Annotated in this window: 196 protein-coding genes, 14 pseudogenes and 3 riboswitches (2 of these 213 only partly in view); of the genes and pseudogenes, 107 read left to right on the forward strand and 103 right to left on the reverse strand. The window is 71.7% G+C overall.

Features of this window, described 5'->3' with window-relative positions:
* A protein-coding gene (locus OHB56_RS03725; protein WP_406351593.1) for a hypothetical protein crosses the window boundary here: on the reverse strand, window positions 1-465 show its 5' portion. The gene continues 315 nt to the left of window position 1, outside the view; only the first 465 of its 780 coding nucleotides appear in the window; its start codon is at window positions 463-465; its stop codon lies off the left edge, out of view.
* Window positions 462-866 carry a hypothetical protein gene (locus OHB56_RS03730; protein WP_055625515.1) on the reverse strand — a complete coding sequence of 135 codons (405 nt, stop codon included), beginning with the start codon at window positions 864-866 and terminating at the stop codon, window positions 462-464. Before OHB56_RS03730 ends, OHB56_RS03725 begins: the two co-directional genes overlap by 4 nt.
* A 510-nt stretch (window positions 867-1,376) precedes the next feature.
* Between OHB56_RS03730 and OHB56_RS03735 the strand changes: the two genes are divergently transcribed.
* Entirely contained in the window at window positions 1,377-2,585 is a 1,209-nt protein-coding gene (locus tag OHB56_RS03735; RefSeq protein WP_406351595.1) for a hypothetical protein, read from the forward strand.
* Between the two features lie 97 nt (window positions 2,586-2,682).
* Here the strand turns inward: OHB56_RS03735 and OHB56_RS03740 are convergent, their stop codons facing one another.
* A complete protein-coding gene (locus OHB56_RS03740; protein WP_406351597.1) occupies window positions 2,683-3,945 on the reverse strand; it encodes a hypothetical protein in 1,263 nt (420 codons plus the stop codon).
* Between the two features lie 227 nt (window positions 3,946-4,172).
* Between OHB56_RS03740 and OHB56_RS03745 the strand changes: the two genes are divergently transcribed.
* The 3 genes from OHB56_RS03745 to tgmB all read left to right on the forward strand — a co-directional run bounded on the left by OHB56_RS03745 (window position 4,173) and on the right by tgmB (window position 5,811).
* Entirely contained in the window at window positions 4,173-4,499 is a 327-nt protein-coding gene (locus tag OHB56_RS03745; RefSeq protein ID WP_326756545.1) for a YkvA family protein, read from the forward strand.
* Window positions 4,500-4,619: 120 nt separating this feature from the next.
* Window positions 4,620-4,811 (forward strand): putative ATP-grasp-modified RiPP, encoded by a 192-nt coding sequence (gene tgmA / locus OHB56_RS03750; protein WP_055593662.1) that lies wholly within the window; start codon window positions 4,620-4,622, stop codon window positions 4,809-4,811.
* Window positions 4,812-4,827: 16 nt separating this feature from the next.
* Window positions 4,828-5,811: an ATP-grasp ribosomal peptide maturase gene (gene tgmB, locus OHB56_RS03755; protein ID WP_406351599.1), complete on the forward strand. Its 984-nt coding sequence runs from the start codon at window positions 4,828-4,830 to the stop codon at window positions 5,809-5,811.
* 60 nt (window positions 5,812-5,871) lie between these two features.
* Here the strand turns inward: tgmB and OHB56_RS03760 are convergent, their stop codons facing one another.
* Complete coding sequence (locus tag OHB56_RS03760; RefSeq protein WP_326756543.1) at window positions 5,872-6,090, reverse strand: hypothetical protein; 219 nt, start codon at window positions 6,088-6,090, stop codon at window positions 5,872-5,874.
* A gap of 173 nt (window positions 6,091-6,263) precedes the next feature.
* Window positions 6,264-6,737, reverse strand: coding sequence for a DUF2269 family protein (locus OHB56_RS03765; RefSeq protein WP_388435035.1), 474 nt, complete (start codon window positions 6,735-6,737; stop codon window positions 6,264-6,266).
* Between the two features lie 200 nt (window positions 6,738-6,937).
* Between OHB56_RS03765 and OHB56_RS03770 the strand changes: the two genes are divergently transcribed.
* Window positions 6,938-7,921 carry a helix-turn-helix domain-containing protein gene (locus OHB56_RS03770; protein WP_326756541.1) on the forward strand — a complete coding sequence of 328 codons (984 nt, stop codon included), beginning with the start codon at window positions 6,938-6,940 and terminating at the stop codon, window positions 7,919-7,921.
* A 7-nt stretch (window positions 7,922-7,928) separates the two neighbouring features.
* On the opposite strand, the gene OHB56_RS03775 is transcribed toward OHB56_RS03770, so the two are convergent.
* The 3 genes and pseudogenes from OHB56_RS03775 to OHB56_RS03785 all read right to left on the reverse strand — a co-directional run.
* Complete coding sequence (locus OHB56_RS03775; RefSeq protein WP_326756540.1) at window positions 7,929-8,189, reverse strand: DUF5133 domain-containing protein; 261 nt, start codon at window positions 8,187-8,189, stop codon at window positions 7,929-7,931.
* A 146-nt stretch (window positions 8,190-8,335) separates the two neighbouring features.
* Window positions 8,336-10,105 carry an ABC transporter ATP-binding protein gene (locus tag OHB56_RS03780; protein ID WP_350855180.1) on the reverse strand — a complete coding sequence of 590 codons (1,770 nt, stop codon included), beginning with the start codon at window positions 10,103-10,105 and terminating at the stop codon, window positions 8,336-8,338.
* 213 nt (window positions 10,106-10,318) lie between these two features.
* Window positions 10,319-10,486, reverse strand: a pseudogene (locus OHB56_RS03785) (aldo/keto reductase); the annotation flags it as partial.
* 602 nt (window positions 10,487-11,088) lie between these two features.
* Between OHB56_RS03785 and OHB56_RS03790 the strand changes: the two are divergent.
* A complete protein-coding gene (locus tag OHB56_RS03790; protein WP_326756538.1) occupies window positions 11,089-12,294 on the forward strand; it encodes a glycoside hydrolase family 64 protein in 1,206 nt (401 codons plus the stop codon).
* A 269-nt stretch (window positions 12,295-12,563) separates the two neighbouring features.
* Complete coding sequence (locus OHB56_RS03795; RefSeq protein ID WP_326756537.1) at window positions 12,564-12,770, forward strand: hypothetical protein; 207 nt, start codon at window positions 12,564-12,566, stop codon at window positions 12,768-12,770.
* Between the two features lie 63 nt (window positions 12,771-12,833).
* Here OHB56_RS03795 and OHB56_RS03800 read toward each other — a convergent pair whose 3' ends face one another.
* Window positions 12,834-14,360 (reverse strand): hypothetical protein, encoded by a 1,527-nt coding sequence (locus OHB56_RS03800; protein WP_326756536.1) that lies wholly within the window; start codon window positions 14,358-14,360, stop codon window positions 12,834-12,836.
* A gap of 107 nt (window positions 14,361-14,467) precedes the next feature.
* Window positions 14,468-15,223, reverse strand: a complete 756-nt coding sequence (locus OHB56_RS03805) for a beta-phosphoglucomutase family hydrolase (protein WP_326756535.1) — start codon at window positions 15,221-15,223, stop codon at window positions 14,468-14,470.
* A 105-nt stretch (window positions 15,224-15,328) separates the two neighbouring features.
* Here OHB56_RS03805 and OHB56_RS03810 point away from each other — a divergent pair, with 105 nt between their 5' ends.
* From OHB56_RS03810 to OHB56_RS03820, 3 genes are all read left to right on the forward strand, one after another.
* Entirely contained in the window at window positions 15,329-15,985 is a 657-nt protein-coding gene (locus OHB56_RS03810; RefSeq protein WP_326756534.1) for a nucleoside/nucleotide kinase family protein, read from the forward strand.
* A gap of 152 nt (window positions 15,986-16,137) precedes the next feature.
* Window positions 16,138-17,055, forward strand: coding sequence for a MurR/RpiR family transcriptional regulator (locus tag OHB56_RS03815; protein WP_406351603.1), 918 nt, complete (start codon window positions 16,138-16,140; stop codon window positions 17,053-17,055).
* 357 nt (window positions 17,056-17,412) lie between these two features.
* Entirely contained in the window at window positions 17,413-17,787 is a 375-nt protein-coding gene (locus tag OHB56_RS03820; protein WP_326756532.1) for a hypothetical protein, read from the forward strand.
* Here OHB56_RS03820 and OHB56_RS03825 read toward each other — a convergent pair.
* The gene (locus OHB56_RS03825; protein ID WP_406351605.1) at window positions 17,756-18,601 is read right to left on the reverse strand and encodes a peptidoglycan-binding protein; all 846 of its coding nucleotides are present in this window, start codon (window positions 18,599-18,601) and stop codon (window positions 17,756-17,758) included. The two genes, OHB56_RS03820 and OHB56_RS03825, sit on opposite strands and share 32 nt — an antisense overlap.
* A 73-nt stretch (window positions 18,602-18,674) precedes the next feature.
* Window positions 18,675-19,514 carry a hypothetical protein gene (locus tag OHB56_RS03830; protein ID WP_406351607.1) on the reverse strand — a complete coding sequence of 280 codons (840 nt, stop codon included), beginning with the start codon at window positions 19,512-19,514 and terminating at the stop codon, window positions 18,675-18,677.
* A gap of 224 nt (window positions 19,515-19,738) precedes the next feature.
* Between OHB56_RS03830 and OHB56_RS03835 the strand changes: the two genes are divergently transcribed.
* Complete coding sequence (locus OHB56_RS03835) at window positions 19,739-20,155, forward strand: hypothetical protein (protein WP_326756529.1); 417 nt, start codon at window positions 19,739-19,741, stop codon at window positions 20,153-20,155.
* Window positions 20,156-20,202: 47 nt separating this feature from the next.
* Here OHB56_RS03835 and OHB56_RS03840 read toward each other — a convergent pair whose 3' ends face one another.
* Window positions 20,203-20,589, reverse strand: a complete 387-nt coding sequence (locus OHB56_RS03840) for a PPOX class F420-dependent oxidoreductase (protein WP_326756528.1) — start codon at window positions 20,587-20,589, stop codon at window positions 20,203-20,205.
* Between the two features lie 218 nt (window positions 20,590-20,807).
* On the opposite strand from OHB56_RS03840, the gene OHB56_RS03845 reads away from it, so the two are divergent.
* A complete protein-coding gene (locus tag OHB56_RS03845; RefSeq protein WP_326756527.1) occupies window positions 20,808-22,172 on the forward strand; it encodes a S1 family peptidase in 1,365 nt (454 codons plus the stop codon).
* A 225-nt stretch (window positions 22,173-22,397) separates the two neighbouring features.
* Here OHB56_RS03845 and OHB56_RS03850 read toward each other — a convergent pair whose 3' ends face one another.
* Window positions 22,398-22,583, reverse strand: coding sequence for a hypothetical protein (locus OHB56_RS03850; protein WP_326756526.1), 186 nt, complete (start codon window positions 22,581-22,583; stop codon window positions 22,398-22,400).
* Between the two features lie 437 nt (window positions 22,584-23,020).
* Between OHB56_RS03850 and OHB56_RS03855 the strand changes: the two genes are divergently transcribed.
* Complete coding sequence (locus OHB56_RS03855) at window positions 23,021-24,223, forward strand: Gfo/Idh/MocA family oxidoreductase (RefSeq protein WP_326756525.1); 1,203 nt, start codon at window positions 23,021-23,023, stop codon at window positions 24,221-24,223.
* A gap of 70 nt (window positions 24,224-24,293) precedes the next feature.
* Here the strand turns inward: OHB56_RS03855 and OHB56_RS03860 are convergent, their stop codons facing one another.
* The 4 genes from OHB56_RS03860 to OHB56_RS03875 form a co-directional block, all read right to left on the reverse strand.
* Window positions 24,294-25,091: an SDR family NAD(P)-dependent oxidoreductase gene (locus OHB56_RS03860; RefSeq protein ID WP_406351610.1), complete on the reverse strand. Its 798-nt coding sequence runs from the start codon at window positions 25,089-25,091 to the stop codon at window positions 24,294-24,296.
* 47 nt (window positions 25,092-25,138) lie between these two features.
* The gene (locus OHB56_RS03865; RefSeq protein WP_406351611.1) at window positions 25,139-26,065 is read right to left on the reverse strand and encodes an SDR family oxidoreductase; all 927 of its coding nucleotides are present in this window, start codon (window positions 26,063-26,065) and stop codon (window positions 25,139-25,141) included.
* A gap of 130 nt (window positions 26,066-26,195) precedes the next feature.
* On the reverse strand, window positions 26,196-26,825 hold the full coding sequence (locus OHB56_RS03870) for an MBL fold metallo-hydrolase (RefSeq protein WP_326756522.1): 630 nt from the start codon (window positions 26,823-26,825) through the stop codon (window positions 26,196-26,198).
* Entirely contained in the window at window positions 26,825-27,913 is a 1,089-nt protein-coding gene (locus tag OHB56_RS03875) for an S-(hydroxymethyl)mycothiol dehydrogenase (protein WP_326756521.1), read from the reverse strand. Before OHB56_RS03875 ends, OHB56_RS03870 begins: the two co-directional genes overlap by 1 nt.
* A 209-nt stretch (window positions 27,914-28,122) precedes the next feature.
* Between OHB56_RS03875 and OHB56_RS03880 the strand changes: the two genes are divergently transcribed.
* The 11 genes from OHB56_RS03880 (at window position 28,123) to rfbC (ending at window position 41,463) form a co-directional block, all read left to right on the forward strand.
* Complete coding sequence (locus tag OHB56_RS03880; protein ID WP_326756520.1) at window positions 28,123-29,877, forward strand: ABC transporter ATP-binding protein; 1,755 nt, start codon at window positions 28,123-28,125, stop codon at window positions 29,875-29,877.
* A 195-nt stretch (window positions 29,878-30,072) separates the two neighbouring features.
* On the forward strand, window positions 30,073-30,438 hold the full coding sequence (locus OHB56_RS03885; RefSeq protein WP_055595320.1) for a nuclear transport factor 2 family protein: 366 nt from the start codon (window positions 30,073-30,075) through the stop codon (window positions 30,436-30,438).
* Window positions 30,439-30,691: 253 nt separating this feature from the next.
* Window positions 30,692-31,168: a (2Fe-2S)-binding protein gene (locus tag OHB56_RS03890; protein ID WP_326756519.1), complete on the forward strand. Its 477-nt coding sequence runs from the start codon at window positions 30,692-30,694 to the stop codon at window positions 31,166-31,168.
* Window positions 31,165-33,549: a xanthine dehydrogenase family protein molybdopterin-binding subunit gene (locus tag OHB56_RS03895; protein WP_326756518.1), complete on the forward strand. Its 2,385-nt coding sequence runs from the start codon at window positions 31,165-31,167 to the stop codon at window positions 33,547-33,549. Before OHB56_RS03890 ends, OHB56_RS03895 begins: the two co-directional genes overlap by 4 nt.
* A complete protein-coding gene (locus tag OHB56_RS03900; RefSeq protein WP_326756517.1) occupies window positions 33,546-34,400 on the forward strand; it encodes a xanthine dehydrogenase family protein subunit M in 855 nt (284 codons plus the stop codon). Before OHB56_RS03895 ends, OHB56_RS03900 begins: the two co-directional genes overlap by 4 nt.
* A gap of 140 nt (window positions 34,401-34,540) precedes the next feature.
* Window positions 34,541-35,398 (forward strand): MoxR family ATPase, encoded by an 858-nt coding sequence (locus OHB56_RS03905; protein WP_055595324.1) that lies wholly within the window; start codon window positions 34,541-34,543, stop codon window positions 35,396-35,398.
* Window positions 35,399-35,403: 5 nt separating this feature from the next.
* The gene (locus OHB56_RS03910) at window positions 35,404-36,699 is read left to right on the forward strand and encodes a vWA domain-containing protein (RefSeq protein WP_406351614.1); all 1,296 of its coding nucleotides are present in this window, start codon (window positions 35,404-35,406) and stop codon (window positions 36,697-36,699) included.
* Entirely contained in the window at window positions 36,692-37,801 is a 1,110-nt protein-coding gene (locus tag OHB56_RS03915) for an XdhC family protein (protein WP_326756515.1), read from the forward strand. The genes OHB56_RS03910 and OHB56_RS03915 overlap by 8 nt, the downstream gene beginning before the upstream one ends.
* Before the next feature lie 88 nt (window positions 37,802-37,889).
* On the forward strand, window positions 37,890-38,555 hold the full coding sequence (locus tag OHB56_RS03920) for an SRPBCC family protein (RefSeq protein ID WP_326756514.1): 666 nt from the start codon (window positions 37,890-37,892) through the stop codon (window positions 38,553-38,555).
* Between the two features lie 358 nt (window positions 38,556-38,913).
* Complete coding sequence (locus OHB56_RS03925; protein WP_406351617.1) at window positions 38,914-40,851, forward strand: glycosyltransferase family 2 protein; 1,938 nt, start codon at window positions 38,914-38,916, stop codon at window positions 40,849-40,851.
* Between the two features lie 3 nt (window positions 40,852-40,854).
* Window positions 40,855-41,463 (forward strand): dTDP-4-dehydrorhamnose 3,5-epimerase, encoded by a 609-nt coding sequence (rfbC, locus tag OHB56_RS03930; RefSeq protein ID WP_406351619.1) that lies wholly within the window; start codon window positions 40,855-40,857, stop codon window positions 41,461-41,463.
* Here the strand turns inward: rfbC and OHB56_RS03935 are convergent.
* The 6 genes from OHB56_RS03935 to OHB56_RS03960 all read right to left on the reverse strand — a co-directional run bounded on the left by OHB56_RS03935 (window position 41,453) and on the right by OHB56_RS03960 (window position 49,918).
* Window positions 41,453-42,256, reverse strand: a complete 804-nt coding sequence (locus OHB56_RS03935) for a class I SAM-dependent methyltransferase (protein WP_406351621.1) — start codon at window positions 42,254-42,256, stop codon at window positions 41,453-41,455. The genes rfbC and OHB56_RS03935 overlap by 11 nt on opposite strands.
* The gene (rfbD, locus tag OHB56_RS03940; protein ID WP_326756511.1) at window positions 42,253-43,131 is read right to left on the reverse strand and encodes a dTDP-4-dehydrorhamnose reductase; all 879 of its coding nucleotides are present in this window, start codon (window positions 43,129-43,131) and stop codon (window positions 42,253-42,255) included. Before rfbD ends, OHB56_RS03935 begins: the two co-directional genes overlap by 4 nt.
* A complete protein-coding gene (rfbB, locus tag OHB56_RS03945; protein ID WP_326756510.1) occupies window positions 43,128-44,117 on the reverse strand; it encodes a dTDP-glucose 4,6-dehydratase in 990 nt (329 codons plus the stop codon). Before rfbB ends, rfbD begins: the two co-directional genes overlap by 4 nt.
* A complete protein-coding gene (locus OHB56_RS03950; protein ID WP_326756509.1) occupies window positions 44,114-45,181 on the reverse strand; it encodes a glucose-1-phosphate thymidylyltransferase in 1,068 nt (355 codons plus the stop codon). Before OHB56_RS03950 ends, rfbB begins: the two co-directional genes overlap by 4 nt.
* Before the next feature lie 351 nt (window positions 45,182-45,532).
* A complete protein-coding gene (locus tag OHB56_RS03955) occupies window positions 45,533-47,974 on the reverse strand; it encodes a SpoIIE family protein phosphatase (protein ID WP_406351623.1) in 2,442 nt (813 codons plus the stop codon).
* A gap of 609 nt (window positions 47,975-48,583) precedes the next feature.
* Window positions 48,584-49,918, reverse strand: a complete 1,335-nt coding sequence (locus OHB56_RS03960; protein ID WP_326756507.1) for a S1 family peptidase — start codon at window positions 49,916-49,918, stop codon at window positions 48,584-48,586.
* Between the two features lie 638 nt (window positions 49,919-50,556).
* On the opposite strand from OHB56_RS03960, the gene OHB56_RS03965 reads away from it, so the two are divergent.
* The 4 genes from OHB56_RS03965 (at window position 50,557) to OHB56_RS03980 (ending at window position 56,792) form a co-directional block, all read left to right on the forward strand.
* Window positions 50,557-50,772: a type A2 lantipeptide gene (locus OHB56_RS03965; RefSeq protein ID WP_326756506.1), complete on the forward strand. Its 216-nt coding sequence runs from the start codon at window positions 50,557-50,559 to the stop codon at window positions 50,770-50,772.
* A 161-nt stretch (window positions 50,773-50,933) separates the two neighbouring features.
* Window positions 50,934-51,740 (forward strand): HlyD family efflux transporter periplasmic adaptor subunit, encoded by an 807-nt coding sequence (locus OHB56_RS03970; RefSeq protein WP_406351625.1) that lies wholly within the window; start codon window positions 50,934-50,936, stop codon window positions 51,738-51,740.
* The gene (locus OHB56_RS03975; RefSeq protein ID WP_326756504.1) at window positions 51,737-53,962 is read left to right on the forward strand and encodes an NHLP family bacteriocin export ABC transporter peptidase/permease/ATPase subunit; all 2,226 of its coding nucleotides are present in this window, start codon (window positions 51,737-51,739) and stop codon (window positions 53,960-53,962) included. The genes OHB56_RS03970 and OHB56_RS03975 overlap by 4 nt, the downstream gene beginning before the upstream one ends.
* A gap of 1 nt (window position 53,963) precedes the next feature.
* Window positions 53,964-56,792, forward strand: a complete 2,829-nt coding sequence (locus tag OHB56_RS03980) for an NHLP bacteriocin export ABC transporter permease/ATPase subunit (protein ID WP_326756503.1) — start codon at window positions 53,964-53,966, stop codon at window positions 56,790-56,792.
* A 177-nt stretch (window positions 56,793-56,969) separates the two neighbouring features.
* Here the strand turns inward: OHB56_RS03980 and OHB56_RS03985 are convergent, their stop codons facing one another.
* Window positions 56,970-57,404, reverse strand: coding sequence for a subtilase-type protease inhibitor (locus OHB56_RS03985; RefSeq protein ID WP_326756502.1), 435 nt, complete (start codon window positions 57,402-57,404; stop codon window positions 56,970-56,972).
* 336 nt (window positions 57,405-57,740) lie between these two features.
* On the opposite strand from OHB56_RS03985, the gene OHB56_RS03990 reads away from it, so the two are divergent.
* On the forward strand, window positions 57,741-58,910 hold the full coding sequence (locus OHB56_RS03990; RefSeq protein WP_406351627.1) for an alpha-hydroxy-acid oxidizing protein: 1,170 nt from the start codon (window positions 57,741-57,743) through the stop codon (window positions 58,908-58,910).
* 95 nt (window positions 58,911-59,005) lie between these two features.
* Here the strand turns inward: OHB56_RS03990 and OHB56_RS03995 are convergent, their stop codons facing one another.
* The 4 genes from OHB56_RS03995 to OHB56_RS04010 all read right to left on the reverse strand — a co-directional run bounded on the left by OHB56_RS03995 (window position 59,006) and on the right by OHB56_RS04010 (window position 63,984).
* A complete protein-coding gene (locus OHB56_RS03995; RefSeq protein ID WP_406351629.1) occupies window positions 59,006-60,634 on the reverse strand; it encodes an RICIN domain-containing protein in 1,629 nt (542 codons plus the stop codon).
* A gap of 335 nt (window positions 60,635-60,969) precedes the next feature.
* Window positions 60,970-61,347, reverse strand: coding sequence for a hypothetical protein (locus OHB56_RS04000; RefSeq protein ID WP_055595341.1), 378 nt, complete (start codon window positions 61,345-61,347; stop codon window positions 60,970-60,972).
* Between the two features lie 3 nt (window positions 61,348-61,350).
* Window positions 61,351-61,596, reverse strand: a complete 246-nt coding sequence (locus OHB56_RS04005; RefSeq protein WP_326756499.1) for a hypothetical protein — start codon at window positions 61,594-61,596, stop codon at window positions 61,351-61,353.
* 144 nt (window positions 61,597-61,740) lie between these two features.
* Window positions 61,741-63,984 (reverse strand): glycoside hydrolase family 9 protein, encoded by a 2,244-nt coding sequence (locus OHB56_RS04010; RefSeq protein WP_406351631.1) that lies wholly within the window; start codon window positions 63,982-63,984, stop codon window positions 61,741-61,743.
* Window positions 63,985-64,394: 410 nt separating this feature from the next.
* On the opposite strand from OHB56_RS04010, the gene OHB56_RS04015 reads away from it, so the two are divergent.
* Window positions 64,395-66,776: a SpoIIE family protein phosphatase gene (locus OHB56_RS04015; RefSeq protein ID WP_326756497.1), complete on the forward strand. Its 2,382-nt coding sequence runs from the start codon at window positions 64,395-64,397 to the stop codon at window positions 66,774-66,776.
* A gap of 22 nt (window positions 66,777-66,798) precedes the next feature.
* On the opposite strand, the gene OHB56_RS04020 is transcribed toward OHB56_RS04015, so the two are convergent.
* The 3 genes from OHB56_RS04020 to OHB56_RS04030 form a co-directional block, all read right to left on the reverse strand.
* The gene (locus tag OHB56_RS04020; protein WP_406351633.1) at window positions 66,799-68,742 is read right to left on the reverse strand and encodes a ricin-type beta-trefoil lectin domain protein; all 1,944 of its coding nucleotides are present in this window, start codon (window positions 68,740-68,742) and stop codon (window positions 66,799-66,801) included.
* Window positions 68,743-69,204: 462 nt separating this feature from the next.
* Window positions 69,205-69,738: a flavoprotein gene (locus OHB56_RS04025; RefSeq protein ID WP_406351635.1), complete on the reverse strand. Its 534-nt coding sequence runs from the start codon at window positions 69,736-69,738 to the stop codon at window positions 69,205-69,207.
* A gap of 9 nt (window positions 69,739-69,747) precedes the next feature.
* Window positions 69,748-70,248 (reverse strand): nuclear transport factor 2 family protein, encoded by a 501-nt coding sequence (locus tag OHB56_RS04030; RefSeq protein WP_406351637.1) that lies wholly within the window; start codon window positions 70,246-70,248, stop codon window positions 69,748-69,750.
* Window positions 70,249-70,464: 216 nt separating this feature from the next.
* Between OHB56_RS04030 and OHB56_RS04035 the strand changes: the two genes are divergently transcribed.
* Both OHB56_RS04035 and OHB56_RS04040 read left to right on the forward strand, forming a co-directional pair.
* On the forward strand, window positions 70,465-70,902 hold the full coding sequence (locus tag OHB56_RS04035; protein ID WP_055627539.1) for a nitroreductase family deazaflavin-dependent oxidoreductase: 438 nt from the start codon (window positions 70,465-70,467) through the stop codon (window positions 70,900-70,902).
* 250 nt (window positions 70,903-71,152) lie between these two features.
* Complete coding sequence (locus OHB56_RS04040; protein WP_326756493.1) at window positions 71,153-71,452, forward strand: DUF4235 domain-containing protein; 300 nt, start codon at window positions 71,153-71,155, stop codon at window positions 71,450-71,452.
* A gap of 108 nt (window positions 71,453-71,560) precedes the next feature.
* Here OHB56_RS04040 and OHB56_RS04045 read toward each other — a convergent pair whose 3' ends face one another.
* Entirely contained in the window at window positions 71,561-71,953 is a 393-nt protein-coding gene (locus OHB56_RS04045) for a VOC family protein (protein WP_055594353.1), read from the reverse strand.
* Between the two features lie 328 nt (window positions 71,954-72,281).
* On the opposite strand from OHB56_RS04045, the gene OHB56_RS04050 reads away from it, so the two are divergent.
* Window positions 72,282-73,313, forward strand: coding sequence for a 7-epi-alpha-eudesmol synthase (locus OHB56_RS04050; protein ID WP_326756492.1), 1,032 nt, complete (start codon window positions 72,282-72,284; stop codon window positions 73,311-73,313).
* Between the two features lie 104 nt (window positions 73,314-73,417).
* Here OHB56_RS04050 and OHB56_RS04055 read toward each other — a convergent pair whose 3' ends face one another.
* The 5 genes from OHB56_RS04055 to OHB56_RS04075 are packed head-to-tail and all read right to left on the reverse strand — an operon-like array spanning window position 73,418 to window position 77,867.
* Window positions 73,418-74,668: a cytochrome P450 gene (locus OHB56_RS04055; protein WP_326756491.1), complete on the reverse strand. Its 1,251-nt coding sequence runs from the start codon at window positions 74,666-74,668 to the stop codon at window positions 73,418-73,420.
* Window positions 74,665-75,270 (reverse strand): ATP/GTP-binding protein, encoded by a 606-nt coding sequence (locus tag OHB56_RS04060; protein ID WP_055594350.1) that lies wholly within the window; start codon window positions 75,268-75,270, stop codon window positions 74,665-74,667. The genes OHB56_RS04055 and OHB56_RS04060 overlap by 4 nt, the downstream gene beginning before the upstream one ends.
* Window positions 75,251-75,622 (reverse strand): DUF742 domain-containing protein, encoded by a 372-nt coding sequence (locus OHB56_RS04065; protein ID WP_406351641.1) that lies wholly within the window; start codon window positions 75,620-75,622, stop codon window positions 75,251-75,253. The genes OHB56_RS04060 and OHB56_RS04065 overlap by 20 nt, the downstream gene beginning before the upstream one ends.
* Entirely contained in the window at window positions 75,619-76,029 is a 411-nt protein-coding gene (locus OHB56_RS04070) for a roadblock/LC7 domain-containing protein (protein WP_055594348.1), read from the reverse strand. The genes OHB56_RS04065 and OHB56_RS04070 overlap by 4 nt, the downstream gene beginning before the upstream one ends.
* Window positions 76,026-77,867, reverse strand: coding sequence for an ATP-binding protein (locus OHB56_RS04075; RefSeq protein ID WP_406351643.1), 1,842 nt, complete (start codon window positions 77,865-77,867; stop codon window positions 76,026-76,028). Before OHB56_RS04075 ends, OHB56_RS04070 begins: the two co-directional genes overlap by 4 nt.
* A gap of 494 nt (window positions 77,868-78,361) precedes the next feature.
* On the opposite strand from OHB56_RS04075, the gene OHB56_RS04080 reads away from it, so the two are divergent.
* Window positions 78,362-78,679, forward strand: coding sequence for an anti-sigma factor antagonist (locus tag OHB56_RS04080; RefSeq protein WP_381179062.1), 318 nt, complete (start codon window positions 78,362-78,364; stop codon window positions 78,677-78,679).
* A 10-nt stretch (window positions 78,680-78,689) separates the two neighbouring features.
* Here the strand turns inward: OHB56_RS04080 and OHB56_RS04085 are convergent, their stop codons facing one another.
* The gene (locus OHB56_RS04085) at window positions 78,690-79,643 is read right to left on the reverse strand and encodes a ribose-phosphate pyrophosphokinase (RefSeq protein ID WP_055594346.1); all 954 of its coding nucleotides are present in this window, start codon (window positions 79,641-79,643) and stop codon (window positions 78,690-78,692) included.
* A gap of 251 nt (window positions 79,644-79,894) precedes the next feature.
* Here OHB56_RS04085 and OHB56_RS04090 point away from each other — a divergent pair, with 251 nt between their 5' ends.
* Both OHB56_RS04090 and OHB56_RS04095 read left to right on the forward strand, forming a co-directional pair.
* Entirely contained in the window at window positions 79,895-80,557 is a 663-nt protein-coding gene (locus OHB56_RS04090; protein WP_055594345.1) for a DUF4230 domain-containing protein, read from the forward strand.
* A 96-nt stretch (window positions 80,558-80,653) separates the two neighbouring features.
* Window positions 80,654-81,196, forward strand: a pseudogene (locus OHB56_RS04095) (VanZ family protein); the annotation flags it as partial.
* Window positions 81,197-81,401: 205 nt separating this feature from the next.
* Here OHB56_RS04095 and OHB56_RS04100 read toward each other — a convergent pair.
* Window positions 81,402-81,641 (reverse strand): hypothetical protein, encoded by a 240-nt coding sequence (locus tag OHB56_RS04100; RefSeq protein WP_055627530.1) that lies wholly within the window; start codon window positions 81,639-81,641, stop codon window positions 81,402-81,404.
* A gap of 166 nt (window positions 81,642-81,807) precedes the next feature.
* On the opposite strand from OHB56_RS04100, the gene OHB56_RS04105 reads away from it, so the two are divergent.
* Window positions 81,808-81,954: a hypothetical protein gene (locus OHB56_RS04105; RefSeq protein ID WP_406351646.1), complete on the forward strand. Its 147-nt coding sequence runs from the start codon at window positions 81,808-81,810 to the stop codon at window positions 81,952-81,954.
* A 558-nt stretch (window positions 81,955-82,512) separates the two neighbouring features.
* Here OHB56_RS04105 and OHB56_RS04110 read toward each other — a convergent pair.
* Together OHB56_RS04110 and OHB56_RS04115 are read right to left on the reverse strand one after the other, a co-directional pair.
* On the reverse strand, window positions 82,513-82,770 hold the full coding sequence (locus OHB56_RS04110) for a hypothetical protein (RefSeq protein ID WP_326756486.1): 258 nt from the start codon (window positions 82,768-82,770) through the stop codon (window positions 82,513-82,515).
* 82 nt (window positions 82,771-82,852) lie between these two features.
* Entirely contained in the window at window positions 82,853-84,142 is a 1,290-nt protein-coding gene (locus OHB56_RS04115) for an ROK family protein (protein WP_406351648.1), read from the reverse strand.
* A gap of 234 nt (window positions 84,143-84,376) precedes the next feature.
* On the opposite strand from OHB56_RS04115, the gene OHB56_RS04120 reads away from it, so the two are divergent.
* From OHB56_RS04120 to OHB56_RS04130, 3 genes are all read left to right on the forward strand, one after another.
* The gene (locus tag OHB56_RS04120; RefSeq protein WP_406351650.1) at window positions 84,377-84,871 is read left to right on the forward strand and encodes an FBP domain-containing protein; all 495 of its coding nucleotides are present in this window, start codon (window positions 84,377-84,379) and stop codon (window positions 84,869-84,871) included.
* Between the two features lie 133 nt (window positions 84,872-85,004).
* Entirely contained in the window at window positions 85,005-86,258 is a 1,254-nt protein-coding gene (locus OHB56_RS04125; protein WP_406351652.1) for an FUSC family protein, read from the forward strand.
* A gap of 55 nt (window positions 86,259-86,313) precedes the next feature.
* Window positions 86,314-87,378: a hypothetical protein gene (locus OHB56_RS04130; RefSeq protein ID WP_406351654.1), complete on the forward strand. Its 1,065-nt coding sequence runs from the start codon at window positions 86,314-86,316 to the stop codon at window positions 87,376-87,378.
* Between the two features lie 51 nt (window positions 87,379-87,429).
* On the opposite strand, the gene OHB56_RS04135 is transcribed toward OHB56_RS04130, so the two are convergent.
* Both OHB56_RS04135 and OHB56_RS04140 read right to left on the reverse strand, forming a co-directional pair.
* Entirely contained in the window at window positions 87,430-88,158 is a 729-nt protein-coding gene (locus tag OHB56_RS04135; protein ID WP_326756481.1) for a DUF2470 domain-containing protein, read from the reverse strand.
* Window positions 88,159-88,246: 88 nt separating this feature from the next.
* Window positions 88,247-88,855: a TetR/AcrR family transcriptional regulator gene (locus tag OHB56_RS04140; protein ID WP_055594337.1), complete on the reverse strand. Its 609-nt coding sequence runs from the start codon at window positions 88,853-88,855 to the stop codon at window positions 88,247-88,249.
* A 128-nt stretch (window positions 88,856-88,983) separates the two neighbouring features.
* On the opposite strand from OHB56_RS04140, the gene OHB56_RS04145 reads away from it, so the two are divergent.
* A complete protein-coding gene (locus OHB56_RS04145) occupies window positions 88,984-90,450 on the forward strand; it encodes a cytochrome P450 (protein WP_406351656.1) in 1,467 nt (488 codons plus the stop codon).
* Window positions 90,451-90,784: 334 nt separating this feature from the next.
* Here the strand turns inward: OHB56_RS04145 and OHB56_RS04150 are convergent, their stop codons facing one another.
* From OHB56_RS04150 to OHB56_RS04200, 11 genes are all read right to left on the reverse strand, one after another.
* Window positions 90,785-91,627 carry a pentapeptide repeat-containing protein gene (locus OHB56_RS04150; protein WP_406351658.1) on the reverse strand — a complete coding sequence of 281 codons (843 nt, stop codon included), beginning with the start codon at window positions 91,625-91,627 and terminating at the stop codon, window positions 90,785-90,787.
* 45 nt (window positions 91,628-91,672) lie between these two features.
* Window positions 91,673-92,593 (reverse strand): RNA polymerase sigma factor SigJ, encoded by a 921-nt coding sequence (gene sigJ, locus OHB56_RS04155; protein ID WP_326756477.1) that lies wholly within the window; start codon window positions 92,591-92,593, stop codon window positions 91,673-91,675.
* 38 nt (window positions 92,594-92,631) lie between these two features.
* The gene (locus OHB56_RS04160; RefSeq protein WP_326756476.1) at window positions 92,632-93,375 is read right to left on the reverse strand and encodes a PIG-L deacetylase family protein; all 744 of its coding nucleotides are present in this window, start codon (window positions 93,373-93,375) and stop codon (window positions 92,632-92,634) included.
* A gap of 78 nt (window positions 93,376-93,453) precedes the next feature.
* Entirely contained in the window at window positions 93,454-94,755 is a 1,302-nt protein-coding gene (locus OHB56_RS04165) for an alpha/beta fold hydrolase (protein ID WP_326756475.1), read from the reverse strand.
* Between the two features lie 103 nt (window positions 94,756-94,858).
* Complete coding sequence (locus OHB56_RS04170; protein ID WP_055594331.1) at window positions 94,859-95,878, reverse strand: LacI family DNA-binding transcriptional regulator; 1,020 nt, start codon at window positions 95,876-95,878, stop codon at window positions 94,859-94,861.
* Between the two features lie 153 nt (window positions 95,879-96,031).
* A complete protein-coding gene (locus tag OHB56_RS04175; RefSeq protein WP_406351661.1) occupies window positions 96,032-97,456 on the reverse strand; it encodes a BNR repeat-containing protein in 1,425 nt (474 codons plus the stop codon).
* A 28-nt stretch (window positions 97,457-97,484) separates the two neighbouring features.
* Window positions 97,485-97,805, reverse strand: coding sequence for an L-rhamnose mutarotase (locus tag OHB56_RS04180; RefSeq protein ID WP_326756473.1), 321 nt, complete (start codon window positions 97,803-97,805; stop codon window positions 97,485-97,487).
* A 104-nt stretch (window positions 97,806-97,909) separates the two neighbouring features.
* Entirely contained in the window at window positions 97,910-98,995 is a 1,086-nt protein-coding gene (gene rhaS / locus OHB56_RS04185; RefSeq protein ID WP_406351663.1) for a rhamnose ABC transporter substrate-binding protein, read from the reverse strand.
* 36 nt (window positions 98,996-99,031) lie between these two features.
* The gene (locus OHB56_RS04190) at window positions 99,032-100,084 is read right to left on the reverse strand and encodes an ABC transporter permease (RefSeq protein WP_406351664.1); all 1,053 of its coding nucleotides are present in this window, start codon (window positions 100,082-100,084) and stop codon (window positions 99,032-99,034) included.
* On the reverse strand, window positions 100,077-101,117 hold the full coding sequence (locus OHB56_RS04195; RefSeq protein WP_326756470.1) for an ABC transporter permease: 1,041 nt from the start codon (window positions 101,115-101,117) through the stop codon (window positions 100,077-100,079). Before OHB56_RS04195 ends, OHB56_RS04190 begins: the two co-directional genes overlap by 8 nt.
* On the reverse strand, window positions 101,114-102,631 hold the full coding sequence (locus tag OHB56_RS04200) for a sugar ABC transporter ATP-binding protein (RefSeq protein WP_055594325.1): 1,518 nt from the start codon (window positions 102,629-102,631) through the stop codon (window positions 101,114-101,116). The genes OHB56_RS04195 and OHB56_RS04200 overlap by 4 nt, the downstream gene beginning before the upstream one ends.
* A gap of 264 nt (window positions 102,632-102,895) precedes the next feature.
* Between OHB56_RS04200 and rhaI the strand changes: the two genes are divergently transcribed.
* From rhaI to OHB56_RS04250, 10 genes are all read left to right on the forward strand, one after another.
* Entirely contained in the window at window positions 102,896-104,056 is a 1,161-nt protein-coding gene (rhaI, locus tag OHB56_RS04205; protein ID WP_326756469.1) for an L-rhamnose isomerase, read from the forward strand.
* Between the two features lie 150 nt (window positions 104,057-104,206).
* Complete coding sequence (locus OHB56_RS04210; protein WP_406351667.1) at window positions 104,207-106,246, forward strand: bifunctional aldolase/short-chain dehydrogenase; 2,040 nt, start codon at window positions 104,207-104,209, stop codon at window positions 106,244-106,246.
* A 56-nt stretch (window positions 106,247-106,302) separates the two neighbouring features.
* A complete protein-coding gene (locus OHB56_RS04215; protein WP_326757269.1) occupies window positions 106,303-107,691 on the forward strand; it encodes a rhamnulokinase family protein in 1,389 nt (462 codons plus the stop codon).
* 124 nt (window positions 107,692-107,815) lie between these two features.
* Window positions 107,816-108,574, forward strand: coding sequence for a (Fe-S)-binding protein (locus OHB56_RS04220; protein WP_326756467.1), 759 nt, complete (start codon window positions 107,816-107,818; stop codon window positions 108,572-108,574).
* Entirely contained in the window at window positions 108,571-110,127 is a 1,557-nt protein-coding gene (locus OHB56_RS04225) for a LutB/LldF family L-lactate oxidation iron-sulfur protein (protein ID WP_406351670.1), read from the forward strand. The genes OHB56_RS04220 and OHB56_RS04225 overlap by 4 nt, the downstream gene beginning before the upstream one ends.
* Window positions 110,124-110,798 (forward strand): lactate utilization protein C, encoded by a 675-nt coding sequence (locus OHB56_RS04230; protein ID WP_406351672.1) that lies wholly within the window; start codon window positions 110,124-110,126, stop codon window positions 110,796-110,798. Before OHB56_RS04225 ends, OHB56_RS04230 begins: the two co-directional genes overlap by 4 nt.
* 158 nt (window positions 110,799-110,956) lie before the next feature.
* Entirely contained in the window at window positions 110,957-111,742 is a 786-nt protein-coding gene (locus OHB56_RS04235; RefSeq protein WP_326756464.1) for an ABC transporter ATP-binding protein, read from the forward strand.
* A 3-nt stretch (window positions 111,743-111,745) separates the two neighbouring features.
* Window positions 111,746-113,065 carry an ABC transporter permease gene (locus OHB56_RS04240; protein WP_326756463.1) on the forward strand — a complete coding sequence of 440 codons (1,320 nt, stop codon included), beginning with the start codon at window positions 111,746-111,748 and terminating at the stop codon, window positions 113,063-113,065.
* Between the two features lie 169 nt (window positions 113,066-113,234).
* Entirely contained in the window at window positions 113,235-114,092 is an 858-nt protein-coding gene (locus OHB56_RS04245) for a MoxR family ATPase (protein ID WP_326756462.1), read from the forward strand.
* A complete protein-coding gene (locus OHB56_RS04250) occupies window positions 114,089-115,453 on the forward strand; it encodes a vWA domain-containing protein (protein ID WP_406351674.1) in 1,365 nt (454 codons plus the stop codon). Before OHB56_RS04245 ends, OHB56_RS04250 begins: the two co-directional genes overlap by 4 nt.
* A 374-nt stretch (window positions 115,454-115,827) precedes the next feature.
* Here the strand turns inward: OHB56_RS04250 and OHB56_RS04255 are convergent, their stop codons facing one another.
* Window positions 115,828-116,205: a cupin domain-containing protein gene (locus tag OHB56_RS04255; RefSeq protein ID WP_326756460.1), complete on the reverse strand. Its 378-nt coding sequence runs from the start codon at window positions 116,203-116,205 to the stop codon at window positions 115,828-115,830.
* 227 nt (window positions 116,206-116,432) lie between these two features.
* Here OHB56_RS04255 and OHB56_RS04260 point away from each other — a divergent pair, with 227 nt between their 5' ends.
* The gene (locus tag OHB56_RS04260) at window positions 116,433-116,843 is read left to right on the forward strand and encodes an SRPBCC family protein (RefSeq protein ID WP_406351676.1); all 411 of its coding nucleotides are present in this window, start codon (window positions 116,433-116,435) and stop codon (window positions 116,841-116,843) included.
* On the opposite strand, the gene OHB56_RS04265 is transcribed toward OHB56_RS04260, so the two are convergent.
* The 6 genes and pseudogenes from OHB56_RS04265 to narI (OHB56_RS04290) all read right to left on the reverse strand — a co-directional run.
* On the reverse strand, window positions 116,840-117,817 hold the full coding sequence (locus tag OHB56_RS04265; protein ID WP_406351678.1) for a threonine/serine dehydratase: 978 nt from the start codon (window positions 117,815-117,817) through the stop codon (window positions 116,840-116,842). The two genes, OHB56_RS04260 and OHB56_RS04265, sit on opposite strands and share 4 nt — an antisense overlap.
* Window positions 117,814-118,557: a transcriptional regulator gene (locus OHB56_RS04270; protein WP_406351680.1), complete on the reverse strand. Its 744-nt coding sequence runs from the start codon at window positions 118,555-118,557 to the stop codon at window positions 117,814-117,816. Before OHB56_RS04270 ends, OHB56_RS04265 begins: the two co-directional genes overlap by 4 nt.
* A gap of 123 nt (window positions 118,558-118,680) precedes the next feature.
* Window positions 118,681-119,265: a sigma-70 family RNA polymerase sigma factor gene (locus OHB56_RS04275; RefSeq protein ID WP_406351682.1), complete on the reverse strand. Its 585-nt coding sequence runs from the start codon at window positions 119,263-119,265 to the stop codon at window positions 118,681-118,683.
* A 299-nt stretch (window positions 119,266-119,564) separates the two neighbouring features.
* Window positions 119,565-120,293, reverse strand: coding sequence for a hypothetical protein (locus tag OHB56_RS04280; RefSeq protein WP_406351684.1), 729 nt, complete (start codon window positions 120,291-120,293; stop codon window positions 119,565-119,567).
* 119 nt (window positions 120,294-120,412) lie between these two features.
* Window positions 120,413-121,072, reverse strand: coding sequence for a DUF6629 family protein (locus OHB56_RS04285; protein WP_406351686.1), 660 nt, complete (start codon window positions 121,070-121,072; stop codon window positions 120,413-120,415).
* A gap of 117 nt (window positions 121,073-121,189) precedes the next feature.
* A pseudogene (narI, locus tag OHB56_RS04290) lies at window positions 121,190-121,819 on the reverse strand (respiratory nitrate reductase subunit gamma); the annotation flags it as partial.
* On the opposite strand from narI (OHB56_RS04290), the pseudogene narI (OHB56_RS04295) reads away from it, so the two are divergent.
* The 4 genes and pseudogenes from narI (OHB56_RS04295) to OHB56_RS04310 form a co-directional block, all read left to right on the forward strand.
* A pseudogene (gene narI, locus OHB56_RS04295) lies at window positions 121,798-122,451 on the forward strand (respiratory nitrate reductase subunit gamma); the annotation flags it as partial. The pseudogenes narI (OHB56_RS04290) and narI (OHB56_RS04295) overlap by 22 nt on opposite strands.
* Entirely contained in the window at window positions 122,448-123,092 is a 645-nt protein-coding gene (locus OHB56_RS04300; protein WP_406351688.1) for a vitamin K epoxide reductase family protein, read from the forward strand. The pseudogene narI (OHB56_RS04295) and the gene OHB56_RS04300, both read left to right, overlap by 4 nt.
* 138 nt (window positions 123,093-123,230) lie before the next feature.
* Window positions 123,231-124,034, forward strand: coding sequence for a polyphosphate kinase 2 (gene ppk2, locus OHB56_RS04305; protein ID WP_326756452.1), 804 nt, complete (start codon window positions 123,231-123,233; stop codon window positions 124,032-124,034).
* Between the two features lie 134 nt (window positions 124,035-124,168).
* Window positions 124,169-124,942: a sulfite exporter TauE/SafE family protein gene (locus OHB56_RS04310; RefSeq protein ID WP_406351690.1), complete on the forward strand. Its 774-nt coding sequence runs from the start codon at window positions 124,169-124,171 to the stop codon at window positions 124,940-124,942.
* Between the two features lie 109 nt (window positions 124,943-125,051).
* Here OHB56_RS04310 and cobN read toward each other — a convergent pair whose 3' ends face one another.
* Complete coding sequence (gene cobN / locus OHB56_RS04315; RefSeq protein ID WP_406351691.1) at window positions 125,052-128,678, reverse strand: cobaltochelatase subunit CobN; 3,627 nt, start codon at window positions 128,676-128,678, stop codon at window positions 125,052-125,054.
* A 90-nt stretch (window positions 128,679-128,768) separates the two neighbouring features.
* Window positions 128,769-128,918, reverse strand: a riboswitch (cobalamin riboswitch).
* Window positions 128,919-128,971: 53 nt separating this feature from the next.
* Here cobN and cobG point away from each other — a divergent pair.
* From cobG to OHB56_RS04330, 3 genes are read left to right on the forward strand one after another with little or no spacing between them, the layout of a single operon-like run.
* Window positions 128,972-130,276, forward strand: coding sequence for a precorrin-3B synthase (cobG, locus tag OHB56_RS04320; RefSeq protein ID WP_406358920.1), 1,305 nt, complete (start codon window positions 128,972-128,974; stop codon window positions 130,274-130,276).
* Window positions 130,273-130,944 carry a precorrin-8X methylmutase gene (locus OHB56_RS04325; protein WP_406351693.1) on the forward strand — a complete coding sequence of 224 codons (672 nt, stop codon included), beginning with the start codon at window positions 130,273-130,275 and terminating at the stop codon, window positions 130,942-130,944. Before cobG ends, OHB56_RS04325 begins: the two co-directional genes overlap by 4 nt.
* Complete coding sequence (locus OHB56_RS04330) at window positions 130,941-132,437, forward strand: precorrin-2 C(20)-methyltransferase (RefSeq protein WP_326756447.1); 1,497 nt, start codon at window positions 130,941-130,943, stop codon at window positions 132,435-132,437. The genes OHB56_RS04325 and OHB56_RS04330 overlap by 4 nt, the downstream gene beginning before the upstream one ends.
* A 13-nt stretch (window positions 132,438-132,450) precedes the next feature.
* Here OHB56_RS04330 and OHB56_RS04335 read toward each other — a convergent pair whose 3' ends face one another.
* On the reverse strand, window positions 132,451-133,221 hold the full coding sequence (locus tag OHB56_RS04335; RefSeq protein WP_406351695.1) for a cobalt-precorrin-6A reductase: 771 nt from the start codon (window positions 133,219-133,221) through the stop codon (window positions 132,451-132,453).
* Between the two features lie 59 nt (window positions 133,222-133,280).
* Between OHB56_RS04335 and OHB56_RS04340 the strand changes: the two genes are divergently transcribed.
* On the forward strand, window positions 133,281-134,399 hold the full coding sequence (locus OHB56_RS04340; RefSeq protein WP_406351697.1) for a cobalt-precorrin-5B (C(1))-methyltransferase: 1,119 nt from the start codon (window positions 133,281-133,283) through the stop codon (window positions 134,397-134,399).
* A gap of 86 nt (window positions 134,400-134,485) precedes the next feature.
* Here OHB56_RS04340 and cobM read toward each other — a convergent pair whose 3' ends face one another.
* Both cobM and cbiE read right to left on the reverse strand, forming a co-directional pair.
* Complete coding sequence (gene cobM / locus OHB56_RS04345) at window positions 134,486-135,235, reverse strand: precorrin-4 C(11)-methyltransferase (protein ID WP_326756444.1); 750 nt, start codon at window positions 135,233-135,235, stop codon at window positions 134,486-134,488.
* Window positions 135,232-136,554, reverse strand: coding sequence for a precorrin-6y C5,15-methyltransferase (decarboxylating) subunit CbiE (cbiE, locus tag OHB56_RS04350; protein ID WP_406351699.1), 1,323 nt, complete (start codon window positions 136,552-136,554; stop codon window positions 135,232-135,234). Before cbiE ends, cobM begins: the two co-directional genes overlap by 4 nt.
* Window positions 136,555-136,826: 272 nt before the next feature.
* Between cbiE and OHB56_RS04355 the strand changes: the two genes are divergently transcribed.
* From OHB56_RS04355 to OHB56_RS04370, 4 genes are all read left to right on the forward strand, one after another.
* Complete coding sequence (locus OHB56_RS04355) at window positions 136,827-138,638, forward strand: methylmalonyl-CoA mutase family protein (protein ID WP_406351701.1); 1,812 nt, start codon at window positions 136,827-136,829, stop codon at window positions 138,636-138,638.
* Window positions 138,638-140,815 carry a methylmalonyl-CoA mutase gene (gene scpA / locus OHB56_RS04360; RefSeq protein WP_326756441.1) on the forward strand — a complete coding sequence of 726 codons (2,178 nt, stop codon included), beginning with the start codon at window positions 138,638-138,640 and terminating at the stop codon, window positions 140,813-140,815. Before OHB56_RS04355 ends, scpA begins: the two co-directional genes overlap by 1 nt.
* 12 nt (window positions 140,816-140,827) lie before the next feature.
* The gene (meaB, locus tag OHB56_RS04365) at window positions 140,828-141,844 is read left to right on the forward strand and encodes a methylmalonyl Co-A mutase-associated GTPase MeaB (protein WP_326756440.1); all 1,017 of its coding nucleotides are present in this window, start codon (window positions 140,828-140,830) and stop codon (window positions 141,842-141,844) included.
* 347 nt (window positions 141,845-142,191) lie between these two features.
* Window positions 142,192-143,478 carry a phosphatase PAP2 family protein gene (locus OHB56_RS04370; RefSeq protein ID WP_326756439.1) on the forward strand — a complete coding sequence of 429 codons (1,287 nt, stop codon included), beginning with the start codon at window positions 142,192-142,194 and terminating at the stop codon, window positions 143,476-143,478.
* 32 nt (window positions 143,479-143,510) lie between these two features.
* Here OHB56_RS04370 and OHB56_RS04375 read toward each other — a convergent pair whose 3' ends face one another.
* Window positions 143,511-144,344 carry a phosphodiesterase gene (locus tag OHB56_RS04375; RefSeq protein WP_406351704.1) on the reverse strand — a complete coding sequence of 278 codons (834 nt, stop codon included), beginning with the start codon at window positions 144,342-144,344 and terminating at the stop codon, window positions 143,511-143,513.
* 749 nt (window positions 144,345-145,093) lie between these two features.
* Between OHB56_RS04375 and OHB56_RS04380 the strand changes: the two genes are divergently transcribed.
* The 4 genes from OHB56_RS04380 (at window position 145,094) to OHB56_RS04395 (ending at window position 150,382) form a co-directional block, all read left to right on the forward strand.
* Window positions 145,094-146,002, forward strand: coding sequence for an SDR family NAD(P)-dependent oxidoreductase (locus OHB56_RS04380; RefSeq protein ID WP_326756437.1), 909 nt, complete (start codon window positions 145,094-145,096; stop codon window positions 146,000-146,002).
* A complete protein-coding gene (locus tag OHB56_RS04385) occupies window positions 145,999-147,198 on the forward strand; it encodes an acetyl-CoA C-acyltransferase (RefSeq protein WP_406351706.1) in 1,200 nt (399 codons plus the stop codon). Before OHB56_RS04380 ends, OHB56_RS04385 begins: the two co-directional genes overlap by 4 nt.
* Window positions 147,199-147,391: 193 nt before the next feature.
* Window positions 147,392-148,726, forward strand: a complete 1,335-nt coding sequence (locus OHB56_RS04390; protein ID WP_326756435.1) for an MFS transporter — start codon at window positions 147,392-147,394, stop codon at window positions 148,724-148,726.
* Between the two features lie 39 nt (window positions 148,727-148,765).
* On the forward strand, window positions 148,766-150,382 hold the full coding sequence (locus OHB56_RS04395) for a long-chain fatty acid--CoA ligase (protein ID WP_326756434.1): 1,617 nt from the start codon (window positions 148,766-148,768) through the stop codon (window positions 150,380-150,382).
* Between the two features lie 54 nt (window positions 150,383-150,436).
* On the opposite strand, the gene OHB56_RS04400 is transcribed toward OHB56_RS04395, so the two are convergent.
* Entirely contained in the window at window positions 150,437-151,069 is a 633-nt protein-coding gene (locus OHB56_RS04400) for a TetR/AcrR family transcriptional regulator (protein WP_326756433.1), read from the reverse strand.
* A 603-nt stretch (window positions 151,070-151,672) separates the two neighbouring features.
* On the opposite strand from OHB56_RS04400, the gene OHB56_RS04405 reads away from it, so the two are divergent.
* Complete coding sequence (locus tag OHB56_RS04405; RefSeq protein ID WP_406351709.1) at window positions 151,673-152,035, forward strand: hypothetical protein; 363 nt, start codon at window positions 151,673-151,675, stop codon at window positions 152,033-152,035.
* A 437-nt stretch (window positions 152,036-152,472) separates the two neighbouring features.
* On the opposite strand, the gene OHB56_RS04410 is transcribed toward OHB56_RS04405, so the two are convergent.
* Window positions 152,473-152,907 (reverse strand): hypothetical protein, encoded by a 435-nt coding sequence (locus OHB56_RS04410; protein ID WP_406351711.1) that lies wholly within the window; start codon window positions 152,905-152,907, stop codon window positions 152,473-152,475.
* 786 nt (window positions 152,908-153,693) lie between these two features.
* Here OHB56_RS04410 and OHB56_RS04415 point away from each other — a divergent pair.
* On the forward strand, window positions 153,694-154,683 hold the full coding sequence (locus OHB56_RS04415) for a BtrH N-terminal domain-containing protein (RefSeq protein WP_406351713.1): 990 nt from the start codon (window positions 153,694-153,696) through the stop codon (window positions 154,681-154,683).
* A 49-nt stretch (window positions 154,684-154,732) separates the two neighbouring features.
* Here OHB56_RS04415 and OHB56_RS04420 read toward each other — a convergent pair whose 3' ends face one another.
* Window positions 154,733-155,836 (reverse strand): histidine kinase, encoded by a 1,104-nt coding sequence (locus OHB56_RS04420; RefSeq protein ID WP_326756429.1) that lies wholly within the window; start codon window positions 155,834-155,836, stop codon window positions 154,733-154,735.
* Complete coding sequence (locus OHB56_RS04425; RefSeq protein ID WP_406351715.1) at window positions 155,833-156,498, reverse strand: response regulator; 666 nt, start codon at window positions 156,496-156,498, stop codon at window positions 155,833-155,835. The genes OHB56_RS04420 and OHB56_RS04425 overlap by 4 nt, the downstream gene beginning before the upstream one ends.
* A 322-nt stretch (window positions 156,499-156,820) precedes the next feature.
* Between OHB56_RS04425 and OHB56_RS04430 the strand changes: the two genes are divergently transcribed.
* The 6 genes and pseudogenes from OHB56_RS04430 (at window position 156,821) to OHB56_RS04455 (ending at window position 160,242) form a co-directional block, all read left to right on the forward strand.
* Window positions 156,821-157,372, forward strand: coding sequence for a histidine phosphatase family protein (locus OHB56_RS04430; protein ID WP_326756428.1), 552 nt, complete (start codon window positions 156,821-156,823; stop codon window positions 157,370-157,372).
* 110 nt (window positions 157,373-157,482) lie between these two features.
* Window positions 157,483-157,691, forward strand: a pseudogene (locus OHB56_RS04435) (pyridoxal-5'-phosphate-dependent protein subunit beta); the annotation flags it as partial.
* 178 nt (window positions 157,692-157,869) lie between these two features.
* Window positions 157,870-158,259: a hypothetical protein gene (locus OHB56_RS04440; protein ID WP_326756427.1), complete on the forward strand. Its 390-nt coding sequence runs from the start codon at window positions 157,870-157,872 to the stop codon at window positions 158,257-158,259.
* A 104-nt stretch (window positions 158,260-158,363) separates the two neighbouring features.
* Window positions 158,364-159,020 (forward strand): DUF3105 domain-containing protein, encoded by a 657-nt coding sequence (locus OHB56_RS04445; protein WP_406351718.1) that lies wholly within the window; start codon window positions 158,364-158,366, stop codon window positions 159,018-159,020.
* Complete coding sequence (locus OHB56_RS04450; protein WP_406351720.1) at window positions 159,017-159,709, forward strand: DUF305 domain-containing protein; 693 nt, start codon at window positions 159,017-159,019, stop codon at window positions 159,707-159,709. Before OHB56_RS04445 ends, OHB56_RS04450 begins: the two co-directional genes overlap by 4 nt.
* Before the next feature lie 287 nt (window positions 159,710-159,996).
* Window positions 159,997-160,242 carry a hypothetical protein gene (locus OHB56_RS04455; RefSeq protein WP_406351722.1) on the forward strand — a complete coding sequence of 82 codons (246 nt, stop codon included), beginning with the start codon at window positions 159,997-159,999 and terminating at the stop codon, window positions 160,240-160,242.
* Between the two features lie 180 nt (window positions 160,243-160,422).
* Here the strand turns inward: OHB56_RS04455 and OHB56_RS04460 are convergent, their stop codons facing one another.
* The 4 genes from OHB56_RS04460 to OHB56_RS04475 all read right to left on the reverse strand — a co-directional run bounded on the left by OHB56_RS04460 (window position 160,423) and on the right by OHB56_RS04475 (window position 165,534).
* Window positions 160,423-161,382 carry a DUF5996 family protein gene (locus OHB56_RS04460; RefSeq protein ID WP_406358922.1) on the reverse strand — a complete coding sequence of 320 codons (960 nt, stop codon included), beginning with the start codon at window positions 161,380-161,382 and terminating at the stop codon, window positions 160,423-160,425.
* A gap of 465 nt (window positions 161,383-161,847) precedes the next feature.
* Complete coding sequence (locus OHB56_RS04465) at window positions 161,848-162,117, reverse strand: WhiB family transcriptional regulator (RefSeq protein WP_326756423.1); 270 nt, start codon at window positions 162,115-162,117, stop codon at window positions 161,848-161,850.
* Between the two features lie 539 nt (window positions 162,118-162,656).
* Window positions 162,657-163,403, reverse strand: a complete 747-nt coding sequence (locus OHB56_RS04470; RefSeq protein WP_406351724.1) for a DUF1775 domain-containing protein — start codon at window positions 163,401-163,403, stop codon at window positions 162,657-162,659.
* A gap of 934 nt (window positions 163,404-164,337) precedes the next feature.
* A riboswitch (cobalamin riboswitch) is annotated at window positions 164,338-164,524 on the reverse strand.
* A 26-nt stretch (window positions 164,525-164,550) separates the two neighbouring features.
* The gene (locus OHB56_RS04475) at window positions 164,551-165,534 is read right to left on the reverse strand and encodes a ferric reductase-like transmembrane domain-containing protein (protein ID WP_406351726.1); all 984 of its coding nucleotides are present in this window, start codon (window positions 165,532-165,534) and stop codon (window positions 164,551-164,553) included.
* A 91-nt stretch (window positions 165,535-165,625) separates the two neighbouring features.
* Here OHB56_RS04475 and OHB56_RS04480 point away from each other — a divergent pair, with 91 nt between their 5' ends.
* The 4 genes and pseudogenes from OHB56_RS04480 to OHB56_RS04495 all read left to right on the forward strand — a co-directional run.
* A complete protein-coding gene (locus OHB56_RS04480; RefSeq protein ID WP_406351728.1) occupies window positions 165,626-165,907 on the forward strand; it encodes a hypothetical protein in 282 nt (93 codons plus the stop codon).
* Window positions 165,908-165,998: 91 nt separating this feature from the next.
* Window positions 165,999-166,124: riboswitch (cobalamin riboswitch) on the forward strand.
* A gap of 62 nt (window positions 166,125-166,186) precedes the next feature.
* Window positions 166,187-167,242 (forward strand): ABC transporter substrate-binding protein, encoded by a 1,056-nt coding sequence (locus OHB56_RS04485; RefSeq protein WP_326756421.1) that lies wholly within the window; start codon window positions 166,187-166,189, stop codon window positions 167,240-167,242.
* Complete coding sequence (locus OHB56_RS04490; RefSeq protein WP_406351730.1) at window positions 167,239-168,354, forward strand: FecCD family ABC transporter permease; 1,116 nt, start codon at window positions 167,239-167,241, stop codon at window positions 168,352-168,354. Before OHB56_RS04485 ends, OHB56_RS04490 begins: the two co-directional genes overlap by 4 nt.
* Window positions 168,355-168,422: 68 nt before the next feature.
* Window positions 168,423-169,136, forward strand: a pseudogene (locus OHB56_RS04495) (ABC transporter ATP-binding protein); the annotation flags it as partial.
* 84 nt (window positions 169,137-169,220) lie between these two features.
* On the opposite strand, the pseudogene OHB56_RS04500 reads toward OHB56_RS04495, so the two are convergent.
* A pseudogene (locus OHB56_RS04500) lies at window positions 169,221-169,385 on the reverse strand (pirin family protein); the annotation flags it as partial.
* Between the two features lie 528 nt (window positions 169,386-169,913).
* Between OHB56_RS04500 and OHB56_RS04505 the strand changes: the two are divergent.
* Complete coding sequence (locus OHB56_RS04505; protein WP_406351732.1) at window positions 169,914-171,119, forward strand: cytochrome P450; 1,206 nt, start codon at window positions 169,914-169,916, stop codon at window positions 171,117-171,119.
* A 125-nt stretch (window positions 171,120-171,244) separates the two neighbouring features.
* On the opposite strand, the gene OHB56_RS04510 is transcribed toward OHB56_RS04505, so the two are convergent.
* The gene (locus OHB56_RS04510) at window positions 171,245-172,309 is read right to left on the reverse strand and encodes a type III polyketide synthase (protein WP_326756418.1); all 1,065 of its coding nucleotides are present in this window, start codon (window positions 172,307-172,309) and stop codon (window positions 171,245-171,247) included.
* A gap of 701 nt (window positions 172,310-173,010) precedes the next feature.
* Window positions 173,011-174,263, reverse strand: a protein-coding gene (locus tag OHB56_RS04515) for an IS3 family transposase (RefSeq protein ID WP_326755182.1) whose coding sequence is annotated in 2 segments (ribosomal slippage) — window positions 173,011-173,981 and window positions 173,981-174,263 — 1,254 coding nt in all. Because the reading frame shifts where the segments join, the coding sequence is not laid out codon by codon here.
* A 556-nt stretch (window positions 174,264-174,819) separates the two neighbouring features.
* Between OHB56_RS04515 and OHB56_RS04520 the strand changes: the two genes are divergently transcribed.
* A complete protein-coding gene (locus OHB56_RS04520) occupies window positions 174,820-175,197 on the forward strand; it encodes a transposase (RefSeq protein WP_326756417.1) in 378 nt (125 codons plus the stop codon).
* A 39-nt stretch (window positions 175,198-175,236) separates the two neighbouring features.
* Here OHB56_RS04520 and OHB56_RS04525 read toward each other — a convergent pair whose 3' ends face one another.
* Entirely contained in the window at window positions 175,237-175,974 is a 738-nt protein-coding gene (locus tag OHB56_RS04525) for a hypothetical protein (RefSeq protein WP_326756416.1), read from the reverse strand.
* 360 nt (window positions 175,975-176,334) lie between these two features.
* Window positions 176,335-176,697, reverse strand: a complete 363-nt coding sequence (locus OHB56_RS04530) for a hypothetical protein (protein ID WP_406351735.1) — start codon at window positions 176,695-176,697, stop codon at window positions 176,335-176,337.
* Between the two features lie 163 nt (window positions 176,698-176,860).
* Here OHB56_RS04530 and OHB56_RS04535 point away from each other — a divergent pair, with 163 nt between their 5' ends.
* The 6 genes and pseudogenes from OHB56_RS04535 (at window position 176,861) to OHB56_RS04560 (ending at window position 182,321) form a co-directional block, all read left to right on the forward strand.
* A complete protein-coding gene (locus tag OHB56_RS04535; protein ID WP_406358924.1) occupies window positions 176,861-177,469 on the forward strand; it encodes a YceI family protein in 609 nt (202 codons plus the stop codon).
* A gap of 313 nt (window positions 177,470-177,782) precedes the next feature.
* Complete coding sequence (locus OHB56_RS04540; protein ID WP_406351737.1) at window positions 177,783-178,928, forward strand: hypothetical protein; 1,146 nt, start codon at window positions 177,783-177,785, stop codon at window positions 178,926-178,928.
* Between the two features lie 116 nt (window positions 178,929-179,044).
* A complete protein-coding gene (locus OHB56_RS04545) occupies window positions 179,045-179,314 on the forward strand; it encodes a hypothetical protein (protein WP_406351739.1) in 270 nt (89 codons plus the stop codon).
* Window positions 179,315-179,663: 349 nt separating this feature from the next.
* A complete protein-coding gene (locus OHB56_RS04550; RefSeq protein ID WP_406351741.1) occupies window positions 179,664-181,406 on the forward strand; it encodes a VanW family protein in 1,743 nt (580 codons plus the stop codon).
* 494 nt (window positions 181,407-181,900) lie between these two features.
* Window positions 181,901-181,981: pseudogene (locus OHB56_RS04555) on the forward strand (DUF305 domain-containing protein); the annotation flags it as partial.
* 64 nt (window positions 181,982-182,045) lie between these two features.
* The gene (locus tag OHB56_RS04560) at window positions 182,046-182,321 is read left to right on the forward strand and encodes a hypothetical protein (protein ID WP_406359320.1); all 276 of its coding nucleotides are present in this window, start codon (window positions 182,046-182,048) and stop codon (window positions 182,319-182,321) included.
* Between the two features lie 38 nt (window positions 182,322-182,359).
* Here OHB56_RS04560 and OHB56_RS04565 read toward each other — a convergent pair whose 3' ends face one another.
* Window positions 182,360-182,668 (reverse strand): hypothetical protein, encoded by a 309-nt coding sequence (locus tag OHB56_RS04565; protein WP_326757308.1) that lies wholly within the window; start codon window positions 182,666-182,668, stop codon window positions 182,360-182,362.
* A 1,154-nt stretch (window positions 182,669-183,822) separates the two neighbouring features.
* Here OHB56_RS04565 and OHB56_RS04570 point away from each other — a divergent pair.
* Complete coding sequence (locus tag OHB56_RS04570) at window positions 183,823-184,251, forward strand: hypothetical protein (protein ID WP_326756412.1); 429 nt, start codon at window positions 183,823-183,825, stop codon at window positions 184,249-184,251.
* Window positions 184,252-184,341: 90 nt separating this feature from the next.
* Here OHB56_RS04570 and OHB56_RS04575 read toward each other — a convergent pair whose 3' ends face one another.
* Window positions 184,342-185,499, reverse strand: a complete 1,158-nt coding sequence (locus OHB56_RS04575) for an NAD-dependent formate dehydrogenase (protein WP_326756411.1) — start codon at window positions 185,497-185,499, stop codon at window positions 184,342-184,344.
* Window positions 185,500-185,886: 387 nt separating this feature from the next.
* Between OHB56_RS04575 and OHB56_RS04580 the strand changes: the two genes are divergently transcribed.
* The 4 genes from OHB56_RS04580 (at window position 185,887) to OHB56_RS04595 (ending at window position 190,180) form a co-directional block, all read left to right on the forward strand.
* Window positions 185,887-186,165, forward strand: coding sequence for an FmdB family zinc ribbon protein (locus tag OHB56_RS04580; RefSeq protein ID WP_406351744.1), 279 nt, complete (start codon window positions 185,887-185,889; stop codon window positions 186,163-186,165).
* Between the two features lie 174 nt (window positions 186,166-186,339).
* Window positions 186,340-186,993 (forward strand): AmiS/UreI family transporter, encoded by a 654-nt coding sequence (locus OHB56_RS04585; protein WP_326756410.1) that lies wholly within the window; start codon window positions 186,340-186,342, stop codon window positions 186,991-186,993.
* 157 nt (window positions 186,994-187,150) lie between these two features.
* Window positions 187,151-188,398: a formamidase gene (fmdA, locus tag OHB56_RS04590; protein ID WP_406351746.1), complete on the forward strand. Its 1,248-nt coding sequence runs from the start codon at window positions 187,151-187,153 to the stop codon at window positions 188,396-188,398.
* A 1,407-nt stretch (window positions 188,399-189,805) separates the two neighbouring features.
* Window positions 189,806-190,180 carry a DUF190 domain-containing protein gene (locus tag OHB56_RS04595; RefSeq protein WP_326756408.1) on the forward strand — a complete coding sequence of 125 codons (375 nt, stop codon included), beginning with the start codon at window positions 189,806-189,808 and terminating at the stop codon, window positions 190,178-190,180.
* Between the two features lie 38 nt (window positions 190,181-190,218).
* On the opposite strand, the gene crcB (OHB56_RS04600) is transcribed toward OHB56_RS04595, so the two are convergent.
* The 4 genes and pseudogenes from crcB (OHB56_RS04600) to OHB56_RS04615 form a co-directional block, all read right to left on the reverse strand.
* The gene (gene crcB, locus OHB56_RS04600; RefSeq protein WP_326756407.1) at window positions 190,219-190,593 is read right to left on the reverse strand and encodes a fluoride efflux transporter CrcB; all 375 of its coding nucleotides are present in this window, start codon (window positions 190,591-190,593) and stop codon (window positions 190,219-190,221) included.
* Window positions 190,590-190,937, reverse strand: a complete 348-nt coding sequence (locus OHB56_RS04605; protein ID WP_326756406.1) for a DUF190 domain-containing protein — start codon at window positions 190,935-190,937, stop codon at window positions 190,590-190,592. Before OHB56_RS04605 ends, crcB (OHB56_RS04600) begins: the two co-directional genes overlap by 4 nt.
* Window positions 190,937-191,353, reverse strand: coding sequence for a fluoride efflux transporter CrcB (crcB, locus tag OHB56_RS04610; protein WP_406358926.1), 417 nt, complete (start codon window positions 191,351-191,353; stop codon window positions 190,937-190,939). The genes OHB56_RS04605 and crcB (OHB56_RS04610) overlap by 1 nt, the downstream gene beginning before the upstream one ends.
* Window positions 191,354-192,131: 778 nt before the next feature.
* Window positions 192,132-192,296: pseudogene (locus OHB56_RS04615) on the reverse strand (pirin family protein); the annotation flags it as partial.
* Window positions 192,297-192,692: 396 nt separating this feature from the next.
* Between OHB56_RS04615 and OHB56_RS04620 the strand changes: the two are divergent.
* From OHB56_RS04620 to OHB56_RS04630, 3 genes and pseudogenes are all read left to right on the forward strand, one after another.
* Window positions 192,693-194,717 carry a LodA/GoxA family CTQ-dependent oxidase gene (locus tag OHB56_RS04620; RefSeq protein ID WP_406351749.1) on the forward strand — a complete coding sequence of 675 codons (2,025 nt, stop codon included), beginning with the start codon at window positions 192,693-192,695 and terminating at the stop codon, window positions 194,715-194,717.
* Window positions 194,714-195,868 carry an NAD(P)/FAD-dependent oxidoreductase gene (locus tag OHB56_RS04625; RefSeq protein ID WP_406351751.1) on the forward strand — a complete coding sequence of 385 codons (1,155 nt, stop codon included), beginning with the start codon at window positions 194,714-194,716 and terminating at the stop codon, window positions 195,866-195,868. Before OHB56_RS04620 ends, OHB56_RS04625 begins: the two co-directional genes overlap by 4 nt.
* Window positions 195,837-196,199, forward strand: a pseudogene (locus OHB56_RS04630) (transposase); the annotation flags it as partial. The gene OHB56_RS04625 and the pseudogene OHB56_RS04630, both read left to right, overlap by 32 nt.
* A 108-nt stretch (window positions 196,200-196,307) precedes the next feature.
* Here the strand turns inward: OHB56_RS04630 and OHB56_RS04635 are convergent.
* From OHB56_RS04635 to OHB56_RS04645, 3 genes and pseudogenes are all read right to left on the reverse strand, one after another.
* Window positions 196,308-196,652 (reverse strand): annotated as a pseudogene (locus tag OHB56_RS04635) (transposase); the annotation flags it as partial.
* Window positions 196,653-196,741: 89 nt separating this feature from the next.
* A complete protein-coding gene (locus OHB56_RS04640; protein ID WP_326756401.1) occupies window positions 196,742-196,990 on the reverse strand; it encodes a hypothetical protein in 249 nt (82 codons plus the stop codon).
* Window positions 196,987-198,321: a S8 family serine peptidase gene (locus OHB56_RS04645; RefSeq protein WP_326756400.1), complete on the reverse strand. Its 1,335-nt coding sequence runs from the start codon at window positions 198,319-198,321 to the stop codon at window positions 196,987-196,989. The genes OHB56_RS04640 and OHB56_RS04645 overlap by 4 nt, the downstream gene beginning before the upstream one ends.
* A 233-nt stretch (window positions 198,322-198,554) precedes the next feature.
* Between OHB56_RS04645 and OHB56_RS04650 the strand changes: the two are divergent.
* The 3 genes and pseudogenes from OHB56_RS04650 to OHB56_RS04660 all read left to right on the forward strand — a co-directional run.
* A pseudogene (locus OHB56_RS04650) lies at window positions 198,555-198,806 on the forward strand (hypothetical protein); the annotation flags it as partial.
* A 175-nt stretch (window positions 198,807-198,981) separates the two neighbouring features.
* Complete coding sequence (locus OHB56_RS04655; RefSeq protein WP_406351754.1) at window positions 198,982-200,655, forward strand: hypothetical protein; 1,674 nt, start codon at window positions 198,982-198,984, stop codon at window positions 200,653-200,655.
* Between the two features lie 57 nt (window positions 200,656-200,712).
* Window positions 200,713-201,861 carry a hypothetical protein gene (locus OHB56_RS04660; protein ID WP_406351756.1) on the forward strand — a complete coding sequence of 383 codons (1,149 nt, stop codon included), beginning with the start codon at window positions 200,713-200,715 and terminating at the stop codon, window positions 201,859-201,861.
* Window positions 201,862-201,955: 94 nt separating this feature from the next.
* Here OHB56_RS04660 and OHB56_RS04665 read toward each other — a convergent pair.
* A pseudogene (locus OHB56_RS04665) lies at window positions 201,956-202,123 on the reverse strand (transposase); the annotation flags it as partial.
* Window positions 202,124-202,241: 118 nt separating this feature from the next.
* Here OHB56_RS04665 and OHB56_RS04670 point away from each other — a divergent pair.
* Window positions 202,242-202,565 (forward strand): annotated as a pseudogene (locus OHB56_RS04670) (DDE-type integrase/transposase/recombinase); the annotation flags it as partial.
* A 175-nt stretch (window positions 202,566-202,740) separates the two neighbouring features.
* On the opposite strand, the gene OHB56_RS04675 reads toward OHB56_RS04670, so the two are convergent.
* Window positions 202,741-203,025 (reverse strand): hypothetical protein, encoded by a 285-nt coding sequence (locus tag OHB56_RS04675; protein WP_326756397.1) that lies wholly within the window; start codon window positions 203,023-203,025, stop codon window positions 202,741-202,743.
* 547 nt (window positions 203,026-203,572) lie between these two features.
* Here OHB56_RS04675 and OHB56_RS04680 point away from each other — a divergent pair.
* The 3 genes from OHB56_RS04680 (at window position 203,573) to OHB56_RS04690 (ending at window position 209,452) form a co-directional block, all read left to right on the forward strand.
* The gene (locus OHB56_RS04680) at window positions 203,573-204,178 is read left to right on the forward strand and encodes a GPP34 family phosphoprotein (RefSeq protein ID WP_406351758.1); all 606 of its coding nucleotides are present in this window, start codon (window positions 203,573-203,575) and stop codon (window positions 204,176-204,178) included.
* Window positions 204,179-204,869: 691 nt separating this feature from the next.
* Window positions 204,870-206,609: an RNA ligase family protein gene (locus tag OHB56_RS04685; protein WP_406351760.1), complete on the forward strand. Its 1,740-nt coding sequence runs from the start codon at window positions 204,870-204,872 to the stop codon at window positions 206,607-206,609.
* Window positions 206,609-209,452: a poly(A) polymerase gene (locus tag OHB56_RS04690; protein ID WP_406351762.1), complete on the forward strand. Its 2,844-nt coding sequence runs from the start codon at window positions 206,609-206,611 to the stop codon at window positions 209,450-209,452. Before OHB56_RS04685 ends, OHB56_RS04690 begins: the two co-directional genes overlap by 1 nt.
* A 289-nt stretch (window positions 209,453-209,741) precedes the next feature.
* On the opposite strand, the gene OHB56_RS04695 is transcribed toward OHB56_RS04690, so the two are convergent.
* The 6 genes from OHB56_RS04695 to OHB56_RS04720 form a co-directional block, all read right to left on the reverse strand.
* A complete protein-coding gene (locus OHB56_RS04695) occupies window positions 209,742-210,371 on the reverse strand; it encodes a hypothetical protein (RefSeq protein ID WP_326756392.1) in 630 nt (209 codons plus the stop codon).
* 183 nt (window positions 210,372-210,554) lie between these two features.
* Window positions 210,555-210,911, reverse strand: coding sequence for a hypothetical protein (locus OHB56_RS04700; RefSeq protein WP_406351764.1), 357 nt, complete (start codon window positions 210,909-210,911; stop codon window positions 210,555-210,557).
* A gap of 271 nt (window positions 210,912-211,182) precedes the next feature.
* The gene (locus OHB56_RS04705; protein WP_406351766.1) at window positions 211,183-212,706 is read right to left on the reverse strand and encodes an aldehyde dehydrogenase family protein; all 1,524 of its coding nucleotides are present in this window, start codon (window positions 212,704-212,706) and stop codon (window positions 211,183-211,185) included.
* Window positions 212,707-212,808: 102 nt separating this feature from the next.
* Window positions 212,809-214,086: a GAF domain-containing protein gene (locus OHB56_RS04710; RefSeq protein WP_326757262.1), complete on the reverse strand. Its 1,278-nt coding sequence runs from the start codon at window positions 214,084-214,086 to the stop codon at window positions 212,809-212,811.
* A 541-nt stretch (window positions 214,087-214,627) separates the two neighbouring features.
* Window positions 214,628-215,236, reverse strand: a complete 609-nt coding sequence (locus OHB56_RS04715) for a TMEM175 family protein (RefSeq protein ID WP_326756388.1) — start codon at window positions 215,234-215,236, stop codon at window positions 214,628-214,630.
* Window positions 215,237-216,106: 870 nt separating this feature from the next.
* A complete protein-coding gene (locus OHB56_RS04720; protein WP_326756387.1) occupies window positions 216,107-216,406 on the reverse strand; it encodes a hypothetical protein in 300 nt (99 codons plus the stop codon).
* A 553-nt stretch (window positions 216,407-216,959) separates the two neighbouring features.
* Here OHB56_RS04720 and OHB56_RS04725 point away from each other — a divergent pair.
* Together OHB56_RS04725 and OHB56_RS04730 are read left to right on the forward strand one after the other, a co-directional pair.
* On the forward strand, window positions 216,960-217,985 hold the full coding sequence (locus tag OHB56_RS04725) for a glutathione S-transferase family protein (RefSeq protein ID WP_406351769.1): 1,026 nt from the start codon (window positions 216,960-216,962) through the stop codon (window positions 217,983-217,985).
* A 43-nt stretch (window positions 217,986-218,028) separates the two neighbouring features.
* Window positions 218,029-218,166, forward strand: a complete 138-nt coding sequence (locus OHB56_RS04730; protein WP_406351771.1) for a hypothetical protein — start codon at window positions 218,029-218,031, stop codon at window positions 218,164-218,166.
* 70 nt (window positions 218,167-218,236) lie between these two features.
* Here the strand turns inward: OHB56_RS04730 and OHB56_RS04735 are convergent, their stop codons facing one another.
* The 3 genes from OHB56_RS04735 to OHB56_RS04745 form a co-directional block, all read right to left on the reverse strand.
* Window positions 218,237-218,647 carry a DUF6069 family protein gene (locus tag OHB56_RS04735; RefSeq protein ID WP_406351773.1) on the reverse strand — a complete coding sequence of 137 codons (411 nt, stop codon included), beginning with the start codon at window positions 218,645-218,647 and terminating at the stop codon, window positions 218,237-218,239.
* Window positions 218,644-219,255 (reverse strand): TetR/AcrR family transcriptional regulator, encoded by a 612-nt coding sequence (locus OHB56_RS04740; RefSeq protein WP_406351775.1) that lies wholly within the window; start codon window positions 219,253-219,255, stop codon window positions 218,644-218,646. The genes OHB56_RS04735 and OHB56_RS04740 overlap by 4 nt, the downstream gene beginning before the upstream one ends.
* A gap of 206 nt (window positions 219,256-219,461) precedes the next feature.
* Window positions 219,462-222,083: a HEAT repeat domain-containing protein gene (locus OHB56_RS04745; RefSeq protein WP_406351777.1), complete on the reverse strand. Its 2,622-nt coding sequence runs from the start codon at window positions 222,081-222,083 to the stop codon at window positions 219,462-219,464.
* A gap of 294 nt (window positions 222,084-222,377) precedes the next feature.
* On the opposite strand from OHB56_RS04745, the gene OHB56_RS04750 reads away from it, so the two are divergent.
* Both OHB56_RS04750 and OHB56_RS04755 read left to right on the forward strand, forming a co-directional pair.
* Window positions 222,378-223,190 (forward strand): class I SAM-dependent methyltransferase, encoded by an 813-nt coding sequence (locus OHB56_RS04750; protein WP_406351779.1) that lies wholly within the window; start codon window positions 222,378-222,380, stop codon window positions 223,188-223,190.
* Window positions 223,191-223,310: 120 nt separating this feature from the next.
* Complete coding sequence (locus OHB56_RS04755; RefSeq protein WP_406351780.1) at window positions 223,311-223,457, forward strand: hypothetical protein; 147 nt, start codon at window positions 223,311-223,313, stop codon at window positions 223,455-223,457.
* A 110-nt stretch (window positions 223,458-223,567) separates the two neighbouring features.
* Here OHB56_RS04755 and OHB56_RS04760 read toward each other — a convergent pair whose 3' ends face one another.
* The 3 genes from OHB56_RS04760 to OHB56_RS04770 form a co-directional block, all read right to left on the reverse strand.
* Window positions 223,568-225,709, reverse strand: a complete 2,142-nt coding sequence (locus tag OHB56_RS04760; RefSeq protein ID WP_406351782.1) for a hypothetical protein — start codon at window positions 225,707-225,709, stop codon at window positions 223,568-223,570.
* 215 nt (window positions 225,710-225,924) lie between these two features.
* Window positions 225,925-227,769 (reverse strand): hypothetical protein, encoded by a 1,845-nt coding sequence (locus OHB56_RS04765; protein ID WP_406351784.1) that lies wholly within the window; start codon window positions 227,767-227,769, stop codon window positions 225,925-225,927.
* Window positions 227,766-229,217, reverse strand: the end of a protein-coding gene (locus OHB56_RS04770) for a vWA domain-containing protein (protein ID WP_406351786.1). It continues 2,364 nt past the right edge of the window; 1,452 of the gene's 3,816 nt are visible here — the last part of the coding sequence; its start codon lies beyond the right edge, outside the window — the gene reads right to left on this strand; the stop codon is at window positions 227,766-227,768. Before OHB56_RS04770 ends, OHB56_RS04765 begins: the two co-directional genes overlap by 4 nt.

Consider the following 229,217-nt stretch of genomic DNA (forward strand, 5'->3'; position numbering starts at 1 on the left):
GGGCCAGATGCGGTCCAGCAGGTCGCGGCGGCGCTGCGACTCGCGCAGCACGCCGGCCACCGGGACGGGGCGGACCGCGCCGAACCAGTGGGCGGCCTCGGGTCTGAAGCGGAGCGCGGCGGTGTCCTGGGCGAGCGCGAAGTACGCGGCGTCGAAGAGCGCGCCCAGGTGGCACAGCTCCAGCGCGCCGGCGGTGAGCCGACCGCTGTCCACGAGCTGACGGCCGACGCGGTGGCGGGCACCGGCCCGCTCGACCGCCTCCCACCAGCCGTCGGCGGGGAGCGCACCGCTGCGGGTGAGCAGATCGCCGAGGTCGGGGCTGTACGCGGATTCGACGTGGACCACGTGTCCCGCCGCCAGGTAGAAGACCCCGGACTCGGTGGAGAGGGCCCCGGTGGCGCGGTCGGCCGCGAGACTGCCGAGCATGGCGGGCGCCGATCCGTCGGTGGCTGCCGCGGTGGTCATCCGAGCACCAGCCGGTCCGCCATCTCGGCCAGCCGGATGCGGGCCAGGGCCAGGTTGCCTTCGCTGCGGTCGAGCCACAGGTACAGGAAGACGGTGCTGTCGAAGGTCGTGATCACGAACCGGAGCAGGTGGTACGCGTCGACGGTGGTGAGGATCAGGTCCTGGACGGGCGGTTCCTTGCCGGACAGAACGGACGCCGCGCCGTCGGCCGGTGCGAGTGTGCCGCTCTCCATGGCGAGGCGGGCGAGTTCGGCGGTCTCCGCCGCCGTGGCCTCCGGGTCGTCGCCCGGTGCCTCGCCCACCGCGCCGAGCGCGAGTCCACTGATCCAGTCGACCACCAGCGCTCCTCGCGCACCGGGCAGTCGCATGGCTTCCAGCAGGCTCTCATCGATTCCGGGCACGCCGGATCCCCCTCCATCGCACGGCCGTACCGCGAACGTGACGTCGAAGCTACGCTGTGTGCTCGACCGAGGTGTGGGCTTTGGTGTTTTCCCTTGGAATATGCGGCATGACCCCTTCGACGCTGGTACCGTCGGCGCTTTTCGGGGTCGGGCACGACCGCCGGGAGGGGCCTCGGAGCGGCAGGGCGCGGGCAGGGCCCTCCCCTGGGCGGATGGTGGGCCGGCCCTGCTCGCGGGGCCCATCGTGGTGACCGGGCAACTGCCGCGACCACGGGTGACGGCGCTCCACCACGTGTGCGCGCCGCACACCCCGCACACCCCGCGCGCGGCGCCCGCATGCGCACATGACACAGGGGATGACCCGTACGGGGGTGACACGTGACACATGGGGCCCCACCGCACGGGTAGCGGGAACGGGAAACGCCGTCCGGCGATCACCCCGTGTCGGTCCCGCCGTCCGACAGCGACGACAATGGCAGGAAGCACGTGCCCCCGTTCACCCCTGGACCCATGCCTCCCTCACCCACAGCCCGCCCCCTGATCCCGCCCTCCGTCTGGCTGACCGCCGGCCGGTACTCCGGGACCGCCGCACACTCCGCACACGACGTACTCCGGCGCACCCTGCACCGGCTGGAGGGCAGCGGGGACATCGACTCCTTCCTGGAACTGCCCGAAGAGCCGCCCGAGGCAGGGCCGGATCCGCGGCACGACACGCCGGACCTGGTGTTCCAGGCCCGTACCCGGGTCGCCGGCTCGGTGACCGTACGTGCCCGGCTGAGTGTCGGACCCGGTACCGGCGGAGACCGGCCCTGGGTCCTGGTCGCCGAGGCCGAACAGCCGTGGGACCTCATGTGGCCGTCCCCCACCGGCATGTTCTGGCCCATGGACGAACCGGCCGTGGAGTGGAATCACGACGCGGCCGCAGGACTGCGGCTGGGAGAGATCAGTCCGCTCCCCGAGGACGACAAGGCCGTACGGCGGCTGATGCGCGACTGCGCGCGACACCCGAACGGGTGGAACATCCACGTCGTCGTCCACGAGGCGATGACCACGGACGACCGCGGCCGGGTGCCGCTCGCGCGCTGGCTGCCGCCGGGCCTGCGGCACCGTGTGGTGGAGCACCGGGCCGCACCGCACCAGCTGCGGGTCGTGAACTGGGCGCTGCGCGACTGTGGCGTCGAAGTACCGCGCGGCGGCGCTGTGGTCCTGCCCGGCAGCCCGGTCCCGGACGGCTACGACGCCGGAGGGTTCTCGGTGCGCGCGGTCTTCCTGGACGGCACCCGGCCGGCCGACCTCGTCGACGCGGTGACCCGGTTCGCGGCCCTGCCGCGTCCGCTGCCGGCCGGGGCCGAGGCGGCGCTGACCGCGCTGCGGGAGGACTGGCGTCTGCTGAACCTGGAGGAGGAACTCGCCCGCGAGCGCCGGCTGGTCTCCCTGTACGCCGAGGCGCTGGAGGCCATGACCACGTCCCGCGACCTGTACCGGGAGGCCGCCGAGAGCGCCCACGAGGCGCTGACCGCGTACCGGGGGGCCGCCGGAGCCTCGAGCGTCCGGGCTCTGCCGCCCGGCACGCCGGCTCCGTCCCCGATGCAGCGGCTGACCCGCACGTTCGAGCGCCTGGGGTTCGGCTCCAGGGCACGCCGTCCGTCGCCTGCCGGCGAAGATCGCCGGGCCGCCCTGCCCGCCGCCGACGCGCAGTCGACGTCCTCCGGCCCGTAGGGCGGCCTGTCCGGCGGATCGTGCCGGACAGGCGAGGGCCGGGCAGGCGAGGGCCGGCCGCCCGTCGGGGCGGCACGCCTCCCGGGCCGCACGGCGGTCAGTCCGGCATCCGGGGTGTGCCGGGCGCCGCCCACACCGCCCAGTGTCTGCCGGGGAACGGGGACACCACCCGGACGACCAGCGCCGTCAGCGCCAGGAGCGCGGCGACGACGGCCGCCGCGCCGGCGAGCCACTGCGGGGCGAGTGCGAGGCCGACGGCCCGGGACAGGACGGCGGACGGGAAGGTACCGCCGGAGGCGTGGGTCCCGGCCAGGGCGGCCGGCAGCACGACCGCCGCCGCCAGTACGAGCACGCCGGGGCGTACGACCAGGAACAGGGCCAGCGCCGTGCAGAGCACCGGCAGACCGACCGCGAGGGCGTGCGGGACCAGGGAGAAACCGTCGCCCCGCAGCGGGAAGTGGACCACCGCACACACGGCGAGGGCCACCGCGGCGGACCAGCTCGACCAGGTCATGGACCGGACGGGCTGCGCGTGCGCCTGGCGGGGGCGCCGGATCCGCCGCCTCGAGTGCAGGGCCGCCGCGCCCGGGGCGCCGCGGTACGGGGGCGGGAAACCCGCGTCCGGTCTCCTACAGTGCTCGTCGTCCCGCACGCCCCCGCGCTCCTCCCGGCGCCGGTCCCCGCGCTCGTCCTCGTACCAGGACGGTTCGGACGTGGGGCGGTCGGGGCGATCCGGCGGGGGCTGCGCGGCCAGACGGTCTATCAGCTCGATCAGTTCCTCGACGGAGCGGCCGGAGGCGGCGGCCCGCAGTGCCTCCTCACGGCAGTGGGGTGCCAGCTGCTCGCTGTGCAGCAGCGCCACCAGCCGGGTCACGTCCTCCACCGGGCGGTGCGCCGCGGCGGCCCGGATCGCCTCGTCCGCACTGTCGGCGTCGCGGGGCGGCCTGGTCAGCAGGGCGACCAGACGGGCCACGTCCTCCACGGGGCGGCTCACCCCGATGACGCGCAGGATGTCGACCACGGCCCGGGTGTGTTCGGGTGAACGGGCCAGTGACGTGATGAGGTCGGCGACCTCGTCCGGGGGGCGGTCCGACACCGCCGCGTACACCAGGTTGCCCACGGGGTCGCCGTACTGCTGCCGATCCCGCCCCTCCTCCAGGCGTAGGGACTCCGCCAGGTCCACGTCCAGACGCAGTCCACCGGTGCCGTAGACCGTTCCGGCGGCCGGGAGGGGCGTCGGTGGCGGCTCCGGCGGGAGGACCCCGTCCGTTCCGCCGGATATCCCGGAAGCAGTCGAGACGGTCGGGTCGCTCGAGGGACTCGAGGTGTCCGACGAGGGTGTCGATGAGCAGGTGGTCATGCTCGGCTCCATGAAGGAAGACTCAGGCCGCTCCTCGCCCCCGGACGTACGACGAACGACGTTACGTGGACCATTACTAAGCGCCCACGCCCGGCACGGCCACTCGGCTGGGCCACCGGTATGACCTGTGCCACTCCGTCGGCTCCCCCAGGGGGTCATACCGGAGCCGTTCCCGGGCATCCAAACAAGGAGACCGGTGTCGCGCCGCACTCCGAGGAGGACAGCCCGTGGACACGACCACCGTGGTACTCGTCGTGGCCGCCGTCGCCGCGGCCGCCGTGCTGGCCGGCGCCGTGGCCCTCATGGTGCGACTGGTCCGCACCCGGCGCGAGCTGCGGCGCGCCGGTCTGCCCACGGGCCCGCGCTGGGTGTTCTGGGGCGCGGTCCTCTACCTCGTCCTGCCGACCGACCTGCTGCCCGACCCGGTGTACCTGGACGACATCGGCGTGCTGCTGCTCGCACTGCGCTCCCTGCGCGGCTCCCTCGGCGCGGGTTCACCCGGAGCGACGCCCCGGCGCCCGGATCGCGAACCCGCCCGCGACTACGCTCCGTGAGGAAACCAACCACCCGTTCGATTCGTATAAGTCTCTGGAAGCCAAAACAAGTCGGCGGACCAAGCAGCGGTGCACAGCGGGCCGTCGCCTGGTCGGCGCAGCACCGACGAGGGAGAGACGATGCAACCGTTCGCGCTCAACTACGCACGTCCGGCACGGGAGTTGGTCGTAAGCACTCCGTATGTGTACGACTCCGGACTGCAGTTGAACGTTCTCGCCGACGGACGAGTGGCGGCCTGCGATCACGCACTGTTGCGAGAGGTGGGCACCACGACGTCCACGGCGGGTTCCAAGACCCACTTCGACGACTGACCGTGAGCCGCAGACGATGACCGTACTGATCCTCACCTGCGAGGAGGATGTGACCGCCGACATGGTGGTCGTGCACCTGCACGGCTCCGGAGTTCCGGTGGTACGCCTCGACCCTGCCGATCTGACCGCCGGCGTCTCGCTCTCGGGTGAATACGTGCACGGCCGCTTTCGCGGCCATCTCTCCACCGGGGGGCGGCTGGTGAGCATCGGCGGACTGCGGTCCGTGTGGGTGCGCCGGCCGGGCACCCCGGCCGGGCGGGCGGCCCAGCCGTCGTCCTGGCTGACCGAGGAGGCCGCTCAGGCTCTCTACGGGATGCTGCGCGGCTCGGACGCCCGCTGGATGAACCATCCGGACGCGGCCCGGCAGGCACGTCACAAGCCGTGGCAGCTCCGGCTGGCTCAGCGCTGCGGCCTGCCCGTGCCGGCCACCGTGATCACGACCTTCCCGCGCGCCGCCCGGGAGTTCGCCGAACGGTTCCCGGACCTGGTGGTCAAGCCCGTTTCCGGAGCGCATCCGCAGGATCCGCCGCGGGCCGTGCCGACCAGCAGGGTGGCGCCGGACACCGACTTCACCGCCGTGGCGTTCGGGCCGACACTGCTCCAGCGGCGGATCGCGAAGCGCGCCGACATCCGGCTCACCGCCGTGGGCGAGCGACTGCTGGCCGCCCGCAAGGCCGCGGACCCCGGCCCCGAACCGGTCGAGGTGGATGTGCGTTTCGCGCCGCCCGGGGCACCCTGGGAGCCGGTCGATGTACCGCCGCGCCTCGCCGACTCCGTCCGCACCTATCTACGTGAGGCCGAACTGGCCTACGGGGCCTTCGACTTCGCCGAGGATGCCGACGGGACGTGGTGGTTCCTGGAGTGCAATCAGTCGGGGCAGTTCGGGTTCGTCGAGGTGGAGACGGGCCAGCCGATCGCGCGTACCGTCGCCGAGTGGCTGGCGCGGCCCGTTCCCGAGGAGACGGTGGAGGTCGACAGGACGCCCACCACGGCATGCTGAGGGCCCGTCAGCACGGGGGAGCGTGATGGTACGGGCCCGCCCTCCGTGGCGGTACCCGGATCAATGCGGCCTGGGGCCGGGCAGAAGGGCGGTGCGCTGCCAGCCGTTCCCCGGGGACTGCTGACGGTCGTGGCCGCCCGGGGAGTGCCCGGGGGACTGCAGGGGCCCCATGACCAGCTCCAGTTCCCTGTTCACTCGTTCGGCCTCGCTGCGGACCTGTGCGGGCACATCACCGCGCTCCGTGATGAGTCGGTCGTAGATGGGGGATTCCTTGAACACCCTGCAACGCGCCTCTCTGCTTCGTCGGCCCCGGGACGGGGACGCGACTGACGAGTGTATGCGTCCGGACATCCTTCAGGGGGAATCCACCTGTACGACTTGACGCAGATGAGTACACGAGGGATAGTCCCCGCGCCCCGGGGGCGGGAGGCACGGGGCGGTGCCGGATCCGGTCAGGCACCCGTGGTCGAACCGGGGCGGACGATCATGAGAACCGTGACCGTCGCCCACAGCAGGTTGAACACACCGGTGAACATGGCCAGTCGCATGGTCTCCCGCCGGTCGACGGACCGGTGCTGGGCCAGCTGCTCGACGAGTTCGTCCTGCCGGGGCAGCACGAAGGCGATCAGGACGGCCGCAGCCGCCGCCGTGAGCGCGATGGAGGTGATGAGCCAGCCGTCGCCCAGAACTCCCATGGCGAGCGCGGTGGCCAGCCCGAGCACGGGTACCGCGACGCCGATGCGGGAGTAGACCCTGCAGATGCGGTGCAGCACCTCGACGGTGGTCACCGCCGCCGCGACGGGCCCGTCACCCCCGGCGGGCGCGGCGCGGCGCGCGGCAGGCGGGAACATGCTCGCCGCGACGGTCACGGGGCCGACGGCGAGGATGGCGGCGAGGACGTGCAGGGACAGCAGGAACTTGGTCACCGGGGCTCTTTCCTTGGCGTGATCAGCGGTGAAGGGCTCACGCTAAGGGCCCTCGGGGTCTTCACCCAGGGGCTGGATCGACAGCTTCCGACGGATTCCCGCCAACCGGGCCCGTCTGCCTTTCCTCCGGTCCGCCGCACCACCTCCCCGCTCCTGCCCCGGCCCTTACGCGTGGCGGGAATCCACCTATCGTGGCGTTCATGCACTCCGTGGCGATTCTTCTGCTCGACCGGGTCATTCCGTTCGACATGGCGGCACCCATGCAGACCTTCGACTGGACGCGGCTGCCCGACGGCCGGCCCGCCTACCGGGTGCGGCCGTGCGCCGAGACACCCGAGGTGGCGGCGGACGGCGGGCTGCTCCTGCGCGTCGACCGCGGACTGGAGGCGCTGGGCGACGCCGACACGATCATCGTCCCGGGCCGCGCCGAAGGCGCCCCGCCGCTCTCCCCCGCGGTCGTCACGGCGCTGCGCCGGGCGGCCGGGGCGGGCACCCGGATCGCCTCGGTGTGCGTGGGCGCGTTCGTGCTGGCGGAGGCAGGGCTGCTGGACGGGCTGCGCGCCACCACGCACTGGGTGGCCGCGGACCAACTGGCCCGCTCCTTTCCCCGCGTCGAAGTGCAGCCTGACGTGCTCTACGTCGACAACGGGCAGATCCTCACCTCGGCCGGTGCCGCCGCCGCGCTGGACATGTGCCTGCACATGGTCCGCCGGGACCTCGGCTCGGCGGTGGCCGCGAACACGGCCCGGATGTCCGTCATGCCGTTGGAACGGGAGGGCGGACAGGCCCAGTTCATCGTGCACAAGCACCCGCCCGTGCCCCGCGGGTCGGCCTTCGAGCCACTGTTCGAGTGGATCGAGGACAACCTGGCGCACGAGGTCACCCTCGGGGCGATGGCGGCGCGTGCCGGGATGAGCGAGCGCACCTTCGGCCGCCGTTTCCGCGAGCAGACGGGCACCACGCCGGTGCAGTGGCTGCTGCGGGCGCGGGTACGGCGCGCCCAGTACCTGCTGGAGAACAGCGACTACACGGTCGAGCGGATCGCCCAGCAGTCCGGGTTCGGCTCGCCCACGGCGTTCCGCGAGCGGTTCCGCAAGGTGGTGGGCACCACGCCGTACGCGTACCGGTCGGCGTTCCACGGCCGACGGCCCGTCGGACGGCCCGTCGCGGGCACCGGCTCGTAGCCTCCGGTCACACGGTCAGGCACCGGCCTTTCTCGCCGTCCGGGTCCGTGGTCCGGCCGGCGGGCGCGGTCTGCTCCTGGGCGAGCAGCGCGTCCGCGCGGGTGACGGCTTCACGGATGCCGGCCGTTCCCGTCATCACGCAGAGCGTGTAGGTGATGTCCTCCAGCTCGCGCGCCGCGACGGGCGAGTGCCGCTCCGCCTGCGCGATCCGCAGCGTCGCGTAACGCGTCAGCAGTCGTCTGACGGTCTTGGGATCCGGTACCAGCACGAAGGCGCCTCTCTCTGGGTGTGTGACTGCGCCTACCCGCATCGCCCGGAAGTAGTCCATTCCGTCCGGCTGTCCGTCCGGCCGGACGGAATGGACAGCCGGACGGAATGGACTGATGGACACCTGACGGGTGGCCCGGCCGCCCGTCAGGCCGCCTGCCCGCTGTGCAGTGCGGTGTACGCCCCTCCCCGTCGCAGCAGTTCCTCGTGGGTGCCGATCTCCTGGATCCGGCCGTCCGCCATGACCACGATCCGGTCGGCACCGCGCACGGTGGACAGCCGGTGCGCCACGACGAAGGTGGTCCGCCCGCGCAGCAGCCGGGCGAGCGCCTCCTGGACCAGCGCCTCGGAGCGGGTGTCCAGCGCCGAGGTCGCCTCGTCGAGGACGAGTACCTTGGGGTCCCTGATCAGGGCGCGGGCGATGGCGAGGCGCTGGCGCTGTCCGCCGGACAGGCGGGCTCCGCGCTCCCCGACGAGGGTGTCGAGGCCCTGGGGCAGCCGGTCGACGAACTCCAGCGCGTTGGCGTCGCGCAGTGCGGACCGCACCGACTCCTCGTCGGCGTCGTCCATGCCGTAGGCCACGTTCTCCCTGATCGTGCCGTCGAAGAGGATCGACTCCTGGGGCACGACCGACAGGAAGCGCCGGTAGGTGCGCAGGTCGAGGCCGTTCATGTCGGCGCCGTCGAGGAGCAGACGGCCCGAGGTCGGGCGGATGAAGCCTATGACGAGGTTGAGCACGGTGGACTTGCCGGCCCCCGAGGCGCCCACGAAGGCGACGGTCTCGCCCGGGGCGACGTCGAGGGTGAAGTCGCGTACGGCGGGACGCTCGTCCCGTTCGTAGGCGTGGCCCACGCCTTCGAACGTGACCGCGCCGCGCAGGGCGGTGACCTCCGACCTGCCCTCGTTGTCCTCCAGTTCGGGCGCCTGGAGAACCTCGCCGACCGAGCGCACGGACTCGAGGCCCTTGGTGATGACCGGGGCCAGGCCCGCCAGTGTCGTCGTGGAGTTGGTGAGTGTGGTCAGGAAGGCGCTCAGCATGACGATGTCGCCGGCGCTGACGCCCCAGACGTCGTAGTACGAGATCAGCGCCGCGCCGGCCAGGACGAGGACGCCCACCACGTTGAGCGCCACCCAGGCCAGCGAGCCGAACCGGCCGTTGACCAGGTCCAGGCGCATCCCGGAGGTGAGCAGCCGGTTCAGGGTGCCGTCCATCCGGCGCAGGGCCTTGCCCTCCAGTCCGTGGGCGCGGGTGACCGGGATGAGCCGGGTCATCTCCGTCACCCGGGACGACAGGGTCTCCACCTCGTGCCGGAAGTGCTCGTTGTGGGTCCGCAGACGGGACCGCAGCCGGGCCACGAGCAGGGCGGCGGTGGGCACGACGACCAGGAAGACGGGCAGGAACTCGGGCGTGCGGAGGGCGATGATGACCAGTCCGCCGATGAGTACGGTGATCGCGCCGAGCCCCATCTCCGCGGTCTGCTGCACCATCTGCTCGACGGTCTCCACGTCCCGCACGACCTTGGCCTGGAGCACACCGGCGCTCACGCGGGAGTGGTAACCGATGGAGAGCTGCTGCATCCGCGTGCACAGGGCGGAGCGCAGGGCGGTGCCCATGCGGCGGACGCTGCCGTACAGGAGGCGCACGTAGAGCAGGTGCAGCGGGTAGTTGACCAGCAGGATGAACATGATGACGCCGGTGCTGGTCCAGAGCTGCGAGATCGGCCGGTGCTGCACCACGGTGTCGATGATGGATGCGGTGATCAGCGGCAGCAGCCAGATGGGGCTGTGCTTGACCGTGAAGACGCCGACCGCGGCGGCGAGCCGGCCGCGGTCGGCCCGGAGGAGATAGGCGAGGGTCCGGACCGGGTGCTCGCCCCGGTAGCGGTGGTCGAGTGGTCTTGCCGGCGACGACGCCATCGGCGGTGGTCCTCCCCTGAAGCCGGATACGGCAGGTGCAGCCCGGTTACGGCGGCGCGACGAACGTTCTCTGCCCCCACACCGGAAAGCGCTTTCCCTCTTATCGAGCAGGAGTACACCAGATCCGCGTGCACGACCGCACGGGCGGTCGCGGCCCGAGACCCCTCAGGCGGCGTCCGGTTCCGCGTCCCCCTCGGCACTCGGCGCCGGGTCCTCCCGGCGGCAGGCGTCCGCGGCGCCGATCAGGGTGACGCCGGCGTCCGGTGCGGCGTGGACGGTGGCCGGGGAGCGCACCTCGCCCGGCCGGCCCTCGATCGACACGCGCATGGCGCCCCGTCCGATCCCACCGACCTCGACGTCACCGATACGGCGGGTGTGCATGCATGCGTGACCTCTTTCCGGATGCCGTCCAGCCGCATCTGACAAGCGGTTCCAGCCTGAGCTCCGTACCGCGGGAAATCCAATAGGAAAATGCGAACGCATTCAGCAGGTGCGGCTCTGAATCGCGGGGGAGAGCCGGCCACCGGAGGCCGGAGCCCTCCACGGGACGGGCGCCCGGCGGCTTGCCGCGATACGCCGGGGGCGACGGCACCTCCGACCCGCCCCGGAAGGCTCCCGCGGCTTCACGCCGGGGGCGCCGACACCACGGCAAGCAGAGAGCGCTCTCTGCACACCCGGCGCCCCTCCGCCCGATCCGGCTTAAGCGACCCTTAAGAAGCGCTTAAGCGCATGCGCACTTCTCGCAAGCGCGTCAAGTAAGCCCTGTTCAGAGCGGCTCGAGGGACAAGTCGGACCCATTGGCGGGGACGGTTCCGGTCCGTACCATCAGGGCCAGGCGCTGGCACGACCTGCGGCGTGAGAGCGCTCTCATCACCGTCGGGGAGCGCTCGGCCCCACCCCCACACCCGGGCAACACCTTGTCAGGTACCGCTCACCAGGAACGGCTCGTCAGAACCGTTCGATCACCTCAGGAGACCCCCCACATGACTCCTCGCCACCAGCGTTCCCTCGGCCGCCGGAAGGTTCTCTTCGCCCTCGGTGGGGCGGCCGTGGCCGTGCCCGCCGCCGCCGCGCTCGCCCCCCACGCCCTCGCGGAGACGTCCCCGGACACGCAGGCCGCGGCGGCCGCCGCGGCTCCTCTCCCGCTGACGATCGTCAACAACAGCGGCTCCTTCGGCAACGCGAACGTGCACCTCTACGTCGTGGGCAACCAGGACGGACGTCAGGTGCGGCTCACCCCGGACGGCACCCTGGCCCCGGTCTCCCTGTCGGACAACGGTGCCGACGGCTTCACCGACTACGCGATCAGCCTGGCCGGCAGCGGCGAGACCCGGCTGTCCCTGCCGTACATGTCCGGCCGCATCTACGTGGCCCTCGGCCGGAAGCTCAAGTTCAAGGCCGTCACGGACGGCAACGGCAACGCGGCGTTGCAGTACCCGGCCGGCTGGGTCACCTCGGACCCCGGCTACGGTGTGCTGCACGACTGTGCGGAGTTCACCCACAACTCCGCCGGCATGTTCTGCAACACCACGATGGTCGACATGTTCAGCGTGCCGATGAACATCCGGCTCACCGGTTCCAAGGACCAGTCCACGGGCGTGTTCCGGGGCGGGGGCCGCGGTGCCGTGTTCGCCGCGCTCAGGCAGGTGGAGGCGTTCTCGCGGCTCGTCGTGGACGACACCCGGATCATCGCGCCGGGCCACGGCCTGGACGCGGGTCTGTTCGCCAAGGACTACCTCGCGCCGTACATCGACGAGGTGTGGAGCACCTACACCGGACGTGACCTCAGGATCACCACCAACGCCGGGACCTTCACCGGCCGGGTGCGCGGCGACCGGTTCACCTTCGCCGGGCCCGCCCAGGTCTCCTTCGGCAGGCCGTCCACCCGGGACGTCCTCTTCTGCGACGGGGCGCTCGCCGCCCCGAACGACGGCACGACCGGCCCGGTCGCCGCCGTGCTCGGCGCCGGCTTCAACCGTTCGACGCTGCTCAGCCACCCCGACCAGCCGACCACCGACGCCTCGGTCTTCTACCGGACCGGGCTCACCAACCACTACTCCAAGGCCGTGCACACGGCCACGGAGGACGGCAAGGCGTACGGCTTCGCCTTCGACGACGTCGCCGACTTCGCCTCGTACATCCAAGACACGGCCCCCACGGGCGTGCGCCTGACGCTGTCGCCCTTCTGAAGCCGGCCCCGAAAGCCCTGAAGGGCCAAAAGACGGCGAGGACACCGGGACCGCGGGAGGTGGCGCCGGCGCACCCGCGAGGATCGCCCTGCCGCAACGGGCAGGTTTTCCGCGGGCCGGGGAAGGTACTCCTGCACCTGAGGAGCGGCCCCTTCCAAGCGGCGCCCCCCGTGTTCCGGATGCACTTCGGGCTCCCGCGTTGAATGGTGATACCGGACCCGATGACCGCACCGGGGCCACTACAGCCATCCGGACCCGAGGAGTCAGAGATGTCGACGTCCCAGCCCAAGGAGTCCCTGCCGCCCGAGGACCGCACCACCCCGGACGGCCTGCTCCACGCCCGTACCGGCACCGATGTGTCGCCGGAGGACCTCGTTCTTGCCTCCGGCAAGGATCTCACCCCGCAGAATCTCGAATGGGCCAGGCGCAAGCTGGCGGAGGAGGGGCCCACCGCACTGGACAAGATCCTCCCCTGACCCCGGCCCCCTGCCCCTCGGCCCCGGCTCCGGCCCTTGCCCTGCTCGTCCCGTCCCCGGCCCTCACTCCGGCCCGTCCGCGGCCGCGCCCTTCGGGGCGCCCTGCTCCGGCGTCGGCGCGATCCTGACCTGAAGGTCACCGATCGTGTGCGGGGGCCAGGCGCGGGCGTAGCCGGGCGGGGTTCCGCCGGGGCCGATGAGCGTGGCGACGGGGACGCGGTCCGCGGTGCTCAGTATCTCCGCCACTGTGGTGTTCTCGTTGTTCCCGCCCGTCCCGCCGGAGGAGCAGCCGGCGTAGTAGGCCACGGGGATGGCTTCGTGGCCGGTGATCAGGCAGGGCGGTCGGACGCCGAGTCGGTGCAGTTCGCCGGCGGTGCGGGCCCAGTCCCGGCGGCTGTCGGTGTTGCGGTCCACGGTGTGCGTCAGGACGGCCAGTTGTACGGCCAGATGGCCGGCCAGCGCGAGCGCGACCAGTGACGTCACGACCGGCCGCCACGTCCCGGCCGGTGTCCTGACCAGGTGCCACAGCGCGTCGGCGACGGGGATCGCGAGCAGGGCGTAGGCGGGCTGGAGGAAGCGGGGCGCCGCGTACCCGATCATGAAGAGGTACGGGAGGGCGGCCGTGGCGGCGCAGGCAAGCGGCAGCACGGTGCGCAGGGCGCGCCGGGCCCGTACGGCGACGACCAGCGCGAGGACGGCCAGGAGCGGCAGGGCGAACCACCAGAGGACGATCACCGGATGGGGCATCGTCCCCGTGCACGGGCGGCACAGCCCCCGCCCGCCCAGGCTGCGCAGTTGGTCGTCGACGGCGATCTGCAGACCGAGCCCGCCCTGGATGCGGGAAGCCTCGGCCAGCCGCTCCCCCAGGCCGCCGTACCAGGCGTAGGCCTCGGCCACCCACTCGGCCGCGCCCACCGCGAGGCCCGCCGCGAGTGCGGCCAGAAGGCGGACGTGCCGGCCTGCCAGGGCGAGGACCAGCAGGGGGATCGTCACCCATACGGCGTCGGTGGGCCTCATCAGCGCCATCAGCACGGCCCCCGCCGCGACGCCCCACAGCGCCCCGCGTGCCGAGCGGTCCGCGTGATACCTCAGGAAGCAGCCGACGGCGATCAGGGCGCCGAGCGCGACCCACTGGTTGGGCATGGCCTGGGGGCCGTAGAAGAGGGTCACCCACAAGGACGCGAAGAAGGCGCCGGCGGTGACCAGGACCGGGGTGGGGAACAGGCCGCGCCAGGCACGCAGCGCCAGGTACAGGCCCAGGCCGGACAGGAGGGCGAGGTAGACGCGCAGCAGCGCGGTGGACTCCGACCATGAGGCGACGGGCGCCACCAGGAGGGAGACGCCCCGGGCACGCGGGGCGCTGAAGAAGGCGGCCGGGTGGTGGGAGGTGACCTGGCTGACGTAGACGATCTCGTCCCAGCCGAGTCCCAGCGCCGGACGGACGAGGACGATTTGGGCGACGGTGAAGACCGCGGCCAGAACGGCGAGCGGTGCGGTGCCGTCCGTGGAACGTGGTGCGCCCGGCGAGGACGTGCGTATCCGTATGCGTCGCCGCCCTGCGGCGAGAAGGGCACCCCTGCCGTCGGCCATCGTCCGTCCCTCGTCCCGTGTGCCGCCGTTCCTGCCGGTCACTTGCGCGCAAACAGAAACAAATTAACCCGCGGGGCGCGCAGGGGCAGGCGGGACGACGATCGCGGTCACCGCTCGCCCGGTTCCCGGGGTTCTCCGGTGAGCTCGGCGAGGTCCGTCACGACCCGGTCGGCGCCATGGGCGTAGAGCGCGGCCGACCGGCCGGCGCGGTCCACGCCGACGACGTAGCCGAAGCGGCCGGCGCGGCCCGCGTCCATGCCGGCCAGCGCGTCCTCGAACACGGCGGCCCGGCCGGGCGGGACGCCGAGATCCCGGGCGGCGGCGAGGAAGGTGTCGGGGTGCGGCTTGCCGGGAAGGTGGCGTTCCGCGGCGACCACACCGTCCACGCGGGCGTCGAAGAGGTGCTCGGCGTCGAGGGCGCGCAGCACGTCCCGGCAGTTGGCGCTGGCGGAGACGACGGCGGTGCGCAGGCCGTCGGCGCGAACCGCCTCGATGTAGCGCAACGTGCCCTCGTAGGCCTCCACTCCGCCGCTGCGGATCCTTTCCAGGAACAGCTCGTTCTTGCGGCGGGCGAGCCCGTGCACGGTCGTGGTGCCGGGCGGATCGTCCGGCGCGCCCAGGGGCAGGCCGACGTCGCGGGAAGCGAGGAAGGTGCGTACGCCGTCGACCCGCGGGCGGCCGTCCACGTACTCGGCGTAGTCGGCGTCGGTGAACGGCCGGAAGTCCGCGCCGTCCCGCTCGCGCAGGAAGGCGTCGAACGCCTGCTTCCAGGCCGCCGCGTGGACCGCGGCAGTCCTGGAGATGACACCGTCGAGGTCGAAGAGGCAGGCCAGGATGTTCTCGGGCAGACCCAGATCCGTCATACCGGACATGATCCCGCGTCCCGGCGGGCAGTACGCGGCGAAAAGCGGACGGCGACGGGACCGCGGGCGCCGTCCGGGCGGCGGGCGGGTGACACACTCTCCCGTGTGGCGCCGACCTTCGACGATCTCCTCCACCGCGCCCGGGCCCTCGGCCGGGACGGCCGACGCGCGCTGCTCGGCATCGCGGGCAGCCCCGGGGCGGGGAAGTCCACGCTCGCCGGGGAGCTGGTGCGGGCTCTGAACGGCGCCGGGGAGCCGTGGGCCGCGCACGTCCCGATGGACGGCTTCCACCTCGCCGACGCCGAACTGGACCGGCTCGGCCGCCGGGACCGCAAGGGCGCCCCGGACACCTTCGACGCGGCCGGATACGCGGCCCTGTTGCGGCGGCTGCGCGAGGAGACGTACGGGGACGTCGTGTACGCGCCCGGTTTCGAACGGACGCTGGAGCAGCCCGTCGCGGGGGCCGTTCCGGTGCCGCCGACGGCCCGGCTGGTGGTGACGGAGGGGAACTATCTGCTGCTGGACACCGGTGCGTGGGCGCGGGTGCGGTCGCAGCTCGACGAGGTCTGGTTCTGCGAGCTGGACGAGGAGGAGCGGGTGCGGCGGCTGGTGGCCCGGCACGTGGAGTTCGGCAAGCGCCAGGACGAGTCGGTGGCCTGGGTCGCGCGCTCGGACGGGCCCAACGCCGAACTGGTCGCGCGGACCCGGCACCGCGCGGACCTCGTGGTCCCGGCGTCGGCGGTGCCGCGTGTGCACCGGTGACGGGCGGGCCTCTCGTGTGCCGTCGGCGGGCGGGTGGACCGGTGGGTCGCTCTTCGCCCGGGGCCGTGCGGTGCCCCCCTGCATCGCTCCCCCCTGTCCGCCACGCTGCGTAAGCTGAATCGACCCCTCGTGGGAGACGAAGGAGGCGCCCGGTGCCATCGCCGCAGCAGGCACGCGCACAGGCATCCGCGATCACTTCGGGGAAGGGGGGCGAGGAGGCGGAGGCGTCCCCGACGTCCCAGCTCCGCGCGCTGTTCGACCGGCCCCGGCTCTCCCCGGGCCAGCGGCGCATCGCCCGGTATCTGATCGAGCACCTCACCGAGGCGGCGTTCCTGTCGATCACGGACCTCGCCGAGCGGGTCGGGGTGAGCCAGCCCTCGGTGACCCGGTTCGCCTCGGTGGTCGGCTTCAGCGGCTACCCCGCGCTGCGGGAGAGGCTCCAGGCGATCGCGCTCGGCACGCTCCCCGGCGGACCCGCGGAGGAGAACCGGGGCAACGAGTTGCAGGCGGCGGTGGACGCCGAGATCGGGAACCTGGAGAACCTGCGGCGGGATTTCGCCGATCCCGACCGGGTCGTCGGGACCGGCCGCGAACTGGCGGCGTCCACGCCGCTGACCGTCCTCGGGCTGCGCATCTCCGTCTCCCTGGCCGAGTACTTCGCCTACGCCGCCCGCCGTATCCACCCGGACGTCCGGCTGGTGACCCGCGGCGGCAGTGTCGCCTACGACGCGCTGCTGCAGTCACGGGAGGCCGGCGGCACGTGGGTGCTGGCGTTCTCCATGCCGCGGCACGCCCAGGAGACCCTGACGGCGGTGCGGGTCGCCCGGGGCGCCGGACTGAAGGTCGCGCTGGTCACCGACCTGGCGCTGGGCCCCCTCGCGGACGAGGCCGACGTCGCCTTCGCCACCGGCGCCGGGTCACGCCTGGCGTTCGACTCGTACGCGGCTCCGGGTGTGCTGTGCGCGGCGCTGCTCCAGGCCATGACGGACGCGGACCCGGAGCGGACGCGGTCCCGGCTGGACGAGTACGAGCAGGTCGCCGAGCAGCACCAGTTCTTCCTCAGGGACTGATTCCCCCCGGGGGCCGCTCCCCCGCCGGCGCCCTCGAGTGGGCCTTCCCCTTCGAAGCACGCATGAATGTTTTCATACACCTTGCAAACCACATCACATATATAAATACTGCTGGCGGATCACGACATGTCCGCTCCGGACCGCGATCCGTACCCACCCCGTCATCACCCGCTCCGCCCGGAAAGCCGACGGTCCGCCCCTGCGCAGCCAGACACCTTCGCAGCGGATGGCGTCCGCCCCGACCGGACACCCGCACGAACGCCCGAACCCGCCGGCTCCTACCCGCTCCGACGGCCGCGCCGGACCAGGGCCGCCCCACCCGTCGCCCACCCCAGCGACGCCGCACACCCGGAAGCGATGATCATGACCGTGACCTCCACGCGCCTCAGCCCGGACTGGCCCTGCCAGGTCAAGTCACCCGGCAGCTACGACTGGGAACGCTCGGCGGCCAAGTGGCTGCGCGAGCTGGTACCGGCGCGCTACGCGAGCTACCCCGCGTTCATCCGGCACCCCGTCCTGCTGGCGCGGCACGCCCAGATCCAGGTCGAGCACGAGATCCGAGTGGCGCGCACCGCTCTCCAGACGGCACGGGCCGACCTGCCCCGGCTCGGCCTGCACGAAGGGGTCATCGAGCACACGATCAAGCTGTACGCGGCCGAGCTCATGCAGTTGCAGCACATCGCGCGCAGCGTGCGCGCGGTCACGCGGGCCCTGGTGGAATCGGGCCGCTGACCGGGCGGGACGCGCCGGGCGGGCGTCGCCCCGTACGGGACTCCAGCGCGCGGCGGGTGTCGTCGCCGTAGACGCCGGTCTCGTCGCCCTGGACGCCGTACCAGAGCTGGAACCGGGCGACGGCCGCGGACAGGACGGCGTCGTAGCGGCCGCTGGTGGCGCCGTCGCGGTAGACGTCCGGGATGCGCAGGAGGCGTTCCTGGAGTTCGGCCACTTCCGGGCCCGAGTCGCCCTCGCTGAGGAACCCGGGAGCGGCCGGGGCCCGCTGGGGCGGCGCGGCGGGCTCGGCCGCGGGCGGGCTCGTGGTGGGGCGGGGGTCCGGCACGGCCCGGTCCTCGGTGCGCTGCCCCAGGAGCAGGACCGCGCCACCGAAACCCAGTACCGCCGCCGCGGCCAGGGCGATCGCCACGGCGGCACGCCGCTTCCCGGGGCTGTGCGGGGACGGATGCGCGGGGATACGCGAGGGCCGGCCGGGCACCGCGCCGTCGTACGAGGGGCCTTGGGGCGCACGGCGGCCGGGTGACGTGCGCCCGGGTACCGGACCGTGCTGCGCGAAGTTCTCGCCCGCGGGGCCGGGCGCGGTCGCCCGCGGCCGGGTGGGCGGTTCGGGGGCGACCGGCGGAAACTCCTGGGTCTCGTCCTCCGGGCCGGCCGCCGGCCGGGGCAGGGTGACGGACTCGTAGCCCTCGCGCTCCTCCCGTTCGAACTCCCTGAACAGTTCGGCGAGCGCGTCCGTGCGGCGCGGGCGCAGGACGCGGACGGGCTCGAGGGGCGGGCCGTCGTGCGGCTGCCCGGGGTCGGACGGCGTCGGCACGCTGCTCTCCTTCCGCTGCGCACGAGGGCGGAGCCGCCCACGGGAAGAGATACGCGCCCGGGAGGGCGGAGGTTCAGCCGGCAGCGCGCAGAAAACGGTGCAGGGAAGCCGTCACGGCGGACACGAAGGACTCCCGGGACTCCGCGTCCAAGGCGTCGAGGGACAAGTACGGGTTCAGGTCCTCCAACTCGACCAGCAGCAGTTCGCCGTCCGGGGCGCGGCAGGCGTCGACCCGCTGGATGCCGTGGTCGAGGGTGTTCCAGTCGACGAAGCTCCGGGCGAACTCCAGGTCGTACGGAGTGACTTCGTACGGCTCCAGTTGCCAGCGCTGGCCGGGGTCAGGGGCGTACAGGGCGTACTGGAGGTCGTGGTCGACGAAGTAGAAGGAGACCTCGTACGCGAAGTCGATGTGCGGTTGCACCAGGACGCTGCCGTCGATGAACTCCCGCACGGCGTCCCCGGAGACGACACGCAGCCCCACCGAGTCGGCGCCGAGCCTGGGTTTGACCACGTACCGGTTCGCCGCGGGCAGCAGTCGCAGGTCCTCGGCGCGGTCGACGGTGGGGATCACCGGCCGCCCGGCGGCGCTCAGTTCGAGCAGGTACTGCTTGCCCGCCATGTCGCCCCGGCCGGTGAGCGGGTTGTAGACCGGCTTCCCCGCCTCCGTGGCCCGTCGGCGGAAGGCTTCGTAGGCCTCCGGGTAGGTCAGCACCGGGCCGCTGTTACGGACGACCACGGCGTCGAAGCCGTCCAGCAGCGCGGCGGCGTCCCGCGGATGACAGAGCGCCAGGTCGAAGTCGGCGCGCAGCCGGGAGGTGAGGTGGACGTCCTCGTCTCCGTAGCGGCGCCCACGGGCCGGATACGTCAGGTCGGTGACGTACAGGAGGCGGGGACGGGGACGGGCGGGCGCCATGCGGGGCTCCTCGGAGGGCGACAGAAGCCTGATCATATGAATGATCCGCAGGTATCGGAACAGCCCGGGGCACGGTGGACACAAAGAGGGGTACCGAGTGCCTTTACGGGTGGCACTGAGTGCCATACCCTGTCGCTGTGCACGGTGGCACATGACACACCGGGTACGTGCGTGCCGGGCATCGTGCACGCGGGATGGCGGCCGAGTGCAGGGAGTTGACCAGCGTGTACCACCACTCAGGAAGCGTGGCTCAGCAGGCAGCCGGCGTCACGACGGGTCTGCTCGAACCCCAGGGCGCGAACAGCGCGGAGGCCATGGCCTTCCAGCGGTGCACATGGTGCGGCACCGCGACGTACCACCGGCTGCTGTGCCCCGTCTGTCAGGGCAGCGACCTGCGCACGGAGCACAGTGCGGGCGTCGGCACGGTCCGTCACTCCACGACGCTGTACCGCAATACGCCGGCCGCCCGGAACGTGTCCCTGATCGAGATGGCCGAGGGCTTCGTCGTCCGCGGCCGGGTCATGGGCCCGCCCATCGGCATCCACAGCGGGGACCGGGTACGGCTGTCCACGGCCAAGGACCCGGTGCGCGGCGAACCGGTCTTCCAGCTCGTCGACGAGCCCTACCGCGCCTGGACCTGACCGGCGCCCGGAACCGGTCCGGGCGAACGGAGTCCGGTCGGCCGGGTTCAGCCGGCCAGTACGACGCGGATACCGACGGTGCCGTCACGGCCCCGGCGCAGTCGGCTGCCGAGCAGTGTCAGCCGGCCCGGCAGACCGTACTTACGGGCGATCAGTTCGCGGTAGCGGGCGGTGGTCGCCGCATCGCAGATCTCCGCGGTGGCCGGGACCTGGCCGCCGGTCGGACGGCCGCGCACGTCGCAGGGTCCGACCAGGACATCGGCGCGGGCCCGGATCCGCTTGACCTTCCAGGAGTCGGCGGCGGTCCAGACCCCGAGCGCGTTTCCGTCCCGCACCACCCACACCGGGGTGGCCACCGGCGTACCGTTCCGCCGGTAGCTGGTGACCAGCAGGTACTTTCCCGCTCCGAGCCGTTCGAGCAACGCGTCGTCCATACCCGGCAGTCTAGTGTTCGGTCACCGTCCCCCGCCCGCCGCGGACGCCGTCCCCCCGCGCACGCCGGGCCGCTCGACGCGCAGGCCGGCACCTCCCGCACATCGGATCGCTCCGGCGGTGAACACCGCGGGGCCCGCGTCCGTATGGACTGAGGGCACTCGACTCAGGGGAGGCCCCGCGGTGTTCGCACCGCGCTGTTCTGGTTCGGGAGTCATGCATGAGGCACGCACGACGACGGGTCGTCCGGCGAGTGGCACGGCTGGCGGCCGTCGGCGGAGTCCTCCTCGGAGCGACGATGGTGACCCGCGCCGTCGCCGGTGAGCCCCCGGCGCCGGACCCGGTTCCGTACGCCGCGGCCGAGGAGGACACCGGCCCCGGCTCCGCCCTCGTGGCGCGGCTCGGCGCCTCCCGCACCGCGGGCAGCTGGCTCGGTGAGGACGGTCGAACGGTCGTCGCGGTCACCGACGAGAAGGCGGCGGCCGAGGTACGGGAGGCCGGCGCCGACCCGAAGGTGGTGCGCCACAGCATGCGCGACCTGAAGTCGGCCACGAAGACGCTGGGTTCGGCGCCACGCGTGCCGGGGACGGCCTGGGCCATGGACTACCGGTCCAACGAGGTGGTGGTCCGCGGCGACAGCACGGTGTCCGCGGACGACTGGTCCGACCTGACCCGGGTGGCGAAGGGGGCCGGCGGCTTCGTCCGCATGGAGCGCACCGAGGGCACCTTCACCACGCGGATCAACGGGGCGGAGCCCATCCTGTCGACCGCCGGGCGCTGCTCCGCGGGCTACAACGTGACCGACGGCAAGCGCGAGTTCATCCTCACGGCCGGGCACTGCGGGCCGGACGGTTCGGTCTGGTTCGCCGACGACGGGGGCAGGAAGAAGGTCGGCACCACGGTCGGCGGCAGCTTCCCCGGCGACGACTACTCCCTGATCGAGTACGACGGCGGCCGGGCCGGTGAAGGCGCCGGTGTCGTGTCGGTCGGCAACGGCCAGGGCATACGGATCACCGGCGTGGGCGACCCCACCGTCGGCCAGCGGGTCTTCCGCAGCGGCAGCACGAGCGGGCTGCGCGACGGGGAGGTGACGGCGCTCAACGCGACGGTGAACTATCCGGAGGGCACGGTCAGCGGCCTCATCGAGACCAACGTGTGTGCCGAACCCGGCGACAGCGGCGGCCCGATGTTCTCCGAGGGCATCGCGCTCGGGGTGACGTCGGGCGGCAGCGGCGACTGCCGCCAGGCAGGCGGTACGACGTTCTTCCAGCCGGTCACGAAGGCGCTGGCGCAGCTGAAGGTGGACCTCCTGGTGGCCCCGAAGGCCGGGGGCGGCGCGGACACGGCCGCCCCCGCCCCGTCGGCTTCGGCCGGCGCGGCGGCCCCGGACTCCGCGTCACCGGGTTCGTCCGCGGCGGGAATCAACGCGTCGACGCTGCTGTCCCGCCTGGCCGACCCGCGGAACGTGGGGCCCGGCGTGCTGGTCATCGGCGGCAGCCTGATGGCCCTCGTGGCGACCCGCTGGATCCGCGCGGAGCAGGACCGCAAGGCGTACCAGCGGTACTACTCGGCGACATGGAGCTGAGTCGGGTGCGGTGGTGCCGGCGCCGGTACCACCACCCGGGCGCCGGTGAGGACGCTCCCTCGTGACACGGCGGCCCGGCCACGAGGACGGCACATGCGCCCCGGTCCGGAGAGTCGGACCGGGGATGCGGCCGGGACCAGGGCCCGGGCCGAGGCGGGCGACAGGGCGAGCGGAAGGAGACCGGCGAGGACTACGGGCGAGGGGCAGCGGGGCCCGTGCGGCGCCTCAGGCCGCCTCGGCCTCCTCCGGGAGGGCCTCGGCCCACTCCTGGACGAGACGCTGGTACTCCGCGCGCTGCTCACCGCTCAGTGTCCCGCCCGACCGGAGCCACAGGGCCCGGATCTCCTCGTTGACCTCGGCAGCCGATCGCTCGGATGAAGGTTCAAGAGTGGTGGACATGCTGTGAAGCATAGAGCCACCGGTGTGAAAGTCACGTGAGTAATCACGAGTCAACCGGGCATACCGGACAGTGTCACTGATCACGTCCATCTGCCATGGAACATGGGCGAGTTCACATTCCCCACCCTCCCGATGACACCCCTCCCCGCCCCCTCGGCCTCTCCCCGGCCGGTGCGGCCGACGGAGGGCGGCGGGCGCGAGAACCCGCGCGGTCCGCGACCCGGCGAAGTCCCCTGAGGGCATGAGGAACCATCCGGTGTCGGACAAGTGCCCCCGCACGGGGGGCCGTTACGGCATCGTGTTCCCCGACCCTCCGAAGGGCACCGAGGGCGCGGCCGCCGGCCGAAAGGACTTCCCGACCTCTCAGCTCCCCGATCACCCACTACGCGGCCGGTGTATGCGCGTCGCAGCCCGGCCTCGTTCCCTCCCCGTGAAAGGGCACGCATTCCATGACGTTCTCGCTCGGCATCGTCGGCGCCGGCCAGTTCTCCGGCCAGTTCGCCACCCTGTTCCAGGCGCACCCCGGCGTCGGCGACGTCCACGTCACCGACCTGCTGCCCGAGCGGGCCCGGCAGCTCGCCGCCGCGCAGGGACTCGCCGGCACCTTCCCGTCGTACGAGGCCATGCTGGAGTCGCCGGAGATCGACGCGGTCGCGATCTTCACCCAGCGCTGGACCCACGGCCCCCTGGTGCTCCAGGGCCTCGACGCGGGCAAGCACGTGTACTCGGCGGTCCCCATGGCGATCCGTACGGAGGAGATCGCGGCGATCATCGACGCGGTCGAGACGACCGGTCTGACGTACATGATGGGTGAGACCAGCCAGTACCACCCGGCGACGGTGCACGCCCGCGACCGGATCGCCGAAGGCGCCTTCGGGCGGCTGTTCTACGCCGAGGGCGACTACGTCCACGACATGGACCTCGGCTTCTACGAGGCGTACCGGTACAGCGGCGGCGACGACTGGAAGGCCACCGCCAGCTATCCCCCGATGCTGTACCCGACCCACGCGGTGGGCGGGGTGCTGGGTGCCTGGCAGACGCACGCGGTCGGTGTCTCCGCGATCGGCGTCAGGGACGAACGGGGCGACGGCGTCTTCGACAAGGAGGTCAGCCGGTTCGACAACGACTTCTCCAACGCCACGGCCCTGTTCGAGGTGGCGGGCGGCGGCGCGTTCCGCACGAACGAGTTCCGGCGGGTCGGCTATCCCTCGCACATCAGGGAATCGCGGTTCCGGTTCTTCGGTACGGAGGCGAGCATGGAGCAGCTCGCCACGGTCGCGCTGTGGCAGGACAAGAGCGGCGTCCAGGACATCAGCGAGCTGCTGCAGCCCAAGGAGACCCTCTCCCCCGACGACCCGTCCCTCCAGCACGTGGCGCCGGAGCTGCGCTCCGCCTTCACCTCGGGATCGGCGGCGGTGCACGACCGGTCCCGGCTCCCCCGCGCGTTCGACCTGCTGCCCAACGGCCACGAGGGCAGCCACCACTACCTCGTGGACGACTTCGTGACCGCCGTGAGCACCCGCACCCTGCCCTCGGTGAACGCGTGGGTCGCCGCCCGCTACACCCTGCCCGGCATCGTCGCCCACCAGTCGGCGCTGCAGGGCGGCACCAGGCTGGAGATCCCGGACTTCGGGGACGCCCCGGCCCCCTGATCTCCGGGCCCACCGGCTCTCCGAGACCTCCGGCCCGTGAGCCGGGTCCCCGCCGCGGCGGGGACCCGGCTCAGCTCTCCGGCCCCGCCAGCGCCTGACGGAATCCCGCGTTGACCGCCGTGACACCGCCGTCGACCACCAGGGTGGTGCCGGTGATCCACGACGCGTCGCAGGAGGCGAGGAAGGCCACGGCGGCCGCGATGTCCTCCGGTTCGCCCACCCGGCCCAGCGGGTAGAGCCCGCGCACCGCCGCGAGGTCCTCGTCCCTGCCTTCCCACGCCCTGGTGCGCACCGTGCCCGGAGCGACGAGGTTGACCCGGACGCCCCGGGGCCCGGCGTGACCGGCGAGGGTACGGGTGAGGGAGGCGAGACCCGCCTTGGCCGCGCTGTACCCGTGGTTGCCGAAGTCCTGGATGCCGTTGACGGAACCGATGGCGACGATGGCACCCCGGCCTGAGGCGGCGAGATGCGGGAGCGCGGCACGGCAGCAGCGGTGGGCGCCGGTGAGGGTGACGTCGAGGTCGCGGGCCCAGGCCTCGTCCGGCTGGTCCTCGAAGAGGGGGGCGTCCGGTGTGCAGTGGGCGGCGTTGCTGACCAGGACGTCGAGCGACCCGAAGGCGTCCACGGCATGGGCGACAGCCGCTTCGACCGACGTGCGGTCCGCCACGTCGCAGGTGATGCCCTCGGCCGACAGGCCTCTCTCGCGGAGCGCCGACGCGGTGCGCCCGGCCTCGGCGCCGTCCACGTCGGCGACCAGGACACGCGCTCCCTCCTCCGCGAACCGCAGGGCGGTCGCCGCCCCGATGCCGCGTGCCGCGCCCGTGATGAGAACGCCGTATCCCTCGAAACGCCGTGTGTCCGTCGTCATGCGGGGACGGTACTGCGCCGGACGATCACCGCGGGAGGGGCAGGGCGTCAGCGGTACCCCGTGACGTCCGCGGGCTTGCCCGGGTCCTGGACCTCGACGAGGTAGCGCCAGGCGTCCGGGCGGCTGCCGTCGAGGTCGGTGAAGCCGTACTCCCGGGCGAGACCGCCGCTGGAGAGGGAGGTGCCGTTGAAGCGGGACACCCGCGGGTCGGCGGCGAGCGCGGCGACGGCCCGCCCCACGTAGCGCGGGGTCTCCGAGATGGCGAAGTGGGGGACGCGGGTCAGGGCGTCCCGCCAGTTGTCCTCCCTCACCCCGAACTCGTCGAGCATGATCTCCGAGCGGAGCCAGCCCGGGGTGAGCGCGAGGGCCGTGGCGCCGCGCGGGCCGATTTCGTGGCCGAGGGCGAAGGCCATGCGCAGGACGGCCGTCTTGGCGAGGTCGTAGAAGAAGGAGACGCGGTAGGTGTCACGGTTGTAGTCCGCGGTGCCGTCGGTGACCTCCACGACCAGGCCGCCGGGGTGGCGCAGCAGCAGCGGCAGGGCGTGGTGGCTGGTGACGGCGTGCGTGTCCACCGCGAGCCGCAGCAGGCGCAGCCCCTTGTCGAGGTCGTGCTCCCAGACGGGAACGTCCCACTCGAAGAGCTTCTCGCCGCCCCAGATGTCGTTGACGAGGACGTCGAGGCGGCCCTGCTCGGCGGCGATGCGGTCGACGAGGGCCTTGACCTGGACGGGGTCCAGGTGGTCGGTGGGGACGGCGATGCCCCGTCCGCCTGCCTCGGTGACCAGGTCGGCGGTGTCCTCGATGGTCTCGGGGCGGTCGTACTCGGAGCGCCCGGCGCGGGTGCTGCGTCCGGTGACGTAGACGGTGGCGCCCGCCGCGCCCAGTTCGACGGCGATGCCCCGTCCGGCCCCCCGGGTCGCTCCAGCGACCAGTGCGACCTTGTTCTGCGACGACCCGATGGTCGACTCCGGCATGTCCGGCCTCCCGTCACGCGTGACAGCGCTCTGCTGTCGCTACGAGAGTGACGGGTAAGACGGACATCCTCTGTCGCCTTTTCCCGGGGATCGCCCGGTCGGATCCGACCGGGCGATCCCCGGAGCGGCCTCAGTGGCCGCGGGCGATCCACTCCTCGAGGTGCGGGGCCTCCGCGCCGATGGTGGTCGAGTCGCCGTGGCCGGTGCGTACCTTCGTCTCCGGCGGGAGCGTGAGCAGCCGCTCCCGGATCGAGTCGACGATCGTCGGGAAGTGGGAGAACGAGCGGCCGGTGGCTCCGGGACCGCCCTGGAACAGGGTGTCCCCGGTGAACACGGTGGCGAGCCCCGGGTCGTACAGGCAGACCGCGCCGGGCGCGTGCCCCGGTGTGTGCAGCACGGTGAGGTCGGCGCCGGCCGCCTCGATCACCTGGCCGTCGACCAGCCAGGCGTCGGGGTCGCGGTCCGGGTGGGTCTGCTTCCACAGCGGCAGGTCGTCGTGGTGCAGCCAGATGGTGGCCCCGGTGCGGTCGGCGAGGGCCGGCGCGGCGTCGATGTGGTCGTTGTGGGCGTGGGTGCACACGATCGCCTTCAGGCGGCGGTCGCCCACCGCCTCGGCGATGGCGTCGGCGTCGTGGGCGGCGTCGATGACGATCACCTCGTGGTCGTCGCCGACGATCCACACGTTGTTGTCGACGTCCCAGGTACCGCCGTCAAGGCTGAACTGCCCCGAAGTGACGAGGTGTTCGATGCGAGCAGCCATCAGAGCACCACCACCGAGCGCAGGACGTCGCCCTTGTGCATCCGCTCGAAGGCCTTCTCCACCTCGTCGAGCTGGATGGTCTCGGTGACGAACGCGCCGAGGTCCAGGCGGCCCTGCTGATGCAGGTCGACCAGCATCGGGAAGTCCCGTGAGGGCAGGCAGTCGCCGTACCAGGACGACTTCAGGGAGCCGCCGCGGCCGAACACGTCGAGGAGCGGCAGTTCGAGCTTCATCTCCGGGGTGGGCACGCCGACGAGGACGACCGTGCCGGCCAGGTCGCGGGCGTAGAAGGCCTGCTGGTACGTCTCGGGGCGGCCGACGGCCTCGATGACGACGTCGGCGCCGAAGCCGCCGGTGAGTCCGCGGATCGCCTCGACGGGGTCGGAGGTACGGGAGTTGACGGTGTGGGTGGCGCCCATGGAGCGGGCGGTCTCCAGCTTGCGGTCGTCGATGTCGACGGCGATGATCTTCGCCGCTCCGGCGAGCCGGGCCCCGGCGATGGCCGCGTCGCCGACGCCGCCGCAGCCGATGACGGCGACGCTGTCGCCGCGGCCGACGTTGCCGGTGTTGATCGCGGCGCCGATGCCGGCCATCACACCGCAGCCCAGCAGGCCGGCGACCTGCGGGGAGACTTCGGGGTCGACCTTGGTGCACTGGCCGGCGGCGACGAGGGTCTTCTCGGCGAAGGCTCCGATGCCCAGGGCCGGGGAGAGTTCCTGGCCCGTCGAGGCGAGGGTCATCTTCTGCTTGGCGTTGTGCGTGTCGAAGCAGTACCAGGGGCGTCCGCGCCTACAGGCGCGGCACTTGCCGCACACCGCACGCCAGTTGAGGACGACGAAGTCACCGGGGGCGACGTCGGTGACGTCGTCGCCCACCGACTCCACGACGCCCGCGGCCTCGTGGCCGAGGAGGAAGGGGAACTCGTCGTTGATGCCACCCTGCTTGTAGTGCAGGTCGGTGTGGCACACCCCGCATGCCTGGATGCGGACGACCGCCTCACCCGGCCCCGGGTCGGGTACGACGATCGTCTCGATGCGTACCGGCTCGTCCTTGCCCGGTGCGATCACGCCGCGTACTTCCTGCGCCATGGTGCTGGCTCCTTCATCTCCCGGTGGTACGTCCTCCCGACCCTACGCGACCCGTACGGGACCCGGCCGGTGGGCTCCACGGCAGGTCGGAACGTGGAGGCCGGGGTTTCGTGCCGGGTGCGCGGGGCGGACCCGGCGGGCCGCGGGCGGACCGCGGGCGGACCGCGGCGACGTAGCCTGAACGCTCCGCCCGACGCCGAGGGAGCGACGTGAGCATCGCAGCGCAGAAGTCCGGCCCGCCCGCCTGGCGGGCGCTCCTCGGTTACGTACGGCCGCACCGGTGGGCCCTGCTGGGCGGCGCCGCGCTGTCCCTGCTGACGGGGGCGACCGGCCTGATGCTGCCGCTGGTCGCCCGCGACCTCATCGACGACCTGTCCGACGAGCGGGCCATCACCGGCGCGCTGGTGCTGATGTCGGCCCTCGTCATAGCCAACGCCGCGCTGGGCGCGCTGGGTTCGTACGTGCTACGGCGTACCGCCGAGTCGGTGGTGCTGGGGGCGCGGCGCTCGTTGTCGTCGTATCTGCTGCGGCTGCGGATCACGGCCGTGGACCGCAGCGAGCCGGGTGACCTGATGGCCCGCATCACCTCCGACACCACACTGCTGCGGGAGGTCACCACGGACTCGCTGGTGGGCCTCGGCACGGGCGGTCTGACGCTGATCGCGACCATCGCCCTGATGGGTTTCGTCGATCCGGTGCTGCTGGGGGTCACCCTGGCCGTGATCGTGGGCGCCGGGACGGTCCTCACGCTGATCGTGCCGCACATCAGCCGGGCCAGCCGGCGGGCGCAGGACGCGGTCGGCGTGATGGGGGCCTCGCTGGAGCGGGTGCTGGGCGCGCTGCGCACGGTGAAGGCGTCCGGTGCCGAGCCGCGGGAGGAGCGCGCGCTGCACGAGGCGGCCGAGGAGTCGTGGCGGCAGAGCGTGCGGGCCGCCAAGTGGTCGGCGGCGGCGGGCAACACGGCGGGGCTCGCGATGCAGGTCGCGTTCATCACGGTGCTCGCGGTGGGCGGAGCCCGGGTGGCGACGGGCGCCATCGACATCGGCACGCTGGTGGCGTTCCTGCTGTTCGTCTTCTACCTCATGATGCCGATCCAGAGTGTCGTGGGCGCGATCACGCAGTACCAGACGGGCAGCGCCGCTCTGGCCCGGATCCAGGAGGCGCTGCGGCTGCCCGCCGAGCCTGCCGCCGGGCCCGCGCCCCTGCCCACGCCGGGTGCCGCGCCCGCCGCGCTCGCCTTCGAGGACGTGCGTTTCCGCTACGCGGCCGATCTGCCGTACGTGCACCACGGGGTGACGTTCACCGTGCCCGCCCGGGGCATGACCGCGTTCGTCGGCCCGTCCGGCGCGGGCAAGACCACCGTCTTCTCCCTCATCGAGCGCTTCTACGACCCGGATTCCGGGACGATCACCCTCGACGGGCGTGAGCTGGCCGACTGGGAGCTGTCGCGGCTGCGGTCCTCGATCGGCTACGTGGAGCAGGACGCGCCCGTCCTGTCGGGTTCCCTGCTCGACAACCTGCTGCTCGGGAACCGGGAGGCGGACGACGACGAAGTGGCGCGGGTGGTGAAGACGACCCGGCTCGACGGTCTGGTGGCCAGGCTCCCCGAGGGGCTCGGCACACTGGTCGGGCACCGCGGCACCAAGCTGTCCGGCGGGGAGCGCCAGCGGGTCGCGATCGCCCGCGCGCTGCTGCGCCGTCCCCGGCTGCTGCTGCTCGACGAGGCCACCTCGCAGCTCGACGCGGTGAACGAGGCCGCGCTGCGCGACACCGTCGCCGAGGTGGCCCGGACGACGACGGTGCTGGTGGTCGCCCACCGGCTGTCGACGGTGACGATGGCCGACCGGATCGTGGTGATGGACGCGGGCCGGGTCCGCGCGGTCGGTACGCACCGGGAACTGGTGACCGCCGATCCGCTGTACGCGGAGCTGGCGGCGACGCAGTTCCTGGCGACCGGCGGGTGACACCCGGCGGCCGGTGCGCGCCGTCCTGGGACGGCGCGCAGGGCGCGGCCGTCAGGTCCGGACGGTGGGGGCTGTTCCGGGGCGAGCGGAGCGGGCGGGCCGGGCTTGCCGTACCCATCGGGCGGGAGGAGGCTCGTAGGTGAGGCCCGGCGTGGCCCGCTCCGGACCGGGCCGAGGCCCTCGAAGGAGGTCATCATGGCAACCTCGGCAGCACCTCGCTTCGGCACCGACGCATTGCGCCGAGGGCTCGAGTCCCCGACGGCCGCCCCCCTGACGGCGCTCTACGCGGACGACGCCGAGCTGCGCATCGTGGACCGCAACACCCAGCCCAGCCACCCCATGGTCCTGCACGGCCGGGACGAGATCTCCGCCATGCTCGACGACGTCTACAGCCGTGACATGACCCACCGGCTGGAGCGGTGCGTCGTCCAGGACGACCAGGCCGCCTTCAGCGAGACCTGTGTGTACCCGGACGGGGTGCGGGTGTACGCGGAGTCGATGGTCTCGCTGCGGGACGGAAGGATCACCGAGCAGACGATGATCCAGGCCTGGGACGAGTGAGCGGTCCGGTTCGGCCGGACGCCAAGGAGCACAGGACACGGCCGGGCTCCCGCCCTCCGGTCATGGAGCGCGGGTGCGGGTGACGACACACACGGAATCATGTCATGCACGCGCTGAACAAGCGCAACCGATCAACGCTCGGCAGTTCCGCGCCGCACCGCTCGCCGTCCCACGGGACCGGCCCTAGAGTGACCTGCGTCACCCCAAGGTCCGCCGACACTCCGTATCCGCCCGCACGGTCTCTGGAGGGCACATGGCTCGCATCTCGGTGAAAGTGGACGGCACGGCGTACGAGGACGAGGTGGAACCCCGTCTGCTGCTGGTTCATTATCTGCGCGACCGGCTCGGTCTGACCGGCACCCCGGTCGGCTGCGACACCTCGAGCTGCGGCGCCTGCACGGTCGAACTGGACGGCGCGAGCGTGAAGAGCTGCTCGGTGCTGGCCGTCCAGGCCGACGGCGGCGAGGTGACCACCGTCCAAGGGCTGGCCCGGGACGGCGAGTGGACGCCGCTGCAACGGGCCTTCCACGAGCAGCACGCACTGCAGTGCGGCTACTGCACCCCCGGGATGATCATGGCAGCGCGTGATCTGCTGCGCGAGAACCCGGATCCCGACGCGGACGAGGTGCGCGAGGCGCTCGAGGGCAACATGTGCCGCTGCACCGGTTACCAGAACATCGTCCGCGCGGTGCTCGCCGCTGCCGCCGCATCGGAGGAGGTCACGGCATGACGGATCAGAGCACCGACCGGGACACCGAGCGTGAGGTGGGCCGGAGCCGGCTCCGCAAGGAGGACGCCCGGCTGGTCACCGGGCAGACCAACTGGACCGACAACATCTCCGTCACCGGTCTGCTGCACATCGCGTTCCTGCGCAGCCCCATGGCGCACGCCCGCATCGAGCGGGTCGACGTCTCCCCCGCCCTCGAACGCCCCGGCGTGGTCGCCGCGTTCAGCGGCCGTGACCTGGCCGAGGGGCTCGGTTCGCTGCCCTGCGCCTGGCCGGTCACCGAGGACATCGTGCTGCCGGACCATCCGCCGGTCGCGGTCGACGAGGTGCGGCACGCGGGCGACCCGGTGGCGGTCGTGGTGGCCCGCGACCGGTACGCGGCGGCCGACGCGCTGGAGGCGGTCGAGGTCGACTACGAGCCGCTGCCCCCGGTGCTCGACCTGGAGGCGGCGCTCGCCGAGGACGCTCCGCTGGTCCACGCGGACAAGGGCACCAACCGCAGCTACGTGTGGCCGCTGAAGACGGGCGAGGACTACGAGGCGGTCAAGCGGCGTGCCGACGTGGTCGTCAGCCGCCGCTTCCACCAGCAGCGGCTGATCGCGAACGCGATGGAGCCGCGCGCGGTCGTCGTCACCCCGCTCGCCGCCTCCGGCGAATACACGGTCTACTCGGCGACCCAGGTCCCGCACATCCTGCGGGTGATGCTGGCGACGGTCACGGGGATCCCCGAGCAGAAACTGCGGGTGATCGCCCCGGACGTGGGCGGCGGGTTCGGCTCCAAACTCCAGGTGTACGGCGAGGAGGCCGTCGCGCTGGAGGTGGCCCGGCGGCTGGGCCGCCCGGTGAAGTGGACCGAGTCGCGTTCCGAGGGCTATCTGGCCACCCACCACGGCCGCGGCATGATCCAGGACATCGAGGTCGCCGCCACCGGCGAGGGCAGGCTCCTGGGCCTGAAGGTCGAGCTGCTCGCCGACATGGGCGCCTATCTGATGCTGGTCACGCCCGGCATCCCGATCCTCGGCGCGTTCATGTACCCGGCGATCTACAAGATGGACGCCTACGACTTCACCTGTACGGGTGTGTTCACGACGAAGACGCCGACGGACGCGTACCGCGGCGCCGGGCGCCCGGAGGCCACGTTCGCCATCGAGCGGATCATGGACGAGCTGGCGGCCGAGCTCGGCCTCGACCCGGTCGAGGTGCGACGCCGGAACTGGATCCGGCACGAGGAGTTCCCGTACGACTCGATCGCGGGTCTGACGTACGACAGCGGCAACTACGAGGCGGCCACCGAGAAGGCGCTCGCGCTGTTCGGGTACGACGACCTGCGCGCCGAGCAGCAGAAACGCAACGAGCGCGGCGACACCGTACGGCTCGGCATCGGCGTCTCGACGTACACGGAGATGTGCGGGCTCGCCCCGAGCCGGGTGCTGCGGGACCTGCGGTACGCGGCCGGCGGCTGGGAGGCGGCGAGCATCCGCATGCTGCCCACCGGCAAGGTCGAGGTGGTCACCGGCACCAGCCCGCACGGGCAGGGACACGTGACGAGCTGGAGCCAGATCGCCGCCGACGTGCTGGGCGTGCCGTTCGAGGACATCGAGGTGGTGCACGGCGACACCAGGGCGGCCCCGCAGGGCATGGACACGTACGGCTCGCGGTCGCTGGTGGTCGGCGGGTCGGCGGTGCACCACGCGGCCGAGAAGGTGGTGGAGAAGGCCCGAAAGGTCGCCGCGCACCTGCTGGAGGCGAACGAGAACGACCTGGACTTCACCGACGGTGTGTTCACCGTCAAGGGCTCGCCCGAGGCGCGGAAGACGATCCAGGAGATCGCGTTCGAGACGTTCACCTCGCACGACGTGCCGGACGGCATGGAGCCCACCATCAACGCCGAGTACTTGGTCGACCCGGAGAACTTCTCGTACCCGCACGGCACCCACCTGTGCGCCGTCGAGGTCGACACGGAGACCGGGCGGACCCGGATCCGCTCCTATGTCTGCGTCGACGACGTGGGCCGGGTGATCAACCCGGTGATCGTGGAGGGCCAGGTGCACGGCGGCCTCGCCCAGGGCATCGCGCAGGCGCTGTACGAGGAGGCCGTGTACGACGACGAGGGCAACCTGGTCACGGGCACGATGGCCGACTACCTGGTCCCGGTGGCCGGTGATCTGCCGGAGTTCGTCACGGAGCGGACCGAGACGCCGGCGACCTCCAACCCGCTGGGCGTCAAGGGCGTCGGCGAGGCGGGGACGATCGCCTCGACGCCCGCCGTGGTCGGCGCGGTCGTGGACGCGCTGCGGCCGCTCGGGGTGAACGACGTGACGATGCCGTGCACGCCCGAGCGGGTGTGGCGGGCAGTGCACTCGGCGAAGGAGGCCTCCGCATGATCCCCCCGGCATTCGACTACGCCCGGCCCACCAGCCTCGACGAGGCGCTGCGCGTGCTCGCCGACGGCGGTGAGGACGCGAAGGTGCTGGCCGGCGGGCAGAGCCTGCTGCCGCTGCTCAGGCTGCGGATGGCCTTCCCGGAACTGGTGGTGGACGTCGGCCGCGTCCCCGGGCTGCGCGGGGTGCGCGAGGACGGCGACACGCTCGTCATCGGCGCGATGACCACGCACCACGAGGTCGTCCGCGACCCGCTGGTGCGCCGGCACGCGGGGCTGCTGGCCGCCGTCACCCGCACGGTCGCCGACCCGGCCGTACGGCACCGGGGCACCTTCGGCGGCTCGCTGGCGCACGCGGACCCGGCGGCGGACCTGCCCGCGGCGGTGCTCGCCATGGACGGTGAGCTGGTCGTCGCGGGTCCCGGCGGCCGGCGCACGGTCCCGGCCCGTGAGTTCTTCGTGAACTATCTGGAGACGGTGCTGGAGCCCGACGAGTTGCTGGTCGAGGTGCGGGTGCCGAAGGCGGACGGCTGGGGCTTCCACTACGAGAAGTTCCACCGGGTGGCGCAGTCCTACGCGATCGTCGGTGTGGCGGCGCTGGTGCGCCGCGACAACGGGCGGATCGCCGAGGCGCGGGTCGGGCTGGTCAACATGGGCGCGACCCCGCTGCGGGCCACGGCGGCCGAGCGGGCCCTGGCCGGCTGCGACGACACGCAGGCCGTGGCGCGGGCCGCGCGGTCGGCGGCGGAGGGCACCCAGCCGCCCCGGGACACCTCGGGTTCGCCCGAGTACCGGACTCACCTGGCGCAGGTGCTCACCCGGCGGGCGGTGCTGACCGCGGCCGGAATGGGGTGAGGCCGATCAGCGGCGCAGTGGGGAGCGACGGGCCGGGGCCCGGCGGACCGGGCGGGGCGGCTGCCGGGCCGGGCCCGGCAGCGGGCGGACCGGACCCGGCAGCGGGCGGGCCGGACCGGGCTGCTTCCGGGCCGGAGGAGGTGCGGGCCCGTCTGGAGGCGACGGGGTATCTGGTCGACGACGGCCTGGCCATGGCCTGCTTCCTCGCCCTGAAGCTGCACCGGCCGGTGTTCTGCGAGGGCGACCCGGGCGTCGGCAAGACCGCGCTGGCGACCGCCCTCGCCGAGGCACTGGACGCGCCGCTGATCCGGCTCCAGTGCCACGAGGGCATCGACGCCTCCCAGGCCCTCTACGACTGGGACTTCCCCCGTCAGCTGCTGCATCTGCGGGCCGCCGAGGCGACCGGGATCACGGACGCCGACCGGCTGGAGGGCGAGCTGTACGACCGCCGCTTCCTGATCGCCCGGCCCCTGCTGCGCGCCCTTCAGACGCAGCCGTGCGTGCTGCTCGTCGACGAGATCGACCGGGCCGACGACGAGTTCGAGGCGTTCCTGCTGGAGCTGCTGTCGGAGTTCTCGGTGACGATCCCGGAGCTGGGCACCGTACGGGCCGAGGTGCCCCCGGTGGTCGTGCTGACGTCGAACCGCACCCGGGAGGTGCACGACGCGCTCAAGCGGCGCTGTCTGTACCACTGGTTCGGCCATCCGGACTTCGCCCGCGAGCTGGCCATCGTCCGGCGCCGGCTGCCCGGGGTGTCGGCGCGGCTGGCCGAGCAGGTGACCGCGCTGGTGCAGGCGCTGCGCACGCAGGACCTGCTCAAACCGCCGGGGGTGGCCGAGACGATCGACTGGGCGCAGGCCCTGGACGCGCTCGGGGCGAGCGAGGTCGACGCGGACCTCGCCGTCGCGACGCTGGGGTCGGCGCTGAAGTACCGGGAGGACACCGAGCGGGCGCGTGGACTCGACCTGGCGGCGGTACTCGCCGCACGAGGGACGTGACGGACATGGCAGGCGTGGCGGATGTGACCGGTGGGGCTGCGCGGGGACGCCCGGCGCCGGGCGAAGAGCGGGACCCGCGGAACGGCGGCGTGCGGGCGGAGGACGTGCGGGCCGGTGACCCGCCCGAAGCGGTCGCGGTGCTTCTCGGGTTCGCCCGCGCCCTGCGCGCGGCGGGCGCCGACGCGAGCGCGGAGCGGGTGCACGCGTTCCTGCGCGCGGTGGACGCCCTGCGGCCCGGGGCGCGGACGGACGTGTACTGGGCGGGGCGGCTGACACTGTGCGCCGGACCGGACGACCTGGAGCGGTACGACCGGGTCTTCGCCGCGTACTTCGGCACCGGCGAGCCCGGCGGACCACCGGCACCGGCCGCTCCCCGCCCGAGGCAGCGGCTCGTGGTGCGCGACGCCGCGGGCCGCCGTGCGGGCGGCACGGAGAAGGAGCATCCGGGGCCGCCCCTGGCCACGCGGGCCAGTTCCACCGAGACGCTCCGCCACCGCGACCTCGCGGACCTGGCCGCCGCCGAGCGGGAGCAGGTGCGGCGGCTGCTGGCGGCGCTGGCACCGCGCGGCGAGGTCCGGCGCACGGCACGGCGACGGCCCGCCCGGCGCGGGGACGTGGATCCGCACCGGACCGTGCGGGAGCTGCTGCGGCAGGGCGGCGAACCGGCCCGGCTGCGGCGCCGGGTCCGGGCCGAACGGCCACGCCGTCTGGTGTTGCTCGTCGACGTCAGCGGGTCGATGGCGCCGTACGCGGACGCGCTGCTGCGCTTCGCGCACGCCGCCGTACGGGGCCGGACGGCGGAGGTGTTCACGATCGGCACCCGGCTGACCCGGGTGACCCGGGAGCTGTCCCACCGGGACCCCGGCCCGGCCCTGAGCGCGGCCTGGGCCGCGGTGCCCGACTGGCGTGGCGGGACCAGGCTCGGTGTGCTGCTGCGGGAGTTCCTCGACCGCTGGGGGCAGCGGGGCATGGCCCGCGGCGCCGTGGTGGTGCTGCTGTCGGACGGCTGGGAACGCGGCGACCCCGAGCTCCTCGCGGCCCAGATGCGCCGCCTGCACCGGCTGGCCCACCGGGTGATCTGGGCCAATCCGCTCAAGGCACGTCCCGGTTACGCCCCGCTGGCGGCGGGGATGGCGGCGGCGCTGCCGAGCGTGGACGCGTTCGTCGAGGGCCACAGCCTGGCCGCCCTGGAGAACCTGGCGGCGGTGGTACGGGGTGCCCCGCCCGACCGGGCCTCCCCCGGCCGGGTCGCCGCATCCGCCCCGGCCGCCCTCCCCGGGGAAGGAACCCGCCGTGCGTGACATCCTCCCGGCGCTCACCGGCTGGTACGCCGCGGGCCGGCCGTTCGGCCTCGCCACCGTGGTCGGCGCGAGCCGCAGCACACCGCGTGATCCGGGCGCGGCGATGGCCGTGGGGCCGGACGACGAGGTGGTGGGCAGTGTGTCCGGTGGGTGCGTCGAGGGCGCGGTGTTCGAACTGGCCCGGGAGGTCGTCGGTGACGGCGAAGCCCGGCTGGAGACCTTCGGCTACAGCGACGACGACGCCTTCGCGGTCGGCCTGACCTGCGGCGGCGAGATCACCCTGCTCGTGCGCCCGGTGACGCCGGAGCGGGACCCGGCGTTCGGCGCCGTCGCGGAGTCGGTCGCCGCGGGCGAGCCGGTGACCGTGGCGACGGTGACCGACGGTCCCGCGCCGCGCGGGGCCACGCTGGCCGTGTGGCGGGGCCGGCTGGCGGGCACCCTGGGGACGACCGGCCTGGACGCGGCGGTCACCGCCGACGCGCGCGGCGAACTCGCCCTCGGCGCCACGGGGCTGCGCCACTACGGGCCCCGGGGGCAGCGCCGGGAGGACGCGGTGAGTGTGTTCCTGCAGTCCTTCGCGCCGCCGCCGCGCATGCTGGTCTTCGGGGCGATCGACTACGCGGCGGCCGTGGCCCGGATCGGCGCCTTCCTCGGCTACCGGGTCACCGTCTGCGACGCCCGCCCCGTGTTCGCCACGCCCCGCCGCTTCCCGGAGGGCGTCGAGGTGGTCGTGGACTGGCCGCACCGGTATCTGCAGGGCACGGAGACCGACGAGCGCACGGTGATCTGCGTCCTCACCCACGACCCGAAGTTCGATGTGCCGCTGCTCCTGGAGGCACTGCGCCGGCCGGCCGCCTACATCGGCGCGATGGGCAGTCGCCGCACCCACACGGACCGGAGGGACCGGCTGGTCGAGGCCGGGCTCACCGGGGACGAGCTGTCCCGGCTGCGCTCACCGGTCGGGCTCGACCTCGGGGCCCGTACGCCCGAGGAGGTGGCGGTGTCGGTGGCCGCCGAGATCGTCGCGCTGCGCTGGGGCGGCACGGGCGCACCGCTGTCCGCGACCGAGGGAGCGGTCCATCCGCCCGTGCCCACGCCCTGAACGCCCTTGAGCCGCCCGGGCCCGGTCGAGCCCTCGGCCCCTGTCCCCTTCCCTGGTCACCCGAGAACCGAACCGCGAGGTGGAAGACATGGAACTGCATCACGAGTTCACCGTTCCCGTCCCGGTCGACGACGCCTGGCCGGCGCTCCTCGACATCGAACGGGTCGCGCCGTGCCTGCCGGGGGCCACCGTCGAGGAGTACGACGGCAAGACGGTGACCGGCTCGGTCAAGGTCAAGGTGGGTCCGGTCACCGTGACCTACCGGGGCACGGCCGTCTTCGAGGAACGGGACGAGACGGCCCACCGGATGGTGCTGGTCGCCAGCGGCCGGGAGACCAGGGGCCAGGGCACCGCGCGGGCGACCGTCACGGCGACGCTCGGCGAGCAGGACGGCGGCACGGCGGTGTCGGTGCGTACCGACCTGACGGTGACCGGGCGGCCGGCGCAGTTCGGTCGCGGGGTGCTGGCGGAGGTCGGCGAGCGGATCATCGGCCGGTTCGCCGCCTGCCTCTCCGAACAGCTGACGCGGCCGCCCGGCACGGCCGGAGAGACCGGGGCGGCCGATACGTCGGAGGCGGCTGTCGCGACGGGTGCGCCGCAGGCCGTCCGGCGTGCCGAGGCCCCGCCGGAGGAGCCCCTCGACCTGCTGCGCACCGCCGGTCTGCCGGTCGCCAAGCGGGCCGCCGCGGCGCTTGCGGGCGCCGTCGTCCTGGGCCTGCTGGTCGCACGGATCCGCAGGCGGCGCCGCACCTGACATCAGGGTCGACAAATAGATATAAAAGGTATGTGTGAACCGTGCCGGTGCGGGTAATCGGCCCCGTATACCTCCGAACGCGGAAGGAGGTCCGTGAAAAGCGCATCTACTCGCAGTGTCCGGGCCGCTTCCACCGACACGAAGCGGTCCGGTCCTCCGAGCGTCGGCCCTTCAAGAGCTGATCACTCCTCACATACCCTTTTCCGTACGCCGATCGACCCGGCGTGCGAAGGGCGATCACGGCACGGTCTCGACGGCGTTTGAAAGGCGGGACCGGGGTGGCCACGGGGTTACGATCGGGCAACGCGCACCAAGCCGCCCGTTCGACGGCAAGCGACCCGAAGGGCCACACATCCAGATGCCGGTCAAGGTCAGCGTCATCGTCCCCGTGTACAACCCGGGGACCTACATCGAGGACTGCGTCTCCTCGCTGCGACGGCAGTCCCTGCCTCCCGAGGAGTACGAGGCGATCTTCGTCGACGACGGCTCCACCGACGGGACTCCCGCACGGCTCGACCGGCTGGCCGCCGAGGACCCCCGGATGCGGGTGATCCACCAGGAGAACTCCGGCTGGTCCGGCAAGCCGCGCAACGTCGGGATCGCCGCCGCCCGAGGCGAGTTCGTGATGTTCGTCGACAACGACGACTACCTGGGCGACGAGGCCCTGGAGCGGATGTACGCGTACGGGGTGGCCAACGGCGCGGACGTCGTCGTGGGCAAGATGGCCGGCAAGAACCGCAGTGTGCCGGTGGAACTGTTCCGCCGCAACCATCCGCGGGCCACGGTGGAGAACGCTCCGCTGATCGACAGCCTCACCCCGCACAAGATGTTCCGCCGGGCGTTCCTCGACGAGATCGGGCTGCGGTTCCCCGAGGGACGGCGGCGCCTGGAGGACCACGTCTTCGTCACCGAGGCGTACCTGCGCGCGGCCAACGTCTCCGTCCTCAGCGACTACGTCTGCTATTACCACATCCGGCGCGACGACGCCTCCAACGCCGGTTTCCAGCGCTTCGACCCGGTGGGCTACTTCACCAACCTCCGCGAGGCGCTCGACGTGGTCGAGCGCTACACAGAGCCCGGCCCGGTGCGTGACCGGCTGTTCCGCCGCTGGCTGCGGGTGGAGATGGTGGAACGGCTGCGCGCCAAGCGGCTGCTGGGCCTGCCGGACGACTACCGCAGGGAGTTGTTCGGGGAGATCCACAAGGTGGTGGTCGAGCGGTTCGGGCCCGCCGTCGCGGCCGGGCTGCAGCCGACGCAGCAGGTCGTCGCCTCGCTGACGGCGGCGGACCGTTACGACGACGTGGTGGCGCTCGCCGAGTGGGAGGCGGGGGTCGTGCCGGCCGCGGCGCCCACGAGCGTGGAGTGGGAGGGCGGTTCGCTGCGCCTCGGCTTCACCGCCGAATACGCCTCCGGGGGCGCGCCGATGACGTTCCCCGCCGCTGCCGACCGTGCCCCGCTGACCGATACGCCGAAGAACGTGGAGGAGGCGGTGGCGTGGATCGGCACGGAGACCGTGGCCCGCTTCGACCAGGCCACCGCCGATCTGCTGCTGCGTGAACGCGCCAGCTCCGCCCAGTACTTCCAGCCCGTGGAGTTCACCCGGGAGACGGTTGCGGTCGACGGCGGGGAGCGGGTGCGGCTGGTGCTGCGGGCCACGGCCACGGTCGACCCGGCCGTGCTGCCGGGGGACGGGGCCTGGGACGCCGTCGTGCGGCTCAAGCTGGGCGGCTGGACCAAGGAGTGCCGCCTGGGTCCGGCCCCGCGCGCCACCCGCCCGGAACCGTACGCGGGAGTGACGGCGGGCCGGGCGGTCCTGCCGTACTGGACGGAGCCGCACGGCAACCTCTCCCTGGACGTCGGGGTGAAGGGCAGACGGCTCGGCCTCGGACAGGTGCGGCGGCCGGACGTCTCGGTGTCCGGGACGCGCCTGCACGCCCGGATCCCGCTGCACACGGCGGACGGCACTGCGGTGCGGCTCCGGTTCGCCTCCGCGGGCCGGACCCTGTACGCGCCGGGCGCGCTGACGGCCGAGCCGGAACGGCCGGGGTCGCGGCTGGGGGCGACGCTGCCCTCGGGTCTTCCCCGCGGTGTCTGGCGGGTGGCGCTCTGTCTGGACCCGGAGGCCGCCGAACCGCGGTTCGGCGGGCTGCCGTTCGCGCTCCGCGTCGGCCGGGGCGGGGTGCTGGTGGTGCAGGTTCCGCGCCCCGGTACCGGGGAGAAACTGCTGCGCAGGGCGCGGCGGGCGCTCGGCGCCGCCCGTGCGAGGGTGGCGCCGCTGATCAAGGGGAGGTGGTGACCGGTGCGCGCACTGGACCTGGAGGGTGCCTGGGTACTGGAGCCCAAGGTGTTCCCGGACGACCGGGGCAGTTTCCACGAGTGGTTCCGCGGTGAGGAGTTCCGCGAGGCGACGGGGTACGACCTGTCGCTGGCGCAGGCCAACTGCTCGGTGTCGCGCCGCGGCGTGCTGCGCGGGGTGCATTTCGCGGACGTGCCGCCCGGCCAGGCCAAGTACGTGACCTGTGTGCGCGGCGCGGTGCTCGACGTGGTGGTGGACCTGCGGGTGGGGTCACCGGCGTACGGGAGCTGGGAGGCCGTGCGGCTGGACGACGACAGCCGGCACGCGGTGTTCCTCGCCGAGGGACTGGGGCACGCCTTCATGGCGCTCACCGACGACGCGACGGTGGTGTACCTGTGCTCGACGGGTTACGCGCCGGGCCGCGAGCACGGGGTGCACCCGCTGGACCCGGCCCTGGGCATCGAGTGGCCGCAGGGCATCGACCCGGTGCTGTCGCCGAAGGACGGGCAGGCGCCGACGCTGGCCGAGGCGGAGCGCCTCGGCCAGCTGCCGTCGTACGAGGCCTGCCGCGCACGCTACGAGGAGCTGCGCGGCAGGGGGCTCAGCGGCTGACGCCGACCTGGTCGAGCGCGCGGCGCAGGGGCTCCCAGCCCAGGCGCCGCGGCAGACCGCGGTTGCGGGCCTGGGTGAGCGGACGCCAGAAACCGGCCTCGATCAGCGCCTCGGGGGACACCGCGCCGGCCCGCTCCAGGATCGTCTCGGGCACCTTCTGCGGGTCGGGCACCTTGTACTCGGCCATGATCTCGTCGTACTTGTCGTGCAGCACGGTGTTGTCCGGGTCCGCGCCGAAGACCACGAGCTGGCCGGTGGGCTGGGTGTCGACGAGAACCGTCACCAGATCGGGGCGGTAGCGCGCCAGCACCTCGGTGATCTTGTAGACGTCGCCGGTCCAGGCCGTGGTGTGGCGGTCCCGGGCGGCCTCGTCGACGCTGCGCGGCAGCATGTCGTCCAGGACGATCACACTGGACCAGTCGGAGTGCTTCTCGACGTTCATGAAGTCGCGCAGGGCGTATTCGAACAGGTGCATGCCGTCGATGAAGGACAGGTCGAGCGTGGTGCGCCGCCAGTGTCCGATGGGGCTGCGGCCGCGGCGGAGGTTGCGCAGCGGGTGCCGACCGCCCTTGAGGTGGGCCAGCGGGTTGTCGCGGGCGAAGAAGTCGTCACTGGTGGCCTTGACCAGGTGGACGTCGCACTTCAGTTCCGAGACGACCTTGAAGGCGGGGTCGACCGCGATGCTGGGGACGCGTGACAGGCGCAGGCTGCGGCCGTCGTTGACGCCGATCTCCAGGTAGTTGCGGTTGGCGCTGGCCTTGTGCAGTGCGCGCAGGAACTCATGGCGTTTCACGAAGGGGGACTCTCCTTGCGGATGCGGGGCAGTGCTTCGTGCAGGGCGACGCGCCAGTCACGCGGTGCCGGCAGGCCGATGTCCTGCCAGCGGTCGTGCGCGAGGACGCTGTACGCGGGGCGCGGTGCGGGCCGGGGAAAGGCCGCTCCGGTGGTGGGCCGCACCCGGTCGGGGTCGGCGCCGATCAGCCGGAACACCTCCCGGGCCAGGTCGTACCAGGTGGCCTCGCCGGAGCTGGTGGCGTGCAGGACGCCGTGCACGTCGTCGCCGACGCGGGGACCGAGGTCGGCCATGCGGGCGGCGACGTCCGCGCTCCAGGTGGGCTGCCCGCGCTGGTCGTCGACGACGTCGACGGTGGGGCGGCGGGCCTCGAGACCGATCATCGTCCGCACGAAGCTGGTGCCGTGGACTCCGTACAGCCAGGCGGTGCGCACGACGGCGCTCGCGCCGGGCAGCTCCTCCAGCACGGCGCGCTCGCCGGCCAGCTTGGAGCGGCCGTAGGCGGTGCGCGGGGCGGTCGGATGGTCCTCGGGATAGGGGGTGGCGCGGGCGTCGCCGGAGAAGACGTAGTCGGTGGAGACGTGGATCAGCCGGGCGCCGTGCGCGGCGCAGGCGCGGGCCAGCAGGCGCGGTCCGTCGCCGTTGACCAGGGTGGCGCGCTCCTCGTCGGTCTCGGCGTCGTCGACGGCGGTGTACGCGGCGCAGTTGACCACGATGCCGGGGCGGTGCTCGGACAGCGCGCGCTCGACGGCCTCGGCCCGGGTGATGTCGAGGGCGGCCCGGTCGAGGCCGGTCACCTGCTCGCCGCGCCGGGTCAGTTCGTCGACGGTGTCCCGGCCGAGCATCCCGCCCGCTCCGGTGACCAGCCATTTCATGGCTTTCCTCCGCTGACGCGCTGCTTGAGCGGCTCCCACCAGGCACGGTTGTCGCGGTACCAGGCGACGGTCTCGGCGAGGCCGGTGGTGAAGTCGTGGCGGGGGCGGTAGCCGAGTTCGTCGCGGGCCTTGGTCCAGTCGACGGAGTAGCGCAGGTCGTGGCCCTTGCGGTCCTCGACGTGCTCGACCCGGTCCCACCCGGCGCCGCAGGCTTCGAGGAGGAGGCCGGTGAGGTCCTTGTTGGTGAGTTCGGTGCCGCCGCCGAGGTTGTAGACCTCGCCGGCCCTGCCCCGGGTCCGCACGAGGTCGATGCCGACGCAGTGGTCGTCGACGTACAGCCAGTCGCGGACGTTGAGGCCGTCGCCGTAGAGCGGGACCTTCGCTCCGTCGAAAAGGTGGGTGACGAAGAGCGGGATCACCTTCTCGGGGAACTGGTGCGGGCCGTAGTTGTTGGAGCAGCGGGTGACGCGGACGTCCAGGCCGTGGGTGCGGTGGTAGGCGAGGGCGAGCAGGTCGGAGGAGGCCTTGGAGGCGGAGTACGGGGAGCTGGGTTCGAGCGGGTACGCCTCGGTCGCCGAGCCCGACGCGATCGACCCGTAGACCTCGTCGGTGGAGACGTGCACGAAGGTGTCCACGCCGTGGCGCAGGGCGGCGTCGAGGAGGACCTGGGTGCCGAGCACGTTGGTGAGGACGAAGTCGGAGGCGGTGAGGATGGAGCGGTCGACGTGCGACTCGGCGGCGAAGTGGACCACTTGGTCCGCCTCGGCGGTCAGTTTGCCGACGAGATCGGCGTCACGGATGTCGCCGTGGACGAACTCCAGCCGGGGGTGGTCGAGTTCGAGGTTGTCGAGGGTGCCGGCGTAGGTGAGCGCGTCCAGCACCGTGATCCTCGGCGCGTCGGCGGCGTCGGGCGCGTCGGCGGCGAGCAGCGTACGGACGTAGCGGGAGCCGATGAAGCCGGCGGCTCCGGTGACGAGGAGGTTCATGTGTGGATCTGCACCTTGCTGTGGTCTCCGAGGACGAATCGGTGGGCGCTGGGGACGCTGGGTGCCGGGGTCACCTCGACGTGGCGGCCGATCAGTGAGGACTCGATGCGGCGGACGCCGTCGATCGAGGAGTCCCGCAGCACGATGGAGAACTCGAGTTCGCTGTCGGTGATCCGGCAGTTCTCCGCGACGGAGGTGAAGGGTCCGACGTAGGAGTCGCCGACGACCGTGCCGGCGCCGATGACGGCGGGGCCGACGATGCGCGAGTTGCTGATGCGGGCCCCTTCCTCGATCACCACCCGGCCGATGGTCTCGGAGGCTTCGTCCACCTCGCCGTCGATCCGGCGCTCGATCCCTTCGAGGACCGACCGGTTGACCTCCAGCATGTCGACGACGTTGCCGGTGTCCTTCCAGTAGCCGTGGATGACCGTGCAGCGCACGTCGGCGCGGAAGTCGATCAGGTGCTGGATGGCGTGGGTGATCTCGAGTTCGCCGCGCCAGGAGGGCTTGACGGCGCGCACCGCGTCGTGGATGGCGGGGGTGAACAGGTAGACGCCGACCAGGGCGAGGTCGCTCTTGGGACGCTCGGGTTTCTCCTCGAGGCCGATCACCTGTCCGCTCGCGTCGAGCTCGGCGACGCCGAAGGAGCGGGGGTCGGCGACGTGGGTGAGCAGGATCTGGGCGTCGGGCCGGTGCCGGCGGAACTCGTCGACGAGTCCGGTGATGCCGCCGACGATGAAGTTGTCGCCGAGGTACATCACGAAGTCGTCGTCCCCGAGCCAGTCGCGGGCGATCAGCACGGCGTGGGCCAGCCCCAGGGGCCGTTCCTGGGGGATGTAGGTGATGCGCAGGCCGAACTTCGATCCGTCGCCCACCGCGTTCTCGATCTCCTCGGCCGTGTCGCCGACGATCATTCCGACGTCGGTGATGCCGGCGTCCGCGATCGATTCCAACCCGTAGAAGAGCACGGGCTTGTTGGCCACGGGGACCAACTGTTTCGCCGAGGTGTGGGTGATCGGCCTCAGCCGGGTGCCGGCGCCGCCGGACAGCACGAGAGCCTTCATCTGCCTCACCATAGTGGTGCGCGGCACGGGGAACATCACTTGTTTTAACGGTTCATTATGAAATCCCCGACGAGACTCGTCCAGGCACGGTGTTTTCGGCCGATGACCACTGATTCGTGCCGCGCGGGGGCGCCCGGCCCGTCCGTCGGGCGCGTCGGCCCGTCCGTCGGGCCCGTACGTCAACGCCCTTGCGCGGGCGCCGGGTTCCCTCGGTGCGGTCCGGGCGGGGCGGGTACGGAGACGGACCGGGCCGGTGGCGGGCCCGGGACCGGGACGCGCACACCGCGGCATGTCACCCGAAGGGATGACAGTCGTGTCGGGAGTGTCGTCGACGGCCGGAACCGCGCCTGCTCACCGGTGCGTGCCGAGTTCCGCCCACACCTGTTTGCCGCCGCTGACCGGCACCGTCCCCCAGGCCGCCGACAGGGCCTCGACGAGCAGGATGCCGCGGCCGCCGGTGGCCTCCCAGCCGATGCTGTTCGGCTTGGCGGGACTGCGGGGCGATGCGTCGGCGACCGCGAGGCGGAGCCGGTCGCCGACGAGGGTGAGGTCGAGGCGGACCTGCCCCTCGGTGTGCACGAGCGCGTTGGTGACCAGTTCGGAGACGACGAGCAGGGCGGTGTCGAGGTCCTCGCCCACGCCCCAGGAGCGCAGGGTGCGCCGGGTGAAGCGGCGGGCGTGGCCGACGGCCTGCGGCACCCGCCACACCGTCCAGGTCTCCCGCAGCGGGCGCAGGGTCATGCCCTCGTAGCGCATCAGCAGCAGGGCGACGTCGTCACTGCGCGGGGCCCTGCCGAGCAGGCCGTCGGCGACCAGCCCCAGGTCGGCCGGGTCGGCGGCGGCCAGCCGGCGGGCGAGGTGGTCCATGCCCTCGTCGATGTCGGCCTCGACGGACTCGACCAGGCCGTCCGTGGTGAGCGCGACCACCGTGCCGGGCCGCAGCCTCAGGGGGCTCATCGGGAAGTCGGCCCGGGCCACGACGCCGAGCGGTGGTCCGCCCTCCGACTCCGCGATCTCGGTACTGCCGTCCGGATGGCGCAGCACCGGCGGCAGATGTCCGGCGCGTACGCACCAGCCGGAGCCCTGTTCCAGGTCGATCTCGACGTAGCAGCAGGTGGCGAAGAGGTCGCTCTCCATGTCCACGAGCAGCCGGTTGGCGTGCGACACCACCACGTCGGGTGTGTGCCCCTCGACGGCGTAGGCGCGCAGCGCGGTGCGCATCTGCCCCATGAGGGTGGCGGCGCCGGCGCTGTGGCCCTGGACGTCGCCGATGACCAGGGCGACGTGGTTGTCGGGCAGCGGGATCACGTCGTACCAGTCGCCGCCGAGTTCGAGGCCCGCGGTGCTGGGCAGATAGCGGGCGACGGCGACCGCGCCGGGCAGCCGGGGCAGTCGGCGCGGCAGCAGCTGGCGCTGGAGCATGCCGACCAGTTCGTGCTCGGCGTCGAAGGCACGGGCCCGCATGAGGGCCTGTCCGGCGAGACCGGCGGCGGCGGTGAGCAGGGCACGCTCGTCGGCGCCGAAGTGGTGCGGGGCGTCCCAGCCGATGAGGCAGGCGCCGGCCGTGCGGTTGCCGGCGGACAGCGGCAGCATGGCGAGACCGCCCGGCCCGACCTCGGCGAGGGAGGTCTCCAGGGCGCTGTCCGCGGACCAGATCCGGGCCCGGCCCTCGCGCAGGACGGCGGCGAGGGTGGGCATGGTGCGCACGGGCGCGTCGGGCCACTCGGCACGCCACAGGTCCGGCCAGGCGTCCGGTTCCGGCGGGTCGAGGACGGTGACGACGAGCCGGTCGCCCTCCAGTTCGGCGACCGCGATCCGGTCGGCTCTGAGCGGCCCGCGCAGGGCCGCGACCACGGCCTTGCCGACCTCGCGGACGGTGACCGCCGTGGCGAGTGCGGTGGCCAGGCGCTGCACCCGGGCCACGTCGGTGACGTCGGCGCGCAGTGTGGAGGCGTCGGCGACGGAGCCCACCAGGCGGGCCGGCCGGCCCTCCCCTCCCGGCAGCAGTCGGCCGCGCAGCCTGAGCCACTTCGGCGGGCCGGCGGGCTGCTCGACCCGGAAATCCAGCTCGCGCTCGCCGATGGTCATGTGGTCGGACTCGACGACCGACATCACGGAGGGCAGGTCCTCCGGCACCGTCAGGCCCATGAGGGTCTCGACGCGGCCGTCGAAGTCGTCCGGGCCGAGGCCGAAGAGGCCCAGGATGCCGTCGCCCACCCGGACCCGTCCGGTGTCCATGGCGAGGACGAAGGCATCCGGCGCCGGTTCGCCGTCACCGTCGGCCGTGGGCTGCCGCCCGGGGAGGGTGACCGCGTCGGCGACGAGACCGAGGCAGACGCGGTCGTCGGGGTCGAAGCCGCCGGGGCGCTCGCTGACGGCGAGCAGGCAGCCGCCGGCCCCGTGCTGCACGGGCAGGGCGGCGAGGGAGAAGTCGCGGGCCGGGACGCGCCGTGCCTGGGCCTGGGCGGCGAGTTCCTCGGGGCCGAGCCACACCGGACGGCCGCCGCGTACGGCCTCGGCGGCCGGGGAGTGCCCGGCGGCGGAATAGCTGTCCCGCACCCCGCACAGGGTCCGCGGTACACCGGCCGACTCCACCAGGCGCAGTTGCTCGCCGTCCTCACTGGGCGTGTACACGGCGACGAGGGCGGCGCCGGCGAAGACCAGGGCCTGTTCCAGGACCCTGCGCACCCGGTCCGGCGCTTCCGGCTCGGTGGTGATCGTCGCGAGGGCGCCTTCCGCGCGCAGCGTTCTCGTGCTGCGTCCCGCAGCGCCCTGACCGACCACGTTGGCCATTACAGCGCTTGTACGACACTTGCGCAGCCCCCTGCGGCATCACGCCTCCCTCCGGCGGGGCGGACAGCCGGCGGCGGGGCGATGCACGGCAGGGCTGCCGCGCTCGCCGTGCGCGACGCGCCCGAACGGGCCGCCGAGGAGAATCCGCCGCCTTCGGAGCCGGATCCGCCGGCCGCGCGGCCGGTGAGCGGCATGACCGGCTCGCTCGGCACGGTGGAGGCGGCGCGGATGAGGGCCCGGCTCCCGTACGGGCTGTGTTCGCTCGATCCGAACGGGCGGGTCGCCGGCACCGCCACGGCGCCACTGCTGGGCACTTCGGTCATCGCGGGTACCCGGACCCGTCGGTCGTGGAGGCGGTTCGACGGGATACCGATGTCCGGGCCGACCGCCGGCAGCCAGGTGCCGCGCGCCTCGGCCGTCGGCGTGCGGGACGCCTGCGCGGATCGGCGTGCCGCCGCCCCCGGTCCACCACGGTGTGCCGTGGTGGACCGGGGGCGGCGGTGGGCCCGGTCCGGCCGGCCCGCCTTCGGCCCGTCCTCGGCTGTGCCGGGGGGAGCGTTCAGGGCTGAGGGCAGGAACGCCGGGGGGCCGTCGGCGGGATCCGGTCGGTCAGTGGGTCTCGGTCAGGCCGTCGTCGCCCGCGCCGTCCTCGGCGCCCTGGCCGGCACCGTAACCGGTTCCGTCGTCCTGGCCCGCTTCCTCGCCGCCGACTTCGCCGGCCTGGTCGTCCGCACCGGCGTCCTCTCCTCCGGCCTCGCCGGCTCCGGCGTCCTCACCACCGGCCTCTTCGCCACCCGCCTGGTCGCCGGCTCCGGCGCCCGCGCCGGCCTCGCCGAGGGTCGCGCCGACCGCCGCCAGGGCGGTGGTGACCGGCTGGAAGAAGGTCTCGCCGCCGACGGTGCAGTCGCCGCTGCCGCCCGAGGTCAGACCGATCGCGAGGCCGTCCTGGGTGAACATCGAGCCGCCGCTGTCACCGGGCTCGGCACAGACGTCGGTCTGGATGAGACCGGTGACCGTGCCCTCCGGGTAGTTCACCGTGGCGTCGAGTCCGAGGACCTGGCCGTCGGCGAGCCCGGTGGTGCTTCCCATCCGGAACACCTCCTGACCGACGGTGGCTTCCGCGGCCTCGGTGATCTGGACCGTCTGGCCGCCCACGTCGACGTCGCTCGGCGCCTCGGTGGCCGGGTCGTCGTACCGGACGAGTGCGAAGTCGCCCTCGCCGGGGAAGACCGCCTGGTCGACGGTGGCGATCGGCTGACCGTTCTGCGCGTCGGACCACTCGTCGGCCGCGACCGCGCAGTGACCGGCGGTCAGGAAGGCGGGCGCGCCGTCGTCCGCGGTGACGTTGAAGCCGAGCGAGCAGCGTGCGCCGCCGGAGAAGATCGCGTCCCCGCCCGAGGCGAAGGTCCTGAACGTGCCCTCGGACTTCTTGATGGTCGCCATGCCGGAGCCGAGGCCCTGCACGGTGGACTCCAGTCTGTCCCACTTCTCGCCGGTCACCGTGGAGTCGGCGGTGACCAGGATCTTGTTGGTGCGCGGGTCGACGGCCCACGAGGTGCCGGGGATGGTGGCCTCGGTCTTCAGCGTCCGCTTGCCCTCGGCAAGTTCGGTCATGCTGTTGTCGACCTCGCGGACGGTCGCGCCCGCCTTCTTCGCCTGCACGATCACGTTGTTGTTGTCGCCGGGTACGACGTTGACGACGAGCTGCTGCTTGTCGCCGTCGTAGTAGGAGCCGGCGAACGCGTCGCCGAGGAGCCCGGCGAGCTGTGAGGCGAGGTCCGAGGCATCCGTCGCCTTGAGGGTCTTCGGCGCGGTCGCCGCGTCGCTCGACGCGCCGTCCTGTGACGCGTTGGCGTGGGGGAGCAGGATCACGGCGGCGCCGAGCGCCACCGCACCGCCCACCGCTATCGCGGCCTTGCGCTTCGGAATTCGCTTGTGACTCAAACTTCTCGACCTCCTGGGGGGACCGGAGTCGTGCCGCCGTCCGGCGGCTGTCGGGGGCGCCTGGATGGCTGTTGGTACGCACGGGTCCCGCCGGGCGTTCAAATCCATTTGCGGTCAACCGGTTTGGGACACGGAATCGGCCGACCGGCGCGTCCGGCCCGGCGTAGGGCGACCCTCCCGAAGGCGACACGCACCGCGACCGGACACGCACGTTCCGTCCCTCCCGGGATGCGGAATCCCGGCTTCGGCGAATCTGCACACCGAATGCCCAGCCCGGTCACCGGAGCCGGGAGCCCTCCACAAGCCGGCCGTCCCACTCATGCCTTTGGGGCCGTTGTGCCGGATTCCCTCTCGAGGGGTGCAACCCATAGGAGGGGGCGATGCGGTGACCCCTGTGAAGAAGTCGCCACCGGGCCGTCGCCCTGTCTGCACTCTTCGGCGTGACACGGCCACAAAGTGCCTGGTGAGGGGTTTGGCCGAGTGGAGGGCCGGAGCCGGGGCGTGCTTTGATCCATCGCACCGCAGGGCCGTTCCGGACACCCGGTGACGGGGGTCCGGCGCCCGCGGCCGCGGCCTTCGCTCTGTCCCCGGAAGGCCGCTCCCCCTTGTGACATATCCATACGAAGGGAAGTTCCATCATGAACTCCACCCCCCAGGTCGAGACCGTCGAGATCTCCGACTCCGAGCTCGACAACGTCTCCGGCGGCCTGTCCGTGAACGCCGTGAACACCCTCACGGGCTCGGTGGACGGCATCGCCCCGGTCTCCGGCCTGGTCGACACGGCCGTCGGCACCGCGGAGGGTGTGACCGGCCTGAACACCGCTCCGGTCACGAACCTGGTCGCCGGTCTCTGATCGCGCCCTTGTGCCGCCGAGCCCCGGAGCCGCCCCCCGGCTCCGGGGCTCGGCGTTTCCTCCGTCATGCCCCGCCGTCCTCGGCGGCCCTTCGCAGTCCGTCCCGATGCTCGCAGTCCGTCTCCGTTCTTCGCAGAGTTCACACAGGTGAGGGAAGAACCGTGCAGTTCCGCCAACAGGCCCTCGCCAAGCTCCAGTCGCCCGAGGAGCTCGACCTCCCGGTGCGCTTCGCCCGGCCGCAGGGCTGGCTCGTGCTCGCCGTGACCGTGGTCGCCATGGCCACCGCCTCGGTGTGGGCGGTGACCGGATCGGTGACCTCCACGGTGACCGCACCCGCCGTCCTGACGCACGGGCAGGGCAGTTACGTACTGCAGAGCCCGGTCGCCGGCCAGGTCACCGCGGTCCTCGTGAAGCAGGGCGAGCGGCTGCCCGCCGAATCCCCCGTCCTCGAAATCCGTACCGAGCGGGGTGACACGGTCGTCCGGACCCTCGACGCGGGCCGGGTCACCACGCTCGCCGCCGACGTCGGGCAGATCATCCGGACCGGCGCGGACGTCGCCGCCGTGGAGAAGGTCTCCGGGTCCGACGACCCGTTGTACGCGACGGTGTACGTCCCCGCCGAGAGCGCGGCCGGCATCCCCGCGCGCGCGGCCGTCGATCTCACCGTGCAGTCGGTGCCGAGCCAGGAGTACGGGGTGCTGCGCGGCAGAGTGAAGTCGGTGGACCGCGCCGGGCAGTCGGCCCGGCAGATCGCCGCCTTCCTCGGGGACGGTCAGCTGGGCGAACAGTTCACGGAGAAGGGCAGGCCGGTGGCCGTCACGGTCGAACTGGAGAAGTCGTCCGCCACGAAGAGCGGTTACACGTGGTCCTCGGCGGACGGCCCGCCGTTCCCGCTGACTTCGATGACCCTGGCCTCGGGCTCCGTCCGGTTGTCCGACGAACGCCCCGTCGACTGGCTGCTGCCATGACGACGAACCCTCAGGAGACCCGCGGCCGCCGGCGGGCCGCCCCGGCCCGGCGCAAGGTACCCAAGGCGCGCGGAGGGACCGTCCGGACACCCACCGTGCTCCAGATGGAGGCCGTGGAGTGCGGCGCCGCCTCGCTGGCGATGGTGCTCGGCCACTACGGCCGTCATGTCCCGCTGGAGGAGCTGCGGATCGCCTGCGGTGTCTCCCGGGACGGCTCCCGGGCCAGCAACCTGCTGAAGGCGGCCCGTGGTTACGGACTGACCGCCAAGGGCATGCAGATGGACCTGGCCGCTCTCGCCGAGATCACGGCGCCGGCCATCCTCTTCTGGGAGTTCAACCACTACGTCGTCTACGACGGCATGGGCCGCCGGTTCGGACGGCGCGGAGTGTTCGTCAACGACCCGGGCAAGGGCCGCCGCTTCGTGCCGCTGGAGGAGTTCGACGGCAGTTTCACCGGTGTCGTCCTGGTCCTGGAACCCGGGCCGCAGTTCACCCGGGGCGGCCGCAGGCCGGGCGTCCTCGGCGCGATGCCGGCCCGGCTGCGCGGCACCGCGGGGACGATGCCCGCGGTGGTGCTGTCGAGCCTGCTGCTGGTGGCGGTCGGCGCGACGGTCCCCGGGCTCAGCCGCACCTTCATCGACGAGTTCCTGATCGGCCGGCGGACATCGATGCTGGGCGTGCTGTTCACGTCGATGGGTGCCTGCGTCCTGCTCACCCTGGTGCTGACCTGGCTCCAGCAGGCCAATCTGCTGCGCGGCCGGATCATCTCCTCCACCCTGTCCAGCGCCCGCTTCCTGCGGCACCTGCTGCGGCTGCCGGTGACGTTCTTCGGCCAGCGCAGTCCGGCGGACCTGGTGCAGCGGCTGCAGTCCAACGACGCCGTGGCCGAGACGCTGTCCCGCGACCTCTCGGCGGCCGGCGTGGACGTGGTGGTGGTCGTGCTGTACGCGGTGCTGCTGTACACATACGACCCGCAACTGACCTTCGTCGGGGTCGGGGTGGCGCTGCTGAACGTCCTGGCGATGCGGATCGTCATCCGGCTGCGCGCGACCCGTACGGCGAAACTGCGCGCGGACACCGCGCGGCTCACCAACACGGCGTACACCGGTCTGCAGCTGATCGAGACGATGAAGGCGACCGGCGGCGAGGACGGCTACTTCCGCAAGTGGGCGGGACAGCACGCCACCACGCTGGAGGAGCAGCAGCGGCTCGGGGTGCCGACCGCCTGGCTCGGCGTGGTCGCGCCGACGCTCGCCACCCTGAACAGCGCGCTGATCCTGTGGATCGGCGGCATGCGGGCGGTCGAGGGGCACATCACGGTCGGTCTGCTGGTCGCCTTCCAGGCACTGGTCGCCCGGTTCACGGCACCGCTGACCCGGCTGAACGGGGTCGCGGGCCGCATCCAGGACTTCGCGGCCGACGTGGCCCGGCTGAAGGACGTGGAGAACTTCCGGGCCGACCCGCTCCACGACCGTGCCGGCGCCGGCGACTCGACGCGCCGGCTGCACGGGCATGTGGAGCTGCAGAACATCGCCTTCGGCTACAACCCGCTGGACAAGCCGCTGCTGACCGGTTTCGACCTGACGGTCGGCCCCGGCCGGCAGGTGGCACTGGTCGGCGGCTCCGGCAGCGGCAAGTCGACGGTGTCACGCCTGATCTCGGGGCTGTACGCGCCCTGGGAAGGAGTGATCCGGATCGACGACCGGCGCATCGAGGACATTCCGCGCGGGGCGCTGGCCGCTTCCGTGTCCTTCGTCGACCAGGACGTGTTCCTCTTCGAGGGCACCGTCCGCGACAACGTGGCGCTGTGGGACCCGTCGGTCCCGGACGAGGCGGTGGTGGAGGCGCTTCGGGACGCGGCCCTGTACGACGTGATCGCCCGCCGGCCCGGCGGCATCCACAGCCGGGTCGAGCAGGACGGCCGGAACTTCTCCGGCGGGCAGCGCCAGCGGCTGGAGATCGCGCGGGCGCTGGTGCGGCGGCCGAGCATCCTGGTCCTGGACGAGGTGACCAGCGCGCTGGACGCCGAGACCGAGCTGGTCGTGATGGACAACCTGCGCCGCCGCGGTTGTGCCTGTGTGGTGATCGCGCACCGGCTGAGCACGGTCCGGGACAGCGACGAGATCGTCGTCCTCGACCACGGCACGGTCGTGGAGCGCGGGCGGCACGAGGAACTGGTGGCGCGCGGTGGCGCGTACGCCGCACTGGTCAGGGAGCGCTGAGATGACGACGACCGTGCGGGAGGGGCACGGGGGCGACCTCGTGCTGGGCGCCCTCGGGGCGCTGGGCACCCGGGTGGACTGTGCCGGATTCGGCCGGCTGGACCTGACGGGGCCGCAGACTCTGTGGCTGATCGTCTCGGGCTCGGTGGACCTGTTCGCGGTCGACGCCGAGGAGCAGGGCCACTGGCACCATCTGGGCCGGCTGGAGGCGGGCTCGCTGCTGCTCGGTCCGGGGGCGGGGCCGCGGCACACGCTGGTGGCCCGCCCGCTGCGGGACTGCGTGGTGCACCGGATCGGCCTGCGCGAGCTGTACCAGGGGGCGGGCACTCAGACCTGGTCGTACGACGAGTACGGAACCCCGCAGTACGTCCCGCCGACGAGCAGCCCGCTGGAGTACGCCCTCGCCCTCGGTGTCGGCCGCAGTCTGTCGGTGCTGTTCCAGGCGCCGATGGCCACCGAGGGGACTGCCGCGCCCGGCGACGACGACGTGTTCTGGATGCAGGTGCCGCCGGGCAGTGTGCAGTACGGCTCGCTGTACGGGGCCGAGGCGGCGGCCGACCTGCTGATGGACCCCGCGTTGTGGCAGAGCCTGGTCGAGCAGCAGTACCGGCTGATGACCACGCTGGACCGCTGGATCGAGCAGCTCGAGCACACCCACGAGACGCGGACCGCGGAGGGCATCAGGGCCGGTGAGGCGGTCCGCGCCCAGGCCGACCGGACGCTGCTCGCCTCGATCGGCAAGCGGTCGTCGAAGGGGACGACCGCGGCCGACGCGGACGCCACGTACGCGGCCTGCAGGCTGGTCGCCGAGGCGGCCGGGATCCCGCTCGCCGAGCCGGCCCGGTCGGGCACCGGCGGCGACCGTCTCGATCCGGTCGAGCGGATCGCCCTCGCGTCCCGGCTGCGCACGCGCGCCGTACGGCTGGACGGCCACTGGTGGCGGGACGACGTCGGGCCGCTGGTGGGGCACCGGGCGTTGTCCGGGGCGCCGGTGGCGCTGCTGTGGCGGCGCGGCGGCTATGTCGCGGTGCATCCCGCGACGGGGCGCGAGACACCGGTGGAGAAGGCCAACGCCGCGGAGTTCGAGCCGCACGCGGTGATGTTCTACCGGCCGTTGCCCGAGCGGCGGCTCGGTCCGCTGCGGCTGATGCGGTTCTGCATGGCGGGCACCCGGGGCGATCTGACCGGGCTGCTGCTCAGCGGGCTGGTCACGGTGGTGCTCGGGGCCCTTGTGCCCCTCGCGACCGGGAAGGTGCTCGGTGAGTTCGTGCCGAAGGCGCAGACCGGGCTGATCGTGCAGGTGTGTCTCGCGGTGATCCTCAGCAGTGTGGTCGCCGCCGCCTTCATGCTGCTGCAGAACCTCACCCTGCTGCGGCTGGAGGGCCGGGTGGAGGCCACGCTCCAGCCCGCCGTGTGGGACAGGCTGCTGCGACTGCCGACGTCGTTCTTCACCGAACGTTCGACGGGCGAGCTGGCGAGCGCGGCCATGGGCATCAGCGCCATCCGCCGGCTGCTGGCCGGTGTCGGGCCGACGGTCGCCCAGTCCGTCACCGTCGGCGCGGTGAACCTGGGGCTGCTGCTGTGGTTCAGCGTGCCGATGGCCCTGGCCGCGATCGGGATGCTGCTCGCCGTCGCCGCGGTGTTCACGGGGCTCGGGCTGTGGCAGGTGCGGTGGCAGCGGCGCCTGGTGGTGCTCACCAACAAGCTGAACAACCAGGCCTTCCAGACGCTGCGCGGCCTGCCCAAGCTGCGGGTGGCGGCGGCGGAGAACTACGCGTACGGGGCGTGGGCGTCCGAGTTCGCCCGCAGCCGGGAGCTCCAGCAGAAGGCCGGCCGGATCAAGAATCTGACGGCGGTGCTGGGCGCGGTCTATCTGCCGCTGTGCACGCTGGCGATGTTCATGCTGCTGGCGGGTCCGGCGCGCGGTTCGATGACGGCGGCCGAGTTCCTCACCTTCAACACGTCGGTGACGATGGTGCTGACCTCGGTCACCCAGCTGACCGGCGCGTTCGTCTCCGGGGTGGCCGCGTTGCCGCTGTTCGAGCAGATCCGGCCGGTGCTGGACGCGACGCCCGAGGTGCGGGCGGCCAGTACCCGGCCGGGCCCGCTGAGCGGGGCGATCGAGGCGCGGCGGGTGTCCTTCCGGTACTCGGACGACGGTCCGCTGGTCCTGGACGACGTCTCCTTCGAGGTCCGGCCGGGCGAGTTCGTGGCGGTCGTCGGCCCCAGCGGCTGCGGCAAGTCCACGCTGCTGCGGCTGCTCATCGGCTTCGACCGGCCGCTGTCGGGGAGTGTGCTGTACGACGGTCAGGACCTGGCCGCGCTCGACCGGTCGGCGGTGCGCCGCCAGTGCGGGGTGGTGCTCCAGCACGCCCAGCCGTTCACCGGCTCCGTCCTGGACGTCATCTGCGGCACCGAGCCGTACACGCCCGAGGAGGCGATGGCGGCGGCCGAGATGGCGGGGCTCGCCGAGGACATCGAACGGATGCCGATGGGACTGCACACCATCGTCTCGGGCAGCGGCGCGGTCTCCGGCGGCCAGCGGCAGCGGCTGATGATCGCCCAGGCCCTGATCCGTCGGCCGCGCATCCTCTTCTTCGACGAGGCGACCAGCGCCCTGGACAACGAGACGCAGCGCACGGTGATCGAGAGCACCAAGGCGCTCCGGGCGACCCGGGTCGTCATCGCCCACCGGCTGTCCACCGTGATGGACGCGGACCGGGTGGTGGTGATGGAGGAGGGCAAGGTGGTCCAGCAGGGGTCGCCGGCCCGGCTGCTCGCCGACCCGGGCGGCCGGCTGCACGAGCTGGTGCGGCGTCAGCTGGCGTGACGCGGGCGGACACCGCGGCCACTGGCCCGGACGCCGGCCCCCGGACACGCCGGAGGCCGGCGGGCGGCCCCACTCCGCCCGCCGGCCTCCCCTTGCGGGGCCGCACGTTCCGCGAGGAGGTCGGCACTCCCCAGTACCCGACCGCCACGCGGTCACGGGAACCGTGCGGTCCCGGTCTCAGAACGCGAGGACGCCCGAACCGTGGGCGTTCATCACGCACTCGTTGGCGAAGGTGTGCTCGTACGAGAGCCGCTGCCCCTGCCACACCCCGTCGACGGTGACGACGACCGGGTCGTACTGCTGGGTGCAGAACACGCCGTCTCTCACCGTGAGGGCCTGCAGATCACCGTCCGCCTCGGCCAGCTCCCCGCACGCCGCGGCCGCGGCCGGGTGGGTGCCGGAGGGGCCGGGGGCACAGGTCAGGGTGACCGCGCGCTCCGGTGTGACGGTCATGGCGCTCTCTCCGTGGCCCATGGTGAGCACCAGGGCCGACGGGGCGTAGAGCGCGGAGGGTGCGCCGCCCGGCGCGGCCGACGCGGCTCCGGACAGAGGTGCGCAGACGGCTGCGGCGGTCAGGCCGATGGTGGTGGCCCAGCGCGCGGTGTTCCGCATGGTGTGCATCCTTCCGCTCGTTTCGACGAATCGCCGGCCCGTGCTCGGTGGTGCCGAACCGGCGAGCGGGAGTCTGCCGAGTCCGCCGCGGAAACACACGTCGACCGGGCCGCTTTCGGTAACATTGCGTATTGAATCAGTGGCGTGAAGTCACGGAATGCGCGAGCGTGAACCCAGCAACCGCACGGGCGGTGCTGGTGCGAAGTGGCCAGATGGCCGAATTCCCGCTGTTACGCAATAGGCCTGAAACATTCCGTTTCCGTTCCCGACGGACCGTTCCGCGACGCCTTCTGTTCATGATTCAGTCGGCTGGACGAGGAGAGGCGGGGACGGCGTATGGCCGGGAACTGGGCGGACTTCCAGTACGAGATCTACCTGAACGGGATGACGGGTGCCGTGCCCCGGCTGCCCACGGACCTGACCCGGCTGGAGGAGCTGACCGAGCGGCGGCTCGGGCCGGGGCCGGTCGGTTATGTGGCGGGCAGCGCGGGCGACGGCAGTACCGCGCGCGCCAACCGGGCGGCTCTCGCCCGCCGCCGGATCGTGCCGCGCATGCTGCGGGACGTGCACGAGCGTGATCTGTCGGTGGAGGTGCTCGGCCGCGCGCTGCCGGCGCCGCTCGCGCTGGCGCCGGTCGGGGTGCTGTCGCTGATGCACCCGGACGCCGAGCCGGCCGCGGCGCGGGCCGCCGCGGCGCGGGGTGTGCCGTTCGTGCTGTCCTCCGCGTCCAGCACGCCGATGGAGCAGGTCGCGGAGGCGATGGGGGACGCGGAGCGCTGGTTCCAGCTGTACTGGCCGAAGGACCCCGAGGTCGCCCGGAGTTTCCTGGGCCGGGCCGGGGCCGCCGGGTTCACGGCTTTGGTGGTCACCCTGGACACCCCCCTGCTGTCCTGGCGGCCGCGCGACCTGGACCAGGCCTTTCTGCCGTTCCTGCACGGGGTGGGTACCGCCAACTACTTCTCGGACCCCGCGTTCCGGGCCGGTCTGGCCAAACCCGTGCACGAGGATCCGAACGCGGCGGTGATGCATTTCGTCGGCATGTTCTCCGACCCCGCCAAGACCTGGCCCGACCTCGCGTTCCTGCGGGAGAACTGGGACGGCCCGATCCTCCTCAAGGGTGTGCTGCACCCGGACGACGCCCGGCTCGCGGCCGATGCCGGGATGGACGGGGTGGTGGTGTCCAACCACGGCGGCCGTCAGGTGGCCGGGGCCGTCGCGGCGGCGGACGCGCTGCCCGGGGTGGTGGCCGCCGTCGGCGACCGGCTGACCGTGCTGTTCGACAGCGGTGTCCGCACCGGCGACGACGTCTTCAAGGCGCTCGCCCTCGGCGCGCGGGCCGTGCTCGTCGGACGGCCCTACGTCTACGGGCTCGGCCTCGACGGGCAGGCGGGGGTCGAGCACGTGATCCGCTGCCTGCTCGCCGAGCTGGACCTGACCCTCGCCCTGTCCGGGCATGCCACCCCGGCCACGATCGGGCCCGGCGACCTCGTGGAGGGCACCGGCTGACCCGGCCGGGCACCGCGCGCCGGGCCGGGGCGGCGGGCTCCCGCGCCCGCTCCCCGGCCCGGCGCGCGGTTCGTGTCATTGCCCCGGCGCGCCGTTCACGCAACCGGCCCGGCCTGCTCCGTGTGCCGTGCCGCCGGGGTGCGGGTGGGGCTGATCGACAGGGCCTTCTCCGCCGAGGCCACCGGCTCGGTCACCCAGCGCTGGTCCTCGGTCCGGTCCCGCACCCTGATGACGATGTCGGCGTTCGCATCGGGGGCGACCGGGGTGAGCGCCAGCCGTTCGTCCCAGCGGGGCAGCAACTCGCCCTGTCCGGTGAGGTCGTAGCGGACGTCGTCGGCGCGGTTCTCGCCGGCGTCGGCGCAGGTGGCGAGGACGACGACCCCGGCGTCCTTGTGCGCGTCCAGGCACAGGCCCGGGTCGGCCACGCTGCGCAGCAGTCCGTCCTCCTCGTAGGTCCACTGCTGACTCAGCCGCGAGGAGCAGCCCGTGAGCCGGGCGCCGGCGCCGTCCTGAGGCTCGCCCCGGGTGTCGAGGCACAGGTCGGAGGCGACGTTGCGCAGGAGGGCCGGCTGCGGACCCGTGGGCAGTCCGGCCACGCCCGGCGGGGACTCGGTCGGCACGACCCCCCGGCCGCCCGCCGCGCTGGTGGCGCCGGTCGGGTCGGTGCCGCTGCCGTCGGGTGAGGAGCCCCCGGCGATGAGCACGCTCACCAGCACGCCGGCCGAGACGGCGCCGAGGCCGGTGAGCAGGGTCCTGGTGGAGCGCACGGCATCCGGGAGTCCGAGGCCGGTGAGGAGGGCGGGAGCGGGGATCCGGGACAGCAGGCGATGCCGGCTGCCGCCCGACCCGTGTCCGCGGCGGGTGGTGCGGCCGCCGCGCGGGCCCGGGGTCGCCCGGCCGGGGCGCGAGTCGAGGTAGCGGCGGGCGCCCCAGCCGAGAACGGCCTCGGCGATGAGCGTGCCGAGCTCGCCCTCGAAATGGCTCAGCTGCTCGGCCGCGTTCCGGCAGTAGCGGCATTCCGCCAGGTGCTGCTGGACATCGGGGAGCAGGGTCCCGCCGCGGCGGATGGGGACGTCGAGGAGCCGGTTGTAGAACCGGCAGTCCTTCGTCGGCGCGAGTTCCTGATGGGCGTGGACACAGCCCTGGCGGAAGGTGTCACGCGCCTGTTGGAGCGTTCCCGAGGCGACGTCGGGATCGATGCCGAGGAGGCCGGCCGGGACGGATACGGGTTCGGCCTCGACCTCGACGTGCCAGAGCACGCAGCGGGCGAGGGCGGGCAGGGACCGGAACGAGCGCTGGGCGAGCGTGCGGTTCTCCGGCGTCATCGTCCTGGCCGCGCGCATGCCGCGTCCGCCGGCCGGTTTCAGCAGCTCCGGCAGGGCGCCGGCGGTCCGGTCGTCCGAGGCCCATTCCCGGACCGTGTCCCGTACGGCCACCAGCAGCACGGGGCGCAGGGCGACGGCCGGTTCGCCGAGGGCGACCCGGTTCAGTACGCGGTGCTGCGCCGCCGCGGTGACCATGGCGGCGGTCGGCCCCGACGAGGCGAGGCAGATGGTCGCGTAGTCGTGCACGGCCCGCCAGTGACGTGCCGTCAGCAGCGCGACGGAGTGGGTGGCTTCACCCTCCGGACTGCCTCGCAACCGTGCGGCGAGGGACTCGTCGGACTCCCCCGGGCCCCCTCCGGGAGGGGGATGAGGAGACCGGGAGGAATGAGGGGTGGGCACTGAGATGGTTCCTTCCCACACGCAGGTGACACAGAAGTTCTGGCGCCGAAAAGGGAAGTCCCACGTGGTCCATACCTCTTTGGCGGCGTTGCGCGGGAGGGCGCGAATTCACCGACGGTGAAAGCGGACCCGGTTCATCAACGCGCGTGCAACCCCGGATTTTACCCCCTCACGGGGGGCTCACTCTCGCACAACCGGCGCACGGCCAACAAGCACCGGGGAAACCTCCGCTCGTTGACAGGAAGTCAAAGGAAAAGCGTGCCCGGAGTCGCCCGCATCGGCTTTCCACCTGCGTTTTCCCGTGGTTCCCCGGTTCTCGCATTCCGGTGGTGGTGTCAGATCTGCCAGGAGCGGAGCCGGTCCGCGGCTCCGTAGACATCCGTCGTTCCGGACATCAGATCGCGGGCGAGGTCGACGATCGCGCCGTAGGGCGGGTCGATGCCGACGCCGCTGACGAACATGTACGCCACCGCCGTGGCGCAGGCGAAGCGGGCATTGGCCGACGGCAGGGGGCGGAGCAGGGCGAGAGTGTGCAGCAGGGCGGCGGCCCGCCAGGCCGCGTCCGAGTCCACGCCGAGACGGGGCGGGTCGACGCGGTGCCGGGCGACGGCGGCGACCAGCGCCGAGAAGTCGTTGACGGTGGGCTGGTCCGGGAGGACCTCCTCGTGCCGTTGGAGCAGCCAGGGCACGTCGATGTGCAGAACGGATGCCATCGGTCAGGCGGCCCGCCCCGTGTCCCCGGCCCGCGGTTCGTCGTCCGGGAAAGCGGCGGCGAATTCGTCGGCGTGCGAGGCGAAGAACCGGCGGAATGCCTCCGCGCCTTCCTGGAGTGCCCGGTGGCGGGCGATGTCGGCCGCGGCCGCCTCCCGCACCAGCGCCTTCATCGATGTACCGCGCTCCTTGGCGATCTGCCGCAGGTCCTCGAGTTCACGGTCACTGAACTCCACATTCAGAGCAGGCATGCCATCACGGTACCGCTCGGGTACTCGATCGTAAATACCGCCAGTTCAGAGCGGGTGTGCGGCGGTACCGAAAAGGGTGTGCCGGAGGTGTCGTCCCGTTCCTCGGGACGACACCTCCGGCACCGGTGCGGGCACTTTGGTCCGCTACCTCTGGTCGGCCACGAAGGAGGCCATGCGGGTCAGGGCCGCGTTCCAGTTGACGGTGTGCTCGTTGGTGGACCAGGATTGGATGTCGTCGATGAAGCAGAACTGGCCGACGCAGCCCTGGAGCATCGACTGGGCGTAGGGGTCCTGGATGCTCGAGTTGGGTCCGCCGGAGAGAGTCCCGGCGGGCGGGTTCGGCAGCGCCGGGTCGAGCTGGCGGGCGTACCAGCGGCTGTGCTGGTTCTGCGCGCTGACCTCGCCGTACCCGGTGACGTAGGAGATGTTCAGGGCGTTGCGGCCGAGGATGTAGTCCATGCTCTGCAGCGCGCCGTCCCGGTACTTCGCGGCGCCGGTGAGGTCGTAGGCGGTGGCGAGGACGACCGCGTTGTTGAGGACCTGGTGGCTGGAACCCCAGTCGTAGACGTTGCCGGCCGGCGCGTACGGCATGCCGTACGGGTGTGCCGTCAGCGTGGCCAGGTAGCGGTCGGCGCCCTTGGCGACGGAGCTGCGGACCTTGTCCCGGCCCGGGAGCCCGTTCGGCACCGTCGCGAGGTCGAGCCGGCCGGCCGCCGCGGTGCGCGACCAGTCGAAGCCGAGGGGGCCGAAGATGTCGGCGGTGTGCACCGGGGACTTCAGGACGTACTCCTCGAACCGCCGCTCCCCCGTGGTGAGATACAGCTCGGCCGCCGCCCAGTAGAACTCGTCGCTCACCTCGTCGTCCGGATAGGCGCCGCCGCCGACGCCGTCGTCCGGGCTCGCGTACTCCTCGGGATGGGCGAGCGCGGCCGTCCAGGCGGTGCGCGCGGCGGCCAGGGCCTCGGCCGCGAACTTCCCGTCGTAGGGCCGGTACAGACGGGCCGCCTGGGCGGCCGTGGCCGCGAGGTTCAGGGTGGCGGCGGTGCTCGGCGGGTGCAGTTCGCGCTTCTGCGGGTCGTCGCCGGGCAGCAGCGGCAGCCCGGTCCACTGCTCGTCGTGGATCTTGTGGTGGGCCATCCCGGCCAGCGGCTCTCCCCCGGGCACCTGCATCTTCAGCAGGAACTCCAGTTCCCAGCGGGCCTCGTCGAGGATGTCGGGCACCCCGTTGCCGCTCTCCGGGATGTTCAGCGTGCCGTCGCCCAGCTTGTCCGCCTGTCCGGTGCGGGCGTGCCGGGCGCGTTCGTAGGTGCTGAGCACCTCCCAGGTGCTGATGCCGCCGTTGACGACGTACTTGCCGTGGTCGCCGGCGTCGTACCAGCCGCCGGTGACGTCGAGGGTGTAGTCGCAGACGCCCGGCCGGCAGGGCACCCTGCCGTCGCCCTGGTTGGGTGCCGCGTCCACGTGTCCGGCCGGGCGGGCGTAGCCGGGGCGCAGGTCGTCGCGGATCTCGATGCCGCTGCGCTGGGTGTAGTAGTACTTCGCCGAGTCCAGCCGCAGCCGCTCGTAGGCGCCGGCGTCGATGTCGAAGGGCCGGCTGGTCTCGCCGTCCACGGCCAGGGTGTAGCCGGTGCCCCGCGCACGGTGGGCGCCGAAGTCGATGGAGTGGACGTTCTGCCCGGAGGAGTCATCCACGCCGCGCGGCACGGTCCTGCCCTGCCGGACGACCCTGCCGTCGGCGTCCTTCAGCTGCCAGGGCAGCCGTTCGGTCGCCCCGGTGACCAGAGTGGCGTTCTTCGGGCCGGCGGGGAGGTAGGCGACCTGGTTGACGCGGACCCGGGGGCCGGTGTCGGGCTCGTACGGCTCGGGCTCCACGCCGCCCAGCAGGGACACGTCGTCCACGCAGAAGCGCCAGGGGTCGGGGCTGCCGCCGAGCTGGAGGGCGACCTGGCCCCGCTCGGTGTCCGCAGGCGCCGTGAAGGTGTACGAGTACGTGTCACCGGAGACGCCGAGCTGCAGGGACACCTCGTAGTAGGCGTCGTACGGGGCCACCGACAGGCCGACGACCGCCCGGACCACGTGGCCCGCGGGTGCGCCGGTCGCGGTGAAGGAGAAGCGGTAGGACTCCCCCTTCACGAGGGTGATGTCGTTCTGGCCGAGGGCGGCGTCCCACCGGTTGGTGGTGCCGCCGGGGACGTCGGCGCACAGGCGGCCGTCGGACAGGCTCGTGGTGACACCGGCGGAGGCCCACCAGGGTTCGGTGGTGGTGTCGAAGGTGCCGTTGCGGACCTGCTCGACCTCGTCGGCTCCGGCCGGGGCGGCGGGCAGCGCGGTGAGCGCGGTCGCCAGCAGGCCGGTCAGGGACAGCAGCGCGGTTCTGCGTCTGTTCACGTCTGGGCTCCTCTGGTGGGAGGACACGGCGGCGACTACGAATGGGAGCGCTCCCATTCGTACGGGGACATCGTTGTGGCAGACGTGACGCTCCGTCAACAGGCGGGACGGGACTGGTGACGGACGCCGCCGGACGACGGACGTGTGCCGGCCACCTGCCGGACCGGCGCCGGACGCGCTCGAACGGGCACCGGGCGCTTGTCGGGGCGGGGACCGGGGACGGGGACCGGGGACGGGGTCCGGAACAGGCCTCCCCCGGTGATCGTCCCGGGCATCGCTCCCGTCCTTCGCGCCCCGCCCGTGCCCCTCCGCCTGGACGGGGTTCCGGTCCACACCCGCCTCGGACGCACTAGGGTGGAACTCTGGCGATCGACCAGTTCACGGTGAGTGTGCGCGATGGAGTGGCGACGATGAGGGCGGACGACCCGTTCGACGATCCGGTGACGGCTCGGGCCGTCATCGCCGCCGACGGCACCGTCACCCGGTGGAACAAGGCCGCTCAGCGGCTGCTGGGCCACCGGGCCGAGGACGTGGTCGGCCGCCCGGCGGCCCGCCTGCTCGCCGACGGGGCGCAGGCGCCCCGGCTGCCGGGCGACAGGCGTTGGAGCGGCACGCTCGCGCTCCGGCACCGGGACGGCGGCACCGTCACCGTGTGGCTGCTCGCCCACCGCGGCCGGCCGGAGGACGGTGAGGCCGACGACTGGCTGGCCGTCACCCCGCTGCGGTCCGGCGACACCGATCCGGTCGGTGATCCGCTGCTCTGGGCGGCCATGCTCCAGTCCCCGTGCGCCACCGTCGTCTTCGGCGAGGACCTGCGCCTGCGCGGTGCCAACGACGCGATGGCGGAGCTCCTCGGGCTGCCGGCCACCCATCTGCGCGGTCTGCAGCCCGGCGACATCGGCGGCCGGCACCGGGCCAGGGAGCTGGAGCAGCACATGCGCCAGGTACTGCGGACGGGCCGGGGCCACGACGTGCAGACGCGTCTGCGGGTCCGCGGAGAGAGCCACGAAGACGCCTGGCTGGCCCGTATCGCACCGCTCACCGACGACTCCGGCCGGATCGTCGGTGTCTGCGTGACGGCCCATGACTTCACCGAGCAGAACAGGGCGCGGGCACGGCTGCAGCTGGTCAACGAGGCCAGCATACGCATCGGCACCACCCTCGACGTCACCCGGACGGCGCAGGAACTGACAGAGGTCTGTGTTCCCGCGCTCGCCGACTTCGTCAGCGTCGACCTGCTCGAGCACGACCAGGGTGCCGACCCCACCGGTCCGCTCATTCTTCCGGTCTCGCTGCGCCGGCTCACCCATCGGTCCCGCACGGCGGGCAACCCCGAGTCGGTCACCGACCTGGGCGAGGTGGTCGTCTACCCGGCCGCCGCACCCCAGGCCGACTCCCTGGTCGCCGGCCACAGCGTCGTCGCCTCGGTCCCCTCCGGTGATCTCGATCCGTGGCTCGCGGTCGACGAAGCCCACGCCCGGCAGGTCCGGGAGTTCGGTGTCCACTCGATACTGTCCGTCCCCCTCCGGGCCCGCGGTGTCACCCTCGGCGTCGCGGCCTTCACCCGCTTCCGGCATCCCGAGCCCTTCACCCACGACGACGTACTGCTGGCCGAGGAGATCACCGCGCGTGCGGCCGTCTGCATCGACAACGCCCGCCGCTACTCCCGCGAACGCGAGACGACCCTCACCCTCCAGCGCAGTCTGCTCCCCCGCGGCCTGCCCCGGACCGCGGCGGTGGACGCCGCCTCCCGGTATCTGCCGGCCGCGCGCACCGGCGTGGGCGGCGACTGGTTCGATGTGATCCCGCTGTCCGGGATGCGGGTGGCCATGGTGGTGGGGGGCGTCGTCGGCCACGGCATCCAGGCGTCGGCGACGACGGGCCGGCTGCGTACGGCCGTCCGCACCCTCGCCGACATCGACCTGGCCCCGGAGGAACTGCTCACCCACCTCGACGACCTGGTCCTGCATCTCTCGCACGAGTCGGGCGGCGACGCCGGCCCCGGCGAGGTCGGTGCGACCTGCCTGTACGCGGTGTACGACCCGGTGTCACGGCGCTGCACCCTGTCGAGGGCGGGGCATCCGCCACCGGTCCTGGTTCCGCCGGACGGGTCGGTCCGCATACTGGACATGCCGTCCGGGCCTCCGCTGGGCCTGGGCGGGCTGCCCTTCGAGCCCGTGGAGCTGGAGCTGCCCGAGGGCAGTGTGCTGGGTTTCTACACGGACGGTCTTGTCGACGGCCGGGGAGGCGGAACGGACGCGGGCCTTCACCTGCTCTGCGACTCCCTGTCCCACGCGGCCGCCGGGGCGCTCGACGAGGCCTGCGACCGTGTTCTGCACGCCATGCTCCCTCCGGGTCGCGCCACGGACGACGTGGCGCTGCTGCTGACCCGTACCCGCGGGCTGCCGTCCTCCCGGGTGGCCACCTGGGACATCCCGGCCGACCCGGCGCTCGTCGCGCCGGTCCGCAAGCGGGTCCTCGACCAGCTGGGCGTGTGGGAGCTGACCGACATGTCGTTCACCGTCGAGCTGGTGGTGAGCGAGCTGGTCACCAACGCGATCCGTTACGGCGCGCCGCCGATCCGGCTCCGGCTGATCTGCGACGCGTCGACGCTGATCTGCGAGGTGTCCGACACCAGCCACACCGCCCCGCACCTGCGGCGTGCCAAGACCTGGGACGAGGGCGGCCGGGGGCTGCTCCTGGTCGCCCAGCTCACCCGGCGGTGGGGCAGCAGACACACCGCCGAGGGCAAGACCATCTGGGCCGAGCTGGGGCCGGCGGAGGACCTGTGAGCGTCCGGCCGGCCAGGTCCGCCTAGTCGTTCTCCTCGTCCTCGTCCCCTTCCCCGTTCTCGACGGGGCCCCAAGTGACGATCTTCACCTGGAGGTCGGGCTCCGAGGTGTCGATCGCCCAGCGCTGGACGTCCGTGTCGTCGCGGGCCTTGAGGACGAGAGCGCCCGAGCCGTCGGTCGCGGCGGGCGCCAGGCCCAGGTCCTGACCGGACCGGGGCACCAGGGTCCCCTGGACGGTGAAGTCGTAGCGGGCGCTGTCGGCGTCCTTCTGTGCCTCACCGGTGCACCGGGCCAGGCGCACCGAGTAGCCGAGGCGGGAGTCCAGGCACAGGTCCGGTGCCTCGGCGTTGCGCAGCAGCCCGTCGGTCTCGTACGTCCACTGCTGGACCTTGCCCGCCGAGCAGGCGGTGAGTTCGGTCTCGGCGCCCGCGACCGCCCGGCCGCCGACGACACCGACGCACAGACCGGAGGCGGTGTTGTGCAGCCGGCCGCGCAGGGCGCCCTTCGCCACTTCTCCGGAGCGGAACCACGACGGGTCGCCGGGCGGGCTGCTCACGGCGGCGCCGGAGGATCCGGAGGGGCGGTCGTCGCCCCGTGCGGCGGCGTTGTCGGAACCGCCCGTGGACCACAGCACCAGCGGAAGGACGACCAGTCCGCTGACGGTGAGGATGCCGGCGGCGAGGTTGCGCCGGCGCGTGGCCCGGCGGGCGGCCTTGCGGGCGGCACGGGACCCGGCACGGAGCACGGCACCGCGGGGACCGGTACGGGAGGCCGCGCGCCGTCGGGAGCGGGCGCCGGACCGGGAAGCCGTGCGCGCGGAGACGGCCGGGGTGGCGGTGACCGGGGCCGCCGCGGCCGGGGCGGTGCTCGCTATCGGGGGCGCCGGGGGGGCCGTGGGGAGGGTGGGCGCGGCGCGAGGCGCCTCGGTGGGGAAGGGCGGGGCCGGGGCCCCCGCGTCCGCGAACGACTCGCCCGCCACCACAGGGGGTTCGCTCGCGGGCACCGCGAACGGATCGCCCACCGTGTCCGGACCCCTGTCGGCAGGGCTGGAGAACACCGCGCCGATGACGCCTTCGGGTGACGGCCGCTCCCCGGCGGCCGACTCGTCGGTGGCGTCGGCCGCCCGTGCCCTGCTCTCCGTGTACTCCCGTGCGCTCCAGCCCAGGACCGCCTCGGCCAGGGCCGTACCGAGTCCACCGGTGAAACAGGCGAGTTGGTCCGCCGCGTGCCGGCAGTGGGTGCAGTTCTCCAGGTGGGTGCGCAGGTCCGGATCGGTTTCGGTGCCCGCGCGCCGATAGGCCACCTCCAGCAGGCGCAGATAGCTTCGGCACTCCCGGTCGGGGGCGAGTTCCCCGTGGAGCTGGAGGACTTCGTCGCGCAACCGCTCCTGGGCGCGGCGCAGTTCGAGGCGGGCGCCCTCCTCGTCCAGGGCGAGCAGCCCGGCGGGGACGCGGAGCGGTTCGGACTCGACCTCGGTGTGCCACAGCAGACAGCGCGCGGACTGCGGCAGTCGCTGGAACGCTCCTGACAGCAGGCGCCGTTCGGGCGGTGGCAGCAGCCGTGCGGCGGGCCGTCGGCCGTCGTCGGAGTCGGAGAGGGAAGCGGTGGTGGTGAGGCCGGGGTGGAGCATGTCGCGCCGGTGGTCGCCGTCCCATTCCGCGGCGATCCGGCGCACCGTGACGAGGAGTTGGGGACGCCATGCGGAACTCGGGCCGTTGCTCCGCAGGGTCTCGCCGAAGAGTCGGGTGAACGCGGCGGTGGTGAGCATCCCGGCGGAACGGGGGCCGTCGGTGCACAACCGGGCATAGCCGAAGACCGACTCCCAGTGCCGGTCGAGGAGTTCACCGGCGGGGTGCAGTGCCGGGGTGGCCCCCGTCCACTTCCGCAACTCGTCACCCAGTTGTTCGTCCGTCACGTCGAACGCGACGGCCGGGGCCGGGAAATTCGACAGGCCGGTTTCCTTCACGGATGCAATCCTCTCGGGGACGCCCGGGATAAAGTCCGAACCAGCGGACCCGGGGCTTCACCGACGATACAGCGGAAGCCCGTCCGTAGGAGATCCGGCATCTCGAACATCCGCTCGGAGCAGCTCTTTTGGAGCCTGGCGGCATGGTGGAGCGGCCTCGTGCACGTCAGGGCGAAAAGCATTGCCCGCGCGTGCCGGCAAGACCCACTTTTGCACAGGTCAACGACCTGGAACAAGAGACTCCACGGTTTCCCGCATTCCCCGGCCGAACACCTCTTTTTGACACTGTGTCAATGAGATTCGAACTGCTTAATTCACGCTCCCAATCATCCGATTCGACGTCCGGTGTCCGAAAAGGCGATGCGGACGCGCGCCGTGCGGCCCTCCGTTCCCGGGTACGCGTGTGCGGGTCTGCGTGTCCGGGGTGTACGGGGCGCACGGATCACTCGGCGCGGGTCGTGCTCACCCCGGCCGTACGAGGTCCAGGGCCCGCTCCCAGGGGAACTCGGTCCGGCCGCCGTCCGGCGCCGTCCCCCCGGCGTACGGGGCGCCGAAGCGGACGCCCATGGCGGCAAGCCGCTCCAGGCTGTCCCGGTAGGCGGGGTGGGCTGCCAGGGCGGTGCCGACACACGGCAGGACGGCGATCGGCACCCCGAGCCCCGCGGCCTCGCACAGGGTGCCCAGCGCGAGGGTGTCGGCGATTCCGGCCGCCCATTTGTTGACGGTGTTGAAAGTGGCGGGCGCGACCACCACCGCGTCGGGCTCGGGGAAGGGGCGCGGTTCGCCGGGGGTGCGCCAGGCCGACCTGATCGGCCTGCCGGTCTGTGCGCGGACCGCGACGGCATCGAAGAACCCGTTCATGGCGACGGGTGTCGCGATGACGCCGACCTCCCAGCCCCGCTCCTGCGCGGCGGTGATCAGCTTGCTGACGTCCGCGGCGACACCGGCGGCGCAGACGACGACGTAGAGGAAGGGCTTGGGGGACTGTTCGGTCACCCGGAAAGCCTACGACCCGGCCGACGGCCGCGGTACGAAGGCGCGGTGCACGGAGAGGCTGTCCTCGTGGACGTGGTGGCGGACGACCAGGCCGTCCCGCACGGTGAGCAGCAGGGCGAAGCGGGCACGGTAGGGGCGTCCGGTGGGCCGGGCGGTCTGCCGGATCTCACCGAACACCACCGCGTCGTCGCCGTCGACCAGGACGCGCTCGATCTCGGTGGCGGCCGCGTCGGGCACGTGGTGGGCGGCCAGCTCCCGGTAGTGGGCGGCGGCTTCGGCGCGGGTGGCCCGGTGGCGGATCCAGGGGGTCGCGGTGCTGCCGTGCTCGTCCTGTGGCCAGTCGAGCCGCCAGTCGCAGGGATCGGCGTACAGCTCGGCGATGCGGTCCGGGTCGCCGTGGCCGATCCGGCGCAGCAGTTCCTCCACGGTGGAGCGGGTGCCGGCGAACGGGGCGGTACCGGGCGGGCTGGTCCGGGTCGGGGCGGCCGGGGTCGGCGTGGGCTCGGTCATGACGGGGGCCTCCTGGGTCCGGGGTGGGTCGAGTTCAAAGGCTTCGGTCCGGGGAACGGTCATGACTGTGCCGTGGACACGCCGATGACGCCATGACGTCGGAAGTCATGTGCGGTCCGGTCGACACTGGTACGGAACGAGCTGATCCGCATGGCCCCACGGTCGTCCCGGAGACCCGGGCCGGCCACGGGCCGCGACAACGACGGGACGGATGGCATGCCTCTTCAGGGCGAGTACGAGCCCAGCCCCACGCAGTGGGTGCGCGACCAGGTGGAACTGTACGAGAGCTCCGGCGGCACCGAGGGGACGACCTTGCAGGGCAGGCCGGTGGTGCTGCTGACCACACGGGGAGCCAGGAGCGGCAAGCTGCGGAAGACCCCGCTGATGCGCGTCGAGCACGAGGGGCGCTACGCGGTGGTGGCCTCGCTGGGCGGAGCGCCCCGACACCCGGTCTGGTACCACAACCTCAAGGCCGATCCCCAGGTGGAACTGCGGGACGGACAGGTCCTGCAGGACATGACGGCCCGTGAGGTGACCGGGGAGGAGAAGGCGAAGTGGTGGGAGCGGGCCGTCGCGGCGTTCCCCCCGTACGCCGATTACCAGGAGAAGACGGACCGGGTGATCCCGGTCTTCGTACTGGAGCCGCGCGACTAGCTCTCTTCGGGACCAGGCCGGGGAGAGACCCGGCCTGATTTTCTTCGGTCCGGTGTGCATGACGCCCCGGCCGGCGGGCACCCGCCGTTCAGGCCCCGCCGCGTTCCCCCGTCGCGGCGGGGCTCACCCCTGCCGTCACGCCATGGGGGATTACCCCGCTCGGGCCCGGTCGGGCCGTGCGGAGGGCGGAAAACGGGGAACGTGGGGCACAGGAACTTTCCGAACGTCCGCACCGACCTGGGAGATCCACGTGGCGAAGAAGAAGAGCAAGAAGCTGCCCCTGGCGTACAAGCCCGTGGGGTTCGTGTTGGGCTGGACGAGCGGCACCGTGGCGGGGCTCGCGTTCCAGAAGACCTGGAAGCTGATCCGGCACGAGGACGACGCCCCCGACGCACTGGACCGGGACCGCCGGTGGGGCGAGATCCTGCTGGCCGCGGCGATCCAGGGCGCCATCTTCGCGGTGGTGCGCAGTGCCGTGAACCGCGCGGGCGCCAAGGCCATCGAACGCTCGACGGGCTCCTGGCCCGCCCACGAGAAGGGAAGCGCCTGACCAGGCCCCTCTCCCCCACCGCACGAAGCTCCCGGCGCCCCTGCGCGCCGGGGCGCGGCCCTCAGGAGTCCCGGCCGGCCCCCGCCGGGCCCGGCCGCTCGGCGCGCGTCAGCCCAGCTTCGGCGCCACCGGGACATCGCAGCGCACGGTGAAGGAGTGCCCGGCCGGGTCGGCGTAGCCGCGTTCCTCCAGGGGGCCCGTGGCGTCCTTCGTCTCCACCGGGCGGCCGCCGAGACCCACGATCAGACGTTCCACGGCGTCCAGGTCGTCGACCACGAACTCCAGGTGCGCCTGGAGCGAGTTCTCGGGGCGCGGCCAGCTCGGCGCGGTGGCGTTGGTGTCACGGCGCAGCGCCAGCCGGAAGCCGTCGGCGGCCCGGATCTCCACCCGGTTGGCCTGGGCGTCCACCACCTCCGCCGCCAGCAGCTCGCGGTAGAACTCGGCGAGTTTCTCGGGTTCGGCGCAGTCGAGCACCACCACTCCCGCAGGCACGGTCGGCATGTCTCCTCCACAGGGTCCGGGGTCCGTCCACGGGCCGGGGCCGCTCCCCTGCCCGCACTGGGCACCTGTCCCGGTTCCGCGGATTCAATCAGCGTCAAGTCCAATGACTCCTGGGGCATTTGGGAGCACAGACACCTCAAGTGACTTGTGCAGTAACGGATATCACGAGGGCCACCCGGTGTAGATCATCTAGGATCTGGGCAGCCTGGTTCCGTTTACTGGTTCAACTTCCGTGCGTTAAAGCCGAGTTCGAGTGTGCGGGCCGTCTCCGCGACGGCCCGCCCGCAGGGCGGGGGGACTCTGCGTTTCGTCTCCCGAAAGGAAGCACATGTCTCAGGACGTCCGGTTCGACCTTCCCTTCAACACCCCGGTCAGCGAGCATCTGGAGTACGCGCGGGCGCGTCATCTGCGCTGGGTGTGGGACATGGGACTGGTGCGCAGCCGGGCCGGGTTCGACGAGTACCGCTCCTGGGACCTGCCCCAGGCCGCTGCCCGCACCTACCCGTACGCCTCGGCCGAGGACATGGTCGTCCTGATGAACTGGTTCTCACTGGCGTTCCTGTTCGACGACCAGTTCGACGCCGGCCGGCCGGACCGGGCGGACGTGATAGCCGACGTGGCGCGGGAACTCATCGTCACCCCGCTGCGGCCGGCGGGGAGCACACCCCGGGTGATCTGCCCGATCACGCTGGCCTGGGCGCAGGTCTGGGAGCGCCTCTCGGATGGCATGTCCCTGACCTGGCAGACCCGGTTCGCCGCCTCCTGGGGCCGGTTCCTGGTGGCCCACTGCGAGGAGGTCGACCTGGCGGCCCGCGGGCTGACCGGAACGCTCGGCCTCGACGAGTACGCCGTGTTCCGGCGCCGTACCGTCGGTATCCACCACAGCATCGACGCCGGTGAGCGCAGCCGCGGCTTCGAGGTGCCGGCGCGGGCGATGGCCCATCCCCTGATGGAGCGGATGCGTGATCTGGCCGCGGACACCATCGGATTCATGAACGACATCCACTCCTTCGAGCGGGAGCGGCGCCGCGGCGACGGCCACAACCTGATCGCCGTGCTGCACCGGGAGCGCGGCTGCTCGTGGGAGGAGGCCGCGGCCGAGGCGTACCGCATGACGACTGCCTGCCTGGACGAGTACCTGGAGCTCGAGGCGCGGGTGCCCCGCATGTGCGACGAGCTCGCGCTCGACGCGGACGAGCGCAAGCGGGTGGACAAGGGTGTACAGGCCATCCAGCACTGGATCGAGGGCAACTACGAGTGGGCCCTGACCAGCGGCCGGTACTCGACGTCGAAGGAGGGCGAGGTGGCCACGGCTGAGCAGGCGGGCCGCGGCTCGGTCGACGATCTGCTGACCGTGTGAGACGTCCGTGCTGCCCCGCCCCGTGGCGGGGCGGGGCAGCACGGACGGTCACGGAGGCCGGCGCGGCAGCCGGTCGCAGCGGCCGTGGCGGCGGCGCCCGGTGGTCAGGTGCTGAACTCGACCGGCAGGCGGTCCAGTCTGGTCTCCCAGGTGGAGGCGGTCGAGGACAGTTCGTCCGGCGGCACCGCCAGGCGCAGGTCCCGCAGCCGGTGCAGCAGGACGTCCACGGCGATCTCGATGACGGCCTGGCCGATGTTCTGGCCGGGGCATTCGTGCGGTCCTCCGCTGAACGCCAGATGCGACTGGTTGCCCTGTACGGACACCCCGGAGTCCGGGCGGATCTCCGGGTCCCGGTTGCCCGCCGCGAGGCCCAGGACCAGCAGATCGCCCTCCTGGACCCGGTGACCGCCGATCTCCAGGTCGCTGGTGGCGAACCGGCCGGGCAGCACCGCGAGCGGCGGGCTGTTCCACATGATCTCCTCGACGACCGCGGAGATGTTCAGCCGGCCGCTGATCAGCCCGGACAGCCTCGCGGTGTCGGTGAGGACCAGCTGGAGCACCCGGGCGAGCAGGTTGCTGGTGGTGGTGTGGCCGGCGATCAGCACCAGGCGCAGATGACTGACCACCTCCTCCTCGTCGAGCCGGGCGGGGTGCGCCAGCAGGGCGGTGGTGAGGTCGCTGCCGGGTTCGGACCGCTTGCGGACGACGAGCGCGCCGAGGATCTCCTGGATGCGGCTGTCGTGCGCGACCGCGTCCTCACCGCCCTTGAGGACCTGGGCGCACGACTCGACCAGGTCGCGTCCCTCGGCCTCGGGCAGCCCCAGGACGCGGGTGATCACCAGCATCGGCAGGTACTCGGCGTACTCGCTCACCAGGTCGGCGCGGCCGGTGTCCGCGAAGCCGTCGATCTCCTTGTTCGCGAAGTGCGTGGCGTGCCGGCGGATGCCCCGGCCGGCCGCGGCCTGGAGTCCGTCGGTGACGGCTCCGCGCAGCCTCCGGTGCGGCTCGCCGTCCTGGGAGACGCAGTCGGGGCGCCAGCCGAGCATCGGGACCAGCGGCGAGGTGTCCGCGACCCGTCCTTCGCGCTGGTCGCGCCAGGTCCGGGCGTCCCGGGTGAACTGGCGGGGGTTGTCGAGCACCCGCCGGATGTCCCGGTAGCCCAGCACCAGCCAGGCCGGTACGTCGCCCTCCAGGAGCACCGGCGCCACCGGCCCGTGCTCCTTGCGCAGCCGTTCCTGGACACCGGCCGGGTCGGTGCCCAGGTCCGGCCCGTACAGCCGGGCCAGGTCCGCGCCGTGGTGGGCGACGGGGCAGCCGCGGGCGGCGCCGGGAGCGTTCCCGGCCGGGTCGTTCATCGGGACTCCACGGCCGCGGCCGAGCGGTCCCGCAGGTGGTGGATGAGGGTGACGAGCACGTCGCGGCTGGCGGACCGGTCGCGGGCGTCGAAGGCGACGACCGGGATGTGCCCGGGGATGTCCAGGGCGTCCCGGATCTCGTCCACCGGATAGTCCTTGGAGTCGGGGAAGACGTTGAGGGCGATGACGAAGGGCACGTTCTGCCGTTCCATCTCCTCGATCGCCCGGAAACTGGAGGCCAGTCGCCGGGTGTCGACCAGGACGACCGCGCCGAGCGCCCCTTTGAACAGCCCGTTCCACAGGAACCAGAACCGCTCCTGGCCGGGTGTGCCGAACAGGTACAGCACCAGGCTGTCGTTGATGCCGATCTTGCCGAAGTCCAGGCTGACGGTGGTCTCCGTCTTGTCGGCGACGCCGATGAGCCGGTCGACGTCGGCGCTGGCCTGGGTGAGGGTCTCCTCGGTGGTGAGCGGCTTGATGTCGCTGACCGACCGGACCATCGTGGTCTTTCCGGTACCGAAGCCGCCGGCGATCATCACCTTCACCGAGCGGGTGTCCCCGGCCGTATGCCGACCGGCCTGGTCAAAGCCTTTCAAGTCCACTGAGTACCTCCTCAAGGAGCGCGAGGTCGGGCCCGCGGCCGGCGTCGTGGGCCGGAATGGGGTCACGGGCTTCGACGCGGCCTCCGTCCAGCAGGTCCGACAGCAGTACGGCGAGAATGTTGAACGGCAGCCCGAGGTGGGCGCCGAGTTCGGCCACCGAGAGCGGTTCACGGCAGCGGCGGATGATCTCCTCGTGCTCGTGCTGCATCCCCGGGACGGGGTCCGAGCAGGAGACGACGAGGGTCGCCACGTCGAGACTCGACGCCGAACCGCCCGGTCCGCTGCGCCCTCCGGTGAGGACGTAGTAGCGCTCGAGACCGGACGGGTCCGACGGCCGGCGGGGAGCACTCATCCAGAGTGCTCCTCCTGGCGCACAGTGGTGCCGAGCAGCTCACCCATTCTGCGGGCGAGGTCCCTCATCTGGTGCCCGAGCAGGCCCTGGTCCAGGCCCTCGCGGGCGAGGACGCCGAGGTAGGTCTCCACGCCCGCCCTGACCACGAAGAGGTGACCGCCGTCGACCTCGATCATCGCCAGCCGAAGTTGCCCCGCGTAGGCGGGGAACTGCTCGGCGACCGGCTGGGCCAGTGCCTGCAGCCCGGCGACCACGGCCGCGAAGCGGTCCACGTCGTCGGGGTCCTCCGCCCCGAAGGAGGTGATGGCCTTGCCGTCGCTGGAGGCCACAAGGGCGAAGCGGATCTCCTGGATGCTCTCGACGAGATCGCGGAGCGCCCAGCTCACATCGTTTCCCTGGTGTGTCATGGGGTGTGGTCGCTCTCCTCGGTGCGGTGCTTCGTGTACTCACGTCCTGCGGGGGTGTCACCGGCGGCCGCCCCGGGCGCCGCGCCGGTGTCGCGTTCTGCGGATTCGCGTGCGCCCACGTCACGCCCCGCGATGTCGCGGCCGGCGGTGGCGAAGGCGGCGAGTCCGGTGAAGGACGCGTCCGGTGGTACGGCGGTGACGGTGCTCCGTCCGCCGCGCTCGGGCCGTCCGGTCTGCCGCGGCTCCGCCTCGGCCCGCCTGCTGCTGCGGCGCCGGGGCAGCCCGCCGGGCGTGGTGTCCAACGCCCCGGCGGACCCGGGGAACGTGTCGGAGCCGGGTGCCTCGGCGGAGTCGGCCGGCCACAGGTCGGCCTCCCCGTCGTCGGTGACCGCGGTCCACGGCAGGACGGGCGTCGCGGCAGGAGCCCCCGCGGGGGCGGCCGCGGCCTCGGTGGCCGTGGGCAGCGGGCTGAAGTACTTGTGCGGCACGACGACCACCACCGAGGTACCGAGCCAGGGCGAGTCGGCGAAGGTGACGCGGATGCCGTAGCGGCGGGCGAGGACGCCGACGACCCGCAGCCCGATGTTCGCGTCCTCGGTGATGCCGCCGATGCCCGCGCCGGGCGCGGTGCCCGCGAGGGCGTGCTCGGCCTCGCGCTTCTTCTCCTCGCTCAGGCCCTTGCCGGAGTCCTGGATCTCGATGCCGACGCCGTTCGGGACCTCCTTGCCGGAGACCACCACGGGCTCGGTGGGCGGTGAGTAGCGCGCCGCGTTGTCCAGCAGGTGGGCGAAGATCAGGGTGAGGTGGTCCACCAGCCCGCCGTCGACGCCGAGTTCGGGCAGCCGGCGCAGCTGGACGCGGTGGAAGTCCTTGATCCGGCCGATGCCGCCGCGCATCACACTCAGCAGCCGCTGCGGCTCCTGCCACTGTCTGCCCGGCCGGTCCGAACCGCCGAGGACGCCGACGCTGGCGGCGAGACAGTCGGCGGGGCCGATCTCCTGGTCGAGTTCCATCAGGCCCCGGGCGACGGCCGGGAGGCGGCCGTGCTCCCCCTGCATCTCGTGCAGCCGGCCGCGGAGTTTGCTGGTCAGCACGTGGATGCGGTTGCCGATGCTGATGACGGCCTGTTCGGCGGAGGTGGAGCGGTCGAACTCCTCCTCGAGCGCCATCAGGGAGATCCGCAGTATCTTGCGCAGTTCCGCCTGGAGTTCGGCGCCGGCCTCGGCGCACCGGTGGACGCTCGGCAGCAGGTCGTCGATGGCGTCACCGGCACGCAGGCGCTCGATCGCCTCGGGCAGCTGCTCGTCGGCGAGCCGGGCCACCGCGGCGAGCTGAAGCGCCAGCCGCTCCTCCAGGGCTTCGCTCTGCTCGGCGATCCGGGCCTCGTGGCGCTCGGTCAGTCCGGCCAGTCGCGCTTCGAAGTCCTTTGCCTGTTCGGCGAGTTGACTCTCGTGTGTGATGCTCCGCTCGGTGAGGAGCCGTTCGTGCGCGGCGTTCCGCTCGGCGAACCGCTCCTCCTGGGCGGTGCGCTCGGCGGCGAAGTCCCGCTCCAGGCCCGCCGCCTGCTCCCGCCATTGCAGTGCCTTCCGCGACTGCTCGACCTGTGCGGCACGGAGGGCTTCCTCGGCCCGGAACAGCCGGGTACGGGTACGGAGCAGCAGTCGTACGCACCACGCGCCGGCCATGGTGGCGGCGGCGCCGGCGACGGCGGCCGTTATGCGCTCCGAACTCATGAACGTGGCGGTGATCGTCCCGCCGCCCAGGCCCAGCGGCATCAGCCACCAGCTGTACCAGGCGGCAGGGGGCCGCGCCGCCGGTGGCAAAGTGGCGAGTTCCATCTGCATCCTTCGAAGCAACACGATCAGACATGGGGGTGTGCAAGGGGACCGCACTCATGGGTACGTATCGCGAACCGGCGCAGTGCGATCACTTCAACTCGCAGCGCCGACAAGGAGCTTATCGGTTCCAACCACAAACGGATCAAGTTCGTGAGGCGGCGGAAGTGAGGGTTCCGTCACGCCGGTGAGGAGAGATGGCAAGAACAAGTGGCTTGATCTGTATGGGTAGTTGAGCATCCAGTCGGGTCCCGGGCCACTTGTGACCGCATCGCGCGGCACCGGACTGGCCAGATCCGCAAAAACTCGATCGCAATTCGAAGACATATGACGATCAAACATGCCCACATCCATGCGCTCGGGGGTAACTTTCAGTGCGGGGACCGGCGTTGGGGACCTGTCCGTGCACGAAGCAGGCTGGAGGCGATGGCGTGGTGCGGCATCAACCTGCACCGCCGACCCGGTTTCTCCGCGTCCGTCAGGACCGGGGGCACACGGTGCTGGATTTCCGCGGCGAGATCGACATCGTCGCGGAGGTGGAGGTCGTCCCGCATCTGGACGCGGCGACCTCGGACCCGAAGTGCCGCGTCGTGATCGATCTGACCCGGGTCGAGTTCCTGGACGCCTCCGGTCTGCGCCTGCTCTACCGCGCCCGGCAGCGGGTCCTGGAGCAGCACGGCAGTCTGCACCTGGTGTGCACCGACGCGCTGACCCTGCGGGTGCTGCGGATCACCGGCCTGGCCCGGCTGCTGCCTCCGCGGCCGACCCTGGACGCGGCCCTGGACCAGCCGGAGGCCACGCCGGGCCCGGTGTGACGAGCGAGTGCTATTCGGTCGGCGGCGCGTCGAACAGGGCGCTCACGGACTCACCGTTGTGAATGCGCCGTACCGCCTCGGCGAGCGCCGGGGCGATGGACAGGACCCGCAGCTTGTCCGTGTGCTCCTCGGCGGGCACCGGGACGGTGTTGGTGCACACGATCTCCAGCACGTCGGGCTGCTCGCCCAGCCGCTTGAGCGCCCCGGCCGCGAACAGGCCGTGGGTGCAAGCCACTCGGATCGAGCGGGGGCCCAGTTCCCTCAGCCGGTCGAGCAGTTCGAGCACCGTGCTGCCCTTGGCGATCTCGTCGTCCAGGACGATGACGTCCCGCCCGGCGACCTCGCCGATGACGGAACTGATCCGCACCCGGTCGTCGGCGAACCGCTGCTTCGCCCCGGCCGCGACCTGGGCTCCGATGAGACGGGCGAACGCCGCCGCCTCCTTCGCGTTGCCCAGGTCGGGCGAGACGACGGTGGTACGGCTGAGGTCGTACTGCCTGAAGTGCGAAGCGAGTTCGCGCAGTGCGTGCAGATGGTCGACGGGCACCGAGAAGAACCCGTGCACCTGCGGTGCGTGCAGGGTCATCGCCAGGACGCGGCTCGCTCCGGCCGCCACCAGGAGGTCCGCGACCAGTCGTCCGCCCATGGAGATGCGCGGGGCGTCCTTCTTGTCGGAGCGGGCGTAGGAATAGTGCGGCATCACGACGGTGATCCTGGAGGCGGACGCCCCACGGGCCGCGTCGCACATCAGGAGCAGCTCCACGAGGTGTTCCTGCACCGGTCTGACCAGTGGCTGCACCAGAAACACGTCGCGCTCGCGGCAGTTGGCCAGCAGCTGCACCTCCAGACAGTCGTTGGCGAACCTGCTGGCCCGGATGGGGCTGAGCGGCACGCCCAGATGCGTGCAGACCTCCGCCGCCAGTTCCGGATGGGCACTGCCACTGAACACGGCGATGTCTCGCACGGGTCGGCTCCTCGAATGATCATGTCGACCGGAAGGCTCATGCTAGTGGCCCCTGACCCCCGGGCCGCCGCCGTCCGATCACCGCGGGCACCATCCGGTGACCCCTTCGACCATCGTTTCGACGACTCCTCCGCAACTCCCGGCGCCCCGTGCGCCCCCGCATGCTCCCAGCGGTGCCTTTCAGGCCTCAACTCCCCTGCCTGTTCCGGGAAGTGGGGGGCATTCGGTCCCTAGGAAGGAGGGCCGTCACCATGACGACTCCCATCAGGCGCCTCCCCGGGCGCGTGCCGGGCTGGGCGAAGGTACTCACCGCGGTGGTGGTGGTGCTCGCCGTGCTCTTCGCCGGGATCCGGCTGAGCGTCCTGCCGGGCCTGAAGGACCTGTTCGGCACGGAGACCCATGACCGCTCCGGTCCCGCGCTGCTGGAATCCATCCAGGACATCAGCCGGTACGACGCGGCGACCGGCAACTTCCAGGTCGTGGTGGACCTGGAGAAGGACACCAAGTTCCTGCCCGACGCGATCCGCGGCAGCCGCACCCTGTACGTGGGCGCGGGCACCGTCGACGCCTATGTCGACCTCGGAAAGCTGGGCAAGGACGACGTGCAGGTCGACGAGGACCGTACGTCCGCGACCCTGCGGCTGCCGCACGCCCGCCTCGGCACTCCGGCGCTCGACCCCGAGCGTTCCTACGCCGTCTCCAAGGAGCGCGGGCTGCTCGACCGTCTCGGTGACCTCTTCTCGGACAACCCCAACAGCGAGCAGGCCGTGCAGAAGCTCGCGGTGCGGCACATCGGCGCCGCGGCGAAGGAGAGCGAACTGACCACCCGTGCCGAGAGCAACACCACGGGGATGCTCGAAGGCCTGCTGCGCTCCCTGGGGTTCACGAAGGTGGACGTCTCCTACGGCGACTGACGGCAGCGGTGTCCGCGCCGCCCCGGCGTAACGACGGCGCCCCCCGGGCGGCCGGCCCATCCCATTCATGACAGCAGTTGACGGTCGGAGGACGGAATGACCCGTACAGCCCCACGCCCACGCTTCACGCGGCGCCGGAAGCCGGACAGCGTGCCGCCCGGACGCGGGGGCGGCGGGAACGAGCGGCGTCCGCTCCCCCTGCCGGTCCGGCTGCTCGTGATGCTCTGCGCCTTCGCGTTCATGGTCGTTTTCGCGGTGGCGCTGGCCCGGATCACGCTGCAGCCCTCCCCCGCCTCCGAGGCGCTGATCCACACCAATCTGCACCCCGGCCGTTCCCTGCAGGCCTATCTGGACCAGCCCGCGCTGCGCGACGCCGCCCGCCAGGTCGGCGGCAACCTCCTGCTGGGCGTGCCCTTCGGCGTCCTCGCTCCGGTGCTGGCGCCGCGCACCCGCGGATTCCTGCAGGTGCTGCTGCTGACCGGGATCGTGATGCTGATGGTGGAGTTCGCGCAGGGCGCGCTGATCACCGGTCGCGCCTTCGACATCGACGACGTCATCCTGAACACCAGCGGGGCGCTGATCGGATACCTCCTGCTGGGGCGTCGGCTCAGCCGGGCCGTGCACGCACGCAAGCCGAAGGCCGGGGCCGCGCCGAAAACCAGGGCCGAGGCCAAGCCGGTCACCAAGCCGAAGAGCGCACCGAAGGGCACGGCGCTGAGCAGGCTGCGGGGCAAGGCCAAGGGCAGGGACCGGACCGGGGCCGGAGCGAAGTCCAGGGCGGAGACCAAGGCCGAGGCATGACCGCGGCGGCACGCCGGGCAGGACCGGCGTGCCGCCGCGGCGCCTACCGGCGCGGGGTCCAGGTGTACTTGTCCCCGCCGACCCAGCGGACCACGTCCGGGTCGTCGAGGTCATGGACGGTGATCCCGAACGCGGCGGCGGCCAGCAGCACGTCGGTGATGGTCCTGGCCTCGCCGATCACTTCTCCGTCGATCTCCACGATCCGGAACGGCGGCGTACCGGGCTGTACGCCGAGCACCATGATCCGTGGATGGGTCATGTAGAGGCTCGCGCTTTCGGTCATGCATACGAGCGTAGAGCGCAAACCGGACGAGCGCGGGTTGCGTGTCGGTGGGGGAAGGGGCTCGAGCGGGCGCCGGGGCACGTGGGAGGGGCCTTCGGCCGCTGTCCTGGTTCCGTCCGTCGTCCGGCCGTGTGCCCTGGGCGCCCCCTGGAGCTCGGGGCGCCCCATGGCTCCCGTCGAGGCGCCGGAGCGGATCGTCTTTCCGCAGAAGCGGTCCCTGGCGCCGGGGCACCTCGTCCGGGCCTTCCGTACCCCCGCCCGGGTGCTGACCGGCCGGGCGGGGACGAGGTGCGCCAAGGGCGGTGGCCGGTGAGGTGTCCGGCTGCCCGTGCCCCCTCGGGGAGGAGGCCGTCGGCACGGCGGCGGCACGGCGGCGGTACGGGGCGGGCCGGAGCTGCGGGTGTCGCTGCGCGGCGACTGCGCTCGGCCGGCTGGGCGGCCCTCACCGACCGCTCGCCGGGGCCGACCGTGGCCAGGGGGCTCCCTGCGAACCGGCGGGCAGGCCGGTGGGCCCGCGCTCGTACCGCTCGCGCGGGGTTCCCGGGCCGGGGTGACGCGCATCACCGCAAAATCGGAGCATTCGGCCGGCACACCTGGAACACACCGGGACCGTCCTCCGTTGAAAAGAACGTGGGTACGGCGGGAACAGTGTCCCCGGGCCTCACCCCTTCCGCCCACAGGGACGATCGTTCGGCTGAAGCCCTGTGGAGCCTTCGCCGGGAGGCGACCGCCTTCCGTACCCACCACCGAGCCGCCCCGGCCGTGATTCCCCCGTCGCGGTCGGGGCTTCCTCTTTTCCGTCCATGGGCGGGGGCGAGCGGGAACCTCCCGTTGCGCGGGCGCGGCCCGTCGTGCGGGTCCGCGATGCGCGCTACCCGGTGGGCTCGTCCGGTACCGGCTGCTCCGGGTCGGCGGAGGCCGAGTGCGGTGCGCCCCGCCGCCCGGTCCCGGCCTCGTCCGTGTCGGGGACGTCGGGCTGCCGCTCCGCGGCCGCATCCGGGTCGGACTCCTCGTCGACGCCCGGGGCGACCTCCCAGGGGTCCTCGCCCTCGCCCGCCTGCTGGTCGGGCAGATCCCGGGGGATGCCCTGGCCGTTCTCACCCGGTCCTTCGTGGCGGTGGTCGGTCACGGCACGCTCCCTTCCTCCGTAAGCGGTTCCGCTCTTCCGTACGCGTGCCCCGCGGGTACCGCCGCGGCACCCGGCGAAACGCTCAGTGCGGCGTCCGTTCCCGCAGAGCTCTGTGCCAGGCGGGCGGCGGGGATTCCGGGTCCGGGTCGGGGCGCCGTCCGCCGCGGGCGAAGAAGTCGGCGAGCGGCAGGATCGCGGCGCCGACCGTGACGGCGTCGGGGCCGAGGCTGCCCAGCTCGATCGTCACGTTCTCGGCAGGATGGCGCAGCGCGTACGACAGGGCGTGCGTGCGGACTGCGGGCAGGAAACGGGCGCCGAGCTGGAGTCCGGCCCAGCCGCCCATGAGGATGCGTTCCGGCTGGAAGAGGTTGATCAGGTCGGACAGGCCGGCGCCCAGGTACTCGGCGGTCTCCTCCAGCACGGCGAGCGCGACCGGGTCGGCGGCGGTGCCGTCGGGAGGATAGGCGGCGGCGAGCATCGCGGTCAGCGCCGTCTCCTCGTCGGCTCCCCGGGGGACCTTGCCGCCCTCCTCCCGCCACCGGGCGAGCAGCGACTCGGCGCCCGCGTAGGCCTCCAGACAGCCGAGCGCGCCGCAGCGGCAGCGCCGTCCACGGACCCGTACGGTCAGGTGCCCCCACTCGACCGCGCGGCCGTGCTCCGCCTCCGGGGTGACGAGGCAGGCGCCGACGCCGGAGCCGAAGAGCACGACGAGGGCGTTGCGCGCGCCGCGTCCCGCCCCGAACCACATCTCGGCCTGGCCGAGGGTCCTGGCCCCGTTGTCGATGAAGCAGGGCACGCCCTCGGGCAGGGGCGAGCCGCTGCGCAGCAGGGACTCCAGCTCGATGGCGTCCCACCCGATGGTCTGCCCGTGGACGACGGCGCCCCGGTCGGGGGTGTGCTCGACGATGCCGGGGACGCCGATGCCGACGCCGAGCAGCCGCTCGGGGGCGAGGCCGGCGGCGGCGAGCACCTCGGTGATGCCGGCGTGGATGTGGTCGACGATGACGTCGACCTCGTAGCGCTGCTGCTCCAGCAGGCGCTCGGCGCGGGCGAGTTCGGTGAGCGTCAGGTCGAACAGTTCGACCCGCACCCGGGTCTCGCCGACGTCCACGCCGATCATGTGGCCGCTGTCCGGTGTCACCCGGAGCAGGGTGCGCGGACGGCCGCCGTCGGAGTCGACGCTGCCGGCCTCCTCGACGAGTCCGTCACCGATCAGGTCCGCGACGACGTTGCTCACCGAGCCGGAGCTGAGCCCGGTCGCCGGGCCGAGTTCGAAGCGGCTGAGCGGTCCGTCGAAGTAGAGCCGCTGCAGCACGGCCCTGCGATTGGCCCGCCTGAGGTCGCGTACCGTGCGCCCGTTCCGCCCCGCCATGTGGCTGCTCCTCCCGAACCCCTGCCCGACCTGCAACATACCGCCGGGAACCACCTCGGCGCGACTTTCTCGCACCCTTATTTAATGTGGTGAACTAAAGCCGTCCGCCCACACCGTCCCGAGTCACCCCGAAAAACCGTTGGATCGGGGCCCTTCGGGATCTTTATCGTGGGACGGAAACCCGGGCCTTCCCGGTTTCGGCAGGCCGTACCAGGAGAACGCCGGAGAACCACCATGAGACCACTCACCGACCAGGACATACGCGGTTCCTTCGTCAATTGCTCGAAGGGTGAGGCCAAGCGTCTGTTCGTGCCCCGTGACCTCGGGGAGCGGATCTGGGAGGATCTGGACTTCCTGGGCTGGCGGGATCCGGGTGCGCCCGACCGCGCCTACCTGGTCACCGAGCGGGCGGACCAGGGCCGTCCGGTCGGGGTGGCGCTGCGGTTCCAGCCCGCGCGACGCGGCTCTCTGCACCGCAGCATGTGCTCGCTGTGCCTGACGACGCATCCGCGCGGGGGCGTCTCCCTGATGACCGCGCGCCGGGCGGGCGCGGCCGGGCGCGAGGGCAATTCGGTGGGCGCCTACATGTGCGCCGACCTCGCGTGCTCCCTCTATCTGCGGGGCAGGAAGGTGCCGGAGTCGGGCATGCGGATCGAGGAGAGCCTCACGCTCGACGAGCAGATCGCCCGCACCCTGGGGAATCTGTACGCCTTCCTCGACAAGGTGTGACGTTCCGGTGGCTCCGGCGGGCCCCGGTCCGTGAGCGTCCCCGGCGTTCTCCCGCACATCACCGTGTCCCCCGCACGACTGCGGAACCTCCCGAAGACGTTCGACGCTTCCGGTGAGAGGGAAGCGTCGAAGGATGCGAGAGGTACGTGAGTGGCCGGCGCAGGTCAGAGAGTTCGTCAAGCGGCACCGTGATCCGGAGATCGTGCAGATGCTCCGCTCGACGGCCGCGGCGACGGTCGCGTACGCCATCGCGCTGCGGCTCAGCCCGGGGTCCGCCCCGCTCACCGCACCGCTGACCGCGCTGCTCGTCGTCCAGGTCACCCTGTACTCCACGCTCACCACCGGCGTGCGCCGGGTGAACGCAGTGGTGGCCGGAGTGGTCGTCGCCATCCTCTTCAGCCTTCTGGTGGGCCTGACCTGGTGGAGTCTGGGTCTGCTGATCCTGGCGTCGCTGTTCGTCGGACGCTTCGTACGCGTGCACGAATTCGTGCCCGAGGTGGCGATCAGCGCGATGCTGGTGCTCGGTGTGACGTCGGTCGGGGACGTGGCGTGGGTGCGCATCCTGGAGACACTGATCGGCGCCGTGGTCGGACTCTCGTTCAATCTGCTCCTGGCCCCGCCGGTGTGGGTGGAGGAGGCCGGTGAGTCGATCGAGGGGCTGGCCCGGCGGGTGCGGCGGCTGACGCTCCGCCTGGGCGAGCAGGCCGCCGGGCACCCGGCCCACCACGAGGCGGCGGCGCGGCTGCACGAGGCGCGCCGGCTCGATCACGACATCTCCGAGGTGGACGCGGACCTCCGGCAGGCCGAGGACAGCCTGCGGCTCAACCCGCGCGTGCGCGAGGGCCTGCTGCACCGGGTCGTGCTGCGCACCGGGCTGGACACCCTGGAGATCTGCACCGTCGTCCTGCGGGTGCTGGCGCGCACCTTCACCGACCTCGCGAAGGAACGCGAGCCTGGCCCCCTGTTCTCGCCGGCGGAGGGCGTCCTCGTCGAGCAGCTGCTGTCCGAGATCTCCGACGCGGTGGTCAGCTTCGCGGTGCTGGTCACCTCGAGTGTCAGTGAGAGCGCGGAGTCCGCGGAGGACCGGCTCACCGCCGAACTGCGGCAGGCCGCCACCACGCGCGACCGGCTGGGCCGGCTGCTGCTGGAGACGGTGCGCGCGGACGCCCGGCAGTGGCAGCTGTACGGCGCGCTGCTGACCGAGGCCGACCGCGTCCTGGACGAGCTGGACACCGAGCACCGGTCGCACCGGCTGATGGAGGAGCTGGACCGGCACACCCGTGAGCAGCGGGAGCGCATGCCCCGGATCACGCGGACCCGGGACCGGCTGCGCGTTCCCGGCAGGCTGCGCCGGAACCGCCGGAGCCCCGCCGGGCGTTCTCGGTGAGGGAAGCCGACGGTGGGCACGCCGCCGGTCACGAGCACACGGAGGGGGCGCGCGGATGACCGGAACCGACGTGCGGATCGACGGGAACACCCTGCGGTTGCCGGGCGGGGCGGTGGTGCGGTTCATCCGCACGCTGCGGCTGCCGGAGACGGGCACGCACGCACTGCCCCCGGGCCTGGGCGAGTTCCCGGTGCGGCGGGTCGCGGACTACGCGGACTCGGTGCCCGAGGCCTGGCGGGCGCGCGGCGGCGTGATGCTGCCGGTGTATCTGCGGGAGGCCCTGTGGCTGAGCTTCGCGGGTACGGAGGAGCCGGCCGCGCTGCAGGTGGGGGTCGGCAAGGTGTGTGCGGTCTCGGGCCGCCCGTGGAGCGACCGGCCGGCCCGCTCGCCGCAGAACTACGTGGTACTGCCCCGGCAGCGATGGCTGGACGGCATCAACTCCGGCAAGGGGACGGTCCGCCAGTTCGTGGCCGTGCCGCTGGGCCTGGGCGCGACGGTGGAGGGCCAGGTCACCGGCGAGGAGGTGTGGGGCGGCGTCCAGCTGCAGTGCTTCCCGCTCGGTGCGGGCGCGCTGGCCCGGTGGCGCCGGGCGGAGCAGGAGCGGCTGGAGCGGCAGCGGGCGGAACTGACCGCCCGGTCGCCGGCCCGTGCCGAGGGTTACGGCGCCGCATCCGCCATGGCCGTGCCGCCCGCGCCGAGCGCGGCCCCCACGGGGCTCCGCGGCGCGCCGCGGCCCGCCGCCGCGATGGGTCTCGGTGTCGGCGGTTCCCTGCGGCAGGAGGTCTACCGGGACGACCGGCCGCTGACGGACTGGGCCGAGCAGCCGTCGGGGCGGGTGTTCGTCCACCTGGTGACACCTCCCGAGTGGCGGCGCATCACGGGCGAGGCTCCGCCTCCGTCCCCGGTGGACCGGGCCGCCTGCACCCGGGCGGGGCTGCCCTGGTTCGACTACTACGACCAGGACGCGCAGGACCTCGGCCCGGCCGGCCCGCTCCGGTCGGTGAAGCCGGTCGGCGACTGGCTCGGGGACGACCACGAGTCCTGGCAGCCGCCGTCGCCGCACCAGGTGAAGCAGCTCGGGGACGCACCGGGCAAGCCGGTGGAGGACGGTGACTGGTAGCCGCCGGGCGTCGGGGGCAGGGTCGGGGATCCGCCGTGTACGCGGCGCCGATCAGCCGTCGCCGTCGGCGCGTTGCCGTTGCAGCGGACGGGGGCAGGTGACCGCGCTCGCCTGGGAGAGGAGTACGTGCATGCGTTCGGTGAGCTGGCCGAGGTCGTCGGCGGGCCGGTGGAAGGGCAGCCGTACGTCACCGCCCGCGCGGACGCGTTCGATGCGCAGGGTGAGGCCGTGCCGGTCGACGGCGAGCGGCCGGACGCGGACCACGCCGTGCAGGCTGTTCGGTTCGACCAGACGGGTCAGCCGCTCGACCGCGTCGCCGTGGCAGTCGGCGAGGTGGGTCAGCAGCCGGGCCTCGGCGGCGGCCAGCGGGTCGGGCCGCGCCGCGGCGAACTCGTCCGGATCGACGACGACGGCTCCGGACTCCCGCCGCAGCACCATCCGCGTGGGGCGGAAGGCGAGGTAATCGTCCTCGGTGGTGAACCAGCCGGCGAGCCACAGCCGGGCGCGGATCCTCTTCCGCACCGGGACGGGTGCGACGTCGGCGAACTCCAGTACGGCGGACGGTTCGCCCCGGGGCGCGCAGATCGCGGCGGTGAGCAGCGCGCTGTCCTCGGGCACGTGCAGCAGGATGCGGCCGTCGTCGGCCACGCCGTGCGCGCCGACGAACTCCTCGCGCGAGCCCTCCGCGGTCACCGTGCAGGACCATGCGGTGGCGAGCACGGAGCGGGCCCGCTCCGCCGCGCCGGGTTCGGCCGTCCAGCCGTGCGTGTCGTCACCCATCCTCGAACCTCCTATTAGGCAAGCCTTGCCTAACCTAGCGAAGATCGAGGCGTACGCCAAGCGGATCACGTGACCTTTGCGTGACCTTTCACGGCGCGAGGACGCCGAGCAGGGCGCGTGCGCACAGGTCCCGCACCTGTTCCCGGCTCAGCTCGGAACCGCGCAGCCATTCCAGGCACACCGCGGTGGTGAAGGCCAGCCAGCCGCGCACGGCGAGGCGCGCGTCCGGCCGCCGCCCGAACACCGGGCCGAACTCGGGGTCCCCGGCCAGCGCCGCCAGGATCTGCCGCTCCTGCGCGGCCAGCGCCCGGTGGTAGACCCGGCGCACCGTCAGGTCCCCTGCCGCCTCGGCACGGTGGAAGGCACGGTAGCCGTGCGCATGCGCCGCCACGTACCCCAGGTACGCGTCGAGCCCCGACGCCAGCTGCTCCCGGACGGGAGCTCCGGGAACCGCCGCGGTCATCCGCAGCATCCGGTCGCTCTCGCGCTGCACCACCGCCGCGAAGAAGTCCCGTTTGGTGGGGAAGTAGTGGTACAGCAGGCCTCGCGAGACCCCGGCGATCCCGGCCACCTGCTCGATCCACACGTCGTCGTACGGACTCTCCGAGAACAGCCGCGCGCCGACCGACAGGAGTTGCTCGCGACGCTCCTCGGTGCTGAGCCGGCGCCGCGTGCGCCCGCCCTCGTTCGCGGCCATTCCCGCACCTTACTTGACGCCGGTTCAGCAACGGGACCAGACTGGAAAGGCGTATTGAACCCACGTACAACACGGGTTTCGCGGGCGCCCAGCGCGTCGCAGTCGCTTGCCGGACCGAAGGGGATCGCATGGCGGAGACGACGACACCGATCGTGCTGTCGAGGGGGTTTCGCGGTGCGGAGCAGGGCTGGCCCGCACTGCACCGCATCCCGCGTCCTCCCTACCGGGTCCCGCTCGTCGGCGACGTCATCGGCTCGAGCAGAAACACCCCGGTGCAGGACTCGATGCGGCTCGCCCGACGGCTGGGGCCGATCTTCCGGCGGAACGCCTTCGGCAAGGAGTTCGTGCTGGTGGCGGGTGCGGACCTGGCGGCCGATCTGGCCGACGAGGCACGCTTCGCCAAGCATGTGGGGCTGGGCGTGGCCAATCTGCGGCCGGTCGCGGGCGACGGCCTGTTCACCGCGTACAACCACGAGCCCAACTGGCAGCTCGCCCACGACGTGCTCGCCCCCGGCTTCAACCGTGAGGCCATGGCGGGCTATCACACGATGATGCTGGCCGTGGCGGAGCGGCTGACCGACCACTGGGACCGCGCGGCCGGGGCGGGCCGGACGGTGGACGTGCCCGGCGACATGACCAAGCTGACGCTGGAGACGATCGCGCGCACCGGGTTCGGGCACGACTTCGGGTCGTTCGAACGGTCCCGGCCGCACCCCTTCGTCACCGCGATGGTCGGCACGCTCGGTTACGCGCAGCGGCTCAACGCGGTGCCCGCGCCGCTGGCCCCGCTCCTGCTGCGCAGCGCGAGCCGGCGCAACGCCGCCGACATCGACCGTCTCCACCGGATCGTCGACGAGGTGGTCCGGATCCGGCGCGCGGACGGCGGCGGGGAGGGCGACCTGCTCGACCGGATGCTGGACACCGCGCACCCCGAGTCCGGTGAGCGGCTGTCGTCCGAGAACGTCCGCCGCCAGGTCATCACCTTCCTGATCGCGGGGCACGAGACCACCTCGGGCGCGCTCTCCTTCGCCCTGCACTTCCTCTCCCTGCACCCTGACGTCGCGGACCGCGCCCGCGCCGAAGTGGACCGTGTCTGGGGCGGCTCGGCCGCGCCGGGCTACGAGCAGGTGGCCAAGTTGCGGTACGTGCGCCGGGTGCTCGACGAGTCGCTGCGACTGTGGCCGACCGCGCCCGCCTTCGCCCGGGAGGCCCGTGCGGACACGGTGCTGGCCGGGGAGCATCCGATGCGGCGGGGAGCGTGGACGATGGTGCTGACGCCGATGCTGCACCGGGACCCCGCGGTGTGGGGCCCGGACCCCGAGCGGTTCGACCCGGACCGCTTCGACGCGCCGGCCGTACGGTCCCGCCCCCCGCACACCTTCAAGCCGTTCGGCACGGGGGCGCGGGCCTGCATCGGGCGGCAGTTCGCGCTGCACGAGGCGACGCTGGTGCTCGGGCTCCTGCTGCGCCGCTACGAGTTGCGGCCCGAGCCCGGCTACCGGCTGCGCGTGACCGAGCGGCTGACGCTGATGCCGGAAGGGCTGCGGCTCCGTCCGGAGCGGCGGCCGGCACCGGCCGGACCCTCGGCGGACTAGAACCTGGGGCCGGTCGGCTGGGGGCGGGCCGGTGTCCCCCGGTCAACGCGGGGGCGTCCGGGGGCCCGACGGCCCCTCACAGGCGTGGCCTGGGGGTGAGGCGGCCGTCAGCGGGCTCGCTCGACGTGCGAGTGGCTCTCGTCCGGCCCCGGCTCCCCGCCGGCGACCGCGCCGCCGCCTTCACCGCCCGCGGGATGTGGCCCGTCCGGCGACGACAAGCGCTCTGCCCGGCGGCGTCCGGGGCGGACGGGAGGCCCCGGCCCGGCGACGCGGTGCCCAGGCCCGGCCGGGGCAGCCGACCCACCCGGGTTCACCCGGACCCGTCGGCGCGGTGTCAGGCTCCCGCCGTCCAGTGGGCGGGACGGGTGAGGGTCCCCGGCAGGGTGGTGCCGGCGCTTCCCCGGGCCGCGTTCAGCTGGGGCTGGGTGAGGAAGAACGCCCCGGTGAGATCGGCGTCCGTGAGGTCGGTGTCGCGCAGGTCGGCGCCGATCAGGTCCGCGCCCCGCAGGTCGGCGCCGGTGAGGTCGGCCGCGATGAGGTAGGCGCCGCGCAGACTCACTCCGCGCAGGTCGGCCCCCTTGAGGCGGGCGCCCATGAGATCGGCGCCCCGGCGGTCCTTCCGGCGCCCGCGCACTCCGGACCGGGCCAGTTCGCTGGCCTTCAGCAGCAGCACGTTGACGTCCTGCCGGTGCGCGTCCACGTCCAGCTCCCCCAGGTCCTGCGGGGTCCCCCGGGTGAGCCGCTCCGTCGTCTCCAGCGCACGGCGCAGGTCCGCGTGCACGGGGCGGGCCGCGGGCAGGGTGAGCGCCTCGGTCAGGTACCACAGCAGCTCGTGCAGCTGCCGGACGACCGGGAAGACGTCGAACATGCGGCGGGCCCGCTCCGACGGCAGGGTGCGCCAGTCCTCTCCGCCGAAGGTGACCTGCGAGACCTTCTGCCCGGCGCCGAAGCAGTCGTACACCGTGCAGCCGCTGAATCCCTCCTGCCTCAGCCGTGCGTGGATGCCGCAGCGGTGGTCCTCGCGCAGGTTCCGGCAGGGCCGGCCGGCCTGCTTGTCCACCGCGAAGGCGGCGGAGGCGGTGAACGGCAGGGCGACGCAGCACAGCCCGAAGCACTGGGCGCAGTCACCGCGCAGTCCGGGGCGGCCGGTCTTCGGTTCCGACATGGCGTTCAGCATACGGAACGAGGGACGGGTGCCGGACCATGCCCCCGTCGGCCGGGCTCATCCCGTGCGGCCGGGCACCTCCAGACGGCCGAGCCGCTCGGGGTCGGCGAGAATGTACATGCCGGTGATGCGGCCGTCGGTGACGGTGACGGCCATGACCGAGGTGAGCCGGCCCTCGACCACGCTGATGAGGCCCAGGGAGTCGTTGACCACGACCTGCTGCGCGGCCGCGGTGTACCGGGCGAACAGGAGCGCCGACTCGGCGACCGCCCTCGCGCCCCGGAGCGCCTTGGACACGGCGGCGCCGCGGACCAGGGTGCCCGCGTCCGCCCTGAGGGTCACGTCCGGGTGGAGGACGGCGAGCAGTGCGTCGAAGTCACCTCCGCGGGCGGCGGCCATGAAGGCGTCGAGCACCTGCTTCTGCCGGCCGAGGTCGGGATCGGACGACGGGGTGGCGTCCCGGACCCGGCGACGGGCGCGGCTGGCGAGCTGCCGGGTGGCGGCCGGGCTGCGCTCCACCACCGGGGCGATGTCGTCGAACGGCACGGCGAACATGTCGTGCAGCACGAACGCCAGGCGCTCGTCCGGCTCCAGGTTCTCCAGGACCACCAGCAGGGCCACGCCGACCGAGTCGGTCCGGAGGGCCTCCTGCTCCGGGTCGGCCGGTGCGAGGGATCCGATCACCGGGTCCGGGACGAAGGTCTCGTCGATCGGCTGCTCCCGGCGCGCGGTGCGCGACCGCAGCAGGTCCAGACAGATCCGGCCGGTCACGGTGGTGAGCCAGCCGCCGAGGTTGGCGATGGTGCCGGGGTCCGTCCGGCCCAGTTTCAGCCAGGCCTCCTGAACCGCGTCGTCCGCCTCGGCCCGCGAGCCGAGCATGCGGTAGGCGACCGCCGTGAGGCGCCCGCGGTGCGCCTCGAAGCGCCGGGCCAGCGCGTCCCGGCCGCCCGCGTCCGCGCCCGCCCGCGCCGCTTCCACTCCGTTGTCCCCTCCTGTCTCGTCCGTGCCGTCGCCCGTCAGCGGGGGAACAGCTCGAAGGAGACCGCGGGCCGGTCGCCGAACCGCTTGCCCGTCTCCCGGGCCTCCCCCGCCAGGAAGCCGCGCACGTACTCCTCGGGATCCTGGTCGGTCAGTGCCTCGATGTAGGCGCGGTGTTCCAGCAGCGAGCGCACCGCCCTGTCCAGGCCGTCCGTCGCGTCCACGGCGTGGGTGGGGGTGCTGGAGCCCGCCACCGCGACCCAGCGGACCCCGTCCCAGGGTTCGAGGCCCTGCTCGGTCAGTTCCGGGAAGATCCACCGGTTGCCCGCGTCACCGGCCGCGTCGAGCACCGCGCGTCCGACGGCCACGTGGTCCGGGGTGTTCCAGAAGGTGCCGTCCCAGGTGTCGCGGTGGTTCAGGGTGATCACCAGCTCGGGGCGGTGGCGGCGGACCGCGGCGGCGATGTCCCGGCGCAGGGCGGTGCCGTACTCGATGACGCCGTCCCGGTGGTCCAGGAACTCCACCGTCGACACGCCGACCACGGCCGCGCTCGCCCGTTGCTCCCGCTCCCGGACCGGGCCGCACTCGGCGGGGGCCAGGGTGTCGATGCCCGCCTCGCCGCGGGTCGCCAGCACATAGGCGACCTCGCGGCCCGCGTCGGTCCAGGACGCGATCGCCGCCGAGCAGCCGTACTCCAGGTCGTCGGGATGGGCGACCACGGCCAGCGCGCGCTGCCAGTCGTCGGGCATGGGGGCGAGTTGAGCGGGTGTCACCTCGGTCATGCCCGCAGACTAACCTTCACCACCGACAACGCCCCGGGGCGCGACCCAGCGCGCACGGCACCCGCGGCGCTCAAGGACTCACACCTCGTCGCGGGCCATCGCCAGCAGCCGGTCCAGTACGCGGGGGCCGCCCGCGCGGATGCCGTCGTGCTCGAACTCGTCGGTGACCCAGGTGCGCAGGCCGCGGATCGCCCGCGCGGTGCGCAGCGAGTGGGCCGTGTCGACGTACATGTCGTCGTGGTAGACGGCCGCCACGGCCGGGACCTCGTTGGCGGCGAGGCGGGCCGGGTCGTACAGGGGCGTCCAGTCGGTGCGGGCGGCGAGCAGTTCGGCGGTCTCGCGCAGCGGGCGCAGCGCGGGGTCGCAGTCGAACATCCAGGGGTGCACGGACTCGCCGGTGAACAGCAGGGGCCCGTCGCCCGCGAGGGCCTTCGCCGCGTCGAACCGCGGGAACTCGGCCCGGACCCGTTCGGCCGACCAGGCGGTGGGCCGGGCGTCCTGGCCGTAGATCGGCTCGTGGATGAGGGCGTACAGGGGATGGCCCGCGTACGAGAGCAGGTTCTGGGCCTGCTCCTGGAACGCGTCGGAGAGCGCCGGGCCCGCCGGGGTGGGGACGAAGGCGTCCTCCAGGAGGTGGTGCAGCCGGTGGCTGCCGTCGTTGCTGCCCAGCATGAGGCCCAGGGACTGGAACGCCTCGACGGTGAGCCGGTAGCCGTTGGGGAGGACGACCTCGTGGTCGAGGAGGTGCCCGGCGATGCGGCGGGCGCGTTCGACGTCCTGCGGGTAGCGGGCGTAGTGGGCGGCGACCTTGCGCTCGATGCGCGGGTAGGCGGCCCGGTAGACGTCGTCGGCGTGGGCGTCCAGGGAGGGCAGGCCGCCCGTGATCACGGCGGTGTCGAGGCCCTCGGGCGCGGTGGAGAGGTAGGCGACGGTGCAGAATCCGCCGAAGCTCTGGCCGAGGACGGTCCAGGGGGCGCCGCCGGTGACCTGCGGGCGGATCGCCTCGCAGTCGCGGACGATCGAGTCGGCGCGGAAGCGGGCGAGGTAGTCGGCCTGCTCGGCGGGGCCGCCGCGCAGCGGGAGCGTCTGCCGGTTGGCGGGGGTGGAGCTGCCGGTGCCGCGCTGGTCGAGCAGCAGGACGCGGTACTCCTTCAGGGCCCGGCCGAGCCAGGACGGCTTCCCGACGAATCGGTTCGCCCCGAATCCGGGGCCGCCCTGGAGGTACAGCAGCCACGGCAGCTCCTGGCCCGCCCGGTCGCCGGCGACGACCTCCCGTGCGTACAGCTCGATCGTCTCCCCCGAGGGCACGTCGTGGTCGAGGGGGACGGTGAAGCGGCGGTCGGTGAGGACGACGCCGGGCTGGCGGTAGCTGACGGTCAACGGGGCTCCCGGGACGAACGGACGGTCGGACCGCGGCCCAGTTCAGCACATGACCGTCCGGCCCTCGGACCCGGGATCACCACGTGCGTACGGGACCCGCTGGTCAGCGGGCCGACAGGCTGGAGCGCCGGACGACGAGTTCCGGTCGCAGCACGACCCTGCGGTGTTCGTGGGGCGCAGTCCCGGTCTCCGTCTCCTCGAGCAGCAGTTCCGCCGCCAGTGCGCCCATCGTGACAGCGGGCTGGCGTACGGAGGTGAGGGGAACGGCTGCGGCGGCGGCGAACTCGATGTCGTCGTAGCCCACGATCGCCAGGTCGTCCGGGACGCCCACCCCGGCCGCGTACATCGCCTGGAGCACGCCGAGGGCGAGCAGGTCGTTGGCGCAGAAGACGGCGGTGGGGCGGTCGGCGAGCCCGAGCAGCCGCGCGCCCGCGTCCCGTCCGGCGGCGACGTCGAGCCGCTCGGTGGGCAGTTCGCGCAGGGCTTGTGGGCCGAGTCCGGCTTCGGCGAGGGCGTTCAGCGCGCCGGTGCGCCGGTCCCTGACCTGGTTCAGGCCGGGCGGCCCGCTGACGTAGGCGAGGGACCGGTGCCCCGCGTCGACCAGGTGCCGCACGGCCAGCGCGCCGCCGGCGACGTCGTCCACGGAGACCGAGCACTCGGTGGTGCCCTCCGCTACCCGGTCGACCAGGACGAAGGGGATGCCGTGCCGGCGGAAGGCCTCGATGTTGCGGCCGGTGGCGTCGGCCGGGGTGAGCAGCACGCCCCGTACCCGCTGCTCGGCGAAGAGGGAGAGGTAGTCGGCCTCCTCGCTCGCGTTCTGTGCGCTGTTGCAGACCATCACGCCGAGGCCGGCCGCTCGCGCCGCGCGTTCGGCACCGCGCGCCACGTCGACGAAGAACGGGTTGCCCATGTCGAGGACGAGCAGGCCCATGATCCGGCTGCGGCCCGCGCGCAGCTGCCGCGCGGACTCGCTGCGGACGTAGCCGAGCCGGTCGATGGCGGACAGCACTCGGGCCCGGGTCTCGGCGGCGACCGTGTCCGGGCGGTTGATCACGTTGGAGACCGTGCCGACGGAGACTCCGGCGACGCGGGCGACGTCCTTGATACCCACCGACTGGGCCATCGGGCAGGGACCTCCGAGGAGACGAGGGGCGGAAGGCGAGGGGCGGCCGGTGGTCGTTCACATTACCGGCCCGGCCGCCCCGCGATCGGCGGTGGTCGGGCGGGACCGGTCGGCGGTGCGGACGGAAACCGGGCGGAGGTCGGGAGGGCGGGGTCAGGCGGGCAGCCGGAAGTCGGCGACGTGCAGCGCCGACGGGGTGGTGCCGGTGGACCGCTCCTGGTACATGACCGACAGCACGCCGTCCTGCGCCGGCCGGGTCTCGTCGATCAGGACCTCGCCGAAGGCGTTCAGACCGGCGCCGTCGTACAGCAGGCTCCAGTCGGTGTGGTCCGAGGCCGCGGAGGCGCCGGCGATCCGGCCGTAGGGGAGGATCGCGTAGGCGTTGTCGTACCGGTCGAGGAGCAGCCGGGTGCGCTGGCTGGAGTCGAGGGGGACGGGGATCTCGGTCTTGCGCCAGGTGCCGGAGGCGGTGCGGCGGACGTGGAAGGCGCGGCCGTTCGCGGTGCGGTCGGCGACGTAGTCGGTGGTGCACTGGCCGAAGCGGCCGGGAACGTAGCTGATGATCGCGTGCGGCCGGCCGGCGGAGTCGGTGGACTGGCTCTCCTGGTTCATCAGGGAGTGGTCCGGGTTCAGCGGGTCGACGACCAGGCCGGGGTCGGTGACGGAGACCCGGTCGGCGGTGCCGGTGGTGGCGACGGCGGTGCCCGCGTCGTTGCGCCAGGTGCGGCCGCGGTCGTCGGAGTAGGCGTAGCCGGTGTCGTGGTTGGTGATGCCGCCGGGGCTGCACATGACGGCGCTGTTCTGCTCCCGCCAGGTGAAGAAGGCGTGCAAGCGGCCTCTTCGGTCGTAGTCGATGCCGTGCAGGTACATGTTGCGGGCGGTGGAGGAGCCGTGCTCGCTGCGGTAGGTGCCGGTGGAGGCGGTCCACTCCCCCAGCGCCGTCCAGCGGGTGCCGTCGTACTCGGCCAGCGCGTTGCGCCCGTTGCCCGAGACGCCGGCGCGGTAGCTGAGCTGGAGCCGGCCCTCGGGGGTGGAGACGAACTGGGGGTAGGTGAACTGCGAGGTGAGGGCGAGGCCGTCGAGCGTGGACTGCGGGGCGCCGAAACGGCTCGCGGTCCAGCTGAGCCCGGAGGGGTCGTCCAGGAGTCCGGCGGTGGACTTGACGTAGGTGAAGCCGTCGCTGTGGGAGTCCATGTGGAGGTGCAGGCGGCCGTCGGTCCTGGAGACGCCCATGGAGATGACGTTGTGGGAGTCGTCGTAGCGGAGTGTGTGGCCGGCCCTGACGGTCTGCCAGGTGCCCGCACCGAGGGCGCGGCGGCCGACGACGGCGCTGCGGTCGGCGGTGTACCAGACGGCGTACTGGTGGCCCTTGTGGGTCAGCAGGCCGTTCTTCTGGAAGGAGTTGTTGTTGACCAGGCCGTCGTAGGACACGAAGTAGACGGCCCGGTCGTCGAGGGTGGTGCGGCCGGCCGGGGTGACCGACGGGCCGGGGGCGGCGGCGCGGGCGGCGGACCCGCCGAGGGCGGGTCCGGCCACGGTGCCGAGTACGGCTCCGGCCAGCAGGGTGCGTCGTCTCATCTCGGGGCTCCTCGGGTGGGGTCCGTGGTCAGGCGAGGTGGAAGACTTCGGTGAGCGGTTTCATCGCCTCGTCCGGGCGGGCGCCGTCGAGGGTCTCGAAGAGGGGCGCCATCTCCGCCTGCCAGCGGGCGTTGACGTCGGTGGCCTCCATCGCGGAGCGGGCGGCCTCGAAGTCCGGGGTCTCGAGGTAGCCGACGAGGAGGCCGTCGTCGCGCAGGAAGAGGGAGTAGTTGTGCCAGCCGGTGGCCGAGAGCGCCTCGCGCATCTCGGGCCACACGGCGGCGTGACGTTCGCGGTAATCGGCGATCCGGTCCCGGCGGACCTTGAGCAGGAAGCAGACGCGCTGCATGAAGTACCGCTCCTTCGGCGTTTCTTCGGTGCATGCTGACGGAAGCTCGGGGCCGGTCGTGCAGGGGGCGGCCGGACAGGGGCGGCCGGACCGACGGGCCCGACTCAGAAGTCGAAGTCGTCGATGTTCTCCGCGTTGAAGACGGTGGGCTTGCCGAGGTTGATCACACCGTCCTTGCCGATGGTGTACTCGCCCATCGCGCCGGCCTCGAAGGTCTCGCCCTCCTTGCCGGTGATCTGGCCGGAGGACAGGGCGACGGCGGTGCGCGCGGCGAGTTCGCCGAGCTTCGCCGGGTCCCACAGCTCGAACGCCTCGACGGTGCCGTTCTTGACGTACTTGCGCATGTCGTTGGGGGTGCCGAGGCCGGTCAGCTTGACCTTGCCCTTGTACTTGGAGCCGGACAGGTACTGGGCGGCGGCCTTGATGCCGACGGTGGTCGGGGAGATGATCCCCTTCAGGTTCGGGTACTCCTGGAGCAGGCCCTGGGTCTGCTGGAAGGACTGCTGGGCGTCGTCGTTGCCGTAGGCGACCTTGACCAGCTTGATGTCCTTGTACTTGGGGTCCTCGAGCTCGTCCTTCATGAACTCGATCCAGGCGTTCTGGTTCGTCGCGGTCTGCGCGGCGGAGAGGATCGCGATCTCGCCCTTGTGGACGATCTGTTCGGCGAGCAGTTGGACCTCGGTACGGCCCAGGTCCTCGCCGCTGGCCTGCGAGACGAAGGCGTTGCGGCAGTCGGCGGTGGTGTCGGAGTCGTAGGTGACGACCTTGATGCCGTTCTTCATGGCCTGCTTGAGCGCGGTGCACAGCGCGCCGGGGTCCTGCGCGGAGACGGCCATGGCGTCGACCTGCTGCTGGGTGAGCGTGTTGACGTAGGAGACCTGGCCGGCGGTGTCGGTGGCGCTGGAGGGGCCGACCTCCTTGTAGCTGGAGCCCAGCTCCTTCAGGGCCTTCTCGCCGCCCTTGTCGGCGCTGGTGAAGTAGGGGTTGTTGACCTGCTTGGGCAGGAAGCCGACGGTCAGGCCCTTCTTGGTGGGCGCGTCGGGATCGGCCTTGCCGGCCGTGGCCGCCGAGCCGCCGCCCTCGTTCTTGACGTCGTCCTTGGTGGTGCCGCCGCAGGCGGTGGCGGCCAGGGCGAGGGAGGTGACGGCGGCGAGGGCCGCACAGGTCCGGCGGAGGGAGGACTTGCGCATGGTGGACTCCTTACGGGCGAGACGGGCGAGGAGGATTCACGGGGCCGGGGTGGATGCCTTGGACACCGGTGGTGGAGAGGCGGACGCCGGTGGCGAGGCGGTCCGGCGTCCGGCACGTGCGGCGGAGATCTGCCGTGCGACGCGCGGGCCGAGCACGGAGACGACGAGCAGGACGCCGGTGACGACGATCTGCGACTGGGCGGAGACGTTGACGAGGCTCATGACGTTCTGCAGCGCGCCGAGCAGGAAGACTCCCGCGATCGCGCCGCCGAGGGTGCCCTTGCCGCCGTCGAAGTCGATGCCGCCGAGCAGTACGGCGGCGACGACGGAGAGTTCGAGGCCGGTGGCGTTGTCGTAGCGGGCGCTGGCGTAGTGCAGGGCCCAGAAGACTCCGGTGAGGGAGGCCATCAGGCCGGTCAGCGTGAACAGGATCAGCTTCTGCCGCTTGACGCGGATGCCGGCGAACCGGGCCGCCTCCTCGCTGGCGCCGACGGCGAACAGCGACCGCCCGAACGGGGTGGCGTGCAGCGCGACGACGGCGATCGCGAGCAGCACCAGGAACGGCAGGAGCGCGTACGGGACGAAGGTGTCACCGATGCGCCCGGCGGCGAAGTCCAGGTACTGCGCGGGGAAGTCGGTCACCGCGTCGGAGCCGAGCACGATCTGTGCGATGCCCCGGTAGGCGGCGAGGGTGCCGATGGTGACGGCGAGGGAGGGCAGTCCCAGCCGGGTGACGAGCAGGCCGTTGACCAGACCGCAGACGACGCCGATGAGCAGGCAGACGGGAATGATCGCCTCGATGGTCATGCCCTGGTTCCACAGGGCGCCCATGACCGCGCCGGACAGGCCGGCGGTGGAGGCCACGGAGAGGTCGATCTCGCCGGAGACCACGAGCAGCGTCATGGGCAGGGCGATCAGCGCGATCGGCAGGGTGTTGCCGATCAGGAAGGACAGGTTGAGCGCGTTGCCGAAGCCGTCGACGGTGGTGAAGGACAGCAGCAGGACGACGACGAGCAGGGCGCCCACGACCGTGTCCCACCGCACGGAGGGGGACCGGCGGGCGGCGCGCGCGAGAGCGGAGTCAGCCATGGCGGGCGTTCCTCTTCTTCAGGGCCGCGGCCACGCGCAGGGCGACGATCCGGTCGACCGCGATGGCGAGGATGAGCAGGGTGCCGTTGATGGCGAGCACCCATACGGAGCTGACGCCGAGGGCGGGCAGGACGCTGTTGACGGAGGTCAGCAGCAGGGCTCCGAGCGCGGCGCCGTAGACGCTGCCGGAGCCGCCGGTGAAGACCACGCCGCCGACCACGACGGCGCTGACGACGGTGAGTTCGTAGCCGGTGCCGGTGCCGGAGTCGACGTTGCCGAACCGGGCCAGGTACAGCGCGCCCGCGAGGCCCGCGAGGGCTCCGCAGAAGGTGTAGGCGGCGAGGATCCGCTTGCGGACGGGGATGCCGGCGAGCCGGGCGGCCTCGGGGTTGGAGCCGAGTGCGTACAGCTCGCGTCCGCTGCCGAAGTGCTTGAGGTAGGAGGCGGTGGCCACGAGGACGGCGAGGGCGATCAGGGCCAGGTAGGGCACGGCCGAGATGCCGCCGGAGCCGAAGTCGACGAATCCGGCGGGGAGGTCGGCGGCGGTGATCTGGCGGGAGCCGACCCAGATGGAGTCGATGCCGCGGATGATGTAGAGGGTGCCGAGGGTGACGACGAGCGCGGGCACCTGGCCGAGGCTGACGAGCAGTCCGTTGAGCAGTCCGAAGCCGGTGCCGAGCAGCACCGCCAGCGCGACGGCGACGACCGGGTTCCCACCGCCCTGGAGGTGGGTCCCGGCGGCGAAGGCACAGATGCCGAGCGTGGAGCCGACGGACAGGTCGACGTTGCGGGTGATGACCACCAGGGCCTGGCCGGTGGCGACCAGGACCAGGATGGTCGCGTTCAGCAGCAGGTCCTTGATGCCCTGCTCGGACAGAAACTCGCTGTTGCCGGCCTGGGTGACGGCGATCATCACCAGGAAGACCAGCAGGATGGCGAGTTCGCGCACCTTGAACACGCGGTCGACCAACCGGGTGCCGCTGGACTTCGGCACCTCGGCGACGGGGGTGGGGTCGGGGCTGACGACCGTCATGCGGCCCTCCCCGTGGCTGCGGCCATCACGGTTTCCTCGGTGGCGTCGGTGCGGGGGATCTCGGCGGTGAGACGGCCCTCGTGCATCACCAGCACGCGGTCGGCCATGCCGAGGATCTCGGGCAGGTCGGAGGAGATCATCAGCACGGCGACACCGTCGGCGGCGAGTTGGGAGAGCAGCCGGTGCACCTCGGCCTTGGTGCCGACGTCGATGCCGCGGGTCGGCTCGTCCACGATGAGCACCTTGGGGCCGGTGGCGAGCCACTTGGCGAGGACGACCTTCTGCTGGTTGCCGCCCGAGAGCGTGTTGACGGTGTCGGCGATCCGGGCGTACTTGACGTGCAGTCTGACCGCCCAGTCCAGGGAGCGGCTGCGTTCGGCGCCCCGGTCCATCAGGCCGGCGCGGACGGTCGTCCGCAGTCCGGTCAGGCCGATGTTGCGCTCGATGGACATGTCCATCACCAGCCCCTGGGCGCGCCGGTCCTCGGGGACCAGGGCGAGGCCGGCGGCCATGGCGGTGGAGGGAGCGCCGTTGGTGAGCGCGCGTCCGTCGATCTCGACCTCGCCGGCGTCCCAGCGGTCGATGCCGAACACGGCGCGGGCCACCTCGGTGCGCCCGGCGCCCACGAGCCCGGCGAGGCCGACGATCTCGCCGCGGCGCACGTCGAAGGAGACGTCGGTGAAGACGCCCTCCCGGGTCAGCCGGCGCACGCTCAGGGCGATCTCGCCGGGGCGCACCTCCTGCTTGGGGTAGAGCTCCTCGAGGTCGCGGCCGACCATGCGGCGCACCAGGTCGTCCTCGGTCATGCCGTCCAGCGGTTCGCTGGCGATCCGGGCGCCGTCACGCAGGGTGGTGACCCGCCCGCAGATCTCGAAGATCTCCTCCAGGCGGTGGGAGATGAACAGGACCGCCGCGCCCTGTTCGCGCAGGGTGCGCACGACGCCGAAGAGGCGGGCGACCTCGCTGCCGGTGAGGGCGGCGGTCGGCTCGTCCATGATCAGGACGCGGGCGTCGAAGGAGAGCGCCTTGGCTATCTCGACGATCTGCTGGTCGGCGATGGACAGGCCGCGGGCCGGGCGGTCGGGGTCGAGTGCGACGCCGAGCCGCCGCATCAGGGCGGCGGTCGCGGTGCGGGTGGCCTTGTGGTCGATCCGGCCGAGAGCGCGCCTGGGCTGCCGGCCCATGTAGATGTTCTCGGCGATCGACAGGTCGGGGAAGAGCGTGGGCTCCTGGTAGATCACGGCGATGCCGGCGTCGCGGGCGTCGCCGGGCCCGTGGAAGAGGACGGGCGCGCCGTCGAGCAGCACCTGGCCGGCGTCCGGCCGGTGCACTCCGGCGAGCGTCTTGATGAGGGTCGACTTGCCGGCTCCGTTCTCGCCGGCGAGGGCGTGCACCTCGCCGGGGAACAGGTCCAGGGAGACGTCCCGCAGGGCGCGGACCGCGCCGAAGGACTTGGAGATGTCCCTCAGCGCGAGAACCGGGGCGGCCGGACCCGTGTCGGACGGGTGGGTCATGAGGGCTCCTCGACGACGTCCGGCGGGGCGGCCCTCGCGGCGTCGTGAAAGGTTTCAACTGGGTTGCCGGGACGTTAGGCGCGCGGCGCATGTCACGTCAATGGGTCCCGGTCGAAAAAGTTTCGACAGCTTCGGATCACGCCCTGGTCACGAAGGGCGGTCTTGGCCGAAGGGGTTGACACCCCTTCGGGGGCACCATAGCTTCCCGTCCTGAATCGTTTCACTCCATGGGTCGACAGGACCCGATGTCACAGGAGCCCTGACGTGACCGAGCTCGCCGCGGCGAAGGCCGCTCTCAAGACACAGGCCGTCGAGACGCCGTCGTGGGCGTACGCCAATTCGGGGACCCGTTTCAAGGTGTTCGCGCAGCAGGGTGTGCCCCGCACCCCGCAGGAGAAGCTGGACGACGCGGCCAAGGTGCACGAGTTCACGGGAGTGGCGCCCTCGGTGGCGCTGCACATTCCGTGGGACAAGGTCGACGACTACACCGCGCTGGCCGAGCACGCCGAGGACCGCGGTGTGCGGCTCGGCACGATCAACTCCAACACCTTCCAGGACGACGCCTACCGGCTCGGCAGTGTCTGCCACCCGGACGCGGCGGTCCGCCGCAAGGCCGTGGACCACCTCCTGGAGTGCGTCGACATCATGGACGCGACCGGTTCGGCGGACCTGAAGCTGTGGTTCGCCGACGGTACGAACTATCCCGGCCAGGACGACATCCGTGCCCGGCAGGACCGGCTCGCCGAAGCTCTCGCGGAGGTGTACGAGCGGCTCGGTGAGGGGCAGCGGATGCTGCTGGAGTACAAGTTGTTCGAGCCGGCGTTCTACACGACGGACGTCCCGGACTGGGGCACCGCGTACGCGCACTGCCTGAAGCTCGGGCCGCGTGCCCGGGTCGTCGTCGACACGGGTCACCACGCGCCGGGCACCAACATCGAGTTCATCGTCGCGACGCTGCTGCGCGAGGAACGGCTCGGCGGGTTCGACTTCAACTCGCGCTTCTACGCCGACGACGACCTGATGGTGGGCTCCGCCGACCCGTTCCAGCTGTTCCGGATCATGCACGAGGTGGTGCGCGGGGGCGGGTTCACGTCCGGGGCCGCGTTCATGCTCGACCAGTGTCACAACATCGAGGCGAAGATCCCGGCGATCATCCGGTCGGTGATGAACGTGCAGGAGGCCACGGCGAAGGCGCTGCTCGTCGATGCGGAGGCGCTGGCCGCCGCACAGCGGGACGGGGACGTTCTCGGCGCGAACGCCGTGCTGATGGACGCGTACAACACGGATGTGCGGCTGCTGCTGCGGGAGGTGCGCGAGGAGATGGGGCTGGACCCCGACCCCATCGAGGCGTACCGGCGCTCCGGGTGGGCCGAGAGGATTGTCGCGGAGCGGGTGGGCGGGGAGCAGGCGGGGTGGGGGGCTTGATTACCGGGACACGCCTGCCGGGTTCCGCGCTGCGCGGTCCGCGGACCGTGTGCGGCCGGTCGCGTCACGCGGCGGTGGCCGCGCAGGGCGCCGCCCCGCGTCCCTGAAGGGGCGCCTTTCCTCACCCTCTCGACAAGAAATGGAATGAAGATGGCAGATCACCCCGCAGCCGACGCCCTCCTCGCCCGTTCCCACCGTCTCGGTGCCGACCCCCGCAACACCAACTACGCCGGCGGGAACACCTCCGCCAAGGGCACCGCGACCGACCCCGTCACCGGGGGTGATGTGGAGCTGATGTGGGTCAAGGGGTCCGGTGGGGATCTCGGGACGCTGACCGGGGCGGGGCTCGCCGTGCTGCGGCTGGACCGGCTGCGGGCGCTGACCGACGTCTACCCCGGGGTCGACCGCGAGGACGAGATGGTCGCCGCGTTCGACTACTGCCTGCACGGCAAGGGCGGTGCGGCGCCCTCGATCGACACGGCGATGCACGGGCTGGTCGAAGCCCCGCACGTGGACCATCTGCACCCCGACTCCGGCATCGCGCTCGCCTGCGCCGCCGACGGGGAGAAGCTGACCGCCGAGTGTTTCGGTGACACCGTCGTATGGGTGCCGTGGCGACGGCCCGGTTTCCAGCTCGGTCTGGACATCTCCGCCGTGAAGGAGGCCAATCCGCGGGCCGTCGGGTGTGTCCTGGGGGGGCACGGGATCACGGCGTGGGGCGACACGTCCGAGGAGTGCGAGCGCAACTCGCTGCACATCATCCGCACCGCCGAGCGGTTCCTCGCCGAGCGGGGCCGGCCGGAGCCGTTCGGGCCGGTGCTCGACGGGTACGAGCCGCTGCCCGAGGCCGAGCGCCGGGAGCGGGCGGCGGCTCTCGCACCGTACGTGCGGGCCGTCGCCTCGCAGGACCGGCCGCAGGTCGGGCACTTCGACGACTCCGAGACCGTACTGGACTTCCTGGCCCGCGCCGAGCACCCCCGGCTGGCCGCGCTCGGCACCTCCTGCCCGGACCACTTCCTGCGCACCAAGGTCCGGCCGCTCGTCCTCGACCTGCCGCCGTCGGTCCCGACGGACGAGGCCGTGGCCCGGCTGGAGGAGCTGCACGCCGCCTACCGCGAGGAGTACGCCGCCTACTACGCGGCCCACGCCACGCCCGACTCCCCCGCCATGCGCGGCGCCGACCCGGCGATCGTGCTGGTGCCGGGCGTGGGCATGTTCAGCTTCGGCAAGGACAAGCAGACCGCTCGCGTGGCCGGTGAGTTCTACGTCAACGCGATCAACGTGATGCGCGGTGCCGAGGCGGTCTCGACGTACGCGCCGATCGAGGAGTCGGAGAAGTTCCGCATCGAGTACTGGGCCCTGGAGGAGGCGAAGCTCCGGCGGATGCCGGAGCCGAAGCCGCTCGCCGGCCGGGTGGCGCTGGTGACCGGCGCCGGGAGCGGGATCGGGAAGGCGATCGCGCGGCGGCTGGCGGCCGAGGGCGCCTGTGTCGTCGTGGCGGACCTGAACGGGGACAACGCGGCCGCGGTCGCCGAGGAACTGGGCGGTCCGGACAAGGCCGTCGCGGTGAGAGCGGACGTGACGTCGGAGGAGCAGATCGAGGAGGCGTTCCGGGCGGCGGTGCTCGCGTTCGGCGGGGTCGACCTGGTGGTGAACAACGCCGGGATCTCGATCTCCAAGCCGCTCCTGGAGACGTCCGCGAAGGACTGGGACCTCCAGCACGACATCATGGCCCGCGGTTCCTTCCTCGTCTCCCGCGAGGCGGCCCGCGTGATGATCGCGCAGCGACTGGGCGGCGACCTCGTCTACATCGCGTCGAAGAACGCGGTGTTCGCCGGTCCGAACAACATCGCCTACTCAGCCGCCAAGGCCGACCAGGCCCATCAGGTACGGCTTCTCGCCGCCGAGTTGGGTGAGCACGGCATCCGGGTCAACGGCGTCAACCCGGACGGTGTGGTGCGCGGCTCGGGCATCTTCGCTGGCGGGTGGGGTGCGCAGCGGGCGGCGGTGTACGGGGTGCCGGAGGAGAAGCTGGGCGAGTTCTACGCGCAGCGCACGCTGCTGAAGCGGGAGGTGCTGCCCGACCATGTCGCGGCCGCCGTCTTCGCGCTGACCGGCGGTGACCTCACCCACACCACCGGCCTGCACGTCCCGGTCGACGCCGGCGTCGCCGCCGCGTTCCTGCGGTGAACGCCGGTGCGCGGCCGTACGCGGCGGTCGACCTCGGCGCGTCCAGCGGGCGCGTCATGGTCGGCCGCGTGGGCCCCGACAGTCTGGAGCTGACCGAGGTCCACCGCTTCGCGAACCGGCCGGTGCGGGTGCCCGAGGGGCTGCGCTGGGACGTGCTCGGACTGTACGCCGGAGTGCTGGAGGGGCTGCGGGAGGCGGGCGACGGACTCGCGTCCGTCGGTGTCGACGGCTGGGCCGTGGACTACGGCCTGCTGGACGCGGACGGGGCACTGCTGGGCAACCCGGTGCACTACCGTGACCGCCGCACGGAGGGGGTCGCGGAGAAGGTGTGGGCGAGCGTCCCCGCCGGGGAGCTGTACGCGGCGACCGGTCTGCAGCACGCGCCGTTCAACACGCTGTACCAGTTGACGGCGGCCCGCTCCACCGCCCAACTGGCCCAGGCCAGACGGCTGCTGCTGATCCCGGACCTGCTGACGTACTGGCTCACCGGTGAGCAGGGCACGGAGCTGACCAACGCCTCGACCACGCAGCTGATCGACCCGCGCACCCGCGACTGGTCCCACGGCGTGGCCGAGCACCTCGGCATCGACCTCTCCCTCTTCGCACCGCTGCGGCAACCCGGGGACCCGGCCGGGGAGCTGCGGCCCGAGGTGCTGGAGGAGACCGGTCTGGCCGGGCCCGTCGCGGTGACGGCGGTCGGCTCGCACGACACGGCGTCCGCGGTGGCCGCCGTCCCCGCCACCGGCGAGCGGTTCGCCTACATCTGCACCGGCACCTGGTCCCTGGCCGGCCTCGAGCTGGACGCCCCGGTCCTGACCGAGGAGAGCCGCGCCGCCAACTTCACCAACGAGCTGGGGCTGGACGGCACGGTCCGGTACCTGCGCAACATCATGGGCCTGTGGCTGCTCCAGGAGTGCGTACGGGCCTGGGGCGGACCGGACGCCCTGGGGACGCTGCTGCTGGAGGCGGCGAAGGTGCCCGCGCTGCGGTCGGTGGTGGACGCCGGGGACGCGGCGTTCCTGGCGCCGGGGCGGATGCCGGAGCGGATCGCCGAGGCCTGCCGGGTCTCGGGGCAGCCGGTGCCCGGCTCCCCCGCCGAGATCACCCGCTGCATCCTCGACTCGCTCGCGCTCGCGCACCGCAGGGCCGTCGGGGACGCCCAGCGGCTCGCCGGGCGGGCGGTCGACGTCGTGCACATCGTGGGCGGCGGCACCCGCAACGCCCTGCTGTGCCAGCTGACCGCGGACGCCTGCGGGCTGCCGGTGGTGGCCGGCCCGACCGAGGCGGCCGCGCTGGGCAACGTCCTCGTGCAGGCCCGTGCGCACGGGCCGGCCGGGGGCCTGGCCGGGATGCGGCGCCTGCTCACCCGTACCCAGCCGCTGACCCGGTACGAACCGCGCGGCGGCACGCGGCGGTGGGAGGCCGCACAGGCCCGGCTCGGGTAGGGCCTTGCCCCGAGCAGACCCCCCGGATCCGCCGGACGGGCCACGGCCCCGTCGGGGGCCTCCCCGCGCGAGCGACCGCGCACTACCCTGCACTCACCCGATGATCGATCCACAAGGAGCCGCGATGCGTGTCGCCCTGTTCCTGACCTGCGTCAACGACACGCTCTATCCCGACACCGGGCGCGCGGTGGTGAAGCTGCTGACCAGGCTCGGCGTCGAGGTCGACTTCCCGATGGCGCAGACCTGCTGCGGGCAGGCGCACTACAACACCGGGTACCGGCACGAGGCCGAGCCGATGGCCCGGCATTTCTCCGAGGTCTTCGGGGGCTACGAGGCGATCGTGACGCCCTCCGGGTCGTGCGGGGCGATGGTGCGGGAGCTGTATCCGCGGATGGGCGAGCGGGCCCGTGCGGAGGGACGCGGGGGCGGCCTCGCGGCCACGCTGGCGCCGGTGGTGCCGAAGACGTACGAACTCACCGAGTTCCTGGTGGACGTACTGGGGGTGACGGACGTCGGCGCGTACTACCCGCACACGGTGACCTACCACCCGACCTGCCACGGGCTGCGTTCCCTGGGACTCGGCGACCGGCCCCGGCGTCTCCTCGAGGCGGTGAAGGGGCTGGAGCTGGTCGAACTGCCGGGGGCCGACGAGTGCTGCGGATTCGGCGGCACGTTCGCGCTGAAGAACCCCGACGTCTCCGCGGCGATGGGCGCCGACAAGGTGCGCAACGCCGAGTCGACGGGCGCCGAGGTGCTGTGCGCGGCGGACAACTCGTGCCTGATGCACATCGGGGGGACGATGACCAGGCTGCGGACCGGCATGCGGCCGGTGCACCTCGCGGAGATCCTGGCGTGCACGGAAGAGGAGGCGGCGGCCGTATGAGCGGAACGTTCGTCGGAATGCCGGCCTTTCCCCGGGCCGCGCGGGAGGCGGTGCGCGACGCCACCCTGCGCGGCAACCTCCGGCACGCCACGCACACCATCCGGGCCAAACGGGCGAAGGCCGTCGCCGAGGTGTCGGACTGGGCACAACTGCGGGAGGCGGGCAAGCAGATCAAGGACCACACGCTCCATCACCTGGACCACTATCTGGTGCAGTTGGAGGAGTCGGTGACGGCCGCGGGCGGCACGGTCCACTGGGCCGCCGACGCCGCCGAGGCCAACCGAATCGTGACCGGACTCGTCGAGGAGACGGGCGAGTCGGAGGTCGTCAAGGTCAAGTCGATGGCCACGCAGGAGATCGAGCTCAACGAGGCCCTCGAGGCGGCGGGCATCCGCGCCTACGAGACCGATCTGGCCGAGCTGATCGTGCAGTTGGGCAAGGACCGGCCCTCGCACATCCTCGTCCCCGCGATCCACCGCAACCGCGGGGAGATCCGGGACATCTTCGCCCGTGAGATGGGCGGCTGGGGCCGCCCGGCACCCGAGGGCCTCACCGACACGCCCGCCGAACTCGCCGAAGCCGCGCGGTTGCACCTGCGGGAGAAGTTCCTGCGTGCCAAGGTCGGCATCTCCGGGGCCAACTTCATGGTCGCCGAGACCGGCACGCTGGTGGTGGTGGAGTCCGAGGGCAACGGGCGGATGTGCCTGACCCTGCCGGAGACGCTGATCTCGGTCGTCGGCATCGAGAAGATCGTTCCGACCTGGCAGGACCTGGAGGTGTTCCTGCAGACCCTCCCGCGTTCCTCGACCGCCGAGCGCATGAACCCGTACACGTCCACCTGGACCGGCACCGCCGACGAGGACGGCCCGCGCGCCTTCCACCTCGTCCTGCTGGACAACGGCCGCACCGACACGCTCGCCGACGAGGTCGGCCGCCAGGCGCTGCGCTGCATCCGCTGCTCGGCGTGCCTGAACGTCTGCCCGGTCTACGAGCGGGCCGGCGGCCATGCCTACGGCTCCGTCTACCCGGGCCCGATCGGCGCCATCCTCAGCCCTCAACTGCGGGGTACGGCAAGCGAGATCGACGCTTCCCTGCCGTACGCCTCGTCGCTGTGCGGGGCCTGCTACGAGGTGTGCCCGGTGGCCATCGACATCCCCGAGGTGCTGGTGCATCTGCGGGAACGGGTCGTGGAGGGCGGCCAGGTCGTCCGGGGCGGCAACAAGGTCGTGCTCCAGCCCGCGAAGGGGCACGCCGCCGAGCGCGCCGCGATGCGCGCGGCCCGCTGGGCGTTCTCCCACCCGGGTGCGCTGCGCACCGGCCAGCGCCTCGCCTCCCGCACCCGGCGCCTCCATCCGCGCACCCTGCCGGGCCCCGGCCGGGCGTGGAGCGGCACCCGGGATCTTCCGGCGGTGCCCGCGGAGCCCTTCCGCGACTGGTGGCAGCGCACACACGGCGAGGGCGGCCCCGCCCTGCCGAGGACGACGCCCGGTACCGGGACGCCGGCGAAGGACAGTGCCGCGGACAAAGCCGAGGACAAGGGCGGTGACCGGTGAGCAGCAGGGAACGGATCCTGGGCCGGGTGCGGCGCGCCCTCGCCGACGTCCCGCGCGGCGACGAGACTCCCCCCGCGCCTGGACGGCCCGGGAGGTACCCCCACTACGAGCGGGCGGTCACCCGCGACTACCTGCGTGAGCACGGTGACCGCACCCCCGCGCAGACGCTGGACCTCCTCGCCGGGAACCTCGCCGACTACCGGGCGGTCGTCCACCGCACCGACGCCGGCCACCTGGCCGAGGTCGTCGCCGGGCTCCTGGTCTCGCGCGGCTCCTCGTCGGTCCTCGTCCCGCCGGGGCTGGACGAGAGCTGGCTCGCGGGGAGCGACGTGAGACGGGTCGCGGACCGGGCGGAGAACACCCCGCACGAACTGGACCGGGTCGACAGCGTGGTCACCGCCTGCGCGGTCGCCGTCGCCGAGACCGGCACGATCGTCCTCGACGGCTCCCCCGACCAGGGCCGCCGCCGGATCACCCTCGTCCCGGACCACCACATCTGTGTCGTCCGCGCTGCGCAGGTCGTCCCCTCCGTCCCGTACGCCCTCGAACGCCTCGACCCGGCACGTCCCCTCACCTGGATCTCCGGTCCCTCGGCGACGAGCGACATCGAACTCGACCGGGTGGAGGGCGTCCACGGCCCGCGCGTCCTGGAGGTCGTCCTGGTCGACTGACTCCGCTCCTCTCCGGTTCCTCCGGGACGCGTCGCACCGTCCTCGGTGGTGTCGCTGAGTACACCCCCGATCCGGGGGCTGCGCCCAATGTGGCGCGGGCGCCCGGTCCGTAGCGTCGTTCGCATGGCACAGGGGGTGCCGGACGGAGGGCAGGGACCATGGTGCGCAGCGGGGTACGACGCGACCACGGCACGGAACCGGCGGCCGAGGCTCTGCGGCTGGTGAAGGTGACCAAGTCCTACGGCAGCGCCGGGAATGCCGTGACCGCGCTCGACGGCGTGACGCTCGGCCTGGCGCGCGGCACGTTCACGGCGGTGATGGGGCCGTCGGGCTCGGGCAAGTCGACGCTGTTGCAGTGCGCGGCCGGTCTCGACCGGCCCGACAGCGGTGTCGTCCGAGTGGACGGGACCGAGCTGACCGGGGGCGATGAGACGGAGCTGACGAAGTTCCGGCGCGGGCGGATCGGGTTCGTGTTCCAGCAGTACAACCTGTTGGAGACGTTGACCGTCGCGCAGAACACGGTGCTGCCGCTCAAGCTGGCCGGCCGACGCGTGGACCGGGTCCGGGCCCGGGAGGTCCTGACGGCGGTCGGTCTGGGCGACCGGCTCGGGCACCGGCCGGACCAGCTGTCCGGCGGTCAGCGGCAGCGGGTGGCCATCGCCCGCGCGCTGGTCGCCGAGCCCCGGGTGATCTTCGCGGACGAGCCGACCGGCGCCCTGGACACGCGCAGCGCGCGGGACGTGCTGCGGCTGCTCCAGCAGGCGGTGCGGGTGCACGGGCGGACCGTGGTGATGGTGACGCACGACCCGGTCGCCGCCTCCTACGCCGACAGCGTGCTGTTCCTCGCGGACGGCAGGCTCGCGGGCCGGATGGACACGCCCACGGCGGACGCGGTGGCCGAACGGCTGGCGCACCTGGGCGACGATGTGCCGACGGGGGTGTGAGCCGTGTTCGTACTGGCGGTTCGGTCGGTCCGGCAGCGGCCCGGACGGTTCCTCGCGACGCTGCTGGCTTCCTTCCTGGGCGCGGCGGTCATCATGACGTTCCACTCGATGCACGACACCGCCGGGCAGGACGGCGTCGACCCGGTGAGTTCCGGGACGCTGGGCCTGGCGGCCGGGGTCGTGGGCGGCTACGGGACGCTGCTGGTGTTCTTCGCGGTCGCCTCGACGCTGACGGTCACCGTGCGTCAGCGCACCGGTGAACTGGAGTTGCTGCGCTGCTCGGGAGCGACCCCGGGCCAGCTCCGGCGGATGGTGGTGGGCGAGGCCGTGGCCGTGGCGCTGGCGGGCGCCGTACTGGCGATCGGCCCGGCGATGCTCGGCGGGCGGGCCCTGCTGACGGTGTTTCAGGACAGTGGCCAGGTCGCGCGGTCCGTCGAGTACTCCTTCGGTCCGGTCGCGCTGGTGAGCGGGGTGACCGTCACGCTGCTCTCGTCGGCGGGCGCCGCGTTCCTGGCCCTGCGGCGGGTCGGCCGGGCCGGCACGCGGCGTCCCGGGGCACGGCGGTTTCTGGCCTGCGCGGCACTGTTCGCGGGCTCCATGGGGGTCTGTTCCACCTTCGCCCTCTCCTCGACGTCCGAGGCGCTGATGGCGCCGCCCGCCTACGGGGCGATCCTGCTGTCGGTCGGCTTCGCCCTGCTGTCGCCGCGGCTGCTGCGGGGCCTGCTCGACGCGCTGCCGCTGAACAGCGCGAGCGGTTGGCTCGCGGTGCGCAATCTGCACGAGCGGGCCGGTCGTCTCGCCGGGATCCTGATGTCGCTGATCCTGTTCACGGCGGTGTCCACGGCGACGCTGACCATGCAGGCCGTGGAGAGCGACGCGGTGGCGGCCTCCGGCCTGGTGAAGTCGGTCGACGCCAAGAACCTCGAGACGCTGAACCTCACGGTCGTCGGCATCGTCGCCGTCTTCGTCTGCGTCATGCTGGTCAACTCCCTGTACGCGGCGACGTCGTACCGCTCCCGTGAGTTCGGGCAGCAGCGGCTGGCGGGTGCGACTCCGGGACAGGTGCTCGCCGTGGTGGGCACCGAGGGCGTGATCCTCACGGTCACCGGGGTCTTCTTCGGCACCGTGGCCGCGCTGGCCGGGACCGTGCCGTTCACGGTGGTGCGCACCGACGCGGTCCTTCCGGACCGGTTCCCCGGCATCTGGCTCGCGATGGTGGCGGTCTCGGCGGCGGCCACGACGGGGACGACCCTGTGGACGGCCCGGCGGGTGCTGCGCACCCCTGCGGTGGCGGCGGTGGGCTCGGCCGCGCAGGCCGCGTGAACGCGGAGCACGGAACACGGAGCAGGGACGGAGGCGAGGGCGGGGTGGCCGTGGTAAGGCCGCCCCGCCCTCCTGATGATGACAGGAGAGGTGAACAAGCGCTTAGATAGCTGCGTCAGCCTGTGTTCAGTCCGTACTCAGCCCATGCCGCCCCGAGCTGGAGGCCTAGGTGTTCACTTCCGTCGACGACGTCTTGGCGCGACTCGCCGGGGCGGGCTATCTGGCGTCGCCCGCGGTGGCCACGACCGTCTTCCTCGCCGACCGGCTCGGGAAACCGCTGCTGGTGGAGGGCCCCGCCGGGGTCGGCAAGACGGAGCTGGCCAAGGCGGTGGCCCAGGTCGCCGGGGCCCGGCTGGTGCGTCTGCAGTGCTACGAGGGCGTCGACGAGTCCCGGGCCCTGTACGAGTGGAACCACGCCAAGCAGCTGCTGCGCATCAGCGCCGGCCGGGACGAGACGTGGGACGAGGCGCGTACGGACATTTTCAGCGAGGAGTTCCTGCTGCCGCGTCCGCTGCTGACGGCCATCCGCGGGGACGATCCCAAGGTGCTGCTGATCGACGAGACCGACAAGGCGGACGTCGAGGTCGAGGGGCTGCTGCTGGAGGTGCTCAGCGACTTCCAGGTGACCGTTCCCGAACTCGGCACGGTCACCGCGAGCCGCCGCCCCTTCGTCGTCCTCACCTCGAACGCGACTCGTGAACTGTCCGAAGCGCTGCGCCGCCGCTGCCTGTTCCTGCACATCGGCTTCCCCGACGCGGAGCTGGAACGGCGGATCGTCCGGCTGAAGGTGCCGGGGATCGACGCGGCGCTGGCCGAGTCGGTGGTGCGGGTGGTCGGGGCGCTGCGCGCGATGGACCTGCGCAAGGCGCCGTCGGTGGCCGAGACCGTCGACTGGGCCCGCACCCTGCTGGCGCTCGGCGCCGGCACGCTGGACGAGGCAGTCGTACGGGACAGCCTGGGTGTGATCCTCAAGCACCAGGACGACATCCTGAAGGCCGAGGCCAAGCTCGACCTGGACGCCGTGTGAACGCCACCGCGGACCTCACCGCCCGGCTGACCGGCCTCGTCGACGCGCTCCGCGCGCACGGTGTGCGCATCGGCACCGGTGAGAGCGTGGACGCGGCCCGGGCGACCCGGGAACTGGGTCTCGCGGACCGGGAGTCGCTCCGTGAGGGCCTGGCCGCGACCCTGCTGCACACCACGGGTCAACGCCCGGTGTTCGACGCGGTCTTCGACCTGTACTTCCCCCGCCGGGTCGGCACGCCCGAAGGCCGCACGGACCCCGCGGACCGTGCGGCTCTGCGCGAGCGGCTGGCGGCGGCGCTCGCCGCCGATGACACGGCGCTGATGGCCCGGTTGGCGATGGAGGCGGTCGACGGCTTCGGCGGATACGGGAGTTCACCGGCGTCGGACGGCTGGTCGTCGTACCAGACGCTGGACCGGCTGCGCCCGCAGACACTGCTCGCGCGGGTCCGGGACGAGGTACGGGCCCGGGACGGCGCGGCGGGGTTCGGCGACCGGCTGCTGGAGGACGAGATCCGGCGCCGCATCGAGGAGTTCCGCCGGATGGTGGCCGCGGAGGCGCGGCGCCGGGTCGCCGAACGGCGGGACCGGGACGAGATCGCCCGGCGTGCGGTGGCCCCGACGGCCGACCGCGTCGACTTCCTGTTCGCCGGGAAGGACCGGCTGGCCGAGCTGCGCCGGACGGTGCGGCCACTGGCCCGCAAGCTGGCGACCCGGCTGGCCGCCCGCCGCCGCAGGGCCGCCCGCGGCAGCATCGACCTGCGGCGCACCCTGCGCGGTTCCCTGTCGACGGGCGGGGTGCCGATGCGTCCCGTGCTGCGTCGGCGTCGGCCCGCGCGGCCCGAACTGGTGCTGCTGTGCGATGTGTCGGGGTCGGTTTCCGGGTTCTCCGACTTCACGATGCTGCTGGTGCAGGCGCTGCACGACCAGTTCGGCAAGGTGCGGGTGTTCGCCTTCGTCAACCGGATCGACGAGGTGACCGGGCTGCTGGTGCACGGTGCCGCCGACCCGGACGGCCTCGGCGCCCGCATCCGCGGGGAGGCCGCGGTCACCGGCTGGCACGGCAGCAGCGACTACGGCGCCGCCCTGGGCGAGTTCACCGAACGGTACGCCGGGGCCGTGGGCTCACGGACCACCGTGTTCGTCCTCGGCGACGCCCGCACCAACATGGGCGACCCGAACCTCCCGGCCCTCGGCGAGCTGGGCCGGCGTGCCCGCCGCGTCCACTGGTTGAATCCCGAGCCGCGCTCCCGTTGGGGCACCGGCGACTCGGCGGCCCTCGGGTACGCCGGGCTGGTCGACATGCACGAGTGCCGTACCGTACGCCAGTTGAGCGACCTGATCGGACGGCTGCTGCCGGTATGACGTCCGCGGCCGCACGCCTCGGGTTCAGGCGGGCGAGCAGTGCGCGGTGTACAGCAGGTACTCCCAGTCCATGACCAGGTGGCCCTCCCCGGTTCCCCGGTCGTGGCGGCGGGCGGGTCCGGCCAGGCCAGTGCCGCCGGAATCGCCGCGTTGCCGGTTCCCGCCGCCACATTGAGCACCCGGTCCCCGGGCCCCACGCCGGCCGCCTCGACCAGTTCCCTGCCCAGCTCCGGGATGAGCTCGGCGGCCGCGGAGGGGTAATCCCCCTGGGCCCACACCGCCCGGTGCTTGGCCTTCGACGCCCGATCGGCCTCGGTCCCCTCGATCACCTTCGCCATGCCGCCCTCCCCCCTGCGTGCCCTGCCCGGCGCGCTCTAGTCGTCGGAGGGCCGGTCGGCGGCCTTCGCGTAGCTCTGCGCCATGGCGCCCGCGAAGTCGTACACCACGGCCTGTTGCTCGCCGACGACCCAGGCGTCGTGGCCGGGTGTGCAGACGAAGACGTCGCCGGGGCCGACCTCGCTCTCGGCGCCGTCGTCCATGCGGATGCGCAAGCGGCCCTGGAGGACGTAACCGTTGTGGTGGATCCGGCAGCTCGGCGTTCCGGCGATCGGTCCGACGGACTCGGACCAGCGCCATCCGGGCTCGAAGACGGCCACGGCGAAGTCCAGCCCGGTCATGTGGACGGCCTCGAGGTGGCCCCCGGGAAAGTCCCGCCGCTCGTCCGGCTTGTCCAGTGCCTTGATCTCCAGCATGTCCCTGCTCCCTTCCGGCCGTCGCTCTGCGCGGCCGGGGCCGGTCTCCGTCCGTCCGCGCGGCGCCGGCGGGGGCCTCGGCCCACCACTCCATCGTCCGTCCGTCAAGATGGGTACGCCATTCGAGTGACGGGGCCGGTACCGGTACGTCCCAGGGCCGCCCGGCGGGTCATACGTGTCCGATTCGTTCAAGCGGAGGGAGACGGTGTCCCGCTACCGTCGCTGCGATGAAGAGCACCAGCGGGGAATCGCGCCACATCGGCATCCGCATCGACCGCACCGTCGCCGATGTCTACGCCTATGCGTCACAACCGGCCAACCTGCCCGCATGGGCCCATGGCCTGGGAGGCTCCCTCGAGAGAATCGATGACCGATGGGTCGCGAAGTCCTCCCCCATGGGCCGGGTGGTGGTCGCCTTCGCACCCCGCAATGAATGGGGTGTACTCGACCACGACGTCACGCTGCCTTCGGGGGAGACCGTCCACAACCCGGTCCGGGTGCTCGTCGACGGTTCGGGGAGCGAGGTGGTGTTCACCCTCCGCCGGCAGCCGGGGACGAGCGACGCCGCGTTCGAGCGTGATGCCCGCACCGTCGCCGCCGACCTGGCACGGCTCAAGGAGTTGATGGAGTCCTCCTAGGTACGGGGGCCGCAGAGGAGGGCGAAGCGCGCCGCGTCGATGTTGCCGCCGGAGAGGATCAGTCCGACCTTGTTCGGGAGACGGCCGGCGCGTCCGGTGAGGAGCGCCGCCAAGGGAGTGGCGCCGCTCGGCTCGAGGACGATCTTCAGCCGCTCGAAGGCGAACCGCATGGCGTCCCTGATCTCGTCGTCGCCGACCAGGACGATCCCGTCCAGGAGCCGCTGGTTGACGGAGAAGGTCAGTTCGCCCGGGGTGTGCAGTGCCTGGCCGTCGGCGATGGTGCGCGGGACCGGGACGCTCACGCGGTGGCCCGCCTCCAGGGACCGCTTGGTGTCGTCGCCCGCCTCGGGCTCGACGCCGGTCACCCGCGTCCCGGGGTGCAGGCCCTTGACCGCGGTGGCGCTTCCGGCGATCAGCCCGCCGCCGCCGACCGGTGCGATGAGCACATCCAACTCTCCGGCCTCTTCGATGAGTTCGAGAGCCGCCGTGCCCTGTCCCGCGATGACGTGCGGATGCTCGTAGGGCGGGATGAGCGCCAGGCCGCGCTCTGCGACCAGGGCTTCCGCGACGGCGACCCGATCGCCGGTGTACCGGTCGTACGTGACGATCTCCGCGCCGTACGCCTCGGTGGCCGCCCGCTTCGACGGCGGGGCGTCCTCGGGCATGACGATGACGGCCGTGGTACCGAGTTCCCGCGCGGCCAGGGCGACGGCCTGGGCGTGGTTGCCGGAGGAGTAGGCGGCGATGCCTAGGGACAACTGCTCGGGGGTGAGCCGGGAGGCCGCGTTGTAGGCTCCCCGGAACTTGAAGGCGCCCACGCGCTGGAAGTTCTCGCACTTCAGGTGGACCTCGGCGCCGACCAGCGCGTCCAGAGTGCGGGAGCGCAGCACGGGGGTGCGATGGGCGACACCGGCGAGCCGTTCGGCGGCGGCACGGACGTCGTCGAGGGTGACCGGCGGGGTGGTGGTCGTCACGCGGTGCCTCCGGGGGGAGTCGTGGTCGTGTCGGCTGCGTCCGTGGGATCGGTGGGTGCATCGGCCGTTGCTCTGGCCCGGGAGAGGTAGTGGTAGGCGGAGGCCCGGGAGATGCCGAGCCGGGAAGCGACCTGTTCCACCGCGCGGCGCACGGCGAAGACGCCGCGGGCATCGAGGTCGCGGAACAGCCGTACGCGCTCCGCCCGGTCGAGCTCCGCCCAACTGCGGTGCTGCCGCAGCCGGTGGGCGTCGACGATGGCCTCGACCACGGAATCGATGTCGTCGCCGAAGGTGGTCGTCGGCGGTTGGGCCGGGGCGGCGCCGATCCCGGCGAGCGCTCCGAGCAGGGTGTGCGCCTGACCGACCGCGGTGACGTCGACGTTGACGCACAGGGCTCCGAAGACCGCGCCCGTGGAGTCCCGCAGGACCATGGTGGAGGACTTCACCATGGTCCCGTCGCCGGTCCGGGTGAGGTAGTTGAGCTCGTCGGCCGCCCGGTCGCCCCGGGCGAGCATCCGCATGCCGATCTCGCTCATCGCCCCGCCCACCGTCCGCCCGGTCACCGATCCGGCCACGGCGGCCACCGACCCCTCCGGGTGCCGGTAGTCGTGCAGCACCACCTCGCACACGGGCCCGAAGGTCGCCGCGATCCCTTCGGTCACGGGCGCCAAGGCCGCCAGGATCGCGTCCCGTTCGGCCTCCAGGGCACGGTCGCCGTGCGTGATCCGGGCAGCGGGCATGGGCGGTTCCTCCTCGGCCGACTCAACCTTCTTAGACTATACGTCCAACCTCTGGACCAACAGTCCAGACCGCCGCCCGACCTTCACCCGGCCGGGCGGCGGTACGGTGCCCGGCTCCGGCCGTCACCCGTCGTCGGCCTCACCCAGCCACTGCACCAGTGAGACGCGGGCGCGGGCGACCCGCGAGCGCACCGTGCCGATCGGGCAGCCGGTGACGAGGGCGGCCTCCGCGTAAGGGAGACCGAGCATCTGCGTGAGGACGAACGCCTCCCGCCGGTCGTCGGGGAGCGCGTCCAGCAGTTCCGCGAGGACGACGCCGTCGTCGAAGCCCGGCAGATCACGCGGCTGGTTGCGTTCGACGACCGCCTCCCAGTCCGCCGCGTCCGACAGGCGGGGACGGACGGAGCTGTGACGGATGCCGTCGATCACGGCTCGGCGGGCGATCGCCAGCAGCCAGGTACGGGCCGACGAGCGGCCCTCGAACCGGTGCAGGCTGCTCAGGGCCCGCAGGAACGTGTCCTGAGCCAGGTCGTCGGCGCTCTGCGGGTCGGCGCCGAGGAACGTCACGTAGCGGCGGACGTCCGGGTGCAGAGCACGTACGAAATGCTCCACGGCCTCGGTGTCTCCGCCGCGGGCGGCGAGCGCCCAGGCGGTGATCGACTCCTCTTTCGGCTGTTTCCGTGGGGGGAGCAGGGCAACAGTGCTCACCTGCGACTGTCCTTCCGGGAGTTCCGGCACCGGCGGCCGAATCCGCGTCGGCGCGTCGCGCCGTCGGCGTACGCGGGCAGCGGTACGGCGCGGCCGTGTCCGTGGGACACCGCGGGCGCGACCGGCCCGACGGCCCGACGCGTGCGGCACGACGGTGCCGGTGAGGGGTTGGGTGGCGGCCGGGCACGGAAGCGCGCGGCCGGTGCCCGAAGCGGGAACACCGACGGCCGACGGCTCGACCGTGGTGTCGATCCGTCGGTGCGTCGGGTTCCGGAAGGCTTCGGGGGAACCGGCTGTCGTCAGACGACAGCGACCCCGGCGGGCGGACCCCGAGTGGTGATCGTGTAAGTAAGGAGGAGCCGGCGCGGCACCCGGTCCCGGCCGGCGCGGCGCGCGCGGACGCGTGGGCGGTCCGGCGGTGCGGGCAATCGCAGCAGCAGTCCACGCAGCGGCGCGAACAGTCCGCCGGCGAAGGCCCGCAGGACGCGGAACGCGGCACGTTCGCCCCGCGCGAGCCAGAGGGCGCACACCAGCGCGGCCAGCAGGTGGGCGGCGAGCATCCCGGCCGACGACATGCCGTCCGCGGCCATGGAGTGCACGGCGTGGTCGGCAGGGGCGGAGTACGCGGAATGCGGGCCGTCCGCCGTCCCGCCGCCCATGCCGTGCCCCGTGCCGTCACCCGGGAAGTGGTGGGGCGCGGCGTGCCGACGCATCAGCAGGTTGCCCAGCCCGCGCTCGAGCAACGAACCTCCACCCGCGGGGTCCGGGTGGACCAGTGCCTGGGCGAAGGCGAACAAGGCGTGCAGGGCGGCCTGGGCGGCCACCGCGACGGCACCGACCAGCCACGGCCCGCGCTCCCGGCCGGCCAGGAGCCAGGCGGTGACACCGGTCGCCGCCGCCCCTGCCGCCAGGGCCCACCCGGGCACCGCGGTCTCCGACATCAGGACGTGGCCGAGGGCGGCGAGCAGCACACAGACAGCCGCGAACACCGCGGCCCGTACCGTGCGAGAACACCACCCACTGGTCATGGCGGCCTCATCCTCGCATCCGGATCTCGAGCGTCACGTGAGGGTACGGACATTGTCCTGGTGCCCGACTCAATCGAGGCGACGTGATGCGCATCACGCCACCCTGTCGGCCGGGGCCGTCACCCGGCCGGGGCAGTCGACCCCGCCCGCCGCCCACGCCCCCGCACCCACCCGAACAGGACCAGCGAGCACACGGCGGCGAACGCGCACCAGGTCGAGACGAACTCCAGCCGCCACAGGGTCCAGCAGACGAGCGCGCCCGCACCGGCCAGAACACCGAGGGCCCGCAGGCCGCGGTCGCCGGAGAGCAGCAGGGGCCCGGCGGTGGCCACCAGGTAGCCCGCGACCAGCAGCGGGGCGTACGACAGGTCCACGACGTAACCGATGGTGCGGCCGCGGATCTCCGCCCGCACGGGACGCGTGGTGAGGACGCGTCCGAGGACCGCCGCCGTCACGGCCCCGGCGACGAGGGGCAGCATCAGCCTGCGCAGCGCGTCCCGTCGCGCGTCCTTCGGCGCGGCGCACAGCACGCCCACCGGCACCCAGAGCGCCAACAGCGGCAGGGCGACGACCGCCCACAGCAGCACGGCCGGGCCCGTCCCTCCGTCCGAGGCCCAGACCGCCGCCTCGATCATCTGGTGCACGCCGAGCAGCAGCGGCAGCGCGGCGAGCGGAAGGTCACCGGTGCGGCCCGTCCGCAGCGCGCGGGCCGCACAGGCCGTCCCGACCGCCGCGATCCCGGCGCCCGCCACGAGGTCGGCCTCCGCACTCCAGCACATCGCTCCGCCCTCGGGTCACCCGCAGGAAAGCCCCATCCTCGCGAAACCGGTGCGACCGGACAGCAGCGACACGGCGGCGCGCTCCCCCGTCCCCGCACCCGTCCGTCCCCACACCGCCTACCCGGTGCGCTCCCAGCCCCGGCGGGGCGTGCGGGTGCCGAGGGCGGTGTCACGGCTGCGGTAGACGATGTACGGGCGGGTGAGGTAGCCGAGGGGGGCGGTGAGCATGTGGACGAGACGGGTGAAGGGCCAGGCGGCGAAGAGCAGCAGGGCGCTGAGGACGTGCAGCTGGAACAGCACCGGGGCACCGGTCATCAGGGCCGGATCGGGCTGGAGGGAGAAGAGGGAGCGGAACCAGGGGGAGATGGTCTCGCGGTAGTCGTAGCCGCCGCCGGCGATGTTCGCGGCCACCGTGGCGGCGAGGCCGAGCACGATGGTCGCGGTGAGGGAGACGTACATGGCCTTGTCGTTGCGGGTGGTGGCGGAGAAGACCGGTCCGACGGTGCGCCGCCGGTAGATCAGGATGGCGATCCCGCCGAGGGTGGCGACGCCGGCGATGGTGCCGAGCACGACCGCGCCGACGTGGTACATGTGCTCGCTCACTCCGATGGCCTCGGTCCAGCTCTTGGGGATGAGCAGGCCGCCGATGTGACCGAGCAGCACGACCAGGATGCCGAAGTGGAACAGCGGGCTGCCGATGCGCAGCAGCCGCCGCTCGTAGAGCTGGCTGGACCTCGCGCACCAGCCAGCTCCTCGAGCACCGCCGGCTGCGCTGGGGCAGCCCGTTGTTCCACCTGGGCGCTTTCATGGTGATCGCCGGGCATGTGGTGGGGCTCGCCGTGCCGGCCTCATGGACCGAGGCCGTCGGCGTCGACGGGCACGTGTACCACACCGTGGCCGTCTGGGCGGGCTCGGTGGCCGGCGTCGCCATGGTGGCGGGGCTCGGCATGCTGTGCGCCCGGCGGCTGCTGAGCCGGCGTATCCGGCTCGGCACCGACCGCAGCGACAAGCTGCTCTTCCCGCTGCTGTCCGCCACCGTCCTGCTGGGCATCACCGCCACCGCCGCGCACAACGTCTTCGGCGCCGGTTACGACTACCGGTCCACCGTCTCGGTCTGGTTCCGGGGCCTGTTCGGCCTCACCCCGAAGCCGGAGGCGATCACCGACGCCCCGCTGCTGTTCCAGCTGCACGCCCTGACCGCCTGCCTGCTCTTCGCGGCCTGGCCGTTCACCCGCCTCGTCCACGTGTGGAGCGCGCCGGTCGGGTACCTCGTCCGGCCGTATCTGGTCTACCGGCGCGGGAATGCGCCGACGGCAGCGTCGCAGGCCACCTCGCGCCCCTCCGGCACGTCCGGCTCCCGGCCCGCCGTACGGCCGTGAGCGGCCAGCCTCCCTCCTCCGCGCCGGCACCCGCCGCCGTCCGGCGTCCGGCGTCCGGCGTCCGGCGTCCGCACACCGTGGGCGCCGGCCGGCGGACCGGCCTGGTGCTGCTGCTCACCGGGCTCGCCGGCCGGCTCGCCTCCTTCCGGCTCACCGTGGACGACCGGCGGCTGCTCCGGAACCCCGCCTACCGGCCGCCGTGCGACCTCAGCCCCGTGGTGAGCTGCGGCAGCGTCATGTCCAGCCCGCAGGGCAGCCTGTTCGGCTTCCCCGACATGCTCCTCGGACTGGGCGCGTTCGCCGCCGTGGCCGCCCTGGGCGTCGCCGCTTTCACCGGGGGACTGTGGCTCACGCTGGGCGCCGGGGCGCTGGCCAGGGTGGTCTTCGTCCACTGGCTGATCGTGCAGTCCCTCTACGAGCTGAACAAGCTCTGCTCCTACTGCGCCGTGGTCCGGGTCGTCACCACCGCCCTGTTCTGGTACGTCGCCGTGCACTGCCTGGACCGGGGCCTCGTCCCGGCGCCCCGGCTGGTGCGGGAGGTCGTCCGGGACACGCACGGGATGCTGCTCGGCGCCTGGTACGCCCTGCTCGCCGTGCTCGTCCTCACCCGCTTCTGGTCGTACTGGAGCACCTTGCCGTAGCCCTCGGTTCCCCCGGAGCGTCACCGGGCCGGATGCGCGGATCCTCGCCGGTCAGTACGGTGGCTTCCTGGTGTGTGACCTTGAACGGAGTGACCCGCCCGAGGACGGCACGGGTCACCGGGCGGTGGAGGCGGCGACATGGCCGGCAAGAAGGCGGCGAAGCTGCCCCGTGAGGCGTACGAGAGCGAGCTGCTGCGTCTGCAGACGGAGCTGGTGAAGCTCCAGGAGTGGGTGCGGACGGAGGGGGCCCGGCTGGTCGTCGTCTTCGAGGGCCGGGACGCCGCGGGCAAGGGCGGCACCATCAAACGGGTCACCGAGCACCTCAACCCGCGCGTGGCACGGATCGCGGCCCTGCCCAAGCCGACCGAGCGCCAGCGCACCCAGTGGTACTTCCAGCGGTACGTCGAGCATCTGCCGGCCGCCGGTGAGATCGTGCTGTTCGACCGGTCCTGGTACAACCGCGCCGGCGTGGAGCGGGTCATGGGGTTCTGCACGAAGGAGGAGTACCAGCGTTTCCTGCACCAGTGCCCGATCTTCGAGCGGATGCTGGTGGAGGACGGGATCCTGCTGCGCAAGTACTGGTTCTCGGTGAGCGACACCGAGCAGGAGGCACGGTTCCGCAAGCGACGGGAGGATCCGCTGCGCCGCTGGAAGCTGTCGCCGATGGACCTCGAGTCGATCACCCGCTGGGAGGTGTACTCCCGGGCCAAGGACTCGATGCTGGTGCACACCGACATCCCCGAGGCGCCGTGGTACGTCGTGGAGAGCGACGACAAGCGCCGCGCGCGACTGAACATGATCGCCCATCTGCTGAGCACGGTGCCCTACCCGCAGGTGGAGCCGCCGGTCATCGAACTGCCGGAGCGCCCGCCGTCCACCGGCTACCAGCGTCCGCCCCGCGACCTGCAGACCTACGTCCCCGATCACGCGGCCACCCTCTGACCCGGTGTCCGGGTGGCCGGCGGGGGTAGCCGGGTGAGGCCCCCCGGCCGCTCTGGCACGCACGCCCTTCCTGCATGATCGGTGGTGGCCCCTCGACCTTCACGGCGGGGAGGCGACTCACCGAACCGAAGGAGATGGCCTTGTCCATCTGGGAGGCACTGGCGGTCTTCGCCGCCGGAATCGGCGCCGGCACCATCAACACCATCGTCGGCTCGGGCACGCTGATCACGTTTCCCGTCCTGCTCGCCACCGGGCTGCCCCCGGTGACCGCCACCGTGTCCAACGCTCTCGGGCTGATCCCCGGCTCGGTCAGCGGCGCCATAGGCTACCGGGCGGAGCTCAAGGGCCAGCGCCGTCTGGTCCTGCGGCTCGGCGTGGCCGCGGCGGTCGGCGGACTCACCGGGGCGATGCTGCTGCTCGCGCTCCCCGAGACCGCCTTCGAGACGATCGTCCCCGTGCTGGTCGCGCTCGCGCTGGTCCTCGTCGTGCTCCAGCCCCGTATCTCCGCCCGCGTCCAGCGCCGCCGTGCGCGCACGGGCACGGTCACCAAGACCGACGGCGGCCCCGCCCTCTTCGGCGGCCTCCTGCTCGCCAGCGTCTACGGCGGCTACTTCACGGCGGCCCAGGGGATCATCTACCTCTCCCTGATGGGCATCCTGCTCGAGGACACCCTCCAGCGCCTGAACGCCGTCAAGAACGTCCTCGCCGCCGTCGTGAACAGCATCGCGGCCCTGTTCTTCCTGTTCGTCGCCGACTTCGACTGGACCGCCGTGCTGCTCATCGCCGTGGGCTCGGCGATCGGCGGCCAGGTCGGCGCGAAGGTCGGACGCCGGCTTCCCCCGCCCGTCCTGCGGACCTTCATCGTCGTCGTCGGCACGTTCGCCATCGTCCAACTGCTCCTGCGCTGAACCGGCGGGAGCCGGATGCCACCGGTCACGGGTCACCGCGGCACGGGGCCGAGGCCGACACCCTTCCGTCACAGGGGCGTCGGCCTCGGCATGTCGCCCGCGCCGTGCCTCAGTCCTCGCCCTCCAGGTCGCCCTCCGTCTCCAGGTACACCTTCCGCAGCGCGTCGAGAACCGCCGGGTCGGGCTTCTCCCACATGCCGCGCGACTCGGCCTCCAGCAGCCGCTCCGCGATGCCGTGCAGAGCCCAGGGGTTGGCCTGCTGCAGGAACTCGCGGTTGGCCGGGTCCAGGACGTAGGTCTCGGTGAGCTTGTCGTACATCCAGTCGGCGATGACCCCCGTGGTGGCGTCGTAGCCGAACAGGTAGTCCACGGTGGCGGCGAGCTCGAAGGCGCCCTTGTAACCGTGGCGGCGCATCGCCTCGATCCACTTCGGGTTGACCACCCGGGCGCGGAAGACGCGCGAGGTCTCCTCCACCAGGGTTCGGGTGCGGACCGTCTCGGGGCGGGTGGAGTCGCCGATGTACGCCTCGGGCGCGGTGCCGCGCAGGGCGCGGACGGCGGCGACCATGCCTCCGTGATACTGGAAGTAGTCGTCCGAGTCGGCGATGTCGTGCTCGCGGGTGTCGGTGTTCTTGGCGGCCACCGCGATCCGCTTGTACGCCGTCTCCATCTCGTCGCGGGCCGGGCGGCCGTCCAGTTCGCGGCCGTAGGCGTATCCGCCCCAGACGGTGTAGACCTCGGCGAGGTCGGCGTCGGTGCGCCAGTCGCGGGAGTCGATGAGCTGGAGCAGGCCGGCGCCGTAGGTGCCCGGACGGGAGCCGAAGATGCGGGTGGTGGCCCGGCGTTCGTCGCCGTGTTCGGCGAGGTCGGCCTGGACGTGGGCGCGGACGTGGTTGGCCTCGGCGGGCTCGTCCAGGGACGCCGCCAGACGCACGGCGTCGTCCAGCAGGCCGACGGTGTGCGGGAACGCGTCGCGGAAGAAGCCCGAGATGCGCAGGGTGACGTCGATGCGGGGGCGGCCCAGCTCGTCGTACGGGATGGCCTCCAGGCCCGTGACACGGCGGGAGGCGTCGTCCCAGACGGGGCGGATGCCCAGCAGGGCGAGGGCCTCGGCGACGTCGTCCCCGGCGGTGCGCATGGCGCTGGTGCCCCACAGGGAGAGCCCGACCGAGGTGGGCCAGTCGCCGTTGTCCGTGCGGTAGCGCTCCAGGAGGGAGTCCGCGAGGGCCTGGCCGGTCTCCCAGGCGAGGCGGGAGGGGATGGCCTTGGGGTCGACCGAGTAGAAGTTGCGGCCGGTCGGCAGGACGTTGACCAGACCGCGCAGCGGGGAGCCGGACGGGCCCGCGGGGACGAACCCGCCGTTCAGGGCGTGGACCGTGTGGTCGATCTCGGCAGTGGTGGCCGCGAGCCGCGGGACGACCTCGCGGGCGGCGAACTCCAGGACGGCGGCGACCTGTTCGCCGTGCTCGGTGGGCACGGCGGCCGGGTCCCAGTCGGCGTCCTCCATCGCCTGGACCAGGGCGCGGGCCTGCTCCTCCGCCGCGTCGGCCGTGGTGCGGGTGGCGGCGGACTCGTCGAGACCGAGGGCCTCGCGCAGGCCGGGCAGGGCGGTGACGCCGCCCCAGATCTGGCGGGCGCGCAGGATCGCCAGGACGAGGTTGACCCGGTCGGCGCCGGCGGGCGGGGTACCGAGGACGTGCAGGCCGTCGCGGATCTGGGCGTCCTTGACCTCGCACAGCCAGCCGTCGACGTGCAGGATCATGTCGTCGAAGCCGTCGTCGTCGGGGCGGTCGTCCAGGCCGAGGTCGTGGTCCAGCTTGGCGGCCTGGATCAGGGTCCAGATCTGGGCGCGGATCGCCGGGAGCTTGGCCGGGTCCATGGCGGCGATCTGGGCGTACTCGTCGAGGAGTTGTTCCAGGCGCGCGATGTCGCCGTAGGAGTCGGCGCGGGCCATCGGGGGGACGAGGTGGTCGACGAGGGTGGCGTGGACCCGGCGCTTGGCCTGGGTGCCCTCGCCCGGGTCGTTGACCAGGAAGGGGTAGACGAGGGGGAGGTCGCCGAGGGCGGCGTCGGGGCCGCAGGCGGCGGACAGGCCGGCGTTCTTGCCCGGCAGCCACTCCAGGTTGCCGTGCTTGCCGAGGTGGATCATGGCGTCCGCGCCGAAGCCTCCGTCCTCGGCCCGCGCGGCGATCCAGCGGTAGGCGGCGAGGTAGTGGTGGGAGGGCGGCAGGTCGGGGTCGTGGTAGATGGCGATGGGGTTCTCGCCGAAGCCGCGCGGGGGCTGGATGAGGATCAGCAGGTTGCCGCGGCGCAGGGCGGCGAGGACGATGTCGCCCTCCGGGTTGCGGCTGCGGTCGAGGAACATCTCGCCCGGCGCCGGGCCCCAGTGCTCCTCGACGGCCGTGCGCAGTTGTCCGGGGAGGGTGGCGTACCAGCGCTTGTAGTCGGCGGCCGGGATGCGCACCGGGTTGCGGGCGAGCTGTTCCTCGGTGAGCCAGTCCTGGTCGTGGCCGCCCGCCTCGATCAGCGCGCGGATCAGTTCGTCGCCGTCCCCGGAGGCCAATCCCGGGACGTCGGTGTCGCCGAAGTCGTATCCCTCGTCCCGCAGCCGGCGCAGCAGGGCCACCGCGCTGGCGGGGGTGTCCAGGCCGACCGCGTTGCCGATGCGGGAGTGCTTGGTCGGGTAGGCGGACAGGACCAGGGCCAGGCGCTTGTCCGCGGCCGGGATGTGCCGCAGGCGGGCGTGGCGCACGGCGATGCCGGCCACGCGGGCGGCGCGCTCGGGGTCGGCGACGTAGGCCGGGAGGCCGTCGGCGTCGATCTCCTTGAAGGAGAACGGCACGGTGATCAGGCGGCCGTCGAACTCGGGCACGGCGATCTGACTGGCGGCGTCCAGCGGGGAGACGCCCTCGTCGTTCTCCTCCCAGACGGTGCGGGAGCCGGTCAGGCACAGGGCCTGGAGGATCGGCACGTCCAGGGTGGTGAGTGCGCCCGCGTCCCAGGACTCGTCGTCGCCGCCGGCGGACGCCTCGGCGGGCTTGGTGCCGCCGGCCGCGAGGACGGTCGTGACGATGACGTCCGCCGCGCGCAGTTCCTCGATCAGTTCGGGTTCGGGGGCGCGCAGGGAGGCCACGTACAGCGGCAGGGGCCGCCCGCCCGCGTTCTCCACGGCGTCGCACAGGGCGTGGACGAAGGCGGTGTTGCCGCTCATGTGATGGGCGCGGTAGTAGAGCACGGCGACGGTCGGGCCGTCGGTGTCCTCGCGGGGTGTGCGCTCCAGCGGGCCCCAGGTGGGCGCGGGCGCGGGCGCCTCGAAGCCGTGGCCGGTGAGCAGGACCGTGTCGGACAGGAAGCGGGCGAGCTGCTCAAGGTTGGCGGGTCCGCCGTGGGCGAGATAGGCGTGCGCCTCCGCGGCGATGCCGACGGGAACCGTGGAGGCGGCCATCAGCTGGGCGTCGGGGGCCTGTTCACCGGTGAGGACGACGACCGGACGGCCGTCGGCGAGCAGCAGGTCGAGGCCTTCCTCCCAGGCGCGCAGTCCGCCGAGGAGACGTACGACGACCAGGCCGACACCCTCGAGGAGCGCGGGCAGGTCGTCGAGCGGGAGGCGGGAGGGGTTGGCGAAGCGGTAGGGCACCGGGCCGTCGGCCGCTCGGGCGCTGAGCAGGTCCGTGTCGGACGTCGACAGGAGCAGGATGCGGGGGTGCGTCGAGTGCTCCCCGGACGAATGCGGCATGCGTCGGCCGGCCTTCCTCGGGGTCCGCGCCCCGGGTGGTGAGGTTGGGGTCTCTCCTGCTCTGGGGGCACCTCCCAGCGGTAGCTGGGGGAGGAGCCGAGAGCTTGGGGAAGGGAGTTCCTGACTCGTCCGGCCTCCTGGTGGCCGGACTCACAGTGGCGGGACCGCGCCGGATTCGCACCGGGCTTCCTCCCCTGTCGCCGTCGTGGCGATGGCGGATCTGATGATCCGCCGAGAATCATAGTAAGGGTCGGGGGAAGAGGGCAGGGCTCGGACGCCGTGTGACGGTCGGTATGCTCGCCGCCATGTCCACGGCTCCCCTCCCTCCGTCGTCCCAGGCCACAGTGGTCTCACGGGACCGTGGTGACGCCTGTCCGGGGTCGTTGCGGCTGCACACCGCGGACGACGGGGCGCTGGCCCGGGTCCGGGTGCCCGGCGGGGTGCTCACCGTGGCGCAGGCCGAGGCGCTCGTGGACGCGGCCGGTCGACTGGGCGACGGCGAACTGCATCTGACCTCGCGCGGCAATGTGCAGGTGCGTGGGCTGCGCGACGACTGCGGCGCCCGGCTCGCCGGGGTACTGGACGCGGCCGGACTCCTCCCCTCACCCGGGCACGAACGGACACGCAACATCGTCGCCTCACCGCTGTCCGGCCTCGACGGACGGGGTGTCCGGGATGTGCGGCCGTGGTTGTCGGCCCTGGACGAATCGCTGTGCGCGAGCGGGGCGGCGCGGGCGCTGTCCGGGCGGTTCCTGTTCGCGCTCGACGACGGGCGCGGCGATGTCGCCGGACTCGGCGCCGATGTGACCGTGCGTGCGGTCGACGACGGCGCACTGCTCACCGTCGGCTCGGCGGACGAGGCCCTGCGGGTGTCCGAGGACGAGGCGGCCCGTGCCGCGCTGCTCGCCGCCGAGGTGTTCCTCGACGTGCTGCGGGAGACCGGGGCACGGGTCTGGCGGGTCGACGAACTGGACCTCTCCCCGGGTGAGTTGACGCAGGCGGTCGGCTCCCGCCTGACCGCCGCCGGCATCGGCTGCGTTCCGGCGCCGAACGACCGCACCACAACGGAGGGTCCGCCTCCGGGGGTGATCGGGTCGGCTCTGTCCGTCCATGTCCCCCTGGGACGTCTCACGTCCCGTCAATGGCGGACCGTGACCCGGGTGGCCGCCGAAGTCCGGTCGGGCGAACTGCGCCTGACACCGTGGCGCGGCATTGTCGTCCCCGCCCCCGGGGCGAACGCGGCGGCAGCGGCCGACGCACTGGCCCGTCTCGCCGGCACCGGCCTGGTCACCGACGCCTCCTCCCCCTGGCTGCGCGTCGGTGCCTGCATCGGCCGGCCGGGGTGCGGCAGGTCGCGTTCCGACGTGCGGGCGGACGCGGCCGACGCCCTCGCCGACGCGGGCCGCTCCCCCCTTCCGTTGTACTGGTCCGGCTGCGAGCGGCGCTGCGGCCACCCCCGGGGCGACCGGATCGACGTGGTCGCCGCCCCGGAGGGCGGCTACCGGATCGACGTGGCCGCCCAGGGGCGGCCGGCGCGCACCGCCGCCCTGGACGATCCCTCCCACCTCGCCGCCGCCCTGGCGGCACTCACCTCATGAGCCGTACGACGACCGAGAGCAGCGAGAAGAACACCGTGACCACCTACGACTACGAGAAGGACGGCGCGGCCATCTACCGCCAGTCCTTCGCCACCATCCGCGCGGAGGCGGACCTCGCGGCTCTGCCCGCCGACGTCAGCCAGGTCGCGGTCCGGATGATCCACGCCTGCGGCATGGTCGACCTCGTCCGCGACATCGGTCACACCCCCGGTGTGGTGGCCCGCGCACGCGAGGCCCTGCGCGGCGGGGCTCCGATCCTCTGCGACGTGCAGATGGTGGCCAGCGGCGTGACCCGCAAGCGGCTGCCCGCCGGCAACGACGTGCTGTGCACCCTCTCCGACCCGGCCGTGCCGGAGCTGGCGGCGAAGCTCAGTACCACGCGCAGCGCCGCCGCGCTGGAGTTGTGGCGCGACCGTCTGGAGGGCGCCGTGGTCGCCGTCGGCAACGCGCCCACCGCGCTCTTCCGCCTCCTGGAGATGATCGAGGAGGGGGCGCCGAGGCCGGCCGCCGTCATCGGCGTGCCCGTCGGCTTCATCGGCGCGGCCGAGTCCAAGGACGCCCTGGCCGCCCACCCCTCGGGCCTGGAACACCTGGTCGTCCGAGGCCGTCGCGGAGGCAGCGCCATCGCCGCCGCCGCTCTCAACGCGATTGCGAGCGAGGAAGAATGAGCGGCAAGCTGTACGGGGTCGGGCTTGGTCCCGGCGACCCGTCCCTGATGACCGTACGGGCCGTCGAGGCCATCGCCGGGGCGGACGTGATCGCCTACCACAGTGCCCGCCACGGCCGGTCCATCGCCCGCTCCATCGCGGCGAAGCACATACGGGCCGACCACGTCGAGGAACCGCTGGTCTACCCCGTCACCACCGAGACCACCGACCACCCCGGCGGCTACCAGGGCGCCATGGACGACTTCTACGCCGAGGCGTCGGCCCGGCTCGCCGCCCACCTGGACGCGGACCGGACGGTCGCCGTCCTCGCCGAGGGCGACCCGCTCTTCTACGGCTCCTACATGCACATGCACAAGCGGCTCGCGCACCGCTACGACACCGAGGTGATCCCCGGTGTCACGTCGGTCTCCGCCGCCGCGGCCCGCCTGGGCACCCCGCTCGCCGAGGGCGAGGAGGTGCTGACCATCCTGCCGGGCACGCTGCCCGAGGAGGAGCTGACCGCCCGGCTCGCCGCGACGGACGCGGCCGTGGTGATGAAGCTGGGGCGCACCTTCCCCAAGGTGCGCCGGGCGATGGAGCGTGCCGGGCGGCTCGAGGCGGCCCGGTACGTCGAGCGGGCCACCATGGCCGGGGAACGCCTTGCCGAACTCGCCGACGTGGAGGCCGAGTCCGTGCCGTACTTCTCGGTGGCCGTGCTGCCGAGCCAGGTCGACGCCGGGCCCGCCGCCCGGAAGCCGGGCTCCGTCGGTGAGGTCGTCGTGGTCGGCACCGGGCCGGCCGGGCCGCTGTGGCTGACGCCCGAGTCGCGCGGCGCCCTCGCCGCCGCCGACGACCTGGTCGGCTACACCACCTACCTGGACCGTGTGCCCGTACGGGCCGGTCAGCGCCGCCACGGCTCGGACAACCGGGTCGAGGCCGAGCGCGCCGAGTTCGCGCTGCGACTCGCCCTGCAGGGAAGCAGGGTGGCCGTCGTGTCCGGCGGCGACCCCGGCGTCTTCGCCATGGCCACGGCCGTGCTCGAGGCCGCCTCGGCCCAGGAGTACACGGACGTGCCGGTGCGGGTGCTGCCCGGCGTGACCGCGGCCAACGCGGCCGCCGCCCGTGCGGGCGCCCCGCTCGGCCACGACTACGCCACCGTCTCCCTGTCCGACCGTCTCAAGCCGTGGGAGGTCATCGCCGAGCGGCTGCGCGCCGCCGCCGCCGCCGATCTGGTACTGGCCCTGTACAACCCCGGGTCGCGCAGCCGGACCTGGCAGGTCGGCAAGGCCCGCGACCTGCTGCTGGAGCACCGGGCGCCGGACACGCCCGTCGTCGTGGCGCGGGACGTGGGCGGCGCCGGCGAGCAGGTGCGGATCGTCCGGCTGGCGGACCTGGACCCGGCCGAGGTCGACATGCGCACGGTCCTGCTGGTCGGTTCCTCGCAGACCCGGGTCGTGCGGCGGGGGGACGGCGAGGAGGTCGTCTGGACGCCCCGCCGCTATCCGGAGGCGTGAGGGCCGCGGCGGTTCAGCCGGCGTCGGGGTGCGCACACCGCGCGTATGCCTCCCGGACCCGCTGGACCGCCTGCCGGGGCTCGGCCACGACGCTCACTCCCCCGGGCGCCGGCGGCCTGCGCACCACGACCACGGGCACCCCCGCCTCACGGGCGGCCGTCAGTTTCGGTGCGGTGGCCGCTCCCCCGCTGTCCTTGGTGACCACGACGTCGATCCGGTGCCGACGCAGCAGTTCGCGCTCCCCGTCGAGGGTGAACGGTCCGCGGTCGAGCAGCACCTCCATGCGGGGCGGATGCGGCGCCTCGGGCGCGTCCACGGACCGTACGAGGAACCACAGGTCGTCCAGGGGGGCGAAGGCGGCCAGGCCCGTCCGGCCAGTGGTGAGGAAGACCCGCCGGCCGAGCGCGGGCAGCAGCCCCGCGGCCTCGGTCAGGGAACCGGCCTCGTGCCAGCTGTCCCCCTCGACCGGCAGCCAGCCGGGACGTCGCAGCGCGAGCAGGGGAACACGGGTGGCGGCGGCGGCCCGTGCCGCGTTGAAGCTGATCGTGCCGGCGAAAGGGTGGGTCGCGTCGATGAGCAGGTCCACCCCGTGCCCGCGCAGCCATGCGGCGAGCCCGTCGGCCCCTCCGAAGCCGCCGACGCGCACCTCGCCGGGCGGTGTGCGGGGTGCGGCCACCCGTCCCGCCAGGGAGTTCGTCACGCGCAGCGACGGCAGGGGTTCGGCCGCCAGCAGTTCGGCGAGGCGGCGGGCCTCGGTGGTGCCGCCGAGGATCAGCACGTGCACGGCAGTTCCGTTCCCTTCATTCGGTTCCCTTCCCCCGAGCGAGACATGAGCAGCGACGCATGAGCAGCAAGGTCGAGGGCGGCCGCAGCGCCCAACTCAAGCACACGGGTCTGCGGCCCGGCTGGACCACCGGCGCCTGCGCGACCGCGGCCACGACCGCCGCGTACACCGCGCTGCTCACCGGCGATTTTCCCGACCCGGTGACGATCGCGCTGCCGAAGGGGCAGACGCCGTCGTTCGCGCTGGCCGTCGAGGAACTGACGGACTCTTACGCCATGGCGGGGATCGTCAAGGACGCCGGCGACGACCCGGACGTCACGCACGGGGCGCTGGTCCGGGCGACGGTGCGGCGGCTTCCCGCCGGGGCGGGGGTCGTGTTCCGGGCGGGGCCCGGGGTGGGCACGGTCACCCGTCCCGGCCTGCCGCTGCCCGTCGGCGAACCGGCCGTCAACCCGGTGCCCCGGCAGATGATGCGCGACCACGTCGCCCGCGTCGCCGGGCGGTACGGCGGCAGCGGCGACGTCGAGATCACCGTCTCCGTCGACGACGGCGAGGAGATCGCCCGCTCCACCTGGAACCCGCGGCTCGGCATCCTCGGCGGGCTGTCCATCCTCGGTACCACCGGGATCGTGGTCCCCTACTCGTGTTCGGCGTGGATCGACTCGATCCGCCGGGGTGTGGACGTGGCGCGGGCGGCGGGGCGCACGCACGTGGCCGGGTGCACCGGCTCCACCTCGGAGAGGACCGTCGTCGCCGAGTACGGCCTGCCCGAGGACGCTCTGCTGGACATGGGCGACTTCGCGGGTGCCGTGCTGAAGTACGTCCGACGCCATCCGGTGGACCGTCTCACCGTCTGCGGAGGCTTCGCCAAACTCTCCAAGCTCGCCGCCGGCCACCTCGACCTGCATTCCGCCCGCTCCCAGGTCGACAAGGGGTTCCTCGCCCGGCTGGCCCGGCGCGGCGGCGCGGACGAGGCCCTCGGCACCGAGGTGGCGGACGCCAACACCGGCCTCGCCGCACTCCAGCTCTGCCAGGCGGCCGGGGTGCCGCTGGGCGACCTGGTCGCGACGGCGGCCCGCGACGAGGCGCTGGCCGTGCTGCGCGGGGCGCCGGTCGCGGTCGACGTGATCTGCGTCGACCGGGCGGGAACGGTGGTGGGCCGCAGTTCCGTGGCCTGAGAAAGGCGGGTCCGGCCGCCGGCCGAGCCGACGGGCCGGATCCGCTGCGACCGGGAGGGCCCGGCCCGCCTGCCGGGACGTCCGGCTCAGCAGGTGTGCCTCTCCCGCTCGGGCGAGTACAGGTGGCTGTCGCGGAACTGCTCCGCTCCCAGCGTCCGCCCGACCATGATCACAGCCGTCCGCAGCACTCCCGCGTCCTTGACCTTCCCGGCGATGTCGTCGAGCGTGCCGCGGATGATCAGCTCCTCGGGGCGGGAGGCGTACGCGACGACGGCGGCGGGGCAGTCGGCGCCGTAGTGCGGCAGCAGTTCGTCGACCACGCGGTCCGCGTACTTCGCCGCCAGGTGCAGCACGATCAGCGCGCCGCTGCGGCCGAGGGTGGCCAGGTCCTCGCCCTCCGGCATGGCGGTCGCCCGGTTGGCGACCCTGGTGAGGATGACGGTCTGCCCGACCGTCGGCACGGTCAGCTCCCGCTTCAGCGAGGCCGCCGCCGCGGCGAAGGCCGGCACGCCCGGGACGACCTCGTAGGGCACCCCTGCCGCGTCCAGCCGCCGCATCTGCTCGGCGACCGCGCTGAACACGGACGGGTCCCCGGAGTGCAGCCGGGCCACGTCCTGGCCCTCCTGGTGCGCCCGGAGCAGCTCGGCCGTGATCTCGTCCAGATTGAGCTGCGCGGTGTCCACCAGCCGTGCGTCGGGCGGGCATTCGGCCAGCAGTTCGCGCGGCACCAGGCTGCCCGCGTACAGACAGACCCCGCAGGCGGCGAGCGTACGGGCGCCGCGCACGGTGATCAGGTCGGCGGCGCCGGGTCCGGCACCGATGAAGTACACGGTCATGTGTCTGCTCCCGCTGTTCCTGCTACGGCTTCTGACGAGTCGGATGTCTTGTGTACCGCCCACTGGGTCACCGGCATCGCCTGCCGCCACCCGGTGAAGCCGCCCACGGGCACGGCGTGCGCCACCGCCAGCCGCACCAGCTCGCCTCCGTGCCGCCGTCGGGCGTCGGCCAGCAGCGCCTCGGACTCCAGCGTGACGGTGTTGGCCACCAGCCGCCCGCCCGCGGGGAGCGCTTCCCAGCACGCGTCCAGCAGTCCGGGGGCGGTGAGCCCGCCGCCGACGAAGACGGCGTCCGGCCGCGGGAGTCCGGCGAGGGCCGCGGGCGCCGCGCCGGTCACCACCCGCAGCCCCGGCACGCCGAGCCGTTCCGCGTTGCGGACGATCCGCTCGGCACGGACGGGGTCGCGTTCGACGGTGACTGCCCGGCAGGCGGGGTGCGTACGCATCCACTCGACGGCGATCGAACCGGATCCGCCGCCGACGTCCCACAGCAGTTCGCCGGGGGCGGGGGCCAGGGCGCCGAGCGTGACGGCGCGGACATGGCGCTTGGTGAGCTGCCCGTCGTGTTCGTACGCCTCGTCCGGGAGCCCTGGTACGGCGCCGAGGCGCAGGGCGCCGGGAGCGCGGCGGCACGCGACGGCGACGACGTTGAGGGGGTCGGAGCCGTCCCCCGGGTGCGGCGGTGGCCAGTCGTCGGCGGAGGTCTCCCCGGTCGTCCGTTCCCTGTCGCCGCCGAGCTGTTCCAGCACCCGCATCCGGCTCGGCCCGAAGCCGCGGTCCCGCAGCAGGGCGGCGACCTCGCCGGGGGTGGCGGCGTCCGCGCTGAGCACGAGCAGCCGCCGGCGGTCGTGCAGGGCGGCGGCCAGGCGTGCGGTGGGCCGTCCCACGAGCGTGACGACCTCGGTGTCCTCCAGGGGCCAGCCGAGGCGGGCGCAGGCGTAGGAGACGGACGAGGGGTGCGGCAGGACGTGCACGGAGCCGGCGCCGAGCACCTCGGCGAGGGTGCGCCCGATGCCGTAGAACAGGGGATCCCCGCTGGCCAGGACGGCGATCCGGCGACCGGCGTGGGCGGCGAGCAGGCCGGGGACCGCGGGCCGCAGCGGGGAGGGCCAGGGGACCCGGTCCCCGCCGCATTCCGGGGGCAGCAGGTCCAGTTGGCGGGGAGCGCCGATCACCACGTCCGCCCCGAGCAGAGCCTTCCGCGAGGTGCCGGGGATTCCCTCCCAGCCGTCGGCGCCGATACCGACGACGGTCACTGCGGCGGTCGGTGCGGGTCGGGCGGCGGTCACTGCTCGGTACCTCGGGGGTCGGGAGGACATCGGAGACGCACTCTACGGGGCGACGGCCTGCGCGGAGTCACTCGGGTGCACCTCGCCGAAGACCCTGTCGCTCCCTGTCCGCAACCACGCCACCACGCGTCACGTGCGGGACGGGCGGGCGGCATCGGTGCCGTCGCCGTCACCGCCGGGCCGGGCCCGCCCCGGGCGCCCTGCCGGGCGTGCGGCGTGCGGCGGGCGTCACACACACGAGGAGAACAAGATCACAACCGCACCCGATGTGCTCATCTGCCAACCTGCCCTAGCATCCGAGCATGACGGTCCTGCCTGACGACGGACTCTCCCTGGCGGCCGAGTTCCCTGACGCGACGCACGAACAATGGCGGCACCTGGTGACCGGCGTGCTGCGCCGGTCGGGCAGGGACGTGCCGGACGCCGAGGCGGAGCATGCCCTGTCCACCGCGCTGGAGGACGGGCTGCGCGCCCGTCCCTTGTACACCGCGCGCGATCTCGCGCCCGATCCCGGTCTTCCGGGCTTTCCCCCCTTCGTGCGCGGTGGCCGCGCCGAGGGGAACACGGCGGGCGGCTGGGACGTGCGCCAGCGGCACACAGTGGCCGGCCGAGGTGCGGTGCCGGCCGATCTGGAGAACGGTGTCACCTCTCTGTGGCTGGTCGTCGGCGAGTCCGCCGGCATCCCGGTCGCCGCACTCGGCAGCGCCCTCGAGGGCGTGCACCTCGACCTGGCACCCGTCGTCCTGGACGCGGGCGCCGAGACCGGGCCGGCCGCGGCGGAGCTGCTGCGGCTCTACGCGGAGCAGGGTGTCGCCGGCGAGGCGGCGCGCGGCAACCTGGGCGCCGACCCGCTGGGCCACGAGGCCCGCACCGGCCGGCCGTACGACACCGCGCCCGTGGCCGAGCTGGCCCGGTCGTGCGCGGCGCGCCACCCGGGGCTGCGGGCGCTGACCGTGGACGCGCTGCCCTACCACGAGGCCGGGGGCTCGGCGGCGCAGGAGCTGGGCTGTTCCCTGGCGACCGGCGTCGCCTACCTGCGCGACCTGACCGCCGCCGGGCTGGACACGGTGCAGGCCCTGGGGCAGCTGGAGTTCCGGTACGCGGCGACCGCGGACCAGTTCCTGACCGTCGCCAAGCTGCGCGCCGCGCGCCGGCTGTGGGCCCGGGTGGCCGACGTCTGCGGGGCGCCCCGGGCCGGTGCGCAGCTTCAGCACGCGGTGACGTCGCCGGTGATGATGACGCGCCGCGACCCGTGGGTGAACATGCTGCGCACCACGGTCGCCACCCTGGCCGCCGGGGTCGGCGGCGCCGACGCGGTGACCGTGCTGCCGTTCGACGACGCGCTGGGCCTTCCGGACGCCTTCGCCCGCCGTATCGCCCGCAACACCTCCACCGTCCTCATCGAGGAGTCGCATCTGACCCGGGTGATCGACCCCGCGGGCGGGTCCTGGTACGTGGAGCGACTGACCGACGAACTCGCCCACGCCGCCTGGGAGTTCTTCCAGGAGATCGAGCGGGCGGGCGGGCAGGCGGCCGGTCTGCGCTCCGGCATGGTCGGCGAGCGGCTGGCACGGACCTGGTCCGTGCGCAGCGCGAAGCTGGCAAAGCGGCGGGAGCCGGTCACCGGGGTCAGCGAGTTCCCTCACCTGGCCGAGAAGCCGGTGGTACGCGAGCGGGCGCCCGAGCCGCCGTCCGGAGGGCTCCCCCGGGTGCGGCGGGACGATGCGTTCGAGGCGCTGCGCGCCCGTTCCGACGCCCATCTGGCCGCGACCGGTGCCCGTCCCCGTGTCCACCTGGCCGCGCTCGGCCCGGCGTCGGCACACACCGGCCGGCTCGCCTTCGCCGCCAACCTCTTCCAGGCCGGTGGCATCGAGCCCGTCACCGACGGCACGTTCGAGGAGAGCGGGGCGCGAGAGGTGTGCCTGTGCTCCAGTGACGCCGTGTACGAGGAGCAGGCCGGGGCCGCCGCCTCGGCCCTGCGCGAGGCGGGCGCCGGGCACGTGTTCCTCGCGGGCCGTCCGGGGCCGTACCCGGGTGTGGACACCTATGTCTTCGCCGGCTGCGACGTCGTCGCCGTGCTCTCCGCCGCGCTCGACCGTATGGGAGTGTCCTGATGTCCATCCCCGACTTCTCGGCGATCGAGCTGGGAGCGCCGGCCGCCGCCGTGGGCCCGGACGAGTGGCGTACGGCGTTCGAGAAGGCCGCCGGCGGGGACGACCTGTTGTGGGAGACCCCCGAGGGCATCACGGTCGGGCCGCTGTACACGGGGCGGGATCTGGAGGGCGTGGACTTCCTGGGCACCTTCCCGGGCATCGCCCCGTACCTGCGCGGTCCGTACCCCACGATGTACGTCAATCAGCCGTGGACGATCCGTCAGTACGCGGGGTTCTCCACGGCCGAGGAGTCGAACGCCTTCTACCGCCGCAACCTGGCGGCCGGCCAGAAGGGCCTGTCGGTCGCCTTCGACCTGCCCACCCACCGCGGCTACGACAGCGACCATCCGCGCGTCACCGGTGACGTCGGGATGGCGGGCGTGGCGATCGACTCGATCTACGACATGCGGCAGCTCTTCGACGGCATCCCGCTGGACCGCATGACGGTGTCGATGACGATGAACGGCGCCGTGCTGCCCGTGCTCGCGCTGTACATCGTCGCGGCGGAGGAACAGGGTGTGCCGCCGGAGAAACTGGCGGGGACCGTCCAGAACGACATCCTCAAGGAGTTCATGGTCCGCAACACCTACATCTATCCGCCGAAGCCGTCGATGCGGATCATCTCCGACATCTTCGCGTTCACCTCGCAGCGGATGCCGCGCTACAACTCCATCTCCATCTCGGGTTACCACATCCAGGAGGCCGGTGCGACGGCGGACCTGGAGCTGGCGTACACCCTCGCCGACGGGGTGGAGTACATCCGGGCCGGACGGGAGGCGGGCCTGGACGTGGACGCCTTCGCGCCCCGGCTGTCGTTCTTCTGGGCGATCGGCATGAACTTCTTCATGGAGATCGCCAAGTTGCGTGCGGCGCGCCTGCTGTGGGCCAAGCTGGTCGGGCAGTTCGACCCGAAGAACGCCAAGTCGCTCTCGCTGCGCACCCATGCGCAGACGTCCGGCTGGTCGCTGACGGCTCAGGACGTGTTCAACAACGTCACGCGCACGTGCGTGGAGGCGATGGCGGCCACTCAGGGCCACACCCAGTCGCTGCACACCAACGCCCTCGACGAGGCGCTGGCACTGCCCACCGACTTCTCGGCGCGCATCGCCCGCAACACCCAGCTGCTGATCCAGCAGGAGTCCGGCACGACGCGGGTGATCGACCCGTGGGGCGGCAGCGCGTACGTGGAGAAGCTGACGTACGACCTCGCCCGCCGGGCCTGGCAGCACATCCAGGAGGTGGAGCGGGCGGGCGGCATGGCGCAGGCGATCGACGCGGGCATCCCCAAGCTGCGCGTGGAGGAGGCCGCGGCCCGCACCCAGGCGCGGATCGACTCCGGGCGCCAGCCGGTGATCGGCGTCAACAAGTACCGGGTGGAGACCGACGAGCAGATCGACGTGCTCAAGGTCGACAACTCCTCCGTGCGCACGCAGCAGATCGCCAAGCTGCGGCGGCTGCGCGAGGAGCGGGACGAGACCGCCTGCCGGGACGCTCTCGACGCCCTCACCCGGGCCGCCGGCGGCGAGGGCAATCTGCTGGAACTGGCGGTGCGGGCGGCTCGCGCGAAGGCCACCGTCGGGGAGATCTCGGACGCCCTGGAGAAGGTGTACGGACGGCACGCGGGCCAGATCCGTACGATCTCCGGTGTGTACCGCAACGAAGCAGGCGAGTCGCCGCACGTGGACCGCACCCGGGAGGTGGTCGACGCCTTCGCCGAGGCCGAGGGCCGCCGGCCGCGCATCCTGGTCGCCAAGATGGGCCAGGACGGCCACGACCGCGGCCAGAAGGTGATCGCCACCGCGTTCGCCGACCTCGGCTTCGACGTGGACGTCGGCCCGCTGTTCCAGACCCCGGCCGAGGTGGCCCGGCAGGCCGTCGAGGCGGACGTGCACATCGTCGGGGTGTCCTCGCTGGCCGCCGGTCACCTCACCCTCGTCCCGGCGCTGCGCGAGGCGCTGGCCGAGGAGGGGCGCGAGGACATCATGGTCGTCGTCGGTGGGGTGATCCCCCCGCAGGACGTGCCGACGCTGCTGGAGATGGGCGCGGCGGCGGTGTTCCCGCCCGGCACGGTGATCCCCGACGCCGCCCGCGACCTGGTGGCACGGCTGGCGGCCGGCCTCGGACACGGCGACCTGTGAGCCGGTGACGTCATGGACATCGACCTCGACACGTACGTCAAGGGCGTGCTGGACGGGAGGCGGGCGGTCGTCGCCCGCGCGATCACCCTCGTCGAGTCCACCCGCCCGCAGCACCGGGAACTGGCACAGCGGTTGCTGACCGAGTTGCTGCCGCGCAGCGGGCGGGCGCGGCGGATCGGCATCAGCGGGGTGCCGGGCGTGGGCAAGTCGACGTTCATCGACGCCTTCGGCACGATGCTGACCGGGCTGGGGCACCGGGTGGCCGTGCTCGCCGTGGACCCGTCGTCCAGCCGGACCGGCGGCTCCATCCTGGGCGACAAGACACGTATGGAGCGTCTGGCCGTCGATCCGGCGGCGTTCGTCCGTCCCTCCCCCACGGCCGGCACGCTCGGCGGGGTCGCGAAGGCGACCCGCGAGTCGATCGTGGTGATGGAGGCCGCCGGCTACGACGTGGTGCTGGTGGAGACGGTCGGCGTCGGCCAGTCCGAGACGGCCGTCGCGGGCATGGTCGACTCCTTCCTGCTGCTCACCCTCGCCCGCACCGGCGACCAGTTGCAGGGCATCAAGAAGGGCGTGCTGGAGCTGGCCGACGTGATCGCCGTCAACAAGGCCGACGGCCCGCACGAGCGCGACGCCCTCACCGCGGCCCGTGAACTGGCGGGCGCGCTGCGGCTGATGCACGGCCGGGACGCCTTCTGGAGTCCGCCGGTGCTCAGTTGCAGCGCACGCGAATCGACGGGCCTCGACACCGTCTGGGAGCGTCTGGAGCAGCACCGGACACTGCTGGACTCCACCGGACGCCTCGCCGACAAGCGCCGCGCCCAGCAGGTCGACTGGACCTGGACCATGGTCCGCGACGAACTCCTGGGCCGCCTGTACGCCGACCCGGCCGTCCGGTCCCTCACCCCTCGTCTGGAACAGCAGGTGAGGGACGGCGAGTTGACGGCCACCCTGGCTGCCGGCCGAATCCTGGACGCCTTCGCGGGCAGCGGTGGCGCTCCCTCTCCGTCCGGCTCCCCCGGCGACTGACCACGCCGCGGGCCGGGCCCCGGAAGGTGACCGGTACGGCCCGGACCGCCGGACGCGGAGAGGTTCACGGCTGCCCTGGGCGCTGAACCGCCGAGCGCGGGACCACCCGGCCTCGGTGCCCCTCGCGACCGGCGAAACCCGCCCCCCATACCGTTAGCATGTTCGAACTCGCGACGATCTCCCCGATCGTCCGTTCTCCACCGGTACACCATGCCAAACGGCTTATAGAGCGACCTATTTGTCCAATATCTAGTAAATGGGCCAAACAATTGAAAACTACTCCACCACGAATACCGTCACGGACGGACCACAGATCCGTCTTCGCCGCGCGGCTTCGGCCACGAGCGATGCTGTGGGCCACGGCGGGTGTGGCGGCTCTCGGCTTCCTCGTCGCGCTGGAGCTCTCCGCGCGCCACTACGGCCTACCGGGGCCGATCACCCATCAGGCACGAGAGGTGATCTTCGCCCCCCATTCGGGTCCGCTGCTGTACGCCGGTCTGGCGTTGACGATGGTGGTGCTCACCTGGCGGCAACGGCTCATCGCGGTCGGTGCCGCGATCGGCATCGACGTCCTCTTCTTGCTGGTGCGGTGGGCGATCGACGCCGAAATGAACTTCGGCAACGGCGCGTTGTGGGTGGTTCTGGGCTGTGCGGTCATCGCCGTCACGCGCCGTGCCGGCCGGGAACGCGCGTTGCTGCTGAAGGGCGCCGGGCTGGGCCTGCTGCTGGTGGCCGGCCACAAGACGGGCGACACCTGGCTGCTCATCACGTCGAAGACCCGCCCCGAAGTGCTCGACCAGTACGTGGTCACCGCCGATCGCGCGCTGGGCGACCCGTCGTGGCTGGTCGGCCAGGTCGTCAACGCCACCGCACCGGTCAGTGTCCATGTTCTCCACCTGGTCTACGGTCAGCTCCCGCTGGCAGCGGCACTCGTCGGGCTGTACCAGCTGCGTCACGTGGTGGTCGAGCGCCGCTTCCCGGCCCACCATCTGGTACGCACCTTCCTGGTCATCGGCCTGCTCGGGCCGGCCGTCTACATGCTCTTCCCGGTCGTCGGTCCGGTGTACGCCTACGGCGCGGACGGCGGGCAGTGGGCGGCGGCCGACCTGTGGCCGGACATACTGCCGTCGATCAGCGCCCCGCACCCGATGCCGTTCGACGAGATCACCCCGCGCAACTGCATGCCCAGCCTGCACACGGCATGGGCCGTCACGCTCTTCATCCATTCCCGCAAGGGCTCGCGGGCGATGCGGTACGCGGGCACGTTCTGGCTGGTCGGCACCCTCGGCGCGACGCTGGGCTTCGGCTACCACTACGGCGTGGACATCATCGCCGGCGTGGTGTTCGCGCTCACGATCGAGGCGGCGATGCGCTCTCTCGCACAGGGCTGGGACCGGTCGGGCGTCGGGCTGGTCGTCCACGGTACGACGGTGTTCACCCTGCTCCTGCTGTCGTACCGCTATCTGCCGGTGGAGATGGCCGGGCGTCCGTGGGTGTTCGGACCACTCCTCGTCCTGGCGACGGCCTCCGTGGTCCACGGCTACGTGCGGACCACCAGGCTGTGGGATGCGAAGGCCACGCCGGCGCGGCAACCGGAGCCGCGCCCCGCAGAACCGCAACCCGAACCGGCCTGAGCCCTGGCGCATCAGGTCGTGGGCCGAGCGCTTCACGGGCGGGGCCGGCACGCTGAACGTGTGCCGGCCCCGCCCTTCCAGCGGTGCTGTGCTGCCGGAGCGCCGTCGCCCCATCTGTTCTCCGCCCTGCCTGTTCCCTCCTGGTGCGGCTGTCCCGCCTCAACCGTCGGGGGCCGCGCCGACCGCCCGCCGCGCTCGCCGGCGGTCCGGCCCCGGCGGCGGTGCGCAGGCGGCGCGGGCGTCCGGTGGGACGCAGGTCGGGCAGGGCGTGGGCGTAGGGGGGCGCAGGACACCGTGCTGGTGGCGGGCGTGGTGTGGACCTCCTCCAGGGCCGGTGAGGCGAAGGTACGCCGGGGTTCGTCGGCGGCAGCGCGCGGGCCGAAGCGGACGGACCGGCGGGTGAGCTCCTGCCCCAGGGGCGGCGGGACGTCTTCCGGCGGGCCGCTCGGGTCGGGGACGGGGAAGGCCGCCGGCCCGCGTTCGCGATCACCCATGCGGTAGGACAGCAGGGTCGAGTACGGTCCGGTCAGGGCCGCGGGCCGCAGAAGAGGCGGACGGCGGTCGAGCCGGCCGGAGCCACGGGACGCGAACAGCGGGCCGAACGCCTTGCCCGGGCCGTCGGCGTCCCTGACCCGTACGGCCGGGCCCAGGCCGTACGGCAGCCGTCGGGGCAGGACCAGCGTGTGGGACCAGCGCACGGGCACCCGTACGGGCCGGGCCGGCCACGGCACGTTCCACCCCACGCCACTGCGACCGGGCACGTCCAGCGCGTCCGGGCACGCCACTCCGTGCGGGTACGGGGCCGGTGCCGCACGCCACCGCGCCGGCCGGTCGACGGCTCGGCGAGCGGTCCCGTCGGGAGCCATGAGCGGCATCTCGGTGTTCGGGACGGACGACGGCGCGCGCACAGCCGTCGGTCTTGTGCTTGAACAGGTCGCACGCCGCCGGGGCCCGGTCGAGCGAGAGAGCGCGGATCACCAGGTGGGACGTCTCGGTCCCGCCCGCGGCCCTCCACTCCAGCGGCATCGGGACGCGGCGCTGCCCGTGCATCCGCGCCCCGCACGGTGAGCCCGTTGTCGATCACGGTGCCGAGCGGGAACTCGTCGACGGCGCACGCGCAGACGCCCGGGACGCACACGGGGCCGGCCGTGCGGTAGGCATGGACGGCCTGACGCACGGCGGTGGGCCGGTCCGTCTGCGGCCGGAGCCGTTGCTCGGCCTGGTCGTACAAGTGCATCGGGCCGTGGCTGCGGGCTTCCGCGCCGACGGCGTCGGCGCACACGTCGGGACCGCGTCCGCCGGCGCGTTCGCGCGGATCGGCGGCGACGTCCGTGGTGGTGCAGTCGACGGTGCCCACGCCGACGTACTGCTCGGTCATGGCCGGCCGTTCGGGAACGCGGTCGGTGGAGACGCCCCGCTCGGCGCCGGGCAGGATCGGCGCCCCGGCCGCCCTCCGCCCCACCACCCCCACCAACCGCCGGCCGGCCCGGCAACGCCCCCGCGCCATCGGCGAGGCCGGAGGTCCGGGTTCACGGCTCAATCCTCGGGATTGACTGTTGACACCCCATTGCCGCCCCGATCATGATGATACTCCGTAGTATGAAACAGGAGCGAGATGAACTTCGAAGGTCGGGTAGCGGTGGTGACCGGTGCCGGTGGCGGGCTGGGGCGGGCTCATGCCATGGCCCTTGCCGAGCGCGGCGTCAAGGTGGTCGTCAATGACATGGGGTCGCCGAGTGGAGAGTCCACCGGCCGGAGCGCGGCGGCACAGGTTGCCGCGGAGATCCGGGCCGCCGGTGGTGAGGCGTTCGCCCACCTCTGTGACGTCACGGACGCGGAGGCCGTCGAGAAGATGATCGGCGAGACCCTCGCGCGGTGGGGCCGTGTCGACATCCTCATCAACAATGCCGGGGTCCTGCGCGACAAGTCCTTCGCGAAGATCCGGTTGGACCACGTCCGCCAGGTCGTCGACGTGCACCTGATGGGCTCGGTCCACTGCACCAAGGCGGTGTGGCCGCACATGGTGGAACAGGGCTACGGCAGAGTGCTGATGACCACGTCGGCATCCGGCATCTACGGCAACTTCGGCCAGTCCAACTACGGTGCGGCGAAGTCCGGCCTGGTCGGTCTGATGAACGTCCTCGCGATCGAGGGCGAGCGAAAGGGCATTCGTGTCAACGCGCTCGCCCCGACCGCGGCCACGCAGATGACCGAGGGCTTGATCGACGAGCGGATCCTCGGCCTGCTCACCCCCGAATCGATTGCTCCGGGAGCCCTGTTCCTCGTCAGTGAACAGGCCCCCACCAAGACCATTCTCGCCGCCGGTGCCGGCGTCTTCGCCGTTGCGCAGATGAAGGAGTCCGCGGGGGTGTACCTCGCCGAGGGCGACCGCTCGCCCGAAACCATCGCCGAGCGGTGGGCCGAGATCAGCGACATGAGCGCCCCCGTGGTCACCGCCTCCGCGTTCGACCAGACGAAGCGGTATGCCGCCATGGCGGGCACCGAGACGGGGGCCGTGCCGTGAGAGAGGCCGTCATCGTGTCCACGGCCCGGACGCCGATCGGCAAGGCGTTCCGTGGCTCGTTCAACGACACGTCGGGGCAGCAGCTGGCCGCCCACGCGATCACCGGCGCACTGCGGCGAGCGGGACTCGACGGACCGGAGATCGAGGACGTCGTGTTCGGCTGCGCGATGCAGGAGGGCTCGACGGGGATGAACGTCGCCCGCCAGGGGGCGCTGCGAGCGGGTCTGCCGGTGTCGGTTCCCGGAATGCCCCTCGACCGGCAGTGCGCGTCGGGTCTGATGGCGATCGCGACCGCGGCGAAACAGGTCGTCACCGACGGGATGAACATCGTGATCGGTGGCGGAGTCGAATCCATCTCCCTCGTCCAGAACGAGCACAGGAACACCCACCGGGCCCTCGACCCGTGGCTGTCGCGGGAGAAACCCTCGCTCTACATGAGCATGCTGGAGACGGCGGAGATCGTGGCGGAGCGTTACGGCATCAGCCGCGACGAGCAGGACGAGTTCGCCCTGCTGTCCCAGCGGCGGACGGCCGCCGCGCAACGAGCGGGACTCTTCGACGAAGAGATCGTCGCCCTGTCCGGCCGGCGGACGACCCCCGGGGGCCCGGACGTCCCGGCGGCCGTCCAGGAGTTCACTCTGCGCGAGGACGAGGGAAGCCGTGCCTCGACCACACGTGACGCGCTGTCCCGTCTCCGGCCGGTACTTCCCGACGGGAAGGTGTCCGCGACCTCCACGGTCACCGCCGGCAACGCGTCCCAGCTCTCCGACGGCGCCTCCGCCGCCGTCGTGATGGAGGCCCGCGAAGCGGGGAGACGCGGACTCACCCCGCTCGGCGCCTACCGGGGGATCGCCGTCGCCGGCTGCGAGCCGGACGAAATGGGGATCGGCCCCGTGCACGCGGTCCCCAGGCTGCTCGCCGAACACCGCCTCTCCGTGGACGACATCGACCTGTGGGAACTCAACGAGGCCTTCGCGTCGCAGGCCGTCCACTGCCGTGACCGCCTGGGCATCGATCCGGCCAAGCTCAACGTCAACGGCGGCGCCATCGCGGTCGGCCACCCCTACGGCATGACGGGGGCCCGCCTCGTCGGCCACGCCCTGCTCGAGGGACGCCGGCGCGGTGCCCGGTTCGCCGTCATCACCATGTGCGTCGGCGGAGGCATGGGCGCCGCCGGCCTCTTCGAGATCTTCTGACGACCACCGTCTGCCGACGCGGTCGGCGCGGACTCCCTCCTCCGAGCGGACTGCCTCTCCGAGCGGAGTCCCTCCTTCGAACAGCGGGGATCCGGAACAGTCCGGCCGCTGCCGTACCGGGGCGACACGTCACCACCACCCCGGATGCGTTCCCCGCACGACACCCGTACCTCAACCCGTTGGAAGGGCTTCGATGACTGTCGATTCGGTTTCTTCGGCGGCGGACACGCTGCACGCGCGCGCCACGCGCAAGGCCATGGTCAGACTCCTGCCGATCATGCTGGCCGCCTACTTCATGGCCTACATCGACCGCACCAACGTCGCGCTCGCCAAGACCCATCTGCAGGCCGACGTCGGCATCAGCGTCACGGCCTTCGGGCTGGGCGCCGGCATCTTCTTCGTCAGCTACGCCTTCCTGGAGGTGCCCGGCAGTCTGATCATGCACAGAGTCGGCCCAAGACGGTGGATCGCACGGATCGCCGTCACCTGGGGCGCGCTCTCGGCGGCCATGATGTTCGTCCAGGGCGAGTGGTCGTTCTACGTGCTGCGCTTCCTCCTCGGCATGGCCGAAGCCGGCCTCTACCCGACCCTCATGTACATGGTCACCGTGTGGTTCTCCCAGAAGCACCGCGCCACCGTGGTCGGATTCATCTACCTGGCCCCGACCGTCGCCCTGGTCGTGGGCAACCCGATGGGCGGCGCGCTGATGGAGTTCGACACCGCTCTGGGGCTGCACGGATGGCAGTGGATGTTCCTGATCGAGGGCATCGTGACCATGCTCGTCGGCGTCCTCGTCTGGTTCAGCCTGCCGGAGACGCCCCGCGACGCCTCATGGCTGACGTCCGAGGAAGCGGAGATACTCTCCGCCCGGGCCGCCGGTGACGGCACCGAAACCGGAAACCGCGTCAAGGGCAACCTGAAGCATGCCTTCGCCCGCCCCTTCATCGTCATCGTCGCGCTGATCTACCTGTTCAACCAGGTCACGAACGTCGGCATCGTCTTCAACATGCCGTCGATCGTCGAGGGGCTGAACATTCACGGCTCGTTCCTCATCGGCCTGGTGTCGGGAAGCGCCGGTATCGGGGCCACCCTCGGAGTCCTCCTCGTGCCCCTCGTGCACCGCCGTTTCGGCAACGAGGTGGCGCTCATCGGGATCCTCGCGGCGTCGACGGCGGTGACGGCGGCGATCTTCGTTCTCTCGTCGTCCCCGACCCTGCAGATCCTGCTGATCGTGGTGTCCATGGTCTTCGTGTTCGGCACGCTGCCGCTGTTCTGGTCCGTGGCCATGGCGCGGATGTCCGGGCTGGTCGCCGCTGCCGGCCTCGCGTTCATCAACACGATCGGACTCCTCGGCGGATTCCTCGGCCCGTACGCCTTCGGCCTGGCCGAGGAGGCGACCGGGAACCCCAGCGCGGGGCTCTACGTCGTCATCGCCGCCTCGGTCGTCGGCGTCCTGCTCACGCCTCTGCTCGCACGGGCCGTCCGGAGCGAGGACGCAGCCGCGGCCCCGGCCCCCGTCTCGCGTTAGCCGCGTCCCCTCCCGGAACGAGACACGAAGGAAACGCACATGCACGGCCTCATGCAGGACCGCCCCTTGTCACTGCCGATGCTCATGGACGGCATGGAGCACCGGTTCAGCCGCAAACACGTCACCACGACCCAGCTGAGCGGCACGGTGTCCGCTTCCTACGGCGACGTCGCCGAGCGCGTCCGACGCCTCGCCGGAGTGCTGGATCACCTGGGCGTCCCCGCCGGCGCCCGGGTGGGGAGTTTCGGATGGAACTCGCAGCGCCACCTGGAGCTGTACCTGGCCGTGCCCTGCTCGGGGCGGGTCCTGCACACGGTCAACCACCGTCTCTTCGCGGACGACCTCGCCTACATCGTCGACGACGCCGCGGACGACGTCCTCTTCGTCGACCGGTCGCTCCTCGACGTGGTGCACCCCCTGCTCGAGAAGTGCCCGAGTGTGCGACATCTCGTCGTGATGGACGACGGCTCACCGACGGAGCTGCCGATCGACCCCCGGGTACACGACTACGAGACCCTCCTGAGCGTCGCACGGCCGGTCTCGGCGTTCGAGAGCATCGACGAACGCACCGCCGCCGCCCTGTGCTACACGTCGGGGACGACGGGCCGCCCCAAGGGAGTCCTCTACGACCATCGCTCGATCGTGCTGCACGCGATGACGCTGCTGATGGCGGACACCTTCGCCATCGGCGAGGACGACACGGTGATGCCGATCGTGCCCATGTTCCACGTCAACGCCTGGGGCCTCCCCTACGCCGCGCTGATGGCCGGAGCGAACCTGGTCATGCCCGGCCCGGTCATGTCACCGGAGCGTCTGGTGCGGGCGATGGAGACGTGCCGGGTCACGTTCGCCGCCGCGGTGACCACGGTCTGGCGCGGGATGCTGCCCCACCTCGGCGACGCCGACCTGAGCGCACTGCGGCGCGCCGTCAGCGGCGGGGGCGCGCTGCCCGTCCCGCTCTCCCGCGCCTTCCACGAGAAGGCCGGCATCCCGCTGGCGAGTTCGTGGGGGATGACCGAGACCAGCCCGCTGGTCTGCAGCGCGAGAGTGCCCAGCGAAACAGCGCAGTCCCTGACCGAGAACGACCGCATCACGGCGCTGGCCGCCCCCGGTCCCCCCACGGTGCTGTGCTCGCTGCGTCTGGTCGCCGAGGACGGTTCCCCCGCGCCCCGCGACGGACGGCACCGAGGTGAACTGCAGGTCGCCGGCCCGACCGTCGCGGCCGCCTATTTCGGCGGTTCCCCCCAGGCCTCGGCGTTCACCGAGGACGGCTGGTTGCGGACCGGTGACGTGGCCACCATCGACCCCTTCGGTGTCGTGCGCATCGTCGACCGGACCAAGGACCTCATCAAGTCGGGAGGAGAGTGGATCTCGTCGGTCGAACTCGAGAACGAGATCATGGCGATGACCGATGTCCTGGAAGCCGCGGTCGTCGCGGTGCCCGACGACAAGTGGGGAGAGAGGCCGCTCGCCTGCGTGGTGCCGGTACCGGATTCGGGCCTCACCGCCGAGAGCGTCCGCCGGCATCTGTCCGGACGGGTGGCCAAGTGGTGGATCCCCGAGAGAGTGGTCTTGTTGGACGATCTTCCCAAGACGGCGTCCGGGAAGTTCGCGAAAGCCGCGCTGCGCCGGTCGATGGCCCCTACGAGCGGCTGACGGACAGCCCCGCACCACTGAACGGCCCGTCACGGACTCCGCCACGGCAGAGTCTCAGCGAACCGGATCGAGGAGCAGTCCTCCGACCACGATGTCCACGACCTCGTCGGCAAGGCGCCTCAGGTCGTCCGCCGACTGCCCCTCGATCCGGCGAAACCACATGTCGACGGCATTGAGACTGCACAGCAGCGTCCGGGCGGCCAGATTCGCGCGCACGGGACGAATGGTGCCGTCGGCGATTCCCTCCTTGACGACCTGAAGGAAAAGGTCTTCGTATGCGGCCCGCAGGACGTTCAGCTCGTCCAACGCCTTCCGCTGACGAGGCTTCAGCGCTGTCGACGACTGCTCACGCACTCCGAGATGAACCACATGGTGATACGTGAGGTTCGTCATCAGATTCATCACGTGCTGGGTCGACATGGCGATGAGTCTCTCCCGCCCGCTCTTGGGAGCCCGGGCCAGCGGCTCCACCTGTTCGCGGACGGTTCGCATGCCGTGCTCGTACGCGGCGAGGAAAATGTCGAACTTGGAGCGGAAGTGGTAGTAGATCAGCCCTTTGGTGGCACCGATGCTGTCGGCGATGTCATCGATGGCGACGCCGAACCCCTGCTCCATGAAGGCCTCGGCCGCGGCATCCAGAATTCGACGCTTGGCATTGTCGGCCTCGACGCCGTCCGTGACTGCCATCCAGATCCTTCTCCCGTTCGGTATTCGTCCGGCGCACTGCTCACCGACGCACTCTTCGAGGGTCCGGAGCACCTGATGATGATACTCCCTAGTATTTCAGGCGAGAAACACGTAGTGAGCCCACGGCCACCGGCGACGGCGCCCTGCCGACAGGGCTGCTGGAACTGCGCAGGCTCTGCGACAGCAACAGCGGGCAGCCGCCGGTCGCCGGCATCGCCGAGCACGTCGCCACCTACGTCTGGGAGTACGAGCACGACATCGACCGCACGCTCGTCTCGGCCCGCCGGACCATCGCCGAACCGGCTCCGGTCGACAATCCGTCCGTGCAGCTCATGGGGCATTCCCGGCTGAGCGAGCTGTGCTTGCGGATGGGGCGGGGCGAGGAAGCGTACGGGCATCTCATGGCGGTGCTCGATGTGCTGCCGCGGCTCGGCGACGGGCACGACCACCTCTTCATCCGCCGGCTTCTCATCCTCGCCTGCCTGCAGCGCGGCGCACGCGCACGCAGGCCGGATCGAGCTGGTCGCGGAGCCGGTCGACCGGCTGCGGCAGGGGCTGCGGACCCTGCTCTCCGGTCCGGCCGGCTCGCTCATGGAACTCCCCGTGCTCGGGACGGTGCTGCACGCCCTCGGCATGGCGGGGCTCGCGTCCGGCGACGCCGGTGCCGGTGCCGGTGCCGGTGCCGTACGGATGATCGCGCTGGCCGAACGGCTGTGGGTACTGCGCGACTTCCGGCCGACGATGTCGGCGGACCGTGCCCGGGGGGTGGCCCAGGATGCCGACCTGGTCGGCTTCAACTTCGAAAATGAGTCACCGATCGAAGAGTCACTCTCCAGCCGTCCCCACCGTTCCTGTCCGCGCAGGCGGTCGGCATCTGCTGCAATGGATACGGGCGAACGCCGGTGGCTGTTCACTGGACGGTGTGCGGGCTGCGCTGTTCGGACCAGTTTTCGGAGGCGCTCATGAGGCGGTCCTCTTCACCGCCGTATTCATCGTTCCGGTGATCTGTTCCAAGGAGCGGCATTCAGCACCCGTGCGCCGAAGCCCGCAGCAACGGTTCGGCCTGTACCTGTTCGGCCGGACCGCGCATCCGTAGGATCGGGCAAGACGCCGGGCGACATGCTGACGGCCTCTGATTTTGATCGTCCAGGCCAGCCATCATGCGCGTCCGTGTGCCGTCGTTGCCGTCAGGAATGCCGTCAAATCTGGACTATGACGCCACCACCGACTGTCTGCGCCCGTCCCGGTCCCGGCAACCCGGCCCTGCCGCCTCGCCCCCACCAGTCTCGGACAGCGAACCGAACGGAGCCCTCCTGCGAGTTACGGCTTCCTCTGCTGATTCAAGCCAGGACGGCACGATGTGCGGTCCCAGAGGGACCGCACATCGCGTTGCCGTAGGTGGGTTATCGGCCGTGGCCGTTGTGGTTGCCGTTACCGCCATGGCCGTTGCCGTGGTGGTCGCCGTTACCGCCACGGCCGTTGCCGTGGTGGTCGCCGTTACCGCCATAGCCGTTGCCGTGGTGGTCGCCGTTACCGCCATAGCCGTTGCCGTGGTGGTCGCCGTTACCGCCATAGCCGTTGCCGTGGTGGTCGCCGTTACCGCCACGGCCGTAGTTGTCGTAGCCGTTGTGGTAGCCGTTACCGCCACGGCCGTAGTCGTCGTAGCCGTTGTGGTAGCCGTTACCGCCACGACCGTAGTAGTCACAGTCGTCGTTCCACCAGGAGTGGTGGTTATTGCAGTACTGGCTGGGACTGTAGTTCTGAGAGGAGGCCGAAGCGGTGCCTGCTGTACCGACTGCGACACCGCCGGCCATCAGCAGCCCTGCGGCCGACGCCATGGCGAGGCGCCTCGCGCGTTGTGTTCGCATGGGAAATACCTTTCGCTCCATCGTCTCCCGCGCACCGAAAGGGAGTGCGGGAATGGATGGCCGCAGCCGCAAACAAAAGTTGCGACAGGGTCTTTGAATGTCACTGCATGCCGATCCGGTGCACGGGCTCGACCGCCGACGCCTCCAGGCCGCCCTCGGTACACGCGGGCGATCACTGCGGTCATGGTCCGCTCGGTTCGGGAACCGGTCGGCCGGGCGTGCCGTGCTTGCGGCATTCACTCACCGAGCCTAGTCACGTATCGGCACATCGGCATCTCGGGAGACCCATCGCGTTGAACCGTCACCGCGGGATCCGGACCACACCCTCCTGGATCACCGAGACGACGAGCCGGCCGTCTCCCCTGTGATCCGGTCCTGGCCCGGCGGCAGGCGCCCCGTTCGAGCCCGGCGGCTGTGTCCGGTGGCGCCGTCACCGGGCGACTCCGTGCCGGGAAGTCGCCCGTCCGGAATTCATGGCGATCGACATGTTCCTCTTCCTCATCAGCGCCGCCGTCCACCGGCATACGAAGAAGGGTCACACCCAGCAGGCCGCCGCCGCCCAGCTCCTTGCCTGCTCCGAGGGACGTGGAGACAGGCCATACCCCAAAGTGGGTTGCTGCCGGATTCACCCGCACTGGGCAGAGCATGGCTCCGACGGTTCGGCCAGGGCCTGTCCGGCGGAACATGCCTGGGACCCGGTGGTCCGGCACGCCCCTCCGCAGCGTTGTCGTCAGGGGAGGAAGGAGAATAAGCGGCATGGCCATGGTGAAAGGCATCGATGTCCGCGGCATGCAGCACTGTGAGACGACGGCGCTGGGCGTGCTGTTGCGGCATGCGGGACTCGACTTGTCCGAGCCCATGCTGTTCGGGCTCGGCTCCGGGCTGTCCTTCATCTACTGGGACAGCAAAGCCATGGGTTTTCCCTTCCTGGGAGGTCGGGTCAAGCCGTTCGAGCTCACCAGGAACCTGGCCGCCGCCCTCGGGCTCGAGTTGCTGATCGGGGAGACCGCCTCCCCGCGCAAGGCATGGCAGAACGTGGCGGCACCCATCGACGCCGGTCGGCCGGTCGGCCTGCAACTCGACAGCTACCACCTGGACTACTTCAGCACCAAGGTGCACTTCGGCGGGCACGTCGTGGCCATGTACGGCTACGACGAACAGGACGCCTACCTGGTGGACACCGCCCCGCAGGGCGGAGCCGTCTCCACCAGCCTCGCCGGCCTGGCCAGAGCCAGGGCCGAGCGCGGCCCCATGACCGCCAAGCACCGCTCCTTCACCATCACGGCGCCCAGCAGCGCGACACCCTCGCAGGACCGGATCATCCTCGCGATCAAGACCTGCGCCGACGCCTTCCTGAACCCGCCCATCGCGAACCTGGGCCACCGGGGCATCGAGAAGACCGCCAAGCACGTGCCGAAGTGGCTGCATCGCAGCGACGATCCGCGGGAGGACCTGCCACGGGCCGCCGCCCTCATGGAGAGGGCCGGCACCGGCGGCGCCCTGTTCCGCAATCTCTACCGGGACTTCCTCGCCGAGTGCGCCCAGCTGATCGACAGCAGCCACCTGCGCACCGGCCACACTCTGTATACCGAGGCCGCCGCCCTCTGGACACAGGTGGCCGCACTCATCGCGACAGCTGGCGAATCCGGCGACACGAAGAACCTCGTGCAGGCCGGCTCCCTCCTCCACGAGCTCTCGCGCATCGAACGCGATGCTATGCGGGCGCTCAGCCTGCTCCAGTGCTGACGAGTCGTTCCACCGGCCTCAACGCACCAGACCACTCGGGCTCGCCTGTTCACCACGTGCCGTCGGCCGGAAGTTCCAGGCACAGTTGGTAGCCGCCGTCTGTGGTGGGGCCGCAGGTGACCGTGCCACCGAGCAACTCGGCACGCTGACGCAGCCCCACCAAGCCGTAGTTGGCACTGGGAAGGGGCAGAGCGGGCCGGGTCGGTGCCGTATTGGTGACGGTGACACGGACGGTTGTGCTCTCGTGGCGGATGCGGACGACCGCTGTCGCGCCGGAGGCGTGCTTGCGCACGTTGGTCAGCGCCTCCTGGACGGTGCGGTAGATGGCGCGCTGGACCGGCGGTGGAAGGCTGCCGGACAGGTCCGTGTGCAGCTCGGCCTCGATGCCGCTGTTGCCGATCAGCTGAGGGAGGTCGGCCAGGGAGGGCTGTGGAATGAGTTCCGTGGGGCGGCCCCCGGAGGCCCGCAGGACGCTGACCATGTGCCGCAGTTCGTCCAGGGTCTGCACGCTCAGCCTGCGGATCGTGGCTGCGGCTTGTTTCACTTCGGCGTCCCGGCTGCCGACCTGGAGCACTCCGGCCTGCACCGCGATGAGGCTGACCTGGTGGGAGACCACGTCATGCATTTCTCGAGCGAGTGTCGTGCGTTCCTTGGCCAGCACGGTCTGGGCTGTCAGTTGCCGCTCGTGATCACGTGCCTGGGAGATCTCGACGAGTCGCAACGACAGATCACGCCGGGTCTGGACGAGTTGGCCGAGGAAGACGGGCGCGGCCGCCGTCGCTGCCGTGTAGCCCAGGGTGACAAAGGTCGACGGTGTCGAGAAGTCGAAGTCCGGCGACGGAAAAGAAGTCATGTCGCTGATGGTGAACGCTACGGCGCAGACGGCCAGCAGAGTGCGGCGGCGGGTGAGTGAGGCGAGCGTGTACAGCGCGGCCAGGGCGGCGAAAACCGCGTCGGAGACGAGGACTGCGGGAAGGGTGAGCAGGAACGTGAGCAGCGGCAGACGACGGCGCAGGAGAAGAGCGAAGGCAGCGGCCAGGGCGCAGACCATGCGCAGCGGCTCGGAGGTGTCGACATGACCCCAGACATCGAGCAGTGAGACTCCGACGAGGGCGGCGTCCAGCAGCGGGGCGGGCAGGCGGCGAGTGCTCATGGCCTCTTCTGGTCCTGCGGCGGCTTGAGCAGGCCGGCTCGTTCCGCGAGCAGGGCGGCCTGGACGCGGCTGCCCACCTCCAGCTTGGTGAGGATGGCGCTCACATGGTCCTTGACCGTTCCGGTGCTCAGGTGCATCCGTGCGGCGATGTCGGTGTTGGACAGCCCCTCGGCGATGAAGGCGAGTACGGCGCGCTCGCGGTCGGTCAGCGGGTCGAGGCTGCGGGCGGCGTCTTCCTGCAGGCCGGAGTTCAGATAGCCGTCCACGACGGTCCGGGTGACCTTGGAGGACAGAACGATGCCACCGCCGGCCAGGGTCCGCACCAGGTAGGGCAGTTGATCCGGGTCGGTGTCCTTGAGCAGGAAGCCGGCGGCGCCCGACCGGAGTGCCGTGGCGACGTACTCGTCCATGTCGAACGTCGTGAGCATGGCCACCACCGGTGGGTGCGGCAGCCGAAGGAGGGCGGCCAGGACGGTGAGGCCGTCCACGTCAGGCATCCGGATGTCCAGCAGCACGACGTCGGGGCGTTTCTCCTGCGCCGTTCGGACCGCCTGGCCGCCGGGAACCGCCGCCACGACCTCGATGCCGTCGGTCGCTTCGAGGATGTGCTGGAAGCCCGTACGGATCAGCGCCTCGTCGTCGACCACCATTACCCGGATCACGCGTGCTCCACTCACCATCGGGCCCACTGTCCGATTCGTACCACGCGAGGTCGCTTCCGTGGGTGGCCGACACCGCATGCGGCCGGGTGGCGGGAACGTGCCAGCCAGTCGGCGGGGCCGGTTCCGGACAGGTGCCGGATGGTCGCCGTGCGTAGCTTTGCCCGACTGTGGAGGTGGGAGTCCCGCATACCGCCGCCAAGCCCGCCCGCCTGATCAACCGACTGGCGACAGACACAAAAGCTCCGTGTCACACCACCGGCTCCACGGAATTTCGGCCATCTCGCACCAGTCGGCCCGCTGCCGGGCAGGAAGGGGATCAGCCATGACGATCTGCCTGACACTTCTGTGCGCCACCGCCTGGGACGACACCAGCGAGGCACTCTTCGATGACGATGCCCTGAAGGGGCGCGGCCTGTCCGAGGCAGGTGTCACCGGAGCAGCCCTGCCCCGATACTCGGTGGCCGTCCGGACACCTTCGGCCCGCTGCGCCCGGACTGCTCACGCCCTGGCCCTCGAAACCACACCCGAGCCTGCGCTACGCGACTTCGACTACGGCAAGTGGCGCGGCCGCACAGCCGCCGAAGTCGCCGCCACCGACCCCTACGGGTTCTCCGCCTGGCTGACGGACCCGGATGCCACGCCCCACGGAGGCGAGTCCGTGCGCCAGCTCTGCCAACGGATCACGCATTGGCTGAACAGCCTGCCGCCCGACATGGACCACGCACTGGCCGTCATGGAACCGGCCGTCACCCGGGCCGCGCTCGTCCACGCTCTGGCAGCACCCGTGAGAACCTTCTGGCACCTCAAAGTGCCGCCTCTGTCGACAGTGTCCGTTACGTCGTACGCCTGCCGAGTGCGCACCTGCGCCGCGTGACCCGGAAAGCCGCCCTGCTTCAGCAGCGTCCACCGGATCGCCGGACAAGCGCGCACCACGAACAGGGTCCGCCTTCTCCGAAGCCTGGACGAACCGACGGCAAGCGCCCGATGCACACCCCCGCCGGGCTGGGCGGCGATCCTTCGGTTCTGTGGATCGGTACGCCGTTCACCGCCTTCGAACGGAGCTTCTGGACCGGGCTCGAAGGCCACGATCCCGGGGGCGTCAAAGACCGCACCGCCTGTACATGGTGGGCGCCGCTCGCGAGCGTGGACTGCTGCCGGGCGCACGTGTCGTCGAGTCCGCCTCTGGCATCCTGAGCGCCCCGAACCACCCGGTATCCCGCGCCTTCGTCCCTCCCGATACGCACAAACGGGCATGATCACTGATAGTCCGGGACCAGCCGCCAGGTCTCCCACAGGGACCGCTTACCATCACTCGTGATGAAAAGCTGTGCGCAGTCGGCGCAAGACAGAGGACACGGTCCGCGGTGGACTATGCGCACCGCGGCCCTCTGTCCTGCCCTTGCCGTCCTGCTCACCGCTTTGGTGGTGTGCCTGGGATACGCCGGGCACAGTGGCGCCCAAGACGACGCTGCTCCCTCGACGGCCATGTCCACCGGCAGGACGGTGGCGGCCGGGCCCCCGGCCGGGCATCACATCACGCCCCCCATCCGGCAGAGCGACTGTTCCCCCGGCGATGCCTGCTGTTCCTCTGTCGCCCACGAGGTGGTGGGCGTGCTCGGCGCGCCCACGCAAACCCTGCCTCTGGTGCTGACCCGCATGCCGGGCTTCCCGCGTCCGGAGCAGAGCCCCACGGTCCTCGCACAGCCTCCGCCGGTGCACAGCGCTCCCGACCTCCACGTCCTCCAGGTGCAACGGACCTAGACGGCGCCTCGGCACCCTGCGCTCAGGTTCGCGCAGGTGCCGAGCGGTATCCGTCCAGCGCCCCTGTACCCACCGCCGAACGGCGGGGAAGGACACATTCAGTCATGAGCAAGACCAGCAAGAAGGAAGCCTCGGCCGCACGCAAGGCCCGTGTCGAAGAGATGCGTCGTGCCGAGAAGGCTCGGGAGCGTCGTAGCCGCATCATCACCATCACGCTCAGCACGGTCATCGTCGCGGGGCTGGTCGGATGGGGCGGGTACGCCCTCAACAGCTCCAACGAGAAGAGCGAGCAGCAGGCGGCCGAGGCGAAGAAGCCCGTCCAGGGTGAGAAGACCTGGGAGGCGAAGAAGCTCACCCGGAACCACGTCCAGGGCACCGTGAAGTACGCGATGAGCCCGCCGGTCGGCGGTGACCACAGCCAGGCGTGGATGACCTGCGACGGCAGCGTCTACACCGAGGCGATACCGAACGAGAACGCCGTCCACTCGCTCGAGCACGGCGCAGTCTGGGTCACCTACAACGACAAGGCCGCCGACGCCGACGTCAAGACTCTCGGGGACAAGGTTTCCAAGACCCCGTACAGCCTGATGAGCCCGGCCGAGGACCAGTCCGGGACGATCATGCTGTCGGCCTGGGGGCGCCAGCTCACCGTGGACAAGGCATCGGATCCGCGGATCGACCAGTTCTTCACCAAGTACGTCCAGGGGCCCCAGACCCCTGAGCCGGGTGCCGCCTGCTCGGGCGGCCTGACGGCGTCATGACCGGCACGATCATGGCGGAACGAGCCACCGATTCGGGAGAGGCGCACGGCCGACGGTCCGGCCTCACCCGTTGGCTGACCGTCGGCGCGACGGCCCTCGTCGCCGTCGTCGTGACCCTGTCGGCCTTGGTCATGGTGAGCAAGGAGAAGGATCAGGCGGCCGGTGTTCCGGCTGCGGACTCCGCCGACGCGGGGTTCGCTCGCGACATGGCCGTCCACCACCAGCAGGCGGTGGAGATGTCGTACATCGTCCGGGACCGCACGGTTGACGAGGACATCCGGCGTCTCGCGTACGACATCGCGCAGACTCAGGCCAACCAGCGCGGCATGCTGCTCGGCTGGCTCGATCTGTGGGAGCTGCCGAAAATCTCGCCCGACGGGTACATGGCGTGGATGCAGAGTGGGCACGAGGGCCACTCGTCGAAGGACGGGTCCCTGATGCCAGGCATGGCCACACCCGCGGAACTCGGCCGTCTCGGCGAGCTCGAGGACGATCAGGCGGAGATTCTCTACCTCCAGCTCATGATCGACCACCATCTGAGCGGCGTCGACATGGCCAGCGCCTGCGCCTCGCAGTGCGCGGTGGACACCGAGCAGAAGCTGGCGCAGAGCATGGTCGAGGGCCAGCAGTCGGAGGTGGAGTTGATGACCGATCTGCTGAAGGAGCGCGGGTCCGCGCCCCGCGAGTGATTCCTCTTCGGTCGGGTGCCGCCCAGCGGCGGCGCCCGACCGCTTTCACAGCTCCGTGCAGGCAGCATCCATGGGTGTGGGGCACCGTCTGTGCCATATCCACGTCCGCTACTGCCCCTCAAAGCGTGGTGTCCCGGGGCTGACGGCCCATGATCCCTGCGGCATCCCGAGTACATGAGGTATGCCCAGGGCGGCAGCCTGACCCGCGAACGCCGGGCCCTCCGTGAGAAGTCACGGACGGAGGCGGCCGAGCGACCGAACGGTTCCGGCACGGCGACGAGAACACGGTGGTCGCTCATGACCTGCGAGTCGAGACGCTGATCGTCCACGGCCGCGCCGAGGGGGTCTTCCGCACGGACCTGCCGATCGCGTGGCTGGTCGATGTCCCGCGCTCGGTCATGCACAGCGCCGCCGACGAGAACCGTGCCGGTCGTCTCACCGCCGACCGTGCCGCCGACCGCATCACCGCCACGGTGCTCGCCGCCTTCACCTCGCCGGGGAAGCCGGTGCCAAAACCCGGCACGGGAACGTGACGCCGATCGGTCTTCGAAGAAGGGCACGGCGCATGACGGGCGGCAACATCCGGGGGCGGCCACTGCTTCGAGGTGGGCCGGGCGACGGAACTGCTCCAGGGTGTTCTGGCACGCACCGGCACCTGACCGGGGCGGCGCGGTGACCACGCCAGCGGGCCGGGCGGCGCCGGCGTGCGGGCCTCAGCCGGACGTGGTACCGGGCCCGGAAGCCCGCAGTTGCGGGTCCGTCACCCCGCCAGGGCATGCCATCCGCTCGATCTCCCAGCCGGCGCGCCTGGCCCCGGCCCGGTATGCGCTTTCGTAGAAGGCAAGTACGGCAGCGCGCGGGTCGGCCTCGGTACGGACCTCGTCGTACCGCAGCACGGCCAGGTGGCTGTTGCCGCGGGCAAGCCAGCGTGCCGCTGCGGGCCGGAGCGGCTCTTCCGCCAGGTGCGCGGGCTCCGGAGCGGTGTAGGAGTAGAAAGCGGGCTCGGGGAAGGTGTCGTCTCCGAACCAGAAACCGAAACTGATCACTTCCCGGGAGTACGCCTCCCGGGTGACCGGGTCGATCTGTTGGGGCTGCTCGATGTGACTCCCCGAGAACCGGCTGTGGGCGATGTCGAAGGTGTGCCAGAAGTGGTGCACCGGGCTGACCTTCCCCGAGTACCCTGCGGCGAATTCCTCCAGTACGGACGCCACCTGGCTGAGGACCCGCCAGTATCGGTTGGCCTGCGCGGGATCGTAGATCGCGTGCTCGGTGTCCTCGGCGAACGGTCGGCCGGAGTCGGGAAGGTCGAAGGGCCTTGGTACGGCGAGCCGCACCCGGATGCCCAGCGCGGCCAGCGAGCCCATGACCGTGTGGTAGAAGGACGCCACGGACTGGCCGATGAGCGGGAGGGAGATCTCCCGCCCGTCCAGAGTCGAAACAACCAGCCGATGCGCGACAAAGTCGAAGTCCATCGTAAAGATCGGATTGTCGTCGACCTGGCCCATCGGGCGAGTGGTGGTGCCACGTCCCGTGAGGTGCAACGGGACATTCCACCAGTGATTGCGCTGAGCGCTGGCGGCGAGACGGATCTTCCCGACGATCTGCGCGAAGCGATGGAGAGTCTCTTTGGTGTCGCGCCACTCGGCGAGCGGGATCGGCGGGAACAGCTCCATGGTCATCCCTTCCCTCCCGCCCAACGCTCCTGATGGCCGGACGAGGCTCGATGACCATGATGACCACGCCCGACAGGTGCGGCACCTCGTCGAACCCGGAAGGCCTATCGGCGTGCGCTGCGCGCACATGAGCATCGGACAACCACCGCTCGGACAACCACCGTCCTGAAGCCCGACCAGCGACCACCGGGCCGCTCGGCCCCTCTGCCGGCGGACGGCACGCCCGCGCCGGAAGCGTCGGGCGACGCCACCTTCAAGGTTCCCGTCGGCAAGGCCCGGCCGGCCGTGCGCCACGTCGCCGCCGCGCTCCCGGTCGACGATCCCCGAACCCTGAAGCCGCCGACGCACCTGCGGAGAGGCCGCGCCGATCGCCACCGGGCCCCGACGAAGGACACAGAACGTCCGGATGACGATCGGCGGCCCGCTCTCGAGCCACCACCGGCAGGCTTGCCGGCCGGGCCGCTTCTACGACCCGAGCCGCGCTCGACGAATCGCTCTGCGCTGTGCGGCCGTGGTGGCACCCCAGATCCCGTCGTCCTCACCATGATCAATGGCCCATGACCGGCAGACAAGAAGAACGGAGCAGCGCCGGCATATCGCCCGGGCGAGGAAAGCCTCGTCTCCGGGCGACGCGGAGTCGGACAGAGGGAAGAAGATCTCAGGATCCTCGCCCACACACGAAGCCTGATCGCGCCAGTTCGGCGCCTTGTGATCTTCAGAGAACGAGCCAGACACGGCACACCTCTACACAGCGTTCAACGACACCTTGGCGCTTTGCGGCACCAAAGACCCGGCAGAGGTTGCAGAACAGCCTACAACTCGCCGCAGGCCTTCTCCAGCCTTCACCCCCGGAGAAACGCCACCCTCTGAAACATGGTGCAGAGAACCGCGATCACGCAGGCCGGAGCGGTGTGTGAGCATGTGCGCTCATGCGGCGAGGGCAAGGGGGCCCACCCGGGCGGCGACCCGGCGGCGCGAGCGAGGCCGTCGCCCCGCCGCCGGCAGCCGCGGCGCATCTTTGCAGTTCGCCATCCGGCCGATGCCGCGCTCGACGCGGACGCGGACCATGCGGCGCCGCACGTTCGCCTCCTCGTCCTTCAGCAGCGGCCGTCCGGAGCGCTTACGGCGCGCCGGAGATGCGTGGCGCTTGTGTCCTGGTCCCGGTACGGCGGGCGGCGCTGCTCCTTGCGGGCGCCGGTGAATCACGTCGGGACCGGCCTGCGCGGCGGCGCACGGGTCGCCGCGCAGGGGTGCTTCCGTCCTGGGCGAAAGACTCAGGAAGAGCCACTACGACGGCTCTTGAACCACCATGCCCCGCCTCCGAGCAGGAGGACAGCGGCCCCGATACCGAGGGGCACGGCGGCAGGCATGCCGTCGTCGTCTTCCGCGCTGTCCACCGTGGGCTGCGTCGGCGGCGCAGCCGGGGGGGTCGTCGGCTCGCCGGAGACGGTGTCGGACGAAGGCACGGCCGTCGTGGGCTCCTCCGTGGGGCTGGGACTCACCGGCTTCGCGCCGGGAGCGGCGGGTTTCAGTTCCAGGCGGGGTGCGGGGTGTCCGTGACCGTGGCCGTCCTCGCTGGTGTCGCCCTCTTCGATCCAGCGGTCCACGTGGTCGTCGCTGTAGGTCTGCAGGGTCTTGAAGACCAGCGATCCGGCATCGGGCAACTGGCGGACGGTGACGACGTGATCGGCGTCCTCCCCCACGGCGAGCTTCGGTCCCGAGACGGTGTAACCCCGGCTGGTGGGAGCGAGCTTCCAGCCGTCCGGGCCTTCCTTGTAGGTGATGTCGCCGGGTTCGATGCCCTTGGGCAGGATCACCTCCAGCTTGGTGATGCCGGCGGAGCTCGACTCCGAGGCGGCGGAGAAGGTCAACGCGACGTTCTGGTCAAGGGCTCGGGCGCCCTCCGCTTCGACCTCCGCGTGGGCCGCGGCCGGTCCCGCGGTGGCGACGGCCACCACGAACGCGGCCGCTGTGAGGGTGCCGCAACGGCGCAGGCTGCCTACCAAAGTCGTGCGGTGCACTGAGAACTCCCTTGTCATGTTGGTGTGGGGGCTGCATTCAAGCGCAGGGCAGGCCCTGCGACCAGGGCGGGGCAACTCGGCCGAGGGCGATCGGCCGACCGCGCGCCGGCTCAGGTCACGGCGCCCCGCATGGCTTCGATCACCTCGTGGCCGGCCTCGGTGATCGCTGCCCGTACGGCGTCGTCGTCGAGCGGCTCCCCGAGTCCGGTCACCCGAGCCGCCAGAACGCACGAAGCACAGCCACTGCCCGTTGCGGAACCGCCAGGCAGGCACCATCGACAGCACGAGTACCGGCACCGCCGACAGGGCAGTGAGCAGCAGTCGGCCTTCTCCACCGCGGCCACGAGCTCCTCGGGCCCCACGCGCGCCGGGTGACTCGCCCGGGCCCGGCCCGTGGCCGGATCGACGGCCGCGGAGACCCCGTCCGGCTTGGCGGGTTTCTTCTCGACCCGCCGCACAGCGCGGGCGGCGGCACCGGTTTCCGCGGCACCGCGCCCCTCCGTCGGAGGAGAATTGTCGGGACTCGCCCATACCGGTTCTCCAGATCGCCTCGTACGGCGCAGGTCAGGTCCAGCCGTACCGGTTCAGGAGTCGGAGCCGTCGGGACGCGAGTTCCCGACCACTCATATGACCTGCGTCACTCCAGCGGATCCGCTGGTACAGGCCGGCCGACGAATGCGCGCAACGACGCTCCGGAGAAGCATACGCACGCGCGCCTCCTCAGCAGGCGTCGGATGAAGGGAACGTCCGGTTCCTGACCGCCCCGCACGACCGAAGCAACAGATGCGGCAGCAGAAGCACGGAACGCGCAGCACCCCCACCGGGGAGGGGGCGGGAAGCGCGCGTGCGGCGCTTGCCGCCCTCGGCGCGCTTCGAGTACGCCGGACGCGTGTCCCACCGCACCGTCCGACCGGGGAGATCCGTCCCGATGGTTCGTCAAAGAGGCTCACGCGGTCGCCTCCTGGCTCTCGGGCCGATGCCCGTCCCGGCCTTCCCATCCGCCTTCGGGCAGTGGCTGTCGGGACCGGCTCGCCGGTCACCGTGGCGGAAGCACACCGGAACCACACCGACTTCCTCGTTCCGCCGTCACCTTGTCACGGCCCGTCATCCCCTTCCAGTAGTGGTCCTGCCTGCCCGGATCAAGCCGTCATTCCGTCTCACGGGCGTGCGGGACCGTCACGGGCGGCTCGGCCGGACGGTCCCGTCCGCCGTCGCGGCCGGACGCCGCCACGACGACAAGCCCGACGACTACGGCCCCGACGGCGATCCGTCCTGCCGCCCGCGCCGACCAGACCGGCCATGCCACACCCGCACGTCCTCCTGGCGCGTCCAACCGTTCGGCCCGCCGGGCGGGCCACAGCAGACGCAGCAACAGCAACACTGCGACCGGTAGCTGCAGCAGCCACAGGAGGGTACGCGGCCATTCCCCGTACCAGACGTTGGTCCCGTACAGCAGCGTGTGCCACACGCTCAGCACGTAGACGACGATCACGAACCGGTGCAGCCGTCGCCAGGTGTTCGCTCCGATGCGGTGCCGGACGTAGAACAGCAGTCCCAGGGGAACCGCCAGGTACAGGGCACCCTGCCCGAGCGGGATGGCGATCCGACCGGTTCCGGAGTCGTACCAGCCGGGTACGAAGGTGTCCGCGAAGCCCGCCCACAGCCGCTCGGCCCACGCCAGATTCGTTTCGTAGCGGACGAGTTCCGCCGCGAACATCAGCGCGTGCGCGAACATCAGCGCCATCGTGGTCAGGCTCGTGGTGCGGTGCCAGCGCTCCAGCACCTGTCGGGAGACCGGCAGTCGGGCGGGTCGTGGCCCCGACAACAGCAGCCCGAGCATGACCGTGCCCCAGGCCCACAGCAGTCCCGACCACCCGAACGCCTGGCTGAGCAAGTACATCCAGTAGGTGCCGGGATCGTCCATGAACGGCATGACCGCGACAGTGGCCGAATCACCCGAGTCCATGCGCACGTACAGGAAAGCGAACACGGCCCCCGTCAGCACCACCGCCGCACTCGCGTCGGGCAGGGCGGAGCGCAGGTCACCACGCAAAGCGATCCTGTCCGCGGAAGGCCGTTGCCGTCGCGGCGCTGCTGTCCCGCCTTCGTCCGGCCTCGCCTCTGACACCATCAAGGTCCTCCCGGGCACCGGCCACCGCAGGGACGGTGCGCATGTGTCGTGAGTCAACAAGTCTGGTTGAAGGAGGAGCGAGTACCGAGGCGTGATCCGGCCAGAGCGGCCGCCACGACCGCCGGACTGTCCACGGGCGCCGGGGACCCGGCCGCGACGTACGGGGTCCGCCGCCGTCCCGACCGGCCGCACCTGGTGCCCGCCGCCGACGCCGGGCACCACCGAATTCCACGACTTCCTCTTCTCCGAACAACGCTACCGACAGGCCGAGGAAGCGGGGTTCGACCGCGTGGAGATCTTCGGCGGCTCCGACGGCCGCCCCTACGACGAGAACGCCGAACGGCTCGTGCTGCGGGCCGCCCGCGAGAGCTGACGGTATGCAGGGGCGTGCGGACGAGGCCGCACTCCCTTTCGCCTCCAACTCGGCGGCACGTAGGATGACCTGGTCATCGCCGCGACGGGAGACAGGAAGCCGGTGCGAATCCGGCACGGTCCCGCCACTGTGACCGGGGAGTACACCCCCTCGACATGCCACTGCGCGAGCCGCGCGGGAAGGCAGGGGGAGCGTCGATCCGGGAGTCAGGACACTGGTCCGTCGCGGGCCCGTTCCGAGGAGCGCGGACTCCCCAGGAGGCTCTACGTGTACGACGGCATGCCCCGTCCCCTTTTGTTCTCCCCTGCTTCGTTCTGCCCTGCTCTGTTCTCCCCTGCCCGCAGGCGCCGCTCTCTGCGCGCCGCGGCCGTTGCCCTGTCGGCAGCCCTGCTGGCCGCCGGCTGCGGTTCGTCCGACGGCGGCGTCCAGGACCCGAAGACCACAGCGTCCTCGGCCGAGGGCTTCCCCCTCACCATCGACAACTGCGGCGTCAGGACCACCTACGACAAGCCGCCCTCCCGGGTGGTCACCATCCACCAGCACCCGGCGGAACTCATGCTCACCCTCGGGCTGAAGGACCGCATGGTCGGCACCGCCTTCCCCGACTCCGCCGTCCTGCCGGAACTGAAGAAGGACTACGACTCCGTCCCCGAACTGGCGAAGAAGGAACCGTCCTTCGAGACCGTTCTGGACGCCGAACCCGACCTCGTCTACGGCGGCTACGGCAGCGCGTTCGCCGAGAACGAGGGCCGTTCCCGCAAGGCGTTCGCCGACGTCGGCATCGACACCCATCTCAACCGCGAGTACTGCGGCAAGAAACGGGTGACGATGCGGGACACCTACGACGAGATCCGTACCATCGGCCGGCTCTTCGGCGTCCCCGACCGGGCCGACAGGCTGGTCACCGACCTCGAGGACCGCGTCGAGAAGGCCGCCACCACCGTCGAGGGCGAGCCAGAAGCGCCCGTCTTCGTGTACGACAGCGGCGACAAGACCGCCTTCACCGCGGGCGGCAAGAGCCTGGGCACCGAACTGATCCGACTGGCCGGCGGCGAGAACGTCTTCGCCGACCTCGACGACGTCTTCGGCGACGTCTCCTGGGAGCAGGTCGTCGCACGCAAGCCCGAGGTCATCGCCATCTACGACTACGCCGGCGCCGGAAGCGTCGAGCAGAAGAAGAAGTTCCTGCTCTCCCAGCCCGCCCTCGCCGACGTACCCGCCGTGAAGAACGAGCGGTTCGTCGTCCTGCCGCTGACCGCCACCCTGGTCGGCATCCGGTCGGCGTACGCGGTCGACGACCTGGCCCGCGGACTGCACCCCGAGAACTTCCAGTGACCCACACCGCCGCCGGCACGTCCGCCGAGCGGGCGGTGCCACGGCAGAAGCCCACCAGGCCGGGGGCGGGCCGTACGACGTTGGCCGTCACACTGCTCGTGCTCACCGCCCTGCTCGTGGTGTCCGCCACGGCGGGCCTGGCGATCGGCTCCGTTCAGGTCCCGCCAGGTCAGGTGTGGGGCATCGTGACGCACGCGCTGGGCGTCGACTGGCAGGAGCCCGACTGGTCGCGGGCGCGGGAAACCATCGTGGTGGACGTGCGGGCGCCGCGCGTGCTGCTCGGTGCGGTGGCCGGTGCGGGACTGGCGGTGGTGGGCACCGCCCTGCAGGCCCTGGTGCGCAATCCGCTCGCCGAGCCGTACCTGCTGGGCGTCTCCTCGGGCGCGTCCCTCGGTGCGGTCTCGGTGATCGTTTTCGGGGTCACCCTCTTCGGACCGGTGTCCCTGTCGGTGGCCGCCTTCGTGGGCGCCCTGGGCGCGTTGCTGCTCGTCTACGCCACCGCCCGCACCGGCGGACGCATCACCTCGGCGCGGCTCGTGCTGTCCGGCGTGGCGATCGCGGCGGTGCTCACCGCGGTGCTCGATCTGCTGCTGCTCACCACCGACAGCGGCAACGAGGCCCGTGCGGTGCTCGCCTGGACCCTCGGCGGACTCGGCGGGGTCAACTGGGGCACGCTGTGGCTGCCGAGCACGGCCCTGCTGCTCGGCATCGGCGTCCTCATGGCGCAGGCACGCAACCTGAACCTGCTCCTGGCCGGCGAGGAGGCGGCCACCACGATGGGGCTGGATGTGGCCCGGTTCCGTGCCCGCTTGTTCGTCCTGCTCTCCCTGGTGACCGGCGTACTCGTCGCCGCGACCGGACCGATCGGCTTCGTCGGCCTGATGATGCCCCACATCGTGCGCCTGTTCGTCGGCGGCGACCACCGCCGGGTCCTGCCCACGGCGGCACTGGGCGGGGCGGTCTTCCTCGTCTGGGCCGACATCGCCGCGCGGACGATCGCCGCTCCGATGGAGATCCCTGTCGGCGTCCTCACGGCCCTGTGCGGCGGGCCGTTCTTCCTGTGGCTGCTGCGCCGGGACGCCCGCCGAAGTACCGACCGAGGAACGGCATGACCGCCACCGAACTCTCCGTCGACGGCGTCACGCTCACCGCCGGAGCACGCCATCTGGTGCGGGACGTCTCCCTGACCGCCCGCCCGGGCGAGACCATCGGGCTCGTGGGCCCCAACGGCAGCGGCAAGTCCAGCCTCCTGCGCGCCGTCTACCGCGTGCTGCGCCCCGACACCGGCCAGGTCCGCGTCGACGGAAGCGACGCCTGGTCACTGCCGGTGCGGCAACTGGCCCGCATCGTGGCGGCCGTGGTGCAGGAATCGGCAGCAGACTTCGACCTCGCCGTCCGCGAGGTCGTCGCGATGGGCCGCACCCCGCACAAACGGCTTCTCGCCGGCGACACCCCCGAGGACGCCGAAATCGTCGCCTCCGCACTCCTGGCGGTCGACGCCGTCCACCTGGCCGACCGCCCGTTCGACCGGCTCTCCGGCGGCGAACGCCAGCGGGTGCTCATCGCCCGCGCCCTCGCTCAGCAACCCACCCTGCTCGTCCTCGACGAACCCACCAACCACCTCGACATCCGGCACCAGCTGGACGTGCTCGGCGCCCTGCGCCGCCTGCCCGCCACCGTGCTGCTCGCCCTGCACGACCTGAACCTGGCCGCCTACTACTGCGACCGTCTCTACGTCCTGCGCGACGGCGAAGTAACCGCCTGCGGCCCGCCCGCCGACATCCTCACCCCCCGCCTGCTGGCCGAGGTGTACGGGGTGGCGGCGGAAGTCGCCACCCATCCGCGCACGGGCGCCCCGCAGGTGACGTTCCTTCCCGAAGAGTCACACCTATGAAGGGCCCCTGCCCGCACGCTGCGGAAGCCCTTCGTTCACCAGCCGCCAGCCGCCAGGACTCAGGCATTTCAGCAGTTCAGCAGTTCAGCGGAGACTCCCTCGCGGCTTCGGCGGCACCGGCGGTAGCTCGGGAGCAGGCAGCGGAGCACCGTCGCACCCCTTCACCTCGCCGAACCGCGTGCCTTCCGTCCAGTCCCGACGCGCCCGTTCGATCTCCTCCTGAGACCGGCCGATCCAGTTCCGGAACAAGCGAATAATGCGCGCGTTTCCGCAGATCAGCTGCACTCTCAACCCCTACTGGTCAGCAAACTGCCAGCATCGGACGTCGGGTCGGCAAGCCTTGTCCTCGGGTTCGTTGGCCCGTGGAGTGGGGTCGTCCTTCAAGGGGTGCGGGCATCCGCGGTCGCGGTGGCCGAAATGCCCGCACGCGTACAGGATTCGTTACCGGTCGGGGAGGGTGGTGAGGTGCGGCGGTGAGGGCGTGTCAGGCTCTGGTGAAACCGGGACTCCCGTACAACGAAGCCCCAGCCTCCACATCCCGTCTCTCCCATCGACCCGAACGATCCGGGTGACCACCCACGGACGGGGGAAAGTCGAGTCGGCAACGCCATGGCCCAGGTCGGCGTCGATCCGAGTATGGCAAATGCATCGATTTTAATTCATATGGGCTAATCATTCACGTTTCGTGCGTACCACTCCCCTGGGCGGGGCACCCATGGCCCGTCCAGCCGAATAGGTGCCTGATCCACAGGTCGGATCCACTACCTGGAGTTATGCATGGAACCAGAATCCACCGCACGGGACTGCGCATTCGACTTTGCCGAGGCCCTTGAATTCGATCCGACGCTCAGGCAACTCCTGGACGGAGAAACCATCAGCCGTATCCGGCTGCCCTACGGAGAGGGGGAAGCCTGGCTCGTCACCCGCTACGAGGACGTGCGCATGGTGACGACGGACCGTCGTTTCAGCCGCAAGGCCGTCATCGGCCGGAACTTCCCGCGCATGACTCCTGAGCCGATCGTCCAGGACGAGGCGATCAATGTCATGGATCCACCGGGCAGCAACCGGCTGCGCAGTCTGGTCTCCAAGGGCTTCGCTCCCCGTCACATGGAGCACATGGAGAGGCGGGTCCAGCATGTCGTGGACGATTTGCTGGACCGGATGACGGAACACGGTTCACCCGCCGACCTGATGGAGCATCTGGCGGGCCCCCTGCCGCTGACCACCATCTGCGAGGTCCTCGACATCCCCGAAGCCGATCGCTCGCAACTGCGCGCTCATGCGCGGACCATGATGGACACCGGCCTCGACAACCGGGACAACGCGGTGAAGGCCAAGGCGGAGCTCCGCTCCTACTTCGCCACGCTGACGGCCCAGCGGCGCAAGGACCCCGGCGAGGACCTGATCAGCACGCTGGCCACCGCCCGTGACGGTGACGAGATCCTCAACGACCAGGAACTAACCGTCATGGCCATGGTTCTGCTCATCACCGGGCAGGACACCACCACCTACGAAATCGGGAACATCGTCTACACGCTGCTCTCCCGGCCAGAAGAAATTGCCAGGCTGCGCTCCCGCCCTGAACTGTTTCCACAGGCCATCGAGGAACTGCTGCGGTTCATCCCCTTCAGGAAAGGCGTGGGCATTCCCCGGGTGGCCCTCGAAGACGTGGAACTGGGCGGCGTGACCATCAGGCAAGGAGACATCGTGCACGTCTCCTACCTGACGGCCAACCGGGACGACCGGAAATTCGACCGGCCTGACGAGCTGGATCTGGAACGCACCGCCCCCCCGCACATGACGTTCGGCTGGGGTGGGCACCACTGTCTCGGTGCTCCCCTCGCCTCCGCCGAGATCCGGATGGCCGTCGGGTCGCTTCTGGAGCGCTTCCCCGGCCTGAAGCTGGCCAAGCCCGCCGACGAGGTGCGCTGGAACACCACGTCGATCTGGCGGTTTCCGCTCGCCCTGCCAGTCGCCTGGTGATGGCGGCTCGCGCCGGGGCCGACGGCTCCTGCCAGTCGGTGCCTGGCAGGAGCCGTCGTGGTCGCCTTCCCCGGACGCAGGTCGGCGCGGGGCGGCCGTTCGGGCCGGGAGCGGAGGGACCGGCTTCAGATCTCGGCTTCGGAACCCGAAACCCAGGTTCCCAGCGACATCTCGGCGGTGATGCCCGGACCGAAGCCGGCCATCAGACCTCGGTGTCCGTGGAGAGCCGACGCCTCGTCGAACATGCGCGACAAGGCGTCGAGAACCACCGCGCTCGCGATGTTGCCGTACTCCGTGAGCGTGGCACGGCTGAAGCGAAAGGCCTCGGACGGCACGTCGAGGAAGTAGCTCAGGTCGTCCAGGATGCGCGGACCGCCGGCGTGGATGACGTAGAAGTCCATCTTGCTCGCGTTCCACTGGTGCTCGTCCGCGAGGGCGCACAGCACCGGAGCGAGTGGCTCCATGGTCCCGGGCACACGCTTGTCGAGCTGGAAGTGGAAGCCCGTGGAACGAACCGCATAGGAGATCCAGTCCTCCGTGTCCGGGATGAGATACGAGCCGTTGCGTTCCAGCTGCACCCCCGTGCCGCCGCTCCCCCGAACCACTGCGGCGGCAATGCCGTCACCGAAGAGGCCGTTGGACAGCAGCGATCCCACGTTCAGGTCGGTGGGTTGGTAGCACAGCGAGCAGAACTCGCAGGCGATGATGAGCGCGTTGGCGTCGGGGTAGGCCTGGCAGAAGTCGTGGGCCCGGTTGACCGCGGCGCCTCCCGCAGCACACCCGAGCTGGGCGATCGGCAACTGCCTCGTCTCCTGACGGAAACCCATCTTGTTGATGAGCCACGACGTCATCGGCGGCATCATGAAGCCGGTGCAGGAGACATAGACGATCAAGTCGATCTGCTGAGGCTCCAGTTCGGCCTGATCGAGCGCCTGGCGTACCACCGCGGGTACGCGCTCCTTGGACTGCGCCTCGTAGACGGCGCTGCGGGCATCGAACCCAGGATGTCGCAGGACCTTGTCGATCGGCTGTATCAGATGTCGTTTCTTCACCCCCGTGTTCTCGATCAGGCGGAGGGCCAGGTTGATCTGCGGATGGTCGCCGTGCAACCTCCGGGCCAACTCGAGGGTTTCCTCATTGGTGATGACGTACTCGGGGACCGCGATCGCTGGTTTACACAAAACCGCCATAGACTTCCTCCTAGCGGAGAATGGCCACACCATGCGGACCTGGCCAGAGCCGAGAGACAGACCTGCCGCATGGCAACCGCCGCACCATCACCACACGTCATTCCGTGCGTAACGACCACAAGCGGAATCCATTGATTCGACGTCAATGTCCTGGGAACGGGCGCGAGTAGACCTGTCATCCACTTCATTTTCGTCACTCAGGCAGAACTTTCCTCCACAGCGCGTTTGGTCACCGGATTCACATTACGGCGGTCGCGAGTGAGTCGCATGCCGAACGGAACGCCGTGAAAGCACACCACGGATCGCACACATAATCGCCTGTTTTTCCTGCCACAACCCGTCGGCTCCCGCAACTTCGGCACCGATACCGCCGCCTGCCGAGCACCCGGACGCCAGAGCTCTCCGGACAACGGATTCGTCATCCCGTCGGACGATCAGCCGTGCGGACGACGAAACGAGCCCAGTCGAACCACCCCAACGGGTCACCATATGTTTCTCTACGCCAGCTATTCAGCTACGGGACGCCGGGCGTCTTCAACGGCTTGCTCGGACCCGAGCACATGCCGGCCCGGTAAGCCGAGCGTGATTCCCTGAACCGGCTGTGAGCCGATCCGAAGCCCCTCCAGCAATCACCGGGCTTTCCCTGCGCCAGTGGAGCTGCCGATCAATGACTCTGAACCGTTCCGGGTTCGATCGAGACTCTAGATCTTGACTGTGACCTGGTGTTTTGCGGTCTTGTTGTAGTAGCTGGTCTCGTATTCGACGGGTGGGATGTGCCCGATCTCACCGTGGAGTCGGCGGTGGCAGTACCAGTCAACCCACTCGGCGGTGGCCAGCTCGACCTCGGAGAGTGTCTTCCAGGGGCGGCGGGGCTTGATCAGCTCGGTCTTGAACAGGCCGATCATGGACTCCATCAGGGCATTGTCGTACGCATCGCCGACTGATCCGATCGATGCGGCGATGCCCGCCCGGTCGAGGTGTTCGGCGAGCGCGAATGATGTGTACTGCGACCCGGCATCCGAGTGATGTATCAACTCACCTTGCTCGTGCGGGTGCTGATCTCGGTCGCGCTGCCACAGTGCCATCTCGAGGGCGTCCAGGACGAGCCGGGTTTCCTTCGATGTGGCTGCTGACCAGCCGACGATGCGGCGGGAGAAGGTGTCCACGACGAAAGCGACGTAGACGACGCCGGCGAACGTGGCGACGTGGGTGAAGTCGGCGACCCAGCAACGGTTCGGGGCCGCGGCGACGAAGTCGCGGTCCACGAGGTCCGGGGCCCGCTCTGCACTTGCGTCGGGAATCGTGGTGACGACCCTTTTGCCGCGGACCGCGCCGGTGATGCCGAGCTCGCGCATGAGGCGTTCGACGGTGCAGCGGGCCACCGCGACATCCTGGCGGTTCAGGTGCCGCCAGATTTTCCGGGCGCCGTAGACACGGTAGTTGGCCTCGTGTGCCTCTGTGATGAGGGTCTTCAGCTCGCGGTCGCGGACGGTGCGGGCAGCTGGCACGGCCTGGCGTTTGTGGTGGGCGTAGTACGTGGAGGGGGCGATCTTGCAGTCGTGGTCGGTGAGGACCCGGCAGATCGGCTCGACGCCGCCGAAGCGGTCCCGGTGCTCGTCGATGAAGGCTACGAGCGTGTGTGTGGCCGGTCGAGCTCGGCCGCGAAGAAACTCGCTGCGGCCTTGAGGATGTCGTTGGCCCGCTTCAGCTCGGCATTTTCCTTCTTCAGCCGCTTCAGCTCGGCCGACTCCTCACTCGTCGTGCCTGGCCGGGTCCCGGCATCGATCTGGTCCCGCCGCACCCACGTCCGCAGCGTCTCGGTCGTGCCGATGCCCAGCTTCTGGGCGACCGCTTTCATCGCGGCCCACTCGGTGTCGTACTCCGGCCGCACCTCGGCGACCATCCGCACCGCACGACGGCGCAGCTCAAGCGGGTACGGGGAAGGACGTGCCATGAATCGATCCTCTCAAACGATCGACCCTCTATCGAACCCGGAACGGTTCACTCATCGGTCCCTCCGACCCGTTGGCCGTAGAGTACGGATGTTCCTGAGGCCGCGTTTGAGATCTGCCGCACCCTGTGGCTTGGGTGAACGTTGAATCTCACGTGAGTGCTATGGGGGGTGGGCATCCGCCGGATGTGACGGATTCCCAGTGGGCCTTGGCGGATCCGTTGCTGCCGCCTGCAAGGGTGGGCCCGGCACTGAGCGTTCTCCAAGCTGACGGCGATGGCGGGTCGTTGCTGTCCTTGGAGTTCACGGAACGACGAAGTTCCTGGTAAACGGGTTCTCGACCAAGATCACCGTGTCCGTGAGGAGCTTCGCGTGCTTGTCCACCCTTCCCCAAGCTCTCAACTCCGTTCGAGCAGGGGAGACCCCGATCAATCGATCCGTCCGGCCGCACCTTGCACTGTCTGACCGGGCAACTCACCGTCCGAAGAAGGGAGATCAGGAAGCGTTGGAGGCGCCCGACGGCTGAGCGCCAAGCTTTGCTGACGCTGGCCCACGTAACGTGGTCCGGCGCCTGCCCCCTCACGTCAGCGCTTGTCGTGTCACCCAGCCGCAGATCACCCAGGTCCGGGCCGACCGCGGCTACGCCGGCGACCCCGTGGACCGGGCCCGCGAACGCCTCTGGCTCACCCCGCGCATCGTCTCCCGATCCAAGGGCACCGAGGGCTTCGTCGTGCTGCCCCGCCGCTGGAAAGTCGAGTCCACGATCGGCTGGTGCATGAACGCCCGCCGCAACGCACGCGACCACGAACGACTGCCCCAGCACTCCGAAGCCCACCTGAACTGGGCACCCATCACCACGACGACCCGGCGCCCGACCCGCAAAAGCCCCCGCACCAGCCGGCGGACGAAGAAGACGAGGTCACACGACAAGCGCTGACGTGAACAGTAACTCGGCCGGGCAAGCCCGGTGCTCCGGTCAACTGTGCTGCATCCAAATGTTGGGCTCCCGATACACGCCCTCATCGGCAGATCGGTCGATCCCCAGCAGACTCAGTCCCCCCGGAATCACATAGTCACCCGACTCGGGGAAGGCCATGCCGGTCCAGCGCTCCCACTCGGCAACCGTGCCGGTCATCGTCTGCGAAGCGGGGGCCGCTGACAGAATCTCGGCGCCAAGGCGCTGATGGGTCCGGACCCAAGGGTCAAACGCCATCCCGTCCAGCCGGCGCCACCCCATGAAGTTCTCGATTGGCGTCAACGGGTACTGAGCCTTCGTCGTCGGGCGGACCGGCGCGATGACCTGCGACCAGCCGAGGTCCTTCGCGGTCTGACGTAGGGCCTTGAGGGTTTCGCCCGCAAGCCCGTGCCCCTTGAGCCTCGGGGTGACAATCGCTCCGCAGATCACCAAGGTATCGGGCTCTATGCCCTGTTCGCGGCCCTCGACGGCACGAACAAGGGCTTGTGTATACCCGGTGGGGAGTGTCTCGGGCAGACCGTCCCAGTGGATCGGCACACCCCAGCCTGATGCGACGGGCACGTCGTGCTCATTGATCAGCATGAGGTTCAGATCGGCGAACCACTCGCCGACCCTGCCTATGTACTCCTTCACCAGCCGGTCAGCCGTGATGAACTCTGGAAAGCCCTCGCTGAAGAGCTCCTTCAGATGTTCAGCCGACCACGTTCTTGCGTCAGTTCGCTCGATCTTCAATGCCATTGTCTGTTCATAGCACGCAGGCCAAGCACGACCAGCAATGCCGCGACCCGGTCGCCGCCTGCCTACTCCAACCGCCTCCGGGCTTCAAAACCACCTACCAAGAGGTCGTTTTCTCCCTTGAAGTGAACATTCACCCGTATCCCTAGATGCGTGGGTGTCATCTTGATGGGGCTGCCGAGTCAGATGCAGGGGAGGGGTCGTGCGGGGTGACCGGAGAGGCGGAACACCCCTTGCACCTGCCTCATCCCAGGGCGTCCGCCGCATGGTCCGATTCAGTGACGAGGGGGCGTGGCACATGCACCGATCCGTGCAGTCGGCCTGTGAGGTACGACCTGACGAAAGTTCCTTCATGCAGCCGGTTCAGCGGAGCCGAGCCCCAGGACCGAGGACCGGCAGGCGAAAGCGAAGCGCATACGGGCTCCGGCGCCGGACCCCGCCCAGGTCGGGAACCGGCGGCGGCGTTCCGGCCTTCCAGGCGTCCCGCGCGGTGGTCGGCGTCTGCGTACCGTCGCACCCCAGGCGCCGCCGCACCGCCGTGTCCGCGCCCCGCTCGCGCGGCTGCTCCAGGGCGGTGACGACGACGGACACGGCCTGGCCGCAGCCCCAGGTCGTAACTCCCTGGTGATGGGTGCCGTACCGGCGGTGCGCCCGGTGGCGGCGACCCGCTTCCTCCAGTACGGCAACCGTGTCGGCGGCCTTCGCGGCCGCGGTGTCGGCGGGCACGAACGCAAGTGGCGGTGTGCCCTCCCGGCCGGTCGGCGGATTCTCATGGCTGCTGCGCTCAGACTGCCGGACCGTCGAGAATCCAGGAATCACTCCGGAATTGATTCAAACCTCAACATGCTGGAGGAGAGTGGAAGACACCCCCTCCCTGAAGGACGACCCCATGGGCCTGCTCAACCGCCACCGCGCCACCGCTCCCGCCCCGGCCACCGACACGACCTCCGCGCCGGCCACCGCCCGGTTGACCGGCGTCTGGACCATTGACCCCGCGCACAGCAGCATCGCCTTCGTCGCCCGGCACGCCATGATCACCAAGGTTCGGGGCACCTTCGAAGCCTTCGACGGCCGCCTGTACCTGGACGGCGAGCGCCCCGGGCGCTCCACCGCCGACGTGACCGTCGAGGTCGCCAGCCTCGACACCCGCCAGGAGCAGCGCGACCGGCACCTGCGCAGTGCCGACTTCTTCCACGTCGAGGCCCACCCCGTACTGTCCTTTCGCAGCACCTCGGTGCAGCAGCTCTCCGCGGGCACCTACCACCTGAGCGGCGACCTGAGCATCAAGGGCGTCACCCGCCCGGTCGTCCTGGACCTGACCCACACCGGCACGGCGACCGACCCCTTCGGCAACGAGCGCGCCGGTTTCGAGGGCTCCACCACAGTCGACCGCACCGAATGGGGCCTGACCTGGAACCGAGTGCTGGAGACCGGCGGCGTACTGGTCGGCGAGAAGGTGAAGCTGGAGTTCGATGTCTCCGCGATCCGCGCCGCCTGACCACCACCCTCGCATGCGGGAGGCAGTCGACCCGGCCGCCTGGAAGCCCGCGGACAGGCGACACGAGCACGAGCCACTCCGCTCACGGTGGAATCGCCCCTCGGCCACGCCCGCCCCTCCGCCCCTCGGGTCACCGCGCCCGGCCGGCAGGCCGCGACCGACGCGAACCACCCCCGCCGGACTGCGGGGGCACTACTGGTCAAACCCGGCAGAAAATGGCATTCTTCATTTTGTGCAACATTCAACTAGTTCGGAGGGGAGGCCGCCCGCCCCGCCTCCCGGATGGCCGGCGCTGGCACGCCTGGTCAGATCCGTGGCCGCCCGCCAGGGCGGGTACATCCTGTCCCACGGCGGCAAGAATCTGACCGCCGCGCTGCTCGCCTGGCAGACGACCGCCCCCTGGGGGCAGGGACGGCCCCAGTTCCTGGCCGTCGCCACGGCCTTGCTCGTGGTCAACACCTCGACGGTGCACCACTCGATGATCGAAGCCGCGCGCCGGGTGGCGATCCAGGTGGCCGGGGTGACTCTGGCCGTCGCCACCGCCTGGTGGCTGGGCCCCACCGCCGGGAGCATCATGGCGGTCCTGGCCATCATCCTGGCGGCCCGCGGACGCCGTGCCTTCGACGACCGTCTCCAGGTCGCCTCGACCGCGCTGCTCACGCTGACGGCCGCAGCGGCGGTGCCGGTGCGCGACCTCGCCCTCCTGGCGCTGGCCACCGTGACCGGTGCCATCGTGGGCACGGCCGTCCACGCCCTGATCCTGCCCCCCGTGCATGTATCCGACTCCCGGACCGCGGTGCGCCGGCTGGCCCGGGCCACCGGCACGCTGCTGTGCGACATGGGCCGAGGCCTGCGCAAGCAGCAGCGGACCAGCCACGCACGGGTCTGGCTGTCGAGAGCGCGTCAACTCGAGGAGGAGATCGCCGAAGCGCAGGACCAAGTGCGGCTGGCCGAGGACAGCCTGCGCTGGAACATCCGCTGCTCCGTACACGGGCCCCGGCGGCCCGGAACCGGCGGCCATGCGCTCCTCGTCCTGCACGGGATATCACTGCAGGTGCGAGGCATCGCCCGGACCCTGGCCGATACCGTGGACGCGTCCCAGGACGACTTTCGCCTGGGGCAGCTGTTCACCGACCAGTACGCCCGGACGCTCGAGCTGGCCGGACAGGCCGTGGAGGACTTCGCCGAAGTGAACCGGACAGCCGATCCGGAGCACACCGAGGCCGACAAACGGCTGCGCACCGCGCTCGACCAGGCCCAGAGCTGGCATGACAGCATGACCGAACTCGTGGCACATGGCGCCCTGACCGAACCCGGAGCCTGGCACATCTACGGATCGCTGGTCACCGACGCGAAACGGCTCCTGTCCGACCTGGACCGCGCCGGGACATCAGAACCGATGACATCGGTGACGCCGATGCCGAAGAGCGCGCTCACCACCCGGTTCCCCCGCTTCTGACCGGCCCGCCCGCCCTGCCGGCCGGCCGGTGGACCGGTTCGGTGCGGCGGCGGGCCGGACACCGACCGGCCCGCCGTCGACCCGACCCGTCAAGCGCCTTCTCGAGCACACGCCACGTGGGGCAGACCACATCCCACGAGTGCCGCCACCTCCACCAGCCGAGCATGTTGAATATTGAACAAATATCCCGGGTCGCCCGTTCCGCCCGCCGCGGCGGGCGGCGCCCCTCGCGAAAGACCCTCCCCTCCGGTGGCGCAGAACGCCCCCGAAGACACCGCGTCCGCCGGACTGCCGGTGAGGACAAGACCCACGTCGTCCACACCGGCGGCACCGCCACCGACGACTTCGCCCACGACCTGCCTCTGCTCGTCAAGCACGCTTCCTGACACTCCCCTGGCACCGCTTCCCCTGGCACCGCTCCCAGCGGGGACGCCCCGCGTGCGTGAGGCGCCCACCCGCGCGGCACGGTAAGCGCCACCCCGCCGCCCCTGGCCGGAATCGGTGGGCCGGGGCAGGGCGGAGCCGGCCCGGAATGACCGCCCGTCCGCGGGCGGAGGGCCGGGCGGCTGAGCATTCCGGGGGCCGTTCCGCTCGTCGATCAGGCCGCTGATCCACAACGCCCGACGCGACCTGGGACATACCCTTTGATGCCCGGTTGTGCGTAACCTGGCCGACTGTTCCCGCACACAGTGCCGTGACATCGGGGGCACGTCACATCGATCGTTCAGGAGACCCATGCGCCCCCGGATAACCTCCACCTCCCGGTTGGCCTCTCTCCCGCCCGCCGCCCTGGCGGGCGGTGCGCTGACCGTCGGCATCGGCGGTCTGTATCTCGCCGGGCTGCTGCTCACCGGCGGTGAGATCGAGGCGGGTACAACGGTGCGCGGCGTGGACATCGGGGGCCTGACCCATGAGGAAGCCACCCGGAAACTGGAGCGGCACCTGACGGCGGCCGGCCCGCGGAAGCTGGCCGTGAAGGTCGGCGACCGCGAGGGCGCGGTTGATACGCGGCAGGCGGGGCTCACCTTCGACGTCCGGGAAACCCTTGACCGGGCGGCGTCCACCGGCACCGATCCGGTCAGCGTGATCGGCGGGCTGTTCCGTTCGGGCGGTGAGATAGACCCGGTCGCGCGGGTCGATGAGGACAAGGCCCGTGCCGCCCTCGGGAAGCTGGCGAAGACACTCGACCAGAAGGTCCGCGACGGCGCCGTCTCCTTCGCCGGCGGCCGGGTCGAGCAGATCGCCCCGCGCACCGGGTACGCGATGGACGTGGACGCCGCGATCGGCGCTCTGCGCACTCCCTTCCTGCATGGCACGGTGGACTCGGTCACGGTGCTGCCCGCACGCGAGACCGGGTCGAAGGTCACGGCGGAAGAGGTACGGCGGGCGGTGCGCGAGTTCGCGCAGCCGGCGATGTCGGCACCGGTCACGCTCACCGCGGGCGGCGAGCGGCTCACGATCACCCCGGCCGTGCTGGGCGAGTACCTGGCCATGCGGCCGGACGACACCGGCAGACTCACGGCGAAACTCGACAGCAAGGGCCTGCGCGCCGCGCCCGCGGTGGCAGGCGTCCTGAACGGCCTTCCCACTACGCCCCGGAACGCCCGGCTGGGGCTCGAGGGCGACAGGGTCGTGGTGGCCGCCGACGCCAGGCCCGGCGTGAAGGTCACCGACAAGGCCCTGGGCAAGGCCGTCCTGCCCCTGCTCACCAAGTCGGGCACCGCCCGCACCGGCGAGGTGGACACGCGGCAGATCCAGCCGGAGGTCACCCGCGAGAGCGCGGCACGCCTGGGGCTGACCGAGAAGATGTCCTCCTTCACCGTCGACTTCGAACCGGCCGCCTACCGCACGACGAACATCGGCCGGGCCGTGGAACTCATCAACGGCTCCGTCGTCATGCCGAACGAGACCTGGAGCTTCAACCGGACCGTCGGCGAGCGCACCCGGGCCAACGGCTTCGTCGACGGCATCATGATCTTCGACGACCAGTACCTCAAGGCGCCCGGCGGCGGTGTCTCCGCCGTGGCCACCACGGTCTTCAACGCGATGTTCTTCGCCGGGGTCAAGCCCGTCGAGTACGGCGCCCACTCCTTCTACATCGAGCGCTACCCGGAGGGCCGCGAGGCGACGGTCGCCTGGGGCAGCCTGGACCTGAGGTTCACCAACGACTCCGGCAAGGCCCTCTACATCCAGGCCGAGTCCACCGACACCTCGGTGACCATCACCTTCCTCGGCACGAAGAAGTACGACGAGGTCACGTCGGTCAAGGGGCCGCGCACCAACGTGCAGCAGCCGGCCAAGAAGGCGAGCACCGCTGAGAAGTGCGTGCCGCAGACCCCGCTCGAGGGCTTCGACGTCACCGTGGAACGGGTCTTCCGCGACGGCGGCCGGGAAGTGAAGCGGGAGCCGTTCCGCACGCACTACACCCCGCGTGACGAGATCACCTGCGAAAAGACACCGAGCAAGCGTCAGCCCTGAGGACGCGACCCCGTCAGAGCGACAGAGACAAGCCGCAAAGGATACGAAGTGTCACGGCAGACGATGTCGAACAGCGGCATGGTCACGACATGCCGTGGCAGGTGCACCCGCGGTCGCATCGCCGGATCGCCGCGCTCGTCCCAGTCGGTCCATGGAAGCCCACGAAGCCGCGGGCAACAGCTCGGCCGTACGCCTGCCCTGGTCGCCGGGGGCGTCGTGCTCCTGGTCGTCGCCGCCCTCGCCCTGTGGTGGCGAACCGCGGAGGGTACGGCGAATGCCTCGACGCCCGGCACGGCGTCCTCGGAGGCCGGGTTCTCCCCAGACATGTCGGTGCACCATCGGCCGGGTTCTCCCCAGACATGTCGGTGCACCATCGGCCGGGTTCTCCCCAGACATGTCGGTGCACCATCGGCCGGGTTCTCCCCAGACATGTCGGTGCACCATCGGCCGGGTTCTCCCCAGACATGTCGGTGCGCCATCGGCAGGCGGTGGAGATGTCGTTCATCGTTCGTGACCGCACCGGCGACCAGGAGGTCCGCACCCTCGCCTACGACATCATCGACACCCAGGCCACGCGGCGCGGCATGATGCCGGGCCGGCGGGAAGACGGGGCTGCACAAGACCTCCAGCCAGGCGCCCATGACGTGGCTGGGCCACGGTTCGATGCACGAGGCGAAGAGCGGCTCCCTCATGCCCGGGATGGCCACCACCACGCAGCTCGACCAGTTGCGCCTGTCCTTCACCCTGCCCGAGCAGCGCATCGGCCCGCTCGACGCCAAGCTCGCCGACCGGAGCGGCTACCGGGGCACCGGCACGCTCACCCTCCCGATCGCCGGAACCTGGACGATGAAGGCCATCGTGCGGGTCTCCGACATCGGCCGGGTCACCGTCTCGAAGACGACAGAGGTCAGGTGAGGACCTCCGCGGGTGCGGTGACGAGGCCGCGTTCGCCGTTACGACGGACTCGGCGCAGGACCGAAGCCCTGGAGCCGCTGGATATCTCCACCGATCTTCTTCCGCAGCGGCTCGAGCATCTTCGGTTCGGCACTGACGACCCAACGGCTGCCGACGAGGTACGTGCCGCCGTACACCCTGGCGGTCTCCAACCAGGTCTGCTTGTACTTCTCCTCCGGGAAGGTCGTGATGAGGTAGTCACCCTGCTCGGTGTGGCATGTCCCCTCGCGCAGTTCCTCGGCCTCGAGGCGGATGTTCGCCTTGCAGCCCGTCAGGTTGGCGATGACCTCGATCCTCGCCGGGGCCACAACCGCTGCGGCCGACGCTGAAGCCTTTGACGGCTTGTTGTCGGCTTCCGTCTCTCCGCCTGCACTGCAGGCGGCGGTCAAGGGCAGGAGAGCCAGCACTCCGGCCAGCGCGGCAGCACGCCCCCAGGAAGCGGCAGGTGGGGCGGTGCCGGCGCGTTCTCGGGGCTGTGGCTGGGGCACGTGCCTTCTCCGTCTCGGTTGGTTCCGCCCGTACAGCGGGTTGACATCCTCAGTGGGTACGGACGAACACCGGCAGCCGTTCACCTCGGCGTCCCGTCCCAAAGGTTCACCTGGAAGGCACCGTCCCGCAAGGGCCCCCGGGCCGAGGCAGTTCGTGAGACCCAAAAGGCCGTCTGCCCTCGCATCAGTCAGCGCGATCTCTCCTTGCGGGAACAGCTCACGTCGCTCGATCCGGTGAGCGCTTTCCGACCTCACGCTGATGTAGCGAACCAGGCACAAGCCCGCACCAGCCGGCCGGCAAGCCATCGTCTGCAGGGTGCCGGCCCGCCGACCATCAGGTAGGCATGACGTCCGACCGGCACCTTCGGCAAGGGACGAGCCGCTGGATTCAAGATCCGGTTCAGCGGCGGACCGGCTGCCGTCCTGGCCGACCAGGGCCATGTCGTGGTTCACGGCCTTCCGCGCCGATCGGCGAGCCCTTGCACTCCGCGCCCCGGCCCGCCGATGAGCTGCATCCGCGCAGGTCGATGCCGCGCCCGCGGAACGACCCGCACGCAGACTCCCCTCCGGCTCACCCGGCACCACATCAGCGTGCTGGCCGCCACGCTCCGTGAGGGCGCGAAAGACATGGAGGAGCCCTCCGCCCGCTCCCGCCTTCGGTGCCCGGAGGGGACCCGGTCGGCACGTCGCCGCATCCCCGACACCTCGCCACTGCCGGGAAGCAGAAGTGCAGCGTCTGTGAGGCGGTTCACTGAGACAGGGCTGGACTGGCTCGCACCGCAGAATTAGCTTTCTTGAGAGCATGCGTCCCTTATGGACCTTTTCCGCGGTGCGGCGGACCGGGTCCGAAGCAGGACGTTCACCAGTGGCCTTGCGGGCAGCCGCCCGGACCAGGCTTCAGGGCGCATGAGGAAGATACGACGTACTTCCGCGCCGGCACTACCGGTGGGCGAGCGGCCCCGGAAGGTGGACAAGTGAGTGAAGACGCCGTGTGGGTCAGAAGCGTGACGGGCATCCAACTGCATCACGTGACCGATCTTCAGGACGCTCGTCGGTTCCTGGGCAACGCTGTCATGGCGCTGGGCGCAGCCCATGTGAGAACGGGCGACGCCCGGTTCTCCGGTCTCGCCGACCAGCTCAAGGCAATGGTCGCCCGAACGCACGACCTGGAGGGCGAGGCACGGGAGAGCATGCACCAGCTGCATTCCACGGATCCCGAGCGGTTCGTGCGCTGCCGGGAGGGCGAGGAGCCCTGGCCGGACGAGCTCCAGGCCGGCTTCGTCCCGCGCCACACCTGCCGGGACAAGTGCCTCTACCACGACCATGAGGTGCTGGACGCCATCCTGCAGTGCACCTGCGGCCGGCCCCCGTGCCGCGCCTGCGCGATCGCGGGGGCGCCCTGACACGGAGACCACGGAGACCACGGAGAGCAGAGCGTCCCGTCCGGCCGTCTGTGCACGGGCGGTGACGGCTCCGCCGACTCCTACCGTGTGTCAGACGGTGTACGAGTGGGCCCCGGTCCCGGCAAGCCTGCCGCCCTCCACGATGAGGTACTCCTGACGGATCGGGCGGTTGTCGAACCAGCACTCCAGGATCTCCCGGACGCCTGCCGCGTACCTGGCCTGCGCGGAGAGCGTCGAACCGGACACGTGCGGTGTCATGCCCTCGTGCGGCATGCCGCGCCACGGGTGGTCCTCTTCCGGCGGCTCGGGGTACCAGACGTCACCGGCGTAACCCGCCAGATGGCCTCGTTCCAGAGCGCGTACCACGGCGTCCCGGTCGACGATCAGCGCGCGGGCTGTGTTGACGAGGTACGACCCTCGCTTCATGGTCGCGAGCATCTCGTCGTCGAAGAGGTTCACCGTCTGCGCGTGCAGCGGCGCGTGGATGGAGAGCACGTCGACGGCGGCCGCCAGGGAGCGGGCGTCCGCATGCCAGATCAGCCCCAGCTCCTGCTCGAGGTCCGGTGGCACCCTGTGCACGTCGTTGTAGTGCAGCTCCACATCGAACGGCTTCAGCCGACGGAGCACCGCCATGCCGATCCGTCCGGCACCGAAAACGCCGACGTTCATGCCTTCCAGGTCGTAGCTCCGCGAGACGCTGTCGGCCACGTGCCACCCTCGGCGGGCGGTGACCCACTCGTGGCTTGGCAGATAGTTGCGGACGAGAGCGAGGATCTGCATGACCGCGTGCTCCGACACGCTGATGCTGTTGCTGTAGGTGACCTCCGTAACGGTGACGTCGTGCTCGATGGCGCTCGGCAGGTCCACGTGGTCCGAACCGATCCCGGCTGTGATCGACAGCTTCAAGTGCGGTGCGCGCCGGATCCGGTCAGGGGTGAGATAGGCGGGCCAGAACGGCTGCGAGATCACCACCTCGGCGTCGGGGAGTTCCCGTTCCAGCACGGAGTCGGGCCCCTCCTTGTCGGAGGTGACGACCAATGTGTGGCCCCGTTCCTCCAGGAACGGACGCAGACCGAGTTCGCCGGAGACGCAGCCGACCAGCTCACCCGGCCTGAAGCCGATGCTCCGGGGGGTGGGTGCCGTCTGCCCTCCGGGATAGCCGCTGATGACGGGTATCTCTTCTCGGGCATACCTGGGCGGGTAGCCGTCAACGGGATCCGGATAAAGCACCGTGAGAATCTTTGCCATGGCCGTGCTCCTAAGAAGGCCGGCGCACAGGCGTGGTCCGATAGCCGCGCATTCGCTCCGGCCGGCCTTGCTGTCCAGTACCGAGTGACCGGGCTGCCGCACAACAAACGGGCCCGAACACGCTGATCACCCCGCCCGCAAAGCCCCGGCCGAGCCGCCTGCGGTGCGGGTTTCACGTCCTTGCCACCCGGCGGGGCCCGCCGCGTCATACCCGCCCATTCGGCACGGCGGCGCAGGGCGACCCCAGGGGCATCTCCAACTCGCCTTGACACGCCGCCGCCACAGGCGTTGCCTGGAATAAGAGGCGATGCTACTCCGGTGTTCATTGGCTCGACCAGGACCGCGCCACGGCCTGAGGCCGGAAGCGCGGCGGGGCGGAGAAGATTCATGGCGACGTATGAGTATTCCTGCAACCGCTGCGGATCGTTCGACGTCAAGCTGCCGATCGGCACAGCGCCGACCGCGCACGCCTGCCCGCAGTGCTCGAATGCGGCTCGCCGTGTGTACTCATCCCCCGCGACCGCATTCACCTCGCCTGCCGTTGTGGGCCTGCGCGAGCAGGAGGAAAAGTCTCGGGAAAGTCCCACGGTGGTCACGCGGGTGCCTCCCGAGCAGGCTGCGCCGAGGCCGGCCCATCCGGCCCTCGCCCGGCTTCCTCGACCCTGAGGGAAAGTCGCGGACCGGCGGAATCAGTCCCATGCCCCCTCGGAGAAGGGGCGTGGGGCGGTCTCGATCCCTGCCGCCTCGCCAGAGGCACGGGTTGCGCACAACAGCATCTCGGTCGTATGACCGCCCGGCGGGCCCCTCGCTCGCGGAGCGAAATCTCGGGAGGTGTCCCCCTTGGGCAACGTCGGACTTCTCTTTGTAGGCGCGGTGCTCTTCCTGAACGGGTTGATGCTGCTGGGAAAGGTCGACAGCCGAGCAGCCGCCGTATTCAATCTGTTCGTGGGCGGACTTCAGGTTCTCACACCCATATATCTCATCATCGCCGCGAATCAAGATCCCCGCCAAATCGTGCTCGCATCGGGCATCTTCCTCTTCGGTTTCACATACCTGTATGTAGGAATCGGACTGCTCATGGGGCTCGACACGACAGGCGTGGGGTATTACTCACTGTTCGTGTCCATCGTGGCTCTGGGGTATTCCTTCGTCAACTTCCGGCTGTTCGACGATCAGCCGTTCGGAGTGATATGGCTCTACTGGGCGTTCCTCTGGTTCCTTTTCTTCCTGCTCCTGGGACTGAAAATGGAGACCTTGACGTCTTATGTCGGCTGGGTGACGGCGATCGAAGGCTGGGTAACCGGCGTCATACCGGCATTCCTCCTGCTGGCCGGTTACTGGGTCACCGAGAACTACTTTGAAACGGCGATCGCGCTGGGCGCGTTCGGAGTCCTGACCTTCGGCGGGCTGTGGATCGTACTTCGCCGGAAGCGGCCCGGCAGGCCCGCGGAGGAGTACAGCGCCCCGGGCTATCCGGCCGGCAGCCCCGGCTAGCGACCTGCCGATGCTCGCCGCCGACTCCTCGATGGGAGCGCCGGGAGGTGGTTGAAACGCGAGAAGCGAAGACGGCAGAAGCGGCGTGAGGGGGCCAGAGCGCTCCGGACCACACGCCGCACCCGCTCACCCGTACAGAACAGATCACGGAGTTCACATGCCTGACGTAATCTTCAGCGTCGACCAATCCCGGTCGATGCGCGACCAGGCCGTACCTGGACACAACAGGTGGCATCCGGATGTTCCGGTCGCCGCGATGGTCCGCCCGGGGGACGAGTTCCGCGTCGAATGCCGCGAATGGACCGACGCGCAGATCGGCAACAACGACTCCGCCAACGACGTCCGCGACGTCGACCTGATGCGCTGCCACATGCTCAGCGGGCCGATAGGCGTCGAAGGCGCGGAGCCGGGCGACCTGCTCGTCGTGGACATCCTGGATCTCGGGCCGGTACCGCAGCAGGTCGGAAACGCACCGGGTGAAGCCTGGGGATACACCGGCGTCTTCGCCAAGGCCAACGGTGGAGGCTTCCTGACGGACTACTTCCCCGATGCCTACAAGGCGATATGGGACTTCCATGGTCAGGTGGCGACCTCCAGGCACCTGCCCGGTGTCCGCTTCACCGGCATCACCCACCCGGGCCTCTTCGGCACCGCGCCGTCCGAGGAACTGCTGCAGCGGTGGAACAGGCGTGAGCAGGCCCTGATCGACACCGACCCCAACCGGGTCCCGCCACTCGGACTCGCGCCCGACCCCGATCAGGCTCTCACCGGCCAGGCGACCGGATCGGATGCCGGACGTATCGCCCAGGAAGGGGCCCGCACCGTCCCCGCACGGGAGAACGGCGGCAACCACGACATCAAGAACTTCACTCGTGGATCCCGCGTCTTCTACCCGGTCCATGTCGCGGACGCCAAGCTGTCAGGCGGTGATCTTCACTTCAGCCAGGGAGACGGTGAGATCACCTTCTGTGGCGCCATCGAGATGGGCGGCTACATCGACTTCCACGTCGATCTGCTCAAGGGTGGCATGGAGAAGTACGGTGTCACCACCAACCCCCTCTTCATGCCGGGCAACGTCGAGCCGCGGTACTCGGATTTCATCTCCTTCATCGGGATCTCCGTGGACCACGACACCGACACCAACTACTACCTGGACGCGACGGTCGCCTATCGCCGCGCCTGCCTCAACGCCGTCGAGTACCTGAAGAGGTTCGGTTACACCGGAGAGCAGGCGTACTTGCTCCTCGGTGCGGCCCCTATCGAGGGACGCATCAGCGGGATCGTCGACATCCCCAACGCCTGCTGCTCCCTCTACCTCCCGACCGGGATCTTCGACTTCGATGTCCATCCCTCCGCGGAGGGACCGAAGACCGCAGACCGCGGTCAGTGCGCGGTGACCACCTGAAGCCGACCGATCCCCTGACCGGGATCCGGCGCCACCGGGCCCTGGCTCCGATCGGCACAAGCCGCCCGGAGGCCGGGCCCGGCCCAGCAGTGGGACAGTCACACGATCGCCCGGACAGGCCTGGTTGCTTGGGCAGGTTCACTCACCGGTGGCGTGCTCGTTTGACCGGGTGTGTTGTTGACCGGGTGTGACGGGTGGGGAGCCGGCCGCGGTCCGGTGTGATCCGGAGGACTTCGCGGCGGAGATGTTCGAGCCGTTTGCGCGGGATCAGCGCCGATGGGAAGCGGTGCACCTGCGGGGCTGCTACTGGAGGGGCGGCGCAAGTCGGTGGAACCGATGGCGCGCGGCTGGCTGAGGACGGCAACCAGCAGGCCCTGGCCCACTTCCTCATCTCCAGCCCGTGGGACTCGGCACATGTGTGGGCGCGCCTGGCGTGGAGGATGCAGCAGGACCGGAACAAACCCGGCCGCACGCCCTGTCCTACGGCGGTCGCGGTCCACGGCCCCAGCCCGTCTCCCCCGAGCCGGCCCAGAGCGTGAAGCAGCTGGTCACCGCGATCGGGAAGCGGGCCGCCCGGCCGGCGCAGTGGCGGGAAGGCTCCCCGCCCGGCAGCCGCCGCAGCGGCTTCAAGCGCATGTCCTCCCGCTTCGTGGCCCTGCGGATCCGTCCCGCTGGACGGGAGATCCGCAAGGCCGCAGGCGGCCCGGACCTGCCCGTGCGCCGACTGCTGGCCGAATGGCCCGCCAGCCAGCCCGAACCCGTCCAGTTCCGGCTGCCCCACCTGCCCGCCGGCCACCCTCGTGCGCACCGCGAAACTGCGCCGGCGCATCGAACACGACTACCGCGAGATGCATCAGGCCCTGGGCCTGGTGCTGCCGGCCGTCACCACAGCCCAAACGGCAGGCAGGGGACAACCTCGCCAGTGAAGGTGAGCCGGCCACCTCGGAGGGCTACCAGCTGGACGGCGGAGCCTGGCTGCGGGCCGGGGCTGCACGGGATGTGGTGATCGGCCGCCGGGCGTCTGCAGGAGTATCCTTAACTCTAAGTGACGCCTCTGTCCTGTCAGCGGCGGTCACGCGGCGGTGGGGCTCGCCGTACCCGAACCGCGGCACCTTCGGCGCCGCCAACAGTCCCTGCTCGTGAAATCTGGTCTGCCCTTCATGGGCCCGCGCGAGTAGGAGGGTTACGGCATGAAAGGCAGTAAGACCCAGGTCACGGCGCACACCGCTCCCCAGGCTGATCGACTCACGCATGCGCGGCACCGTAAACGGGCGGCGCGCAGATTCTCCCTCCCCATGAACGACGTCGGGCGCCTTACCCACGCCGGTCGGGCGTTCGCGATTAGTGGCACCGCGAGCGGGGCGGGGTGCGGCGCGTCACGCGCCGCGTGGCAGCCAGGAGGACGTCATGAGGCCAATTGACAGGGCCCTGCGGCTGACGGTGTTCATCGAGGAATGCGACACCTGGCATCACAGGCCGCTGTACACGGAGATCGTGCACCGGGCTCACGAGGCGGGACTGGTCGGAGCGTCGGTCTTCCGCGGAGTGGAGGGCTTCGGGGCATCCACGGTGATCCATGTTTCCCGACTGCTGTCGGTCAAGCAGGATCTCCCACTGGCGATCGTCATCGTCGACGAAGAGGAACGCATCCGGCGCTTCCTGCCCACGGTGAAGGAACTGGTCACCGAGGGCCTGGTGATCGTCGAAGAGGTCGAGGTGGTCCGCGTCGGCCAGGCGCGCGCGGACGCCGTCCGAACCGGCGGCGCTACGGGAGCGGAGTGAGTCGCTCAGGCGGTATCCGGATAGTGAGGGCCAGGGGCCTATCCGAACACCGCCTTGGCCACGGCCAAACCGATGAACACCGCTCCGAGTCCTGCGATGACCGAGGCCGCCACGTTGACGAATGCCAGGAACCTCGCGCCGGCCGCGGCCAGGCTCAGCGTTTCATAGGAGAACGTCGAGTACGTGGTCAGCGCCCCGCACAGCCCGGTCCCCAAGAACAGCTGCATGTCCTTCGACGCGGCACCGGACAGCGCCGCCCCCGCCAGTACGCCGAGAATCATCGAGCCGGTGATGTTGGCGGCGAAGGTGCCCCACGGGAAGACCGTGTCGTGACGTGCCTGGACCGCCCGGTCGGTCAGATACCGCAGCGGGGCTCCGATCGCGCCGCCGAGCAGCACCAGCAGCAATCTCATCGGCTCACGGCCTCCCGCCCCACGTAGTGCACCACCTGAACCTCCTCCAGGGTCACCAGCCCTTCGATAGCCAACTCGTCCAGCTGCGACAGGAAGGCACGGATCCGGTCCTCCTCGTCCACGATGACAACCGCGGTCGGCAGGTCGTCCGCCATCGACAGCAACCGGGTGGTGTGCACGATCGAGGACGCCCCGAACCCCTCCACCCCACGGAAGACCGACGCCCCCGCCAGCCCCGCCGCGTGAGCCCGGTGCACGATCTCCGTGTACAGCGGCCTGTGATGCCAGGTGTCGGTGTCGTCCACGAGGACCGTCATGCGCAGTGCGCGACCCGTAAGCTCCATTACTGTCTCCTCCCGACCAGGGCGCGGCGCGCCGCCGCCACGCCGATCGTCACCGCGGCCATCGCGGCCACAACGGTCACCACCAGGTAGGCCAGCGCAGTACCGGCCCGCTCCTGGGCGACCAGACGTTCGATGTCGGCGCAGTACGTGGAGAAGGTGGTGAATCCGCCCAGCACCCCCGTGCCGAAGAACGGCCGCAACAGAGGGTGCACCAACCACACCTCGGTCACCACCACCAGAAACACCCCGATGATCAGGCAGCCGACCGCGTTGACACCCAACGTCGTCCACGGGAACGCGCTGCTGTCCGTGGGCCACAGCTGCCCCGCCTCGTAGCGGGCGCCCGCCCCCACCGCCCCACCGACGGCGATCACGGAAAGCACCGCCACCTCCCGCCGACGCGCCTCACCCCGCAGCCGCGCCTCCTCAGCAGCCGTAGCCCGCTCGGCCGGCCCGGCAACCGTGCTCGGCCCTCCGGCCACACTCCTCAGACCGCTGCGCCCCACACGCCTCTGCACACCGACCACCGTGTACCCGCCCCTGCTCCAGGTGAGCAGGGGCCGTCGCGTCACCGCCGCTCGTCGGCACCATCCCCTGCGACCCCATCGATGCCGTACGACCACCCTAAACCTCGCTCCTGAGGAGGCGCGGTCGAGCAGCAGGAGTGCGGCGGCCGACACCGAGAATGATCTTGATCGGATCGCGGGCCGGCGCCGTTGCCGGCCCGCCGGAACCCGAGCCGGCCGCCCGGCGGACCGAGATGACTCCCGCTTACGCCGCAAACCCGGCGGACCATGACGCCGCTCTCGGCGAATTCGTCGCCGAACACGACGACCTTGCCGATCCTCCACAAGGCGCCGGGAACAGCATCGAGTCACCCCGCCGACGCGCGGACCATCGGCCCGCCACATCGGCATTCGTCCGGTTGCCGGCAGGCCCGCGAAGACCGCGCCGTGCGAGAGGCCGTGACTCGCGGGCTCCGCGACCACCTGCCGAGCCATCGGGAAAGTCGGCAAAGGGACGGCAGGAGCCCTGCCGCATACGCCGACAACCGGCCAGACTTTGGACATGCCCATCAGCGCGCGTCGGGCCTGAGACGCGCCCGGCCACGCTCCCGTGAGCGGTCGACGGGCGGGGCGCCGCATCCGGCGGCAAGCCACTCAACCGCCGTCCGGAATCCGTCATTTTCGCAGGTCAGCGAACCCTTCCCCGGAGTTTCAGCGGCACCGCCGGCAGCTCGGGGGCGGGCAGCGGAGTACCGTCGTGCCCCTTCGCCTCGCCGAACCGCGTGCCTTCCCTCCAGTCCCGGCGGGCCTGCTCGATCTCCTCCTGGGTCCGGCCGATCCAGTTCCGGAACAGAGCGAACCATGCGCACATCCGTGCAGGTCGGCGGCGTTCCGGAGGATTCGGCAACCGTGAGCTCCACTGCCCTGGTTCGTGGGACGGGGTCGTTCTTCAAGGAGTGAGCATCCACGGTCGCGGTGGTCGAAGTGCCCTCACCCGTACAGGATCCGGTATCGGTCCGCGGCCGGGAAGCAGGTGAAGGAGTCCGGGTTCGCGGCCGGGACAGGGCCATCGCTCGTTTGACGGAGATCTGCAACACGAGGAAGGCGGCGCCGCGCGGTCAGGCGAAGGCGGAGCGAACCGCCTGGCCCGACGGCGTGAAACCGCCTCTCCAACGGCCTCACGCGACCTGCGGAGACACCCGCCCCCATGCCTATGTTCGGCTCGGCACGTCCGACCGAAAGGCTCCCCATGGACCAGCAGATCGTGCAGGTGAAGATCCATCCGGCGATCGGCGTCGCCCGGGTCGGCAACAGCTCCGCAGCGCCGTTCATCGGCCCTGAATCACCGCACCAGAAGCCGCTTCCCCCCGGTTCCCGCAAGGACGCCTCCGGGGCGATCATCAAGCAGGCGGCCCGCTTCCGGGTCTACGGCTACAACCAGGCCGGCGAGGTCGTACGGGAGCTGAAGCTCGGCCAGGACGGCGTGAGCGAGATCCGCTGGTCGGTGCACCTGGCCAACAAGAAGGCCTCCTGGTACCGCTTCCACGTCCCGCTCGACATCCCCGAGGCGGCTTCGCTCACGCCGGAGCAGAGGGGAAGGCGCAACGCCGACGTGATCGGCGCCGAGCGCCGGAAACTCGTCATCGACCCCGGCATCCGCACGATCCGCGCCTCCCTGCACGACGTGGGCACCTTCGACACCGGCACGATCAAGGGCCGCAAGGTCCCGCTCGGCAGGATCTCCACCGAGTCCACCGGCCGCCTGCTCGTCGTCGGAGGCAACGGGAAGTCGGCCTCCTACGCCATCCCCGAGAAGCCGATCACCGGCGTCGCCAACAACGACACCTGGTACGACGACGTCTCCGACGGCCCCGTCACCGCACAGGTCACCATCGGCGGTCAGAGCAGGCCGGCGACACCGGCCTGGGTCGTGGTGGCCCCACCGCACTACGCACCCGGCGTGAAGACCGTCCGCACCCTCTACGACGTAGTCCAGGACGTGTTCATCGCGGAGGGAACACCGCCGGGCGACGACGTCGTCTCCTACGCCGACCACATCGAGCCCATCCTCAGCAGATTCTGCGGGCTCCAGTGGACCAACCACGGCTTCGCCACCCAGTTCGGCTGGAAGGGCCCGTACGACTTCCTCGACCCCGCGCTGCGCGCACGCTTCGCCGACCCGGGTGCCGGCAGCCGGGAACTGCGCCGCCAGATCTACGTCCAGATGCGCGACTGGGAACGGGACGGAACGTCACCGCTGCCGTGGCCCTGGCTGTACGGCGACGCGATGTCCAGCGGCAGGGGCACGTCGGTACGGCAGCACATCATGCTCTCCCCGACCCAGGACCGACTGCTCGCCCGGTGGGCCGAGGGACGCTTCCAGCCCGGCCCGCTCCACGAGCACCACGAGGACGTCGACGAGGCACCCGTCGGCGAGCAACCGGCCCTGCTCGACCGGGCCTCACTGGAGAACTGCGCCGGGGACGCCTTCCACCCCGGCTGCGAGGCCACCTGGCCCGTACGGAACAAGACCCTGTACGCCGAGCCCTTCCGCGTCCTGCACCGCGCACCGGACAACCCCGAACGCGACTACGGCGAAGTCCTCAGCGACCAGGAGGTCAAGTCCGAGGACGGCCCGCTGCACGCACAGGGCCCGGGAGACCTCACCCGCTGGATGGCCGCCCCCTGGCAGTGCGACGCCGCCAGCTGCCGCTCCGGCTACCAGTTGCTCAGCGGTCTGGGCCCGCGCTACAGCCCCTACCTGCCCACCTTCTGGCCCGCCCAGGTCCCCAACCACGTGCTGAAGCACTCCGACTTCGACATCGTCAACGACCCCGCCGCCGACCTGAAGACCAGAGAGCGCGCGTTCGAACGACGTGCCGTGTGGCTGCGCGGCCTGACCGGCTCCGACGCCATCGGACAGCGCCGTCAGATGATCGACGACTGGCCGGACTTCGGCATCGTGGAGACCCACCGGTACGAGGTCGGGGACGGCCGGTTCCCGGAGTTCATCCAGGTCGAGTCCGTTCCCGGCGAGCGACTGCGAGAGGCGCCCGACCACGCCAATCTCATCAACGTCCAGGTTCCCGAGGCGGCCGGCCCCCAGCTCGCCGCGGAAGCCGGCACCTGGGGCGGAGACCTGCCGGCCGAACAGGTCGAGGCCGCCCTGGTGACCCAGGCCATCGCCGAGGCCATGCGCGCCACCGGCCACGATGAGGCGGCCATCGCCGCCGGCTACCTGGAGAAGCTCGATCCGCTCCGCGCCTCCCAGTGACCCGCGCGACGGTGCCGTACGGCCCGCGACGCGACCACTACGACGTCATGATCGCGGGCGGCGGCCCCGCCGGCTGTGCCGCCGCTCTCACCCTGTCCAGGGCGGGCCGTACGGTGCTCCTCGCCGACTCCGCGACCGGCCCGCCCAAGACCGGTGAGACCCTTGTGCCGGCGGCGCGCCTGCTCCTGCACGACCTGCAGGTCGCCGACAGCGTCCTGACCTCGGGACATCTACCGTGCCACGGCAACCACTCCGCCTGGGGCTCCACCGCCCTGCATACCGCCGACTTCATTCGCGATCCCTACGGCCACGGCTGGCACCTGGACCGCCCGCTGTTCGACCGCACCCTGCGCGCCGCAGCCCGCGCGGCGGGAGCGGACCTGGCCGAACACACCGCCGTACGCCGTCCCGTGCGTCTTCGCGACGGCACCTGGCGGCTCATCCTGCGCGTCGCCCACGCCGGACCGCGTGCCGTGACCTGCCGCTGGATCGTCGACGCAACCGGCCGACGCGCCGCGATCGCCGTTACGGCCGGTGCCCGCAGACACGTCGAGGACCGCCTGACCGCCTATCACCTCACCCTCGACGCCCTGCCCGGTGCCACCGACGGCCACTCCCTGGTCGAATCCGCCCCCGACGGCTGGTGGTACACCGCCCTGCTGCCCTCCCGCCGCCGCCTCGTCTCCTACTTCACCGACCCCGACCTGTTCACCCCCGCGGACTTCCGCCGCGGCCTCCTCGCCACCCGGTACGTGGCGCCCGCCGCCCACCCTCACGGGCTCGACAGCCTGAGCCCTCCCCGTCGCGCCCCCGCCCACAGCGCCCACCTGGACCACCTCCACGGCGACGGCTGGATCGCGGCGGGGGACGCCGCCGTCGCCTTCGACCCCCTGTCCTCCCAGGGCGTCCTCACCGCCCTCTACACCGGACTCTGCGCGGGCCAGGCGATCGACGCCCGCCTGTGGGGTGCCCCAGGCGCCCTCGACGCCTACACAGCCAGGATCAGCACCGCCCGAGTCGCCTACCGTCACGCCCACCGGGCGGCCCACGCCCAAGAAACCCGCTGGCTCGACCACCCTTTCTGGTCGCGGAGACAAGGAAAGACAGGAAGGCAAGGGGGTGAGGTTCCCCCGAGACACGGGGAGTGGTGACAGCAGGTCAGATGGAACTCGGCTGAGAGGAGTCCTGACGACGCCTACCCCGAGGAAGGACCCGCTGGAGTTGCGTGAACGTGCGGTGCGGATGTACGGCGCCGCGGAGCCGAAGCCCGTGATCCGCCGCCTGGCCGAGGAGTTCGGTGTTCATCACGAGGTCCTGCGCGGCTGGATTCGTCAGGCCGATGCCGACACCGACGAACGCGACGTCCTGCTGACCAGCGACGAGCGCGCGGAGCTGTCTGCGTTACGCAAGGAGAACGCACGGCTCAAGCGAGCGAACGAGGTTCTGCGGACAGCCTCGGTTTTTCGCGGCACAGCCCGGCCCGACCCGACCCGGACCGGGCGGCGGCGCTCTTCGACGAGCACCCGTGGCTTCGTTGATCTCCATGTGGACACTCTGCGTGTCCAGCACCGCTAGGGCCGGGTCCTCTCATCGGCGGGAGCGCTCACGGACCCGGCAGCGCAGGAGTTCATGGATGACATGGTCGGTCCCGTCGTCCCGCCGGGCGGCGAAGTGGTGGTACGTCGCGCTCTTCCGGGGAAGAGCGTGCGGGAGACAGGCCCACTGGCAGCCGGTCCGCCCCTGAGGGAGGATCGCGTTCACGATCTCCCGCATCGCGTAGGCGCCCTGATGGCCACTGACCGAACGGCGCCGGTCCTTCCACGCGATGATCACCGGCTCGATCAACGACCGCTGCTCGTCCGACAAGTCACTCGGACACGGCTTGCGTTCACCGCCCCGCCACCCCGGTGGACCGCAGGCGGCGGACCAGAGGATTCCGTCCACACCCACCCCCTCAGGCGACCGCACAACCACTCGAAGAGTCACCAACCTCCCTCTCGCGGCTTGACAGGAAGCATGAGAAATCACTGCATCGGGGAATCGGGCGGGGGAAGCTGGATGGTGCGCTCCCGATCGACGGATTCGACGCCGTCCACCGCTTCCAAGGCCGGTATCCGGTCCTCCATGACGGTGCCGGAGAGCGTGCCGAGGATCGACTGCTCGCCCGTGACCGTCAGCCCGGCCCGCCGCAGGGCCTCGACGACTTCCGCGAACCGGTCGGGGTCGACCGCGAGGATGACCCCGACCGGCGCGGATGGGGACGACTCGCTCACGGGGCCTGGAGCAGACCCGCGCCGACGTCCCTGAGGGGCTGCGTCAGCGGGAACGCACCGGACTTCAGACCGGCCATGAGATCAGCCGCGGAAGCGTTGGGATTCGCCTGGGCGAGCAGGGCGAGGACACCCGCCACGTGCGGCGTGGCCATGCTGGTGCCGCTTTGGTGCTTGTACCCGCCGCCGGGAGCAGCCGAGTACACCTGCCAGCCGGGCGCGGCGATGTTGATCTCGCCGCCCTGGCCATTGATGCCGGCGTTGGAGAAGAACGTCGGCGCGATCGCCTTGTCGAGCGCGGCCACCGCGAGGATGGAGGGGCAGTTGGCCGGCCGGCTGACGGGCCAGATGTCCTGGGGCCGGTGGCTGTCGTTGCCCGCGGCGGCGACGATCACCGTCCCGCGCTCGAGCGTGCGCCTGGCCAGGATCTCGTACGTCTGCGGGAAGAGCTCACCCGGCCGAACCCGTGCGCCGAGCGACATGGAGATCACCCGCGCGCCGTGGGCGACGGCCCAGGCCATGCCCGCCAGGATCTGGCCGTCGGTGCCGCTGCCCGCGTTGCTGAGCACCTTCGCCGCGAGGATCTGGGCCTCGGGGGCCACGCCGTAGCGGGGGCCCTGCCCAGGGCCGGCCGGGCCGGCGGCGGTGCCGATGCAGTGCGTGCCGTGGCCGTGGCCGTCCTCCACGGTTTCGCCGGGCACGAAGGATTCCGTCGCCTCGATGCGGCCGGCGAAGTCCGGGTGGTCGGTGTCCACGCCGGTGTCCAGGACGGCGATCTTCACACCGCGTCCGGTCAGGCTGGACAGGTCGGCCCGGATCGCCTGCAGGCCCCAGGTCCATGTGTCCTCGATCCAGGACGGGCCCTGGCCGGCGGCTATCTCCGCCCTGGTGTGGCGGGCGACCACGTCCTCGTCGCTGCGGAAGGCCGGGAAGAACTCGGTCGGCGCCTGCTGCGGAGCGGTGATCGGCAACGCGTAGACCATGCGCTCCGGCTCCGCCGCGATGATCGAGGGCTCCGCCTCGGCCGTGGTCACCAGCGCGTGGCGCTGCTCGGGCCGCACCTCGACGACAGCGGCGTTGAGATCCTCGAAGAGCACCGAGACGTCGGGGCGCTCAAGGAGTTCGGCGACGTTCGCGGCCTCGGTGCCTCGGACGCGTTCGACGGACGCGATGTCGGCGGAGGAACGCAGTGCGTTCAGTCCGCTCTCCTGGTTGCTCGGGTCGAGCAGGACCACGTACCGGCCGGTGTACTCCGTACTCTGGTCCGTGACGGAGCCGTTGGGCCGAAAGGGCTGCTCGCCGAAGGCGCGCCTGTCCATGGGGCCGTTCGCCATTGAATTTCCTGCTTTCTGTGGGCTTCCCCCCGGTTCGTGGACGCGCGCCGAGGCACGGAGTGCCGAGGGTGGTGGGGCGCGGTGCAGCCGTGTACCGACGCGTGATGCCGTCGCCTGTAATGCAGACCCTTGCCAGGCCGTCGGCATTGCCCCCTTCGAACACCGTCGCACCGGGTACGGAGGCCCGCAACACAGCGCCGTCGGTCGTGAGCCCCTTCCCTCCTCGGTCTGAGATGGCCAGATGTACGCAGAGGATGGCCTGGACGAGGCCCGTGATGCGGGTGGTTGAACACCGCCCCATGCTCGGCACCCGAGGGCGAAGGCCGGCCGCGGGTCGCCAGGCCCTGCTCACGCTCGCCCGACTCGCAGCCGGGTTCGTCGTCGGAACCACCACCGTCTACCGCCATGTCGCCGAAGCCGTCGCCCTCCTGGTCGCCCTCGCCCCCGCCTCGGCCGATGCGAGGGAGGCGGCAGCCGCTGCCGCTGGGGAATCCAGTGGGGTGCCGGAACTACCGTCGGCGTAGCGGGAATGGCCTGCGGGAGAAGAGCGAGGTCATCAGGTTGGGGCACCGCGGTGGCCAGTGGTTCATATGACCACGAGAATGCCCAAAAGGTGGTGTTTTAGGTTTTATAACCAATACGCCTATGGGAGGGATGGTCATGTACAACGAGCGCAGCCAAGTGCGGCGGGCGACCGCGTGGCGGCAGCCGACCGGCGGCGGCACGCTCGAGGGTGACCGCCAGGCCGCTGAGGAGGTCGTCCTGGGAGCGGCTGGGGCGGAGCATGACTTGGTCGACGAGGGGTGCGGCAGCGATCCCTCCACGCTGAGGGCCGGGCACCTGTACCGCAGGGTCAGCGGCAGGGATGACCGGGCGCAACCGGTGAGCGAGGAGGAACTCGCCGGCTTGAGCGACCCGATGGCCGCCGAGTTCTTCCATAAGAACCGGTTCCCGGTGACAGTGCAGGAGCTGTTGTCCGGACTGCCGGAGGCGGCCGCCGCCTCTCGGCGGGTGTACCTGGTCAGTGAGGCCGGGCAGATCGCGCCGGACACCTCTCCCGGACTGCACCGTGACATGCGCTTCGCCATCACCGTGGCCGTGCGAGCCGGCCAGGCGGACCTGCTGATCAGTACGCAGGCCGGCGGCGACCAGGTCACGGCGTTCCTCCAGGTCGCGGCCTGGGACCCTGGTGCGAAGGTCTTCAATTTCTATATGCGCATCGGCCCGACCTGGGTATGGGCGGGCAACTCCTGGGACGCCTTGGAGCCGGACTCCCGTGGCAAGGGCTGTTTCGACAGCCATGTCAACGGAAGCGCCGTGATGAAGGAGCTCAGGATCCCCTGGATCAACTGGCAGTCCGAGAGGGCCACGGTCCGGCTGGCCGACGACGACCCGCTGCGCCGTGATCCTCTCTACCAGCAGGTCACGGGCGCCCAGAAGCTGGAGTTGACCGTCAGGTCGCTGGTCACCAGATGGACTGCCGCGCGACTCGCCGAGGTCACCGCGAACGGCGTCGTCGAACACCCCGACCGCCTGCTCCGCCACCTGTTCACGACCACCACCGTCAACCTCGCCGGCACGGACAGGCAAAGCAGCATCGTCACCCCGGAGTCAACCGACCTGGTGCTCCCGATGGGGTTCTGGCTCAATCAGGATGTCCTCCTGGACGACCTCGGCCTGGCGACGCAGGCCGCACCGCCCACGGCACCCGCCGCCCGGTACTGCGCAAGCCTGGCCCGGTTCGGCTTCCGGCTGGAAGAGCGGGCCGAGGACGGCGGTATCGCCTTCCGTCGGCCCGGCGACACCTTCTTCGCCTTCGTGGTGCCCGAGGCCGCTCACGAGGACAACGAAGTGGTACGGCAGATGATCCGCCATGGGCTGCTCTCGGCGAAGTTCGCCGCCTGCGTGCTGATGGTCGACTTCCCCAATCCGGTCTTCAGCCCGCCTCGCGCGCATCTCATGCGGTATGCACCCACCGCGGCGACCAAGCTCTCGGCCCTGTGCGACCAGACGGCCCTGGCCATCACGGATGCCGCGCGTACCCTGCCCGCCGACAGCCCCGAGGGCCTCTTCGCCGCGCACTGGCAGGTGCCCGACGACGCGTGGCAGGCGGTGTTCGGACAGCGCGTGGACGCTTACGTGCGCAAGGCCGCAGCGCGGGCCCGCACCGAAGACGGTTTCGACGACTACGTCCGCCTCGCCGAATCCCGCCGTCGGCAGTTCCGGGCCATGAAGCTGAACGAGTTCCAGCTGACCCTGCCGGTCACCGATATCCCCGCTGACGCGCCGCCGCTGGCGATGCGTGAGGACGCCACCGCCGTCCCCCTGCCCTGAATCACCGCCCATGCGCTCGGCCACCACACCGTCCGCTTCGCACGGAAGGAACGGACCATGACGAAACTCGAGGCCTACGGGCCTCCAGGCAACCTCGACGACTTCGACGGGTTCGGCCGCAAGGCATGGAACGCCTTCATCTCGAACACGGTGGACACGGCCGTCAAGGGGCCCGATCCCAACGAGGTGCTGCACGACAGCCCAAGGCCTCAGTTCTACAACCTGACCAGCACGGACACCGCCGGGGACGCCATCCGGGCCGCCATCAGCTGGACCGCGTTCCCCCGCATCATCAAGATCACCTCAAGTTCCGACGTCCAACGGTGGGAACGCGCCGACGCCAGCCGTGACGTCCAGGACGAGTACTGCGAATGGAGCGTCGTACGCGACAACACGAACACGATCACGCAGGTCACGTTCACCTGTGAAGGCCCTGAGTACTGGGAAGTGCTCGCGGAGACCAACCCACAGAAGGTCATCGAGCTCTACCGTCACCACATCAGTCCTGACGTCCGGCCAGAGGATCTGTTCTCCCCCACCGGCCGATACCAGCCACGCAATAAGTGGAACGACTCCACGAGCCACGGCGCCATGCACCTCGTCCAGCGCAACAACACCCTCGGCGCCGAGATCGAACTGGCTGCCGCGGCCACCATCCGGCGCGTCGTCAACGGCACGGAGCTCACCACCGAGCAGGAGCTCATCGCCTGTGGCAAGTACGGAGCCCCCGAGCGCAACAGCGATCCGCACATCGGTGCCGGCGTCAACGCCCTGGCCCGCCAAAGAGCCGACATCACCCTCGCCGACCCGGTCGGCCTGTACTTCGACGACCTGTCCACCGATGGCTGGGAGACGCCCGACGGGTCCGACCCCAAGAGCTACTGGACCTATCTCAGGGGCGACACGGAACACCGCGTCCGAGCCGCCTACCGGGTGCCACCGGAAAAGGGCTTCAGCGTCGGAGACATCACCATCGCCGGCAGGCCCATCCGATTCGGTTCTCAGATCGCAGACTTCATCACCATCAAGCTCACCGGAATCGCCTGCCGTCTCGGCAGGAGCACAGCCGAGCCACAGACCTCCTGCGTAGAATTCCTCCCGGCCGACATGCCCGAGGAGGCGTTCACCGCAGAAGCCTTCTCCGCCTACGGCAACTTTCTCGACCCGAGGCCCGCCGTCTCCAGCCGATCCTCCCGCGTCGCCTGAACCGCATCGGCGGGTGCCTCTTCGGTGGCCAGAGGGGTCTGCAAAGCATCCGCCCCTCTACCGTAATCGGTGGTAGAGGGTTTCTGAAAAGCTGTCAGTAGGCTGATCCGGCCAGGCGCCGCACCAGAAGCACGGCCATGGCGAGGCATACGGCATCCTCCGAGCGGACGCGCAGGTACTCATAGTCTTTTGACAGGCGGCGGCATCGTCCCCGCCAGGCGAACGTCCGCTCCACCACCCAACGGCGCGGCACCACTGCAAACGGGGCACTGCCGGCGGTTGAGTCCCCACCCGAGCCCAAGTCGAGCGGAATCCACCGTCGCGGCGCTGCACGATCTCCACGCCAACCCTGGTCGGGGGGCAAGTGACATCTCGACGAGGTTCTCATCAAGATCAACGGCGAGCGGCCCTACCTGTGGCGGGCGGCGGACCAGCACGGGAACGTGCTGGACGTCCTCGTCCGGCCCAAGCGCGACACCCGCGCCGCCGTGGGGTTCTTCCGTCGGCTCTTGAAGGACATGGAGTACGCGCCGCGTGTGGTGGTCGCCGACAAGCTCCGCTCCTGTGGCGCGGCCCGCCGCCAGGTCATGCCGGTGGTGGAGCACCGCACCCCGAAGTACCCGGACGACCGGGCCGAGATGACCGTCCGCTGCGCCATCCGGGACCAGATCAACGGCGCCGCCGGCTGGTCCACCACGGCCTGACCCCAGGCCCGGAGCGCAAGTCCGCCACGCCCCGACGGCGCCATCAGGCACTCACACACCCCACAACGTGACAGCGCCCCTTCGAAGCCGAACGCCGGGACGGGCTCCGCCCTCCCCGTCACGTCAGCCACTCACTCACCGTCATGGGGAACCCCGGAGGCTGGTCCGAACGCCGCTATGCGGAAGCCAGCACCTCCCCGGCCGTGACCTGGGGAGGGTTGGGGAGCAGTGACGCAAGGTTGTCCCGCACGAAGTCGGCCGCCTTCGAGACCGATTCCTCGGCACCGGCCTGGTCCTGGAAGACACTGGTCGAGACCATCACTCCGTCCCCGGCGTCGACCCAGTAGTAGGCCACGAAGCCGGAGACCTGGCGCATGAGCGGCACGAAGCCCTCGTTCACGAGGCGTCCCGCCGCGGCCGGATCGGTCACCCCTTCATACCGCCGGATTGCTACGTACATCGCCGAGCTCCTCACGGGGGTTCTGGGTTCTTCCTCTGCTGAGACGTTGTACCCCTGCGACAGCTGCCCGGCTCATGAGGCGTCCGGAAATCACCTGAAGGGCCGCTTCAGGTGATCCGAACGGCGGCTTCCGGCCCGGACACACGGCCCTGCACACGTCTGCCACGGTCGTGCCGTCCCCACAAAGCGGCCGCACTCATGGAAGTGGGGGCTCAGTAGTGCTCGCCGAAAAACGACGCTGACGACTGAGCCGCAGGTCAGCACGCGGGTTCCATCGCAGGTGTGTGCTCGTCGTGTTCGCGCAGCATCCGCATGACGGTGACGGGGGGCGGGTGCTGTCCCTTCTTCTTGCCCGTGGTGACGACGAGTCGGGCGGCGATGTCGCGCAGGCTCCTCCCCTGGTCACGTAGGGAGAGACCCCCGCGCCCGGGGCCGCTCCGGCTGCCCGGTGCTCCGCGGCGGTCGTACGATGTGTCGGCTGTGAACGACAGATCGGGCCGACCGGCCGGCTGACGGATCGCCGCCCCCTTCCGACGTGGAGTCGCTCATGACCACAGCGCGGGACCTGATGATCGTCGCCATCGACACACCGTCCACTCCTCCCGTGGAGCGGGGCGACCTGTCGCTCGCTCTCGCGGGAGCGGAGCTGATCGACCTCGTCGGCGCCGAGGCCCTCGCCCTGGACGGCCACCACATCCTGCCGGGCCTGCCACCCCCCATCGATGACCGTCTGCTGCGTGAGGCCGTGTCCTCGCTCGTCCGGCAGGCGCCCTACGAATCCGTCGAGGACTGGCTGTGGCGCCGGGGCCGCGGCCTGGCAGCCGCGTATCTCGCCGCCCTGGAGGCGGAGGCGCTGGTCACCCGGCCACACGCCCGCCGGGTGCTCCGGGACGGGCCGCCGACCGTGGCCGACTCGGCGGCCCGTCGACGGGCGGCGGATCGCTGGACGTCGCGTGAACCGGTTCTGGCCGGCCTCGCGGCCGCCGCGGGCATCGGGGAACAGCCCGCCGACGACCAGATCGACGAACTCTCCGACGACCAGGTCGTCACCGTACTGGCCGCGGTCAACGATGCCGTCATGGAGTTGGAGGCCGTACGGCAGCGCAGAGCGATCGAAGATGCGGCCTTCGACAACCTCTGGCGAGGCGTGTGACGCCTTCTCGTCGGAGCCGACCGTGGAGCCTGCCGCTGGAGGAGGACTCACTCCTGCTCACTGACCAGGAACGGTCGTTCCGGTTGTGGTTGTCGACGTCGCGCGTCCCGCCGTCGAACACGGAGGTGCGGATCACGCCTTGGCCGATACCGCTCACCATGAGGCCGGGAAGCATGCCCACGAGATACGAGTGGTCGTGCACCGAAACGGCGGGCATCACGAGGCGGCCGCTCCGATGGCGTAGGCCGGCGGCACCGTGCGCTGTACAGCCGAGGAAGTCGAGCAGACGGCCGGCGATCATGTTGCCGAGCGTGATGCACACCGCCGGCGGCAGGAAGGCGATGCCCGCGGCCGGCGGCTCGAACCCAAGCCCTTCCTGGAGCAGGAGTGTGACCAAGTAGAACTCGGCTCCCCCCACGCTCGCCATGTACAGCGCCGGGGCGCCGCAGCCGACCAGGAGCGTGCGAGTACCCCGCAGCGGGGATACGGCGGTGCTGCCCAGCGCGAGCGGATCGGTCCAGCCGACATCCGCGGCGCCCTCGTACGAGCGACCGAAGGGCGGGAAACACGAGGCCGACGGCACGTCACCCGCCCACACGGGGGTGTCCTACCGGTCGGCGACTATTCGGTGGATCTGTTCTCCTCGAGCTCCTACAGTGACCGGACCCGACATCGTCACGAAAAGCGGATCATGCGTGTGCCCTACCCCCGTACGCCTCATCTCCCGTGGTCGCCGGGGGCGGCGTCGGACGACATACGAGCCGGTGATCTGTCCGGGCTGCGCGGCCGCGAGGTCGTGGTCACCGAGAAACTCGACGGGGAGAACACCACCCTCTATGCCGACGGGCTGCACGCCCGGTCGCTGGATTCTGCGCACCATCCCTCGCGGGCGTGGGTGAAGAGCCTGCAGGGACGGATCGGCGCGGAGATCCCGCACGGCTGGCGGGTGTGCGGCGAGAACCTCTTCGCGCGGCACTCGATCGCATACGGAGACCTGGAGAGTTGGTTCTACGGGTTCTCGGTCTGGGACGGTGGCGACCGCTGCCTGGACTGGGACCGGACGGTCCGGTTCCTGCGGCGGCTGGGAGTTCCGGTGCCGCAAGTGCTGTGGCGGGGCGTCTTCGACGAGCGTGCGCTGCGCGCGCTGCGGTTGGACACCGTGCGCCAGGAGGGCTACGTCGTACGCGCCGCCGAGGGGTTCGGCCGGCAGGAGTTCGGGCAGCGGGTGGCCAAGTGGGTGCGCGAAAGACACGTTCGAACCGATACGCACTGGATGCACACCGCTGTCGTGGAGAACGCGCTGGGCCCGAACGCCGCGCTGTGGGCGGTGCGTTCGGGGGCGGCCGCCGACGTGCCGTCCCTGTCGGCCGCGCTGGGCGTCGCCCCTGAGGATCCGGCCGCCGCCGAGGCCGCCGTCGCCGATGTGTCCGCGAGACTGGATGTGCTGGGCCGGTCCGGGGACGCACGGCTGGAGGGTGTCCTGGCCGCGATGCTCCACAGCACGCGCCGGGCGTGGCTCGGACCCCGCCTCGCGGGGCCGCTGGGCATGCCGGGCGCCCGCCGCGTCGCAGATCTGGTCGGGCTGTCCTCGAGGCTTCAGCGCCCGTACCCGGACGGCGACCGCCGGACCGGGCTGGCACGCTTCGCTCTCGCCGCCGACCTGGGGGTGCTTCACGCGGTCGCAGGGGCGGTCGCGCACACCGCCGAGGCTCGCGAACAGGTCGAATGGTCCGCGTTGCACGCCGAGGAGGCCGGGCTGCTCGGCGCATCGCCGCTGAAGCCGCTGCGGGCCGGGCTGCGGGACGCACTCGCCGGTCTCGGCTCCACTGCCGCCGACCGGTGCTGGGCGGAGGCGCGGGATGCGTTCACCCAAGGGCGGATCTCCACCGTCGACGAGGCGGTGGCGGCGAGCTGGCGGTGGCGTTCCGGGGCGTTTCCCCGGCTGATCCATCTCGTCGGGCCGTCGGGCAGCGGGAAGAGCACCTTCGCCGGGAGTCTCCCCTGGACCCACTCGCGCATCTCCCTCGACGATCTACGCCGGGCCCGGGGTTCCCGGGCCGACCAGCGGGCCAACGGGGAGGTCCTGCGGGAGGGGCTGGGCCGGCTCGACTCGGCGCTGGCCGGCGGCGGGACCGTGGTGTGGGACGCCACGTCCCTCAACCAGCACCAACGTTCCCTGGTGCACGGGGTGGCACGGCGCCGCGACGCCCTGGTCACTCACGTGGTCGCGCTGGTCGACGAGGAAGAGTTGGCACGGCGCAACAAAAAGCGTGCCCACCCGGTGCCGCCCGAGGTGCTCGCCTCGCAACTGCACCGGTACGCCCCGCCCTACCCGGGCGAGGCCCACCGCACCTGGTACCTCGGAGCGGGCGGAACCGTCGACGACACCGCAGGAGCGTTGGACGGCATCATGGACAAAGGAGAGACGTGATGCGTACGAGCGACGAGATCTATCACCGGGTCCGCTGGGACCCGAGGTTCGATCCGGCCCGGTTCGTGCTGGGCATCACCCAGCGCGGTGCCGCCCCCGAGCGGGTCCCGCTGCCCTCGTTCGTACCCGGCGGCGACATCCCGTGGCACCGGGTGCTGTTCGTCGAGGCGGACGGCGAGCTGCTCTGGGACCGCACCACCGGTGTGGACCGCATCGACACGTCGGACGCCGGCCGGGTGCGGAACCCGCGCCTGCTGCGAGCGCCCTTCTTCACCGCCGGGACGCCCCACGCATGGGAACCGGCAGAGGGCTGGCGACCCGCGGACGGCGCACCCCGGACGACCGTGCCGAGCCCGGGAAGTCTGCGCGTACTCACCTGGAACACGCTGTGGGACCGGTACGACAGCGACCGCCTCGACACCACCCGGCGCCGCCCCCTGCTGCTCGCAGCCCTGGAGGACGCCGACGCGGACGTCATCGCGCTCCAGGAGGTAGAGGCCGGTCTGCTCGCCCTGCTGCTGCGGGCACCCTGGGTCCGCACCGGTTACACCCTGGGCACCGACCCGGGAGGGAAGGACATCGAGGACAGCGGGCTGCTGCTGCTCAGCCGGCTGCCCGTGCGGGAGGCGGGGCGGCACGGACTCGGACCGCACAAGGCCGTCACCGCCATCACCGTGGAGACCGGCTCCGGTCCACTCGTGGTGGCCACGACCCACCTGAGCAGCGACCACTCCCACAACGGCCCGGCCCGACGGCAGGCTGAACTGGGCCGGCTCGCCGAGGGACTCGGCGGCGTGGACGGCGATCTGATCCTGGTCGGTGACTTCAACGACGGCGGCGACGGACCGGCCACCGCGCTCGGGCTGCGGGACGCCTGGACGGAGGTCCACGGGCCCGGCGACCGGACGCCCACGTTCGACCCGGGCGTCAATCCGCTGGCCGCGGTGTCCTCGCTGTCCGGCCGGGCCTCCCGGCTGGACCGGATCTTTCTGCGCGCGGGACGGATGCGGGCGACCGGGGCGTTCCTGCGGGGCGACTCGCCCACGACGGACGGGCTCTACGTCTCGGACCACTACGGCGTGGAGGCGGACCTTCAGCTGAGCGGTACGCAGTCCACGGACGTCCTCGACGCCCGGCCGACGGCCCGCACCGCGCTGGCGTGGGCCCCTCCCCAGGAGCTGTGGCCGATCCTCCAGGGCATCCGCCGGGAGCACGATCCGCAGTTCCACCGCTGGCCGCCGCACGTCAATCTGCTCTTCGGTTTCGTGCCGGAGTCCGACTTCGAGCAAGCCGCCCCACTGCTGGCCGAAGCGGCCGCCGGCACGGCGGCCTTCACCGCCCGGCTGGACGGGGTGCACACCTTCGGGCACCGGGACGATGCCACCGTCTGGCTCGATCCGGCGGCGGCCGGCGAAGCACCGTGGGCAGGACTGCGCCGCGCTCTGGAGGAGCGCTTTCCGCGCTGCCGCGGGCGCGCCGAGGGCTTCACCCCCCATCTCACCCTGGGCCGGACGAAGGATCCGCAGCGCCTCGCCGCCGCATGCGCCGCCCGGCTCGACGGCATGCCGGCACGGGTCGAAGAGCTGGTCCTGCTCTCCCGCCGGGGCGACGAACCGATGCGGCCACGCGCCACGATCGCTCTCGGAACGGGCGACGTACGGTGGCTGCCCGAAACCCCCGAACCCGCTGCCACCGAGCCGGCCGCGGAGAGCGAGGCCCAGGCCGCCCTGGCGCGCAGGACGGCGCAGCGCATCTCCGCGGCGCTGGGTGACGGAGTCGTCCACGTCGTCGGATCACGGCGTATGGGCTGCGCCCTGGCCGGAGCGGACCTGGACCTGGTCGCGGCACTGCCGGGCAGCGCCGACCCGGCCGGCGTCCGGGCACGGGTGACCGCCGCGCTGCCGGACGCCACCCGGGTGCGGCAGGTGACCGGCGCCCGGGTGCCGGGCCTGCGGCTGCGCACCGGTGGTCTGGACGTCGACCTGGTCATCGTCGCCACCGGAACGCTCGATCCCGGCGAAGCAGTGGCCCGCCGCGCCGAGTTGGACGAGGGGGCGGCGATCGCCCTGAGCGCGGTGAGCGACGCGGACGCGGTACGGGCCGCGGTAGGCGACCGCCACACCGCTTTCACCCGGCTCGCCAGGCAGGTGAAAGCGTGGGCCGGGGCGCGCGGTCTCGACTCGGCCCCCTTCGGTGGACTGCCGGGCCTGGCCTGGTCGGTGCTGGCGGCCCGTACGACATGCGAGGCCACGGACCCGGCCGATCCGGACCTGCTCCGCCACTTCTTCGGCACCTGGGCCGCCTGGGACTGGCGGGACCCGGTCGGCCTCACCTCCACCGGAACGGGACCGCACACGCCCGTGGCACTCATGACGCCCACCGATCCCGTCCGCAACTGCACCGGACAGGTCGGCGCCTGCTTCCGGGACCTGCTGACCGATGAGCTCTACCGCGCCTGGACCGTCCTGGAAACGGCAGCGGATGCGGGCACGGACCCCTGGCCCGAGCTGTTGTCGCCGCCCTCCCTGCACCGGCGGCACGCGGCCTGGGCGATCCTGACCGTACGCCCGGGCCCTGCCGAGGATTTCGAGGAGACTCTGGGGCGCGTCCGGGGACGTCTGCGAGCGCTGCTCACCGCTCTGGAGAACGCCGGAGCGGCGGAGGCGTACGCCTGGCCCCGCCCGTTCGAGACCGGGCCGGCGTTCGCACGGTACGCAATCGGCCTCGGCCGTACCCCGCCCGACGCTGCCCGGCTCGCGGAAATCTCCGAGGAGTGGGGCGGAGACCTGCGCGGGGTCGAGGTCACGTGGGCGGAGTGCGGCACCGTACCGACCCTGCGCTGACCGGAGGGGTGACGCGTCGAGGAACGTCACCCCGAGCCGGATCCCGCGGGTGCCGGCTTCGGTCAGTGCCTCAACGATGCCGTGGAGCGCCGGTACTTCCCGACGCAGCCCGCGGGTTTTCGGCCGGCGCTCCGGCCTTCGGTTTCGACCCGCTGCCGGGTCATGGACCGGCGGCGCTCCCGCACCACCACGCCTGCCGGTGGCGGTCCCGGGAGCCGGGCGGGACCTCCGGGGCAGGGTGTCCCGCCCGTCGGCCGGGGCTGCGTCCTTGTTCTCGCCCGCCGGTCGGTCAGCGCTCCAGATCCCCACGCATCTCGACGAAGAGCTTTCCCGCGTCGGCGAGCGTGCTGTCCTCGAAGAGCGCGACGGCCGCCGTGCCCTCGTCGGCCCACCCGCAGATGACGTTGCCCTCCTCGCTCAGCGAGGCGAGCAGGCACTCCACCGAGCCGCCGAGCGGTCCGGGCTCCACCGGCTGCGCCTCGGGCTGCCCCAGCTCGGGGTCCCACTGGATGTACTCGATCATGCCCCGGAACAGGTGCTCACGGCGCTTGCTGGTGTCCTCGGGCACGTGGTCGACGCCCTCGAACAGCACCGGCGCACCCTGCCCGCCCGGGTCCCCGTAGTTGCCGATGACCAGCGTCATGCCGTCCCGCATCTCGCCCGGGTCGACCGGGGCGTCCGTCAGGGCTTGCTCTCCCGTCAGTTTGTCCAGGCCGCCCGCTCGGGGGGCGTCCACCAGGGTGCGCGGACCGCTCCGCTCCGCCGAAGGCGTCGGCGACGCGGGTTCGGAGACCTGCCCGCTCGGGGGAGAGTCGGGGTCGGGGAGGCCCGTGTAGTCCTCCCGGCAGCCGCTGACCGTCAGCATCGCCAACACCGCCACGGCCGTCAGGCCCGCTCTTGCCGCAGATGCACGCTTCATGAAATCCCCCACTGTCGGTTCACTCTCGGTGTCCTCCCCGCCGCTCTGGGTGGCGGTCGTGGTCAGTGACGAGTCGTTCCGGCCGGATGGTTCCCGCCCCCCGGGCACGGGGATCTGCCGCACAGTGCAACGCCCGAGGACACTGTCACGTCGCCTGACCGGGTGGAGTGATCTTCTGGTTGGTCATGCCCTGCTCCCTGGCTCGCACCCGGTGCGGTTGCCCACGGATGCGGCGAAGCTCTTGAACGACCGCTCCACAGCGGCCTTGTCGGCTGCGACGGAGCCTTGGACGTGACCGTGGAACACGGACTGCCGGCCGTCGCGGGTGGCGCGGGTCAGGCCCTGGTCGTCACCCTCCGGCAGCCCGCCGAACAGCGCGGTCGTCCGCGGCCCACCCGCCATGACGCACTGCGCGACCGGCTCGTCCCGGTGTGCCCCGGGTCCGTTCGACAACAGCCCGAGCAGGCAGACGCGGGCACCGGCCCGCGGTTCGACTCGGCCGAACCGTCCCGCGATCCGGGCCATGACCTGGTCGAACATCGCCCGCCGGCGGGCAGGGTCTACGCTGTGGGCCCGCGGCTACCGCACGATCTTCAGGAGTCCACACACCCCCTGGTGATCACGTGGTGGCCGTACCCGTTCCCAGCCGGGCCCACCGCAAGAGTGCGAAGTCGGACCGGAGTACTGGAGGGGCAGGAGCGGAAGCAGCTGCTCGGACGGTGGCGCCCGCCCCGGCCGCCGGTGATTCCCCGACGCGTCGAGAAGGGCGCCTGCCGGGTTTCGACCGAGCTCAGGCGCCCTTCTGCCGCGGCTAGAAGAAACCGAGCTTCTTCGGCGAATACGATACGAGGAGGTTCTTCGTCTGCTGGTAGTGGTCCAGCATCATCTTGTGCGTCTCCCGGCCGATCCCGGACTGCTTGTAGCCGCCGAACGCCGCGTGCGCGGGGTAGGCGTGGTAGCAGTTCGTCCAGACACGACCCGCCTGGATGGCGCGGCCGGCGCGGTAGGCCGTGTTGATGTCGCGGGTCCACACGCCCGCGCCGAGACCGTACGACGTGTCGTTGGCGATCTTGATCGCGTCGTCGAAGTCGTCGAACGAGGCCACCGAGACGACGGGGCCGAAGATCTCCTCCTGGAAGACACGCATCCGGTTGTCGCCCTCGAAGATGGTCGGCCGTACGTAGTAACCGCCCTTCAGGTCACCGTCGTGATCGGCGCGTTCGCCGCCCGTGAGGATCTTGGCACCCTCCTGTCGGCCGATGTCGATGTAGGACAGGATCTTGGCCAGCTGCTCGCTGGACGCCTGTGCGCCGATCATCGTGTCGGTGTCGAGCGGGTGCCCGGGCCTGATCAGCTCGGTGCGGGCGACGGCCGCGGCCAGGAAGTCGGGGTAGTTGCCGCGCTGGATCAGCCCGCGGGAGGGGCAGGTGCACACCTCGCCCTGGTTCAGGGCGAACATCGTGAACCCTTCGAGGGCCTTGTCACGCAGTTCGTCGTCCTTCTCCCACACGTCGTCGAAGAAGATGTTCGGCGACTTGCCGCCCAGCTCCAGCGTGACCGGCTTCAGGTTCTCGGCCGCGTACTGCATGATCAGCCGTCCGGTGGACGTCTCGCCGGTGAAGGCGACCTTCGCCACCCGCGGACTCGAGGCGAGCGGCTTTCCGGCTTCCGGGCCGAAGCCGTTGACGATGTTCAGCACGCCCGGCGGCAGCAGGTCGGAGATGAGGCTCAGCCAGTAGTGGATGGAGACCGGCGTCTGTTCGGCGGGCTTGAGGACGACCGCGTTGCCCGCGGCGAGGGCGGGCGCGAGCTTCCACGTCGCCATCAGGATGGGGAAGTTCCACGGGATGATCTGGGCGACGACGCCCAGCGGCTCGTGGAAGTGGTACGCGACCGTGTCGTCGTCGACCTCGCTGAGCGAGCCCTCCTGGGCGCGCACGGCGCCGGCGAAGTAGCGGAAGTGGTCGATGGCCAGCGGGATGTCGGCCGCCAGGGTCTCCCGTACGGGCTTGCCGTTCTCCCAGCTCTCCGCGACCGCGAGTGACTCCAGGTCGGCCTCCATACGGTCGGCGATCTTCAGCAGGATGTCGGACCGCTCGGCCGCCGGCCTGCGCCCCCAGCCGGGTGCGGCCGCGTGGGCCGCGTCGAGTGCCGCCTCGACGTCCTCCGCCGTACCGCGCGCCACCTCGGTGAACGGCTGCCCGTTCACCGGACTCGGGTTCTCGAAGTACTGCCCCTTGACCGGAGGTACGTACTCCCCGCCGATGAAGTGGTCGTAGCGGGGCTGGTAGGAGACGATCGCGCCCTCGCTTCCGGGCGCCGCGTAACGTGTCATGCGGAACTGGCCTCCTTCAGCAGGGCTGCCCGCCGTTGGGCAGCTCTGCGCCGGAGCGTAAGGACGCGGACGTTGCATCCACGTTGCGGATGGGCAGCGGCGCTACCGGCCCTCGAGGCGGGCCCAGCCGTCCGGGGCCGCCAACTCCGATTCGAGTGAGGCCAGATGGGCCCGGTTCGATGCCGTCGGCCGGGCCGTGACCAGCGCCCGCCACACGTCCAGGTCCTCTTCGCCCCACGGCGCGTGGGCCCAGTCGGCCAGCAGGTCGGCGTCCGAGCGGGCGATCAGTGCCGCGCGCAGGCCGTCGGCGAGGCGGCGCCTGAGCCGTACGACCGCCGGTGCCTGGGAAGCGGGCAGCAGAGGGCCCGCGTAGGCGGCCAGGGCGGTGGTGACCGCGCCGGCCGCCAGCCGGCGTTCGACGGCGGCGATGTCCGACTCCAGGGGCGCCGTGAGCCGGTAGGGGCGCGACGCGAGCAGTCCCGGGCCGAGCACCTGACGCAGCCGGGCGAGCTCCGCGCGCAGCGTCACCGGTGTCACCGACTCGTCCTCGTACAGGGCGCACAGCAGTTCGGCGCCGGTCAGGCCGTCGGGGCGCCGGGCCAGAAGGACGAGGATCTCGCTGTGCCGGCGGCTGAGCCGGATACTGCGGCCCCCTGCCGTCAGCACGGCCTGGTCGCGCCCCAGTGTCGCCAGTCCGGGCCCACCGCCGTCCGGGCGCCTTGGGGCGAGCAGCGCCAGCTGGGACTCCGCCGCGCGTGCCACGGCCTGTACGAACCCCAGGCTGTGCGGATGCGCGAGGCCGTCACCGCCGGTGATGTCCACGGCACCGAGCAGCCGCCCCGTGTGCGGGTCGTGCACGGGGGCCGCCGCGCACGTCCACGGTTGCACGCGCCGCACGAAGTGCTCGGCCGCGAACACCTGGACCGGACGGTCCACGGCGACCGCCGTGCCCGGCGCGTTCGTCCCGACAGCGCTTTCCGCCCACCGCGCGCCGGGCACGAAGTTCATCCGCCCCGCCTGTCGCAGCGTCGACGTGTGCCCCTCGACCCACAGCAGTCTCCCGTGCGCGTCGCACACCGCCAGCAGATGCCGGCCGTCGGAGGCGAACGTACCCATCAGCTCCCGGAACAACGGCATCACATGAGCCAGCGGGTGCTCGGCGCGGCGGGCCCCGAGGTCGCCGTCCGTCAGTTCGACGTCGGCGGTACCGTCCGGGTGGACCCCGGCGCGCGCCGAGCGCCGCCACGAGTCGGCGACCACGCCACGCACCGGGCGCGGCACCGTGCCGGCCTCGGTGAAGGTCTCGTGCGCCCGGTGCAGCACGCGTACGCGCTCGGCAGGGTCGGCCCCCGATTCCAGGGCCACCCAGGGATCGGTCAACGTGGCCTCCCGCAGGGCGATGCGCTGGGAACATCGTCGCCCGGGGTGTACGTGGCGACAACCGTTTCGACGGGGACGGTGGCCTCCTGCTGCCGCCGACCGGTTTTCCCGTACGCGTGTTCGTCGAACGGACGGTCACAACCGGTGACGACCCTTGACGGGCCGGCAACATCTGATGACCATCCGCTTCGCCGTCCAGAACCAGATCACTGGGGCCACCGCCCCGCTCACCGCGGTCTGAGCCCGGAGCCGGAGCCCGGCCCCACCGCACCCGGCACACCATCAGGCATTCACACACTCAACAACGTGACAACGCCCAAGCGGCTGCCGGAGGACGGGCTCAAGAAGACCGCGACGTCCTTCGACGGACTGCGACAGGACCGGGCCGACAACCTGGCCGCCGGTCTCTTCGGCAGCTACACGTCCGTGAGATGCCCCCGTGCGGCACTGGGGCCGCTTACCGGCACCCCGGCCGAGCCCGCCGCCCGCCCTCGCCCCGCTGGGGGGGCAGGAAGCCTCTGCCGTCGTGACGCCGCGGAGGTCAGGGGGCGGACTCGCCCGGGCCCGGGGTCGGTCTGCGGTCAATGGTCCGCTCGAGCCTCCGGTCGGGGACCAGCCACATCAGCGCGACGCCGGCATAGACCGCCACCGCGAGCCAGTCGTTCAGGAAGGACAGGCCGATGCCGCTCGCGTACAGCAGCGGCGAGACCTTGCCCTTCAGGTCCCTGCCCACGGCGGTGGCGAGCAGGGACTCTTCACCCTGGTCCCGGGTGATCGTCTTCTGCAGTGCGTAGTAGGCCAGGGCAGCGGCGAGCAGGTCGATGCCGTACGCGGCCGTGGGGACGGCGGCGAAGTGGTTCTGGCCCATCCAGGCCGTGGTGAAGGGGATCAGGGAGAGCCAGAACAACAGGTGCAGATTCGCCCACAGGATCAGCCCGTTCACCCGATCGGTCGCCTGCAGCATGTGGTGGTGGTTGTTCCAGTAAATGCCGAGGTAGACGAAGCTGAGCACGTAGGTCAGCAGCACCGGGAGCGCATCATGCAGGGCCGCCCACGTGGTGCCGTGCGGGGTGGGCAACTCGAGCACCATGACCGTGATCAGGATGGCGATCACCCCGTCGCTGAACGCTTCCATCCGCTCGGTCGGCATGAGCCGAGGCTAAAGGCGCGCGGCTCCAGGCCGGTCACAGCGTCGGCCCTCGGAGCGTCATCATCCGGACCGCGTACGCGCATAGGTGCCGAATATCCCGTCCGCGCTGGTCAGGCTGTATGTCGGTACGCGTGGACCACTCCGCCGAGGCGGTCGTGGCGGCGGATGTCGAGGCGGGTGATCTGTAGGGGGCCAGTGATCGGTTCGGGGAGGGAACGCAGCGGCGCGGCGGCGCCGGTAGCCGCTGATCACGGTGAGCGGCTTGAGGCAGGCGTGCTGTTCGTCCTCCTCGTCCTCGCCCGGGGCGGTGATCTGCTCCGTCCAGGACTCCGGCAGGCCCTCACCGGCAAGGTGGGCGGTCAGGCGCGGCGGGCCGTGCGGGCGTCCGGCGCGGCGCGGGAGAGGGGTGCGACGCCGTTGGGGTCGCGCAGGGCGGGGTGGTCGGGCAGGGGCCCGACCGGGGGCGGATATCGAGGTGGTCGAGGGCGGCGGCGAGCACGACGGACGCGGGAGTGCCGGGTGGCAGGCGGTACGCGGGGCGGCGGTGGCCGGTCAGGGCGCGCCCCGGGCATCGAGGTCGTCGAAGGCGGGGACCGGCGCCTTCTTCGCCCGCTCACACGATCACGCGCACGTGCTGCTCGCACATGCCGTTCCCCTTCCACTCGGTCACCGAATCGGTGACGACCGGCACAGCGTGCTCGGCGCCCTGCCTGGGGGTGTCGGTGGTGCTCCTTCCCGCCGGCGATGGGAGTGGTCGCCGTGGGCGCGCCGGGTGGCGGAGCCGTGCGGCTCCGCCACCCGGTGCGCCCGCGACCTCTCGGTGGCCATCGCACCGAGCTCGTCACCGTGAGGAGCCTCATGCGCCGGAGATCACGCTGCGTCGATGTCCGACCGGGGCCGGACCTCCACGATGAAGTCCGCCTCCTCCATGTCGCCCGCCTCGTCGTGCCAGAGGAAGACCCGCACGTGCATCGCGTGATGGAGGCCGGCCCTCTCCCACTCGGTCATCAGATCGCCGACGACGCGGCCGATGGCGTACCTGGCGCCTTCGGTCGAGTAGGAGGCGGTGATCGCACCCTGCCACCGTTCGGGGTCACTGCCGTAGGGGCGCCAGCCCTCGGAGCCGTGCGGCTCGAACACCTGGTACGCCCAGTCCGTCTCGGTGTTCATAACACCGATCCTGTCACCGGGGAGTCCCATGCGCCGCACCGGATCCCCCCACGCCGAGCGGCGGAAGAGTGAGCTGTCCCGAGTTTCGCAGAGTCCGCGATCGTGTGACCAAGCGGTCTGCGGGGCTTCCTCCAGGCTCGCCCAGTACACCTGCTCGTACTCGCCGGACGGGACGTGGCCCAGGGCGGAGTGGAGTCGTTCACCGGTGTACCACGCGACCCACTGGAAAACGGCCCGCTCGACCTGGATGGATGAGGCCGGCGTCCTTCTTGGTCTTCCGCCGCCACAGGGCCGTCTCCAGCGCGTCCAGCGGCAGGTCGGTGCGCATGCGGATGGCGGCCTGCCGGCCCACGATCCGACGCGAGCACGCGTCCAGGACGAAGGCGACGCAGACCCGGCCCGACCAGGTCTGCGAGCGCGACCAGGGCGGTGACCCGGGTCCTGCGATCCGATCGTGTACTCACCTCGGCCGGTTGCTCCGGTCACACCGTGCCGACCGCCGAAAACGGGGAACGCGCTCACCGGGGTTCGAAGCGACGAGGAGGAGGACATCATGAGCCGCGACGAGAGGGCCGGCGGCAACAGCGCCTACGGCCGGAAGGCGTTCAAACGGTCGAGGGCCCACTTCGCGGACCGGATCACCGCGGACGGCAGGGACGGGTGGCCGGTGGAGGCCGGGCGCTACCGGCTCGTCGTCAGCCGTGCCTGCCCGTGGGCGAGCCGGGCGCTGGTGTCCCGTCGGCTGCTCGGTCTGGAGGACGCGCTGTCCCTGGCCGTCGCCGACCCGGTCCAGGACGACCGCAGCTGGCGCTTCACCCTGGACCCGGGCGGCCGTGATCCGGTTCTCGGCATCCGGTATCTGAGCGAGGCGTACGACCGGCGGGAGACGGACTACCCGGGCGGGGTGAGCGTCCCCGCGATCGTGGAGGTGGCCGGCGGGCAGCTGGTCACCAACGACTACCAGCAGATCACTCTCGACTTCGCCACCGAGTGGACGGCACTGCACCGTGCAGGCGCGCCCGACCTGTATCCCGAGAAGCGGCGCGACGAGATCGACGTGGTGATGGCGGAGGTGTTCGACGATGTGAACAACGGGGTGTACCGGGCGGGCTTCGCCACCGGTCAGCAGGAGTACGAGGTGGCGTGCACGGGCGTGTTCCGGCGGCTCGAACTCCTGGCGCGGCGGCTAGCGGGGCAGCGGTACCTCGTCGGCGACACGATCACGGAGGCGGACATCCGGCTGTTCACCACGCTGGTGCGGTTCGATGCCGTCTATCACGGCCACTTCAAGTGCAACCGCTGGAAACTGACGGAGAACCGGGTGCTGTGGGCGTACGTCCGCGATCTCTACCAGACGCCCGGCTTCGGCGACACCGTCGACTTCGACCACATCAAACGGCACTACTACCAGGTGCATACCGGCATCAACCCGACCGGCATCGTGCCCCTGGGCCCCGATCTTTCCGGCTGGTCGGCCCCGCACCACCGCGAGGACCTGGGCGGCCGGCCGTTCGGCGACGGAACGCCGCCTGAGCCGGTCCGCGCGGACGGGGAGACAGCCACGCGGGGCCGCCCCTGACGCTCGGACCCACCCAGGCACCGGGACACAGTGGTTCCTGTCCGTGTTCAGCGCGACCTCACCGCACTTCAGGCCCCGACGCCACCGTCTCACCGCTCCTCAGTACCGCGCCGGGATGCACCGCCGCTTCGAGACCTGGCACCAGATCACCGGCAGGACCAGCCTGCCCACCGAAGCCTGACACGGCCGCGCGACGTTCTGGCAGGGCTGCCTCCATCCGGTGCTGTTCGCGGCGCACTTGGTGCCGGCGGTCACCCCCTGGCGGCACCGGCTCCCGCCCCGGGGGACCTGCCGCCCAGCCCCGGGATCAGCACCGCCGCCACCGCCAGGTGCATCAGAGCGAGGGAGACCCGGGTGCCGCCGTCCATGCCGTCGCCGATGAACGGCAGGAAAGACACGGCCAGTACGGCGCCGGCCACCCCGGTCCAGACGGCGCGGGCGCGCCGCGCCCCGAACCGCTCCAGGGCGGCCAGCAGTCCCCAGCCGGAGAGCGACGCGAGCAGTGCGACGACCGCCACGGGCACGGCGCCGATGTCGAGTGTCTGCTCGCCGTCGGCGATCCGCAGCCGGCGCCCCAGCAGGGGGTCCGCGACCAGCCACACCAGGACGGGGGCCAGGACGGCCAGGGCCGTAACCCCCAGGCGCCTTCTCCGCGCGCTCACTCGGCGCCCCCCGAGAGCGCCCCGTACAGGAAGACCTCCACCAGCTCCTGCGGGGTCAGGTCGGGCTCGTCCTCCGTACGCGGCTGGGTGAAGAGCAGCCCGAAGAAGAGGGCCGCGATCTGCTCCGGCGACCGGCGCAGGGCGGCCTTGTCGGGCTCCAGCAGCTCCGCGAGGGCCGCGCGGATACGGGTCGTCGACTCGTCGCGGCCCGCGCCGCGCACCGTGCCGGGGTGCTTGCCGCCGCGATGCCCCAGCGAGCCGGCGATCGCGCCCATCCGGGACAGATGCGCCTGCAGCGCCTCGGCCGCCTCCGCGAGCCGGTCGGGCAGCGGCTGGGACACGTCGATCGCGTCGAGCTCGCGGACCGCGTGCTCGGGGGAGAGCGCCTCGGCCACGCAGGCCTGCAGCAGCTCGTCCTTGTCGGCGAAGACCCGGAAGATCGTGCCCTCGCCGATGCCCGCGGCGCGGGCGATCTTCGCGGTCGTCACCGCGGCGCCGTACTCGGCGATCAGCGGGATCGCGGTCTGGATGATCATTTCGCGGCGCCGCTCCGGCGACATGCCGGGGGCGCGGCGGCGGGTGGTCGGGTTCTCCTTAGGTGCTGTCATGACCACGAGAGTACGGAGTGAGGACTCACTCCGTCAATGAGTGAGTGCTCACTCCGCTCACTTTTCCACACTCGGCTGCTTACCGATGGCAGCCCACCAAGATCCACAACTGCGACTGGAGTACTAGGAAGTGGTGTACGGGTTCCCAGGCCGCAAGCTCCCGGGGCCGGCTTCGGGGCTCCGGTGCAGGTCGTGAGCCCGGCCGGTCACCCGAGTTCCGCGCTGTACCCGTCCTGCGGTGGGGAGCCCTCCAGCGGTAGGTGATCGCGGTGGTACGTCGACTCGAACCAGTCCTCGATCACGATGAGCGGCCGCGTGAGACGTGTGCCGCCGATCTGCTGCGTCCGTATGAGGAGGCCGAGGTCGGTCAGGGCGAACGATCCGTCGGGAGTGAACAGGATCGATCCCTCATGCTCGGCGGCGTAGTCTTCCAAGAGCCACTGCTCCATCTGCCCGGGATCCCTCCCCGCCAAGGGGACGCCTGCGAGGGTGGTCTGGGGACCGGTGGCCGCGCCGAGCGCGATGCATGCGAGGTGTCCTGCGTCGTCGTAGAAGACACTCACTCCTGCGGTGGCGAAGTCCTCCTGCGCGCAGGGACCGCCCACCGGTGTCGCGGATTCCTGGAGCGCGTGGGCGACCTCGGCCGGGGACATCCCGAGGCGCAACGGACCCACACCGGCGCCCGGAACCAGTTCCCAGTGTTTCCGTTCCCGGTCCTGCAGCGCGGCGAGGCGCAGCCGGAGGATGCGGCAGGTGCGTTGCACTTCTTCGTCGTGGGCGACGCCCCGGCCGCGACGGGCGCGGGCAAGTTCCGCCCGAAGCCGGGGCAGGGCCGGTGCCGCCGCGGGGCCCATGCGGCTCAGGAACGTCACGATGTGGTACGCGGTCGCCTCGTTCTTCTCCCACACCTCGAGCAGTGTGCCGATGACGCTGTCGGCCTCCGCCTCACCGGTGATGTCCCACACCGCGATGGCGGCGTGGAGACGGGTCCATTCGTAGCCGGCGGTCATCATCTCCTTCAGCCGCGGCAGTGCGGTCACGGCGGCCGGGCCGATTCGGCCCAGCGCGTCAGCAGCATCGCGGTGGCAATAGCTGCCGAGCAGGTCGTGCAGTCGGGGCACGATGTCCGCCGGGTCGCGTTCGAGCGCCCACAGAGCGGCCGTCGCGGCTGCCCGGAGGTCCACGTCCGGCGCGTCGGCCAGCGGACGGACCACGTCCAGGGCCGGACCGGCGTCGGTGCCGAACGACGCGAGCGCCTCCAGCGCTGAGGCGGCGGAATGCCACTGCTCATGACGGACCGCGGCGGTGACCGCCTGCGTGATCGCGGGGACGGCGCCCGGGTCGCCGAGCGCGGCCAGCGCAGAGGTCAGGCTTCCGCCACTGAAGCCGGGCGCCTGCTGGGAGAAGTCGACGGCGGCAAGGCGCCGGCACAGCCGCGGCACCAGTTCTTCGGCGCCCCGCCGCAGATGGCCTGCGACCTGAACAGCGCGCCAGGCGTCGACGTCCGAGTCCAGTGCCGTCAGCAGCCCGGGCAGAGCGCGCGGGTCGTCGAGACGTGCCAGTGCCGTCACGGCCTCCTGGTGGGCACGGCGCAGCAGCGGATCGGGCGCCGCCCACACATCCGGTCCGTGCGCGGTGCGCTGTGCGGCGACGAAGGCGGCGAGGGCTTCGCGGGCGACGTCCGTGACGGGTACGAGAGATCCGAGGGTCTCCGCCGCAGCCACGGCGGTGTACGGGTCCTCGGGGAGCAGACACTCCGCGATGAGCGTGACGAGGCGGGCGTGGTTCCCGCGCCAGGAGCCGATCAGGTCCTGGGCCATGCCGATCGCGTCGAAGCGGGTGGCCGGGTCGGGACTGCGCAGTTGCTCGGTGAGCAAGGTCGTGCGCTCGGGCACGCGGTGGTCCAGCACCCTGTGGAGAGTGCGCAGCAGTGGGGTGGTGGGCGCGTGGACACGGTTGTGCCGTTCCATGTCGGCGAACGCGGCGACGATCTGTGGCGGAGCGTCCGGGGACGCCGTGTCAGGGGCGGGGGTACACACGCAGGTACCGGAACCGGAACCGGCCCGGCGCAGCTTTTCGTCGGTCTTGGGCTGCGGGGCGGGGGTGAGTCGGTGCAGCAGGTCGATCGCCACCGGTACGGTGTCGTCGCCGACGGCTTCCGGGACGCAGCGGGCGTGGTGGACGAGAGCGGCGAGCCGGACATCGGGATCCGCCGAGGCGTCATCGGCCAGACCGCGGAGCCAGGCGGTGGCGACGGTCCACGCTGCAGGCAGCCGCAGCGCCAAGTCGGCCATCGTCTTGACCACGAGCAGCCGTTCGATGATCCCGGACGCGGCGGGCAACCGGGAGCGGAGGACGTCGACCGCGCGGTCGGCATCGTCGAGGAAGAGGCCCAGGCCCGCGATCGCCGCACGCCGCACGCCCGGATCCACGTCGGCCGCATGGGCGACGAACGCTTCGGAGCGGTCGCGCATCATCGCCGCACTGTCCGTGCATGCCGTCGAGATGGTGCCGTCCGGTGCGCATCGAACGCCGCCGTCATCGCGATCCACGGATTCACGTCCGATACTCACCAGCAACTCGACGATCGAGGCACGATCGGGGGTCGCGGGATCGTCGGCCAGCGCGAACAGGAACGGCAGACTCGCCGCCGTGCACGCGTACACGTCGCCCTGATGATGGGCCGCACTGTAGAAATCGCCGAGCGCCCTCTCCCGGACCCCGGGATCGGGTGAGGCCATCCCCCGGAGCCACACCGGAACGTCCACGGCCGGCCCGTACGCATGCCCCATCGACGACCAGTCGATACCGTCCACATCATTGATCATGCACGGCACTCTGCCGCAGGACACTGACAAACCCTCCAGGCAGGCTTCCTCTTCTCTTGGCGGCTGCACGGAAGCAGGACCCGGCTCTGGCCGGCCTCGCCCTCCTCGACCGGCCGGACCTCGGCGCCGTCGAGCGGCAGCTCCTCGGCGCCCGCGACCGCCGCCCCGACGGCTCCGTCGCCCGCGAGGGCTCCGGTGCCGCCCCTTCACCGACTGGTGGCAGCACCTGGCCGGTGCTCCGGCTCGTTGACCGATCACCCGCCCCTGACCGCACCACCGCGGGAGACTGGACCCGTGACCTCCTCCACCCCCTCGCACACGCCCGGAGAGCTGTTCGCGTCCACCGTGCCGTACTACGCCGCCTTCCGGCCCCGCTACGCGCCCGAGTTCTACACCCTGCTCGCCGAGCGCTTCGGCCTGGACGGCACCCAGTGCGCCCTCGATCTCGGCGCCGGCCCCGGCGTCATCGCCCTCGAACTCGCCCCGCTCGTCGGCGAGGTCATCGCCGTCGACCCCGAGAAGGGCATGCTCGAAGAGGGCCGCCGCCTGGCCGCCGAGCACGGCATCACCAACATCACCTGGCGCGAGGGCGACTCCACAACGCTCCCGGCGATCTCCATCGGGCCCGTGCTGCTCACCGTCATGGGCGCGGCGTATCACTGGATGGACCGCGACCGGGTCGCCCGAGACCTCGACCGGCTCATCGAGCCGGGCGGAGCGATCGTCCTCGCCTCCCGCGGCGCCCCCGGCGACCTCGAGCCCGCCCCATGGCGGCAGGTCGTCGACGAGGTCCGCATCCGCTACCTCGGTCCCGAGCGCCGCGCCGGCTCCGGCGCCTCCTCCCACCCCGAGGAACGCCACCAGGACGTCCTCGCCCGCAGCCCGTTCTCCCAGGTCGACACCGCACGCTGGGACCACACCCTGACCCGCACCGTGGACGAGGTCCTCGGCTGGGTCTTCAGTCTCTCCTACTCCAGCCCCGCCCGGCTCGGCGAGAAGAAGGACGCCTTCGAGCAGGACCTGCGCGCAGCGCTGCTCGCCTTCTCCCCGTCCGGCCGGTTTGACGAGGTGATCCATACCGAGGCGGTCATCGCCACCAGGCCCTGAAGATCCGCCTGGGACGGGAGAGGTCGGTCGTGCGTACCGCCCCTTTCCCGTGATGGCGACCGGGGGGCCACGCAGCCCACCAGAGCAAGATCGATCCCACCGGCTCTGCTCACTGCAACGGTGCGGCTCGCCCGGCTCATCACCGCCGGACAGACCGCAGCGAATCCGCAAGCCCTGGGCGCCGCCCGACTCGAAGTCGTCCAGGAACTCCTCAACGGCCTCCTGCCCCACGCCACGACCGCCGCCGCCGCCGCCGCCAAAGACTGATTCCCCGCCAGACTCCCCGACCGTCACCCTGGCAAAGCCCTGCCGGGCCCAGGCGTCGGTACGCAGCAGGGTGGGGGTGCCCGCAGGCTGCCGGCCGGGGCCGGGGCATGTCAGCGGCGGCGCCCGGACGATGTCCGCTGCGCCGTCTTCTTCGCGTGGGCCGCCGCGTCTGCCACCGTGCGGTCCGGGTGGTGGGCGTGCAGGGTGTCCAGGATGCGCAGCGACGTGCCCGGGTCCGCCTCGGCCAGGGCGTCGGCGAGGGCTGCAGCGCCGCCGGGCCAGGCGGTGGCCGCCGTGTCGAAGGCGGGGAGCAGGGTCGTCGGCGGGATGTCGGCCGCGCCCGGGATGCCCGTCTCGTCCGCGTCGTACCGGCGCTTCATATGGTCGAGCATGTCGTCGATCCAGCGCTGGTCCAGCTCCTCGACGAGCACCGTGGCGCGGGCGGTGAGGGGAACCGTGTCCTCGGGGACGGACTCTCCCCGGGCCAGCAGCAGCCCGCGGGCTGCGGCCCCGGTCACCGGGTCGGTGAGCGCGGCGCGCAGCACCGTGTCGGGGATCGCGGCGACATCGAGGCGGGCGAAGTACTCGGACGTGCGGGCGGCATAGGCCTCGTCGGCCTTGGCATCGGAGACGGCGCCGAGCAGTTCGCCCCATGCCGCGTCCGTGCCACCGCGGTGCGCGGCCCACGCGGCAAGCGTGGCGGCGGCGATCCGGGTGGGCCAGTGGCGGGTGGCGGCCACGGTCTCGGCCGCGTTCCACTCCGCCACGGTTTCCTGGTCGGGGGCGGCCACATGGCCGGCGGTGAGCACGTGGCGCATGACGGCGGCGCCGAGCGGGGTGAGCCCGTAGGTGTCGCCGGTACGGAAGACGCAACCGGTGGCGGCCAGTTGGTCCACGAGTGACGCCAGGTCGTGTGCGGGGGCGTCGAGTTCGGCGCGGTCGGCGTCCGTGACGGCGGGCATCCCGAGGAGTGGGGACAGCTCCTCGGGCGACGGGAGCTCGTAGGCATCGGGGGCGTTGCGCGACACGGGCGTCGGAGCGTCCTCCAGTTCGGGCGGCAGGCCGTCGGACTTCGCGTCGGCGATCTTGCGGGCGACCGAGTCGGGGGTGCTGCCGCGTTCGTACAGCGAGTAGAGGAGGTGCGCCGCGTCGAACGAGTACGCCTCCTGCGGGCCGGTGACCAGCGGCAGCCGTTCGGCCTGGGCGGCCAGGACGTCGGCGGCCAGCTCGAGCAGCTCCTGCGGGGTGCCGTCGGCCCACACGGTGGTGGCGGGACCGGGCAGGCCGCAGCGTTCCGCGACGTCGCGCAGTTCGTCGTCGAAGGTCCCGGCCGCGAGCGCCGCGGGGAGCGGGGCGGCGTGCAGCAGGTCCCGGATCTCGTCGGGCGAAGGGACCGCCGGCGGGGGCGGCAGCGGGACGGACGAGTCGCCGTAGTAGTCGAGGTGTTCGTCGAGCATGCGGTCGGCGAGCGCGACGTGCGGCATCGTCTCCGGGGCGGGGGCGAGTGCGGCGTGCCGGGCGGCGAACGCCTCCGTAAGCCCCGCCGCGGTCCACCGGTCGGTCAACGCATCGGCGATGCGCTCCAGTTCACTGCCGAGCGCGTCGTCGGGGCGTCGGTCGTCCAGCGGCGGTGCGGGCAGCAACGGGCCCGCCGGTGATGCCTCGCGGGTGTCGCGGGCGAACGCGGCGAGCAGCGCCTCGCCGAGACGGATCCGCACGGAGAACGTCCGTTCCGCGAGGTCGGAACGGTGCAGTGGCTCGGGCAGGGTCGGCCGGTCGGCGTGCGGTGTGCTCTCGTGGGCGTCGAGCCAGGCCCCCACGGCGGCGGGGTCGTCCGGGTCGACACCGTCGGCGGTCAGCAGCGACGCGTACCAGCGGTGCCAGGTCAGATTCGCCGGGTCCGCCATGGCGCGGCGGAAGCCGGGCACGGCGTCCTCGACGACGGCGAGCAGGCGCGCGTGACGCTTGGCGTTGAGCCGGCCCGCTGCCCGGACCCGGTCGGCGAGGGTGCCGAGGACGCCGGGCAGGGCGTCCAGCTCGTCGTCGCCGGCGCACAGCAGCTGCGGCAGGTCCTCGTGCAGCACCTGCCGCAGCAGGCCGGGGGTCGGCTCCGGCACGCCCGCCCTGCGGTCCGCTCCGCGCAGCGCGAGCATCGTCAGCACAGCGTCCGTGAGGCGCGCCGGCAGTGCGACGCCTCTCTCCCCCGTCGCCCAGCTGAGGAAGTCGTCGCGGCCGGTGTTCAAGGCGTTCATGCGAGTCACCCGTGGAGCGTATGAGTGCGGGCGGCCCCGGTGATCCTTCCGGGCCCGAGGTTAGCCCGATCGAGCGAGTGAGACGAGTACACCAGCGCGACCACGTCGCGCTGGAACTCGGCCGTGTACCGCTTGCTCTTCTTGCTCGCTGCCTGGACTGCTTCCTCCGGAACCTTCCGTCCCAGTATCAGGCTGTCCAGCTCAGAGGGGGAACTTCACGGCCGTCCTGGCCCCTGGTCCGGGACGGATGGCGCCGCGGCCGGGCCCTCCTGCGTCGGTTCCCAGGCTGCCGCGCACAGGGACTCGGCCACATCGGCCGTGTAACGGGCGGCGGTGAGCCAGTAGGTGGCGAAGCCGTCGGTGTCGGCAGGAAGGAGGCGGCCGAAGAGGTCGCGATCGCGTTGGGCCGCCGAGGTGCACAGGGCCGTGAGGAGTCCGGCGGCCGTGGGGAGGCCCGCGCGGCGGATGCGGCGGGCCTCGGCGGTGACGTCGCCGAGCATGCCGAGGGCGGCGCGGCCCGCCGGGACCGTCTGTTCGACCCGGCGCTCCAGGAGGTACAGGGGCGAGTGCGCGCCGGACCCTTCGGGCTGTGGCGGGGCGGGGTGCACGGGGGCGGCCGGATCCGGGAGGTCGGCGCGGCGCAGGCGGTCGAGGCCGAGGTCGATCGTGCCCTCGCCGGTGGGGTGCGAGCAGGCGAGGAGGGCGAGCCGGGGGTGGAGGGCGGGCACCAGGCGGCCGATGATCCTCAGCCGTGTCCCCGGCGCCGTGGCCAGCAGCATCAGGTTGTCGCGGTGGGCCAGCGCGGGGTCGTCATCGGCGACAGTGAGCCGGACGGAAATGCCTCCCTCGCACCGCGCGAGCAGGCAGGTGTCGCCCGATTCCCTTACGGCGCCGAGGAGTTCGACGTCCAGGAAGAGCAGGTCGCTACCGCCGCCGTCCGGGTCCGCGTAGCGGGAGGTGGACCGCAGGGCGCGGGCGGCCTGTTCGGACGGCGGCGTCTCCCACAGGGCGGCGAGCGGCGGCTCCGTCCACGCCGCGCCCCGGGCGGTAACGGCCTTGACGCCCTTCCCAGCGCCCAGTCTGCCGTCCGGTGAGACCGTCGCCCCCGAGACCGCCAGGCCGGCTCGGCCCAGCTCCCGGTGGGTGAGCGCGCTGTCCCCCAGGCGCACGGCCCGGTCGGCCACGCCCAGGGCGCGCCCGACGCCGCCGGGTGCCACGTCGCCGACCGTGCAGAGGCGGCCGTCGGCTCCGGCGACCCAGGTGCGGACGCCGCCGTGCCCCGAGTCGGTGACCACGGGTTCGGTGAACAGGCCGTACAGGCGCAGCGAGCCGTCCGGGCTGTACGGGCGGCGCGCGCGGCCTCTGACGGCGGCCAGCTCCGCCCCGGACGCCGTCCCCACCCGGTGTGCGGTGCCCAGGAGTTCGGCCAGGGCCGTGACGAGGTCGGCGGTGCGGTAGGACGGGTCCCCGCCGCGCGCCGCGCGCAGCAGCGTGACGACGGACAGCGCGGCGCCCGCGGCGCGCGGCAGGTGCCGGAGCCGGGCGGTGTGCGCGGCGCGGAGGAGGGCCGACTGGGTGACGGCGCCGGCCCCGTCGACGCCGGCCTCCAGCACGGCGGCGCCCGCCGACCACAGGGCGTCGGCCGCGGCACGCTGGGCTGGGCTCGCCACCTCGGGCGAGGAGGCGGAGTCGGGGGTGGGGGCGGAGTCCGTTGCGGAGGCGGGTTCGGGGACCGCCCGGGTGGGCTGGTCGGCGAGCTCCGGCGCCGGGTCCGCCGTGGGGGCGGCGCAGGCGGCGGCCGCGCGGTGGACGCATGCCGGGGCGAGAAGGCAACCGCAGGTGATGGCGTCCACCATCGCCACCACACCGCCCGGGGCGTGCAGGCGCAACTCGGTCTCGTCGTCGACCGCGATCGTCACCGTGTCCCCGACACGGTGCGTCGGGCGGGCGCCGAGTTTGGTGACTGCCGCGTCCAGCCGCTTGCGCAGCCGGGGCGAGAGGTCCTCCACCAGCGTGGCTGTGACCTCCGGCGCGACGGGTGGCAACTGGGCGGCGGTCATACGGTCTTCTCCCCTATCCAGCGGGCCAGTTCGAGTGGGCTGAGGGCCGCCACGGGCATGCCGGCGGCCACGAGCTGCCCGGCGACGCCCGTCGAGTAGCGGGGCCGGCCGGCGTCGTCGAGACTCGCGCACCCGAGGACGTGGCAGCCGGTGGTCACCAGGGCCCGCACCTCGGCCAGCAGTCCGCCGAGCGGCGCCCCCTCCTCGAAGTCGCTGATGACGACGACGAGGGTGCGGGTGGGCACCGCGATCAGGCTGCGGGCGTGCCGCAGCCCGGCGGCGATGTGCGTGCCCCCGCCGACGCTCACCTCCAGCAGGAGGGAGAGGGGATCGTGCACATGGCCGGTGAGGTCGACGACCTCCGTGGAGAAAGCCAGGAAATGGGTGCTCAGGGTCGGCACCCCGGCGAGCACGGAGGCGGTCAGCGCGGACCAGATCGTGGACGCCTCCATGGATCCGGAGACGTCGGTGACCAGGATCAGGCGCCAGTCGGCCGATCGGCGGACGCGACTGCGGAACACCGGCTTCTCGGGGATCACCTGGACCGTTCCGTCGGCCGTCCGGCGGGCGGTGGCGAGGTTGGCGCGCAGCGTGCGCGGCAGGTCCAGTCGGCCACCGGGACGGCGGGTGGGCCGGGCCAGCATCGTGCCGGTGAGGGCGGGTCGCAGCCGGGTGGCGAGCTGCCGGGTCAGTTCGTCGACCAGGTGGCGGACCAGGGGCCGGAGCGCCGCAAGGCGGGCTTCGGGGAGGCCGCCGGCGTACCGCAGGATCGTCCGGAGCAGTTCCACGGAGGGGGTGGCGGCCGCCGGGTCGAGTTCGGCGAGGACGTCCTGCCGACCTGTCCCGGCTGCGGCGGCGAGGACCTCCTCGCGGATGCCGGGACCGAACAGCGCGGCCAGTTCCTCGGACCACTCGCGGACGCCGGGGAACGACGGTTCCCGGCCGCCGCGCGGTCCGGAGCCGCCGCCGTGACGGGGGCCGGGCAGGCCGCCGCGGGATCCCTCGCCGTGTCCCGCGCCGTAGAGCTCGTCCAGAGCGGTCGCCAGGCGGGCGGCGCCGGGAGGCAGTCGGTCGGGACGCCGGCCGAGCACGAGCCGCCACCGGTCGGCGGGCCCGAGGGTCCGCGCGGGGGTGGCCTCGGTGGAGGGTGCGGTGGCGGGTGTGACGGTGGGGCGCGTTGCGGCGGGGCGGCCGGACAGCGGTGGGAACCGGTCGTCGTGCGGGGGTGGCGGGACGGGCAGGCCGAGGCCGGTCAGGAGCTCGCGGGCCGCGAGGTCGGCGGCCGTTCGGCGGGCCAGCTCGGCCGGATCGTCCGCGTCGAGGTCGTCCACCCGTTCGCCCAGCCGCTCCTCGACGGTGTCCAGCAGCCGGTCCCGGGCTGCCGGGCTCAGGGTGTCGAAGCCACCGCGCAGGGCCGGCAGCCGGGCCAGGAACGCGGTGTCGTCCAG

Source organism: Streptomyces sp. NBC_01635 (assembly GCF_045209715.1).
Lineage (GTDB): Bacteria > Actinomycetota > Actinomycetes > Streptomycetales > Streptomycetaceae > Streptomyces > Streptomyces hirsutus.

Bases quoted from the DNA above. Each gene is read 5' to 3' on its own strand.
- OHB56_RS03735 (WP_406351595.1), top strand. From the start codon at position 1,377: ATGCCTCCCTCACCCACAGCCCGCCCCCTGATCCCGCCCTCCGTCTGG.
- OHB56_RS03740 (WP_406351597.1), bottom strand. From the start codon at position 3,945: ATGACCACCTGCTCATCGACACCCTCGTCGGACACCTCGAGTCCCTCG.
- tgmA (WP_055593662.1), top strand. From the start codon at position 4,620: ATGCAACCGTTCGCGCTCAACTACGCACGTCCGGCACGGGAGTTGGTC.
- tgmB (WP_406351599.1), top strand. From the start codon at position 4,828: ATGACCGTACTGATCCTCACCTGCGAGGAGGATGTGACCGCCGACATG.
- OHB56_RS03770 (WP_326756541.1), top strand. From the start codon at position 6,938: ATGCACTCCGTGGCGATTCTTCTGCTCGACCGGGTCATTCCGTTCGAC.
- OHB56_RS03780 (WP_350855180.1), bottom strand. From the start codon at position 10,105: ATGGCGTCGTCGCCGGCAAGACCACTCGACCACCGCTACCGGGGCGAG.
- OHB56_RS03790 (WP_326756538.1), top strand. From the start codon at position 11,089: ATGACTCCTCGCCACCAGCGTTCCCTCGGCCGCCGGAAGGTTCTCTTC.
- OHB56_RS03795 (WP_326756537.1), top strand. From the start codon at position 12,564: ATGTCGACGTCCCAGCCCAAGGAGTCCCTGCCGCCCGAGGACCGCACC.
- OHB56_RS03800 (WP_326756536.1), bottom strand. From the start codon at position 14,360: ATGGCCGACGGCAGGGGTGCCCTTCTCGCCGCAGGGCGGCGACGCATA.
- OHB56_RS03805 (WP_326756535.1), bottom strand. From the start codon at position 15,223: ATGACGGATCTGGGTCTGCCCGAGAACATCCTGGCCTGCCTCTTCGAC.
- OHB56_RS03820 (WP_326756532.1), top strand. From the start codon at position 17,413: ATGATCATGACCGTGACCTCCACGCGCCTCAGCCCGGACTGGCCCTGC.
- OHB56_RS03830 (WP_406351607.1), bottom strand. From the start codon at position 19,514: ATGGCGCCCGCCCGTCCCCGTCCCCGCCTCCTGTACGTCACCGACCTG.
- OHB56_RS03840 (WP_326756528.1), bottom strand. From the start codon at position 20,589: ATGGACGACGCGTTGCTCGAACGGCTCGGAGCGGGAAAGTACCTGCTG.
- OHB56_RS03845 (WP_326756527.1), top strand. From the start codon at position 20,808: ATGAGGCACGCACGACGACGGGTCGTCCGGCGAGTGGCACGGCTGGCG.
- OHB56_RS03850 (WP_326756526.1), bottom strand. From the start codon at position 22,583: ATGCTTCACAGCATGTCCACCACTCTTGAACCTTCATCCGAGCGATCG.
- OHB56_RS03855 (WP_326756525.1), top strand. From the start codon at position 23,021: ATGACGTTCTCGCTCGGCATCGTCGGCGCCGGCCAGTTCTCCGGCCAG.
- OHB56_RS03860 (WP_406351610.1), bottom strand. From the start codon at position 25,091: ATGACGACGGACACACGGCGTTTCGAGGGATACGGCGTTCTCATCACG.
- OHB56_RS03865 (WP_406351611.1), bottom strand. From the start codon at position 26,065: ATGCCGGAGTCGACCATCGGGTCGTCGCAGAACAAGGTCGCACTGGTC.
- OHB56_RS03870 (WP_326756522.1), bottom strand. From the start codon at position 26,825: ATGGCTGCTCGCATCGAACACCTCGTCACTTCGGGGCAGTTCAGCCTT.
- OHB56_RS03875 (WP_326756521.1), bottom strand. From the start codon at position 27,913: ATGGCGCAGGAAGTACGCGGCGTGATCGCACCGGGCAAGGACGAGCCG.
- OHB56_RS03885 (WP_055595320.1), top strand. From the start codon at position 30,073: ATGGCAACCTCGGCAGCACCTCGCTTCGGCACCGACGCATTGCGCCGA.
- OHB56_RS03890 (WP_326756519.1), top strand. From the start codon at position 30,692: ATGGCTCGCATCTCGGTGAAAGTGGACGGCACGGCGTACGAGGACGAG.
- OHB56_RS03895 (WP_326756518.1), top strand. From the start codon at position 31,165: ATGACGGATCAGAGCACCGACCGGGACACCGAGCGTGAGGTGGGCCGG.
- OHB56_RS03900 (WP_326756517.1), top strand. From the start codon at position 33,546: ATGATCCCCCCGGCATTCGACTACGCCCGGCCCACCAGCCTCGACGAG.
- OHB56_RS03910 (WP_406351614.1), top strand. From the start codon at position 35,404: ATGGCAGGCGTGGCGGATGTGACCGGTGGGGCTGCGCGGGGACGCCCG.
- OHB56_RS03920 (WP_326756514.1), top strand. From the start codon at position 37,890: ATGGAACTGCATCACGAGTTCACCGTTCCCGTCCCGGTCGACGACGCC.
- OHB56_RS03925 (WP_406351617.1), top strand. From the start codon at position 38,914: ATGCCGGTCAAGGTCAGCGTCATCGTCCCCGTGTACAACCCGGGGACC.
- rfbD (WP_326756511.1), bottom strand. From the start codon at position 43,131: ATGAAATGGCTGGTCACCGGAGCGGGCGGGATGCTCGGCCGGGACACC.
- rfbB (WP_326756510.1), bottom strand. From the start codon at position 44,117: ATGAACCTCCTCGTCACCGGAGCCGCCGGCTTCATCGGCTCCCGCTAC.
- OHB56_RS03950 (WP_326756509.1), bottom strand. From the start codon at position 45,181: ATGAAGGCTCTCGTGCTGTCCGGCGGCGCCGGCACCCGGCTGAGGCCG.
- OHB56_RS03955 (WP_406351623.1), bottom strand. From the start codon at position 47,974: ATGGCCAACGTGGTCGGTCAGGGCGCTGCGGGACGCAGCACGAGAACG.
- OHB56_RS03965 (WP_326756506.1), top strand. From the start codon at position 50,557: ATGAACTCCACCCCCCAGGTCGAGACCGTCGAGATCTCCGACTCCGAG.
- OHB56_RS03975 (WP_326756504.1), top strand. From the start codon at position 51,737: ATGACGACGAACCCTCAGGAGACCCGCGGCCGCCGGCGGGCCGCCCCG.
- OHB56_RS03980 (WP_326756503.1), top strand. From the start codon at position 53,964: ATGACGACGACCGTGCGGGAGGGGCACGGGGGCGACCTCGTGCTGGGC.
- OHB56_RS03985 (WP_326756502.1), bottom strand. From the start codon at position 57,404: ATGCGGAACACCGCGCGCTGGGCCACCACCATCGGCCTGACCGCCGCA.
- OHB56_RS03990 (WP_406351627.1), top strand. From the start codon at position 57,741: ATGGCCGGGAACTGGGCGGACTTCCAGTACGAGATCTACCTGAACGGG.
- OHB56_RS04000 (WP_055595341.1), bottom strand. From the start codon at position 61,347: ATGGCATCCGTTCTGCACATCGACGTGCCCTGGCTGCTCCAACGGCAC.
- OHB56_RS04005 (WP_326756499.1), bottom strand. From the start codon at position 61,596: ATGCCTGCTCTGAATGTGGAGTTCAGTGACCGTGAACTCGAGGACCTG.
- OHB56_RS04015 (WP_326756497.1), top strand. From the start codon at position 64,395: ATGAGGGCGGACGACCCGTTCGACGATCCGGTGACGGCTCGGGCCGTC.
- OHB56_RS04030 (WP_406351637.1), bottom strand. From the start codon at position 70,248: ATGACCGAGCCCACGCCGACCCCGGCCGCCCCGACCCGGACCAGCCCG.
- OHB56_RS04035 (WP_055627539.1), top strand. From the start codon at position 70,465: ATGCCTCTTCAGGGCGAGTACGAGCCCAGCCCCACGCAGTGGGTGCGC.
- OHB56_RS04045 (WP_055594353.1), bottom strand. From the start codon at position 71,953: ATGCCGACCGTGCCTGCGGGAGTGGTGGTGCTCGACTGCGCCGAACCC.
- OHB56_RS04050 (WP_326756492.1), top strand. From the start codon at position 72,282: ATGTCTCAGGACGTCCGGTTCGACCTTCCCTTCAACACCCCGGTCAGC.
- OHB56_RS04055 (WP_326756491.1), bottom strand. From the start codon at position 74,668: ATGAACGACCCGGCCGGGAACGCTCCCGGCGCCGCCCGCGGCTGCCCC.
- OHB56_RS04065 (WP_406351641.1), bottom strand. From the start codon at position 75,622: ATGAGTGCTCCCCGCCGGCCGTCGGACCCGTCCGGTCTCGAGCGCTAC.
- OHB56_RS04070 (WP_055594348.1), bottom strand. From the start codon at position 76,029: ATGACACACCAGGGAAACGATGTGAGCTGGGCGCTCCGCGATCTCGTC.
- OHB56_RS04075 (WP_406351643.1), bottom strand. From the start codon at position 77,867: ATGGAACTCGCCACTTTGCCACCGGCGGCGCGGCCCCCTGCCGCCTGG.
- OHB56_RS04090 (WP_055594345.1), top strand. From the start codon at position 79,895: ATGACGACTCCCATCAGGCGCCTCCCCGGGCGCGTGCCGGGCTGGGCG.
- OHB56_RS04100 (WP_055627530.1), bottom strand. From the start codon at position 81,641: ATGACCGAAAGCGCGAGCCTCTACATGACCCATCCACGGATCATGGTG.
- OHB56_RS04105 (WP_406351646.1), top strand. From the start codon at position 81,808: ATGGCTCCCGTCGAGGCGCCGGAGCGGATCGTCTTTCCGCAGAAGCGG.
- OHB56_RS04115 (WP_406351648.1), bottom strand. From the start codon at position 84,142: ATGGCGGGGCGGAACGGGCGCACGGTACGCGACCTCAGGCGGGCCAAT.
- OHB56_RS04120 (WP_406351650.1), top strand. From the start codon at position 84,377: ATGAGACCACTCACCGACCAGGACATACGCGGTTCCTTCGTCAATTGC.
- OHB56_RS04125 (WP_406351652.1), top strand. From the start codon at position 85,005: ATGCGAGAGGTACGTGAGTGGCCGGCGCAGGTCAGAGAGTTCGTCAAG.
- OHB56_RS04130 (WP_406351654.1), top strand. From the start codon at position 86,314: ATGACCGGAACCGACGTGCGGATCGACGGGAACACCCTGCGGTTGCCG.
- OHB56_RS04135 (WP_326756481.1), bottom strand. From the start codon at position 88,158: ATGGGTGACGACACGCACGGCTGGACGGCCGAACCCGGCGCGGCGGAG.
- OHB56_RS04140 (WP_055594337.1), bottom strand. From the start codon at position 88,855: ATGGCCGCGAACGAGGGCGGGCGCACGCGGCGCCGGCTCAGCACCGAG.
- OHB56_RS04145 (WP_406351656.1), top strand. From the start codon at position 88,984: ATGGCGGAGACGACGACACCGATCGTGCTGTCGAGGGGGTTTCGCGGT.
- OHB56_RS04150 (WP_406351658.1), bottom strand. From the start codon at position 91,627: ATGCTGAACGCCATGTCGGAACCGAAGACCGGCCGCCCCGGACTGCGC.
- OHB56_RS04160 (WP_326756476.1), bottom strand. From the start codon at position 93,375: ATGACCGAGGTGACACCCGCTCAACTCGCCCCCATGCCCGACGACTGG.
- OHB56_RS04170 (WP_055594331.1), bottom strand. From the start codon at position 95,878: ATGGCCCAGTCGGTGGGTATCAAGGACGTCGCCCGCGTCGCCGGAGTC.
- OHB56_RS04175 (WP_406351661.1), bottom strand. From the start codon at position 97,456: ATGAGACGACGCACCCTGCTGGCCGGAGCCGTACTCGGCACCGTGGCC.
- OHB56_RS04180 (WP_326756473.1), bottom strand. From the start codon at position 97,805: ATGCAGCGCGTCTGCTTCCTGCTCAAGGTCCGCCGGGACCGGATCGCC.
- rhaS (WP_406351663.1), bottom strand. From the start codon at position 98,995: ATGCGCAAGTCCTCCCTCCGCCGGACCTGTGCGGCCCTCGCCGCCGTC.
- OHB56_RS04190 (WP_406351664.1), bottom strand. From the start codon at position 100,084: ATGGCTGACTCCGCTCTCGCGCGCGCCGCCCGCCGGTCCCCCTCCGTG.
- OHB56_RS04195 (WP_326756470.1), bottom strand. From the start codon at position 101,117: ATGACGGTCGTCAGCCCCGACCCCACCCCCGTCGCCGAGGTGCCGAAG.
- OHB56_RS04200 (WP_055594325.1), bottom strand. From the start codon at position 102,631: ATGACCCACCCGTCCGACACGGGTCCGGCCGCCCCGGTTCTCGCGCTG.
- OHB56_RS04210 (WP_406351667.1), top strand. From the start codon at position 104,207: ATGGCAGATCACCCCGCAGCCGACGCCCTCCTCGCCCGTTCCCACCGT.
- OHB56_RS04215 (WP_326757269.1), top strand. From the start codon at position 106,303: ATGGTCGGCCGCGTGGGCCCCGACAGTCTGGAGCTGACCGAGGTCCAC.
- OHB56_RS04220 (WP_326756467.1), top strand. From the start codon at position 107,816: ATGCGTGTCGCCCTGTTCCTGACCTGCGTCAACGACACGCTCTATCCC.
- OHB56_RS04225 (WP_406351670.1), top strand. From the start codon at position 108,571: ATGAGCGGAACGTTCGTCGGAATGCCGGCCTTTCCCCGGGCCGCGCGG.
- OHB56_RS04235 (WP_326756464.1), top strand. From the start codon at position 110,957: ATGGTGCGCAGCGGGGTACGACGCGACCACGGCACGGAACCGGCGGCC.
- OHB56_RS04255 (WP_326756460.1), bottom strand. From the start codon at position 116,205: ATGCTGGAGATCAAGGCACTGGACAAGCCGGACGAGCGGCGGGACTTT.
- OHB56_RS04260 (WP_406351676.1), top strand. From the start codon at position 116,433: ATGAAGAGCACCAGCGGGGAATCGCGCCACATCGGCATCCGCATCGAC.
- OHB56_RS04270 (WP_406351680.1), bottom strand. From the start codon at position 118,557: ATGCCCGCTGCCCGGATCACGCACGGCGACCGTGCCCTGGAGGCCGAA.
- OHB56_RS04280 (WP_406351684.1), bottom strand. From the start codon at position 120,293: ATGACCAGTGGGTGGTGTTCTCGCACGGTACGGGCCGCGGTGTTCGCG.
- OHB56_RS04285 (WP_406351686.1), bottom strand. From the start codon at position 121,072: ATGTGCTGGAGTGCGGAGGCCGACCTCGTGGCGGGCGCCGGGATCGCG.
- ppk2 (WP_326756452.1), top strand. From the start codon at position 123,231: ATGGCCGGCAAGAAGGCGGCGAAGCTGCCCCGTGAGGCGTACGAGAGC.
- OHB56_RS04310 (WP_406351690.1), top strand. From the start codon at position 124,169: ATGGCCTTGTCCATCTGGGAGGCACTGGCGGTCTTCGCCGCCGGAATC.
- cobN (WP_406351691.1), bottom strand. From the start codon at position 128,678: ATGCCGCATTCGTCCGGGGAGCACTCGACGCACCCCCGCATCCTGCTC.
- cobG (WP_406358920.1), top strand. From the start codon at position 128,972: ATGCTCGCCGCCATGTCCACGGCTCCCCTCCCTCCGTCGTCCCAGGCC.
- OHB56_RS04325 (WP_406351693.1), top strand. From the start codon at position 130,273: ATGAGCCGTACGACGACCGAGAGCAGCGAGAAGAACACCGTGACCACC.
- OHB56_RS04330 (WP_326756447.1), top strand. From the start codon at position 130,941: ATGAGCGGCAAGCTGTACGGGGTCGGGCTTGGTCCCGGCGACCCGTCC.
- OHB56_RS04340 (WP_406351697.1), top strand. From the start codon at position 133,281: ATGAGCAGCAAGGTCGAGGGCGGCCGCAGCGCCCAACTCAAGCACACG.
- cobM (WP_326756444.1), bottom strand. From the start codon at position 135,235: ATGACCGTGTACTTCATCGGTGCCGGACCCGGCGCCGCCGACCTGATC.
- cbiE (WP_406351699.1), bottom strand. From the start codon at position 136,554: ATGTCCTCCCGACCCCCGAGGTACCGAGCAGTGACCGCCGCCCGACCC.
- OHB56_RS04355 (WP_406351701.1), top strand. From the start codon at position 136,827: ATGACGGTCCTGCCTGACGACGGACTCTCCCTGGCGGCCGAGTTCCCT.
- scpA (WP_326756441.1), top strand. From the start codon at position 138,638: ATGTCCATCCCCGACTTCTCGGCGATCGAGCTGGGAGCGCCGGCCGCC.
- meaB (WP_326756440.1), top strand. From the start codon at position 140,828: ATGGACATCGACCTCGACACGTACGTCAAGGGCGTGCTGGACGGGAGG.
- OHB56_RS04370 (WP_326756439.1), top strand. From the start codon at position 142,192: ATGCTGTGGGCCACGGCGGGTGTGGCGGCTCTCGGCTTCCTCGTCGCG.
- OHB56_RS04375 (WP_406351704.1), bottom strand. From the start codon at position 144,344: ATGGCTCCCGACGGGACCGCTCGCCGAGCCGTCGACCGGCCGGCGCGG.
- OHB56_RS04380 (WP_326756437.1), top strand. From the start codon at position 145,094: ATGAACTTCGAAGGTCGGGTAGCGGTGGTGACCGGTGCCGGTGGCGGG.
- OHB56_RS04390 (WP_326756435.1), top strand. From the start codon at position 147,392: ATGACTGTCGATTCGGTTTCTTCGGCGGCGGACACGCTGCACGCGCGC.
- OHB56_RS04395 (WP_326756434.1), top strand. From the start codon at position 148,766: ATGCACGGCCTCATGCAGGACCGCCCCTTGTCACTGCCGATGCTCATG.
- OHB56_RS04400 (WP_326756433.1), bottom strand. From the start codon at position 151,069: ATGGCAGTCACGGACGGCGTCGAGGCCGACAATGCCAAGCGTCGAATT.
- OHB56_RS04410 (WP_406351711.1), bottom strand. From the start codon at position 152,907: ATGGCGTCGGCCGCAGGGCTGCTGATGGCCGGCGGTGTCGCAGTCGGT.
- OHB56_RS04415 (WP_406351713.1), top strand. From the start codon at position 153,694: ATGGCCATGGTGAAAGGCATCGATGTCCGCGGCATGCAGCACTGTGAG.
- OHB56_RS04420 (WP_326756429.1), bottom strand. From the start codon at position 155,836: ATGAGCACTCGCCGCCTGCCCGCCCCGCTGCTGGACGCCGCCCTCGTC.
- OHB56_RS04430 (WP_326756428.1), top strand. From the start codon at position 156,821: ATGACGATCTGCCTGACACTTCTGTGCGCCACCGCCTGGGACGACACC.
- OHB56_RS04440 (WP_326756427.1), top strand. From the start codon at position 157,870: ATGCGCACCGCGGCCCTCTGTCCTGCCCTTGCCGTCCTGCTCACCGCT.
- OHB56_RS04445 (WP_406351718.1), top strand. From the start codon at position 158,364: ATGAGCAAGACCAGCAAGAAGGAAGCCTCGGCCGCACGCAAGGCCCGT.
- OHB56_RS04450 (WP_406351720.1), top strand. From the start codon at position 159,017: ATGACCGGCACGATCATGGCGGAACGAGCCACCGATTCGGGAGAGGCG.
- OHB56_RS04460 (WP_406358922.1), bottom strand. From the start codon at position 161,382: ATGGAGCTGTTCCCGCCGATCCCGCTCGCCGAGTGGCGCGACACCAAA.
- OHB56_RS04475 (WP_406351726.1), bottom strand. From the start codon at position 165,534: ATGGTGTCAGAGGCGAGGCCGGACGAAGGCGGGACAGCAGCGCCGCGA.
- OHB56_RS04485 (WP_326756421.1), top strand. From the start codon at position 166,187: ATGCCCCGTCCCCTTTTGTTCTCCCCTGCTTCGTTCTGCCCTGCTCTG.
- OHB56_RS04505 (WP_406351732.1), top strand. From the start codon at position 169,914: ATGGAACCAGAATCCACCGCACGGGACTGCGCATTCGACTTTGCCGAG.
- OHB56_RS04510 (WP_326756418.1), bottom strand. From the start codon at position 172,309: ATGGCGGTTTTGTGTAAACCAGCGATCGCGGTCCCCGAGTACGTCATC.
- OHB56_RS04525 (WP_326756416.1), bottom strand. From the start codon at position 175,974: ATGGCATTGAAGATCGAGCGAACTGACGCAAGAACGTGGTCGGCTGAA.
- OHB56_RS04535 (WP_406358924.1), top strand. From the start codon at position 176,861: ATGGGCCTGCTCAACCGCCACCGCGCCACCGCTCCCGCCCCGGCCACC.
- OHB56_RS04550 (WP_406351741.1), top strand. From the start codon at position 179,664: ATGCGCCCCCGGATAACCTCCACCTCCCGGTTGGCCTCTCTCCCGCCC.
- OHB56_RS04560 (WP_406359320.1), top strand. From the start codon at position 182,046: ATGACGTGGCTGGGCCACGGTTCGATGCACGAGGCGAAGAGCGGCTCC.
- OHB56_RS04575 (WP_326756411.1), bottom strand. From the start codon at position 185,499: ATGGCAAAGATTCTCACGGTGCTTTATCCGGATCCCGTTGACGGCTAC.
- OHB56_RS04580 (WP_406351744.1), top strand. From the start codon at position 185,887: ATGGCGACGTATGAGTATTCCTGCAACCGCTGCGGATCGTTCGACGTC.
- fmdA (WP_406351746.1), top strand. From the start codon at position 187,151: ATGCCTGACGTAATCTTCAGCGTCGACCAATCCCGGTCGATGCGCGAC.
- OHB56_RS04595 (WP_326756408.1), top strand. From the start codon at position 189,806: ATGAGGCCAATTGACAGGGCCCTGCGGCTGACGGTGTTCATCGAGGAA.
- crcB (WP_326756407.1), bottom strand. From the start codon at position 190,593: ATGAGATTGCTGCTGGTGCTGCTCGGCGGCGCGATCGGAGCCCCGCTG.
- OHB56_RS04605 (WP_326756406.1), bottom strand. From the start codon at position 190,937: ATGGAGCTTACGGGTCGCGCACTGCGCATGACGGTCCTCGTGGACGAC.
- OHB56_RS04620 (WP_406351749.1), top strand. From the start codon at position 192,693: ATGGACCAGCAGATCGTGCAGGTGAAGATCCATCCGGCGATCGGCGTC.
- OHB56_RS04645 (WP_326756400.1), bottom strand. From the start codon at position 198,321: ATGGCGAACGGCCCCATGGACAGGCGCGCCTTCGGCGAGCAGCCCTTT.
- OHB56_RS04655 (WP_406351754.1), top strand. From the start codon at position 198,982: ATGTACAACGAGCGCAGCCAAGTGCGGCGGGCGACCGCGTGGCGGCAG.
- OHB56_RS04660 (WP_406351756.1), top strand. From the start codon at position 200,713: ATGACGAAACTCGAGGCCTACGGGCCTCCAGGCAACCTCGACGACTTC.
- OHB56_RS04675 (WP_326756397.1), bottom strand. From the start codon at position 203,025: ATGTACGTAGCAATCCGGCGGTATGAAGGGGTGACCGATCCGGCCGCG.
- OHB56_RS04680 (WP_406351758.1), top strand. From the start codon at position 203,573: ATGACCACAGCGCGGGACCTGATGATCGTCGCCATCGACACACCGTCC.
- OHB56_RS04685 (WP_406351760.1), top strand. From the start codon at position 204,870: ATGCGTGTGCCCTACCCCCGTACGCCTCATCTCCCGTGGTCGCCGGGG.
- OHB56_RS04690 (WP_406351762.1), top strand. From the start codon at position 206,609: ATGCGTACGAGCGACGAGATCTATCACCGGGTCCGCTGGGACCCGAGG.
- OHB56_RS04695 (WP_326756392.1), bottom strand. From the start codon at position 210,371: ATGAAGCGTGCATCTGCGGCAAGAGCGGGCCTGACGGCCGTGGCGGTG.
- OHB56_RS04700 (WP_406351764.1), bottom strand. From the start codon at position 210,911: ATGTTCGACCAGGTCATGGCCCGGATCGCGGGACGGTTCGGCCGAGTC.
- OHB56_RS04705 (WP_406351766.1), bottom strand. From the start codon at position 212,706: ATGACACGTTACGCGGCGCCCGGAAGCGAGGGCGCGATCGTCTCCTAC.
- OHB56_RS04715 (WP_326756388.1), bottom strand. From the start codon at position 215,236: ATGCCGACCGAGCGGATGGAAGCGTTCAGCGACGGGGTGATCGCCATC.
- OHB56_RS04720 (WP_326756387.1), bottom strand. From the start codon at position 216,406: ATGAACACCGAGACGGACTGGGCGTACCAGGTGTTCGAGCCGCACGGC.
- OHB56_RS04725 (WP_406351769.1), top strand. From the start codon at position 216,960: ATGAGCCGCGACGAGAGGGCCGGCGGCAACAGCGCCTACGGCCGGAAG.
- OHB56_RS04740 (WP_406351775.1), bottom strand. From the start codon at position 219,255: ATGACAGCACCTAAGGAGAACCCGACCACCCGCCGCCGCGCCCCCGGC.
- OHB56_RS04745 (WP_406351777.1), bottom strand. From the start codon at position 222,083: ATGATCAATGATGTGGACGGTATCGACTGGTCGTCGATGGGGCATGCG.
- OHB56_RS04760 (WP_406351782.1), bottom strand. From the start codon at position 225,709: ATGAACGCCTTGAACACCGGCCGCGACGACTTCCTCAGCTGGGCGACG.
- OHB56_RS04765 (WP_406351784.1), bottom strand. From the start codon at position 227,769: ATGACCGCCGCCCAGTTGCCACCCGTCGCGCCGGAGGTCACAGCCACG.